219 protein-coding genes, 3 tRNA genes and 1 pseudogene (2 of these 223 only partly in view) are annotated in these 223,016 nt (G+C 70.7%); 95 read left to right on the forward strand and 128 right to left on the reverse strand.

What is annotated here, in order from left to right; genetic code table 11:
- On the forward strand, positions 1-262 hold the 3' portion of the coding sequence (locus tag AB0C28_RS21215; protein WP_346103160.1) for a Fur family transcriptional regulator. Its footprint begins 152 nt before the window's first position; the window shows 262 of its 414 coding nt (coding positions 153-414); its start codon lies off the left edge, out of view; the stop codon is at positions 260-262.
- A gap of 87 nt (positions 263-349) precedes the next feature.
- Positions 350-1,288: a folate-binding protein gene (locus AB0C28_RS21220; protein ID WP_358076565.1), complete on the forward strand. Its 939-nt coding sequence runs from the start codon at positions 350-352 to the stop codon at positions 1,286-1,288.
- A gap of 105 nt (positions 1,289-1,393) precedes the next feature.
- Here the strand turns inward: AB0C28_RS21220 and dtd are convergent, their stop codons facing one another.
- Positions 1,394-1,819 (reverse strand): D-aminoacyl-tRNA deacylase, encoded by a 426-nt coding sequence (gene dtd / locus AB0C28_RS21225; protein ID WP_346103156.1) that lies wholly within the window; start codon positions 1,817-1,819, stop codon positions 1,394-1,396.
- A gap of 72 nt (positions 1,820-1,891) precedes the next feature.
- On the opposite strand from dtd, the gene AB0C28_RS21230 reads away from it, so the two are divergent.
- Entirely contained in the window at positions 1,892-2,800 is a 909-nt protein-coding gene (locus AB0C28_RS21230; RefSeq protein ID WP_358076568.1) for an asparaginase, read from the forward strand.
- A gap of 5 nt (positions 2,801-2,805) precedes the next feature.
- On the opposite strand, the gene AB0C28_RS21235 is transcribed toward AB0C28_RS21230, so the two are convergent.
- Positions 2,806-4,416, reverse strand: coding sequence for a DUF2207 domain-containing protein (locus AB0C28_RS21235; RefSeq protein WP_357845615.1), 1,611 nt, complete (start codon positions 4,414-4,416; stop codon positions 2,806-2,808).
- A 28-nt stretch (positions 4,417-4,444) separates the two neighbouring features.
- Positions 4,445-5,521 (reverse strand): FAD-dependent monooxygenase, encoded by a 1,077-nt coding sequence (locus AB0C28_RS21240; RefSeq protein ID WP_358076570.1) that lies wholly within the window; start codon positions 5,519-5,521, stop codon positions 4,445-4,447.
- A 106-nt stretch (positions 5,522-5,627) separates the two neighbouring features.
- Here AB0C28_RS21240 and AB0C28_RS21245 point away from each other — a divergent pair, with 106 nt between their 5' ends.
- Entirely contained in the window at positions 5,628-6,554 is a 927-nt protein-coding gene (locus AB0C28_RS21245; RefSeq protein WP_358076573.1) for a TetR/AcrR family transcriptional regulator C-terminal domain-containing protein, read from the forward strand.
- 2 nt (positions 6,555-6,556) lie between these two features.
- On the opposite strand, the gene AB0C28_RS21250 is transcribed toward AB0C28_RS21245, so the two are convergent.
- The 4 genes from AB0C28_RS21250 to AB0C28_RS21265 all read right to left on the reverse strand — a co-directional run bounded on the left by AB0C28_RS21250 (position 6,557) and on the right by AB0C28_RS21265 (position 13,568).
- Positions 6,557-7,270: a glutamine amidotransferase gene (locus tag AB0C28_RS21250; RefSeq protein WP_346103147.1), complete on the reverse strand. Its 714-nt coding sequence runs from the start codon at positions 7,268-7,270 to the stop codon at positions 6,557-6,559.
- Positions 7,260-8,489 (reverse strand): MurT ligase domain-containing protein, encoded by a 1,230-nt coding sequence (locus AB0C28_RS21255; protein ID WP_358076576.1) that lies wholly within the window; start codon positions 8,487-8,489, stop codon positions 7,260-7,262. The genes AB0C28_RS21250 and AB0C28_RS21255 overlap by 11 nt, the downstream gene beginning before the upstream one ends.
- Positions 8,490-8,568: 79 nt before the next feature.
- Positions 8,569-11,451, reverse strand: coding sequence for an ATP-binding protein (locus AB0C28_RS21260; protein WP_358076579.1), 2,883 nt, complete (start codon positions 11,449-11,451; stop codon positions 8,569-8,571).
- 167 nt (positions 11,452-11,618) lie between these two features.
- The gene (locus tag AB0C28_RS21265; protein ID WP_358076582.1) at positions 11,619-13,568 is read right to left on the reverse strand and encodes a hypothetical protein; all 1,950 of its coding nucleotides are present in this window, start codon (positions 13,566-13,568) and stop codon (positions 11,619-11,621) included.
- A gap of 170 nt (positions 13,569-13,738) precedes the next feature.
- Between AB0C28_RS21265 and AB0C28_RS21270 the strand changes: the two genes are divergently transcribed.
- The 3 genes from AB0C28_RS21270 to AB0C28_RS21280 all read left to right on the forward strand — a co-directional run bounded on the left by AB0C28_RS21270 (position 13,739) and on the right by AB0C28_RS21280 (position 17,149).
- Positions 13,739-14,398 (forward strand): hypothetical protein, encoded by a 660-nt coding sequence (locus AB0C28_RS21270; RefSeq protein WP_358076585.1) that lies wholly within the window; start codon positions 13,739-13,741, stop codon positions 14,396-14,398.
- Entirely contained in the window at positions 14,395-15,045 is a 651-nt protein-coding gene (locus AB0C28_RS21275; protein ID WP_357845636.1) for a hypothetical protein, read from the forward strand. The genes AB0C28_RS21270 and AB0C28_RS21275 overlap by 4 nt, the downstream gene beginning before the upstream one ends.
- An 877-nt stretch (positions 15,046-15,922) precedes the next feature.
- Positions 15,923-17,149 (forward strand): hypothetical protein, encoded by a 1,227-nt coding sequence (locus AB0C28_RS21280; protein ID WP_358076588.1) that lies wholly within the window; start codon positions 15,923-15,925, stop codon positions 17,147-17,149.
- Between the two features lie 131 nt (positions 17,150-17,280).
- Here AB0C28_RS21280 and AB0C28_RS21285 read toward each other — a convergent pair whose 3' ends face one another.
- Positions 17,281-18,576: a hypothetical protein gene (locus AB0C28_RS21285; protein WP_357845642.1), complete on the reverse strand. Its 1,296-nt coding sequence runs from the start codon at positions 18,574-18,576 to the stop codon at positions 17,281-17,283.
- Between the two features lie 172 nt (positions 18,577-18,748).
- Here AB0C28_RS21285 and AB0C28_RS21290 point away from each other — a divergent pair, with 172 nt between their 5' ends.
- A complete protein-coding gene (locus AB0C28_RS21290; protein WP_357845645.1) occupies positions 18,749-19,300 on the forward strand; it encodes an XRE family transcriptional regulator in 552 nt (183 codons plus the stop codon).
- Between the two features lie 4 nt (positions 19,301-19,304).
- Here the strand turns inward: AB0C28_RS21290 and AB0C28_RS21295 are convergent, their stop codons facing one another.
- The 11 genes from AB0C28_RS21295 to AB0C28_RS21345 form a co-directional block, all read right to left on the reverse strand.
- Positions 19,305-20,051 carry a methylated-DNA--[protein]-cysteine S-methyltransferase gene (locus tag AB0C28_RS21295; protein WP_358076590.1) on the reverse strand — a complete coding sequence of 249 codons (747 nt, stop codon included), beginning with the start codon at positions 20,049-20,051 and terminating at the stop codon, positions 19,305-19,307.
- Positions 20,048-20,608, reverse strand: coding sequence for an RNA polymerase sigma factor (locus AB0C28_RS21300; protein WP_357845652.1), 561 nt, complete (start codon positions 20,606-20,608; stop codon positions 20,048-20,050). Before AB0C28_RS21300 ends, AB0C28_RS21295 begins: the two co-directional genes overlap by 4 nt.
- 145 nt (positions 20,609-20,753) lie before the next feature.
- The gene (locus AB0C28_RS21305) at positions 20,754-21,059 is read right to left on the reverse strand and encodes a DUF1416 domain-containing protein (RefSeq protein WP_106244064.1); all 306 of its coding nucleotides are present in this window, start codon (positions 21,057-21,059) and stop codon (positions 20,754-20,756) included.
- The gene (locus AB0C28_RS21310; protein WP_357845656.1) at positions 21,059-21,898 is read right to left on the reverse strand and encodes a sulfurtransferase; all 840 of its coding nucleotides are present in this window, start codon (positions 21,896-21,898) and stop codon (positions 21,059-21,061) included. The genes AB0C28_RS21305 and AB0C28_RS21310 overlap by 1 nt, the downstream gene beginning before the upstream one ends.
- On the reverse strand, positions 21,895-22,308 hold the full coding sequence (locus tag AB0C28_RS21315; RefSeq protein ID WP_346103127.1) for a DUF4395 domain-containing protein: 414 nt from the start codon (positions 22,306-22,308) through the stop codon (positions 21,895-21,897). The genes AB0C28_RS21310 and AB0C28_RS21315 overlap by 4 nt, the downstream gene beginning before the upstream one ends.
- Before the next feature lie 60 nt (positions 22,309-22,368).
- A complete protein-coding gene (locus AB0C28_RS21320) occupies positions 22,369-22,524 on the reverse strand; it encodes a putative leader peptide (RefSeq protein ID WP_357845660.1) in 156 nt (51 codons plus the stop codon).
- A gap of 62 nt (positions 22,525-22,586) precedes the next feature.
- Positions 22,587-23,060 (reverse strand): thioredoxin family protein, encoded by a 474-nt coding sequence (locus AB0C28_RS21325; RefSeq protein ID WP_357845663.1) that lies wholly within the window; start codon positions 23,058-23,060, stop codon positions 22,587-22,589.
- A gap of 49 nt (positions 23,061-23,109) precedes the next feature.
- The gene (locus AB0C28_RS21330; protein ID WP_358077375.1) at positions 23,110-24,045 is read right to left on the reverse strand and encodes a zf-HC2 domain-containing protein; all 936 of its coding nucleotides are present in this window, start codon (positions 24,043-24,045) and stop codon (positions 23,110-23,112) included.
- On the reverse strand, positions 24,045-24,557 hold the full coding sequence (locus tag AB0C28_RS21335; RefSeq protein WP_346103123.1) for a sigma-70 family RNA polymerase sigma factor: 513 nt from the start codon (positions 24,555-24,557) through the stop codon (positions 24,045-24,047). Before AB0C28_RS21335 ends, AB0C28_RS21330 begins: the two co-directional genes overlap by 1 nt.
- Positions 24,558-24,594: 37 nt before the next feature.
- Positions 24,595-25,266, reverse strand: a complete 672-nt coding sequence (locus tag AB0C28_RS21340; RefSeq protein ID WP_181307779.1) for a DUF2993 domain-containing protein — start codon at positions 25,264-25,266, stop codon at positions 24,595-24,597.
- A gap of 92 nt (positions 25,267-25,358) precedes the next feature.
- Entirely contained in the window at positions 25,359-25,610 is a 252-nt protein-coding gene (locus tag AB0C28_RS21345; RefSeq protein WP_357845666.1) for a MoaD/ThiS family protein, read from the reverse strand.
- Positions 25,611-25,786: 176 nt separating this feature from the next.
- Between AB0C28_RS21345 and AB0C28_RS21350 the strand changes: the two genes are divergently transcribed.
- The 3 genes from AB0C28_RS21350 to AB0C28_RS21360 all read left to right on the forward strand — a co-directional run bounded on the left by AB0C28_RS21350 (position 25,787) and on the right by AB0C28_RS21360 (position 30,523).
- Positions 25,787-26,479, forward strand: a complete 693-nt coding sequence (locus AB0C28_RS21350) for a response regulator transcription factor (protein WP_106244044.1) — start codon at positions 25,787-25,789, stop codon at positions 26,477-26,479.
- Positions 26,480-26,604: 125 nt separating this feature from the next.
- Positions 26,605-30,051 carry a tetratricopeptide repeat protein gene (locus AB0C28_RS21355; RefSeq protein ID WP_358076593.1) on the forward strand — a complete coding sequence of 1,149 codons (3,447 nt, stop codon included), beginning with the start codon at positions 26,605-26,607 and terminating at the stop codon, positions 30,049-30,051.
- A 103-nt stretch (positions 30,052-30,154) separates the two neighbouring features.
- The gene (locus AB0C28_RS21360; protein WP_358076596.1) at positions 30,155-30,523 is read left to right on the forward strand and encodes a hypothetical protein; all 369 of its coding nucleotides are present in this window, start codon (positions 30,155-30,157) and stop codon (positions 30,521-30,523) included.
- 9 nt (positions 30,524-30,532) lie between these two features.
- Here the strand turns inward: AB0C28_RS21360 and AB0C28_RS21365 are convergent, their stop codons facing one another.
- The 3 genes from AB0C28_RS21365 to AB0C28_RS21375 form a co-directional block, all read right to left on the reverse strand.
- Positions 30,533-31,201 carry a hypothetical protein gene (locus tag AB0C28_RS21365; RefSeq protein WP_358076599.1) on the reverse strand — a complete coding sequence of 223 codons (669 nt, stop codon included), beginning with the start codon at positions 31,199-31,201 and terminating at the stop codon, positions 30,533-30,535.
- A gap of 68 nt (positions 31,202-31,269) precedes the next feature.
- The gene (locus AB0C28_RS21370) at positions 31,270-31,779 is read right to left on the reverse strand and encodes an SET domain-containing protein-lysine N-methyltransferase (RefSeq protein ID WP_358076602.1); all 510 of its coding nucleotides are present in this window, start codon (positions 31,777-31,779) and stop codon (positions 31,270-31,272) included.
- Between the two features lie 3 nt (positions 31,780-31,782).
- Positions 31,783-32,976, reverse strand: a complete 1,194-nt coding sequence (locus tag AB0C28_RS21375) for an FUSC family protein (protein ID WP_358076605.1) — start codon at positions 32,974-32,976, stop codon at positions 31,783-31,785.
- A gap of 80 nt (positions 32,977-33,056) precedes the next feature.
- On the opposite strand from AB0C28_RS21375, the gene AB0C28_RS21380 reads away from it, so the two are divergent.
- The 5 genes from AB0C28_RS21380 (at position 33,057) to AB0C28_RS21400 (ending at position 39,827) form a co-directional block, all read left to right on the forward strand.
- Positions 33,057-33,665 (forward strand): hypothetical protein, encoded by a 609-nt coding sequence (locus tag AB0C28_RS21380; protein ID WP_357845683.1) that lies wholly within the window; start codon positions 33,057-33,059, stop codon positions 33,663-33,665.
- Between the two features lie 177 nt (positions 33,666-33,842).
- Positions 33,843-34,481 carry an ATP-binding cassette domain-containing protein gene (locus tag AB0C28_RS21385; protein ID WP_358076607.1) on the forward strand — a complete coding sequence of 213 codons (639 nt, stop codon included), beginning with the start codon at positions 33,843-33,845 and terminating at the stop codon, positions 34,479-34,481.
- A complete protein-coding gene (locus AB0C28_RS21390; protein WP_358076610.1) occupies positions 34,465-35,709 on the forward strand; it encodes a hypothetical protein in 1,245 nt (414 codons plus the stop codon). The genes AB0C28_RS21385 and AB0C28_RS21390 overlap by 17 nt, the downstream gene beginning before the upstream one ends.
- Before the next feature lie 103 nt (positions 35,710-35,812).
- On the forward strand, positions 35,813-37,510 hold the full coding sequence (locus AB0C28_RS21395; protein WP_358076611.1) for an ABC transporter permease subunit: 1,698 nt from the start codon (positions 35,813-35,815) through the stop codon (positions 37,508-37,510).
- Positions 37,511-37,553: 43 nt separating this feature from the next.
- Positions 37,554-39,827 (forward strand): tetratricopeptide repeat protein, encoded by a 2,274-nt coding sequence (locus AB0C28_RS21400; RefSeq protein ID WP_358076614.1) that lies wholly within the window; start codon positions 37,554-37,556, stop codon positions 39,825-39,827.
- 35 nt (positions 39,828-39,862) lie between these two features.
- Here AB0C28_RS21400 and AB0C28_RS21405 read toward each other — a convergent pair whose 3' ends face one another.
- Positions 39,863-40,558 carry a zf-HC2 domain-containing protein gene (locus tag AB0C28_RS21405; protein ID WP_358076617.1) on the reverse strand — a complete coding sequence of 232 codons (696 nt, stop codon included), beginning with the start codon at positions 40,556-40,558 and terminating at the stop codon, positions 39,863-39,865.
- 34 nt (positions 40,559-40,592) lie between these two features.
- Positions 40,593-41,090 (reverse strand): sigma-70 family RNA polymerase sigma factor, encoded by a 498-nt coding sequence (locus tag AB0C28_RS21410; RefSeq protein ID WP_346103364.1) that lies wholly within the window; start codon positions 41,088-41,090, stop codon positions 40,593-40,595.
- Between the two features lie 201 nt (positions 41,091-41,291).
- Here AB0C28_RS21410 and AB0C28_RS21415 point away from each other — a divergent pair, with 201 nt between their 5' ends.
- Complete coding sequence (locus AB0C28_RS21415; protein ID WP_358076620.1) at positions 41,292-45,479, forward strand: FtsK/SpoIIIE domain-containing protein; 4,188 nt, start codon at positions 41,292-41,294, stop codon at positions 45,477-45,479.
- A gap of 10 nt (positions 45,480-45,489) precedes the next feature.
- On the opposite strand, the gene AB0C28_RS21420 is transcribed toward AB0C28_RS21415, so the two are convergent.
- From AB0C28_RS21420 to AB0C28_RS21450, 7 genes are read right to left on the reverse strand one after another with little or no spacing between them, the layout of a single operon-like run.
- Complete coding sequence (locus AB0C28_RS21420) at positions 45,490-45,750, reverse strand: hypothetical protein (RefSeq protein ID WP_357845704.1); 261 nt, start codon at positions 45,748-45,750, stop codon at positions 45,490-45,492.
- Entirely contained in the window at positions 45,740-50,161 is a 4,422-nt protein-coding gene (locus AB0C28_RS21425; protein WP_358076623.1) for a DUF6531 domain-containing protein, read from the reverse strand. The genes AB0C28_RS21420 and AB0C28_RS21425 overlap by 11 nt, the downstream gene beginning before the upstream one ends.
- Positions 50,162-50,165: 4 nt before the next feature.
- Positions 50,166-50,468, reverse strand: a complete 303-nt coding sequence (locus AB0C28_RS21430) for a WXG100 family type VII secretion target (RefSeq protein WP_346115457.1) — start codon at positions 50,466-50,468, stop codon at positions 50,166-50,168.
- 6 nt (positions 50,469-50,474) lie between these two features.
- Positions 50,475-51,071 (reverse strand): hypothetical protein, encoded by a 597-nt coding sequence (locus AB0C28_RS21435; RefSeq protein ID WP_357845711.1) that lies wholly within the window; start codon positions 51,069-51,071, stop codon positions 50,475-50,477.
- The gene (locus tag AB0C28_RS21440; protein ID WP_358076626.1) at positions 51,071-51,214 is read right to left on the reverse strand and encodes a hypothetical protein; all 144 of its coding nucleotides are present in this window, start codon (positions 51,212-51,214) and stop codon (positions 51,071-51,073) included. The genes AB0C28_RS21435 and AB0C28_RS21440 overlap by 1 nt, the downstream gene beginning before the upstream one ends.
- Positions 51,214-51,507, reverse strand: a complete 294-nt coding sequence (locus tag AB0C28_RS21445) for a hypothetical protein (RefSeq protein ID WP_346115460.1) — start codon at positions 51,505-51,507, stop codon at positions 51,214-51,216. Before AB0C28_RS21445 ends, AB0C28_RS21440 begins: the two co-directional genes overlap by 1 nt.
- Positions 51,500-52,777: a hypothetical protein gene (locus tag AB0C28_RS21450; protein WP_358076629.1), complete on the reverse strand. Its 1,278-nt coding sequence runs from the start codon at positions 52,775-52,777 to the stop codon at positions 51,500-51,502. The genes AB0C28_RS21445 and AB0C28_RS21450 overlap by 8 nt, the downstream gene beginning before the upstream one ends.
- Positions 52,778-53,050: 273 nt before the next feature.
- Here AB0C28_RS21450 and AB0C28_RS21455 point away from each other — a divergent pair, with 273 nt between their 5' ends.
- The 3 genes from AB0C28_RS21455 (at position 53,051) to AB0C28_RS21465 (ending at position 56,883) form a co-directional block, all read left to right on the forward strand.
- On the forward strand, positions 53,051-53,659 hold the full coding sequence (locus AB0C28_RS21455) for a hypothetical protein (protein WP_358076632.1): 609 nt from the start codon (positions 53,051-53,053) through the stop codon (positions 53,657-53,659).
- A gap of 214 nt (positions 53,660-53,873) precedes the next feature.
- Positions 53,874-55,373 carry a M28 family peptidase gene (locus tag AB0C28_RS21460; RefSeq protein WP_358076634.1) on the forward strand — a complete coding sequence of 500 codons (1,500 nt, stop codon included), beginning with the start codon at positions 53,874-53,876 and terminating at the stop codon, positions 55,371-55,373.
- A gap of 109 nt (positions 55,374-55,482) precedes the next feature.
- On the forward strand, positions 55,483-56,883 hold the full coding sequence (locus tag AB0C28_RS21465; RefSeq protein WP_358076637.1) for a M28 family metallopeptidase: 1,401 nt from the start codon (positions 55,483-55,485) through the stop codon (positions 56,881-56,883).
- 84 nt (positions 56,884-56,967) lie between these two features.
- On the opposite strand, the gene AB0C28_RS21470 is transcribed toward AB0C28_RS21465, so the two are convergent.
- The 6 genes from AB0C28_RS21470 to AB0C28_RS21495 form a co-directional block, all read right to left on the reverse strand.
- Positions 56,968-58,482: a M28 family metallopeptidase gene (locus AB0C28_RS21470; RefSeq protein ID WP_357845727.1), complete on the reverse strand. Its 1,515-nt coding sequence runs from the start codon at positions 58,480-58,482 to the stop codon at positions 56,968-56,970.
- 121 nt (positions 58,483-58,603) lie between these two features.
- Entirely contained in the window at positions 58,604-59,587 is a 984-nt protein-coding gene (locus AB0C28_RS21475) for an ATP-dependent DNA ligase (RefSeq protein ID WP_358076640.1), read from the reverse strand.
- Between the two features lie 53 nt (positions 59,588-59,640).
- The gene (locus tag AB0C28_RS21480; RefSeq protein WP_357845733.1) at positions 59,641-61,764 is read right to left on the reverse strand and encodes a carbon starvation CstA family protein; all 2,124 of its coding nucleotides are present in this window, start codon (positions 61,762-61,764) and stop codon (positions 59,641-59,643) included.
- Between the two features lie 10 nt (positions 61,765-61,774).
- Entirely contained in the window at positions 61,775-62,107 is a 333-nt protein-coding gene (locus AB0C28_RS21485) for a hypothetical protein (protein ID WP_346105272.1), read from the reverse strand.
- A gap of 156 nt (positions 62,108-62,263) precedes the next feature.
- A complete protein-coding gene (locus AB0C28_RS21490) occupies positions 62,264-62,917 on the reverse strand; it encodes a response regulator transcription factor (RefSeq protein WP_357845737.1) in 654 nt (217 codons plus the stop codon).
- Positions 62,914-64,149, reverse strand: a complete 1,236-nt coding sequence (locus AB0C28_RS21495; protein ID WP_358076644.1) for a histidine kinase — start codon at positions 64,147-64,149, stop codon at positions 62,914-62,916. The genes AB0C28_RS21490 and AB0C28_RS21495 overlap by 4 nt, the downstream gene beginning before the upstream one ends.
- A gap of 194 nt (positions 64,150-64,343) precedes the next feature.
- On the opposite strand from AB0C28_RS21495, the gene AB0C28_RS21500 reads away from it, so the two are divergent.
- Positions 64,344-66,362, forward strand: coding sequence for a GxGYxYP domain-containing protein (locus AB0C28_RS21500; protein ID WP_357845743.1), 2,019 nt, complete (start codon positions 64,344-64,346; stop codon positions 66,360-66,362).
- Positions 66,363-66,472: 110 nt separating this feature from the next.
- Here the strand turns inward: AB0C28_RS21500 and AB0C28_RS21505 are convergent, their stop codons facing one another.
- The 3 genes from AB0C28_RS21505 to AB0C28_RS21515 all read right to left on the reverse strand — a co-directional run bounded on the left by AB0C28_RS21505 (position 66,473) and on the right by AB0C28_RS21515 (position 68,971).
- On the reverse strand, positions 66,473-67,231 hold the full coding sequence (locus AB0C28_RS21505) for an ABC transporter permease (protein WP_357845746.1): 759 nt from the start codon (positions 67,229-67,231) through the stop codon (positions 66,473-66,475).
- A gap of 50 nt (positions 67,232-67,281) precedes the next feature.
- Complete coding sequence (locus tag AB0C28_RS21510) at positions 67,282-68,190, reverse strand: ATP-binding cassette domain-containing protein (RefSeq protein WP_357845749.1); 909 nt, start codon at positions 68,188-68,190, stop codon at positions 67,282-67,284.
- Between the two features lie 103 nt (positions 68,191-68,293).
- Positions 68,294-68,971 (reverse strand): hypothetical protein, encoded by a 678-nt coding sequence (locus AB0C28_RS21515; RefSeq protein WP_358076647.1) that lies wholly within the window; start codon positions 68,969-68,971, stop codon positions 68,294-68,296.
- 116 nt (positions 68,972-69,087) lie between these two features.
- On the opposite strand from AB0C28_RS21515, the gene pyrH reads away from it, so the two are divergent.
- Both pyrH and AB0C28_RS21525 read left to right on the forward strand, forming a co-directional pair.
- Positions 69,088-69,807 (forward strand): UMP kinase, encoded by a 720-nt coding sequence (gene pyrH / locus AB0C28_RS21520; protein WP_346105286.1) that lies wholly within the window; start codon positions 69,088-69,090, stop codon positions 69,805-69,807.
- A 249-nt stretch (positions 69,808-70,056) separates the two neighbouring features.
- Entirely contained in the window at positions 70,057-70,890 is an 834-nt protein-coding gene (locus tag AB0C28_RS21525) for a class I SAM-dependent methyltransferase (protein WP_358076650.1), read from the forward strand.
- Here the strand turns inward: AB0C28_RS21525 and AB0C28_RS21530 are convergent.
- Complete coding sequence (locus AB0C28_RS21530) at positions 70,885-71,526, reverse strand: histidine phosphatase family protein (RefSeq protein WP_358076653.1); 642 nt, start codon at positions 71,524-71,526, stop codon at positions 70,885-70,887. The two genes, AB0C28_RS21525 and AB0C28_RS21530, sit on opposite strands and share 6 nt — an antisense overlap.
- A 70-nt stretch (positions 71,527-71,596) precedes the next feature.
- Here AB0C28_RS21530 and AB0C28_RS21535 point away from each other — a divergent pair, with 70 nt between their 5' ends.
- Positions 71,597-72,082, forward strand: coding sequence for a hypothetical protein (locus AB0C28_RS21535; protein WP_358076656.1), 486 nt, complete (start codon positions 71,597-71,599; stop codon positions 72,080-72,082).
- 44 nt (positions 72,083-72,126) lie between these two features.
- Here AB0C28_RS21535 and AB0C28_RS21540 read toward each other — a convergent pair whose 3' ends face one another.
- Positions 72,127-72,597: a MarR family winged helix-turn-helix transcriptional regulator gene (locus tag AB0C28_RS21540; protein ID WP_357845763.1), complete on the reverse strand. Its 471-nt coding sequence runs from the start codon at positions 72,595-72,597 to the stop codon at positions 72,127-72,129.
- Between the two features lie 66 nt (positions 72,598-72,663).
- Here AB0C28_RS21540 and AB0C28_RS21545 point away from each other — a divergent pair, with 66 nt between their 5' ends.
- The 3 genes from AB0C28_RS21545 (at position 72,664) to AB0C28_RS21555 (ending at position 77,025) form a co-directional block, all read left to right on the forward strand.
- Positions 72,664-74,757 (forward strand): MMPL family transporter, encoded by a 2,094-nt coding sequence (locus tag AB0C28_RS21545; protein ID WP_358076659.1) that lies wholly within the window; start codon positions 72,664-72,666, stop codon positions 74,755-74,757.
- 503 nt (positions 74,758-75,260) lie between these two features.
- Positions 75,261-75,893, forward strand: a complete 633-nt coding sequence (locus tag AB0C28_RS21550) for a hypothetical protein (protein WP_358076662.1) — start codon at positions 75,261-75,263, stop codon at positions 75,891-75,893.
- A gap of 121 nt (positions 75,894-76,014) precedes the next feature.
- Positions 76,015-77,025: a serine hydrolase domain-containing protein gene (locus AB0C28_RS21555; protein ID WP_357845772.1), complete on the forward strand. Its 1,011-nt coding sequence runs from the start codon at positions 76,015-76,017 to the stop codon at positions 77,023-77,025.
- A gap of 138 nt (positions 77,026-77,163) precedes the next feature.
- On the opposite strand, the gene AB0C28_RS21560 is transcribed toward AB0C28_RS21555, so the two are convergent.
- Together AB0C28_RS21560 and AB0C28_RS21565 are read right to left on the reverse strand one after the other, a co-directional pair.
- Positions 77,164-77,814: a response regulator transcription factor gene (locus AB0C28_RS21560; RefSeq protein ID WP_358076665.1), complete on the reverse strand. Its 651-nt coding sequence runs from the start codon at positions 77,812-77,814 to the stop codon at positions 77,164-77,166.
- A 240-nt stretch (positions 77,815-78,054) separates the two neighbouring features.
- The gene (locus tag AB0C28_RS21565; protein ID WP_358076668.1) at positions 78,055-79,236 is read right to left on the reverse strand and encodes a sensor histidine kinase; all 1,182 of its coding nucleotides are present in this window, start codon (positions 79,234-79,236) and stop codon (positions 78,055-78,057) included.
- Positions 79,237-79,347: 111 nt separating this feature from the next.
- Here AB0C28_RS21565 and AB0C28_RS21570 point away from each other — a divergent pair, with 111 nt between their 5' ends.
- A complete protein-coding gene (locus tag AB0C28_RS21570) occupies positions 79,348-80,277 on the forward strand; it encodes a serine protease (RefSeq protein ID WP_358076671.1) in 930 nt (309 codons plus the stop codon).
- 388 nt (positions 80,278-80,665) lie between these two features.
- Positions 80,666-80,887, forward strand: coding sequence for a hypothetical protein (locus AB0C28_RS21575; protein ID WP_357845783.1), 222 nt, complete (start codon positions 80,666-80,668; stop codon positions 80,885-80,887).
- 101 nt (positions 80,888-80,988) lie between these two features.
- Here AB0C28_RS21575 and AB0C28_RS21580 read toward each other — a convergent pair whose 3' ends face one another.
- Positions 80,989-81,780 carry a metalloregulator ArsR/SmtB family transcription factor gene (locus AB0C28_RS21580; protein ID WP_357845786.1) on the reverse strand — a complete coding sequence of 264 codons (792 nt, stop codon included), beginning with the start codon at positions 81,778-81,780 and terminating at the stop codon, positions 80,989-80,991.
- A gap of 261 nt (positions 81,781-82,041) precedes the next feature.
- Here AB0C28_RS21580 and AB0C28_RS21585 point away from each other — a divergent pair, with 261 nt between their 5' ends.
- Positions 82,042-82,605 carry a GNAT family N-acetyltransferase gene (locus AB0C28_RS21585; protein ID WP_358076673.1) on the forward strand — a complete coding sequence of 188 codons (564 nt, stop codon included), beginning with the start codon at positions 82,042-82,044 and terminating at the stop codon, positions 82,603-82,605.
- A 110-nt stretch (positions 82,606-82,715) separates the two neighbouring features.
- Here the strand turns inward: AB0C28_RS21585 and AB0C28_RS21590 are convergent, their stop codons facing one another.
- Entirely contained in the window at positions 82,716-83,180 is a 465-nt protein-coding gene (locus AB0C28_RS21590) for a GNAT family N-acetyltransferase (protein WP_357845791.1), read from the reverse strand.
- 71 nt (positions 83,181-83,251) lie between these two features.
- A complete protein-coding gene (locus AB0C28_RS21595) occupies positions 83,252-83,932 on the reverse strand; it encodes a methyltransferase domain-containing protein (protein ID WP_358076676.1) in 681 nt (226 codons plus the stop codon).
- Between the two features lie 161 nt (positions 83,933-84,093).
- Here AB0C28_RS21595 and AB0C28_RS21600 point away from each other — a divergent pair, with 161 nt between their 5' ends.
- Positions 84,094-84,879 (forward strand): hypothetical protein, encoded by a 786-nt coding sequence (locus AB0C28_RS21600; RefSeq protein WP_358076679.1) that lies wholly within the window; start codon positions 84,094-84,096, stop codon positions 84,877-84,879.
- A gap of 263 nt (positions 84,880-85,142) precedes the next feature.
- Here the strand turns inward: AB0C28_RS21600 and AB0C28_RS21605 are convergent, their stop codons facing one another.
- Positions 85,143-85,628, reverse strand: a complete 486-nt coding sequence (locus AB0C28_RS21605) for a hypothetical protein (protein ID WP_358076682.1) — start codon at positions 85,626-85,628, stop codon at positions 85,143-85,145.
- A 162-nt stretch (positions 85,629-85,790) separates the two neighbouring features.
- The gene (locus tag AB0C28_RS21610) at positions 85,791-86,180 is read right to left on the reverse strand and encodes a DUF5655 domain-containing protein (protein WP_358076685.1); all 390 of its coding nucleotides are present in this window, start codon (positions 86,178-86,180) and stop codon (positions 85,791-85,793) included.
- Between the two features lie 287 nt (positions 86,181-86,467).
- On the opposite strand from AB0C28_RS21610, the gene AB0C28_RS21615 reads away from it, so the two are divergent.
- The 4 genes from AB0C28_RS21615 (at position 86,468) to AB0C28_RS21630 (ending at position 89,182) form a co-directional block, all read left to right on the forward strand.
- Positions 86,468-86,905: a MarR family transcriptional regulator gene (locus AB0C28_RS21615; protein WP_357845806.1), complete on the forward strand. Its 438-nt coding sequence runs from the start codon at positions 86,468-86,470 to the stop codon at positions 86,903-86,905.
- Entirely contained in the window at positions 86,902-87,744 is an 843-nt protein-coding gene (locus AB0C28_RS21620; protein WP_358076689.1) for an alpha/beta hydrolase, read from the forward strand. The genes AB0C28_RS21615 and AB0C28_RS21620 overlap by 4 nt, the downstream gene beginning before the upstream one ends.
- A gap of 164 nt (positions 87,745-87,908) precedes the next feature.
- The gene (locus tag AB0C28_RS21625) at positions 87,909-88,742 is read left to right on the forward strand and encodes an IS5 family transposase (protein WP_358076692.1); all 834 of its coding nucleotides are present in this window, start codon (positions 87,909-87,911) and stop codon (positions 88,740-88,742) included.
- Positions 88,739-89,182 (forward strand): hypothetical protein, encoded by a 444-nt coding sequence (locus tag AB0C28_RS21630; RefSeq protein ID WP_358076695.1) that lies wholly within the window; start codon positions 88,739-88,741, stop codon positions 89,180-89,182. Before AB0C28_RS21625 ends, AB0C28_RS21630 begins: the two co-directional genes overlap by 4 nt.
- 136 nt (positions 89,183-89,318) lie before the next feature.
- On the opposite strand, the gene AB0C28_RS21635 is transcribed toward AB0C28_RS21630, so the two are convergent.
- Positions 89,319-89,621: a hypothetical protein gene (locus AB0C28_RS21635; protein ID WP_357845812.1), complete on the reverse strand. Its 303-nt coding sequence runs from the start codon at positions 89,619-89,621 to the stop codon at positions 89,319-89,321.
- A gap of 548 nt (positions 89,622-90,169) precedes the next feature.
- Between AB0C28_RS21635 and AB0C28_RS21640 the strand changes: the two genes are divergently transcribed.
- Positions 90,170-91,390, forward strand: a complete 1,221-nt coding sequence (locus AB0C28_RS21640) for an IS256 family transposase (RefSeq protein WP_358077378.1) — start codon at positions 90,170-90,172, stop codon at positions 91,388-91,390.
- 861 nt (positions 91,391-92,251) lie between these two features.
- Here the strand turns inward: AB0C28_RS21640 and AB0C28_RS21645 are convergent.
- Positions 92,252-92,848 (reverse strand): hypothetical protein, encoded by a 597-nt coding sequence (locus tag AB0C28_RS21645; RefSeq protein ID WP_358076698.1) that lies wholly within the window; start codon positions 92,846-92,848, stop codon positions 92,252-92,254.
- Positions 92,849-93,867: 1,019 nt separating this feature from the next.
- Between AB0C28_RS21645 and AB0C28_RS21650 the strand changes: the two genes are divergently transcribed.
- The gene (locus AB0C28_RS21650) at positions 93,868-94,530 is read left to right on the forward strand and encodes a DUF4365 domain-containing protein (RefSeq protein ID WP_358076701.1); all 663 of its coding nucleotides are present in this window, start codon (positions 93,868-93,870) and stop codon (positions 94,528-94,530) included.
- Between the two features lie 179 nt (positions 94,531-94,709).
- On the opposite strand, the gene AB0C28_RS21655 is transcribed toward AB0C28_RS21650, so the two are convergent.
- From AB0C28_RS21655 to AB0C28_RS21665, 3 genes are read right to left on the reverse strand one after another with little or no spacing between them, the layout of a single operon-like run.
- Positions 94,710-95,705 (reverse strand): hypothetical protein, encoded by a 996-nt coding sequence (locus tag AB0C28_RS21655; protein WP_358076704.1) that lies wholly within the window; start codon positions 95,703-95,705, stop codon positions 94,710-94,712.
- A complete protein-coding gene (locus tag AB0C28_RS21660) occupies positions 95,695-96,537 on the reverse strand; it encodes an inositol monophosphatase (RefSeq protein WP_358076707.1) in 843 nt (280 codons plus the stop codon). Before AB0C28_RS21660 ends, AB0C28_RS21655 begins: the two co-directional genes overlap by 11 nt.
- A complete protein-coding gene (locus tag AB0C28_RS21665; RefSeq protein ID WP_358076710.1) occupies positions 96,534-97,403 on the reverse strand; it encodes a DUF5919 domain-containing protein in 870 nt (289 codons plus the stop codon). The genes AB0C28_RS21660 and AB0C28_RS21665 overlap by 4 nt, the downstream gene beginning before the upstream one ends.
- A gap of 154 nt (positions 97,404-97,557) precedes the next feature.
- On the opposite strand from AB0C28_RS21665, the gene AB0C28_RS21670 reads away from it, so the two are divergent.
- The 11 genes from AB0C28_RS21670 (at position 97,558) to AB0C28_RS21720 (ending at position 104,938) form a co-directional block, all read left to right on the forward strand.
- Positions 97,558-97,722, forward strand: a complete 165-nt coding sequence (locus AB0C28_RS21670; RefSeq protein WP_358076714.1) for a hypothetical protein — start codon at positions 97,558-97,560, stop codon at positions 97,720-97,722.
- 101 nt (positions 97,723-97,823) lie between these two features.
- Positions 97,824-98,009 (forward strand): hypothetical protein, encoded by a 186-nt coding sequence (locus AB0C28_RS21675; RefSeq protein ID WP_358076717.1) that lies wholly within the window; start codon positions 97,824-97,826, stop codon positions 98,007-98,009.
- Between the two features lie 185 nt (positions 98,010-98,194).
- A complete protein-coding gene (locus AB0C28_RS21680) occupies positions 98,195-98,926 on the forward strand; it encodes a GntR family transcriptional regulator (RefSeq protein WP_358076720.1) in 732 nt (243 codons plus the stop codon).
- A 256-nt stretch (positions 98,927-99,182) separates the two neighbouring features.
- Positions 99,183-99,596 (forward strand): plasmid replication, integration and excision activator, encoded by a 414-nt coding sequence (locus tag AB0C28_RS21685; protein WP_358076723.1) that lies wholly within the window; start codon positions 99,183-99,185, stop codon positions 99,594-99,596.
- Complete coding sequence (locus AB0C28_RS21690) at positions 99,596-99,871, forward strand: hypothetical protein (RefSeq protein ID WP_358076725.1); 276 nt, start codon at positions 99,596-99,598, stop codon at positions 99,869-99,871. The genes AB0C28_RS21685 and AB0C28_RS21690 overlap by 1 nt, the downstream gene beginning before the upstream one ends.
- Positions 99,868-100,170 (forward strand): hypothetical protein, encoded by a 303-nt coding sequence (locus AB0C28_RS21695; RefSeq protein WP_358076728.1) that lies wholly within the window; start codon positions 99,868-99,870, stop codon positions 100,168-100,170. Before AB0C28_RS21690 ends, AB0C28_RS21695 begins: the two co-directional genes overlap by 4 nt.
- An 88-nt stretch (positions 100,171-100,258) precedes the next feature.
- The gene (locus AB0C28_RS21700; RefSeq protein WP_358076731.1) at positions 100,259-101,668 is read left to right on the forward strand and encodes an FtsK/SpoIIIE domain-containing protein; all 1,410 of its coding nucleotides are present in this window, start codon (positions 100,259-100,261) and stop codon (positions 101,666-101,668) included.
- Complete coding sequence (locus AB0C28_RS21705; RefSeq protein WP_358076734.1) at positions 101,665-101,817, forward strand: hypothetical protein; 153 nt, start codon at positions 101,665-101,667, stop codon at positions 101,815-101,817. The genes AB0C28_RS21700 and AB0C28_RS21705 overlap by 4 nt, the downstream gene beginning before the upstream one ends.
- A 29-nt stretch (positions 101,818-101,846) precedes the next feature.
- Positions 101,847-103,376 carry a replication initiator gene (locus tag AB0C28_RS21710; RefSeq protein ID WP_358077381.1) on the forward strand — a complete coding sequence of 510 codons (1,530 nt, stop codon included), beginning with the start codon at positions 101,847-101,849 and terminating at the stop codon, positions 103,374-103,376.
- A 12-nt stretch (positions 103,377-103,388) separates the two neighbouring features.
- On the forward strand, positions 103,389-103,595 hold the full coding sequence (locus tag AB0C28_RS21715) for a helix-turn-helix domain-containing protein (RefSeq protein ID WP_347649153.1): 207 nt from the start codon (positions 103,389-103,391) through the stop codon (positions 103,593-103,595).
- Positions 103,595-104,938 carry a site-specific integrase gene (locus AB0C28_RS21720; RefSeq protein WP_358076737.1) on the forward strand — a complete coding sequence of 448 codons (1,344 nt, stop codon included), beginning with the start codon at positions 103,595-103,597 and terminating at the stop codon, positions 104,936-104,938. The genes AB0C28_RS21715 and AB0C28_RS21720 overlap by 1 nt, the downstream gene beginning before the upstream one ends.
- A 106-nt stretch (positions 104,939-105,044) precedes the next feature.
- Here the strand turns inward: AB0C28_RS21720 and AB0C28_RS21725 are convergent.
- Positions 105,045-105,115, reverse strand: a tRNA-Gly gene (locus AB0C28_RS21725).
- 112 nt (positions 105,116-105,227) lie between these two features.
- Between AB0C28_RS21725 and dcd the strand changes: the two genes are divergently transcribed.
- The 3 genes from dcd to AB0C28_RS21740 all read left to right on the forward strand — a co-directional run bounded on the left by dcd (position 105,228) and on the right by AB0C28_RS21740 (position 107,703).
- Positions 105,228-105,803: a dCTP deaminase gene (dcd, locus tag AB0C28_RS21730; RefSeq protein ID WP_357845845.1), complete on the forward strand. Its 576-nt coding sequence runs from the start codon at positions 105,228-105,230 to the stop codon at positions 105,801-105,803.
- Positions 105,804-106,069: 266 nt separating this feature from the next.
- Entirely contained in the window at positions 106,070-106,687 is a 618-nt protein-coding gene (locus AB0C28_RS21735) for a DUF47 family protein (protein ID WP_106243913.1), read from the forward strand.
- Positions 106,688-106,695: 8 nt separating this feature from the next.
- The gene (locus tag AB0C28_RS21740) at positions 106,696-107,703 is read left to right on the forward strand and encodes an inorganic phosphate transporter (protein WP_357845847.1); all 1,008 of its coding nucleotides are present in this window, start codon (positions 106,696-106,698) and stop codon (positions 107,701-107,703) included.
- Positions 107,704-107,723: 20 nt separating this feature from the next.
- Here the strand turns inward: AB0C28_RS21740 and mshD are convergent, their stop codons facing one another.
- Positions 107,724-108,632: a mycothiol synthase gene (gene mshD, locus AB0C28_RS21745; RefSeq protein ID WP_357845849.1), complete on the reverse strand. Its 909-nt coding sequence runs from the start codon at positions 108,630-108,632 to the stop codon at positions 107,724-107,726.
- 108 nt (positions 108,633-108,740) lie between these two features.
- Here mshD and AB0C28_RS21750 point away from each other — a divergent pair, with 108 nt between their 5' ends.
- Positions 108,741-110,528 (forward strand): bifunctional metallophosphatase/5'-nucleotidase, encoded by a 1,788-nt coding sequence (locus AB0C28_RS21750; protein ID WP_358076740.1) that lies wholly within the window; start codon positions 108,741-108,743, stop codon positions 110,526-110,528.
- A gap of 45 nt (positions 110,529-110,573) precedes the next feature.
- Here the strand turns inward: AB0C28_RS21750 and AB0C28_RS21755 are convergent, their stop codons facing one another.
- Together AB0C28_RS21755 and AB0C28_RS21760 are read right to left on the reverse strand one after the other, a co-directional pair.
- Positions 110,574-110,879 (reverse strand): MazG nucleotide pyrophosphohydrolase domain-containing protein, encoded by a 306-nt coding sequence (locus tag AB0C28_RS21755; RefSeq protein ID WP_357845852.1) that lies wholly within the window; start codon positions 110,877-110,879, stop codon positions 110,574-110,576.
- Positions 110,880-110,941: 62 nt separating this feature from the next.
- On the reverse strand, positions 110,942-112,303 hold the full coding sequence (locus AB0C28_RS21760; RefSeq protein WP_357845853.1) for an ATP-binding protein: 1,362 nt from the start codon (positions 112,301-112,303) through the stop codon (positions 110,942-110,944).
- Between the two features lie 185 nt (positions 112,304-112,488).
- Between AB0C28_RS21760 and AB0C28_RS21765 the strand changes: the two genes are divergently transcribed.
- Complete coding sequence (locus AB0C28_RS21765) at positions 112,489-113,469, forward strand: NAD-dependent epimerase/dehydratase family protein (protein WP_357845855.1); 981 nt, start codon at positions 112,489-112,491, stop codon at positions 113,467-113,469.
- 97 nt (positions 113,470-113,566) lie between these two features.
- Here AB0C28_RS21765 and AB0C28_RS21770 read toward each other — a convergent pair whose 3' ends face one another.
- Positions 113,567-114,955 (reverse strand): MFS transporter, encoded by a 1,389-nt coding sequence (locus tag AB0C28_RS21770; protein ID WP_357845857.1) that lies wholly within the window; start codon positions 114,953-114,955, stop codon positions 113,567-113,569.
- Between the two features lie 256 nt (positions 114,956-115,211).
- Between AB0C28_RS21770 and AB0C28_RS21775 the strand changes: the two genes are divergently transcribed.
- Both AB0C28_RS21775 and AB0C28_RS21780 read left to right on the forward strand, forming a co-directional pair.
- Positions 115,212-116,630, forward strand: a complete 1,419-nt coding sequence (locus AB0C28_RS21775) for a cytosine permease (protein ID WP_358076743.1) — start codon at positions 115,212-115,214, stop codon at positions 116,628-116,630.
- Between the two features lie 20 nt (positions 116,631-116,650).
- Positions 116,651-117,139 (forward strand): hypothetical protein, encoded by a 489-nt coding sequence (locus AB0C28_RS21780; protein WP_358076746.1) that lies wholly within the window; start codon positions 116,651-116,653, stop codon positions 117,137-117,139.
- Positions 117,140-117,148: 9 nt separating this feature from the next.
- Here AB0C28_RS21780 and AB0C28_RS21785 read toward each other — a convergent pair whose 3' ends face one another.
- Positions 117,149-118,948 (reverse strand): alkyl sulfatase dimerization domain-containing protein, encoded by a 1,800-nt coding sequence (locus tag AB0C28_RS21785; protein WP_357845862.1) that lies wholly within the window; start codon positions 118,946-118,948, stop codon positions 117,149-117,151.
- A 131-nt stretch (positions 118,949-119,079) separates the two neighbouring features.
- On the opposite strand from AB0C28_RS21785, the gene AB0C28_RS21790 reads away from it, so the two are divergent.
- Both AB0C28_RS21790 and AB0C28_RS21795 read left to right on the forward strand, forming a co-directional pair.
- Complete coding sequence (locus AB0C28_RS21790; RefSeq protein WP_358076749.1) at positions 119,080-119,706, forward strand: HAD family phosphatase; 627 nt, start codon at positions 119,080-119,082, stop codon at positions 119,704-119,706.
- A 90-nt stretch (positions 119,707-119,796) separates the two neighbouring features.
- Positions 119,797-120,735: a ribose-phosphate pyrophosphokinase gene (locus AB0C28_RS21795; protein WP_357845866.1), complete on the forward strand. Its 939-nt coding sequence runs from the start codon at positions 119,797-119,799 to the stop codon at positions 120,733-120,735.
- Here AB0C28_RS21795 and AB0C28_RS21800 read toward each other — a convergent pair.
- Positions 120,722-121,537 carry an SDR family oxidoreductase gene (locus AB0C28_RS21800; protein ID WP_358076752.1) on the reverse strand — a complete coding sequence of 272 codons (816 nt, stop codon included), beginning with the start codon at positions 121,535-121,537 and terminating at the stop codon, positions 120,722-120,724. The genes AB0C28_RS21795 and AB0C28_RS21800 overlap by 14 nt on opposite strands.
- 10 nt (positions 121,538-121,547) lie before the next feature.
- On the opposite strand from AB0C28_RS21800, the gene AB0C28_RS21805 reads away from it, so the two are divergent.
- Positions 121,548-122,276: a nucleotidyltransferase domain-containing protein gene (locus AB0C28_RS21805; RefSeq protein ID WP_357845870.1), complete on the forward strand. Its 729-nt coding sequence runs from the start codon at positions 121,548-121,550 to the stop codon at positions 122,274-122,276.
- A 139-nt stretch (positions 122,277-122,415) separates the two neighbouring features.
- Positions 122,416-123,054 carry a maleylpyruvate isomerase N-terminal domain-containing protein gene (locus AB0C28_RS21810; RefSeq protein ID WP_346105359.1) on the forward strand — a complete coding sequence of 213 codons (639 nt, stop codon included), beginning with the start codon at positions 122,416-122,418 and terminating at the stop codon, positions 123,052-123,054.
- Positions 123,055-123,171: 117 nt separating this feature from the next.
- Here the strand turns inward: AB0C28_RS21810 and AB0C28_RS21815 are convergent, their stop codons facing one another.
- Positions 123,172-123,738, reverse strand: a complete 567-nt coding sequence (locus AB0C28_RS21815; protein WP_346105360.1) for a helix-turn-helix domain-containing protein — start codon at positions 123,736-123,738, stop codon at positions 123,172-123,174.
- 60 nt (positions 123,739-123,798) lie between these two features.
- Here AB0C28_RS21815 and AB0C28_RS21820 point away from each other — a divergent pair, with 60 nt between their 5' ends.
- Together AB0C28_RS21820 and AB0C28_RS21825 are read left to right on the forward strand one after the other, a co-directional pair.
- Complete coding sequence (locus AB0C28_RS21820) at positions 123,799-124,974, forward strand: FAD-dependent monooxygenase (RefSeq protein ID WP_358076756.1); 1,176 nt, start codon at positions 123,799-123,801, stop codon at positions 124,972-124,974.
- A 64-nt stretch (positions 124,975-125,038) separates the two neighbouring features.
- Positions 125,039-125,863, forward strand: coding sequence for an NAD(P)H-binding protein (locus tag AB0C28_RS21825; RefSeq protein ID WP_357845876.1), 825 nt, complete (start codon positions 125,039-125,041; stop codon positions 125,861-125,863).
- Positions 125,864-125,883: 20 nt separating this feature from the next.
- Here AB0C28_RS21825 and AB0C28_RS21830 read toward each other — a convergent pair whose 3' ends face one another.
- A complete protein-coding gene (locus AB0C28_RS21830; protein ID WP_358076758.1) occupies positions 125,884-127,032 on the reverse strand; it encodes an alpha/beta hydrolase in 1,149 nt (382 codons plus the stop codon).
- A 109-nt stretch (positions 127,033-127,141) separates the two neighbouring features.
- Between AB0C28_RS21830 and AB0C28_RS21835 the strand changes: the two genes are divergently transcribed.
- Positions 127,142-128,278 carry a histidine kinase gene (locus AB0C28_RS21835; RefSeq protein ID WP_358076761.1) on the forward strand — a complete coding sequence of 379 codons (1,137 nt, stop codon included), beginning with the start codon at positions 127,142-127,144 and terminating at the stop codon, positions 128,276-128,278.
- 10 nt (positions 128,279-128,288) lie between these two features.
- Positions 128,289-128,936 carry a response regulator transcription factor gene (locus AB0C28_RS21840; protein WP_358076764.1) on the forward strand — a complete coding sequence of 216 codons (648 nt, stop codon included), beginning with the start codon at positions 128,289-128,291 and terminating at the stop codon, positions 128,934-128,936.
- Between the two features lie 274 nt (positions 128,937-129,210).
- On the opposite strand, the gene AB0C28_RS21845 is transcribed toward AB0C28_RS21840, so the two are convergent.
- The 5 genes and pseudogenes from AB0C28_RS21845 to AB0C28_RS21865 all read right to left on the reverse strand — a co-directional run bounded on the left by AB0C28_RS21845 (position 129,211) and on the right by AB0C28_RS21865 (position 135,167).
- On the reverse strand, positions 129,211-130,212 hold the full coding sequence (locus tag AB0C28_RS21845) for an ABC transporter ATP-binding protein (RefSeq protein WP_357845884.1): 1,002 nt from the start codon (positions 130,210-130,212) through the stop codon (positions 129,211-129,213).
- A gap of 236 nt (positions 130,213-130,448) precedes the next feature.
- Positions 130,449-131,423, reverse strand: a pseudogene (locus AB0C28_RS21850) (ABC transporter ATP-binding protein); the annotation flags it as partial.
- A complete protein-coding gene (locus AB0C28_RS21855) occupies positions 131,420-132,301 on the reverse strand; it encodes an ABC transporter permease (RefSeq protein WP_357845886.1) in 882 nt (293 codons plus the stop codon). The pseudogene AB0C28_RS21850 and the gene AB0C28_RS21855, both read right to left, overlap by 4 nt.
- A complete protein-coding gene (locus AB0C28_RS21860) occupies positions 132,298-133,356 on the reverse strand; it encodes an ABC transporter permease (RefSeq protein WP_357845888.1) in 1,059 nt (352 codons plus the stop codon). The genes AB0C28_RS21855 and AB0C28_RS21860 overlap by 4 nt, the downstream gene beginning before the upstream one ends.
- Entirely contained in the window at positions 133,353-135,167 is a 1,815-nt protein-coding gene (locus tag AB0C28_RS21865) for an ABC transporter substrate-binding protein (RefSeq protein ID WP_357845890.1), read from the reverse strand. The genes AB0C28_RS21860 and AB0C28_RS21865 overlap by 4 nt, the downstream gene beginning before the upstream one ends.
- A gap of 147 nt (positions 135,168-135,314) precedes the next feature.
- Between AB0C28_RS21865 and AB0C28_RS21870 the strand changes: the two genes are divergently transcribed.
- Positions 135,315-135,680, forward strand: a complete 366-nt coding sequence (locus AB0C28_RS21870; protein ID WP_358076767.1) for a DUF2809 domain-containing protein — start codon at positions 135,315-135,317, stop codon at positions 135,678-135,680.
- Between the two features lie 35 nt (positions 135,681-135,715).
- Here AB0C28_RS21870 and AB0C28_RS21875 read toward each other — a convergent pair whose 3' ends face one another.
- Positions 135,716-136,555, reverse strand: a complete 840-nt coding sequence (locus AB0C28_RS21875) for a helix-turn-helix transcriptional regulator (protein WP_358076769.1) — start codon at positions 136,553-136,555, stop codon at positions 135,716-135,718.
- A gap of 102 nt (positions 136,556-136,657) precedes the next feature.
- On the opposite strand from AB0C28_RS21875, the gene AB0C28_RS21880 reads away from it, so the two are divergent.
- Positions 136,658-137,365, forward strand: coding sequence for an SDR family NAD(P)-dependent oxidoreductase (locus tag AB0C28_RS21880; protein ID WP_358076772.1), 708 nt, complete (start codon positions 136,658-136,660; stop codon positions 137,363-137,365).
- A gap of 69 nt (positions 137,366-137,434) precedes the next feature.
- On the opposite strand, the gene AB0C28_RS21885 is transcribed toward AB0C28_RS21880, so the two are convergent.
- On the reverse strand, positions 137,435-137,698 hold the full coding sequence (locus AB0C28_RS21885) for a copper ion binding protein (RefSeq protein WP_358076775.1): 264 nt from the start codon (positions 137,696-137,698) through the stop codon (positions 137,435-137,437).
- Positions 137,699-137,792: 94 nt separating this feature from the next.
- On the opposite strand from AB0C28_RS21885, the gene AB0C28_RS21890 reads away from it, so the two are divergent.
- Both AB0C28_RS21890 and AB0C28_RS21895 read left to right on the forward strand, forming a co-directional pair.
- A complete protein-coding gene (locus tag AB0C28_RS21890; protein ID WP_357845900.1) occupies positions 137,793-138,338 on the forward strand; it encodes a type 1 glutamine amidotransferase domain-containing protein in 546 nt (181 codons plus the stop codon).
- 142 nt (positions 138,339-138,480) lie between these two features.
- Positions 138,481-140,010 (forward strand): amino acid permease, encoded by a 1,530-nt coding sequence (locus AB0C28_RS21895; protein WP_357845902.1) that lies wholly within the window; start codon positions 138,481-138,483, stop codon positions 140,008-140,010.
- 50 nt (positions 140,011-140,060) lie between these two features.
- Here the strand turns inward: AB0C28_RS21895 and AB0C28_RS21900 are convergent, their stop codons facing one another.
- From AB0C28_RS21900 to AB0C28_RS21920, 5 genes are all read right to left on the reverse strand, one after another.
- Positions 140,061-141,620 (reverse strand): alpha/beta fold hydrolase, encoded by a 1,560-nt coding sequence (locus AB0C28_RS21900; protein ID WP_358076778.1) that lies wholly within the window; start codon positions 141,618-141,620, stop codon positions 140,061-140,063.
- A gap of 197 nt (positions 141,621-141,817) precedes the next feature.
- Positions 141,818-142,453 (reverse strand): lipoyl(octanoyl) transferase LipB, encoded by a 636-nt coding sequence (lipB, locus tag AB0C28_RS21905; RefSeq protein WP_357845906.1) that lies wholly within the window; start codon positions 142,451-142,453, stop codon positions 141,818-141,820.
- Between the two features lie 76 nt (positions 142,454-142,529).
- Positions 142,530-142,721: a PspC domain-containing protein gene (locus AB0C28_RS21910; protein WP_106243857.1), complete on the reverse strand. Its 192-nt coding sequence runs from the start codon at positions 142,719-142,721 to the stop codon at positions 142,530-142,532.
- A gap of 62 nt (positions 142,722-142,783) precedes the next feature.
- Positions 142,784-143,290: an HAD domain-containing protein gene (locus AB0C28_RS21915; RefSeq protein WP_357845908.1), complete on the reverse strand. Its 507-nt coding sequence runs from the start codon at positions 143,288-143,290 to the stop codon at positions 142,784-142,786.
- Positions 143,287-144,201: an AraC family transcriptional regulator gene (locus tag AB0C28_RS21920; protein WP_357845910.1), complete on the reverse strand. Its 915-nt coding sequence runs from the start codon at positions 144,199-144,201 to the stop codon at positions 143,287-143,289. Before AB0C28_RS21920 ends, AB0C28_RS21915 begins: the two co-directional genes overlap by 4 nt.
- Positions 144,202-144,276: 75 nt before the next feature.
- Here AB0C28_RS21920 and AB0C28_RS21925 point away from each other — a divergent pair, with 75 nt between their 5' ends.
- A complete protein-coding gene (locus AB0C28_RS21925; RefSeq protein WP_358076781.1) occupies positions 144,277-145,086 on the forward strand; it encodes an NAD(P)H-binding protein in 810 nt (269 codons plus the stop codon).
- Between the two features lie 58 nt (positions 145,087-145,144).
- Here AB0C28_RS21925 and AB0C28_RS21930 read toward each other — a convergent pair whose 3' ends face one another.
- The 6 genes from AB0C28_RS21930 to AB0C28_RS21955 are packed head-to-tail and all read right to left on the reverse strand — an operon-like array spanning position 145,145 to position 151,346.
- The gene (locus tag AB0C28_RS21930; protein ID WP_358076784.1) at positions 145,145-145,909 is read right to left on the reverse strand and encodes an ATP-binding cassette domain-containing protein; all 765 of its coding nucleotides are present in this window, start codon (positions 145,907-145,909) and stop codon (positions 145,145-145,147) included.
- Positions 145,910-146,851, reverse strand: coding sequence for an ABC transporter ATP-binding protein (locus AB0C28_RS21935; RefSeq protein ID WP_358076787.1), 942 nt, complete (start codon positions 146,849-146,851; stop codon positions 145,910-145,912).
- The gene (locus tag AB0C28_RS21940; RefSeq protein ID WP_357845918.1) at positions 146,851-147,693 is read right to left on the reverse strand and encodes an ABC transporter permease; all 843 of its coding nucleotides are present in this window, start codon (positions 147,691-147,693) and stop codon (positions 146,851-146,853) included. The genes AB0C28_RS21935 and AB0C28_RS21940 overlap by 1 nt, the downstream gene beginning before the upstream one ends.
- The gene (locus AB0C28_RS21945) at positions 147,690-148,604 is read right to left on the reverse strand and encodes an ABC transporter permease (RefSeq protein WP_357845920.1); all 915 of its coding nucleotides are present in this window, start codon (positions 148,602-148,604) and stop codon (positions 147,690-147,692) included. Before AB0C28_RS21945 ends, AB0C28_RS21940 begins: the two co-directional genes overlap by 4 nt.
- Before the next feature lie 4 nt (positions 148,605-148,608).
- Positions 148,609-150,216, reverse strand: a complete 1,608-nt coding sequence (locus AB0C28_RS21950) for an ABC transporter substrate-binding protein (protein ID WP_358076790.1) — start codon at positions 150,214-150,216, stop codon at positions 148,609-148,611.
- Complete coding sequence (locus AB0C28_RS21955) at positions 150,213-151,346, reverse strand: C45 family peptidase (RefSeq protein WP_357845924.1); 1,134 nt, start codon at positions 151,344-151,346, stop codon at positions 150,213-150,215. The genes AB0C28_RS21950 and AB0C28_RS21955 overlap by 4 nt, the downstream gene beginning before the upstream one ends.
- Positions 151,347-151,460: 114 nt before the next feature.
- Between AB0C28_RS21955 and AB0C28_RS21960 the strand changes: the two genes are divergently transcribed.
- Together AB0C28_RS21960 and AB0C28_RS21965 are read left to right on the forward strand one after the other, a co-directional pair.
- Positions 151,461-152,342, forward strand: coding sequence for a MurR/RpiR family transcriptional regulator (locus AB0C28_RS21960; protein ID WP_357845926.1), 882 nt, complete (start codon positions 151,461-151,463; stop codon positions 152,340-152,342).
- A 39-nt stretch (positions 152,343-152,381) separates the two neighbouring features.
- Positions 152,382-153,212: an undecaprenyl-diphosphate phosphatase gene (locus tag AB0C28_RS21965; protein ID WP_357845928.1), complete on the forward strand. Its 831-nt coding sequence runs from the start codon at positions 152,382-152,384 to the stop codon at positions 153,210-153,212.
- On the opposite strand, the gene AB0C28_RS21970 is transcribed toward AB0C28_RS21965, so the two are convergent.
- On the reverse strand, positions 153,181-153,873 hold the full coding sequence (locus AB0C28_RS21970) for a hypothetical protein (RefSeq protein ID WP_358076793.1): 693 nt from the start codon (positions 153,871-153,873) through the stop codon (positions 153,181-153,183). The two genes, AB0C28_RS21965 and AB0C28_RS21970, sit on opposite strands and share 32 nt — an antisense overlap.
- A 206-nt stretch (positions 153,874-154,079) precedes the next feature.
- On the opposite strand from AB0C28_RS21970, the gene AB0C28_RS21975 reads away from it, so the two are divergent.
- Both AB0C28_RS21975 and AB0C28_RS21980 read left to right on the forward strand, forming a co-directional pair.
- On the forward strand, positions 154,080-154,838 hold the full coding sequence (locus AB0C28_RS21975) for an oxidoreductase (RefSeq protein ID WP_357845932.1): 759 nt from the start codon (positions 154,080-154,082) through the stop codon (positions 154,836-154,838).
- 40 nt (positions 154,839-154,878) lie between these two features.
- The gene (locus AB0C28_RS21980; RefSeq protein WP_357845934.1) at positions 154,879-155,622 is read left to right on the forward strand and encodes an SDR family oxidoreductase; all 744 of its coding nucleotides are present in this window, start codon (positions 154,879-154,881) and stop codon (positions 155,620-155,622) included.
- A gap of 15 nt (positions 155,623-155,637) precedes the next feature.
- Here the strand turns inward: AB0C28_RS21980 and AB0C28_RS21985 are convergent, their stop codons facing one another.
- Complete coding sequence (locus tag AB0C28_RS21985) at positions 155,638-156,618, reverse strand: LysR family transcriptional regulator (protein WP_358076796.1); 981 nt, start codon at positions 156,616-156,618, stop codon at positions 155,638-155,640.
- Positions 156,619-156,720: 102 nt separating this feature from the next.
- Positions 156,721-157,869 (reverse strand): MFS transporter, encoded by a 1,149-nt coding sequence (locus AB0C28_RS21990; RefSeq protein WP_357845938.1) that lies wholly within the window; start codon positions 157,867-157,869, stop codon positions 156,721-156,723.
- Between the two features lie 90 nt (positions 157,870-157,959).
- Here AB0C28_RS21990 and AB0C28_RS21995 point away from each other — a divergent pair, with 90 nt between their 5' ends.
- The 3 genes from AB0C28_RS21995 to AB0C28_RS22005 are packed head-to-tail and all read left to right on the forward strand — an operon-like array spanning position 157,960 to position 161,607.
- Complete coding sequence (locus AB0C28_RS21995) at positions 157,960-158,370, forward strand: metalloregulator ArsR/SmtB family transcription factor (protein ID WP_358076799.1); 411 nt, start codon at positions 157,960-157,962, stop codon at positions 158,368-158,370.
- Positions 158,357-160,876, forward strand: coding sequence for an ATP-dependent helicase HrpB (hrpB, locus tag AB0C28_RS22000; RefSeq protein WP_358076802.1), 2,520 nt, complete (start codon positions 158,357-158,359; stop codon positions 160,874-160,876). Before AB0C28_RS21995 ends, hrpB begins: the two co-directional genes overlap by 14 nt.
- Entirely contained in the window at positions 160,873-161,607 is a 735-nt protein-coding gene (locus tag AB0C28_RS22005; RefSeq protein ID WP_357845944.1) for a hypothetical protein, read from the forward strand. Before hrpB ends, AB0C28_RS22005 begins: the two co-directional genes overlap by 4 nt.
- An 11-nt stretch (positions 161,608-161,618) precedes the next feature.
- On the opposite strand, the gene AB0C28_RS22010 is transcribed toward AB0C28_RS22005, so the two are convergent.
- Positions 161,619-162,800 carry a pyridoxal-phosphate dependent enzyme gene (locus tag AB0C28_RS22010; RefSeq protein WP_357845946.1) on the reverse strand — a complete coding sequence of 394 codons (1,182 nt, stop codon included), beginning with the start codon at positions 162,798-162,800 and terminating at the stop codon, positions 161,619-161,621.
- A 56-nt stretch (positions 162,801-162,856) separates the two neighbouring features.
- Here AB0C28_RS22010 and AB0C28_RS22015 point away from each other — a divergent pair, with 56 nt between their 5' ends.
- Together AB0C28_RS22015 and AB0C28_RS22020 are read left to right on the forward strand one after the other, a co-directional pair.
- The gene (locus tag AB0C28_RS22015; protein ID WP_357845948.1) at positions 162,857-164,299 is read left to right on the forward strand and encodes an amidase family protein; all 1,443 of its coding nucleotides are present in this window, start codon (positions 162,857-162,859) and stop codon (positions 164,297-164,299) included.
- Positions 164,300-164,378: 79 nt separating this feature from the next.
- Entirely contained in the window at positions 164,379-165,695 is a 1,317-nt protein-coding gene (locus tag AB0C28_RS22020) for an FAD-binding oxidoreductase (RefSeq protein WP_358076805.1), read from the forward strand.
- An 89-nt stretch (positions 165,696-165,784) separates the two neighbouring features.
- On the opposite strand, the gene AB0C28_RS22025 is transcribed toward AB0C28_RS22020, so the two are convergent.
- Genes AB0C28_RS22025 through deoC form a run of 4 tightly spaced genes read right to left on the reverse strand, consistent with a single transcriptional unit; the run spans position 165,785 to position 169,159 of the window.
- Positions 165,785-166,633, reverse strand: coding sequence for an aldehyde dehydrogenase family protein (locus AB0C28_RS22025; protein WP_358076807.1), 849 nt, complete (start codon positions 166,631-166,633; stop codon positions 165,785-165,787).
- Positions 166,626-166,814, reverse strand: coding sequence for a hypothetical protein (locus tag AB0C28_RS22030; protein ID WP_357845954.1), 189 nt, complete (start codon positions 166,812-166,814; stop codon positions 166,626-166,628). The genes AB0C28_RS22025 and AB0C28_RS22030 overlap by 8 nt, the downstream gene beginning before the upstream one ends.
- The gene (locus tag AB0C28_RS22035; protein WP_357845955.1) at positions 166,804-168,225 is read right to left on the reverse strand and encodes an aldehyde dehydrogenase family protein; all 1,422 of its coding nucleotides are present in this window, start codon (positions 168,223-168,225) and stop codon (positions 166,804-166,806) included. The genes AB0C28_RS22030 and AB0C28_RS22035 overlap by 11 nt, the downstream gene beginning before the upstream one ends.
- A 4-nt stretch (positions 168,226-168,229) precedes the next feature.
- Positions 168,230-169,159, reverse strand: coding sequence for a deoxyribose-phosphate aldolase (gene deoC, locus AB0C28_RS22040; protein WP_358076809.1), 930 nt, complete (start codon positions 169,157-169,159; stop codon positions 168,230-168,232).
- A 250-nt stretch (positions 169,160-169,409) separates the two neighbouring features.
- Here deoC and AB0C28_RS22045 point away from each other — a divergent pair, with 250 nt between their 5' ends.
- Both AB0C28_RS22045 and AB0C28_RS22050 read left to right on the forward strand, forming a co-directional pair.
- Positions 169,410-169,559 (forward strand): hypothetical protein, encoded by a 150-nt coding sequence (locus AB0C28_RS22045; RefSeq protein WP_357845958.1) that lies wholly within the window; start codon positions 169,410-169,412, stop codon positions 169,557-169,559.
- A 121-nt stretch (positions 169,560-169,680) separates the two neighbouring features.
- The gene (locus tag AB0C28_RS22050; protein WP_357845960.1) at positions 169,681-172,533 is read left to right on the forward strand and encodes an AAA family ATPase; all 2,853 of its coding nucleotides are present in this window, start codon (positions 169,681-169,683) and stop codon (positions 172,531-172,533) included.
- Between the two features lie 40 nt (positions 172,534-172,573).
- On the opposite strand, the gene AB0C28_RS22055 is transcribed toward AB0C28_RS22050, so the two are convergent.
- Together AB0C28_RS22055 and AB0C28_RS22060 are read right to left on the reverse strand one after the other, a co-directional pair.
- Positions 172,574-173,719, reverse strand: coding sequence for a hypothetical protein (locus AB0C28_RS22055; RefSeq protein ID WP_358076812.1), 1,146 nt, complete (start codon positions 173,717-173,719; stop codon positions 172,574-172,576).
- Entirely contained in the window at positions 173,716-174,105 is a 390-nt protein-coding gene (locus tag AB0C28_RS22060) for a GntR family transcriptional regulator (RefSeq protein ID WP_357845964.1), read from the reverse strand. Before AB0C28_RS22060 ends, AB0C28_RS22055 begins: the two co-directional genes overlap by 4 nt.
- A 55-nt stretch (positions 174,106-174,160) precedes the next feature.
- Between AB0C28_RS22060 and AB0C28_RS22065 the strand changes: the two genes are divergently transcribed.
- Both AB0C28_RS22065 and AB0C28_RS22070 read left to right on the forward strand, forming a co-directional pair.
- Positions 174,161-175,054 carry an ATP-binding cassette domain-containing protein gene (locus AB0C28_RS22065; protein ID WP_358076815.1) on the forward strand — a complete coding sequence of 298 codons (894 nt, stop codon included), beginning with the start codon at positions 174,161-174,163 and terminating at the stop codon, positions 175,052-175,054.
- A complete protein-coding gene (locus AB0C28_RS22070; protein ID WP_357845968.1) occupies positions 175,051-175,845 on the forward strand; it encodes an ABC transporter permease in 795 nt (264 codons plus the stop codon). Before AB0C28_RS22065 ends, AB0C28_RS22070 begins: the two co-directional genes overlap by 4 nt.
- Positions 175,846-175,854: 9 nt before the next feature.
- Here the strand turns inward: AB0C28_RS22070 and AB0C28_RS22075 are convergent, their stop codons facing one another.
- The 12 genes from AB0C28_RS22075 to AB0C28_RS22130 form a co-directional block, all read right to left on the reverse strand.
- Positions 175,855-176,421, reverse strand: coding sequence for a TMEM165/GDT1 family protein (locus AB0C28_RS22075; RefSeq protein ID WP_357845970.1), 567 nt, complete (start codon positions 176,419-176,421; stop codon positions 175,855-175,857).
- A gap of 241 nt (positions 176,422-176,662) precedes the next feature.
- The gene (locus AB0C28_RS22080; protein ID WP_357845972.1) at positions 176,663-177,700 is read right to left on the reverse strand and encodes a UDP-N-acetylmuramate dehydrogenase; all 1,038 of its coding nucleotides are present in this window, start codon (positions 177,698-177,700) and stop codon (positions 176,663-176,665) included.
- Between the two features lie 11 nt (positions 177,701-177,711).
- A complete protein-coding gene (locus AB0C28_RS22085) occupies positions 177,712-178,812 on the reverse strand; it encodes a hypothetical protein (protein WP_358076817.1) in 1,101 nt (366 codons plus the stop codon).
- Between the two features lie 157 nt (positions 178,813-178,969).
- Positions 178,970-179,398 (reverse strand): MaoC family dehydratase, encoded by a 429-nt coding sequence (locus AB0C28_RS22090; RefSeq protein WP_346105444.1) that lies wholly within the window; start codon positions 179,396-179,398, stop codon positions 178,970-178,972.
- Between the two features lies 1 nt (position 179,399).
- Positions 179,400-179,849, reverse strand: coding sequence for a MaoC family dehydratase N-terminal domain-containing protein (locus AB0C28_RS22095; RefSeq protein WP_346105445.1), 450 nt, complete (start codon positions 179,847-179,849; stop codon positions 179,400-179,402).
- A 199-nt stretch (positions 179,850-180,048) separates the two neighbouring features.
- Entirely contained in the window at positions 180,049-180,213 is a 165-nt protein-coding gene (gene rpmG / locus AB0C28_RS22100; RefSeq protein WP_019632658.1) for a 50S ribosomal protein L33, read from the reverse strand.
- A 70-nt stretch (positions 180,214-180,283) separates the two neighbouring features.
- Positions 180,284-180,357 (reverse strand) — tRNA-Met (locus AB0C28_RS22105).
- Positions 180,358-180,750: 393 nt separating this feature from the next.
- Positions 180,751-180,823 (reverse strand) — tRNA-Thr (locus tag AB0C28_RS22110).
- Between the two features lie 39 nt (positions 180,824-180,862).
- Positions 180,863-181,093 carry a transposase gene (locus AB0C28_RS22115; protein WP_106243794.1) on the reverse strand — a complete coding sequence of 77 codons (231 nt, stop codon included), beginning with the start codon at positions 181,091-181,093 and terminating at the stop codon, positions 180,863-180,865.
- A 76-nt stretch (positions 181,094-181,169) separates the two neighbouring features.
- Positions 181,170-181,697, reverse strand: coding sequence for an NlpC/P60 family protein (locus tag AB0C28_RS22120; RefSeq protein ID WP_358076820.1), 528 nt, complete (start codon positions 181,695-181,697; stop codon positions 181,170-181,172).
- A 43-nt stretch (positions 181,698-181,740) separates the two neighbouring features.
- The gene (locus tag AB0C28_RS22125) at positions 181,741-182,700 is read right to left on the reverse strand and encodes a lysozyme (protein ID WP_357845979.1); all 960 of its coding nucleotides are present in this window, start codon (positions 182,698-182,700) and stop codon (positions 181,741-181,743) included.
- A gap of 50 nt (positions 182,701-182,750) precedes the next feature.
- On the reverse strand, positions 182,751-183,293 hold the full coding sequence (locus AB0C28_RS22130; RefSeq protein ID WP_358076823.1) for an ATP-binding protein: 543 nt from the start codon (positions 183,291-183,293) through the stop codon (positions 182,751-182,753).
- Between the two features lie 242 nt (positions 183,294-183,535).
- On the opposite strand from AB0C28_RS22130, the gene AB0C28_RS22135 reads away from it, so the two are divergent.
- The 3 genes from AB0C28_RS22135 (at position 183,536) to AB0C28_RS22145 (ending at position 185,819) form a co-directional block, all read left to right on the forward strand.
- Complete coding sequence (locus AB0C28_RS22135) at positions 183,536-184,477, forward strand: ATP-binding cassette domain-containing protein (RefSeq protein ID WP_357845982.1); 942 nt, start codon at positions 183,536-183,538, stop codon at positions 184,475-184,477.
- A complete protein-coding gene (locus AB0C28_RS22140) occupies positions 184,458-185,201 on the forward strand; it encodes an ABC transporter permease (RefSeq protein ID WP_357845984.1) in 744 nt (247 codons plus the stop codon). Before AB0C28_RS22135 ends, AB0C28_RS22140 begins: the two co-directional genes overlap by 20 nt.
- A 114-nt stretch (positions 185,202-185,315) precedes the next feature.
- Positions 185,316-185,819: an NUDIX domain-containing protein gene (locus tag AB0C28_RS22145; protein WP_358076826.1), complete on the forward strand. Its 504-nt coding sequence runs from the start codon at positions 185,316-185,318 to the stop codon at positions 185,817-185,819.
- 9 nt (positions 185,820-185,828) lie between these two features.
- On the opposite strand, the gene AB0C28_RS22150 is transcribed toward AB0C28_RS22145, so the two are convergent.
- The 9 genes from AB0C28_RS22150 to AB0C28_RS22190 form a co-directional block, all read right to left on the reverse strand.
- Positions 185,829-186,500: a flavin reductase family protein gene (locus tag AB0C28_RS22150; RefSeq protein WP_358076829.1), complete on the reverse strand. Its 672-nt coding sequence runs from the start codon at positions 186,498-186,500 to the stop codon at positions 185,829-185,831.
- 164 nt (positions 186,501-186,664) lie between these two features.
- Positions 186,665-188,158 (reverse strand): SRPBCC family protein, encoded by a 1,494-nt coding sequence (locus tag AB0C28_RS22155; RefSeq protein ID WP_357845990.1) that lies wholly within the window; start codon positions 188,156-188,158, stop codon positions 186,665-186,667.
- Positions 188,151-188,651 (reverse strand): hypothetical protein, encoded by a 501-nt coding sequence (locus AB0C28_RS22160; protein ID WP_357845992.1) that lies wholly within the window; start codon positions 188,649-188,651, stop codon positions 188,151-188,153. The genes AB0C28_RS22155 and AB0C28_RS22160 overlap by 8 nt, the downstream gene beginning before the upstream one ends.
- Before the next feature lie 115 nt (positions 188,652-188,766).
- Positions 188,767-189,312, reverse strand: a complete 546-nt coding sequence (locus tag AB0C28_RS22165; protein WP_346105460.1) for a dihydrofolate reductase family protein — start codon at positions 189,310-189,312, stop codon at positions 188,767-188,769.
- Between the two features lie 97 nt (positions 189,313-189,409).
- The gene (locus AB0C28_RS22170; RefSeq protein WP_357845994.1) at positions 189,410-189,607 is read right to left on the reverse strand and encodes a hypothetical protein; all 198 of its coding nucleotides are present in this window, start codon (positions 189,605-189,607) and stop codon (positions 189,410-189,412) included.
- Between the two features lie 22 nt (positions 189,608-189,629).
- Entirely contained in the window at positions 189,630-190,271 is a 642-nt protein-coding gene (locus AB0C28_RS22175; protein ID WP_357845996.1) for a response regulator transcription factor, read from the reverse strand.
- A 60-nt stretch (positions 190,272-190,331) separates the two neighbouring features.
- Positions 190,332-191,540, reverse strand: a complete 1,209-nt coding sequence (locus AB0C28_RS22180; RefSeq protein ID WP_357845998.1) for a sensor histidine kinase — start codon at positions 191,538-191,540, stop codon at positions 190,332-190,334.
- Positions 191,541-191,542: 2 nt separating this feature from the next.
- On the reverse strand, positions 191,543-192,247 hold the full coding sequence (locus AB0C28_RS22185; RefSeq protein ID WP_358076832.1) for an ABC transporter permease: 705 nt from the start codon (positions 192,245-192,247) through the stop codon (positions 191,543-191,545).
- Position 192,248: 1 nt separating this feature from the next.
- Positions 192,249-193,154 (reverse strand): ABC transporter ATP-binding protein, encoded by a 906-nt coding sequence (locus AB0C28_RS22190; RefSeq protein WP_358076835.1) that lies wholly within the window; start codon positions 193,152-193,154, stop codon positions 192,249-192,251.
- A gap of 280 nt (positions 193,155-193,434) precedes the next feature.
- Here AB0C28_RS22190 and AB0C28_RS22195 point away from each other — a divergent pair, with 280 nt between their 5' ends.
- Entirely contained in the window at positions 193,435-194,421 is a 987-nt protein-coding gene (locus AB0C28_RS22195; RefSeq protein WP_357846004.1) for a glycoside hydrolase family 11 protein, read from the forward strand.
- 157 nt (positions 194,422-194,578) lie between these two features.
- On the opposite strand, the gene AB0C28_RS22200 is transcribed toward AB0C28_RS22195, so the two are convergent.
- Genes AB0C28_RS22200 through AB0C28_RS22210 form a run of 3 tightly spaced genes read right to left on the reverse strand, consistent with a single transcriptional unit; the run spans position 194,579 to position 197,197 of the window.
- On the reverse strand, positions 194,579-195,190 hold the full coding sequence (locus AB0C28_RS22200) for a methyltransferase domain-containing protein (protein ID WP_346105470.1): 612 nt from the start codon (positions 195,188-195,190) through the stop codon (positions 194,579-194,581).
- Entirely contained in the window at positions 195,187-195,813 is a 627-nt protein-coding gene (locus tag AB0C28_RS22205; protein ID WP_357846640.1) for a TIGR04282 family arsenosugar biosynthesis glycosyltransferase, read from the reverse strand. The genes AB0C28_RS22200 and AB0C28_RS22205 overlap by 4 nt, the downstream gene beginning before the upstream one ends.
- Entirely contained in the window at positions 195,698-197,197 is a 1,500-nt protein-coding gene (locus AB0C28_RS22210) for a glycosyltransferase 87 family protein (protein ID WP_358076838.1), read from the reverse strand. The genes AB0C28_RS22205 and AB0C28_RS22210 overlap by 116 nt, the downstream gene beginning before the upstream one ends.
- 129 nt (positions 197,198-197,326) lie before the next feature.
- Here AB0C28_RS22210 and AB0C28_RS22215 point away from each other — a divergent pair, with 129 nt between their 5' ends.
- Together AB0C28_RS22215 and AB0C28_RS22220 are read left to right on the forward strand one after the other, a co-directional pair.
- Positions 197,327-198,427 (forward strand): NAD-dependent epimerase/dehydratase family protein, encoded by a 1,101-nt coding sequence (locus tag AB0C28_RS22215; RefSeq protein ID WP_358076841.1) that lies wholly within the window; start codon positions 197,327-197,329, stop codon positions 198,425-198,427.
- A gap of 40 nt (positions 198,428-198,467) precedes the next feature.
- A complete protein-coding gene (locus AB0C28_RS22220) occupies positions 198,468-199,124 on the forward strand; it encodes a glycosyltransferase family 2 protein (protein ID WP_357846010.1) in 657 nt (218 codons plus the stop codon).
- A 48-nt stretch (positions 199,125-199,172) separates the two neighbouring features.
- Here the strand turns inward: AB0C28_RS22220 and AB0C28_RS22225 are convergent, their stop codons facing one another.
- The 6 genes from AB0C28_RS22225 to AB0C28_RS22250 form a co-directional block, all read right to left on the reverse strand.
- Positions 199,173-199,805, reverse strand: a complete 633-nt coding sequence (locus tag AB0C28_RS22225) for a response regulator transcription factor (protein WP_357846012.1) — start codon at positions 199,803-199,805, stop codon at positions 199,173-199,175.
- Positions 199,802-201,049, reverse strand: a complete 1,248-nt coding sequence (locus tag AB0C28_RS22230; RefSeq protein ID WP_358076843.1) for a sensor histidine kinase — start codon at positions 201,047-201,049, stop codon at positions 199,802-199,804. Before AB0C28_RS22230 ends, AB0C28_RS22225 begins: the two co-directional genes overlap by 4 nt.
- Positions 201,050-201,122: 73 nt before the next feature.
- Positions 201,123-202,790: an FAD-binding protein gene (locus AB0C28_RS22235; protein ID WP_357846016.1), complete on the reverse strand. Its 1,668-nt coding sequence runs from the start codon at positions 202,788-202,790 to the stop codon at positions 201,123-201,125.
- A gap of 212 nt (positions 202,791-203,002) precedes the next feature.
- Positions 203,003-205,168: an RNA polymerase recycling motor ATPase HelR gene (helR, locus tag AB0C28_RS22240; protein ID WP_358076846.1), complete on the reverse strand. Its 2,166-nt coding sequence runs from the start codon at positions 205,166-205,168 to the stop codon at positions 203,003-203,005.
- A gap of 171 nt (positions 205,169-205,339) precedes the next feature.
- Positions 205,340-206,326 carry a pyridoxal-phosphate dependent enzyme gene (locus AB0C28_RS22245; RefSeq protein WP_358076849.1) on the reverse strand — a complete coding sequence of 329 codons (987 nt, stop codon included), beginning with the start codon at positions 206,324-206,326 and terminating at the stop codon, positions 205,340-205,342.
- 107 nt (positions 206,327-206,433) lie between these two features.
- Positions 206,434-207,150, reverse strand: coding sequence for a helix-turn-helix domain-containing protein (locus tag AB0C28_RS22250; protein ID WP_357846023.1), 717 nt, complete (start codon positions 207,148-207,150; stop codon positions 206,434-206,436).
- A gap of 248 nt (positions 207,151-207,398) precedes the next feature.
- Between AB0C28_RS22250 and AB0C28_RS22255 the strand changes: the two genes are divergently transcribed.
- From AB0C28_RS22255 to AB0C28_RS22270, 4 genes are all read left to right on the forward strand, one after another.
- Entirely contained in the window at positions 207,399-208,628 is a 1,230-nt protein-coding gene (locus AB0C28_RS22255) for a serine hydrolase domain-containing protein (protein WP_357846025.1), read from the forward strand.
- Positions 208,629-208,693: 65 nt separating this feature from the next.
- On the forward strand, positions 208,694-209,104 hold the full coding sequence (locus AB0C28_RS22260) for a hypothetical protein (protein WP_357846027.1): 411 nt from the start codon (positions 208,694-208,696) through the stop codon (positions 209,102-209,104).
- Positions 209,105-209,345: 241 nt separating this feature from the next.
- Complete coding sequence (locus tag AB0C28_RS22265; protein ID WP_357846028.1) at positions 209,346-210,008, forward strand: TetR/AcrR family transcriptional regulator; 663 nt, start codon at positions 209,346-209,348, stop codon at positions 210,006-210,008.
- 260 nt (positions 210,009-210,268) lie between these two features.
- The gene (locus tag AB0C28_RS22270; protein WP_358076852.1) at positions 210,269-212,272 is read left to right on the forward strand and encodes a helix-turn-helix domain-containing protein; all 2,004 of its coding nucleotides are present in this window, start codon (positions 210,269-210,271) and stop codon (positions 212,270-212,272) included.
- On the opposite strand, the gene AB0C28_RS22275 is transcribed toward AB0C28_RS22270, so the two are convergent.
- From AB0C28_RS22275 to AB0C28_RS22295, 5 genes are read right to left on the reverse strand one after another with little or no spacing between them, the layout of a single operon-like run.
- Positions 212,184-213,245, reverse strand: coding sequence for a branched-chain amino acid ABC transporter permease (locus AB0C28_RS22275; RefSeq protein ID WP_357846032.1), 1,062 nt, complete (start codon positions 213,243-213,245; stop codon positions 212,184-212,186). The two genes, AB0C28_RS22270 and AB0C28_RS22275, sit on opposite strands and share 89 nt — an antisense overlap.
- Positions 213,242-214,105: a branched-chain amino acid ABC transporter permease gene (locus tag AB0C28_RS22280; protein WP_358076855.1), complete on the reverse strand. Its 864-nt coding sequence runs from the start codon at positions 214,103-214,105 to the stop codon at positions 213,242-213,244. The genes AB0C28_RS22275 and AB0C28_RS22280 overlap by 4 nt, the downstream gene beginning before the upstream one ends.
- A 10-nt stretch (positions 214,106-214,115) precedes the next feature.
- Entirely contained in the window at positions 214,116-215,357 is a 1,242-nt protein-coding gene (locus AB0C28_RS22285) for an ABC transporter substrate-binding protein (protein WP_346111109.1), read from the reverse strand.
- Between the two features lie 49 nt (positions 215,358-215,406).
- Positions 215,407-216,117, reverse strand: coding sequence for an ABC transporter ATP-binding protein (locus AB0C28_RS22290; RefSeq protein WP_357846037.1), 711 nt, complete (start codon positions 216,115-216,117; stop codon positions 215,407-215,409).
- Positions 216,104-216,901 carry an ABC transporter ATP-binding protein gene (locus AB0C28_RS22295; RefSeq protein WP_358076858.1) on the reverse strand — a complete coding sequence of 266 codons (798 nt, stop codon included), beginning with the start codon at positions 216,899-216,901 and terminating at the stop codon, positions 216,104-216,106. Before AB0C28_RS22295 ends, AB0C28_RS22290 begins: the two co-directional genes overlap by 14 nt.
- 301 nt (positions 216,902-217,202) lie before the next feature.
- On the opposite strand from AB0C28_RS22295, the gene AB0C28_RS22300 reads away from it, so the two are divergent.
- Positions 217,203-218,582 carry a tannase/feruloyl esterase family alpha/beta hydrolase gene (locus AB0C28_RS22300; protein WP_357846041.1) on the forward strand — a complete coding sequence of 460 codons (1,380 nt, stop codon included), beginning with the start codon at positions 217,203-217,205 and terminating at the stop codon, positions 218,580-218,582.
- Positions 218,583-218,586: 4 nt separating this feature from the next.
- On the opposite strand, the gene AB0C28_RS22305 is transcribed toward AB0C28_RS22300, so the two are convergent.
- Complete coding sequence (locus tag AB0C28_RS22305) at positions 218,587-219,471, reverse strand: LysR family transcriptional regulator (protein WP_357846043.1); 885 nt, start codon at positions 219,469-219,471, stop codon at positions 218,587-218,589.
- A gap of 111 nt (positions 219,472-219,582) precedes the next feature.
- Between AB0C28_RS22305 and AB0C28_RS22310 the strand changes: the two genes are divergently transcribed.
- Both AB0C28_RS22310 and AB0C28_RS22315 read left to right on the forward strand, forming a co-directional pair.
- Positions 219,583-220,770, forward strand: a complete 1,188-nt coding sequence (locus AB0C28_RS22310) for a CoA transferase (protein WP_357846045.1) — start codon at positions 219,583-219,585, stop codon at positions 220,768-220,770.
- A gap of 18 nt (positions 220,771-220,788) precedes the next feature.
- On the forward strand, positions 220,789-222,219 hold the full coding sequence (locus tag AB0C28_RS22315) for an SLC13 family permease (RefSeq protein WP_358076861.1): 1,431 nt from the start codon (positions 220,789-220,791) through the stop codon (positions 222,217-222,219).
- Between the two features lie 13 nt (positions 222,220-222,232).
- Here AB0C28_RS22315 and AB0C28_RS22320 read toward each other — a convergent pair whose 3' ends face one another.
- Positions 222,233-222,604, reverse strand: a complete 372-nt coding sequence (locus tag AB0C28_RS22320) for a DoxX family protein (RefSeq protein WP_358076864.1) — start codon at positions 222,602-222,604, stop codon at positions 222,233-222,235.
- Between the two features lie 161 nt (positions 222,605-222,765).
- On the opposite strand from AB0C28_RS22320, the gene AB0C28_RS22325 reads away from it, so the two are divergent.
- Positions 222,766-223,016: the 5' portion of a TetR family transcriptional regulator gene (locus tag AB0C28_RS22325; protein ID WP_358076867.1), read on the forward strand. Its footprint extends 448 nt past the window's final position; 251 of the gene's 699 nt are visible here — the first part of the coding sequence; the start codon lies at positions 222,766-222,768; its stop codon lies beyond the right edge, outside the window.

A 223,016-nucleotide genomic window follows, 5' to 3' on the forward strand; every position in this document is an offset into this window, starting at 1 on the left:
CATCTCGACCGTCTACCGCACGCTGGAGCTGCTCGAAGAGCTCGGCATGGTCACCCACACCCATCTCGGGCACGGCGCGCCGACCTATCACCTGGCGGCCGAGGCCGACCACGTCCACCTGGTCTGCCGGGGGTGCGGCGAGGTGTCCGAGGTGCGGCCGGAGCTGGCCGAGGGTCTGATCAACGGGCTGGACGCGGAGATGGGGTTCGCCGCCGACGTGCACCACCTGACCGTCTTCGGCCGCTGCCGCAACTGCCGCTGACCCGCCGCTCCGCGCACCGGCTCCTGTACGCGCCCAGCGGACGCCCCCTTTCCTGGCCGGCACGCGACTGCGGATAGCCTGGAGGGCATGCGTAGCCCTCTGCTCGACCTCCCCGGTGCCGTCCAGGCAGACGCTCCGGACTCCGATGTGGCGGCGCACTACGGCGACCTGTTCGCCGAGCAGCGCGCGCTGGTCAAGGGAGAGGCGGTCGTCGACCGCAGCAACCGCGAGGTGATCCGGATCTCCGGCGCCGACCGGCTGAAATGGCTCAACGACCTGACCTCGCAGAAGCTCGACTCGCTGCGTCCCGGCGAATGGACCCAGACGCTCGACCTCGACCTCCAGGGCCGCGTCCAGCACCACATGACGCTCGTCGACGACGGCGAGAGCGTCCTCGCCCACGTCGAGCCGGGCACGGGCGAGAGCCTGGCCGACTACCTCGACCGGATGCGGTTCATGCTGCGCGTCGAGGTCACCCTGGTCGACGACCTGGCGGTGCTGTCCACGGCCGGCGAGGACTTCCTGGTGCCGCGGGCCGAGCTGGCCGAGCACCTGGGCAAGCCGCTGGCCGGGCTGTGGGCGTACGAGGCGCTGCGGATCGAGGCGCACCGGCCGCGGCTCGGCTTCGAGACCGACCACAAGACGATCCCCCACGAGGTGGCCTGGATCGGTGCGGCGGTGCACCTCAGCAAGGGGTGCTACCGGGGCCAGGAGACGGTGGCGCGGGTGCACAATCTGGGGCATCCGCCGCGCCGCCTGGTCTTCCTGCACCTCGACGGCAGCGTGGACACCCTGCCGCCGCACGGCGCGCCGGTGATCTTCGAGAGCCAGGAGGTCGGCGTGGTCGGCTCGGCCGCCCGGCACCACGAGCTCGGGCCGATCGCGCTGGCCGTGATCAAGCGTACGGTGCCGGTGGACGCGCCGCTGCTGGCCGGTGGGGTGGCCGCGGCCCAGGAGGTCGTGGTGCCGCCGGACGCGGGCCGCAACGTCAGCATCGATCCGTCGCTGCGCCGCCGCATCCGCTGACCGGCCGCTCCAGCGCCCCCGTCCACCGCCCGCCCCAGCGCCGCCCGTCCCAGCGCCGCCCGTCCCAGCCGCCGATCAGCGGTGGCCGGGCGGTCGGCGGTGGTGTCACAGCTCCAGGATCAGGGTGATCGGGCCGTCGTTGACCAGTGAGACCTTCATGTCGGCCCCGAAGATCCCGGTCTCCACGTGCGCACCCAGTGTCCGCAGCTCCTCGACCACGGCCTCGACCAGCGGCTCGGCGACGGGCCCAGGGGCGGCCGCCTGCCAGGTGGGCCGGCGGCCCTTGCGCGCGTCGCCGTACAGGGTGAACTGGCTGATCACCAGGAGCGGCGCCGAGACGTCCGAGCAGGACTTCTCGCCGTGCAGGATGCGCAGGCCCCACAGTTTGGCGGCGAGCTTGGCCGCCTCGGCACGGGTGTCGCCGTGGGTGACGCCCACGAGGACGAGCAGGCCGGGCTCGGTGACCGCCCCGACCGTGCGCCCCTCGACCTCGACCGACGCGGAACTGACCCGTTGTACGACTGCTCGCATGGAATCCCATTCTGGACCCCGTTCTGAACCAGGAAGAACGGTCCCTACACTCATGCCGAAAGGGGATGTGACATGTCGATGATCGTAGAAGTCGTCCGATCCGGGTTCGTGGAGTCCACGCATCAGGTGCGCGTGCTGACGGCGGACGCCCAGGGGCGCCCGGTCGAGACGAGGGGCGCGGTGCACGTGCCGGTGTCCCCGCGGTCGTCGATGAAGCCGCTGCAGGCGCTCGGCATGCTCCGCGCCGGGCTCGACCTGGAGGGTGAGCTGCTGGCGCTGGCCTGCGCCTCCCACTCCGGCGAGCCCTTCCACGTGGACGGTGTCAGGAAGATCCTGGCGGGCGCGGGGCTGGAGGAGGAGGCGCTGCTCTGCCCTGAGGACTATCCGTTCGACCGGGCGTCCACCGAGCGCGGGCGCGTGCAGATGAACTGCTCGGGCAAGCACTCCGCCATGCTGGCCACCTGTGTGCTGAACGACTGGCCGCTGAGCACCTACCTGGAGCCGGCGCATCCGCTGCAGCGGGCGATCCGGGCGACCGTGGAGGAGCTCACCGGCGAGCGGGTCGCGGCCTCCGGGGTCGACGGGTGCGGCGCGCCGCTGTTCTTCGTCTCGATGCTCGGGGTGACCAGGGCGTTCAGGGCGTTCGCGCTGTCGTCGGAGGACTCCTACGAGCGCAAGATCCTCGACGCGATGCGCGCCCACCCCGAGTGGACCTCGGGCACCGACCGGACGGAGGCCAAGCTGATGCGGGCCCTGCCCGGCCTGATGCTGAAGACGGGCGCCGAGGGGTTCGAGGCGTTCGTGTTCGAGGACGGGCGCGCGGGCACGGTCAAGGTGGAGGACGGCTCGGGGCGCGCCCGCGTGCCCGCCACCGTGGCGGCGCTGCGCTCGCTCGGCCTGGACGCGCCCGAGCTGGCCGAGCTGGCCGCCCCGCCGGTTCTGGGCGGCGGGCGGCCCGTCGGGGAGCTGAGGATCCGCTAGGGCCCTCAGAGGGTGCGGAACTGGCGGGTGGCGGAGATCGCGCCGGAGGTCGTCGTGGTGAACGTGCGCATCGATCCGGCGAACTTGGACAGGTCCCACTCCGCCGGCCCGTGATACCAGTAGAGGTTGTCGGCCTGGTGGCCGTTGCCGGTGACGGAGGCCACCACCCGCGCCCAGTGCTCCACCCCGTCGAAGATCACGGCGTAGGGCAGGTAGCGGGAGAAGAGCTCGACCCGGTGCTGCTCGGGCACCTCGCCCAGCTCGCCGGAGAAGAGGTACTGGCGAAAGCCCATCGTGTGCGCCAGCGCCGCCGAGCCCTTGGCGGTCTTGGCCGGCATGTACTGGCCGCCGACGGCCAGCGCGCCGCCCGCGATGACCAGGGCCAGACCGAGCAGCCCGTACGTGGTGAGCCAGGCCAGCGCCGCCGTGGCGATCAGTCCGACGCCGATGAGGATCACCCCGATCGTGGTCCACCGGGTGCGCTCGGTGTCGGGGCGGCGGGCGAACCAGCCCTGCCTGACCACGTCGGCGTAGAGCGCGTCGCGCACCTTGCCCAGGTGGCTGACGAACGAGCCGGACAACTGCGACAGCAGCACCGCGTCGCGCCCGTCGAAGATGGCGTCGTAGAGGGCCTTCTCGTACGGCAGCAGGTCGTGCACGGGCGCGTTCGGGTTCCTGACCAGCATCCAGTCGGGGGCGTCGTACGCCTGCCGCGGCTGCTCGTCGATGCGCAGGAAGCCGCGGACCGCGAGGTCGATGATGGTGGCGGTCACGTCGACCACGTCGGCCTGCTCGTCCACCAGGGTGCCGATCTGACCGGGCCGGACCCCGTCGGGCGGGGAGAAGTGACCGTTCTGCACCGGATCGACCGCGCCGCCCTCGTGCCCGGCGACCCTGGCGTCCCTGCCGCGCGTCCAGTAGATCAGCGCGACGCCGCCGAGCAGCAGCACCAGCAGGCCGGCCAGCGCGCCGCCGGTGACGGTGTCGAGCGTGAAGGCGGCGGCCAGGGAGAAGCGCCGCTCCAGGATCGGCGCGCCGCCGCTTGAGCCCTTCGGGTAGCCGACGACGACGGTGAGGGCCTGGCCGGCCGGGATCGCCTCCTGCTCGAAGTCCGCCTGGGTGGCCGAGTGGTCCATGGAGGCCGAGGTGCAGCCGATGGCGGAGGTGAGCTCGCCGGCGAAGCAGGACAGGTTCTGGACCTGCCCGGGGCCGCTCACCTTGACCGTGGCCTTGGCGACCTGCTGGTTCCAGCCGTTCACGGCGAACCAGCGCAGCTCCTCGACACCGCCCGACGTGGTCACCGCTCCCTTGACGTCGTACTCGACGGTCTCGCCCGTCACGGTGAGCACGTCGCCGCTGAGGGTGCCGCCCTTGACGTTCGCGATCTGGTAGAGGCGGTCGTTGGCGTCGTCGTACCGCGTCCTGGTGATGAATGTCCGCTTGAGCCCGCCGGAAGCCCCGGTGATCTTCTCGACCACGTGCAGGGTGCCGTCCTTGCCGAGGGTCATCGTCACCTCGTCCGTGATCCCGGCCTCCGCTGCCAGGGCGGCGGGGGCGGCGGTCAACGTCAGAGCGGTGGCCGCCAGGGCGGCCAACGTGAGTCTGATACCCGTCATGGCGGGAAATCGTAGCGGTTAAGCCCTGTCAGTCCAGCGTGATGCCGGCCGCCGCCCGCTGGACGCTCTCCGGAGCGGCCCCCTGGCCGGGGTTCTCGTGGGCGAGTGCCTGGTTCGCCGCGACGAACGGGCGCATCCGCTCCTCATAGCGCGCGTACGCCGCATGCGGGTCGCGAGCGAGCTCCTCCGCCAGCACGTACGCCCCCACCATGGCCAGGCTCGTGCCCTGCCCCGACAGCGGCGAGGCGCAGTAGCCCGCGTCGCCCACCAGCGCGACCCGCCCCTTCGTCCAGTGCTCCATCCTGACCTGGGCCATGGCGTCGAAGTAGAAGTCGTCGGACTTCCACATCGCCTTCAGCAGCCGCTCCGCCTCGAAGACCCCGGTGCAGTGCTCCTGGACGAGCCGCTTCTGCCCCTCGACGTCGCGGTGGTCGTAGTCGATCACCTCGGACCTGAAGCCCAGGTTGACCCGCAGCTCGCCCGGGTCGCGGTCGCTGAACAGCGCGCCGCCCGCCTCGCCCTCGTTGAACCAGGTCTGCCAGCGGTCCAGGCCGAGGAAGTTGGGGGCGGTGTAGATGGAGACGTAGGTGCCGAGGTGGTGCACGAACTGCCGCTCCGGGCCGAAGGCGAGCCGGCGCACGTTGGAGTGCAGCCCGTCGGCGCCGATGACGCGGTCGTAGCGCTCCACGCGGCCGCTCTCGAACGTCACCTCGCCGTCCTCGCTCAGCATGGCGATCGAGTCGCCGTAGAGATAGCGGGCGTCGGAGGCGCCGAGGAGGATGGCGACGAGGTCGTCGCGCATGATCTCGACGTCGGGGCTGTCGAAACGTCCGCCGCTCAGCGTGCTCTCCTCGTCGCGCATGAGCTCGTTGCCGGCCGTGTCCACCATGGACATGCCGCGCATGGTCGTGCGCCGCGCCTTGATCCGCTCCAGCAGGCCCATGCGCGCGGCCACGGTGAGCGCGGCGCCTCTGATGTCGACGGCCTGGCCGCCCCTGCGCGGGGCGGGGGCGCGCTCGACGACCGTGACGTCATGGCCGTGCCCGCGTAGCCAGTACGCCAGCACGGGCCCGCCGACGCTCGCCCCTGACACGAGAACTCTCATGATCTGCTCCTTGCTGTTGACGTTGTACGCGCAACTGAATGTACGCAGTACATACAGCAGGCAGCAAGGCTATAGTGAGAGGATCTGTCCTAGTACAGGAGGACGCATGACCACCCCTCCCCACGCCCTGATCGCGGCCGACCTCAAGCGGCGCATCGCGGAGGGCAGGCTGCGCCCCGGCGAGCGGGTGCCCTCGACCAGGCAGCTGGCCCGCGACTGGAACGTCGCCCTGGCCACCGCCGCCAAGGCGCTCACGCTGCTGGCCAGGGAGGGCGTCGTGGTGGCCGAGCCGCGCGTCGGCACCGTGGTGGCGCGGGCCCGCGGCCGGAAGCCCAGGCCGACCGCCTCCGAGCACGACCTGACGCGGCAGCGCGTGGTGCGCGCGGCCGTCGAGCTCGCCGACGCGGACGGGCTGGCCGAGCTGACCATGCGCGCGCTCGCCGACCGGCTGGGGGTGGCCACCATGTCCCTCTACCGCCACGTGGGCGGCAAGGACGACCTGGTGGTGCTCATGGTGGACGCGGCCGTCGCGGAGTTCGCGCTGCCCGACGAGCAGCCGGACGACTGGCGGGCCGGGCTGGAGACGATCGCCCGCCTGCAGTGGGCCGCCTACCGCGCCCACCCGTGGATGGCCGGGCTGAGCTCGATCACCCGGCCGGTGCCCTCACCCGCGCTGCTCCGGCACACGGAGTGGGCCATGCGGGCGCTGGCGGGCAGCGGGCTCGACGCCGAGACCAGGATGTACGTGCAGATCACGCTCTACGGCTACGTGCAGGGCATCGCGGCCAACATCGAGAAGGAACGGCGGGCCCAGGCCGCCACCGGGGTCACCGCCGACGAGTGGATGGACGAGCAGGGCGACGAGCTGCGCTGGATCGGCGAGTCGAGGGACTATCCGGCCTTCGTCCAGCTCCTGGACGAGCTGGGCGAGTTCGACCTCGACCTCGACCGGCTCTTCGCGTTCGGCCTCGGCGCGCTGCTCGACGGGCTCACCCCGCTGATCGAACGCGACCGAGGCCGGAATGGGCGATGACGTCAGCTCTGCAGGACGGCCGTCAGCCGCTCCTGGCGCAGGGCCTCGTAGCGGGAGTCGTCGAGCGGGGCCAGCTCCCCGGCCCGCCATGACAGCAGCAGGTCGGCCAGCGCCGGGTTGCGGGCCAGCGCGGGGCCGTGCAGGTAGGTGCCCACGACGTGGCCCGCGTAGCAGCCCTCGAACCCGTCGCCGTTGCCCACGCCCTTGATCGTCTGCGACAGCGGCCTGACGCCGGGGCCGAGGCTGGTGACGCCCATGTGGTTCTCGAAGCCGGTCAGCGTGGGCAGGTTGAGCGCGGCGTCCACCTCTGCCACCAGCTCGCCCACGGCCCGCGCCGGACCCCGGGTGCTGGCGATGTCGAGCAGGCCGATGCCGTCGACCGGCTGGCCCTCCTCGCCGCCGAACGTGCTGCCCATGATCTGGTACCCGGCGCACACGGCCAGCATGGCCGCCCCGCGCGCGATGGCCCGGTGCAGGCCGCCGTCCCTGCGCAGGCGCTCGGCGGCCAGGATCTGCGGCCGGTCCTCGCCGCCGCCGATCAGGTAGATGTCGCCGGTCTCGGGAACGGGGTCGGCCGAGCGTACGTGGATCGTCTCGGTCTCGATGCCCCTGCGCTGTGCCCGCTGCTCAAGGACCAGGACGTTGCCCTGGTCACCGTAGGTGCTCAGCAGGTCGGGGTAGATCCAGACGATGCGAAGGGCACTGTCAGACGGCACGGCCGAACTCCGTTCGGATGTCCTGGAAGGCGGTGTAGTTGGCGATCACGTCGACCCGGCCGGGCGGCTGCATGGCCAGCGCCTCCGAGAACGTGCCGCACAGCGTGAACGGCACGTCGGCCACGTCGAGCCTGAGCGCCATGTCGAGCCGGCGCTGACCGGTGACGAAGACGGGCCGCCCGCGCAGGATGCGGTAGTCGACGTCCCACAACCACGAGGTGTCGCGGCCGTCGGGGCCCTGCGCGTTGACCGACAGGATGATCGGGAACTGCGGGTCTGCGACGTCGAACGCCTCCAGCCAGCCCGCCGGGTTCTTCGCCAGCAGCAGCCGCGCGTGCCTGCCGTCACGCTCGACGGTGGTGTAGCGGCCAGCCACCGAGGTGACCTCGCGCAACCTGGGCAGCGCCTGCTCCACCGGCAGCCCGAACGCGTCGGCCACCGCCAGCGCCATCACCGCGTTGGAGCGGTTGGCCTGGCCGGGCAGTTGGATGTCGAGCAGCCAGCGCTGACCCTGGGGGTCGATCGCCGCGTCGTCGTCGACCACCCACTGCGGCTCGGGCCGGTGGAACGTGCACTCCCTGCACGCCCAGTCGGCGTCCTTGCGGTCGAGCGGGCCGCCGCACTCGGGGCAGCACCAGGAGTCCTCCTTCCAGCGCTGCCCGCCGGCGACCCAGGTCACCTTGGCGGCCGTCGAGGCGCCCCAGGTGACGAGCGGGTCGTCGCAGTTGGCGATCACGTGGGTCGGCTTGCCGGACAGCGCCCTGCGCCACTTCTGGGCCAGCAGCCAGATCTCGGCGGCGCGGTCCATCTGGTCGCGGCTGAGGTTCATCAGGCAGACGACGCTGGCGCCGGTGGTGTCGAGCACCTCCGGGAGGTATTTCTCGTCCACCTCCAGCACGCCGTAGGGGGCCCGCTTGTGCTGGGAGAGCGCGGAGACGTGGCCGGCCGGCATGTTGGCACCGAAGACGTTGGTGGCCACCTCGCCGAGCTCCAGCAGCGCCGACGTGATCAACCTGGTCGTGGTGGTCTTGCCGTTGGTCGCACTGACGAGGGCCAGCTTGCGATCTCTGGCGAGCTGGCGCAGGAGGTCGGGCTCGAGCATCAGGCCGACCCGCCCGCCGATCACCGAGCCGTCACCACGCCCGGTCATCCTGGACAGCGTGGCGGCACTGCGGCCCAGGGCGCTGGCGAGCTGGGCCCGCAGAGGAAGCTGGGTCATGTGCATGGATCCTAGTCGTCGTTGACCCCAAGTCTGGAGAACCACAGCAAAACGCAGCCCGCCGGCTAGCCGGCGGCGGTCAGGCGGGGGAAGGGGCGGGCTCGGCGAAGGCGATCTCCGGAGCGCCGCCCTGCTCGAACGGCAGCACGAACCTGCGCGGCCACGACAGCACCCCCTCCAGCCAGCCGGCCCCCATCGTCTGCCCCACGTGCCTGATCCTGGCCGAGGCCTCGACGCCGATGGCGACCGTCACGATGTCGCGCTGCACGGCCTCGGCCTCGTCGTCGCCGAGGATGACCCGCCAGGCCAGCGCCCGGTTGTGCTCCACCTCCATCGACAGCGGATGGTGGCGCAGCGCCTTGGCCCGGTGGCCGAGCAGCTCGGCGTGGATCAGGTCGCCCGAGCCGTTGCCGTTCGGCGGGCGGAACAGGGCGTACTCCATGGGCGGCGCGGGGCTGCGCAGGTTCGGGGCCGGCTGCCCGTACGGGAAGAGCCGGTCGACCTCGTGCAGCCAGCGCACCTGCGGGATGACCCACGACGCGCCAGGGCGCTCGCCGCCGCCGTCGAGTCCTGACAGCAGGCGGGTGGCGGTCTCGGCGGCCTTCTCCGTCAGCAGCGCCGGATCGAACCAGCTCCGCAGCGACCAGGCGCGCCGCTGCACCGCACGTTCGACGAGGGTGGCGAGCAGGCATTCCCTGCGCCGCGCCGGCAGGTCGGCCCAGGCGGCCGACAGGGCGCGCGGCACGCCGGGCAGCGGCCGGTTGCTGACGAAGGCCAGCACGACCGTGTCGCACCAGATGCGCAGCCAGGCCCAGTCGGAGGCGTCGGCGAGCACGTCGGCCTCGCGCAGCTCCACCAGCGTGCACGCCTGCCCGGTACGGCACTGCGCCCCGCACGCGGCCGACCTGCGCCCCCGGATGGGCGGCGGCGGTCCTGGCAGCACCTTCTCCCTGGATTCCCCCAGCGGCACGCGCACCCGCAGCGGCCGGTCCATGCCGTCGGCGAACACCGCGGCCGAGCCCGGCTGGAGCGAGACCACGTGGCGGGACTGCTCCTCGCTCAGGTTCATGGCGGCCCCGACGAGCGACCTGTCGTCCTCGGCGGGCAGCCGGTGCACGACCTTCAGCGCGGTGTTCTTGACCACGTCGGAGATGAGCTTGGTGGGGATCTGCTCGGCCACCACGATGCCCTCGCCGTACGCCCTGATCTCCGCGAGCAGCCCGGCCAGCAGCTCCACGGCATGGGTGGAGGCCCGGCCCTGGCCGCGGTCGCGCAGCAGGCGATGCGCCTCCTCGATCACGATGACGTGACGCAGCTCGGGGCTGCGCTCCCGCCTGGCACGCATGCGCAGGTGCTCGACGATCCTGATGATCAGCGTGCCCATGAGGAACGCCTTGTCCTCGTCGTTGGCCACGTCCTCGATGGCCAGCACGACGTCGCGTTCCAGCAGGCCGCCGATGTCGGCGGGGTGGCCGCCCTCGAAGAAGCGCCCGGCCGAGCCCACCCGCAGCGAGCGCAGCCGCAGCGAGATGAAGCCTTCGACGTCGGCCTGCACCTCGCGGCCGTACCCGATCTCCTTGATGACGTCCATGGCGTGCTGCTGGAGCTGTTCGAGCGTGGGCACGCTGGGCGGGACGCTGGAGCCCGGCACGGCGCCGCCGGTGACCACGTCCCAGCCGGTGGCCTCGTAGACGCGCTGCAGGGCCAGCGACATGATCTGCGGGAACGGCTCCTCGGCGTCGAACGCGGCCATGAACAGCGCCCTGACCATGTCGATGTGCGCCTGGACCGGGTAGCCGGGCTCGGGTTCGAGCGGATTGACGCTGAACGGCACGCCGTCGGGGGCCGACGGGTTGATCACGGTGACGGGGTCGTCGACGCGGCCGGCCATGGCGGCGTACTCGGACTTGGCCGGCTCGATCGCCAGCCACGGGATGCGGGCCCTGCTGAGCTGCTCCAGCAGGTGCCGTACGGTCTGGGACTTGCCCGACCCGGTCGCCCCCGTGACGAACGCGTGCCGGTTGAGCGTGGACAGCGGCACCCGGAACGTGCCCACGCCCCGGTCCTGGCCGTCGAGGATCTCGCCCAGCTCCAGCTCTCCGCCGGTGGCGCCCTCGTTCGACTCGGCGGTGACGTCGAAGAAGCCGGACTCCAGCACGCGCACGCCGGGCACCTCCCGCCTGGGCAGCCCGGCCAGCGCGGCCAGCGCCCCCGCCGTGGCCGCGAACGGCGCCGCGGCGCCGTCGGACGGGTCCTGCATGGTGACGGCCAGCGCCTCCGACAGGGCGTAGGCGGCGCCGTGGGAACTGCGCAGCCGGTACGGGTGATGGCTCATCTCGACCGACCCCACGAGCACGGGTGCGATCTGCCGCAGCTCGTCGGCAGTGGCGCCGCCGGCCAGCACGCGCACGTTCCACAGGCCCGCCTCGCGGAAGGCGTCCAGCTCCTGCATGCGCCGCTCGGCCCGCTCGGCGTCGAAGCGGGAGCGCTCTGAGGCGTCGCCGTACTGGCGCAGCACGTTGAGCTGCGTGCGCAGGTGCGCCACCTCGGCGTCGAGCAGGTCGGTCGGCTCGGCGACGACGAGCCAGGCGAAGGGCCGCGACATGAGCGTGACCAGCGTCGACTCGAACAGCGTCGGCCGTTTGAGCTCGTCGGGGTCGAACTCGCGCCCCCTGCTCCCCAGCGGCGGCGCCTGCCGCCCCGGGCATGGCGCCCACACCAGGTCGGCCAGGTCGGCGAGATAGCCCTCGTCGAGCTCCGTGCCGCGCGCCCCGCCGGGGAACAGCAACGGCTGCGGCCCGCTCGGGTGACCGGGCGTGTCGGTGGCCCGGCGCGGCTGGCGCGGCGGCGACAGGGGCCCCGCGTTGGTGATGAGTTCGAGCGGCGCCCCCGATCCTCTCGACAGCCAGCCGATGACGAAAGGCCGGTCGCGCTGCGCCGCCGACAGCACCGCGGGAAGCACGGTGACGAAGTCCCACTCTGCCGACGAGCTTCGCGAGGGTGCTGCGATCGATTGGATTCGATACCAGGGCCCGCTCAGCGAGACACTCGGCTGCATTTCATTCCCCCACAGACGGTTCTTTGTTAAATTCCGCCAACCGTCAGCTCGTCACCTTGACATTGACCATGTCATTGCCTGCCCTTGCGCCAGTCCAGGCGTGGCGGTGGTGGCCCGAGGTTCGGCGGCGGCTCTCCGTCGCCGTCCCCAGCCCTGGGATCGAGCGCCAGTACGGCCTCGCGCACGTCGTCCAGCTCGCCGAGCGTGGTCTTGGGAAAGGTGAGGATGGCCGGGTTCGCGTCTGCCAGGCGTACGCGCCTCCCCTCTGCCGTGGCGTCCGTGACGATCACGGACGTCGTGGGTAGTTGCTGGAGCTGGTGCGGCTCCACAAGAAACTCACGCGAGCGCTGCAGCACCCGCTCCTTCTCCGCGATCTTGTCGGCGGTCCTGCCCCACTCCGTGGACTCGGTGATGTCGCCGGCCAGGTCGTCGTGGTTCTCGTCGCGCCCTTCGTGCTCCTCGTCGTCGATCTGCGCGACGGTCGAGGTGTAGCCGCCGTCGAGTCCCGGCAGCGAGTCGCTGATCGTCTCGGTGAGCTGGGCCAGCTCAAGCCGGTGCTCGGTGCCGACGTGCTCGCTGGCGACCCGGGCGTCCTCGGCGTTGCCGAGCCGCATGAACGCGACCGCGGCGTGCCCTCTGCCGAGCCGCTCGCGTACGGACGGGGTCAGCGACCGGTACGTCAGCACCAGGCCGGTACGGGAGGTCTCGCAGGCGTCCATCAGCCGGTCGAGCACGTCGCCCCTGAGCTTGTCCGCGCCCGCCACGATGATGGTGTGGTACCAGGGCCGGTCGGAGGCGGGCGACTGGCGCAGGATGTGGGTCAGGGCGGTGGCCACGTACGTGCCGAGCACCCGGTTGCCGAAGACGCCCGCCTGCCGGTCCATGCTCACCACGCGCAGCCTGGCGGGCGGCAGCCGTACGGCCTGCGTGCCCAGCGTCTCCAGCTTGCGCAGCTGCGACTCCAGCGCCCAGGCCCGCTCGATCACCACCCGGTCGCTGACGCCGCGCCCGAACAGCGTGCCGATGCGTTCGAGCTGGGTCGCGGTGATCAGCCCGAACCTGAGGTCGTCGCGCGGGTCGCCCACCTGCGCCAGCGCCCGCAGCGCGGCGGTGACCTGGCTGATCGTGGCGTTCTCGCCGAGCACCTCCAGGACCCGCTCCAGGATGGCGTTGTCGAAGCTCAGGTCGCGGGTGGTGCGGTGCTCCTCGCTCACGCTGACGACGTGAGCCAGCACGTCGGCGAACGCCTCGGGCTTCAGCGTGGCGCCCAGGTCGAGCTTGGGCAGGTCGACCGGCAGCACCCACACCAGCGGGTCGTCGCCGCCCTTGCGGGCCAGCTCGATGAGGTCCTTGGCGATCGCGCCCTCGGACAGGTCGAGCACCGTCAGGTGGCCGCCGCTGTAGAGCCGGGTCGCGCCGAGCAGCGTCACGAGCGCCGACCAGCCGGGTAAGGTCCCGCCGGCCACGTCGATGCGGTCGATCTCGTCGGGCACCGCCACGGCGTACCAGGTGAGCTGCTTGTCGTGCCGGTCCTTGGACTCCTGCCACTCGCGGTAGCGCCGGGCGTGCTCCTCCTGCGCCTTGAACAGCTCCTTGTCACGTTCCCGCTGCTGCCGCTCGTCGCGGGCCTGCTGCTCCAGCACCCGGTAGCGGACCGCGCGGTCGCCCTGCATGAGCGCGAAGCTGCACACGGCCGCCACGCCGCCCGCGGCCACGAGCCCGACCAGGGCGAACGACCAGGGCAGGTAGCCGGCCAGGGCGGCGGCGAGGATCAGCACGGTCAGGACCAGCATGAACAGGCGGAAGACCCGGACCGGCCGGTTGAGCATGTCCTCCTGGAGCCGCTCGCGGCGCAGCAGTTCGAGGCGGGCGGGATCGTCCTCGGCCTCGGCGGCCGGCTCCTCGGCGGGAGAGGGGCGCCTGGGCGGCGGGCCTGGGTCGGGGTGCAGCAGGATGTACTGCCAGCCCAGGTAGATGCGGTCCGCCTGGAGCTGGGCATGCTCGGGATGCACGTCCGCCACGTGACCCTCCGGCCGCCGGTATGTCATGAGGAGTAGGGATCAGCCCTTTCCGCTCCGTGACAGCGTATGAGCTACAAGGCCCGTAGCGGCAGGGTTTCTCGGCAATTCGACCAGTCCGATGGGAGCATTGCGGCAGATGGGACAAGCGATACCTATTACCATCCTTACCCATGACGGAACCCTCCGGCGGCAGCACTGACAAGCCCAGACGCCCGGTAGTGGTGCCCGCGATCGCCTTGACGGCGTTCACGGTCGTCGGCATCACCGCTCTGCTCGGCGGACTCAGCGAGGCTCCCGACGAACCGGAGACCCTGAGCCCGGGCGCCGTGCTCGACCAGGGCCGCTACTCCACCAAGTTCGTCGGGTCACGGGTCACGGTGGAGAAGGCCCAGTTCGACTGGGAAGAGGACAAACGCTTCGTCGAGCTGGTCTTCGACGTCGTCAACCTGGGCGACGACACCTCCGGGATCGGGATGCCGCCGGAGAAGCTCGAGAGCGCCGTCACGGCCGGTGACTTCGCCGGCTCCCTCCTCAAGATCACGCCGGCCTTCTCCAAGGACGCCGGTCCGTTCACGTTCGTCCGCGTCAAGGGCGGGGAGAGCAGGCAGCTGCACCCGGGGGTGCGGAGCGAGGTCGTCCTGCGGTACCGGCTCAAGGAGAACGAGCAGCCGCCGGAGAAGATCACGCTCGATGTGGGGGCCTTCGAGTATTCTGCCGACCCCGTCGCCGCGCTGCCGTACTGGTCGGTGGCCAGCAAGGAGGTCGGCGACAAGCAGATGCCCGAGATCAAGGCACGGGTCGTGCTGCCGGTCAAGGAGGGCACGACGTGACCACCACCCAGCAGCCTTCCTCCATGGCCCCGGCCCGCGGCGCCAGGCGGGCGCAGCGCCGGTCGGGCGGCGGCGCCGCGACCAAGGCGCTCGCCGCGCTCGCCGGGGTGGCGCTGATCGCCGTCGCCATGTGGGTGCAGAGCTTCCACCTGTCCGAGCTCGAAACCAGCGATCCGCTCGTCTACAGCGGCGCCAAGGGCGACATCGTGGACGCGCGGCGCTTCAGCCTGCAACTTGAGGACTTCTTCGCGGCCAAGTCGATCAAGAGCGGCGACAAGACCGTCCAGACCGACCAGATCTTCCTCGTCCTCAAGGTCAGGGCCAAGTCCACCCTCAAGCCGTACCACCTGGGGCAGCCGGTGCTGACGACCGCCGACGGGAAGAAGTTCGACGCCACGGACCGGGTGAGCAGCAGCCAGACGCTGGCCGACAAGTGGGTGCAGCCGGACATCTGGCGCACCGGCCAGTCCTACTTCGAGGTGCCGCCGGCGGCCCTGGCGGGGGCGACCGTCACGTACGCTCTCCCAGGCTCCTTCCTCGTCGAGTCGTACCAGCCGGAGGTCGAGATCGATCTCGGCCTGGACGAGGAGGGCGCGCGCAAGCTGGCCACGTCGGCGCAGGCCGTCTACTCGACTGACAAGAAGTGATCGCGGTATGAGTACGAACGAGGAGCGCGACTGGTTCTCGCCGAGGAGCGAGAGGCAGCCCGACGACCCACCGACGCCATCCGGCCCTCAGGCGCCGCCATCCGCCCGGCAGGGTCCGCCGTCGGGTCGGGAGGCCCCACCGGCCGGTCAGCACGCTCCTGACGGCCTCCAGCCCCCGCCCTCCGGACGCCAGACCCCCGACGGCCTCCAGCCGCCACCTTCCGGCCAGCAGCTCCCTGAGGGCCTCCAGCCGCCTCCGTCCGGCCACCGGCTCCCTGACGGCCTCCAGCCCCCGCCCTCTGGGCGGCAGGTCCCTGGCAGCTTCCAGCCTCCGCCGGCCGGCCGGCAGCAGCCTGCCGGGTTGCGGCCGCCGCCCGTGCAGCCGCCGGCCAGTCCGCAGCAGCCCGCCGGGCTCCAGCCGCCGCCTGATCGGCAGTCACCGCCGTCGGGGCGGGGCGCGCACCCGGCCGTGGAGTTCCCTCCGGCTCAGAGCACGCCGCAGGGCTCCCCGCTGGGTCCCACACAGGGCTCGCCGCTGGGCCCTCCGCAGAGCCCCACGCTGGGCGCCCCACAGGGCGCCATGCCAGGTGCGCCGCAGAGTTCTCCACAGGGTCCGCCGCAGGGCTTCTCGCAGGGGCCCGCTCAGGGTCCGGCGCCGGGCGCGCCGTATGAGGCCGGTGCGACCCAGCCCTACGGCCCGCTCCTCGGTCAGGACGCGCGCCCCGGCCAGGACGCCCTGCCTCCCAGACCGCAACCCCGCCACGGACAGGACCCGCTGCTCTCCGGACCTCAGGCTGGCTATGGACCCCAGGCGGGGTATGGCCGCAACCCGCAAGCCTCCAGGGCTCAAGCAGCCGATTACGGCCAGGACCCGCAGGTGGCGGGGCCCCAGGCCGGCTACGGGCAGGACCCGCAGGCCGCTGGGGCTCAGGCGGACTACGGGCAGGATCCGACCGCCGCGGCTCAGGCGGGTTTCGGGCAGGAGCCGCCGGCCGGCGGAGAGCCGGGGCGGCGGGAGACTCCCTTGCTGCGGCGCAGGCCGACCCGCAGGCGGGCGGCGGCGCAGGGGCAGCAGCCAGGGCAGAGGCCGGGCGTTCCCGGATACGGCATTCCCGCGCCTCAGGGGCGCGCCGGTCAGGGCGGCCGGCACGCGCATCCGGACCAGCAGGTCTGGCCGCCCGCCCAGACCCCCCAGGCCGCCGAGCCGCCCGGCATGGCCACCCAGCCCCTCCCCGCCGTCGGCGCGCCCGCTCTCCCCTACACCGGGCGCCGGCACGCCGACCAGGACACCCCGGTCGCGGGCCCAGAACTGCCGCCGGCGGTCGGGGCCGAGCAGGCGATGGGCCCTGGGCCGCAGTATCCGGCGGGCTCTCCGCAGCCGGGCATGCCGCTTCCGGCGGCGGGCCCGACGTATCCAGGACAGCCGGCGCATCCGGGACAGCAGGGACAGCCGGCGCATCCGGGGCAGCCGGGAGAAGCAACTACAGCGGCGCAGCAGGGCACGCCCGGGGCGGGGCGGGCGGCTTCTGGGATGTCGCGTCGGCGCAAGGTGCTGATCGGGGTCGGCGCGGTTCTCGTGTCGCTGCTGATCACCGGTGCCCAGACCTACGACGGCTACGGCTTCTACACCGTCCAGACGGACGAGAAGACCAAGGAGATCGTGGTCGCCGCCGGCCAGCCGGTCACGGTGAACAAGATCGAGTGGACGGGCTCCGTCAAGCCGATGAAGATGCCGCCCGGCAACGGCGGCTACGGCCCCGAGGTGACCTGGCTGCAGGTGGACGTCACCAAGAAGGCCCTCGACGACAGCAGCGCCACCATGACCGCCAACCCCAGGGACATGAAGCTGACGGACCGCGCGGGCCGCACCTGGGTCGTGGAGATCTCCTCGGACGAGAACCGGCCGACGGACCGGCTGGAGGTGGGCAAAGCGTACAAGATCCTCGCCGGGGCGATCGTGCCGACCAAGGTGGCGGACGAGGTGGAGCTGCTGCTCAGGCCGAGCAACTACCGTTCGGACACCCCGACCGAGGACCTGTTCAAGCGCGACGTCATCGAGAAGATGCCGCAGGACACCGAGGTGCTGCGGTTCCGACGCCGTTGAGCGTCGGTCCGGGCGGGGTGGGGCGTCCGGTCAGCGTGGGTTCAGGCGGGAATGAGGGGTCCGGCCCGGACGTGGTCGAGTGTCCGGCCGACGCCGTTGAGCGTGGGTTCGGACGTGGTCGGGCGTCCGGTTCAGACGTCGTCGAGTGATTCGCCGCTGAGCCGGGCCCTGGTGGCCGCGATGTCGTACGTGGCCGCCAGCAGCGCCATGGTCAGCACGGTGACGGCGCAGTCGCGGACGAACGCCAGCGGCGGCCCCTGGACGGCCCAGAGCCACTCCGACTGCGAGCCGATGAGCGTGCGCAGCCCGCGGTCGGCGTACTGGCCGCCCACGTCGAGCGCCACGTAGCACAGGCACATCATGCCGAACAGCGGCAGCCCGGCCCGGTAGATCATCCGCAGTGAGTTGGCCAGCGGCAGCCAGCGGTCCTTGAACCCGCCGGTGACCTGGTCGAACGACTTCTGCGTGAGGTCGTGGGCGCCTTCGAGCCGATCGACGCCCCGTTCCAGCCTGGTGCCCTTGACCAGGGTGCGGGTCTCGTCGGAGTACGCGCCGAACACCAGCATCGCCACCGTGAGCCAGGCGAGGGGGACGGCGACCGAGTCGAGGAAGATCGGCCAGAGGTCGTCGAACACCGCGGTGACGTCCTTCCACAGCGGCAGGTTCTCCTGGGCCTTGGTCCAGACGTCCTTCGTGTCGGCGATCACCGCGCGGTGCTCCATCCACTCGGAACGCGCGTCCGCGATGGCGACGGTGCCGTTGAGGCCGTAGAAGACGAAGGCGAACTCGGAGAAGGCGGCGCCGAAGCCGGCGAACTTCCCCTTGCCGTTCTCGACGAGCTTCGCGAAGAGCAGCTTCAGCCCGAACGTGACGACCATCGCGCCGATCGACACCCGCCAGTCGAGGTCGATGAGCCCCCGTCCGACGAAGTTCTCCTCGCCGAAGAGGGAGTTGTTCAGCCCTTCCTGGAAGTTGTGGAAGTAGTCCATCTGGATGGTGTCCCTGGCGTCCCGGTTCTGGAAGCCCCAGGCCAGGTAGAGCACCGCGAATGCCGGGGCGACGCGGTCGAGCGCACGGAAGAAGCGCTCGTCCGCCACCCCTTCCCTCGCGCGGATCTCCCACAGGGAGCTGCGCAGGGTGTAGAGCATGCCGGTCGTGACCGTCATCGCCGCCAGCACGATGAGCGTCAGCAGGGTCATCACGAGCACCAGGCGGACCTGGCGGAAGTCGCCGTACGCGACCTCCGTCGCCGCGTACATCAGCACGAAGCGCGTCAACTGGCCGGCGGCGAACCAGAAGATCAAGGGCAGGGCGCACTTCCCCGCGAGACGCAGTGCGTGCAGGGGCAGCGAGTACGGCGACGGCATCCGCTGAGCCGGCGTAGGCCCAGGTCGCGGAGGCACCATCACACCTGTCGATCCGGACATCTGTGGAATCGTATCGGTCTGTCCCTCATGTCGCAGCCGCAACACCCGAAGAGGGTCACTCTCCGCAGATCGATCATGGACACGCGGCTACGGGTGCCGTCCTGCGCATCGGCCGGCGCATCGGCCGGTCCCGGGGCTCATCAGTTCGCCGATTCTGCGGCACCATGGCGGTATGGATTCGCGGCCGGCCATAGACACCGATCCCCGCGTGGTGGGAGAGCGACTGCGACAGTTGCGGCAGGCCCGCGGCGTCTCGCTCTCCGAGCTCGCCAAGCGCGCCGGCATCGGGAAGGCCACGCTGTCGGGCGTCGAGACCGGCACCCGCAACCCGACGCTCGACACGCTGTGGGCGATCACCGCGCAACTCGGGGTGCCGATCGGGGCGATACTCGACGCGCCGCCCGAGCCGCAGATCATGCGCGGCACGGCGATCGAGGCGGAGCTCCTTGAGGTGTTCGAGGACGACCGCGTCACCTACGAGCTCTACCGCGTACGCGTTCCGCCCGGCCTCACCCAGACCTCACCCGCCCACCACGAGGGCGTCAGCGAGCACGTCACGGTCTTCACCGGCACCCTGAGCGCCGGCCCCATCAAGGAGCCGCTGACCGCCGGGCCCGGTGACCACATCTCGTGGGTCTCCGACGTGCCGCACGGCTACCGGGCGCACGGACCCGACGTCGTCCGCGCCACCCTTCTCATGCGTTACCCCACCAAACCGATCTGACAAATCACGAAGGATCGGGCTGAGCGGGGCGGCAGGTGCGGCAGGGGCGATAGCCGGCCGCCCTCGCCTGGGCGAGGCTGCGGAAGCCGTGCCGGTGTGCTGGGGTGATGCGCCTGGCGTTGTGGCAGGTCGGGAAGCACACCACGCCGGTCGTGTCGCTGGCCAGGTAGAAGACGCGCTCCCCTGCCAGCCGGCGGAGCCGGTCCAGATCGACCCCCTCGGCCAGCAGCAGCCGCTCCTTGGCCGCGGCGCCGAACACGTAGTCGCCGGGGACCCCGTCCGACCTGGTCACCCGGTGGCACGGGATGAGCAGCGGCACCGGGTTGTGGCCGAGCGCCGTCCCCACCGCGCGCACCGCTCTGGGCCGTCCTACGCGGGCCGCGACCCACGCGTAGGGGCGCACCTCGCCGCGCGGGATCGTACGGACGGCCTCCAGCACGTCACGCTGGAAGTCGCTCACGCCGCGCAGGTCCAGCCGCAGCCCGGCCGACCGGCCGGTGCGCAGCGCGGGCAGCAGCCCGGCGGGCGGGCGCGCGGCGGGCAGCAGCGGGCGGCCGAAGCGCTTCCTGTGCGCCTGCGCGAACCCGTCGCCCGCGTGCACGTACGCCACGCCCTCCTCGGTGAAGGCCACCGAGAGCTCCCCGATCGGCCCCGGCACGCTGACCCAGCGGGCCGCGATCCGGTCGAGCAGCCCGTCCGGCGGCTCGGCGGCCAGCGCCGCCAGTCCGGTGAGCAGTTCGTCCTCGGTCATCGGGCACCTCCCAGTGCGCGTAGCCGCTTCAGCCCCCGTGACACGTGCGACTTGACCGTACCCTGGGGGATCTTGAGCACGGTGGCGATCTCGCTGACCGGCAGGTCCACGACGTGCCGCAGCACGACCGCGGCCCGCTGCTCCTCGGGCAGCAGGGCCAGCAGCCCGGCCAGCTCGTCGCCGGTCTCGCGGCGGACGGCCGCCGCCTCGACGTCCTCGTGCGGATCGACGGCGTCGACCGGCTCGCCGGGCAGGTCGGGCGGCGGTTTGCGGGACCTGGTCCTGGCGCAGTTGCGCCAGACGTTCATCAGGATCGTCATCACCCAGGCCCGCGGCTGGAGCTGGGCGACGCGGTCGCGCTCGTATCCGGCCAGCGCCCGGTACGCGCGCAGGAACGTCTCCGCCGTGAGGTCCTCGGCGTCGGGCCAGCGCCCGCTCAGCCGCAGCGCGGTCGAGAAGACCAGGCCGCGATGGGCGGCGTACAGCTCGGCGAACCCCTCGTCGAGGTCGTCGAGCAGTGCCTTGCGCACCGGGTCAGCGCAGTCGGAATCACTCACGTCCTCTACAACACCACCCGGCGGGAGACGGTTGCACACCGAGGCCGCACGCTTGTGAGCAGGCCGAGAACCCGCGCCCGTGCACACGCGAGGGCCCGCGTCCGTGACGGACGCGGGCCCCTGCCGAATCAACGCGTGTGACGGGTCAGACGGCCACCGCGAGCTGGGCGACCTCGCCCAGCTTGGCCTCCACCTGGACGTCTCTGGTGACGCCGCCGCCCGCGATGATGCGGACGGTCCAGTCGCCGGGAGCGGCGAAGAAGCGGAAGATGCCGTCGTCGGACACCACGACCTCGCCGGTGAACTCACCGGAGTGGTCGAGCAGCCGCGCGTAGGCGGTGCCGGCGCCGGTCACGACGCCCTGGATCACGGCCTGGTTGGCCAGGTCGATCCCGGCCGGCAACGCGATGGTCTGTTCGGGTGCTCCGCACCCCTGTGCTGCGCTCGACATCAGCGGGCCTCCCCCAGCTCGATCGGCACGCCCACGAGCGAGCCGTACTCGGTCCACGAACCGTCGTAGTTCTTCACGTTGGCCTGCTCCAGCAGCTCGTGCAGCACGAACCACGTGTGCGCGGAGCGCTCGCCGATGCGGCAGTAGGCGATGGTGTCCTTGCCGAAGTTGACGCCGGCCTCCTGGTAGAGGGTGCGCAGGTCGTCGTCGGACTTGAACGTGCCGTCGTCGTTGGCCGCCTTCGACCACGGGATGTTGCGCGCGGTGGGCACGTGGCCGCCGCGCTGGGCCTGCTCCTGCGGGAGGTGGGCCGGGGCCAGCAGCTTGCCGGTGAACTCGTCGGGCGAGCGCACGTCGACCAGGTTGAGCTTGCCGATCGCGGTGACGACATCGTCGCGGAAGGCGCGGATCGCGGTGTCCTGCTCCTGGGCGACGTACTGCGTCTTGGCCCGCTCGGGCACGTCGCGGACCAGCTCGCGCGAGTCGAGCTCCCACTTCTTGCGCCCGCCGTCGAGCAGCTTCACGTTCTGGTGGCCGTAAAGCTTGAAGTACCAGTAGGCGTAGGCCGCGAACCAGTTGTTGTTACCGCCGTAGAGCACGACGGTGTCGTCGTTGGAGATGCCTCGGTCGGACAGCAGGGCCTCGAAGCCGGTCTTGTCCACGAAGTCGCGGCGCACCGGGTCCTGTAGGTCGGTGCGCCAGTCGACCTTCACGGCGCCACGGATGTGGCCCTTGTCGTAAGCGCTGACATCCTCATCGACCTCGACGAGGACGACTCCGGGCGTGTCGAGGTTGGCCTCGACCCAGTCGGCGTCCACCAGGGCGGCGGAGCGGCTCATTGGGATACCTCCATTTTGGCGGCGGGCAGTAGACGGCGAATGAGCAGGTACATCTCGCAGCCAAGGCAGAATCCGAAGGCTGCGTTGAGGAAGGCGGCGAGGAGAGCCGCGGCCGTGGCCACGAGGGCCAGCGGCGTGATCCCGGTGAGATATCCGGCCAGACCCACGACCGCGAAGACCAGTCCGACCCCTTGCGCGAAGCGGGGCGGGCGGGCGTCCTCGGTCTCCTTCGGGGCGCTGCGGACCAGCGCCTTGAAGAGCATCGCGTACGGTGAGCGCCACACCAGTCCGAGTGCGAAGACCACCGTCTGGGCGGCGAGCAGCCAGGAACTCCCCGTCACCAGGACGGAGGCGAGGACCAGGGTGGTGATGGCCGCGCCGAAGCGCAGCGCTCTAGGATCGGCACGCATCGCAGGATGCTCCTGAAGGGGTCGATTTGGGGCGGATCGAAAGTCCGCGCGAGATCGTCCTCAGGCAGCGCGACAGAGCGCGGTGGCGACGCGGCAGAAATCAACCGCGCGCCGCTTCGTCAGCAGCTCTGTCGTCGGGTTCATGAGCACGACACTACTCGGCGTCTCGACATCTGTCACATCTCGTCCGGTTGGTGAGACGAATGTGGCCTGCATCACAGTCGAGCGCGCAGTCGGACTCACAGCCGGGCTCGCAGTCGGGCTCACGGGGCTCACCGTCACGACTCCGGTACGGCGTCCGCCAGCGCGGCCAGGACGTCGGCCTTGCGCGGCTGACCGGACGCCCTCTTGACGATCAGGCCCGCCTGGTCGAGCACCAGCACGGTCGGGGTGCGCATGATGTCCAGCCGGCGGACGAGGTCGAGCCGGGACTCGGCGTCGATCTCGACGTGGCTGACCCCCGGCACGAGCTCGCTCACGTCGGCCAGGATCCGCCGGGTGGCCCGGCAGGGCTGGCAGAAGGCGGTCGAGAACTGCACGAGCGTGGCCCGCTCGCCCAGCCCCGAGCCGAGGTCGGCGGCGGACAGCCGCTCACCGCCCGTGTCGGCCCCAGTGGCGGCCCCAGTAGCGGCCCCAGTAGCGGCCGCTGTGTCGCTCACCGTGTCGCGTATGCGGCCGTCGCGGCGCAGGCGGATCACCCCGATCAGTGTCCCGAGCGCCAGCGTCGCCAGCACCACCCACAATCCCGTCATCCCTCGATGCAACCACGGACGCCCGCGATTGCTTCCAGGCAGATGGGGATTATCGGCGCGCCTTCGCCGGGACGGTCACCACGACCAGCCGCGCGCCCTTCCGATCCACGATCTCGAACCTGGCGATCTCGCGCACGCTCATCGTCGTCTCACTGCGGAAGACCGCCTTGTCCTGGTACGACTCCCGGCTGACCACCCATTCCGTCGCGGTCTCGCGCCGCCCGTCGACGCCGACGACGACCAGGGCGCAGTTCGTGTCCACCGGCACGCCGCTCACGCGTACGCCCAGCTCGGTGCCCGTGCCGGTCGGCCAGGCCAGCACGGTGGCCCGGTAGTCGGCGGCCCTGTTGGCGCCGCTGAACTCGCGGCCGTTCTCGACCGCCTTCCGGCTCCGCATGGGGCTCGCGGACGGCTTCGGCGTGGCCGCGCCGTACGGCGACACGTCGCTCTCGGCCTGCCCGGTGGCGCTCGCCGACGGCATCGCCTTACGCGGCTGCGCCGACTCGGCCGGGGCGCGCTCGGTGGGGGCGGGCTCGGTGGGGGCGGCCCGCTCGGCGGAGCCGTCGTCCTGCAGCACGCGGGGCGCGTCCGGATCCACCGCCCGGGTGCTCCGGGCGTCCGCGGGAGCCCCCGCCGCGGCGGATTCAGCGGCCGGCCTGACCTGGACGGCGGCCGTCCACACCGTGCCGCCGACTACCAGGACCGCCGCCGAGGCGGCCACGGACATCAGGATCCGGCCGCGCCTGTTGCGCCTGGCGCGGTCGTTCAGCAGCCGGTCGAGCACCTGGCGCGGGGGGCTGGCCACCAGCTCGACGTCGCGTTCCGACACCTTGCCCAGGAAGGCGCTCACGCCCTCCAGCTCCACCAGCTCGGCGCCGCACGCCTCGCAGGTGGCCAGATGGTGGTCGATCTCCAGTGCTTCTTCCGGGTCGAGCGCGCCGAGGGCGTGGGCGCCCAGCGCGATCCGCACCTCCTCGCACGTCATCACGGTGCCAGCCCCCGTTCCTCCAGCGCCAGTTTCAGGGCGCGCAACGCGTAGTAGGTACGGGACTTGACCGTGCCCGGCGGAATGCCCAGCGTCGCCGACGCCTCCTTCACCGATCGCCCCCGGTAGTAGACCTCCAGCAGCACCTCGCGGTGCTCCTGCCGCAGCGCCGCCAGCGCCCCGGCCACCGCCCACGACTCGACCGCGCGCTCCAGCTCGTCGTCCGCCGGCAGCACCGCCAGCGCCTCGTCACCGGTCTCCTGCGGTCTCGCCTTCTTCGCGCGGTGCTGATCGACGACGAGATTTCGGGCCACCGTGAACAGCCACGCGCGGATGGGCCGGTCGGACAGCGCGTCGGGATGTCGCCAGGCACGCAGCAGCGTCTCCTGGACGACGTCCTCCGCCCGCCCCGAGTCACCGGTCAGTCGCAGAACGTAGCCGTACAGGGGCCCAGCGTGCTCGTCGAAGAGGGTCCTCACGAGTTCCTCGTCGGCGGTGCCTGCTGTACTCACACCCTCATCACGAACGGCGGGGCGAAGTGGTTCAGGCTCATCCACGGATCGGCACGTCAGACGCTTCGGCGGAGAACTCGAGCCCTTCCGCCACGCTCTTGACGCCGGTGACCTTGACGTCGAAGGGCAGGTCTCCCTTGAACGGGATGGTGTAGGAGATCAGCTGCGCGAGCTGGCCGGGCACGGGCACGCCCTGGATCTTCTCGGCCTGGAGCTTGATGCCGCCGTCGGCGACCTCGATCCGCATCTCCGCGTTGAACTTCACCTTGTTCACCCCCATCGTCACCTCGCCCGACGCCGTGAGCCGCCGCCCGTTGCCGCCGATCTTGACGCCCTCGGGGGCGTACTTGTCGATCGTCGCCCTGGTGAGGGTGCCGCTGATGGTGACGCGACGGGCCTCGATGTTGGCTCTGTTCTGGAGGACGTCGGCGAGGGGCGCCGTCACGTCGTAGGCGGCGCCCCGCAGGTTCTTGACCGGCACGCCTCCGTAGTTGAAGGTGCCGAGATCGAACCGTACCTCCGGATAGTGCCCCGACGCGGCCTGAGTGAGAAACGGGATGCCCTCGATGGACACGGTCGGCGGGCCGGACAGGTCGGCCGCGGCGGCGATCCTGTTTCCCAGGTCGCGCTCGACCCCGGCCACGGCGACCCGGTCGACGGCGACAAGGAGGACGATGAGCACGATCAGGAAAACGATCAGCTTACGCATGGGGCTCCCTGTCATGAGCGGGGGGTCAGAAGCCTACCGACTGGCATGCTCCTTCCCCCGTAAAGCGCTGCATCACCCCGCAAAGCGCCGCGTCACCCCCCGGCGAAGGGGGGCAGCACCTCCACCGTCGCGCCGTCGCCGAGGATCACCTCGTCGTGGGGTCGCCGCCCGACCGGCGTACCGTCGATCAAGAACGAGCAGCGCCGGACAACTCGGGCCAGTTCTGTACGATTTTGTGTGATTTTCGTCATGAGTTCACCAAGCGTGAGCGCGTCGAACGGCTCCTCGGCGACACCGGCCGCTTCCTTGGCCGCCGCCCAATAACGTATTTTTCCCGTGGCCATGCCTTGCCTCACAATCGGTTTGCGTCCATTGTGCGCCGTCCTTAACAACCATGTTTCGGTTGACGCGCTGTTCACCAGTTGGACGCGCAATGGACGCGACTTACTCGTGGGATATCCTCACCTACAGGACCTGGGCGACGAAGCCCCCGGGTCCTTGCGCGTTTGAGGAGGCCGTAATGAGCAACCTGCTGCTGCTGACCAACGCCCTCGAGCCGTCCGCCGAGGTGCTCCCGGCGCTCGGGTTGCTGCTCCACTCGGTCCGCGTCGCTCCAGCGGAGGCGTCCGCCCTGATCGACACTCCACCCGCCGACGCCGTCCTGGTCGACGCGCGCAAGGAGTTGGTGCAGGCCAAGAGCCTGTGCCGGCTGATCCGCACCACCGGGATCGACTGCCCGCTGCTGGTGATCGTGACCGAGGGCGGGCTGGCCGCGATGACCGCCGAGTGGGGCGCCGACGACGTGCTGCTCGACAGCGCCGGGCCGGCCGAGGTGGAGGCGCGGCTGCGCATGGCCACCGGCCGCATCTCGCAGGCCACGGCTGAAGACGTGCCCGACGAGATCCGCAGCGGTGACCTGTCGATCGACGAGGCCACCTACACCGCCCGGCTGCGCGGGCGCGTGCTCGACCTCACCTTCAAGGAGTTCGAGCTGCTCAAATACCTCGCCCAGCACCCCGGCCGGGTCTTCACCCGGGCCCAGTTGCTGCAGGAGGTGTGGGGCTACGACTACTTCGGCGGCACCAGGACGGTCGACGTGCACGTCCGGCGACTGCGCGCCAAGCTCGGCACCGAGTACGAATCCCTGATCGGCACCGTCCGTAATGTCGGCTACCGATTCGTGCCCGACCGGGCCGACGCCGCCAACGTCTGATCTCCCCCCGGCAGCTGATTGACAGCCGGTTGCCGCTGCGCTCCACTGATGTGACAGGTCGCCGTACGGGCCGCGCGACCGCTGTCACGTGGGGGACACCGCCGTCCTGAAGGGGGTGGTGTCCGATGGGGCTCTTCAGGTCGCTGGTCGACGAGGGCACGCGTCCCCGCCTCTACCGCCGCAACGAGGTGATCTGCTCACCGTTACGGCCGGCGACCAGCGTCTACGTCATCGACTACGGCTACGCCCGCGAATACGGCCCGTCCGGCGAGCGCGAGGTCGTGCACGACCTGCGCGGCGACGGCGACCTCGTGGGCGAGCTGGCCTTCTGGAGCCCCGCCGACCGCGTCCGGGTGGACGCGCTGACCGAGGTGCGGGTCTGGCCCATCGACCTGCGGCGGCTGCGCGAGCGTGCCGGCGCCGGCACAGCCGTGGCGGGCGCGATGGTCCAGGAGCTGTTCGCCAGGAACGTGGCCGCTCGCAGGCACGAGGCCCTGGCCCGCGCCCCCGTCGCCGCCCGGCTGGCGGTGTGGCTGCTGCACCTCGACGAGCGTTACGGGCTGGCCTCGGAGTCGCCGCCCCCGCTGTCGACCGAGACCCTGGCCGACCTGGTCGGCACCTCGCCCGACGTGGTGCAGCGCCAGCTCGGCCAGTGGGCGCGGCGGGGCTGGCTGGTCCGGCCCGGCTACCGACGGCTGCGCATCGCCGACCCCTCCGCGCTGCGTGCCGCCGCCGGGAGCTGGGAGCACCTGTCGGCGCCGTGGCTGGGGAAGGTGACCCCGTTCCTGTCGCGCCCGGCGGGACCGGCCGAGCCGCTGCCGGTGGGCGAGGTGCCGAAACCGCGCCAGCTGCCCCCCACCGTCCCCGACCTGACCGGGCGGCACCAGAGCCTGAAGCAGCTCACCGCCTGGCTGGAGCGGCCCAGCAGGACGAACACCATGGTCGTGCAGGGCCTGCCCGGCGTGGGCAAGACCGCGCTGGTGACGCACTGGGCCCACATGCACGCCGACCGCTTCCCCGACGGGCAGATCGTGATCGACCTGCGCGGCCAGTCGCCCACCCAGCCGCCGATGAACCCGGCCGAGGCGCTCGGGCAGATCCTGCGCTCGCTCGGCGTCGCCGAGCACATGCCCGCCGCCGACGAGGCCGAGCTGATGCTGCTCTACCGCAGCAGGATCGCCGGGCGCAGGCTGCTGCTCATCCTCGACAACGCCGCCGACCCCGCGCAGGTGCGGGCGCTGCTGCCGGGCAGCGGGGACTGCGTGGTGCTGGTCACCAGCAGGACGCGGATGGCGCCGCTGCGCGCCACCGGGCACGCCGACCTCATGGACCTGCCGGTGCTCGACCCGGGCAGCGCGGTGGCGCTGCTGGTGGCGGTGCTCGGCGAGGGCTCGCCCAGGGCCGCCGACCGGGACGCGCTGGCTGAACTAGCGCGGGTGTGCTCGTACCATCCGTTCGCGCTGCGGATCTCGGCGGCCAAGCTGGCCGAGAACCCCGGGCTGAGCGTCGGCTCGCGGGTGCGGGAGCTGCGCAGGCCCGATCGGCTGCTGATGGGCGATCCGGAGGAGGCGTTCAGGTCGGCGCTCGATCTGGCGTACGAGTCGCTGAGCCGGGCGCAGCGGCGGGCGTTCCGGCACGTCGGGCTGCTGCCCGGGCGGGACTTCACGCCCCAGGTGCTGGCCGCGGCGCTCGGCGCGCCGGTGAGCGAGGCCGTGCTGGCGGTCGAGGGGCTGCACCGGGCGTACCTGGTCGAGCCGCTGCCGGGACCCCGCTACCGGGTGCACGACCTGGTCAAGCGGCTGGCCAGGGAGCTGGGCCGGCACGCGGAGGCGGGCGTGCGCGAGGCCAGGGCGCGGCTGCTCGATCACTACCTGGCGGTGGCAGCGGACCCGGAGACGCCGCGCGAGTGGTTCGAGGCGGAGCGGCGCTCGCTGGTCTCGGTCGTCCGGCTGGCCGAGGAGAGTGGCGCGCACGGGATGGCCTGGCGGCTGGCGGAGGCGGTGTTCGAGCCGTTCAGGCGGCTGCGGTACTACGAGAACAACCTGGAGATCCAGCAGGGCGGGCTGGCCTGCGCGATGCAGGTGAGCAACCGGCGGGCCATCGCGCTGATGCGCGGCCATCTGGGCTCGATCCACCGCGACATCGGGCCCTCGACGCTGGCGGCCAGGTTCATCGGCGAGGCGCTGGCCGACTTCGACTCGCTCGGCGACCGCGTCGGCCGGGCGCGGGCGCTCAACGACCTGGCCGAGGTGCACGGCATCGCGGGCAACAGCGAGGAGGCGCTCGCCTGCGCCGGGGAGGCCCTCGACCTCTACCGGGAGATCGGCGACCGGGCGGGCGTGGCCGGCAGCCTGCACGCGCTGTCGCGGCTGCACCTGTCGCAGGAGCGGTACGAACTGGCCCTGCAGCACGCCGGCCAGGCGCTCGACGTACGCGAGGAGCTCGGCGACCGGCGCGGCACCGCCCAAAGCCTGATCATCCTGGCCACGGTGCAGCGCGACCTGGGCGAACCGCACGCCGCGCTGTCCGAAGGGCTGGAGGCGCTGTCCATCTGCCACGAGCTGGGCGACGAGCACGCCGAGGCCGAGACGCTGCTCTGCCTGGCCGAGAGCTACGACCTGCTGCGGCTGCAGCACGACGCGCGGCGCGACGCCGAACGTGCCCTGGCCGGCTACACGGCCACCGGCGACCAGTACGGCTGCGGCCGGGCCCTGTGCGCGCTCGGCCGGATCGCCCGCAACAGCTCCCGCTACGACGAGGCGCTCGACCACTACGAGCAGGCGCTGGCCGTGCAGGTCGAGCTCCACCACGAGCAGGGCAAGGCCGAGACGCTGGGGGACATCGGGCTGGTGCACTGGCGGCTGTCGGACTACCAGCGGGCCGACGACTACCTCAACCAGGCGCTGGTCATCAGCCGGGTCATCCACGACGAGCCGGTGGAGGCCCGCATGCTGAACCGGCTGGCGCGGGTGCGCAGGCGGCAGGGCCTGCCCCAGGTGGCCTTCGTGTACGCGCTCGAAGCCCTGGACATCGTGCAGGGCCTGGGCAACCGGCGGGCCGAGGCCGACGTGCAGGAGACGCTGGCGTACACGTACCTGTCGCTGGGGCTGCACGATTCCGCGCTGCGGGCGGCCACGGCGTCGCTGGAGATCAGGGAGGAGTTGCGCGACAACCGGGCCAGCGCGCTGCTGTCGACGGCGACGGCGCTGCACACGGCGGGCGAGCCGGCCCGCGCGCTGGAGCCGGCCAAGGAGGCGGCCGAGCTGCAGAACGAGACCGGCACCCGCGACCGGTGGGCGGCGGCGCTGACCACGCTGGCCATGGTGCTACTCGATCTGGACCGCGCGGACGAGGCGCTGGTGTACGCCCGTCAGGCCAGGGACGTGCACCTGGAGTGCGGGACGCGGCGCGACCACGGGTGCGCGTTGCGGGCGCTCGGGCTGATCTCGGCCCGGCTGGGGCGGCGCGGGGCGGCGCTGTCCTATCTCCGGGACGCCAGGCGGACGCTGGAAGAGGTGGGCGACGTTTTCGAGGCGCAGCGCGTCGCCGCGGAAATCCGCAATTTGTCGTGAAAGGCCGACATAAGTCGGGAAACTTGAAATCAGAGGTCGCAGATCTTTTCCGGATCTTCTCGTTAGCTGGCAGGGCCAGCTACTCCACTCGGAGGTGATCCGGATGCTCAAGAATCATCTGCGTCGAGACCTGCAATGGCTCAAGCGACAGGCGCGTAAGGACAGGCGGATCACCGCCGTCGTGCTCGCCGGGGTCGCGGGGGTCTGGGGCCGCCAGTTCCTGCCGCCCGACCTTCCCGTGGGCTCGCCCGTGCTCGCGGCGCTCTCGCTCACCCTGGTCGTGGTATCGGGGGCGGCCTGGCTGATCTCGGCGTACTTCGTCGCGGGCAGCCTGCGGGCGCGGCGCGAGCCGGCCGAGGAGCTGCGCTGGATCGCCAGGATCGGGCGGGGCAAGGAGTGGGCGTTCTGCTCGCTCAGCGCCTACGTGGCCTGGCACCTGCTGCACTTCGTCACGGCGCTGCTGCTGGGCTGAACGCCGAGATCAGGCGGTTCCCAGCGTGACCTGTTCCAGGCTGTCGACGCGGACGGTCGTGCCCGTCAGCACGAACTGGACGATCTCCGCCGTCGGCAGCTCGGCCGTGCCGAAGTCGGCGCCGGCGTGGGCGTCGCACCACTCGACGATCCGCCTGGCGTCCGTCAGGGGGGCGGCGAAGTGCAGCAGGCTGACGTACCAGAGGTCGCGGACCCGGCCGTGATCCAGATCGCGCACGCCGCGCGAATCCAGCGCGCCGGCGAAACGCTTGCGCAGCGTGTCCAGGGTCTCGTCCAGCGGGTGCACGCCGACCAGCACGCCGCCGGGGTGCGGGCTCACTCCCGCGAAATACGCCCTGGCCGGCGGCAGGTCCTCGGCCGCCTCCGCCAGCGCCGCGCCGTAGGCCCGGCGCAGGGGGTCGTCTGCGGGGATGACGGTACGGTACGGCTCCAGCGACCTGATCGTGACGTGCAGGGTCCGGCCGCCGTGCACCCAGTGGCCGGGGGCGTCGAGGGCGGCGGCCAGGTCCGTCATGCGGGCCACGACCTCACCCTCGGGCCGCAGCACGGCCGCGGCTCCCCAGCGGGGGGAGCTGTCCGCCATGGGACTGTCATACGTGGCCCGGCCGGACAGCAGGGCCTCGCGCCCCTTGGCTCGGAACTCGGCGAAATCGGACATTAGAGCAGTATGCCAGGCACCGGCATTCTGGGCGTGGCAGATGAACAGCGGCGGGACCGGCACCACGCTCAGCTCTGGGCGATGAGGCGCAGCAGGGCCGGCACCCAGTGCTCGCCGTACCGCTCCTGGAGGTCGGGGCGGCGCCAGTCCTCCCCCGTGATCCGGCCCCGGCACAGCGCCGTGCCGCACCGGCAGTCGAGGGTGAAGCCGGGCTCGGCGGTGCTGGTGGCGTAGTCGTTGGTGACCTCGTCGCCGGGGGCCAGGTCGCGGCGGGCGGCCAGGGTGTAGGGGCCGGTCCACCACAGGTTCGGGTCGCAGCTGTGGTTGCTCTTGCCGATGGGGCGGCCTGGCGGCAGGACCAGATGGCGGCCGGCGTCCACCGTGATGGTGTCGACGTACCCGGGCGCGGCGATCAGCCGGCGCAGCTCGTCGTCGTTCACCAGGCGCCCGCCCATCCAGGAGACGACGGTGCCCGCGGGTACGGCGGCGGTCGCGAACAGGCCCGTGCCCTCGATGCCCGAGGGGCGTGTCTCCAGGTGGGGGTGGAGCCGGCAGTCGGGCTCAGGATGTTCCCGCATGGATCAATCATGCGTCGGGAAGGCGAGGGTGTGCGGGCCTGAGTCCGGGTCGAACTCGTGGCGGATGCGCGCGCAGGCGTCCAGGAGCGCCCCCTGCAGCGAGCCCAGCTCCGCGTGCCTGGTCTGCCGGAACGTGGTCGCCAGCCGCTGCTGGTGCCACTCCCCTTCCTCCAGGGCCGCGCGCAGGTCCGCCAGGTCCTCCCGCCGGCCCCGGCCGACCTGCAAGTGCCCGAAGCCGCGGAAGACGCGGGCCAGCGCCGCCAGCTCGTCCGCCAGCGCCTCGGGCAGGTCGGCCCCGCGCTCGCCGGGCAGGCCGCGGACTCCCGCGATGAGGTCGACCAGGCCCCTGGCGAGGCTCCTGAGCTGGTGACAGGCGTGGTCGAGGCAGGTGGCGGCCTCGGCCACCTGGTTCAGGCTGCGGTCGAAGCGGCTGCGGCGCAGCGACAGGCGTACCGACTCCGCCGCCTGCTCGGCGGCCTGCTCCGTGTCCTCCAGCCGCTGCGAGAGCGTCCTGGCTCGATCCAGCCACTCGCGGGCCATCCCCGCGTCCCACCCGTCCCGCAGCCCGTGCGAGATGTCGTCGGCCAGGTCGCCCAGCTCGGCGGACAGGCCGCACAGCTCCTTGCCTGCCTTGTCCACGTGGCGTGGGGGCGCGATCAGGAGGTTGGCCGCGATGCCGATGGCGGCGCCCAGGAGCACGTCCGCTAGGCGCTCGAAGCCGTACCTGCTGCCCAGGGCGAACACGAGCAGCGCCGAGATCGGGATCTGCACGTTCTGGGCGGGCAGGTTGAGCAGCCGCGACACCACGAGGCCGGCCACCACGAGCACGGCCAGCGTCACCGCGTTCGCGCCGATCAGCCAGACCAGCGCGGTGGCCACCGCCACGCCCACGACGACGGCCATGACCTGCTGCGCGCCTCGCACCAGCGTGCTGTACGCGGTCGCCGACACCGTCAGCAGCACGCCGATGGGCACGAGCACCGGCAGGTCCAGATGCAGTACGTACTCCGCCAGCCACCACCCGAGCACGCACGCGCCCGTCACCTTGACCGTCTGAGCCAGCACCTCCCGCTCCATGCGCAGCCAGTGCCCGATCCCCATGCTGCGCACGAGCGCCAGCGCCGACGCCCCGCCTGAGACGATGCGTTCGAGCGGGGAGCCGGCGGGTGCGGGTTTGCGCCCGGTTTCGGTCTCCATATCGAGTAAATGCCCAGCTAGGAAGCTGATAGAGCTGTCCGTAACCGGGTAGCGGCAGCGTGCGGCGAGAGGAGGGACGCATGTCCGGCGATCTGATCGTTCCTGACGGGGCGCAGGGCCTGGTGCTGTTCGCGCACGGCAGCGGCAGCGGCCGGCACAGCCCGCGCAACCGGTACGTGGCCGGCGCGCTCAACGAGGCCGGCCTGGGCACGCTGCTGTTCGACCTGCTCACCCCGGAGGAGGAGGCCGACAGGTCCAACGTCTTCGACATCGGGCTGCTGGCCGCGCGGCTGCTGGAACGCACCGCGTGGGCACGCGAGCAGCCCGATGCGGTCGGCCTGCCCATCGGCTACTTCGGCGCCAGCACGGGAGCGGCGGCGGCCCTGTGGGCGGCGGCCACGCCCGGCAACGACATCGCCGCGATCGTCTCGCGCGGCGGCCGGCCCGACCTGGCCGGGCCGAGGCTGGCGGCGGTACGCGCGCCGACCCTGCTCATCGTGGGCGGCAGGGACCCGGTGGTGCTGGAGCTGAACGAGGGGGCCCAGGAACGCCTGGCCGCCGAGAGCCGGATCGTGATCGTGCCCGGCGCCACCCACCTGTTCGAGGAGCCCGGCGCGCTGGACGCCGTGGCCGGCCACGCCACCGACTGGTTCCGCGCCCACTTCGCCGCGAGGCGGGCGAGCGCGTAGCGGAAGCCGTCCAGCAGGTAGCGGATCGGCCGGCGCGCACGCGGCGGGGCCGGGCGGCCGGCACGAGCGGATCAAGCGGCGAGCACGTAGCGGGATCGGGCAATCACGTTGCCGTGATCCACCGACTGTGAAAACGTCAAGTGCGGATGACATCGCGAGTTCACGGCGGTTGCACACGTGTCACTTCTGGAGATCACCGGCCTCACCTGGGACCCGCGCGGGACAAGGCGCCGGTTGGCCCCGGATCCGCTCACGCTCGACCCCGGCCAGACCGCCGTCGTGGTGGCCGCGGACGCCGCCGAGGCCGACGCGTTCACCGATCTGCTGCTCGGCCTGGAGATGCCCTTAGGCGGCCGGATCCGCGTCGGCGGCGAGGAGATCACCATGCGGCTGCCGGCGGAGCGCGAGATCGGGCTGGTCCCCGCGAACGCCGGGCTGCTGCCGCACCTGACCGTCGAACGGAACCTCGCGCTGGCCGCCGGCGACGATCTGGCGCCGTCGTTCGTGCACGGGCGGATCGCGTACATGGCCAGGCGGCTGGACATCCAGGGCTTTCTCCGCTCACGACCGCACGAACTCGCCCACGACGAGCGGCTGAGCGTCGCGCTGGCCCGCGCCCTGTGCCGGCTGCTGCCCGTCAAGGTGATGGTGATCGAGGACCGCACGGGCTGCGGGCCCTGCCACGCCGCCGTGAGTGGCGCCCTGGGCGCCGACCCCGGGCTCGCCGTGCTCGTCGTCACCGACGACAGGACCAGGGTGGCCAGCCTCGCCTCCCCTTCTCACTACTGGGAGATCGAAGATGCCGCTCAGCCGTAGGGCGCTGCTCGCCACCGTGCCGGGCGTCTTGTCGGGCGCCGCGCTGGCCGGCTGCGCGACGCAGCCGCCGCTGCGCGTCGCCGTGGTTTGGAGCGGGGCGGAGTTAGGCAGGTTCCGCCGGGTGGTGGACGCGTTCGTGGAGCGCTTCAGGAGGCCCGTCAGCGTCTACTCGGCCGGCGACAACATCAGCGCCCTGCTGCGCGGGCCCGCCCAGGACGTCATCCCCGACGTGGCGGTCATCCCCCGGCTGGGGCTGCTCTTCGACCCTCTCGTACGCCCCCGCGTCCGGCCCAGGGAGGGCGGCCACACGCAGCCCGGGTTCTGGCGGCGGCTCGTGACGCCGTACGGGAGCGGGGAGGAGCTCGGCACCTGGTTCAAGCTCGCGCACAAGTCGCTCGTGTGGCACCGCGCGGGAGAGCAGACGCAGCCCGCCGACCTGGCCACCTGGAGGCCGGCGCCGGGCACGCTGGCGATCGGGGCGGCCGACGGGTGGGTGCTCAGCGACTGGTTCGAGAACGTCCTGCTCGCCTACGCCCCCGAGGTCTACGACGGGCTCTTCCCGCCCGCGGGGAAGGGCAACGCGGACTGGTGGGGCGTGACCCAGGTGACCGAGGCGCTCACGCTGCTCGCCGACATCTGGCGTGAGGCGTTCACCCCCGAGCAGGGGCGGCGGGCGCTGACCATGCAGTTCCACGACTCCATCCTCGACGTCTTCACCTACCGCACCGCCGACCTGGTCGCCGCGCCCGACTTCGCGCTGCCGGTCATCGAGCTGCACGGCGGCGCGGACATCGCCGGGCACTTCCGCTTCCCCGCCCACCAGGGCAAGGAGCCGCCGCTGGTGGTCGGCGGCGACGTCGCGGTGGCCATGCGCGGCGGCGGTCCCGACGCCGTCACCTTCGTCGACTGGCTGACCAGGCCCCGGGTGCCGGGCGAACGTGACGCGCTGACCGCCTGGGTCGACGACGGCGGCTTCCTGACGCCGTTCAGCCAGCCGTCCCACCCGCTGCTGGCCGGGCCCGCGCAAGAACTGAGCCAGGGCGCGAACCGCCACTACGACCTGTCCGACCGGCTCATCGGGCCGCTGGAGGGCGGCGACGGCAGGGGGTTGTGGCGCGTGCTCACCGAGCTGTTCACCGAGGTCGCGGCGGAGGCGGCGGCCCCCGCGCGGGCGGCCGCCGCCGCCCGCGACAAGATCGTGGCCGCCGCCGGGGAGGGCGACGGGTGAGCGGCCGGTACGCGAGGGGGCGGTCGGCGAGAAGGCGGAACGCGAGCGGGCGGTTCGTGAGCGTGCGATTCATGAGCGTGCGGTTCATGAGCGGGGGTGCGCGATGAGTGAGCGGAACGCGTTCCTGTTCGAGGTGGCGCCGCATCACGACGCCGGGGTGCCGGCCGTCGGGCACCGGCTCAGCCGCCGGCACGCCTTCCTCTACCTGCTGCTGGCGGTGCTGCTGTCTGCGGGCGTCATCCTGGCCCCACTGCTGGTGACCGTGGGCATCAGCCTCTCGGGGCCGGGCGCGTGGTCCGGCGTGCTGAGCGACGTCCACGCCTGGCAGGCGCTCGGCAACACGCTGCTGTGGTGGGTGCTGGTCCTGGTCGTCTGCGCCGTGGGGCTGGGCCTGGCCTGGCTGGCCAGGAACGCGGGCCCGCTGCCCGGCCGGGTGCTGCGCGTCGTCCTGGTCCTGCCGGCCGTGGTCTCCCCGCTCACCACGGGGGCGATCTTCCGGCTGCTGTTCGACACCAATCACCACCGGGGGCTGTTCGCCGCCCTGCTGGGCTCCGACACGCCCTTCCTCGGCCCCGGCTGGATCTGGCTGGTGCTCGGGCTGGCGTTCGTCTGGCAATGGGCCGGGATCGCGTTCCTGGTCTTCCACGAGGCCCTGGCGCGGCTGCCGGCCGGGCTGCTGCGGATGGCCAGGGCGTTCGGCGTGCGCCGGCGGCGCAGGATCTGGTCCGTGGTGCTGCCCGCGCTCGCCGGGCCGGCCGCGCTGGCGTACGTGTTCGCGCTGGTGGCCGCGGCCCGCGTGTTCGACCTGGTGCTGATGGGCGCGCCCGGGTCGATGCAGGCGCTGGTCGAGGGCGGCGGGCTGTTCTGGTGGCGGCACAACGACGACCTGGGCGACGCGGGGGCGGCGGCGCTCGCGGTGCTGATGTCGCTGCTGGTGGCGGGCGCTGCCTCGCTGGCGCTGCTCGGGCTGCGGGGGCGGGTGAGCTGGTCCGAGCCTGCGCCGCCCGCGCCCCCTCCGGCGCGCGGGCGGCGCCTGTGGCCGCTGTGCGCGGTGGTGTCGGCGCTGTGGCTGCTGCCGTTCGTGGCGCTGCTGCTCACGTCCCTGCGCGAGCCTGAGGTCGCCGCCCGGTCGGGGTGGTGGAGCGGCGGTCCCTGGACGCTCGCCTCGTACGCCGACGCCTTCGCCGACGACGGGTTCACCGCCGCGCTGGGCACCACGTTCCTGCGCGCCTTCGCGGTCGTGTGCGTGGTGCTGCTGGCGGCGGTGCCGGCCGCGTACGTGCTGGCCCACGAGCATCTGCTGCCGCGCCGCGCCTGGCGGCCCGTCCTGCTGGTCTCGGTGGCCCTGGCCGCGCTGCCCCCGCAGGCGTTCGCCGTGCCGCTGCAGCGCTGGCTGAGCCCGATCGGCACCGCGCCCGCGCTGGCCATCGTGCACGCGGCGCTGGTGATCCCGCTGGCGGTGCTGGTCCTGCACAACGCGTTCGTCCAGGTGCCCGCCCCCATGCTGGCCCGCGACCGCTGGGAGCTGTTCCACGTCGTACGCGAGGCGCGGCCCGCCGTCGTGCTGGCCGGGGTGCTGGCGTTCGTCCTGGTCTGGAACGACGCGGTCGTCGGGCTGCTGCTGAACTGGCCGTCGGGCGATCACCTGCCGCTGATCCTGCTGGAGCAGGCCCGCCACTTCATGAGCGCCGCGAGCCCGCTGGCGGCGCAGGCGGTGATCGCGACCGCGGTGCCGGTGATCGTGGTGGCCGTCACCGCCCGCCGCCTGTACCGGGGGCTGACGCGAGGAGTGCGGCGATGACGGGTTCGTACGACCGCCGGCCGGGCTGCCGGGAGGTGCGGCGATGACGGACATCTCGCGGAAGGACCGGCTGGGCTTCCGGCTGTCGCGGCTGCACCGGCGGGCCACGGCCCACCTGCCCGAGCTCGGTCTGGGCGGCCTGGTGACGGCGGGCGGCACCTTCCTGCTGCTCCAGGAGGAGCTGATCAAGCAGCTCGCGGGCGACCTGCCGACCTGGCTGCTGGCGATCCTCGCCCTGCCCTTCCCGATCGCGGCCGGCTGGATCACCCACCTCGTACGCCGCCGCCGCGAACGCCCCGCCCGCCCCGCCCTGGCCCCCATGCCCTTCCCCGACCGGCCGGAGGGCCTGGTGGGCCGGGACGGCGAGCTCCAGCAGATCAAGGACCTGGCCCTGGAACGCGGCCTGGTCGTGGTGCAGGGCGCGATGGGCTCGGGCACCTCCTCGGTGGCGATCAGGGCCATGTGGGACCTGGCCGGCGAGGCCCGCAAGCAGCGCTACGCCGACCTGCGCGGCCCCGACAGGAACCATCCGGAGACGCCGCTGAGCGTCGCCCAGCGGGTGCTGCGCACGCTCAACCGGCCGCCAGGGGCCATCCAGGAGCCCCAGGACGCCACCGCGCAGGTGATCGAGGCGCTCACCGGCACCGGCTGCGTGCTACTGCTCGACAACGTCAGCACGTGGAGCCAGGTCGACTGGCTGCCGACCAGAGTGCCAGGCGCGCACATCGTGGTGGCGGGCACGCTCTCCGACGAGCTGCCGCAGCACGCGGAGCCGATCCAGCTCGGCCCCCTCGCCCCCGAGGCCGGGCGGGCGCTGCTGGCCCGCCACATCGGCGACGACCGCGTGACCCGGGATCCGAAGGCGCTCGCGCTGCTGGTGGACGCCTGCCTGGGCAGCCCGCTGGAGATCGTCAGGGTCGGCCGCTGGCTGGCGGGCAACCCCAACGTGCCGCTGCAGTCGCTGGTGGACGACCTGCGGAACCTGTCCATCGACAAGACGCTCGACTTCGTGCTCAACCTGAGCATCAAGCAGTTGCGGCCCACGGCCAAGCAGCTGTTCATCCTGCTGGCCGGGCTGCCGATCGCCGAGGTCGACCATCAGGCCGCCGCCGCGCTGCTCGGGGTGCCCTCCGCCGAAGACGCGATCACCGAGCTGGCGGACTTCGGGCTGGTGGAGAACGTACGGATGACCCGCGTCAGGGTGACCGGCGCGTTCAGGGACAGCGGCGCGTCCGGGACGCCACGGGAGAACGCCGCCTGGCGCCGCCTGGTCGAGCACTTCGCCGAGCAGGCCGCCGCCTACGCCGCCCGGCTGCCCGCCGACGACGCCAGGACCTGGTTCGCGATGGAGGACCGGGTGCTGCTCCAGGTCCTGGCCGGCGCCGTGCCAGGACGCCAGACCGGCCGCGCGCTCGGGCGCATCGCGGACGGCCTGGAAGCCTGGTTCCGGCTCGAACAGCGGCACGAGGACCGCCTGCGGGCGGCGGCCGCGCTGTCCGCCGCCGCGAAGGCGCTCGGGGACGAGCGCGTGCAGGCCACGGCCGAGCTGCGCCAGTGCGCGATCCAGCTCACCTGGGGAGATCCGCGCAAGGCCCGCCAGCACTTCAACCAGGCGGCCGAGCTGCGCGTGAGGGTGGAGTCGTGGCCGGCCGAGCTGCACCTGGAGCACGCCGCGCTGCTGCTGGCGGGGGGCGACGAGTTCACCGCCGTGGAGTCGGCACTCGTACGGTACGGTCAGGCGCTGTCCGGCGGCGACGTCACCGGGCACGCGATCAGGATGACCAACGTCGCGGCCCTCCTCATGCGCAAGGGCCAGACGTTCGACCACGACGGCAGGGGCGCGGAGGCACGCAGCCTGTACGCCGACGCCAGGGCCGTGCTGTTCCGCGCCCTCGACCTGGCCAGGCGGGCCGGCGACCCCGGCGCGCAGGCGCACGCCCACGAACTGCTCGCGCTCACCCACCACTACCTGGGCCAGTCCTTCGACGCCCGCTCCCACCTGGAGCAGGCCGAAGAGCTCTACAAGGAGACGGCGGACGAGACCGGCAGGGCCCGCTGCCTGGTGCAGCGGGCCGGGGTGCTGCTGGAGGACCCCGGGCACGCGGCCGAGTCCGTGGTGGCGCTGCTGGAGGAGGCCGAGCCGAGGCTGCCCCCGTTCGGGGTCAGCACCGCGCTGGCCCACCTGCACCTGGGCAGGCTGCGTGGCGACCGGGCGGCCGAGCACCAGGACGCCGGCCTGGCCGCCCTGTCACCGTGGGACGGGATCGCCGAGCCCAAGCAGATCAGCGAGCTACGCGCCCTGCTCCAGGCGTTGTGAGCTCGCGCCCTCCCCCAACACTCGTCCGGACCGGATCACACGGCGACGGAAGCCAGGATCCGGCCGTCGAAGGTCTGGACCGTGAAGTGGTTGAGCTCGGACTGGGGCAGGCTGGTGCCGCCGTGCAGCAGCAGCGGATCCTCGGCCCCCGGCACGCCGTACCCCTTCTCCGGCACGCCCCAGCTCGCCACCACCTCGGAGCGGCCGTCGTCGCCGACCGCCAGCAGCCGGCACTGCAGCGGCCCCTTGACGCCCTTGAGCTCCAGCGCGACATGGGTTCCCCACCCCTTGTCCTCCACGCCGACGAGCCCCGAGACCCCGGTGGAGGGATCGTTCAGTGTGTAGGTGCGGCCGGTCATGAGCAGGGCTCTGGCCGGGCTGTGGATGCTGTCGGGATTGGGCCCGCTGGTGAAGGAGCTGATGCCGAGGAAGACCCCGGCCGCGACGACGAGGCAGGCGGCGGCGCTCATGAACCCCCGGTGGAAGCGGCGGCGCCTGCGCTCGGTGGCCGCACGGCGTACCAGCAGCGACTCGACCTGCTGGTCCGGCGGATGCGGCAGCAGATCGTCGGGGTGCACCCCCTTGATCAGCTCTCCCATCGCCGCGAACGACCCCACTTCGGCGGCGCAGATCGGGCACATGCCGAGATGGCGCTCGAAATCGGCCCGCTCGTCGTCGGTGAGCAGGCCGAGCGCGTACGCGGCCACGTCCTCGTGGTGTACCTCCGTCATGGCGTCACCCCCCTGTTACTGTGACGCTGTCCGATCACGGCAACGTCACCCCCCTTTCCTCAAGCGCGACGCGCAACGCGCGCATCGCGTAGTACACGCGGGACTTCACCGTGCCCACGGGCACGCCGATCGTCTCCGCCGCCTCCTGGACGCTGCGGTCCAGCAGGAACGTCTCTGTGAGCACCTGACGGTGGGCCGGGGACAACGACATCATCGCGTCGGTCACGACGATCTCCCTGAGCAGCCGCTCGTCCTCTGCCGCCACGGGCTGGACGCGGTCCGAGATGTCCTCGACCGTGTCGAGGGGGCGCGAGCCGGAGCGGCGGCGGTTGTCGATGACGACGCGGCGGGCGACGGTGGCCAGCCAGGGCATCAACGAGCCGGAGTCCGTACGGAGATCGTGGATGTTGCGCCAGGCGCGGACGAGGGTCTCCTGGACGACGTCCTCGGCCCAGCGCCGATCGCCGCCCGTCAGCCTGATGGCGAAGGCCATCAAGGGGGCGCCGTATTCGCGATAGAGGGCTCGGACCATGGCCTCGTCGGTTACGCGGTGATTCACGTGGGGGCGTGCTCCCTCGCGCGGCGGATATCATGAAATATCGCGCTCGCTCCGCTGATATTGAGAATTGACACTCTAGCCTCGGCCGAGCCTCCGGGTCAGGTAGTTTGCCCGTCTCGCCACCTCACTGGAAATATCCGTTAAATCGTGCTTCAGTCCCCTGGAGAGGGGATCATGATCATTCGGTTGACGATCCGCGATCCAGCGGCCTCCACCTCCGCCGACGTCGAGGTGACGGCGGAGCCCGAGACCACGGTCGGCTCCCTGCTGCGGGCGCTGCCGTTCCCCGTCAAGGGCCGCCCGTGCTACGTCGGCAGCGGCAAGCTCGACCCCGACGCCACCGTCGCGGACAGCCCGCTGGTGCCGGGCGTCACGATCAGCGTCGGCGAGCCCGAGCGGGTGCCGCCCTGGCGTCCGCTCGCCGCGGCGGGAGCCGTCCGCGTGTTCGCCGGGCCCGACGCCGGCCAGGTGGTCTGGCTGAGCCCCGGCAGCCACGTGATCGGCCGCGAGTGGACCGACATCAGCCTGCCGCGCGACCACGAGGTCTCCCGGCGGCACGCCCGGCTGGACGTGTCGTGGACCGGCGAGGCCACGGTCGTCGATCTCGGCTCACGCAGCGGCACGCTGGTGGACGAGCTCCCCGTGCGCGGCCCGGTCGTGTTACGGCCCGACGGGGTGCTCCAGGTGGGCGACGACCGGCTGCGCTGGGCGCCGCTGCCGTCCGCCCGGCTGCGGACCACCTCCAGCAGGGACGGGCACATCGACTTCGACCGGGCCTTCTCCCCCGCCCCCGCCGTTCCCGGCGCCCGCCTCACCCTGCCCAGGAACGAGACGCCGCCGCGCAATATAGCCGTGGCGCTCCTTTCTTCACTTCTTCCGCTGCCCATTGCGGTCGCGATGGCCATCCTGTTGAAAAGTCCATATTTTCTGCTTTTCGGAATTCTGACGCCGATCACGTTCTTCGCCACCCAGTGGGTCGAAGGACGGCAGCGCAGGAAGAAAGAACGCGAGTTCGACCAGCGCAAACACGAGACCGTCGAGCGGATGCGGCAGCACGTGGTGCACGAGCAGTGGCTGCGGCACGTCGTGGCGCCCGACGAGGTCGACCTGACGTTCGCCGCCACCCACGAGGGTCCCGGGCTGTGGCCGCGCAACGCCGACTCCCCCGACGGCCTGACACTGCGCGTCGGGGTGGCCGACGAGCCGGCCACGATCGCGTTCGACGGCGAGCCGTGGCCCGGCTTCGCCGAGCCTGCGCTGCGCGGGGTGCCCGTCACCGTGGACCTGCGCGAGATCGGCGTGCTGGGCGTGATCGGCCCGCCGGAGCCGGTGGACGCGCTGCTGCGCTGGCTGCTGATCCAGCTCGGCACGCTGCGCGCGCCCGACGAACTGCGTCTCGTCCTCATCACCGCGTCGGGAGGCGAGCACCTGGCCTGGGCGCGCTGGCTGCCGCACCTGAACGTGGACGCCCCCGTCCCCTGCCTGATCGGCAACACGCCGGAGACCAGGACGGAGCGGATCGAGGAGCTGAAGGACCTGGTCACCGAGCGGCTCAAGGTCAGGGACCACCGCTTCTCCGAGGACGTGGTCGTGGTGCTCGACGGAGCCCGCGCGTTACGCGACATCCCCGGCATGAAGGAGGTGCTCAGGGAGGGCCCCTCGGTCGGCGTGTACGTGATCTGCGCCGACCAGCGCAGCCTGAACGAGTGCCGCGGCGTCTGCGAGCTGGACGGCGCCGGCATGCTGCTCACCAGGGGCCGCCAGGGCCTGCCGGTGTCCGTGCAGCCGGAGAGCCTCGGGGAGCAGGCCGCGGAACGCATCGCCCGCGCGGTCGCCCCCATGCGCGACCGGCTCACGCTGGCCAGGGCCGAGAGCGTCATCCCCGCCTCCGTACGCCTGCTGGACGCCCTGGGCCTGCCCGTTCCCGCTGCGGAGGCCGTACTGGCGCGCTGGGCCGCCGATCCGGGGCCCACCACAAGGGTGTGCATCGGGGCCGACGGCTCCGGGCCCGTGACCGTGGACCTGGCCGCCGACGGGCCGCACACGATGCTCGGCGGGGCGACGGGCGCGGGCAAGAGCATCCTGCTGCAGACGCTGGTCACCTCGCTGCTGCTGGCCAACCGGCCGGACGAGCTGAACCTGGTGCTGGTCGACTTCAAGGGCGGCAGCGCGTTCCTGCCGTTCGAGCACTGCCCGCACGTGGTCGGGCTGATCCGCTCGACCGGCGACACGGCGGCCGACGTCTTCGACGAGAGCGCCGCGCGGCGGGTGCTGGCCTCCGTACGCGCGGAGGTGCGCCGCCGCGAGGCGATCCTGGCCAGGTACGGCGGGGAGATCGACGCCTACTGGAACGCGGGCGGCCGGCTGCCCCGGCTGGTCATGGTGTTCGACGAGTTCGCCCGGGTGCTGGAGACCTCGCCCGACTTCCTGCGCGAGCTGGTGAACGTGGCCGCCAAGGGGCGCTCGCTCGGCATGCACCTGGTGCTGGCCACGCAGTCGTTGCAGGGCAAGCTCTCGCCCGAGCTGAAGAACAACATCTCGCTGCGCATCACGCTGCGGCAGAACGAGCCCTCCGACAGCACCGAGGTGCTCGGCGTGCCCGACGCGGCCACGATCCCGTCGCGGCTGCGCGGCCGGGGCATGATCATGCGGGTGGGCGGCGAGCAGCGCACGCCGCAGCTGTTCCAGACCGGCTACCTGGGCGACCCGCCGCCCACCGGCGCGGCCCCCGCCACCGCGCGGCTCGCCCCCTGGCCGGCGCTCGGGCTGCCGCGGCCCTCGTCGGCCGGTGCGCCTCGGGCCGGCCGCAGCGATCAGGACCTGGCCATCGCCGCGGTGCTCGCCGCCGCTCAGGAGTTGCACACCGAGCCGCCGTTCCGCCCGCTGCTGCCGCCGCTGCCCGCCTCGCTTCCGCTCAGCGAGGTCGAGGGGGCGGGCGGGGTGCCGTACGGGCTGGCGGACGACCCCGCGAACCAGGCGCAGCCCGCGATGGCGCTGGACCTGCGCGGGAACGAGCGGCTCATGGTGGCGGGCGGGCCGCAGTCGGGGCGCACCACGTTCTGCCGGACGCTGATCTCCAGCCTGGCCGCCCGCACCTCGCCCGCGCAGGTCTGGCTGTACGTGGTCGAGCACCGGCCGGGCGGGCTGGTCGCGTACGCGGACCTGCCGCACTGCGGGGCCGTCGCGGGGGCGGGCGAGCCCGACCGGATCAGGCGCATAGTGACGTGGCTGGCGGGCGAGGTGGAGCGGCGGCGGCTGGCACAGGCGTCGCCGGGGGAGCCGGCCGCGCCGGTCATCGTGTTCGTGATCGACGGGTGGGAGTGCTTCGAGGACCGTGGCAATCCCGACTTCTTCGAGACGCCGCTGCTGGCCACGCTGCGCTCGATCGTGGCCGGCGGGCCGCCGGTGGGCGTGCACACGGTGGCCGCAGGCGGGCACGACATGTTGCGGGGCAAGACGCCCGATTTGTTCTCGCGGCGGCTGTTCCTGCCGTTCGCGCGGGAGGAGACGCGGCGGTCGTACCTGTCGTCGGGGATGGTGTCACCGCCCGTCCTGCCGGGGCGGGCGATCGAGGCGGCCTCGGGGCTGCACGTCCAGGTGTGCCTGCCGCCGGAACGCGTCCCGTCGCCGCCCGGCCGGCCCCGGCACGGCCGCGAGTTTTTGTCTTCGGTCAAGACGTTCCCGCCGCTGCCGGCGCACGTCCCGCTGGACCGGCTGCCCGGCGCGGCCGTCGGGATCGGTGGGCCCGACGTCGTGCCCGTCGAGCTGGACCTGTTCGACCTCGGCCCGCACCTGGTGCTGGTCTCCGGGCCTCCCGGCTCGGGGCGCAGCAACGCGGCGCTGGTCCTGGCGACGAGGCTGCTGCGGGCCGGAGTGCACGTCCTGGCCGTCGCGCCGCCCAGGTCGCCGCTGGCCCACGCCCTCCCCGGCGCCAGAACTCTGGCCGGCACCTCCTTCACCGACGCCGACCTGCGCGAGGCGGCCGAGTCGTTCGCCGGCGAGCGGTACGCGGTCGTCGTGGACGACTTCGACCAGCTCACCGTCACGCCGCGCGAGCAGGGCTTCGACACCCTGCCCACCCTCCTCCAGGACATCCTCGCCCCGGCCGAACTGGGCCGGCGCGCGCTCGTCCTGGCCGGTGACGCGACCCCGCTCCTGGAGGGGCACCGGCGCTCGCTGTCCGGGGAGGTCACGGAGATGCTCAGATCAGGCACCCGCTGCCTGCTGACCCCGACGAACCGGGTGAACGCGCGGGAACACGGCGTGAACCTGGAACCCGACCAGTTCTTCGCGGGGCCTGTGGGGCGGGGGTACCTGGGGACCGCCAGGAAGGTGGAGCTGGTTCAGCTGGCGGTGCTCTGAGCCGCGGTCCTCAGAGCTGCTGGGCGTGGACGAGCTGGTCCTCCACGCGCCAGCCGGCGGGCCGCTCCGACTCCTGGAACCACGGGTAGCCCTTGGCCGCCCACGCCTGCCTGGCCCGCAGCACACCCGCCGGTGTCGCGTCCTGATAGCCGAACTCCGTGCCGCAGCAGGCGCAGATCTCCCACGTGGGCGACCTGCCGTCATCGCCCCATGGCGGGCTGGATTGCAGAAGGCCGCAGACCCGGCAGTAGGGGTCGCCGTCATTGGGCATTGAAGTAGTCCAGGTTCGTCGGATGGCCGTGTACCTGTGGGTCGGGGATGAAGTACGTCCGTGGAGCACCCTGCGCGTTCAGCACCCCGAACTGATCGGTCTGGGGATTGTAACGAACGACGTCGCCGTTCGGCCGCTGCCTCGTGAGAGTCCCAGGACCGCTGCCGGTCAAAAAGTCCGTCGCCTCCTCCACGTATTCCTTCGCGTTGTTCAGGTGCGGGAACTCGGCCCCGTGACTGCGCCAGTGGCCGTAGGCGTTCTCGACCGAGGTCCTGCTGCTGGTCGAGCTCCAGATCCCGTACGGGCTCAGGCCCAGGGGGTCGATCCAGGTGTGGGGGTTGGGGACGTAGGCGTGGGGGTCCCAGCCGCCCCTCAGGCCGATCGGGTCCGAGGTGGCGTAACGGGCCGAGTCCGGGTCGTAGTGGCGCAGATAGTTGTAGTACAGGCCCGACTCCGCGTCCTCGTACTGGCCGGGGAAGCGCAAAGGGCAGTCGGGGCCGGTGGTGAGCGCGCCCGGGGAGGCGCCCCAGAGGGTGCGGCGGGTGCGCCAGGCCACCTCGCCCCCGGCGTCCACCAGCTCGGACGGCGTCCCGGCCAGGTCGGTGGCGATGGCGTAGAAACGTTCGTCCACCTGGTCCTGGGAACGTTCGGTCTGGGTCAGGGGGCGAAAGGTGCCGGGGGCCCAGTCCCAGGCCGTCACCCGGTCGTCGGCCGACTGCTCGGCCAGGGTGAGGCCGTCCCAGACGAAGTCCGTGCGCTGGGAGCCGTCGGTGCGTTCCTTGGCGATGCGGCGGCCGAGCGGGTCGTAGAGGTAGCGCCATCGGGCCCCGTCCGGGGTGGTGACGTGGGTCAGCCGGTCGTCGGCGTCCCAGGTGTAGTGCCAGGTGCGGGGTTTGGCGGACAGGCCCTTGCGCCGGCGCACGACCGTGCGGCCCTGGCGGTCGTACTCGTAGTGGGTGCGGCCCGCCTGGCGGATCATGGTGCCGGTGTAGGCGCGCGGCCCCTGGCCGTCCCCCTGCGCGGGCCAGGCGGCGTCGGTGATCCGACCGGCGGAGTCGTAGGCGTAGCTCTCCGACCAGCCGGCGCCGTGGACGGCGGTGACGCGGCCCACCGGGTCGAGGTCGAAGCGGCGGCGGCCGGACAGCAGGTCGTCGATCTCCGTCAGCTGCCCGTCCCTGCGGTAGCCGTACGTGCGCCGCTGGACCACGCGCCGGCCCGGCCCCCTGGTGAGGGTCTGGGACTGCAGGTGGGAGTCGTCGTCCCACTCGTGCGTCAGGGAGACGCCGGCGCCGAAGGTGCGCGACAGCTCGCGTCCGGCCGGGTCGTGGTCGAAGTGGAGGGTCTGGCCGCTCGTCTCCAGGCTCTGGGGAAGGCCGCGGGCGTCGTAGGTCCAGATGGTCTCGGTGCCGGACGGCGTGCGGCGCAGCACCCTGCGGCCGAGGGCGTCGTAGGCGGAGGTCAGGGTGCGGCCGTTGCAGGTCTCGGCGATGACGCGGCCGTGGGCGTCGCGGGTGACGGTCAGGTCGGCGTCGGGGTTCGCGGCGTGGGTGAGACGGCCGAGCGCGTCGTAGTCGTACGTGGTGAGCCGGTCGCCCGCGCGCCGGCCGATGAGCCGGTCGAGGACGTCGTAGACGTAGCTGGTCGACTGGCCCTCGCCGTTGATCCGCTCGGTGAGGTTGCCGGCCGGGTTGCGCACGTAGGTGAGGACCCGCCCGTCGAAGTCGCGTTCCTCGACCAGGTTGCCCGCGAGGTCGTAGGTGTAGGTCCAGGTCAGGCCGTGCGGGCCGGTGACCTGGGTGAGGCGCAGCTCGGTGTCCCAGGTGAACTCGATCCGCGCCCCGTCGGGGGTGGTGCGGGCGGTGGGCACGTCGAAGGGGCCGATCTCGAAGCGGGTGATCTCGCCCATGGCGTCCACGTGCTCGACGAGGTTGTTCTCCGCGTCGTACGACCATCGCTCGACGGCGCCGCCCGGGGTGGTGCGGGTGGCCGGTTTGCCCTCGACCGTCCAGGTGTGGCGGGTGGTGTGGCCGAGCGGGTCGGTGACGGCGCTGACGCGGCCGAACGGGTCGCGTACGCAGGTCGTGGTGGCTCCCGCCGGGTCGGTGATCGCGACGGGCAGCCCGGCGGGGTCGTTGTCGACGGTGTGAGTGTGGCCGAGCGCGTCGGTGATCGCCGTCAGGTGGCCGTGCTCGTCGTAGGCGTAGCTGGCGGACGGGTCGGCGACGAGGTTGCCGCGCTCGTCGTGGCGCAGGGTGGTCGTGCTGCCGTCGTAGTCGGTGATGGTCGCCGGCAGGTGCAGGGCGTCGCGCTCGCAGGTGCGCCGCGCGCCGTCGGGCCTGGTGACCGAGATCAGCGCGCCCGCGTCGTCGTAGGCGTAGCGGGTGGTACGGCCCAGCGGATCGGTACGCGCGAGCAGCCGGTCCCGTTCGTCCCAGAGGTAGCGGGTGGTGTGGCCGAGCGGGTCGGTCTCGCTGGTGACCTGCAGCAGCTCGTTGTACCGGTAGACGGTGAGCCGGCCGAGGGAGTCGCAGGCCCTGGTGACGCCGTCGCCGTACGACAGCTCGGTGTTGAAGACGCCCGCCGAGCCGGTGCCGTAGACGCAGCGGCCCTCCAGGTCGTAGGTGTAGGCGTACCAGGCGCCGATGCGGTCGCGCCAGCGGGTCAGCCGGCCGTCGTCGTCGTAGGTGAAGCGCAGCGGCAGGCCGGAGGAGTTGGTCACCTCGGTCAGGTCGCCGGCCTCGTCGTACGCGTACGACAGCAGCGTCTGCCCCGCCCCGCGCAGGCGGATCTCGACGATGCGACCCTGATGGGTCTCGATGTCGAGGTGGTAGCCGCCGGAGTGGACGACCTCGGCGGGCAGTCCGTCGGTGTAGCGGACGTCGATCCTGGCGCCGTTGCGGTCGGTGATCGCCGCGATCGGCAGCACGCCGGGCTCGGTGGTCTCGGCGAAGTGGGTGGTGCGGCCGGTGAGCGGGTCGGTGACGGCGTACCCGGTGTCGGTCTCGCGCAGGACCAGGACGGGCCCGCTGCCGGGGCGGGACTCGCCGTCGAGCTCCGGATGGGGGAAGGTGAGCAGCGCGCCGGTCTCGGTGGCCAGGTAGAGGCCGTCGGCGTCCACCTCCAGGCGCTGGTCCAGGGTGGAGGCCCAGGACCGGCCGAACCAGCGGCCGGTGCGGCAGCCGGACAGATGGGTGCGTTCGAGGCGGAGCGGAAGCGTGCCGGGCAGCTCGACGTCGGTCTGCGGGAGCAGCACGACCCCGGTCGGGAAGTGCACGGGGTCCTGGCTGAAGAACTGGCGGCCGCGCTGCCACGAGGTGGTCGCGGCCGTCGTGGCGCGGGCGCCGCCCGCGTCCAGCGCCGATCGCAGCGACGCGCCCGGCTGGCCGGCCCGTGCGCCCAGTACCGCGCCGGGGACGCCTCGGCCCAGCGCGCCGGTGCCGATCACGACACCCCCTCCGGCGCGTACGGAGCCCGCCGCGCCGCGCAGGCCGGTCACCGCCTTGGCGCCCTTGGCCACCAGCGCCAGGCCCCGCCCCACCGGCAGGACGCCCAGCGCGGCCATGCCCACCTGACCCAGCGACCCCCTGCCCTGCCGGTACTTGTTGAGCGCGTCCCCCAGCACCACCGCGCTCGCGGCCAGCGCCACCCCGGCCAGGATCGCCCCTGCTAATCCACCGGTGCCGATGACCAGCACCACCAGCCCGGCCACCATCGCCACGGTGCCCGCGAACGCCACGAAGTCGTCCCAGGACCTGAACGGCGCGGAGATCGTGTCCCAGGCCTGCTGCAGCCAGGACCTGTCCTTGATGCCGCTGCCTTCGAGCGCCTGCTCGATCTCCCTCGTCGCCCGGTTCTCGGCGTCCCCGCGCAGGCGGGCGGCCTCGTCGGCGATGCGGCGGGCGCGCGAGCGGTCGGCGTCGGCAGCGCGGGCCCGCTGCACCGCCGGCCGCACCGCCGCCTGCACCGTGGCGTCCGCGGCGCCGACGGCCGACTCGACCTCGGGCAGACTACGTACGGCCGCTGCGGCGGGCAGATGGGCCTGCACCTCCCTGAGCGCCCCCTGGTAGGCGGCGTCGGCGGTCTGACCCTGGCGCAGCGCGGCCCCGGCCTGCGTCTTGGCCTGTTCCAGGCTGCCCGCGTACGTCATCAGCGCCTCGCCCGCGCCCCGATACGCCTTGCCCAGCTTGGCCAGCTCGCCCGGCAGCTCGGCCAGCGCCTCGGCGTACTTGGCCGCGTAGTCGCCGCGCATCTTCAGCGCGGAGCCGTCACCTGAGACGACGCCCAGTTTGCCCCCGTTGTCCTCGGCCAGCCGCGCTTCCTTGAGCAGCCGGTCGGCGAGACCTCGCACCTGCCCCGGGTCCCCCGGCGCGGGGTCGCCGGCCAGCCCGAGCACTTCCCATCCGCCCGGCACGTCGTCACGCTCCCGCGCCGCCGCTGAGCGAGGCGTCCAGCTCGCGGTGCTTGGCGATGGCGGTCTTGAGGAACTGGCTCATGCCCTCCAGGCCCTGCATGACCTGCCGGGCGCCGGTGTTCCACTGCTCGTAGTCCTGCTGGAACTTGCCCGAGGCCCGCTCCGTGACGAAGTCGCTGCCGACGAGCTGGTCGATCATCGCCTTGAGCTGGGTCAGGCGGGTCTCGATGTCCTCCTTCTCCTTGGCCAGCCGGGTCGCGCTGTTCTCCACCTGCGGGAAGCTCAGGTGATGGGTGCCTGCGGCCATGACGGTTCACTCTCCTTCTGGGTCCGACCAGGCCAGGGTGGCGCTGATCGCGTCGAACAGGTCGAGCATGGGCTCGGCCAGGCTCAGGTGCGGGCTGGCGATCACCAGGTCCAACACGCCATGGCCGCCGGGCACGGGGACGAGGGTCTGCATGACCGCCGACTCGATCTCGCCGGACTCGACGCCGGTCACGCGTACGGCGCGGCCCGCGGGGAGCTCGACGATCTCGACGTCGCGCCAGACGGGCGTGCCCGGCGTGGGCGGGATCGCGACGATGCCCGAGGCGATCTCCTCGACGGTGTTGCCCCTCGGGTCCGCCCGCCCCTGGGTGTGCAGGACCATGAGCGTGGCCAGCACCGTGCCCACGTCCTCCACGTGGTCGGTCATCGCCGCGCCGAACACCGCGCCGTGCCTGGCCGCCACGTCGGCGACCTCGCGCAACACCTTCAGCAGCACCGGCCGGTGCGGGGCCAGCACGGGCTCGGCCGCGACGCGGGCGTCCACCAGGCGGGCCAGGTCGCCGGTACGCCCGGCGCGCCAGACGTCGAACTCGTACCAGGATTCGGGCACCCGTACGGTGAACCCGAAGGGCAGGTCGGCCATCAGCCGTCTCCTAACTGGGCCTTGACGGGGACGGAGCGGGTCGTGGTCGCCGGTGAGGTGTGGTCGGTCAGCGCGAACAGCAGCGACGCGACGATCGTGGCGGCCAGCACGCCCGTGAGCACGCCGAGAGCGAAGGTCCTCATCACGCCCCTCCTGAGCCGGTGGTGAGCGAGTCGGCCAGCGAGCCGTCCAGGGTGCCCGTGCCTTCGACGAGGGCGTCGAGCAGGCCGGCCGCGCGTTCGAGGAGCGCGTTCATCCGCTCCCGGTTGTCGGACGACTCCGCGAAGAATCTCCGCACGGCCTCGTCCACCTTCTCCGAGCCGGTCCGCGCGTCGAGCGCGCCGGCGTTCCCGCCGTCCAGTGCCGCGCGAATGGCTTTGAGATCGCGGGCCACGTTCGCGGCCTCGCGGCGGTCGGCGCTGAATTCCTCAGCCATTCGGCGTCTCCCCCTCGATGGCCTCGAACAGGCGCCAATCCCGATAAACGGTTTCGACGTCCCTCGTGCCGTCGGCCCGGCTTTCCATGTGCAGTTTCAGGCTGACCGGCAGCCCTTTCGCGTCCACCCGCAGCGTGAATTCGACCGGTCCTTCCGCGCTCGTTCCCGCGTACGCGGCCAGGCTTTCCTCGCCCCTGATCCGGTGGGCCAGGGCCGAGCCGGTGATCGTGCGCCCGCCGGCCTCCGGCGTGCTGGTCACGTTCGACTCGGCCGCGTCGATCAGGGCCTGGATCGAGTGCGGCGAGCTGAGGTCGCGGACGGACGGGGCGCGGCTCTGGTCGCACGGCTCCAGCGGCGGCCGGACGGCGTCGAAGGGCACGCCGGCCGCGACCCCGCTCCTGCCCACCAGGGACACGCGGGTGGTGCGTGGAGCGTTCCCACAGGTCAGCTTCATGTCGTAGGCCGTGGCCGCGTTCGCGTCGAAGCTCAGCCGGCCGTCGGCGACGACCGTCTCGCCGTAACGCGGCACCTCGGTCCGCTGCTCGAACGTGGCCGTACGGCGGCCGACGGCGGCGGCGATGTCGTTCGCGGCCGGGCTCGCGAGCGGCGCGGCCGCCCGGCTGGAAACCAGGACGACCGTCCCGGCCGCCACGGCCACGGCCAGCACTCCCACGGCCAGCCCGGCGAGGTAGGCGGGCCGGCGCCAGAGCGGCGCGGGTGCGGGGTCGGCCGCCGGGGGCTCCGGCTCGTACGGCCTGGTCCGCCGCTCGGCCTCGAGCAGCAGCTCGTGCACGGTGACCCCGCGCGGATGGCTGGAGTGGCCGAGCAGGATGCGCACCAAGTCGACGGAGGTCGGGCGGGCGACCGCGTCGGGACGGCGGCACTCGTCGATCACCGCGCGCAAGGCCGGGAGCAGCCGGTCCAGATCGGGCTCCGCGCCGCGGCCGGCCACGTGCCCCGTCGCCGCGAACACGACCACGTCGGCCCAGTCCTTGACGTCCTGCGCGGGGAACTCGCTGTCACGCGGCCCCGCCGCGAACGACGCCTGCCCGCCCGCCCCGATCACCACGTTGCCCGGGTGCAGCCGCAGCCCGGCGATCCCGCCCAGGTGCAGCCTGGCCAAGGTGGTGGCGGTGCCGAGCGCGAGCAGGTAGAGCGATTCTCCCTGGTACGGCCCCGCCGCCCTGACGACGTCGGCGAGCGATTCGCCCCTTCCCAGGTAATCGCGTGGCCGAAGGGCCAGGCCGTCGCTCCATCCCTGAAATTCCATCGCCGTCCCCGTTGAGCATCCGGTCAGCGCAGCGGGCCCACCGGCATTTCGCTGTGACGCAGTTCAGATGCGTCAATTCCGGCCACCGGCGGTCCCGTTTTCCGAAAGGTTGTACGCCGTCGGCCGGAGCACGGTTCAAGCGAATTCCGGAAAATCTCTCCCAGGTGCCGCGATGGGTATCGATCCTTCCGCCGGCACTCGCCGGGACTTGACCTTGACGCGACGTCAACGTTTCTCATCGGAGGGGAGACCTTCGCCGAGAAGAGGAACGTCATGCTCAAAGCCGCGCTGCGGATCATCGGATTCGAGCTCAAGGGCCTGGCCGCCATCGGACGGTGGATCGTGCGCCGCCGGCACGGGGTGCCTGCGGGCGCGACCGTGGTGACGTACAGCAAGGAGCAGACGTTCATGATGACGCTGATGACGTTCGCGATGGCGGTCGAGACCGTGGTGCTCGATCTGCTGCTGGTCTCGCTCGGCGTGCCCGCCTGGCTACGGTACGCGGTGCTGGTCGCCGACGTGTACGGGCTGCTCTTCGTGGCCATGCTGGTGGCGGCCTGCGTCACCCGGCCCCACGTGCTGACCGCCGGGGAGCTGCGGATCCGGTACGGCGCCTACTTCGACGTACGCGTGCCGCGTGAGCTGATCGCCTCCGTACGGAGTGGGCGGGCGTACGGGGCGGGGCACATGGTGACCGTCGAAGGCGGGAGGGTCAGCGTGGCCGTCTCCTCGCAGACGAACGTGACGGTCGAGCTGACCGAGCCGATCACCGTGGTCCGCCCGCTCGGCCGCCGGGCCGAGGTCACCTCGATCCGCTTCTTCGCCGACTCCCCAGAGCCGCTCCTGGCCGCCCTGCGCGCCGAGCTGCCCGCGCGGTCGTAGCGCCCCGAGCCACCCGCCCCGAGCCACCCGCCCCGAGTCACCCGCGCCCCGGCCCCGGCGAACGCGAGGGGCCGCCCCGAGCTGCCCCCGGCCCTAGGCGAACCCCATTTGCGGCGTTACCTTCCATAGAGCACCATCTCGGGATCTTCCACCCTCGACCTCGGATGGAGGCGCCGCCATGCTCTTATCTAGGCACCTGACCTGGAAAAACGGCATGAGATCACCCCTCGTCGCGGCGATCGCAGCACTCACCCTCACCCTGGCCGCCCTCATGGCGCCCGCGCCCGCCTCGGCGGCCGCGGCGCCGGACCTCTCGCTGGCCAACGTCAAGGCTCACCTGTCCCAGCTCCAGTCCATCGCCGGCGCCAACGGCGGCAACCGGGCCCACGGCCGGCCCGGCTACCTGGCCTCGGCGAACTACGTGAAGTCCCAGCTCGACGCCGCCGGCTTCAGCACCGTCCTGCAGTCCTTCACCTACAACGGCGCCACCGGCTACAACGTCATCGCCGACTGGCCCGGCGGCGACCCGAACGACGTCCTCATGGTCGGCGCCCACCTCGACAGCGTCACCGCCGGCCCCGGCATCAACGACAACGGCTCAGGCAGCGCGGCCATCCTGGAGACCGCGCTCGAAGTGGCCCGCCAGTCGCTCCAGCCGGTCAAGCATCTGCGCTTCGCCTGGTGGGGCGCGGAGGAGCAGGGGCTGCGCGGCTCGCAGTTCTACGTGAACAACCTGCCGGCCGCCGAGCGGGCGCGGATCAAGGGCTATCTGAACTTCGACATGGTCGGCTCCCCCAACGCCGGATACTTCATCTACGACGGCGACAACTCCGACGGAACGGGCTCAGGCCCAGGACCGGCTGGATCGGCGGCCCTGGAGCGTACTCTCCAGGACTACTTCACCTCGATCGGCGTGCCGACCCGCGGCACCGACTTCGACGGGCGCTCCGACTACGGGCCCTTCATCGCGGTGGGCATCCCGGCGGGCGGCACGTTCACCGGCGCGGAGGGCATCAAGAGCTCCGCCCAGGCCGGCCTGTGGGGCGGCACGGCCGGGCAGGCGTTCGACGTCTGCTACCACCGCTCCTGCGACACGACCGCCAACATCAACGACACCGCGCTCGACCGGAACGCGGACGCGATCGCGTACGCGGTGTGGACGATCGGCACCGCCGTGCCGCCGGCCGTCATCTGGCAGGACACGTTCGAGACAGCCACGGGCTGGACGGTCAACCCGACCAGCACCGACACGGCCACCACGGGCGTGTGGGAGCGCGGCGATCCGGCGGCGACCACCTCCAGCGGCGCCAAGCAGCTCGGCACCACGGTCAGCGGCACGAACGACCTGGTCACCGGCGGCATGGCGGGCTCGTCGGCGGGCGACTTCGACATCGACGGCGGCGTCACCTCGATCCAGTCGCCACCGATCACGCTACCGGCAGGCACGCTCAATCTGTCGCTGTCCTGGTATCTGGCGCACGGCTCCAACTCCTCCAGCGCCGACTACTTCCGGGTCCGCGTCGTGGGCGCCACCACGGCCACCGTGCTCAACCAGACCGGCGCCGCCTCCAACCGCAACGGCGCCTGGACCACCGCCACGGCGAGCCTGAGCGCGTTCGCCGGCCAGACGGTCCGCATCGTCATCGACGCGGCCGACGCCTCGGGAGCCTCCTTGGTGGAGGCCGGCGTCGACGACGTCAAGATCACCAACTAGCTCCCCCTCGCGGGCCGGCCCTCGCGCGGGACGCCAGGGCCGGCCCGCCTCACCCTCGTGGAGCCGTGCCATGCCTTCATCCCCTTTGGCATCCCCTTTGGCATCCCCTTTGGCATCCCCCTTAGCCTCCCCCTTTGCCCGAAGAGCGACTGTCAGAAAGGCGGCGCTGCCCGCCCTGGCCGCCGTCCTGCTCGCCGCGGTCCTGACCCCGGCCGCCGAGGCGCGGCCGCTCAGGGATCCGGAGATCGACAAGATGGTCCAGCAGGTGGACGCGCGCAATCTCGGCCGGATCATCACCAAGCTCGCCTCGTTCGGCACCCGGCACACGCTGTCGAGCCAGGACGATCCGGTACGCGGCATCGGCGCCGCCCGGGACTGGATCTACGACGAGTACACCAGGATCGCCGCCACCTCCGGCGGGCGCATGACGGTGCGCAAGCAGTCGTTCGTCCAGCCGGTCTCCCCCCGCGTGCCCACCCCCACGGTGATCACGAACGTCGTCGCGACGCTGCGCGGCACCCAGGACGCGTCGGCGGGCCGCACGTACGTGGTCAGCGGCCACTACGACTCCCGCTGCAGCGACGTCATGAACGTCACCTGCGACGCCCCCGGCGCGAACGACGACGCCTCAGGGGTCGCGGTCGCCATCGAGGCGGCCAGGGTGATGGCCAGGCGCACGTTCGACGCGACCGTCGTCTTCATGGCGGTCGCGGGCGAGGAGCAGGGCCTGTACGGTTCCGCGCACTTCGCCCAGGACGCCAAGCAGAACAACGTCGACATCCAGGGCATGTTCACCAACGACATCGTGGGCAGCGCCGACGGGGAGAACGGGCGGGACGCCAAGGCCGTCCGGGTGTTCTCGGAGGGCGTGCCCACCTCGGAGACCCCGGCTCAGGCCGCCGTCCGCCAGTCGGTCGGGGGCGAGAACGACGGAGTGTCACGGCAGTTGGCCCGCTTCGTGAACGAGACGGCCGGCCAGTATGTGCCGCGCTTCGACGCCCGCCTGTACTACCGCCGCGACCGTTACCTGCGGGGCGGCGACCAGATCCCGTTCCTGCAGCAGGGTTACCCGGCGGTGCGGTTCACGGAGGTGCACGAGGACTACCGGCACCAGCACCAGGACATCCGGGTGGAGGACGGCGTCCAGTACGGTGACCTGCTGCCGTACGTGGAGCCGGACTACGTGGCGCGGGTGACGCAGGTGAACGTGGCCGCGCTGGCGGCGCTGGCGCGGGGTCCCCGCTCGCCGGGCCGGGCGGCGATCGTGACGAGCCGGCTCACGAACGACACGGACCTGCGCTGGGACGCCAACCCCGAGCCCGACATTTCCGGGTATGAGGTGCTCTGGCGGGACACGACCGAGCCGACGTGGACCCACTCCCGCTTCGTCGGGAACGTCACCTCGTACACCGTGGAGGGCCTGTCCAAGGACAACGCGCAGTTCGGCATCCGCGCGGTGGACGAGCAGGGCCACCGCAGCCCGGTCAGCTACCCGTCCCCGGCGAGCTGACCGCCTCTCATGAGCAAGGGCCGGCTCTCATGAGCGAGGGCCGGGCGGGTGCGTCCGCCCGGCCCCGCGTCACTACCTGTGTCTCTAGCGGGTGCCCTCAGCCGACAGGGCCGCCCCACTGTTGGCCACCGTCTTGGCCGCCGTGCGCTTCGGGATGCCCTTCAGGCTGAAGGCGAAGCGCGCCGCCGAGTCGGCGATCGCGTCCGCGTCCACATCCAGGGCCTTGGGATTGACGTTGGCGATCGTGTCGCACGCCTGGTGGTAGCAGGGGTCGTACGCGATCCCCGCCGTCCCGCCGAACAGCGCCGCCTCCTCCGGCGTCTTGATGCCCTCGGCGCCGGTGAAGATGCCGCCCGCCGGGATGCCGACCGCGATGAACGGCCCGTAGTCGGAGCGCCCGTCGAAGTCGGTGCCGATGGTGGGCAGGTGGCGGGAGTCGTAGAAGCGCTCAAGCCGCCGCTCGATCTCGTCGGATCCGGGCGGGCCGGCCGGCGAGCCCTCGGCGTCGGAGTCGTCACCGTCGTACAGCATGTACGCGTAATTGGGCGAACCGACCATGTCGAAGTTCAGGTAGACCTTGATCCGGTCGCGCTGCGCCTGCGACAGGGCCGCGACGTACTGGTCCGACCCCAGCAGGCCGATCTCCTCCGCGGCCCAGAAGCCGAAGCGGACCTTGTTCTTGACCGGGTACTTCGCCATCTCCTCGGCGACCTCCAGGATCGCCGCGCTGCCCGAGCCGTTGTCGTTGATGCCCGGCCCCTCGGGGACGCTGTCGAGGTGGGCGCCGATCATGACCACATCGCGCGGGTCGCCGCCGCGGGACTCGGCGATCACGTTGTCATTGGTGCCGAGCACGAGGTTGGCGTCCACCTTGAGGTGCACGGTCGCGCCCGCGGTGGCGGCCAGCTCCTGGCCGACGGCGAAGTCGGCGTAGACCATCGGGATCCCGCCGCGCCACTCGCCGATGTCCAGCGGGTTGGCCTCCGTACGTCCCGGCTGGCCCTCGTTGAAGACGATGAGCCCGCTCGCGCCCGCCGCGGCCGCGTTCTGCACCTTGTTGACGAACGGGCAGGTGCCGCGCTGGACGAGAGCGACGCGGCCGGCCACGAAGCCGGCGAAGTCGGCGGCCTCGCAGCCGCTGGTCGAGGTGGGCTCAGGCGTCGGCGGCAGGGTCAGGTCCACGCCCTGGACCTGGGCGGTCACGTCGCCCGACGGGGAGGGCTGGAAGGTGAAGAAGTCCTCGTTCGGCACGAACGACTTCGCGCTCGGCGCGGTGACGTCGAGGACCGGCGCGCTGTTCTCCGACCAGCTCTCGACGAAGTTGATCGGCTGCAGCGTCACCTTGTACCCGGCCCGGCGCAGCTTGCCCGCCACATAGTCGACGGAGGCGTCGTAACCGGGCGAGCCGGCGGCGCGGTTGCCGCCGTTGGCCGTGGCGATGGCCTGCAGCGCGTCGAGATGTTTCTTGACGTTGCTGCCCTTGACCTGCTTGACGAGCAGTTTGGCGAACACGTCGTCGAGGCCGCCCGCGTGGACCGGTGTCGCCAGCGCCAGCGGTAAGGAGAGAGCGGCGATCACTACGATGAGCGTTCTTCGCATGGAGGTTCCCCCAGGGTTGGACGGGAATCGCGGCGGCGATTCGCCCCGAGCCGCCGCGAACGGAAACGTAACCCGGCCGCGAACCGCTGAGAAGACCCACTCACGCGGCAAAATCCGGACACTATTCGGCGCGGCGGGCGCGGGCCCTCCGCTTGCCCTCGTGCATCGCCTGGACGCGGGCGATCGGGATCGTGTGCCCCTCCTCGACCAGGTCGGCCGGCAGCCGCTGCGGCGTCGGCATGTGCTCGGCCCACGGATCGGCCCGCCCCAGCAGCCCGGGGGCGGTGCGCAGGGTGAAGTCGCGCGGCGAGACCCGGTCGAGGTCGGCCCAGGCCACCGGGAACGACACCGGCACCCCCGGCCGGATGCGCGGGCTGTAGGCGGCGGCGACCGTGGCCCCGCCCGCCCTGGTGGAGTCGAGGAAGACCTTGCCCTCGCGGTCTTCCTTGATGAAGGCGGTGGTGGCCAGCGCGGGATCCAGCCGCTCGGCGCGGGCGGCCAGCGCCCTGGTGGCCGCCGCCAGGTCGTCGGGGGCGGTGCCCTCGGCCACCGGGACGTACACGTGCACGCCCTTGGCCCCGCTCGTCTTCACCGCGCCCGCCAGGCCGGCGTCCGCCAGCGCCTGGCGGACCAGGAAGGCGCCGCGCACGGCCAGCGAGAAGGAGTCGTGGTGCTCGGGCGGGTTCTCGGGCGAGTTCTCGGGCGGGTCCTCTGGCGGGTCCAGGTCGAGGATGAGGTGGGTGGGATGGTCGCCGACGAACAGCGCCGGATGGAACTCCACCGCCCGCTGGTTCGCGAACCACAGCAGCGTCCTGCGGTCGTCGCACAGCGCGTACGTCACCTGCCGCCGCGACGAATCCGCCCACATGGTCACCGACCTCACCCAGTCGGGCGCGTACTTGGGCAGGTTCTTCTGCATGAACGGCGGCTGGCCAGGGCGCACGCGGATCACCGAGAGCGCCCGGCCGCGCAGGACCGGCAGGATGCGGTCGCTGACGGCGTCGAGGTAGTCGACCAGGTCACGCTTGGTCGCCTCGGCGCCGTCGAACAGCGGCTGGTCGAGGTTGGTCAGGGCGACCCCGTCGCGCGTCTCATCAGCGGCCACCCGACCTACCTAACCCACATTCGAACGTGTGGTCAACGTCCCTGGCCGCCGGGTCAGCCTCCCTGTGCGGCCTTGGCCATCATCTCCTTCTCCTCGCGGGTGGCGATGAGCCCGGCGGGGGCCAGCAGCTTCGACTCCTCGAACGGCGCCTCCGCGTCCGGCAGCGGCTCCGGCGACCTGATCGCCTTGATCCAGACGCGGGCGGCGTCCACGATCACCACGATGATCAGGATCGCGAACAGCGCCGCCAGGATGCCGTCCACGGTCGAGTTGACCACGATCTGCCGCATCGCGTCCGTCGTCTTCGCCGGGGCGAGCAGCTGCCCCTGGTCGAGCGCGGCCTGGTAGCGGTCGCGCTGGGCGAAGAAGCCGAGCGTCGGGTCGGTGGAGAACACCTTCTGGTAGCTCGCGGTCAGCGTGACGGCCGCGTCCCAGGCCAGCGGCACACCCGTCACCCAGGCCCACTTGAGCCGGCCGCTCTTGATCAGCGCGGTCGTCGCCACGGTGAGCGCCACGGCGGCGAGCAACTGGTTGGCGATGCCGAAGAGCGGGAAGAGCTGGTTGATGCCGCCGAGCGGGTCGTTGACCCCCTGGTAGAGGAAGTAGCCCCAGGCCGCCACGACCACGGCGCTGGAGGCGATCAGCCCCGGCCACCAGCTCACCCGGGAGATCGGCTTCCACAGGTTGCCGAGCGTGTCCTGGAGCATGAACCGCCCCACCCGCGTGCCCGCGTCCACCGTGGTGAGGATGAACAGCGCCTCGAACATGATCGCGAAGTGGTACCAGAACGCCTGCAGCGCCGCGCCGCCGAGGAAGCCGGAGAAGATCTGCGAGATGCCCACGGCCAGCGTGGGCGCGCCCCCCGTCCTCGCGATCAGCGTCTCCTCCTGCACGGCCGCCGCCGCGGCCTGCAGCTCGCCGGGCGTGATGACGAAGCCCAGGTTGGTGACCGCCTCGGCGGCCGACTGCACGGTGGCGCCAACGACGCCGGCGGGGGCGTTCATGGCGAAGTAGAGGCCGGGGGACAGCACGCAGGCCGCCGTGATCGCCATGACCGCGACGAACGACTCCATGAGCATGGAGCCGTAGCCGATCATCCGGACCTGGCTCTCCTTCTGGATCATCTTCGGCGTCGTGCCCGACGAGATCAGCGCGTGGAACCCCGACAGGGCCCCGCAGGCGATGATGATGAACACGAACGGGAACAACGATCCGGCGAAGACCGGCCCCTTGCCGTTGAAGGCGAAGTCGGTGAAGGCCGTCGTCTGCAGCGGGGGCGCGGTGACGGCGATGCCGATGGCGATCAGCACGATGGTGCCGATCTTCATGAACGTCGACAGGTAGTCGCGCGGCGCCAGCAGCATCCACACGGGCAGCACGGCCGCGACGAACCCGTACGCGATCAGCCACAGCGCCAGCGCCGACGGGCTCAGCGTGAAGAACGACGCCCAGCTCGACTCCTGCACCCAGCCGCCCGCCATGATCGCCAGGATCAGCAGCACGACCCCGATCAGCGTGGTCTCGACGACCCTGCCGGGCCGGATCACCCGCAGGTAGAAGCCCATGAACAGGGCGATGGGGATGGTCATGGCGATGGAGAAGACACCCCACGGCGACTGCGCCAGGGCGTTGACCACCACCAGCGCCAGCACGGCGAGCAGGATGATCATGATGGCGAAGACCCCGATGAGCGCCGCCGCCCCGCCGACCGGCCCGATCTCCTCGCGGGCCATCTGCCCGAGGCTCCTGCCGTTGCGCCGCATGGAGAAGAAAAGGATCACCATGTCCTGCACGGCGCCGGCGAAGATCACGCCCGCGATGATCCAGATGGTGCCGGGCAGGTAGCCCATCTGGGCCGCCAGCACCGGCCCGACCAGCGGCCCCGCCCCCGCGATGGCGGCGAAGTGGTGGCCGAACAGGATCCGGCGGTCGGTCGGCTGGTAGTCGATGCCGTTGTCGAGCCGCTCTGCCGGGGTGGCCCGGCGGTCGTCGGCGCGCAGCACCTTACGCACGATGAAGCGGGCATAGAACCGGTAGGCGATGGCGTAGGAACCGAGCGCGGCGCAGAGGAGCCACACCGCGTTGACGTTCTCGCCTCTCGATAAGGCGAGCACCGCCCATCCGACGGCGCCGACGATCGCCACCGCCGTCCAGATGATGATGGAACGCAGCTTCACCGGTTACCTCCTATATAGGGCCATATATAGGGCGCCCCAGGCAGCAGCGCAGGCCGGCGTCCGGCGGCAGATCGGTGGTGAACCGCCGCCAGCGCCACAGCGGACGGCAGTCGATCGTCACAGGCAGCTCGGCGAGATGCACCCAGGCGGTCGGATGGGCGTACACCAGGCCGGTCTCCCCGAGGCGGCGGGCGCGGCGGGGTAACCGGGAACGGCGCAGCGGCCTTACCGAGAACTCCCCAGCGTCCGCACAGCACAGACCGGTCACATGCCAGTCGAAGAACACGATCTCGTCGCCGCTCAGTGCTTCACGTGCGCCGGGGGTGAGCGTGATAAGGGACATCTGGGGCTCCTGAAGTACAGGCAGCTCAGAATTACCGTCGGCCTTACCCATGGTGATCGCTTTTGAAACGCCGCCGGAGCCGATCCGATCGGCTTCCGAAACGCCGCCGGAGCCGATCGGGGCGACTGCGGCAACCGCCCGCTTGAGCCGGGCCTGTCAGCGCAGCAGGCCGCTCCCGTACGCCCAGGCGACGATCTCCACGCGGTTACGCAGGCCGAGCTTGGCCTGGACGGCGGCCACGTGCCCCTTGACCGTGCTCAGCGAGATGCACAACTCCGCGCCGATCTCCCGGTTCGTCCGGCCTCGGGCGACGGCGCGGGTGACCTCGACCTCGCGCCCGGACAGCGGCTGGGCAGGCCCGCCGGCTTCGGGGCCCGGCATGGTGGCGGTCAGGTGGCGCAGCAGGCGCGGGGCGACCGAGGGCGAGATGAACGCCTCGCCCGCGTGCGCGGCCCGTACCGCCTCGACCAGCAGCTCAGGGCCCGCGTCCTTCAGCACGAAGCCGGCGGCGCCGCCGCGGAGCGCGCCGTAGACATACTCGTCGAGGTCGAACGTGGTGAGCACGATCACCCTGAGGGGATCGCGGACGCCGGGCCCGGCCAGGGCGGCGGTCACCTCGACGCCGTCGGGGCCCGGCATCTGGACGTCCACCAGGCACACGTCGGGGCGCTGCCTGCGGGCCATGGCGATGGCCTCGGCGCCGTCGCCCGCCTCGGCGATCACGCGGATGTCCTGCTGGTCCTCCAGGATGAGGCGCAGGCAGGCGCGGATCATCGGCTGGTCGTCGGCCAGCAGGACCGTGATGCTCATCGGCGCTCCCGTACGGGGGCCGCCATGGGCAGGGGCAGGGTGAGCAGGACCGTCCAGCCACCGTCGGCACGCGGACCCGCCTCCAGCGCACCACCGAGCGCCTCGGCCCGCTCCCGCATCCCGACCAGCCCCCACCCACCGCTCCCCTGCTGGGGCGGCGAGGCGTCGTTGGTGATCTCGGTGACCAGCCTGTCCTCCTGTCGTGTGACGCTGACGGTGACCGAGGTCGCGTGTGGCGCGTGGCGGGACACGTTCGTCAGCGACTCCTGCACGACGCGGTACACCGTCCCGGCCACCTCGGACGGCCACGCCGGCTCCCCGTCCGGCAGGAGCAGCCGCACCGGCGGCCCGGTGAAGCGCCCGGCCAGCTCCGCGAGCCGCTCGACCGGCCCAAGACCTCCTGCACCTCCCGAGCCTCCTGCACCTCCTGAGTTTTCTGCGCCACCTGAGCCTCCTGCGCCACCTGAGCCTCCTGCGCCACCTGAGCCTCCTGCGCCACCGGAGCCACCTGCGCCTCCGGAGACCGCCCAGCCGGGCTCGCGCAGCAGGCCGACCACGCGCCTGGTCGCGGCCAGCGCCTCGGAGCCGGCGGCCTCGATGCCGGCCAGCGAGTCCTCCGTCAGTCCAGGATCGCGGCGGGTGACGAGCCGGGCGGCCTGGGCCTGGAGCACGACGCTGGTGACGTGGTGGGCGACGACGTCGTGCAGTTCCCTGGCCAGCAGCAGCCGTTCGTGCCGGCGTACGCGCTCGGCGGCCGCCTCCCTGCGCATCGCCAGCAGCCGCGGCCCGAGACCGGCGGCGACGGCGGCCAGCCAGGCCCCGCCGTTCAGCACCACGACCGCCAGATGCGTCGACCCGGACAACGACGAGGCCGCGACGACGGCCAGCCCGCCGCCCGCGATCCCGGCAGCCTGCCGCGCGGGCAGCGCCCTGACGGCGGAGCCGACCAGCACCGAAAGGCCGAACGCCAGGCCGGGCCCGGGTTCGGCGGGAAGTCCTGCCGACCGGGCGACGAGGATGGCGACGACGGCGACGGCCAGGCCCGCGACGGCCGTCCGCAGCCGGTCACGACGGCGTACCAGGGCGAGCGCGCACGCCACCGCGCCCGCCGCACTCCCGAACACCCAGTAGGAGCTGCCCCAACTGTCGGCGACCCGCTGGGCGAAGCAGCCGATCACCGCCAGGGATGCCACGACGAGACCGAGGTCGGACTGCCATTCCCGCACACGCACGCGGCCAAGGCTAGGGAGCCGGGCACCGCAGGTGTACCGGCCGAAAGTACGGTCTCAGCGCGCTTGCCGGGAATGAGCTAACCGCGCGCTTTACACCATAGACAACGTTCCGTGACATTGTTACGGTCCCTATGACAACGCTGTCTGACAACGATGTCATCAGACGGTCTCCTCGCAAGGAGCAGTGAACGCCGATGGTGTCCCGACGTGAATTCCTGTGGGCGAACGGCGTGGTCCTCGCGGCCGGCGGACTGGGTATCTCCCTGCCCGCCGGCCCCGCCGGTGCCACGACCAGCGCCCCCGCACCCCTTCTGCCAGGCTTCGGCCGCGCCACCCGCCTGGACTTCGCCGACATCAGCACCCTCCACGGAAACGACCAGCTACTCCTCGCCACCCTCCAAGGGGTGGTCAACCGCCGCCGTCCGCGCCTCTACTTCAACTACACCACCGAGGGTTACGACAACACCTGGTTAGCGAGCACCGGCGCCGCCGTCACCCGGCACGAGCGTCCCCTCGACCTGGTCGCCCGCTACCGGGGCGAGGTGCGCGGCGCCATCCTGCACGACCCCGACGTCCCCGACTCGGTGAACGTCGCCACCACCCTGGCCGGCCTGGAGAACGCCGTGGCCGCCACCGCCGAGCAGGCCAAGCAGTACGGCCTGCGGACCATCACCGACCTGCGCGGACGCTTCAAGGCGGACGACATCCTCGGCCTCTACCGCTGGCAGCTCGACAACCTGTGGCCCCGCTGCACCCACGCCCTGCTCAGCGGCCTGCCGCCGACCCGCACGGTCAAGGTGGACGACGTGCAGTGGCGCGAGATCGCCAGGGAGACCGAGCGCATCAGGGACTCCTCCAACCGCGAGGTCCGCACGTTCGACCTCAGCCAGGAGCTGTCCGGCCAGGACGGCGTCTACCTGCGCTTCCAGGACTCACTCGGCGACGACGGCTGGGGCGCCTCCGTGGGCTCGGTCGTGGTCAAGGCCGACGGCGCCCAGATCGCCTCGTTCAAGCCGGGGACGGACGCCGAGACCCCGTTCCTCTTCGACGGGCTCAACTCCTCGATCGGCGGCGACGAGAACCGGTTCTCCGACGGCGGCGGCTACTTCATCTACCGCTTCACCGCGCCCGCCGGCACCCAGCAGCTCACCGTCGAGGTGGACCTGTGGAACCAGTTCCTGGTCACCGCGACGACCACCGCACCCACCAGGGTCGAGCCGTTCCCCTACTTCCGCGACTACACGACGGCGATGCGGGCCATGGTGTTCTGGCTGCCGCCCACCGGCCAGACCGGCGAACTGCTCGACGAGATCCTGACCAAGGTCAAGCCCACGACGCCGTACGCGGGCTGGTTCTCCAACGACGTGGCCGGCGAGTGGGGCGGCGTGGACCGGGCCTCGCAGCACGCGGTCGAAGTGGTGCCCGCCGACTACTACATGAACGCCACCGTGCACGCGGGCGTCGCCGCCAAGGTCTCCAGCAAGGTACGCCCGAGGCCGCCGGCCACCCTGCGCAACAAGGTCTACCTCACGCTCACGGTCGGCGAGGGCGACAACATCCAGTACTGCCAGCGCAGGATGCGCCAGCTCTGGGACGACCCCGCCCGGGGCCGCGTGCCGACCAACTGGACCGTCAGCCCGCTGCTGGCCGAGATCGGCCCGGCGCTGCTTTCCCACTACCAGCGCACGGCCACCGCCAACGACCTGCTGATCGCCGGCCCCTCCGGAGCCGGCTACACCTACCCGGGCTCCTGGCCCGAGAAGGACGTGGACGCCTACACCGAGCTGACCGGGCGCTTCCTCCGCCGTACGGGCCTGGACCTGGTCTACGCCTACAACCACCGCAACGCCGAAGGCAACGGCTGGGTGCCCTTCGACGAGCGGATCGTGTCCTCGTACCGGAAGAACACCCCGCTGCGCGGCATCATCCAGTCGTGGGAGTCGGGTGACCTGCAGATCCATCCGGCGGGCCTGCCCGTCATCGGGAACTTCTCGCCGCAGGGCAAGGCGCAGGAGTACCGGGACACGCTGGTCAAGAAGATCGAGGGCTGGGACGGCAAGTCGCCGCTGTTCATCGCCGGGGCGATCAACGCCTGGAACTGGACGCCGAGCGACATCGCCGAGCTCGGGTCCCTGCTCAGCGATCCGTTCGAGATCGTCCGCGGCGACACCTTCTTTCACCTCCTCGACCAGCACCTCGACCGAACCGGCTGACCTCACGCGTCTCGGGCCCTGAAGACCGACGGTTGGCCTCTCGCGTCTCGGGACCCGAACGCCGACGGCTGACCCCTCGCGTCTCGGGACCCGAACGCCGACGCCTGGGCTCATGCGTCTCGGGTCCTGAACGCGGCGAACGCCGCGGCCAGGAGCAGGGCGGTGAAGGCGGCCAGCAGCCCCAGACCCGCCCACGGCCCGAGACGCGCCGGGTCGGCCACGGTCGTGGCGACCCGCAGCCCGGCCGCGATGGGCCAGTACGTCATCACCGTCTCCCCCACGGCCTCGGGCAGCAGCCTGGGGCCGATGATGGGGATGATGAAGTTGATCGCCACCAGCACCGTGGTGGCGATCATCGTCTCCCGCAGCAGAAACCCCAGCGCCACGCCGACCAGCCCGACCAGCGCCCACACCACGCCCATCCCGGCGACCGCGCGCAGCACGCCCGGCTGCCCGAGCGAGGCCGTGGGCGCACCGGCCGCGCCGATGACCACCTGCCCGAGCAGGAACGACGCGAAGCTCGCCACCTGCCCGGCGGCCAGCGCCACCGCACCGAACATCGTCACCTTGGCGGCCAGCAGCCGCGCCCTGCGCGGGACGGCGGTCAGGCTGGTACGGATCATGCCCGTGGCGTACTCCGAACTGGCCACCATCACGCCCAGCGACCCCACCACCATCTGCGCGAACAGGAACCCGCCGTACAGACTGGCGTTGGCCGCGTCGAACACCCCTTGATGCCCCTCCGCCGCGCGGTAGGCGGTGAGCGCGCCCGGCCCCACCATGAGCACCACCGCCGCCGTCAGCGTGACGAGGTTGGACGGAACCGTACGAAACTTGGTCCATTCACACCGCAACGCGCGCGCCATCATGCCGCCACCACCCTTAACCCGAGACTGATCGGACCGCAACACCTGCGCCGTCATGCCGCCACCGCCTTGAATTCGAGGCTGTCCCGCGTCAGCTCCATGTACGCCTCCTCCAGGGACGTGCGCCGCGGCGTCAGCTCCGACAGCGCCACCCCCGCCGCCAGCGCCGCCCGCCCGATCTCCCCCGGCTCCATGCCGCCGACGACGAGCCCGCCGTCCGCCTCCGTCCGCACGTCCGCGCCCGCCCCGGCGAGGCGCTTGACCAGCGGCTCCGGATCGTCGGCCCGCACCAGCACCCCCGAACTGCGCCGGACGAAGTCCGCCGTCGCCACGTCCGCGATCAGCCGCCCTCTGCCGATGATCAGCAGGTGATCGGCGGTCAGCGCCATCTCACTCATCAGATGGCTGGACACCAGCACGGCACGCCCCTCACCGGCCAGCCCGCGCATCAGCTCCCTGATCCACTTCACGCCCTCGGGGTCGAGCCCGTTGACCGGTTCGTCGAACAGCAGCACCGCCGGGTCACCGAGCAGCGCCGTCGCGATGCCGAGCCGCTGGCTCATGCCGAGCGAGAACGTCCGCACCCGCCTGCGGGCCACCGACTCCAGCCCCACCTGCCGCAGCACCTCGTCCACCCGGCTCTCGGGGAGGCCTGCCGCGTGCGCCAGCCAGAGCAGGTGGTCGCGTGCCGTACGGGTGCCGTGCACGGCACGGGCGTCCAGCAGGGCGCCGACCTCACGCATCGGAGCCGGCAGGTCGGTGTAGCGACGCCCGCCCACGTACGCGCTGCCCGCGTCGGGGCGGTCGAGGCCGAGGATCATCCGCATGGTCGTCGATTTGCCCGCGCCGTTGGGGCCGAGGAATCCGGTGACCCGGCCGGGCTCGATCGTGCAGGTCAGCCCGTCCACGGCGGTGCGGTCGCCGTACCGTTTGGTCAGGGCCTTGAGCTCGATGGCTGTCATGCCTTGAGGATCTCCGCCACCCGCCCGCCCCGACATCCACCGATCGGTTGATGCCCCTCGCCCAGCCGCAGCCGCTCACCCACCGCCGCTCAGAGAGCCCCGCTCATCCGCCTTCGCTCAGGCGGAACATCGCGGCCACCTCATCCGCCAGTTCCTCAACCCCCCGCGACCCGTCCACCCGCACCACGGCCAGCTCACGTTCACGGGCCTGCCCGCGTACCTCCTCGTCCCACAACTCATCCCGCCCCAGCCGCGCCGCCAGCGCGGCCGCATGATCACCATCCCCCCAGTTGGCCCGCGCACGATCCGGATCGGCGTACCGCTCGCCCAGGGCCCGGCGGCGGAACTCGGGCGTCGGCAGCAGGAACACGGCCTGCTCCCGCCACTCCAGCAGCGGCGCGACCTCCCTCGGCAGCGTACGGAAGTCGTCCACGAGCACCGGCCGGTCGGCGGGCAGGGCGAGCAGATCCTCGACCACGAACTCGAACGTCTCCCCGTGCAGGCTCGGCATCGACAGGAAGATCTCCTCCGGCGTGCGAGCGGCGAACCGCTCCTCCTTCGACATCCGCAACAAGGCGCACATGTACGGCTGGCGCAGCGGGGTGCACCGGCCGACGTACCCGGCCTCGGCCCGGTCGCCGTCGTAGCGGAGCACGTCGTACCGCTCGCCCAGCACCCTGGCCAGCGTGCTCTTCCCCGCCCCGGTGCCGCCCGCCAGCCAGCGGACATGCGCCAGCCGCGCGCCGAGCTCGACGGGATCGTACCGATCGAGAACCGTCATACCGCCGCCCCATCCCCCTGCTTCTCCGGCACCGTCCGATCCATGTTCCCAGCACCCCCGCCGCGCCTTCTATCCTTGACCGGGTCGCCGCGCGCGCGACCGCGAAGGGAAGCATCATGCGCCGTTACTCACGCGTGGTCGTCAAACTCAGCGGCGAGGCCCTGGCCGGCCCCGCGGGCACCGGCGTCGACCCGGCCAGCCTGGCCCAGCTGGCCGACGAGATCCTCGCGGTGCACCGGCTCGGCGTGCAGATCGCCGTGGTGATCGGCGGCGGCAACTACTTCCGCGGCCGGATGGCCGAAGGCTGGGGCATCGGCCGCGCGGAGGCCGACAACATCGGCATGCTCGGCACGGTCATGAACGCGCTCATGCTCCGCGGCGTCCTGACCGCCCGCTCGGAGACGGACGTACGGGTCATGACCGCCGTGCCCATGCAAACCGTCGCGGAACCGTTCATCAGACTCCGCGCCGACCGGCACCTGCGCCGCGACCTGATTGTGCTCCTGGCCGGCGGCATCGGCCAGCCGTACGTCACCACCGACTATCCCGCCGTCCAGCGGGCCCTGGAACTCGACGCCGACGCCCTGCTCGTGGCCAAGCGCGGGGTGGACGGCGTGTACGACACCGACCCCAACCTGAGCCCCGACGCCAAGCGCTACACCACCCTCACCTACCGGGAGGCGCTGGCGGCGGGCGTCAAGGTGATGGACGAGAGCGCGTTCGTCCTGGCCAACGAGCAGGGTCTCCTCATGCACGTCTTCAACGTGGCCGCGAAGGGCGCGATGACGGCGATCTGCGAGGGCGAGGACATCGGCACCCGCATCACCCGCGACTGACGGAACCCTGACGACGCCGACGCCGACGCCGACACCGACGCCCACGCCCACGCCCACGCCCACGCCAACAGCGACGCCGACGCTGACGCCAACGGCGAAGGCGACCAGCGACCAGCGACCGGTGACGCACCCGAGCGGTCCGCACCCTTCCGCGACCAGCGACCCCGCCGCACGCGAACGAGCCGCACCCCTCCGCGACCCGCGATAAATCCGGCTGAGGCGGATCCGCCCGGCTGCCAGGATGGGCGGATGCCCGTCGACCCCCTTCGCCGCACCTTCGACCACGCCGCCACCACCTACCAGCACGCCCGCCCCGACTACCCGTCCGACCTCTACTCCCACCTCCTCGCGGTCACAGGCATCAAACCAGGCGAACCGAGCGGACCTGACGAATGTGGCGAACCTGACAGATCGGGCACCCACCTGCTCGAAGTCGGCTGCGGTCCAGGCAAGGCGACGCTGCCGCTGGCCCGCGCGGGCTTCCGCATCACCGCGATCGAGCTCGGCGACGCCCTCGCCGCACAGGCACGGCACCACCTCGCCGACTTCCCCAGCGTCTCGGTCATCACCTCATCGTTCGAGGACTGGCAGCCCCCCGCGGATGCCCGGTTCGACCTCGTGTACGCGGCCACCGCCTGGAAGTGGGTGGACCCGAAGGTCAAGTACGCCAAGGCCGCCTCTCTCCTCGACCACGGCGGCCACCTGGCCGTGTGGAACGCCGACCACGCGTTCCCCCCGGACTTCGACCCGTTCTTCACCGAGATCCAGCAGGTCTACGACGCGCTGGGCGAGGGGCCCGGCGACCCGTGGCCACCGCCCGAGATCCAGCCCGACCACACGGCCGCCGAGCTCCACGACTCCGGCCTCTTCACGGTCGTCGAACGGCGGCCGTACGTCTGGGGTCTGCGGTACACGGCCGACGAGTACATCGCGCTGCTCGACACGTTCTCCGGCCACATCGCCATGGACCCGGACCGCCGCCGTCACCTCTACGAGGAGATCCGCCGTCTGCTCGCCGCCCGCCCCGACGGACGCCTCACCCGCCACTGGTCGGCCGTCCTCACCATCGGCCGCCGCCTATGACCGATCGGCCTCCCCGGGAACGACGTTGAATCGGCGCAACGTCCATCGCGGCGGCGGCCACCGCGCGGGATCCTCGCCGGTGCTCCATTCGGTGACGGAGCCTGGGGCCACCGTCAGATCGAACGAGCGGTAGATCGGCAACAGTCCAAGGGCATTGAAGGAGATCTCGACCGTCTCGGCGTGACCGACGAGAACGACGCTTCCCCTGTGGTGACGGTGGGCGAGCTCGGTGATGGTACGGCTGGTCCGGGTCACCATCTCGGCCCAGGTCTCGTTCCCCCGCTGAAAGGGCCGGTAGAGCCCCCCGCCCTCGACGCCGAACCGTTCGAGAAATTCCTCCTGCTTGAGACCGTCCGCCTCACTCGGCGTGTGCCACGTACAAAGACCGCAATCCGGTACGGCCGGCAGACCGACGGCGGCGGAGATCACGGCGGCGGTCTCCGCGGCACGCGGCAGCGGCGAGGTGTAAATCGCCACTTTCCCCGCACCAATGTCGGCGGTGAGCCGACGTGCGACCAGCGCAGCCTGCTCACGGCCTTCATCGGTAAGCCCGCGGCACCCTTCCGGACCACCCACCACGCCGTCCCGTTTGTGGTGCGAATCGCCATGGCGAACGAAGAACATCCGGGTTTCCATGGGGCGGATGATGCCACGACCCGCCGGTCCCGGGCCGTGCGACGAGCGCCGGCCTGCGACCATGACAGGCATGCGACGAGTCGTGATCCTGGGACGTGGCGGGTCGGGGAAGTCGACTTTGGCCGCCCGCCTCGGGGCCGTCACCGGGCTCCCCGTCATCGAGCTCGACCAGCACTTCTGGCGTGCGGGTCTCGAAGCGACGCCGCCCGAGCCGTGGGCCGCCGTCCAGGGCGAACTCGTCCGGGCCGAAGGGTGGATCATGGACGGCGACCTGGGGCCGTACGACGTCCTCGACGTCCGGCTCCGAGCGGCGGACACCGTCATCCTGCTGGACTTCTCGTTCTGGCGCTGCGCGTGGCGGGCGATCCGACGCTCCCGGGAACGCGCCGACTTCTGGATCTGGGTCTGGGACTACCGCCGCCGGAGCCGGCCGCTGCTCCTCTCGGCGATCGCGACGCACGCCCGCCAGGCGCGCCTGCACGTCTTCCGGAGCCCGTACGCGCTCAACCGCTTCATCAAGCACCTCGCCACCGACAGAACCCCGGACCAGCCGTAACAGGAACGCCCGAGCACCGAACCAACCCTGATGGGAGCGTCAGATCAGCCGGGGCCCGGTGCGGACCGCAACACCCCAAGCTCCTCATTCATCGCATCGAGAAAAGCGGCCACGGTACGCAGCTCGTCGGGGCTGAACCGCCGCAACACACTTTCAGTGCTGCCTGCCAGCGGCCGAAAGAAGGCGGCGGCCAGCTCTTTGGCCGCGTCGCGATAGTGCAGATGAACGACGCGCCGATCGTGCACGTCGCGAACCCGGCGGATGTGCCCGGCCCGCTCCAGCCGATCGAGGCACGCGGTCACCGCACCTGACGTGAGATTGAGCTCGTCGCGCAGCTTGCCCGGGGTGATCGGCGTCGGAGCGTCAAAGATCTTGATCAACGCCTGAACGTCCGTCGTGTGCAGGCTCTGCTCGTTGGCGAACTCGTGGGCGATGCGGTTGAACTCGGCGGTCATCCGGCGCAACCGGGTCGCGAACGACCTCAGGTCGATGTCCCCCTCCCCGCCGCCGTCCATGGAGCCATGCTACATTAACTCAATTATTGAGAATCTCAATGATTGAACTTTAGGGAAGGGCAACTCATGGCGCGGCGATCGATCCGCTGGCTCGTCCCGGCGCTGCTGGTCCTGGCCTGGCTGGCCGTGGGCGGCGGGACGGGACCGTTCGCCGGCAAGCTCACCGAGGTCTCCACGAACGACCAGGCGGCCTTCCTGCCCGAGAGCGCGGAGTCCACACGCGTACTGGAGACACAGGAGAAGTTCCGCCAGGGTGACACGCAACCGCTCATCGTCGTGTGGACGTCCAGCGGCGCGAACGTCACCCCCGAACAGCAGGCCGAGGCCACCCGCGCGCTGGCCGCCCTGCCCGGCACGCCCGGCGTCGTCGGCACGCCCACGCCCGCCTTCGGCTCCGACGACAAGCGGGCGCTGCGGGGCCTCGTCCAGCTCAGCCCCGACCTCAGCGGCGGCCAGCTCGGCGACACCCTGGAGCAGATCGGCGCGAAGTTGCCGGTCGAGGGCCTGAAGCCGCAGCTCGGCGGCCCCGCCGCGACCCGGGCCGACCTGTCCGACGCCTTCGCCGGCATCGACGGCGTGCTGCTCGGCGTCGCCCTGATCACCGTACTGATCATCCTGCTGGCCGTGTACCGCAGCGTGCTCCTCCCGCTGATCATCATCTCCGGCGCGGTCTTCGCGCTCGGGCTGGCGTGCGCCGTGGTGTACTTCCTGGCCGACCGCGACATCGTCCGGGTCGACGGCCAGGTGCAGGGCATCCTGTTCATCCTGGTCATCGGCGCGGCCACCGACTACGCGCTGCTGCTGACCGCCCGCTTCCGCGAAGAACTGGCCGCCGGCGCCGACCGCTACCAGGCCGGCCGCATCGCGCTGCGCCGCTCGGTCGAGCCGATCGTGGCCAGCGCCGCCACCGTGGCGCTGGGCCTGCTCGCCCTGCTGCTCAGCAACCTGACCAACAACCGCGCGCTCGGCCCCGTGGGCGCCATCGGCATCGCCTGCGCGGCGCTCAGCGCGCTCACGTTCCTGCCCGCGGCCCTGGTGCTGCTGGGCCGCGCCGCCCTGTGGCCGGCCCGCCCGCGCCCGTCCGAGGCGGGCGCGCACGGGCTGTGGAGCCGGGTCGGCGCGCTGGTCGACCGCCGCCCCCGCCTCGTCTGGGTGGCCTCGGTCCTCCCCCTCGTCGCCCTCGCCCTGCTCGCGCCCCAGCTCAACACCAGGGGCGTACCGCTGGACGAGACGTTCGTGAACGACGCGCCGTCGGTGTCCGCGCAGGCGGCGCTGAGCGAGCACTTCCCCGGCGGCTCAGGGCAGCCCGCTGTGATCGTCGCCCCCGCCGACCGGGCTCCGGCGATCATCGACAAAGCCCGCACCGTCAAGGGCGTCTCCGAGGCCACCACCGTGAGCGCCGGCGGCCGCCCGGGCGTCGATCCCAAGGTCGTCGACGGACGCGTGCTGGTGGAGGCCACCCTGCGCGACGCCCCGGACAGCGACGCCGCCCAGGAAACCGTCCAGCGACTACGCGCCACCCTGCACGGAGAGAACGGCGTACTGGTCGGCGGCTACAGCGCCCAGCGCTACGACACGACAGAAACCGCGAAACAGGACACCCTGCTCATCGTCCCCGTCGTCCTGGCGATCATCCTGCTCATCCTGATCGTCCTGCTGCGCTCCCTGGCGATGCCCGTGCTGCTGGTGGCCACCGTGGCGCTCAACTTCCTGGCCATCCTCGGCATCTCCACCCTGGTCTTCCCGCTGCTCGGCTTCACCGGCAGCGACGCCTCCGTGCCTCTGTACGGCTTCGTCTTCCTGGTCGCGCTGGGCGTGGACTACAACATCTTCCTGATGTCCCGCGTACGCGAGGAAACCGCCCGCCACGGGGCCCGCGAGGGCGTACTACGCGGCCTGGTCACCACAGGCGGGGTGATCACCTCCGCCGGAGTCGTGCTGGCGGCCACCTTCGCCGCGCTGGTGGTGATCCCACTGGCCTTCCTCGTCCAGATCGCCTTCATCGTCGCCGTCGGCGTCCTGCTCGACACCCTCGTGGTGCGCTCGCTGCTGGTCCCGGCACTGGTACGAGACCTCGGCGCCCGCGCCTGGTGGCCCAGCCGCCTCGGCCACAAACCTACGAAGCAGACCCCAGAACCCACCCCGGCCCACCACCACTGACCAAGATGAAGTGGCGAGCCTCTCCCCGCCCCACCACCTCAACCAAAGACCCCCATCTCCTCAGCCCAGAGAACCAACCACCCACCACCCCATACCGAAGACCCACCAGACCTAGGCAACGCAGGGGGCGAGGACCACCACCCTCCTCGCCCCCTGCCGAATGCCTCTTGCCGGAAGCCTCTTGCCGGAAGCACGCTCCCGAACGCGTCCACCGAAGCACCCTGCTGCAGGCATCCCGCCGCAAGCACCCTCCAAGAAGCCTCCCGCCGAAGCACCCTGCAGGCACCCCGCCGAAAGCGTCCTGCAGGAACGCACGCACTGCCGAAGTACCCCACTGAAGGCGTCCGCCGGAAGCGCCCTCCCGAAAGCCTCCCGCCAGAAGCACGCTGCCGAAATAGCCCCGCCAGAGGCGCTCACCCGACATTCCGTCCCACCGGCCTCAGCCCCGATCAAGCCTCCACAGCCCTGACCAAGCCCCCGCCCCGATCCGTACGCTGATCGTCATGGGACTCGATGCGACATCCTTGCGGCCGGCGGACGTGACCTCGGCCCTGTCAACGACCCTCACAGCCCTCACAGCCCTGACAGCCCTGACAGCCCTGACGGCTACGAGCGGCGCCCCTCCCTACCGCGTCGGCGGCACCAGCGCCGCCCTACTCCAAGGGGTCCACCTCCCCACCGGCGACGTCGACCTCCTGGTGTCACGGCGCGAAGACGTGAACACCTTCGCCACCGCCCTCTCCTCCCACCCCTGCCTGTACCCGCCGACCTGGATCCCAGAAAGCTCCCAGTACTTCACCAGATACGAGGTGCACGGTGTCCAGGTGGAGATCAGCACGGTAGAGCAGGAAACCGACTCCGACGCGATGGAGTGCATGGGAGTCGGCCCATGGCGACACCACGTCCTGATCCCATGCGGCCCACACCACGTTCCCGTCGTCCGCCTGGAACTACGCCTGGCCACAGAACTCCTACGCGACCGCCCCGACCGCTACGAACCCCTCCTCGACCACCTGTCCACCCACGGCTACGACGCGAACCTCCTGCACAGAGCCCTGACCGCCCGCCCCCTCCCACCCGACCGCCACCACTACGTCGAAACCCGCCTCACCCAACTCACACCACGCTCCCAATGACCGCCGATGTACATCCGGCCATACCCGCTTGAATAATGAACCGGTGATCGAAAGGTCCAACGGGCCCTCAGCCCATGAACCGGCCGGAACCTCCCCACTACCGCAAGACCGGTTCACCTCAATGCCACCGCACTCCGATCAATCCCCCGAATCCCGCCTCCATGACCGAATCACCGCGCTGACCAGAACAGCCGGTTACCGCGCCCACAACCCCCTCATCGTCGGCGTACAGCACGACAGCACCCCACCCGTCTTCCTGACCAGCGGACGAACCCTGGCCGGAAAACCTCTCACCCCCAGCACGATCGTCTACACCGCCTCCCTGTCCAAACAACTGACGGCAGCCTGCGCCGCTCTGCTCGTACGCCAAGACCGACTGGACACCGAATCGACCGTGGCGCACTGGATGCCCGAGTTCCCCTCCTGGGCCGCCACCGTACGAGTGCGCCATCTCCTCTCCCACACGAGCGGCCTGCCCACGGGCATCGAGTTCGACGACCTAGACCGCACGAACCTCGACCACACGACGTCCAGCGTCATCCACGCGCTCACCCGACTCGACCACCTCGCGAGCACGCCAGGAGCCGAGTTCCGCTACTGCAACGCCGGCTACGTCTGCCTGGCCGTCATCGTCGAACGCGCCGCGACCACCCTCTTGCCCGACTTCGCCCGAGACCACCTGTTCACCCCACTCGGAATGACCGCCACCCGCTTCTGGCCCGGCCCGGCCCCACATCCACCCGGAGCCGCACCCCTCGACCCGCACTACCCGGCACCACTCTCACTCGGCGACGGCGGCGTCTGGTCAACCGCCCCCGACCTCATCCGCTGGAACCAAGCACTGGAACACGACAAACTCGGCATCTCCGCCCTCCTACAGACACCCGCCCGCCTGGACGACGGCACGGAACTCGACTACGCCTGGGCCCTCGGCATCCGCGAACACGCAGGCCACCGCATCTACCAACACGGCGGCAGCTGGCCCGGCCTGACCACACAACTCGCCCGCTTGGCCGACCGACGCTCCAATTTCGTGATCATCGCCTTAGACGACAACCAGGACCGTACGAACACCCTGGCCAAAGCCCTGATCGAAGAACTGACCGGCCGACACAACGACTCGCTGCACTGATCACCATCAACGCGGGACGACCAATCCCCGCCATGAGCACGACCAGCGACACAACGACCCACCACCACCGACGCCACACCGCACTCAGCGCCCACCCCACCACCTGTGTCGACCACACTCCACATCGACACAGCACAGCTAACCGACGCTGACCAGCCCGCTCTCATAGGCGGCGATCACCAGCTGGGCCCGATCGCGCGCATGTAACTTGGCCAGCAACTGCCCCATATGCGTCTTCACGGTGGCCATACTGACAATGAGATGCTCAGCGATCTCAGTGTTCGACAACCCCTGCCCAACCAGCTTGAGCACCTCACACTCCCGCGCCGTAACACCATCCAGAGAACGGGACGACCGTTGCCGAGGTTGCGGCTGCTTGGCGAACTCCCCGATGAGACGCCGAGTCACGGAGGGCGCGAGCAGCGCCTCACCCCCGGCCACGACCCGGATCGCGGAGAGCAGATCACCAGGCGGGGTGTCCTTGAGCAGAAACCCACTGGCACCCGACCGCAGCGCCGAGAAGACATAGGCGTCCAGGTCGAAGGTGGTCAGAATCAGGACCTTCACCCCAGCGGTCGCCGGATCCCCGCAGATCCGCCGCGTCGCCTCGATCCCGTCGAGTTCGGGCATCCGGATGTCCATGAGCACGACATCCGGCCGCAACTCGGCGGCCCGCGCAACGGCCTGCAACCCGTTCTCCGCCTCCCCGACGACCTCCAGCCCAGGAGTGGCGCCGATCAGCACCCCGAAACTGGCCCTGAGCAACCGCTGATCATCAGCGATCAGCACCCGAACCCCACTCACCCGAACCCCCCTTCCACCGAAGGACACCCCTGCACCCACACCCCGCTCACGCGAGCCTCCCCACCAAGACCCCACTCACGCGACCACCCCCACCAGCGGAAGACCTCACCCGCACCCCGAACCCAACCACTCGGACAAACCTCCACCAGCAGGCCCACCTGCCCCGAACCCCGTTCCCGCGGACACCACCCGCCACCAAAAGGGCCACCTCCGCCCAGTCCCCACTCACGCAGGCACCCCTTCCAGCGGAAGCCTCGCATGCACCCGGAATCCCCGCCCCGCCATCGGCCCAGCGCTGAATTCGCCGCCATAAACAGCGACACGTTCGCGCATTCCGATCAGCCCATGACCGCCCACAGGATGGCCGATCAGCGCCCGGCGGCCGTCGTCGGTGACTTCGATCTCCATGGCGTTGTCCGTCCTGTCGACCCGAACCACGCAGCGCGCCGGCGCCGCATGCTTGATCACGTTGGTCAGGGACTCCTGCACGATGCGGTAGGCCGCGAGCCCGATGGTAGCCGGGACCGTGTCGATCCCGGCACCGATGCGCAGCGCGACCTGGGCCCCGGCGGAGGTGGCGTGGTCGGCCAGCTCGGCCAGCCGGTCGGCGGTCGGCGCCGGCTCCAACTGCGCCGCGTCCTGCGGATCCTCGTCGACGGCGCGCAGCAGGCCGAGCATGCGCCGCAACTCCCTGGCGGCCTCGCGGCTGGTGTCCTCGATGACGGTCAGGGCGGAGCGAGCCTCGTCGGGCCGCTCGTCGCCGACGTGGAGGGCCACGGACGCCTGCACCGTGATCAGGCTCAGACTGTGCGCGACGCCGTCGTGCAGGTCGCGCGCGATGCGCAGCCGCTCGTCGGTCAGCACCTGCCGGACGGCCCGCGTCTCGTGCTCCCGACGAGCGCGCACCGCCCGTCCGACCACCCACACCGCGACCGGAACGATGATCTGAGTGGCGAGTACGGGTAACGACCTGCCCCAATCCGGCCGCGGCTCCTGCGCCACCGCGAAGAGCACCGCCCCCGCGAACCCGCCCACGGACAGGACGAGCGCGGTCACGGCACGCCGCGACGACTCCGTCACGGCCACCGGATAGATCGCGAAGACGAGAAGCAGGTCGGGCACGACGGCCGCGTGGGGCGGCATCCACCGCAGCGCCACCGCCACTATGCTCGCCATGGCCACGACCGCCAGCACCGGCACGGGCCACCGGCGGCGCACCGCCAACGGCACCCCCATGAGCACGCCGGCAATGACGGGCAGCGGCTCGATGCTCCCGTCCGGCGGCAGCTGTTCGATGACGGCCAGCACGGCGAAGGACGTCAGGAACACGGCGAGCGCGAGGTCGCCGAGGAGCAGGAACGCGGGCCGCAGCCTCAGCAGCAGCGGCGGCCGGAGGTCATCGGTCATGGCCGAACGTTAGCCCGTACCGACCCGCCTCCGACTCAGACCACGGTATGAACTCCAGGACCAGACCGTGCTCCGATGTCCCCGGCCCTCGATTCCGCGACCGTTGACGCCATGACGAACCGACACGCACTCACCGGCATCTTCACCGAGCGCGGCGCCCAGACCGGACGCGCCCAGGCACACAACCTTACCCTCGCGGCCGACGACCAGCCCGGCCACGACCGGACGCGGAGCCTGCCGCTCGCGGCCGGTCACCGAGCCGGACGTGGCCGGGCGCGCAGCCTCACCCTCGCGGCGGCGATCGGAAGCGCGGCGATCTTCGCGGCGGCGACCGCGCCACCCGCGAACGCGATCATCGGCGGCCGCGACGCCACCGAAAACTACTCCTTCACCGTCACCCTGCGCGACGGCAAAGGCGTGCACTACTGCGGCGGCACTCTCGTCGCCCCGCAGTGGGTGGTGACGGCCGGCCACTGCTCACACGTCCCGATCCGCCAGGTCAGCGCCAAGGTCGGCGGTACGAACGTGGAGAAGGGCGGCAGCGTACGCCGCGTCACCAAGATCGTCAGACACCCCGACTACACCGCCGACCCCAACGACCTGCGACACGACATAGCCCTCTTCAAGCTCGACCGCCCGGTCCGCGAGACCCCGATCGGGATCGCCGCCGGGCCAGGCGCCCCGAAGACCCAGATCCGCCTCCTGGGCTGGGGCATGACCTGCGAAGACGGAAACGAGTGCCCGGAGCCGCCGATCACCCTCCAGGAGCTCGACAGCGACATCGTCCCCGACAGCCGGTGCGCGGGCATCGACGCCGCGAGCGACATCTGCTCCCAGCACCCCACCAAGAAGGCGCAGAGCTGCATGCTCGACTCCGGCGGCCCCATGGTGCGCAGGTTCGGCAGCCGCTGGGAGCTGGTCGGCATCACCAGCCGCGACGGCGACGAGAAGACCGACCCCAACTGCGTCGGCCCCGGCGTGTGGACCGACGCCGCGGCCTACAAAACCTGGATCCACAGAACGACCAGCACCACCAGCTGAGCCGTACGCCGAATTCCAAGCCGCAAAACCCCGAAATCACCAAAAATCCTCCATCATCCCCCTTGCCTTCCCGCATAGCACGCCACTCAACGAATCCCAGCCGACCGCAACCCCCAAAGCTCGGGATTCCCTCACCGGCACGATCAACACCAACGGCGGCAACGACCCCGGGCCGGGCAGCTCATCGATCCTGGTCGGCGCCGTAGGCCCGCGAACGCTCTTCGTCCGCACGGCCACCCCTTCCGCCCCGCACCCGAGGACCGTCGACGACGACCGCCCGTTCTCCCTCCACATCGCCTGCTGACCCACCCCCGATCACCCGATGGTGCAGCGCCCAACCCCTCCCCGCGCGCGCCCGGCGAACGACATCACACCGAAAGGTACGATCATGAGTTATCGAGCCCGTCTGCTCGCCGGCCTCGTCGCAGCCACCGGCCTGGCGCTGGGCGTCGCCGCCACTCCCGCGACGGCCCAGTCCGTCTACGACCCTTACGCCGGCTACGAGGTCTGCTGGGTGTCCGGCAACCAAGGACAGCAGGCCGGCCAGTGGGTGTCGTACTTCTGCGCACAGAACGGCACCCCACAATGGTGGCTGTTCACCACACCTTGACCGGCGGCTCCCCTCCACTCAGCGATTAGAAAGCCGCGACTCGGCGGGGCCAAAAGGCTCCGCCGAGTCGCGGCAACGTCCATCCACGGCGATCGTCGAGGTCACGAATCGTCCGGCAGCGGCTCCCCGGTCTCCAGCAGCGACTTCAGGCTCGCCACCACGTTCGGCCAGCCATGGCTTACCATCTCGGCCAGCATCGACCCGGGCTCGAAGCCGTCGTGCACGACGGTGAGCTTCACGACCTGCCCGGACTCCTCGATCGTGAAGGTGACCTTCGAGCGGGGCTCGCCGGACAACCGGGCGAGCATCTCGTCGTCCCACTCGAAGCGCTTGGCGAGCTCCGGGGTGATGGCGTGCCAGGTGTAGGAGAGCCGGCTGTACGGTTCTGCCTCCAGGACGACCTGCTCCGGGTCGCTGATCAGCACGCCGTGGTTGTCCCAGGTCATCGGCGAGCCGGGGGCCCAGTCCGTGGTGAACTCCGTGGCCCAGTAGCGACGGGTGAAGGCGGGCTCGGTCAGCGCCTGCCAGAGCTTCTGCGGGGTGGTGTGGATGTAGGTGGTGTAGACGAAGGTCGGCGCGTCCATCGGGGCGTCCTCCAGAGCGAGTTTCAGGTCGGCCAGGGCTTCGACCCTGGCCCGGTCGTAGCGGCTGATCCACCGGTGGGCGATCTCATGCACGGGCGCGGCGTTGAGGTAGTGCAGCTTCTCCCGGCCCCGCCGTACGGTGGTGACGAGCCCGGCCTCCTCCAGCACCGCGAGGTGCTTGCTGACGGACTGCCTGGCCATGTCGAGTCCGGCGCACAGCTCGCGCAGCGTCTGCCCGTTGCGGGCGTTGAGCGAGTCGAGCAGCGCGCGCCTGCTCGGATCAGCCAGCGCTTTGAACACCTCGTCCATGCCCGCCCTCGTACCCGTGTCGCCGCTTGTCGATATGCAGCCGTTTGGCTGCCTTTCCATTTAGGCAGCCAAACGGCTGCCTGTCAAGGCGCACTCACCGTATCGAGCCCGTCCCGACCCCTTCAACCAGCCACACCCGCCCTCCACAGCCCGCCGACAACGGCCGCGCGCCCAGAAGGCAGGTCGAACAGGCACCCAATTCGGACATCGCGCGATCGACTAGGCTGACGCGACCGCAGACGAAGGGAAGACACCCAGCCGATGACCGCACTCTCCCTGCCCATCACCACCGAACGGCTCACACTCCGTCGGTTCAGGCTGGACGACCTCGATGACCTGTACGCGTACCAGAGCCTGCCCGAGGTGGCCCGCTACCTCTACCGTCCGCCGCTCACCCGCGAGCAGTGCGCGGAGAGCCTGACCCGGCGCGCGGCCGACCAGGCGTGGACCGAGGACGGCGATGACCTGGTGATCGCGGTCTGCCGCACCGGCGAGGCGACGGTGATCGGCGAAGTGGTGCTGAAGCTGGCGAGCACGCGGGCGCGCCAGACCGAGATCGGCTGGATCTTCAACCCCGCGTACGGCGGCCGGGGCTACGCGACCGAGGCGGCGCTCGCGACCGCCTCGGTCGCCTTCGCCGAGCTGAGCACCCACCGGCTCTTCGCCCGCCTCGACGCGCTCAACACCGGGTCCGCGAACGTGTGCGAACGCCTCGGCATGCGCTGCGAGGCCCGCCTCGTCGAAAGCCATCTCGACGGCGACCGCTGGGGCACCGAATGCGTGTACGCGACCCTCGCCCACGAGTGGAAGTCCAACCAGCCCTAGCCAGCGGCAGTCGCAGGACCCTCAACAACCACCGGCCCCTCTACGCTTCGAGTTCGCACTCGTCCAGCCGAACGTACGGTCAGCCGGCAACCAGCCCCTCGACGGCCGCGTCATGGATGAGAGCTGCCGGACCCCATTTCCGCCGGCCGATCACCGGCCGAGGCGGGGTGCCGGTGACGCACCATGAACACGTCCACCTCATCCTCGGTCTCGACCGTGAACCCGTGCCGCGCGTACAGCCGGCGGGCCGGACTGCCCTGCAGCACGTTCAGCCGAACCACGGCGCCCTCGCGATCACACCGTTCCAGCAGCCCGCCCAGAACGGCAGTCCCGACGCCCCTGCCCTGCACCTCCGGCCCCAGATAGAAGTGCTCCAGCCAGTAGGCGTCCTCCGCCGACCGCAATGCCACGCACCCGGCCAGAGCGCCATCCACCTCGATCATCCAGGTGTGCGCCGGCGCGAACCCGTCCCGCAGCCGCTGCCGCACCCGCTGTTCGTCATATCGCCCGAGCCGCTCAAGATCCGGCCGCAACACCACGGCCCGCAACTCGGCCACCGCCTCGACATCTGCCACCGAAGCCGGTCGAAGCACCCAATCCGCCACGAACGTCATGTTATCGCCCCCGATCAGTGCCGACCCGACGATCAGGGACGCCGCAATCTCACGGCAAGAAAGGACGGGGTTCGGCGGAGCTTGTCATACCTGGCTTCGTCGACCTCCCGCAAGGCGGGCGCGGGCCGCGGCTCGACCAGTTGCTCCAGCACGAACCCGGCGCCCAGGAGCTCACTCATAAAGCTCTCCAACGGCGTGCGCTGGTAGTGAATCGAATGCTCGCCACCGGCGAGAACCAGGTCACTCCAGTCGCGACTGAAGTACGACTCTCCGAAATGACGCCAGTCGGCTGTGGGGTGGCTGGTTGATACCAGGAGCCATCCACCCGGTCGCAGAACACGGCGCAGTTCGCCCAGCAACTGCTCCCGATTCCTGATGTGGTGGAACACAGGGGCGCAGACCGCACCGTCGAACGACGCGTCATCGGCATAGCGGATCCAGAACGGCGCATTGGCAACGAGGACGATCACGACACCGATAGCGACGTACCACGGCACGAGCGCACTGCGGAGCGAACCGACCGGCGCCTTCGCTTTGTGGTCGGCCGACGTGATCCGAATGGTCCAATAGAGAAACAAGGCGAATCCGATGGGGATCCCGAACTTGAACGTCTCGGGCCCGTACCAGGAGGGATGGCTGGCCCATATCAACAGGAGGAAGACCGCGACCGAGAAGACGATCAGAAACGGTAATCCAGGCGACTTGTTGATCACGGCGCCACATTGGCGGTACCCGAAGGCACCCACTCGTCGCCGACGACGACACCACCACCACCGAGATCGAGCCTCCTAGGGTGCACCACCGACACCTGACCCACCCCACACCCTCAACCCGCAGGCGTCCGCCGCCCCCTCCACTCGGCACCCGATCTACCATGATCCACGTGGCCTCATGGACAAGCCGCTATCGGTCAGGCGAGCACGTCGCCGTGTGGAATGAAATAAGCGCCCATGGGGCCGCCGGCGTGCCCGAGAACCTTCGGGAGGATGCCGAAAAGGTGGCATTCGAGACCATGCACCGAGTTGCGACCAACCTCGATGTGCTGGTCGATCGCCTTTCGTCCGCGAACTACGCCTTCGCCTCTCCCGACACCGCCCGGCAGTCCCCCACGACAACCGATCTCGAAGCAATCGCCAAGGCCGAAACGATCATCGGCCCCCTCCCCCTGTCCGTGCGCGCCTGTCTGACGATCGTCGGCTCCGTCGACTTGTGCGGCGACGGCGGCTCACTGCTGCCGCACGTTCGTTACCACACGCCTCTCCACGAGTCCTGCGATGTCGGCCCCGACCCTTTGGTTCTCCACTCTGGCCAAATGCTCTGGGACCAGCTCAGCTCAGTGGTGGGAGACCTCGACCTGGGATGTGCGTGTACGGATCCAGGGGAAGAGGAACCGTGCGCCTTTCACGCCAGCGGCTTCAACTTCAGCATCGCACCGGACAGAGCAGCCAAAGAGAACTTCAGCGGGGGCGACCAGTACGTCAATCTCCCGGCCGCGCACCCCGACCCGCAACTCGAATGCGAATGGGCGCCCATTTCGCTGCTTGGCTACCTGCGCCTGTCGCTCGCATGGGGCGGATTCCCTGGCTACAGCATCCGCCCGGCAGACGTACCTCCACCGCCCTTCCTCACAAAGCCCAGCAGCCCACTACTGGAGTTCTAAGTGAGCCGCGTCCCTCGTGTTGTCGCACTGGTTGCGATCGCGGCCGCAGTCGTCGCCACCGCGTTGCACGAGACGGTGGCCTTCGTACTGCACCTGATGCGCCTGCCGCGAGGCCGTGGCCGCCACGCCGCAGAAGCGACTCCTGCACCTCAGCCCGCGCGACTCCTGCACGAAACCGACCCCCAGGCGACACCCTCGCATGGAAAGGACCGCACGGGCGCGACCGCGGAACCGTCGCTTTGATACCAACGATGGCACGGCGATCAGGCTCTCGACCTCAGCCTCAGCCGTTTCCCCAACGAAGGCTTGCTGACACGAGCGACTGTCCCGTGCGGCGCCTCGCCGGTCATGGCGTACTTGAAGAACGCCTCAAGGTTATGCTCGCTCCCGTTGTGGATCCGCTTGGCGACTTTATTGTGCGGATAGCCGCGAAGTTCGTCGGGGCTCTCCACCGCAGCGGCCTTCTCCTCCGTGCAGTAAACCCATTTCCAGTCGCCGTTCCGAACGATCATCTCGCCCAGATAAGCCCCCGCACCCATGATCACGCCGTGAATGACCTCGGGAGGTGGCTTCGACGCGACGAACTCGGCACAGTAATTGTCAAGATGGTGAATGAACGCGGGGTCCCAGTCGAAGGAGTATCCGTCTTCGCGTGTGTGCTCCACGAAGAGTTCAGCCAGGCTCCGCATATGTTCGGCAGTCTCAGCGTCACTGGGCGGCGGTTCCTGCTGCGACTTCCTGGCCACCATCAACTCCTACGTCTCGATCTTGCCCATCAGCGCAACTTCTCATGAGACAGCCTGGGAACGGAGACTCCGTCCGCGCACCCACCCGACTCAGGCGAGCCTCCTCCACCATCGCGGCATACTCAGGACCAGAGAACGACCAGGACCTCACACCTCGTGTCGGGCCTAACCTTCTCGCGGCGTTCCCAGGTGTCCGCCTTGACCCACTTCGTACGCCTCGCGAAGCCAGCCAGCGAATTCCTCATCAAGCTCGGCGAGATCAGCGATTCGGAAAGCATGAACGAACAGCCGCTTCGTGTACGGAGACACACTGGTGATGCGAGCATCGTCACTGATCGTGCGCTGGATGTCGAAGTACCCTCGAAGCCCTCGCGCGTCTGGCTTTACTCCGGCGAATCCGCGACGCGTCCCTTTGACGGTGATCATGCCCTTGGACACCGCGTACGTAAACGGTCCGCACGCCTCAACCAGCCTGATGAACTCGTGGTACAGGGCTACCGATGCGTCGGGCTTGTCTTGTAAGTGATCGTCGATCGTCCATGCCTTCTGATCCATGAACCGAGAAAGTAGCAGGCGGTAGCGACAGTCTTCGGGCTGCGAACTCGCACGTTCTCCCCCTTCCTGATCACCCCGTCATCGTCGACCCATCCGAATGGAGAAGCCGACCCTGATCTGCTCGGCCCGCCCCGGGTCGATAGTGGCGAGGCGATCAAGCTCCTGCACCACCCCCAAGTTGGCCGTGCGTGCCGATGTCGGCAGCCTGCGACTCACGGTCACCACCTGAGAGAGAACCGACCCAAGCACTAACTTGCCTTCCTAAGTTAGGATGCTAAATTGCAAGTGTGGAACGAAAGCTGAGCTTCAACCTGCACGTGCTCACTGCCCTCCTGGACCGGGCGGCTGATCGCATCCTGCGGGCGGAGCACAACATCTCGTACAGCCGCTTTCTGGCGCTGACCCTCGTGGGAGAACTGGGCGCCTCGACGCAACGAGCCCTTGCCGACTCCCTCGGTGTGACCGAACCGTCGGTGAGCCGCATGACCGCCATCCTCGCCACCGAGGGACTTCTCGAGGTCCAGCCCGACCCGGCCGGAGGGCACCGCCGGCAGTTGAGCCTCACGGACAAAGGAAAGCAACTGGTGGCGTCGGTCCAGCAGGGCTTCGAAGAGCGGATGGCCGCACTCGTCGCACACAGCGGTGTGCCGTACGCCGAGTACGCCGAGCACACCGCGCGACTGCTGGCCACCTTCGACCGCGCAGAACGGGAGAGAACCGAATGAATCAGAGCATTCAAACTCCGCCGGCCCACCAGAACACCGTCTCTTCAGCTGACGGCACACCGATCGGCTACCAGACGATGGGCACCGGACCGGACCTCATTGTGCTCGGCGGCGCCCTGCGCACCTCGGAGGACTACCTGCCGCTGGCCTCCGCACTGGCCCGGTCCTTTACGGTGCACCTCGTCGAGCGGCGCGGGCGTGGGGCCAGCGGCCCTCAAGGACCCCAGTACGACTTAGGGAAGGAAGTAGAAGATCTTCTTGCGGTCCAGGCGAAGACCGGAGCCCGGTTGGCGTTCGGTCACAGCTACGGCGGCCTCGTCATCCTCGAGACCGCACGGTCGTCCCAGGTGTTCGATCGCATCGTCGTCTACGAGCCCGGAGTGCCCGTCGTTCCCGTCCCCACCGGCTGGATGTCCCCTTACCGGGAACGGCTGGCCGCAGGCGACCCCTATGGCGCGTTCGTTCACTTCATCCGGGGGTCCGGTGGGACACCGGCCTTCATGACCAAGCTCCCGTACTGGTATCTGCGTTTTGCGTTGCGCATCGGCTTTCGCGGGCCAGGCTGGCAGCGGATGCGGCCCCTCTTGCAGGCCAATGTGGCCGAGCACGAGCAGATTGCGGCTCAGCAGGGCAGGCTCGCCGAATTCGCGGCCGTCAACGCTTCGGTGCTGCTCCTTTGCGGGAGCCGTACCGCGCGCGCCGGCAGAGCCGAGTTCGAGGCTCTTCGCGACACCCTCGCCAACGCCACGCTCGAAACCCTGAACGGCCTCAACCATTTCGGCCCGCATGGAAAAACGGCGCCGGTTGTGGCCGAGCGGGCCATGACCTTCCTTCTTTGAGCTGTTTCAACCAGGCGATCGTCCCAGCTCTGAGAGAACGCCTGCGCCTTTGCGTGAAGCTCAGAGTGCAGTTAGCAAGCGTATGCCTGTGATGTCGCAGTGTGATCGTAGGGATTTGTAGCGTCACCGCCGGTTGGCGGGCCCTGTCGTGCTGTGATGGGTGAGTGACTGAGCGCAAGCCATACCCGAGCGACTTATCCGACGCGCAGTGGGCATTGATCGAGCCGGTGCTCACGGCGTGGAAGGCCGCGCACCCGTCCGTCAGCGGTCACGAGGGCAACTACGAGTTACGCGAGATCGTCAACGCCATCCGCTACCAGGGGCGGACCGGCGTGCAATGGGACTACCTCCCGCATGACCTGCCGCCCAAGAGCGCGACGTACTACTACTTCTCCAAGTGGCGCGACGACGGCACCGACAAGACCATTCACGACCTGCTGCGCTGGCATCTGCGCGAGAAGAAGAGGCGATTAGCCGACCCGAGCCTGGTCGTGCTGGACACCCAGAGCGTCCGCGTCGCGGCCGGGGTCCCCGCCTCCACCACCGGAAAAGACGCCGCCAAGCGCGTGCCGGGCCGCAAACGCGGTCTGGCGGTGGACGTGCTGGGCCTGGTCATCGCCGTGGTCATGCTGGCCGCCTCAGCGCATGAGAACGCCGCCGGGATCGCGCTGCTGGACCGGGTCGCCGCCACCACCGAGGGCACGGTGACCAAGGCGCTGGTCGACCAGGGGTTCAAACAGGCCGTCGTCGCGCATGGCGCGGGCCTGGGCATCGATGTGGAGATCGTCGAGCGTAACCCTGCCGGCAAGGGGTTCGTTCCCCAGCCCAGGAGGTGGGTCGTCGAGCAGACGTACGGCATCTTGATGTTCCACCGCCGTCTGGTCCGCGACTACGAGCACCTGCCGGCCAGTTCCGAATCACGGGTGTATTGGGCGATGACCGATGTCATGTCCCGCCGCCTGACCCGCGGCCCGGCCCCACCTGAGCGGTGGACATGACCAGGCCCGACGGGCGCCCGCCCGACCCCGGCACCTGGCTCCTGGATCGGATCGACGCCCGCGAGCACATCCTGACCGGCCAGATCGAGCAGACCCAGGCGGAAATCGACACTCTGACCGCACGTCTGAGCGAACTCAGCGAGCAGGTCGAGCACCTGCGGATCAGCCGCAAGACCCTCATCTCGCTCGCCGAGGAGGACCCCACTCCCGCCGAGTCGTCCGCGCCGCCGATAGTCTCCAATCATCCCGCCTACCAGCAGATTCTCGCCATCTTCGGCGAGGTCGGCGGTTCCCTGCGCGCCCGCGAGCTGGCCATGGCCCTGGACCTGCCCCTGACGCGCAACGACATTCAGAACCTCCGCGCCAAGCTCAAACGCCTGACCGGTCGCGGCATCCTTGTCGAAACCGAGCCGGGATTGTTCACTCAGCCACGCCCATAGCTCGACCGGTAAGCCTCCGATCAGCCGGCCTATCGCAACGCCAACGACGAAAGGGACATCAGCTCGCGGAACGCACTCTCAGAGCCGAAGCGTTCCATCAAGGGCGGCGCGATGCGCAGGAACGGGTTCAACAAGATCAGGATTGCAGCCAGCGTCCATCGCGATATTCGATCGGAATCGCATCGTCCCCTGGGTCGATCCCAAGCGCCTCCAGCTCTTCGAACCACCGGTTCCGCTGGGATTCCGGCAGCCGTGTCCCGCACCAGGGACAAAAGGAGATGCCGATGAAGGAATTGCCACCGTCGTGGACGAGTAAGCCGTACTCAACGAACCGCTCATCGAACTTGACCAGCGCATCTGGGCAGTCGGACACATCCGGATGCCGATCGCACTCCCAAGTGACCTGACGAGCCATCAACTCACAGCAGTGCTCGTGCACCGGACACCTCTCTCCTCCTATTGGCACGCAGAGATCAACAACCCTAGGTAACTTCAGGTGGCGAATCCATCGGCCCGCCTGAGCGTTCAGGGTGAGAGCTGGTGACGGAAATCGAACCCGCGCTGTCGGCTTGGGAGCTCTTTCAAGATCGTAGCCACCGCCCAGGGGAAACGCCGACCTGGGCATACGCCGGTCGAGCGACTGTACGGTCACCACTTGCCTTGTCCTCGCCCGCGCTGACGACCTGGGTGTCATCACCTCTGCCGCCGCTCTCGTCGAGGTAGTCCACCCTCACGTCAACCGGCAGGCCTGAAGTGGACGCTATCCCGCCTCGTCAGCGTGCCGATCACTGAACCAATCGCTCGCCGGAGCAATGCTTGAGACCTGTGGATCACCGGGAAAGGGGTGTACCTTCCCGGTGATCATGTGATTCCACCAAGCATGACCGACGCGCCAACGTCGGCCGGAAAGGCACACCCGTGCTCACCGTAGTCCCTGATCCCTCCAGCGGCGACCACGCCGCCGCCACCCCGGCCCCGACGCCGGCGCTGATCGACGAGCTGGTGCGCGAGGGCGCCCGCCGCATGCTCGCCGAAGCGCTCAAGGCCGAGGTCGACGCCTACATCGCCGCCTTCGCCGACGAACGCGACGAGGCCGGCCACCGCCTGGTCGTCCGCAACGGCCACCACCAGCCCCGCACCGTGCTGACCAGCGGCGGCGCGATCGAGGTGCAGGCCCCGCGCGTCAACGACAAGCGCATCGACGAGGCCACGGGGCAACGCCGGCGCTTCTCCTCTGCCATCCTGCCACCGTGGTGCCGCAAGAGTCCGGCCATCACCGAGGTGCTGCCGCTGCTCTACCTGCACGGCCTGTCCACCGGCGACTTCGTGCCGGCCCTCGGTCAGTTCCTCGGCTCCGGCGCCGGGCTGTCGGCGCCGGTCATCACCAAACTCACCGAGCAGTGGAAGGCCGAGCAACGCGCCTTCGCCGGACGCGACCTGGCAGGTGTCGACTACGTCTATGTGTGGGCCGATGGCATCCACGTCAACATCCGACTGGAGGAGCACAAGCTCTGCCTGCTGGTGCTGATCGGGGTGCGCGCCGACGGCCGCAAGGAACTCATCGCGCTGACCGACGGCTACCGTGAGTCGGCCGAATCCTGGGCCGACCTGCTGCGCGGTTGCGCCCGGCGCGGCATGCGCGCCCCCGTGCTCGCGGCCGGCGACGGCGCGCTCGGCTTCTGGTCCGCGCTGGCCGAGGTCTTCCCGCAGACCAGAGCCCAGCGCTGCTGGTTCCACAAGATCGCCAACGTGCTGTCGGCGCTCCCGAAGTCCGCCCACCCAGGAGCGAAGAAGGCCCTCGCGCAGATCTGGAACGCCGAGAGCAAGGATCACGCGCTGGCCGCGGTCGCCGCCTTCGAGGCCGCCTACGGCGCCAAGTTTCCCAAGGCCGTCGCCAAGGTCACCGACGACGCCGAGGAACTGCTGGCCTTCTACGACTACCCGGCCGAGCACTGGCGCCATCTGCGCACCACCAACCCGATCGAATCGACGTTCGCCACCGTCCGGCACCGCACCAAGGTCACCAAGGGCCCCGGCTCCCGCGCTGCCGGCCTGGCCATGGCCTTCAAGCTCATCGAGTCCGCTCAGCGGCGCTGGCGCGCGGTCAACGGCGCCCACCTGGTCGCCCTGGTCCGCGCCGGCGCCACCTTCATCGGCGGCAAACTCGTCGAACGCCCGACAGAATCACCCGTCCCCACAGCCGCCTAGGAACTCACGATCCACAGGTCTTGACTATTGCTCGCCTCCCTCCGGCCGGAGGCGCAGGCGACGACCGCTGCCAAGGACACGACGCCTGTTTCCCGAGCTGAAACGCGTTCCACAGGGTCAGGCATGCGCTTGGGACTTGCTCCGATAGTCGTGCGAACGGCCATGCTGTGTGATCCGTCGTCGAGATCGACAGTCGGCCCAGGGTCGTTGGGGTGGCAATCTTGTGGCGACCCGGCGGGGAAGGCCCGAAAGGGGCAATCCGAGCGTCAGCGAGGCTTGTTCGGAACGGGCATCAGCCAGCTCATCGTGTAACCAGGCAACGGGCAGCGAAGCGAGCAGGCCGGGATTTGAAGGGGGCGGAGCTCCCTGGGAGGCACGGTCTGAAACACCAAGGCGCGAAGCGCCCCATGTGGAAGGTCATGCAGTGAGGCTCGGAAGCGATTGGAGCAGGTGACTGGATCGAACCCGTGCCGTCAGCTTGGGAACCCTTTCGAAATCATGGCCTCTGAACAGGGGAAACGCTGACGTGGACATATACCGGTCGAGTGACCGTGAGTCCCCGCGACTCCCCGCTGGTCGCTCCCCGAGCGGGCACGCAGCGGGCACGTACTTGCCAGTGCCCGCGTGAGCCACCGATACTCGTGGTGATCCGCTGGCAAGCCCGCCCTCGTACCTGCTTGGTGAGCCGTATGGCAGCGCGTCGGGGCACTGGCGCGACGAAGGTGTCTTGGAAGTCAGCGGATCTTCAACATGCGAATTAAAAGGGCCCAAGCACTCCGCACGGCGATCATCCCGGAGACGGAGTGCCCCGCCGGAAGCGTGGGCTTGGCGTTGACCAGCGCTGGAGTCGAGCACCGCGGTTCAGACCTCGTTCCAGTTGTCAAGGATGTAGACGGGTGCCTCTTCCACGTCCAGCCATTCGGCTTCGATACCCATGCCAGTGGACGACTCGATGAAGGCGAACGCTGCGCTGCGTTTGCCGCGGTAATCCTCCGTGTCTAGGCCCTTGAGCATGGAACGGAACTCGGCCAGGACACTCAAATCACCTTCTTGGCAGGTGTGCTCGGCGAAGATGAAGTTCCGCATCCGTGCCCGGATCTTGCCGTCGGCTGCGTGGAGCATCGTGTATCCCCCGTTGAAGTGCCAGGTCGTCATCCACACGCGTGACTCCTTGCTGAGTTCGGTGAGGATGTGATCGGGTGTCGCGAAGCCGTAGGAGAACTCGAGGAAACCCCAGGCTCCTTCACCTTCGTAGACGAAGAGCACAGGCAAGTCCTCTTCACCGGCCTCCTCTCCGGGATACGCCATGGTGCGTTTCTCGGGATCACGGCCTCCGTTCAGCCACCGCAGGAGATCGTCCACCGTGATCTCTTCATCGAGGGGTTGCACCACGGTCCAACAGAGGGCGTCCTCAAACCACTGCTGCCGGCTGAACAGACTGCGGTAGTGATCAATCACGTGGTGATTGTCGCGGAAGCTGCGGGGTGGGACACCCCTTCGACTTTCTCCATAGAGCTGCAGAGAGGAACGCTGCGTGGACCGGCGATCGTCCCAAGCGCGTGTGGTGCTTACGCCGTGACGAGATGCATCTGTGCGGCGGCGCGACAATCCCGGTCGGAGAGTTCGGTCCGTGCGGCGCGGCTGAACTGGCGGAGCGCACTGGGCTGAAGTAGCCGGCATTGGCACGCTTCGAGGCAGGCGGACCATGTCGACCATTCCCATGCTGGAACGCCTGGCGGAGGCGTGCTGTGTGATCCGTCGTCGAGATCGACAGCCGGCCCAGGGGAGGAGGGGCGGCAATCTTGCAACGACCCGGTGGCTAGACCCGGAAGGGACAATCCGTGCGTCAGCGAGGCTTGTTCGGGGCGAGCATCAGCCAGCCCACCGCGTAACCAGGCAATGGGCGGGCCCGAAGGCGAGCGAAGCGAGCGGGGTTTTCAGGGGGTCGAAGGGGGCGGAGCCCCCTGGGAGGCGCGGTCTGGAACACCAGGGCGCGGAGCGCTCCACGTGGAAGGCCATGCAGTGAGGCCCCGGAAGCGGTTGGAGCGGGTGACGGGAATCGAACCCGCGCTGTCAGCTTGGGAATTGCAGGGATCTTGCCTCGTAGGGACGCTGACCTGCGACTGAGGCCGGTCGTGAGTGACCGTGGTTGCCCCCTCGTCACCGCCCTTAATGGCACGCTAATGGCACGACGATCAGCCCGCGACCTGGTGTTTCCCGCGCGACGCGCACACGCCGCCCGCCTGATCATCCCGTCTGCCGTCGACCCGCCCGAAGGGGAAGCGGGCCAGGGCCACGGGTACCAGATGGAGCGCCCCACCGGACGAACGATCTGGTACCCGTGGCCCTGGTCTGCTCGGCTTGTCCCGGGTCGATGGCGGGCGGGATGATCAGGCTTCCACCTCAGCGATCTACGGTCTCCAGAGCCTTATGGCCATCATCCCGGAGCCGGAGCGTCCCCGCCGGAGGCAGCTTCAATGCATGATGGCAAGGTGTACCGACCTCCAGGACATCGGGTGTCACGCCAGGGCGTCACCTACTGTCAGCGCGTGTTCGACGACACCTTCGGCTGGCTGTTCCGAGAACTGCCCGAAGCTACCGATTACGGTGTAGACGCGCAGGTAGAGATCGTCATTGACGACACTGTTGGCAACTTGGTCACCGGCAAGTTACTCGGACTCCAAATTAAGTCAGGCAGGAAGACCTATTTCAGGGAGCCTTGCGACCGTGGCTGGTTGCTTCGACCTAAAGAGAAGCATGTGCGCTACTGGTCCTCCTACGCTATGCCGGTCCTACTGGTGATCTACGACGAGATCGACCAGCGGGGTTTCTGGCAGCTAGTCAACGGAATATGCCCCGCACTTGCAAACGCAGCGACAGGAGGGTGGAAGGTATGGGTGCCAGAGACTCACGATCTAGAGGCTCCTGGCAGCATGCTTGCTCTGCGGCAAATCGTGGGTGGCGGCGGCCACTACACATACGAGCTTCCGGACACCTCACCGTGGAACACGAGAAGAGTTTCAGGAGTTACGGTCTCGTTTGGTCCTACCGAGCCGCTGTGGCGCCAGCCGTCGTTTTGGGAATGGCAAGACTACGTTGAGTTGGCCAGGCCCGAGGTCGAGCCGCCTAACGCTGAGTAGCGGCCCGCGCGCGTCGCGCGCGAGAACGGCCCCCAGGCCGCACGCGCAGCGTGCGGGCGTGCGCGGGACGCGTGGCGGCGCGCAGCGCCGCCCTTGATACCTACAAGAGCAATTCGGCAGTGTCCGTCCTCCACGCGCACTGACCGCGTTAGGCGTCCCTGCGGGCAAAGCCTTGTTACTCATATAGAGAGCCGAAAATCTTCTATTTTCTGACGTAAAAGCGATGTCGGATCACCTCCTGACTGCTTACTCGCAATCATCTGCCGGAGATCCTCGTCTATAAGCACAAGGACCATTTTGTGATGATAGAGCCACTGCTCGCGCTGAGTTAAGCGGGCCGCACGGTCGGCACCACTCCTGGTAACTATCAATCCAAACAGGCCGGCGCCGTGCTGACTCAGATAGTTGGCGAGTTGCAGCACCTGCGTTTTCCCAACTAGCTTGGCGTAGTTCTTGGCATCCACGACAATATAATCTGCGCGATAATGACTGCGGAGAAAGTGAAAGAAATCATCGTTACAATAGTTCGGTAGGATCATGTCTCGACGGTTTATTTTAGAAGCCGTCGCATGTTCCGTAAGTGGTGCCTCAAGCGGTGGACAGAACAGGTAGGCGAGTATTTGAGCACACAAGGATTGGTACTCAACCCAGTGTGACTTCCCGGCGGGAGTCCTGTTAAGCTTGTTCAAGAGCTGCGTACCGAGCTCCTGCTCCCGCGGACGGTGGTAGCGGCCTTCTGGATCAAGAAACCGAGCAGCCTCGTCTTCTAGGCCATGATTACGTGCCTGTTCTTCGATCCATTCGCGCGAGAGCACGTCAATGCCCTCTTGCTGGAAACGGTCATGCCTTACAGGGGTGAGCGGATCAGGTATAGCTAGGGCCATCCGGGGAGATGGCCGGTCCGGATAAGCTTTCAGGTAAGCCGAACGATAGTGCTTGAGTTGCTCCACAGCCTCCCTGAGGCGTCGGTCCGTTTGTGGTGTCTCCCGCTTGGCTTCAATGAGGATAGCTCGTGAACCGCTTGGGGTGGACTCTTCGATCAGGAAATCAACCATGGCCCCACGGGTTAAGCGTGCCTCATGGATCACCTCACCCGTGAAAACCCTTCTGAAGAGGTCCAATAGAAAGAGTTGAAACTCTATCTCTCTGGGCCTACCGGGCTGTTCAGCGCTCATACGAGTCACCCTTTTCCACTGCATATTCATTTGCGGTTGGCAAGTGTGCTTCGTTGATCAACTCCACGATGTCACCTACGAGCTTAGGGGCGGCAACGATCGTTGCCGAAGAGGCCATCGTGTGCGGACTGCCGTCCCTATCTACAACCACAGCTCCAGCTTCGCGCGCGACGACAACGCCTGCCGCCGTATCCCATGGATTGTTACTGAGCATAATGACGGCGTCGATCCGGCCATCAGCCACCCAGGCGAGATCGATCGCGGCTGAGCCGAACATTCGGATGCGCTGGACGCGAGCGGCGAGTTCTTTGGTCAGGGCGAGCCGAGGCCGGTTGCGCTCGTCGGCGTTCTCACCCACGGCGTAGTCGCCAATAGCCACGATCGCGGTCTGCAACTCTCGGGCATCGCTCACACAGACTCCAGATCCGTTGACGACTGCGCCGGCCCCTTCCGCGGCCAAGTAGCGGAGGTTGAGGAACGGTAGGTCGATCACGCCGAGTGTGGGTGTGTCCTTGTCGATCAGGCCGAGTGAGACACCGCAGAGCGGGATGCCGTGCAGGAAGTTGGCTGTTCCGTCCACGGGATCCAGCGCCCACATCAGGCCGTCGCCCCGATGGCTGACGCCTTCCTCCTCACCCAGGAATCCGATCTCGGGCGACTCACGGGACAGAAACTCCCGTACGGCCTGTTCTACTGCGTAGTCCACCTCCGTCGCCATGTCCCTATCTCCCTTGGCCGTGATGACGCCGGGAGCTTTGGTGCGGATGATCTCGCTGGCGATCGACACGGCGCGCTCAGCGATGGGGAGGAGAGTCCGGGCGTCGATGGTCATACAGGTTTGCTCCGCTCCCACATATCTCTGAGCACCTGGTCGAAGATGGGGAACAGCCCCTCTGCTGCGGTGTTGTCCGTGATCACAAACGTAGGCGAATCGACTCCGCGTGCCGCCGGTAGGTACGGCTGGACCACGCACAACGCCCGGTCCACGATGATCAGGTTGAAGCGGATCGTGTCGTCGTAAACGTGGAGTTCGAGGCGCTGGGCCGACGTGGTGTCGAGCCGATCGCGCAGTCTCGTCAGCATGCTGATGTTGAGCGCTGTGAGGGTCGTCAGGGTGCTGTCGGTGTAGCCCTCTTCTGCTTCGCGGGCGCGGATCGCCTGGCCCTTCGGGTCGAGGAAGAGGCAGCAGATGCGCGTGCCGGAGTCGAGCAGGCGCTTGAGCTGATGGTCGGGGTAGCCCTGGCAGAGGATGTTGAGCGACAGGCCCGCTGCGTTGATCTCCTTCGCGTCATCGAACAGCGACGAGGCTGGATAAGCGGAAGAGAAGGCCGAACGGCTACTGAAGACGGCGGTCACGTCAGCCAACGCCGGGGCGGTGACTGCGACATCGGGGCCGGCGCTCCTGGCTGGGTCTGGCTCTGTTCTCTGAGCGGGGATCTCGACGGCAGCCGTGGCGAACAGCTCGTGCGCCGTCCTGCCAGGAAACATCGCCTCCAAGACACGGCAGTGGCCCGAGTACGGCAAGCCCTTGAGTTCGCCGTTCAGCCATCGGTGGAGCTGTGCCCGGCTCGGCCAGCCGCCCTGCAATGACGGGTCCACCTTCTTGGCCGCTTTGTCGTACTCCTTGCAGAACGTGCTGTACGTCTGCCAATGGCGTTGCGTCAGGAGGGTCTTCAACAGGATCGGCTGATCAGTCATGATCCGCGCCTCGGGCTGGGGTGCCATATGAGGCCAGATTAGCGACAGAGACGGGCTCGGACGAGACAAAGAGGAGACGAAAAGAAACGAGTCGATCACAGACGGTATCCAGGAGCGATCGAGACGTGACATGTCCTCGGGCAATCCTCGTTGCATGACTGCGCCATGTAGCTCCTGCTCAGGACGGGGCTGGAAGTACGTCAGCCTTCGCCAGAGCGTTGTGGCGGCTGAGTATCCGGCCGAGGCCGCCATCGACGAGCGCCACCAGGACGACTGCTGGCGGTGCAACGGGACCGGACAGGCGGGTGCGCTGCTGTGAACATCTACGTTGGCTGCCTCGCTCCTCATGTCGCCCCACCTCGGACGGACTGTATGCGCTTGGTATGGCGGGAGGCCGCACTGGAGCAGGACTCCCTACGCGTGATCGCGTACACCTGCGACTGCGAGGACGTGGTCTACGAGCTGTGTCGTGAGGCCGGTCTCTTCTACATCCTCCGGACCGAACGCCGTGACGGCGTCGTGCAGCAGGTTCACGAGACCTATCGCTGGCACTACAAGGAAGCGTGTGAAGTCTGGGTCGCCCTTCTCGACGGCGGGGCTCAATAGGCGGGCACGACGGAAGGCGAGTTCAGGGGTGCTGAACCGTCGTGTCTTGGAGCTGGTGGAGGGGCTTGCCGTAGCGCAGTCGGACAGTCCCTCCACCAGTCCGTACGCTTCCTACGGCAGAGGGGGCGACAGGCTGTCCAACTCCAACTAGGCTTAACGACAAGTCGAGTTGTTGGATGGTCGTCATGTCCTCTGAAGAGTTCGCGCCACCGAAGTACGCCCAGATCGTGCAGACGATCAGGCAGAAGATCGCGGACGGGACCTATCCTCCTGGCTCTCTGCTGCCCTCTGAGACGCAGCTTGTTCGAGACTTCAAGGTGAGCCGTCCAACGGTCGTCCGCGCCCTCCAGGTTCTCCAGCTCCGCGGCGTCATCGAGCGGGAGCATGGCAAGGGCTCCTTCGTGAAGGCGGCCCCACCGGGCGCGTCCAGCCAGAATCCCCGTCCGGGACGGGCCGTCCTGGATCGCGTGGAAGCCGACGAGAACAGCACGGTCATCGACGCCGGACCCGTGGCGGCCTCTGCGGCAGTCGCCAAACTGCTGGACGTGCCGGAGGGATCCACGGTCGTACGGCGCCGTGTTCTCTTCCGCGCTAACGAGCGTCCGACAGACCTGTTCACCGTGTGGTGTCCGGCGCATCAGGCTGAGGGAACGCAGCTCGGCGAGGCGGAGCCTCTCCACGCCGGCATCAGAGAACATCTTCGAGAGAGCAAGAGTCTCAAGCTGCAACACGTCGTCGAACGGCTGAGCGCTCGGCACCCCTCGGCGGACGAAGCCAAGCTCATGGAGATGCGCAAGAGCGCGCCGGTTCTCGGAGTGCTGGCCAGCGTGTTCAACGGCGGCGGACGGCCCGTGCTTGTTGTAGATCTAGTGCTGCCGGGCGATCTTCACGAGTTGGAAGACTCCTACTCGCTCTGATTCAGAGCCTGCCCCACAGCTCCCCCATTTCGCAACACTCGGCCTAAGCCGGGATATTCTCGCATTACTGCTTTCCTTGCTATGTCAGGAATTGATCCGGTTCGCCATGTGGCTTATGTGTGCATTTCTTCTAGCGTTATAAAGATCTTGAAGAAATCCCGCTAACTCGTGTTGTCAAGTCCCTGAGCTGCGGGTACCTTCATGACAACTCGACAAGACGAGTTAGCGACAAGACGACAAGCTAGGAGCAAGCCTCATGGCACTGCAAGGTCCCATCCCCGTCACGTTCGACATGGTCTTCCCGCACGGCTGCTACATCGTGGGCGAGGTCGAGCCCGTCAAGGACTTCGACGCCTCGACCAACGGGCGCTTCGTCCAGACCCGCGACAAGCAGAGTGGAGAGCTCGTCTGGCAGGTCAGCGTCATGGACGCCGACCCCACGCTCAAGGCGGCTCAGAAGACCGTGTCCGTCAAGATCCTCAGCCCGGTGCAGCCGGTACCTCCGGCTCCGATGGCCGGGCTGCCGTTCACGCCGGTCGAGTTCGACCACATGACCGCAACGCCCTACGTCAACCAGGCCGGACGGCTGGCGTACTCGATCAAGGTTCGCGAGATGCGCGCTCCTCGTCCGACCGGTAAGGCGCAGGCCGCTGCTAAGGACGCGGCGTGATGAGGCGGCAGAAGCCTCGTCCGGGCAGCACGATCGCGCTCAAGGTCGGCCAGGGCGCTGACGTGCGAAATCACCCGTATCCGCAGCGCTCACCGGTCCTGGGGCTCGTCTTCGGCGGTACGCAGGTGCTCGTCACCACGTCGGCCACCGATCACGTCACCTCCGACGACGTCGAGTTCGCTCGGACCCTGGCGCGAGAGGCCGCCATGTTCGCCGGAGCGGTGGAGCGCATGTTCCACGGCCTGCCGAACGGCCTTGGGGTGACGGGTCGATGACGCTCAGCCCGTACACCTACGTCACCGTCTCCATGGGTCCCGATCAGCGGTCGCGGTTCACTGTCGCCTTCTGCTCGGCGGAGCTGCGGGCGCGCGCCTGGCTCGGGGAGAACGACAAGCCCTGCTTCGACCTCGACACCTCGGACGCCTCGGTGACCGTCTCGACCTCGGGGCCGGTGACCGACGACGACCTGACCGTTGCTCGCGAGATCTTCAACGCCGCCGCTCGGTACCTCGCCGACTGCGAGCGACTGCACTCCGACCAGTCACACAAGGCCACCGACGGCGAGGCGGCCTGATGCTCAGCGGGGCCGCAGGAAGCGGCAACTTCCGGCGGCCCCTCGGTCTTCCGCACACACGCGACATGCATGGAAGGACTTCACCCTAATGTTCAAGAGGATGCCCGGCGACGAGCCGCACCGCATCGTCTCGACCACGCCCGACACGGCGGTGGTCTTCAAACCGGCCGTGGTGCAGACCCCGGCCATCATCACTCTGGTCATCTTCATCGCCCGGTTCGTGGCCGGCCTTTTCCGGCTGACCTGGCGGCACCCCATCGCTCTGGCGGCGATCGCGGTTCCCGCCGGTCTCTGCCTGGTGTACGGCTGGCGCGCTGCGCTGCTGCTCGTCGTTCCTGCTCTCGTCGCCCTGGGCACCTGGGCGGTCCTCGACCGGCCGACATTCATGCGATGGATCGGCTGGCGACTGCACGCTTTCGCGCGCTGGTTCTGGATCTACCGGCGGCACTGGCAACCGGTCATGACCGTCGCCGGGCTTGCTCGGCACATACGCGGACGGGAGTACGTTCCGCGGCTGGTCAAGGTGACCTCGAACTCCTGGGCCGACCGGCTCACCGTCCGCATGCTCGACGGCCAGGCGGTCAAGGACTGGTCCGACAGGATCGAGAACCTGTCCCACGGCTTCGGGTCGGAGAGTTGCCGGGTGGCGGTGGCCAAGGCCGGTCAGCTCGTGCTGACCTTTCCACGGCACGATCCGCTTGCCACGCCGATAGCCGCGCTTCCCATCCCGGACACACCGACGGTCGGACCGGTCGAGATCGGCAGGCGAGAGGACAGCTCGCCGTGGCTCCTCCGGCTGCATGGGACTCATGTCCTCGTCGCCGGGGCCACAGAGGCAGGCAAGGGCTCCATCATCTGGTCGGCGATTCGTGGGCTCATACCCGCGATGCACGCGGGCCTGGTCGAGATCTGGGCGCTCGACCCGAAGCTGATGGAGCTGTCGTACGGCAAGGCTCTCTTCGGCGGACGGTACGCGGCCGATCCCGCCGACTGCGCTGACCTGCTCGACGAGGCGGTGAGCGTCATGCAGAAGCGTGCGGCTCGCTTCGCCGGGGTTCAGCGGTCCCACACACCTACTCTCGACGACCCCTTCGTCCTGGTCGTGGTCGACGAGGTGGCGTTCCTTACCGCCTACCAGTCCGACAGGCAGCTCAGGCAGCGCATCTCCGCTGCTCTGGCCACGCTGACCACTCAGGGACGCGCGGTCGGCGTGGGCGTCCTGGCGGCCCTCCAGGACCCTCGCAAGGAGGTCATGAACATCCGCAACCTCTTCCCGGACAAGATCGCCCTGCGGCTCGACGAGTCGGAGCAGGTGGACATGGTGCTCGGTGACGGCGCAGGAGATCGCGGCGCGCTGGCCGACCGTATCTCTCCTCGTCCGGAACGTGGCGCTGGCGTCGGATACGTGCGGCTGGAGGCCAGTCCCGATCCGATTCGCGTCCGCGCCGCGTACGTCTCCGACGACGACATCCGCGCGATGGCCGGTGAGGTCCGATGACGCTGGCTCACTTCCTCGACGGCCTTCGCTGCGCTTCGTGCGCCGTGCTGAACGCCCTGTGGCTCGACCCGATGCGTGGCCTGGTCGAGTGCTCCGAGTGCGGACAGACCGCGCTCACGTTCCCCGAGATCGGAGAGGAGGTCCGTTGACCGACCGCAAGACTCCGCGCGCTGTCCGCATGGCTCAACCGCTCGCCCGCGACGTGGCCGAGGAGATCGCCAAGCTTCACGGCGTCTGCATCCGGCCCGTCGCGCTCAGGCGGCTCGACATGACGACCGGCAAGTCCGAGGTCGTCGATGTCCCGTGCGGCTCACCGCTGGAGAGCAAGTGTCATCCGTGCGCCAAGCGCAACCGGCAGCTCCGGATGGCGCAGTGCCGGGAGGGATGGCACCTCGATGAGGAGCCGATCATCACGCCCGACGAGGCGACCGATGGGCAACGCCGGCTCGTCGAGTTCCGGGCCGACATGCAGGCCAAGCGCGACGCGGAGGAGAAGGCTGGCGGCGACACCTCCGACTTGGACGCCGTGCTCACCGGGCTCGACATCGAGATCAACGAGGCCGGCATGCGCGGGTACGTGCTGGGCCGTACGGGATCCAAGCGGGTCCGCTCAACCAAGCGCCGCCAGGACGCGCCCGACCTGCCCAAGCGGAAGATGGCCAGCACAACCCTCGGCCGGACCTTCGAGGCGGCGGACGGCAGGACCTACCGGCCCTCCCTGTTCGTCACCCTCACCCTGCCGAGCTACGGCAAGGTCATGAACGGCGCTCCCGTCGATCCGGACACGTACGACTACGTCCGGGCGGCTCGTGACGCGCTGCACTTCTCCAAGCTCGTGGACCGGTTCGTACAGAACCTTCGCCGCGTCGCTGGTTACGACGTGCAGTACTTCGCCACGGTGGAGCCTCAGAAGCGGCTCGCTCCGCACCTGCACATGGCCGTCCGGGGCACCCTGCCGCGTGCCGAGATGAAGCAGATCGCGGCGGCCACCTATCACCAGGTCTGGTGGCCTCAGGCGGATGAAGCCCGCTTCGAGGGTGACCGACTGCCCATCTGGAACGACGGCTACGTGGACCCCGACACGGGCGAAGTCCTGCCCACCTGGGACGAAGCTCTCGACCAACTCGGCGACGAGCCCATGCACGTGATCCGCTTCGGCGATCAGGTGGACGTGAAAGGTGTGCTCGCCGGGTCGCCGGACGCCGACCAGTGCATCCGGTACCTGTCCAAGTACCTGACGAAGAGCCTCGGCGAGAACTTGGACGGTCAGGCCCAGCGTGATCACGCGGCCCGCTTCATGGATGCCCTGCGCTACGAGCCGTGCTCGCCGACCTGCCCGAACTGGCTGCGGTACGGCGTGCAGCCCAAGATTGCCAAGCCGGGGATGGTTCCCGGTTGCTGCCGGTCCAAGGCACACAAGCCTGAACACCTCGGCTACGCCGGTCGCCGGGTCCTCGTCTCCCGCAAGTGGAGCAACAAGACCCTCGCCGAACACAAGCAGGACCGCCGTACGTGGGTCCTGGAAGCACTCGGCCAGGCCGACGAGCCCACCGACCCGCACCGCTACGTCTGGCAGCCGGTCAGGCCGGGCGATCCCGATGTCTCGCCGATCGGCGTCCGGCTCCTTCGATCCATCGCCGAACGCCAGCGATGGCGCGCTCACCTGAGACGGCTTGAAGAACTTTCGGCAACTCCGCAGGCAGCCTGAGAGGAGGAGATCTTGGACCAACTGTTCACCGTCCCGGAAGCGGCCGACCTGCTCAGCACCTCGGTTCGCTTCGTCCGCCGACTGATCGCCGAACGCCGGATCGAGTTCGTCAAGGTCGGGCGGCACGTCCGCATCCGAGAGTCCGCACTGATCGCCTTCGTCGTCGCCGGGACCGTCGCGCCCATGACGACCTTCGACGCAACCGGGAGGGCCGCCTGATGGCGAACAAGGACAACCACCGTCGTTTCGGCAACATCCGCAAGCTGCCTTCGGGGCGGTTCCAGATCCGCTATCCCGGACCGGACGGGCGGATCAGGACGGGTGAGGACACCTACGAGCGCAAGGGCGACGCCGACCGGGCGCTGATCCTGATCGAGGGGAAGATTCTCGCCGGGACGTGGACCGACCCCGAGCGCGCCAAGGTCAAGCTCGTAGAGTATTCGGCAACCTGGATCGACCAGCGCCCCGGACTGCGGCCGAGGACGATCGACCTCTATCGCTGGCTGCTCAAGAAGCACATCACGCCGTATCTCGGCAACGTCTCACTCGGCAAGCTCTCCACGGCGATGATCCGGCAGTGGCGGGCGGACCTGCTCGGCAAGGGCGTCTCGGTGAGCATGGCGGCCAAGGCGTACCGGCTCCTTCGCGCCGTGCTCATGACGGCGGCCGAGGACGACCGGATCATCTCCCGCAACCCGTGCCGGATCCGCGGGGCCGGCGACGAGCACGCCGAAGAGCGACCGGTCCTGTCCGTGGGGCAGGTCTTCGAGCTGGCTGACAAGGTCGGGCGCCGCCCAGTGGGCAGCATCCGAGGGCTCAAGAGAGGTGCGGGGCACCGCATCCGGTTCCAGCGGCATGGGGAGATGCGGACCTACCCGGAGGTCTTCCCGACGCGAGCAGAAGCCGAGCGGGCGCTGTGGCGGATGATCGGCACCGGTCAGGCCGACTGCACGCACGATCGGCGGTACAGGGCTTTCGTGCTCTTGGCCACCTTCGCGAGCCTGCGATGGGGCGAGATCACCGCTCTGACCCGAGCGGACCTCGACCTCGACGCGGATACGGTCCGCGTTCGCCTGGCTTATGTGGAACGCTCCACTGGCGAGCTGATCCTTGGTCCGCCCAAGTCCAAGGCGGGCAAGCGCATCGTCGGCATTCCGCAGGCCATCATCCCGGCCCTGAAGGAACACCTGCGGCTCTACGTGAAGCCTGACGCGGGAGCGCTGATCTTCACCGGGGTCAAGGGCGGTCCGATGCGCCGGAGCGGGTTCAACAAGCTCTCGGGATGGATCGAGGCAGTGAAAGCGATCGGTGTTCCGGGTCTGCACTTCCATGATCTCCGTCACACGGGAAACATGATCGCGGCCGACTCGGGCGCGGGCCTCAAAGACCTCATGGCACGCATGGGACACGACAACGTCCGCGCCGCGATGATCTATCAGCACGCCGTCCGGGGAGCCGACAAACTGATCACCGAAGCCATCGACAAGCACCTGATCGGGCACGAACGGGCACGCGACGAGGACGACGACAACCCGCCCGGCCTGCTGGTTCCCGCCGGATGACCACGAGCCCTAATGGCACGCTAATGGCACGCGAAGATCAGCAGCTCTAGAAAACAACGAAGCCCAGGTACCGAATCCATCGGTCTACCTGGGCTTTCACACTGAGAGCGGGTGACGGGAATCGAACCCGCGCTGTCAGCTTGGGAAGCTGATGTTCTACCATTGAACTACACCCGCGTGCGGCCCGAAGGCGCGTCCCCCCACTCTAGCGGAAACTTGGCGCACTTCAGCAATCCCAGCCCCACCCAACTTCGCACCCCATCCCCACCCGACCGGTAAGTTGCTCCCCGTGTTGCTATCTGATCGTGACATCCTTGCCGAGATCGACTCCGGCCGGCTGGCTCTGGATCCGTTCGACCCGGAGATGATCCAGCCGTCCAGCATCGACGTACGGCTCGACCGTTTCTTCCGGGTCTTCGAAAATCATAAATATCCGCACATCGACCCCGCGGTCGAGCAGCCGGATCTTACGCGGATGGTGGAGCCGAGCGGGGACGAGCCCTTCATCCTGCATCCGGGGGAGTTCGTGCTGGCCTCCACCTACGAGGTCGTCAGCCTGCCCGACGATCTGGCCTCGCGGTTGGAGGGGAAGAGTTCGCTGGGGAGGCTGGGGTTGCTGACGCATTCGACGGCGGGGTTCATCGATCCGGGGTTCAACGGGCATGTGACGCTGGAGTTGTCGAACGTGGCGACGTTGCCGATCAAGTTGTGGCCGGGGATGAAGATCGGGCAGTTGTGCGTGTTCCGGCTCAGCTCCCCGTCGGAGCATCCGTACGGGTCCAGCAAGTACGGTTCGCGCTATCAGGGTCAGCGGGGGCCGACCCCGTCCCGGTCGTACCGGAACTTCCATCGGACAAAGATCTGAATCAGAAGATCCGCACTAGATGAACAGCAGGTGAACATCAGCGGAACAAGTAGGTGACCAAGAGCAGGGCATCGCCCGCGCGCGAGGTGTTCTGACCGGCTCTCGAAGTGGTTCGAGCTGCAGAGAAAGCCCGGAAACTACGCGGATTCGCGGTGTCGCACAACATACGCCGGGTAGCCATTAGGCGAAGGTGACATGAAGTTCGCATTTCGCCTGGTTAGCCATAACCTCTTCCACGGACCATCCCCGCACATCTGGAGAACGACGTGCGCCTGCGTCTCACGCCACGTGAGGACAGCTACTACGACCTGTTCGCCGACTCCGCGAACAACCTGGTCACGGCATCCCGTCTGTTGGTCGAGATCATCAGTGACGGCTCGGACCGGGAAGCCCTGGCCGAGAAGATGCGCGCCTGCGAGCACGCCGGTGACGAACGCACCCATGCGATCATGAACCGGCTCAACGAGAGCTTCATCACCCCGTTCGATCGCGAGGACATCTACCGGCTCGCCTCGAACCTCGACGACGTCATGGACGCGATGGAGGCCGCCTCCGACCTCATCGTGCTCTACCAGATCGACCACCTGCCCAAGGACGTCGTCCGGCAGGTCGAAGTGCTGGAGCGGGCGGCGGAGCTGACCGCCGAGGCCATGCCGCGCCTGCGTTCGATGAAGAACCTCAACGAGTACTGGATCGAGGTCAACCGGCTCGAGAACCAGGGCGACCAGGTCTACCGAAGGCTGCTGGCCAAGCTGTTCAGCGGTGAGTACGACGCCCTCACGGTGATGAAGATGAAGGAGGTCGTCGACGCGCTCGAAGAGGCCGCCGACGCCTTCGAGCACGTGGCCAACACCGTCGAGTCGATCGCGGTCAAGGAAAGCTAGGACCAGCGGTGGACCTCACGCTCGGCCTCGTCATTGGCGTGGTCGTCATAGCCCTGATCTTCGACTACACCAACGGTTTCCACGACGCGGCGAACGCCATCGCCACCTCCGTCTCGACCCGGGCCCTAACCCCCAGGGCCGCGTTGTTCATGGCCGCGGCCATGAACTTCATCGGCGCCCACCTGGGCACCCAGGTCGCGCAGACGGTCGGCAAGGGCATCATCGACGCTCCCGACGGCTCGCACGGCCTGGTCGTCGTGGCCGCGGGGCTGATCGGGGCGATCACGTGGAACCTGATCACCTGGTATTTCGGCCTGCCCTCCTCCTCCAGCCACGCGCTCATCGGCGGCCTGGTGGGCTCCGCGCTGGCCTCGGCCACCGTGGTGCACTGGGACGGTGTGGTCGAGAAGGTCGTCATCCCGATGGTGCTCTCGCCGCTGATCGGGTTCTCCCTCGCCGCGGCGATCATGATCGCAATTTACTGGATCTTCCGCAACAGCCAGCCGGGCAAGACGAACCGCGGCTTCCGCTACGCGCAGACCGTCTCGGCCGCCGCCATGGCGCTCGGGCACGGGCTGCAGGACGCGCAGAAGACGATGGGCGTCATCTTTCTGGCCCTCACCGTCGGCGGCTTCGCGCAGCCGACGGACAGCATCCCGCAGTGGGTCATCCTCGCCGCCGCGGGGGCGATCTCTCTGGGTACGTACGCGGGCGGCTGGCGCATCATGCGCACGCTGGGCCGGCGCATCATCGCGCTGGACCCGCCCCAGGGGTTCGCCGCGGAGGCGGCGGCGGCGACCGTCCTGTACGGGGCCGCCATCGGCTTCGGCGCACCCATCTCCACCACGCACACGATCACCTCGGCGATCATGGGCGTGGGGGCCACCAAGCGGCTCAGTGCCGTGCGGTGGGGGGTCGCGGGGAACATCGTGACCGCGTGGATCCTGACGATCCCCGCGGCCGCGCTGGTGGCTGCTCTGTCCTACTTCGTCCTGCACGCCATCGTGGAAGGGTGACAGGTCCACTCACGTTCAGTTCACTCCGCCGGCGCGTACATCACGTCCACGTCCCACCGGTTGAAGCCGAGGGACTCGTACAGCCGGATCGCCGCCGTGTTGGTCTCGTCCACGTACAGCATCGCCTGGGCGAGACCGCGCGAGCGCAAATGGCTCAGCCCGGCCAGGGTGAGGATCTTGCCCAGGCCGGTGCCCTGCTGGGAGGGGTCGACGCCGACCACGTACACCTCGCCCAGCGGTTCGTGGCCGTGGTCGGACGAGCCGTGGATCTTCGTCCAGTGGAAGCCGACGAGGCGTTCGTCCCTGAAGGCCAGGAAGAAGCCTTCGGGGTCGAACCAGGGCTCCTGCTCGCGCCGCAGCAGGTCGTCCATCGTCCAGGCGCCCTGCTCGGGGTGGTGGGCGAAGGCGGCCGCGTTGACCTTGAGCCAGGCCTCCTCGTCCTGCCCGGTCACGAAGGTGCGCAGGCTCACGCCCTTGGGCAGCGTGTACGCGGCCAGCGGCGCGAACAGGGAACGCCGCATCTGCCACAGGGACCGCACCCGGTCGAAGCCGAAGGCGGCGGCGAGGGCGCCGGCGCCGGCGTGGTCTCCGTGGGCCCACAGCCGGGGCCTGCCGCCGGTCAGCTCCATGACCGTGCGCAGCACGCGCGTGCCGTGGCCGTGGCGGCGATGGGCCGGATGGATGACCAGCTCCACGCTCGGCCCCTCGACCTCGTCGGTCGGGTCGACGTGGGCATAACCCACCAAAGTGTCATCCGCGTACGCCAGCAGCGAACGCGCCTGCGCGTCGCCGCCGTACCGTAGATGGAGCATCACGTGCTCGTTGAGCGGGCGGACGCCGTCGGTCTCCGTCGCCGCCGCCACCAGGGCGAGCACTCTGTCGATCTCCTGGTCATCCAGCCGTTCTCTGATCTCCACGCGCGCAGTCACAGAACGAACTCTAGGCGTCCGACTGGCAAATAACGCCATGCAGCAGCCCGGCAAATCGTTACCTTTGCGACATTGGCTGCATAGCTTCCCGCCGTAACGTCTTGGGCCATGACGTCTCGTTCCTTCCTCCGGCTGGCGCTGGCCGGAGCCGTCGCCACGGGTGGGGTCCTGTTCACCACCCTTCCGGCGGACGCGGGCAAAGCCCCCAAGACGGTTCCCGTCCGGCTGCTCGCGCTCAACGACTTCCACGGCAACCTCGAACCGCCGACCGGATCCTCCGGCCGCATGGTGGACGAGAACGGCAACACGGTCGACGCCGGTGGCGCGGCCTACGTCGCCACGCACATGAAGGGCCTGACCGACAGGAACACCATCGCCGTCGCCCAGGGCGACCTCATCGGGGCGACGCCGCTGGTCTCGGCGGCCTACCACGACGAGCCGTCGGTCGAGTTCATGGACAAGCTGGGGCTCAAGGTGGCCGCGGTCGGCAACCACGAGTTCGACGAGGGCTACGCCGAGCTGCGCCGCATCATGAACGGCGGCTGCCACCCGGTCGACGGCTGCTCGCCGGCTGGCAAGTGGAAGGGCGCCAAGTTCGACTACGTGGGCGCGAACGTCCTGTTCAAGAACCCCCGCGAGCGCACCGACGCGCTGGCCGCACTCGGCGGGTCGAACTCGGCCGAGGTCAAGCAGGCCCTGGCCGACTGGGGCGTGCCCGCGCTGCCGCCGGTCAGCATCAAGTGGATGAACGGCGTGCCGATCGGCTTCATCGGGCTGGTCACGCAGACGACGCCGAGCATCGTCACGAGCGAGGGGATCAAGGACCTCAAGTTCGTTGACGAGGTCAAGGCCGCGAACGTGGCCTCCAAGCTGCTCAGGCTGGTGGGCGTGAAGGCCCAGGTCGTCCTCGTGCACGAGGGTGACCAGGTCACCGCCGGCCAGTCGCCGGACGCCTGCAGCGCCGTCCCGGGAGCGGGCAACCGCATCGCCACGCAGGTGGACGCCGAGATCGACCTCATCCTGAGCGGCCACTCCCACCAGGCGTACCTGTGCAAGGTGAAGGACCCGGCCGGCAAGGACCGCCTGTACTCCCAGGGCGGCTCGTTCGGGCGCGTCATCACGCAGGTCGACCTGAAGGTGAACACCAAGACGCGGGACGTCGAACGCGCCTCGGTCGTCGCGGACAACCACGTCGTGACCCGTACGGTCACCGCCGACCCCGAGATCTCGGCGTTCGTGCAGACCTGGAAGGACCGCGTCGCGCCCGTCGCCAACCGGGCGGTCGGGACGATCAGCGCCGACATCACGAACACGGCCGCGCCGTCAGGCGAGTCGCCGCTCGGCAACCTCATCGCCGACGGCCAGCTCGCCGCCACGCGGACGGGCGGCAACGCGCAGATCGCGCTGATGAACCCGGGCGGCGTACGGGCGTCGCTGGCGTTCGCCGGCTCCCCCGCGAACGAGGGGGACGGCGTCGTCACCTACGGCGAGGCGTTCACCGTGCAGCCGTTCAACAACCTGATGCAGGTCGTCACGCTGACCGGCGCCCAGCTCAAGACGCTGCTTGAGCAGCAGTTCACCGGCGGGCCGAACAACCAGGCCTTCACCAAGATCCTGCAGCCGTCGGCGAACTTCACCTACACCTACAGCCGGGGCGCCGCCTGGGGCTCCAAGGTCTCCGACATGAAGATCGACGGGGTGCCGGTGACGGACACCCAGACGATCCGGGTCGCCGCCAACAACTTCCTGGTCGGCGGCGGTGACGCCTTCCTCGCCTTCACCGAGGGCACGGAGCTGTGGAGCGGGCCGCTGGACATCGACGCCTTCGTCGAGCAGCTCGGCCGCGACAACCCGATCGCCCCTCCGGCGACGAACCGCATCACCGTGGTGGACTGACCGGTCTCACCGAGCGAGGGCCCGCCTCCGTCAGGAGGCGGGCCCTCATCGTTTCCAGACCAGCCACTTGCGCTCGATCTCCGCCTCCAGGTCCACGCCGTGCTGACGAGCTAAGAGGACCACGTGACACAGTACGTCGGCCAGCTCGGCGCGGAAGTCGGCGTCGCGCTCCTCCTCGGTGCGGCCCTTGGTCCTGGCCCGGCCGGTGAGCATGAGGAACGCCTGCGTCAGCTCGCCCACCTCCTCCTGCAGCTTGAGCAGGAACCAGGCGTCGTCGCGTTCGACCCCGATGCTGCTCGCGTAGCGGGCCGAGATCGGCTCGATCTCGTCGGCGAGCTCACGCAGATCCATTCCGCCGAGTCTAGGCCCGATGCGGCGCCAGACCGCCGGGTGCGGGGCAGGACGAACGGCGCTCAGGCTTGATACAGGGGCAGGACGGCGACGAAGCGGGCGCCGGGCTCGTGGTCGGCGACGGTGAGGGTGCCCTTGTGCGCGGTGGCGATCTCCCTCGACAGGGGCAGGCCGAGGCCGCTGCCGCCCTTGTCCTTCGCCCTGGCCGCCTCCAGCCGGGTGAACCGTTCGAACACCCTCTCCCTGTCCTGCGGCGCGATGCCGTCGCCGTCGTCGGTCACCGTCAGCACCACCCGGTCCTCCCGTACCGTCACCTCGACGTCGATGCGGATCGCGGCGTGCCGGGCGGCGTTGTCGAGCAGGTTGGTCAGGAGCCGGTCGAGCTGCAGCGACGAGCCGAAGACCGGGGCCTCCCCGTACAACTGCGCATGAATGGGGATCTTTCCGCCTTCGCGGCGGCGTACCTGGTCGGTGACCAGCGCGCACATGTCCACCACCTCACGATGGACGATCGCGCCCGCGTCGAGCTTGGCCAGCATCAGCAGCTCGTCGATGATGCCGGTGAGGCGGTCGGCGGCGGCCAGGGCGCGCGCCCCGGCGACCGGCCAGTCGGTCTCGCCGGGGTAGGCGCCGGCCACCTCCAGCTGGGCGCGCAGGGCCGAGACCGGGCTGCGCAACTCGTGCGAGGCGTCGGCGACGAAGCGGCGCTGGGTCTCGGCGGAGCGTTCAAGACGGTCGAGCGTGTGGTTGGTGGTGACGGCCAGCCCCGCGATCTCGTCGCCGGTCGCGGGTACGGGGACGCGCCTGCTCAGGTCGCGCCCGGTGATCTCGGCCAGCTCGGCCCTGATGCGTTCGACCGGGCGCAGGGCGCCCCTGACCGCGGCCCAGGTGATGCCGCCGATCAGCGCCAGGATGAGCGGGATGCCGAGGAACACCATGAGGTGGATCACCATCAGGCCGCGCTCCACGTCAGCGAGGGAGGAGGCCCCGTACACGGTGACGGGGCCGTCGGGCGTGCGCACCCGCATGGCCTTGACCAGGTGGTTGGTCTCGGTGTCCTCCTGGTGCCTGGTCAGCTCGATCCTGGTGGTCTCGACCCGGTCGAACGTGCGCGGCCGCAGCGCCGCCGTGACCCGCGCCGCCTCGGGGAACGAAGGGCTGCTCGCGACCACCCGGCCGTCCTCCGCGACCGCCCGGAGCAGCGGTACGCGGGCCGGCGGCTCAAGCTGCGGGGGCAGGTTTCCGTCGCGGGCCTCGATGGCGACCCGGCGTACGGCCAGCTCGACCCCGCCGTGGACGACGCCGCGCAGGCTGTCGGGCACGATGCCGAGCGTGAGGAAGGCCGAGCCGATGAGGACGACGCCCGCCACCAGGACCGCCAACATGGTCAGGCGTGCCCGGATCGAGCGGGGAAACAGCCGCACATCCCATCCCACCCTCCACACAGCATCACTGTGTGTGACCTTTACCCGCCGCGAGGCTTCGCAACATGGGGTTTCGCCGGAGGCTGAGCGCGCGGCGGCTACTCTCCGCACATTCCGCTCCGGGCGATTCCGCTGACGGCGTGCACGGGTTCCGCCGTCGGGCTGCGGCGGGCAGGGTGAGGGTCATGAAGGTCCTGGTGCTGGGCGGTACGGAGTTCGTGGGACGGGCGGTCGTCGAGGAGGCCGTGGCCATGGGGTGGGAGGTGACGGTCTTCAACCGGGGCAGCCACGCTCCGCCCGCGGGGGTGACGGCGCTGCGCGGCGACCGGTCGGCTCCCGGCGGGCTGGCGGCGCTGGAGCGCGGCGAGTGGGACGTCGTGGTCGACACCTGGTCGTGGGCGCCCGTCGTGGTCAGAGACACGGCCGCGCTGCTGGCCGAGCGGGCCGGCCGCTACGTCTACGTCTCCAGCCGGTCGGTCTACGCCGATCCCGTGCCGTTCGGGGCCGGCGAGAGCGCGCCCGTGGTGGCCGCCTCGGCCGGCGACGGTGACGGCGACTACGCGCGCAACAAGGCGGGGGCCGAGCTGGGGGCCGTGGCCGCGTTCGGCGATCGGGCGCTGCTGGCCAGGGCGGGGCTGATCCTCGGGCCTTACGAGAACGTCGGGCGGCTGCCGTGGTGGCTGACCCGGATGGCGAGGGGCGGGCCTGTGCTCGCGCCCGGCCCGGCGGAGGCGGGGCTGCAGTACATCGACGCCCGTGACCTGGCTGCCTGGTGCCTGCGGGCGGCCGCGCGGGGCGTCGGCGGGGCGTTCAACGTGGTGAGCCCGCCGGGGTTCACCACGATGCGGGAGCTGCTGGAGACCTGTGCGCGGGTGACCGGGTCGGGGGCCGAGCTGCGCTGGGTCGAGGGCGAGCGGTTGCTGGCGGCCGAGGTGCGGCAGTGGACCGAGCTGCCGCTCTGGCTGACGGGCGAGGGCTACGACTTCATGTACGGGGGCGACGTCGGCAAGGCGGTGGCGGCCGGGCTGGAGGTCAGGCCGGTCGAGGAGACCGTCGCCGACACGTGGGCCTGGTTGCGGAGCATCGGCGGGAAGGCCCCCATGCGGCCCGACCGCCCGGCCGTGGGCCTCGACCCGGCGGTGGAGGCCAAGCTGCTCGGAGGGTGAGCCAGGGGGGGTGGTTTCAAGGGTGTCCGCGAGGGTCGCGGGAGGCTTTACGCGGGTGAACGGAGGATGGTTCTACGCGGGTGAGCGGAGGGTGGTTTCAGGTGGGTGAGCGGGAGGTGCGGAAGAGGTCGTAGAGGGCGGCGGACAGGGCGATGGCGACCGAGATCGTCACCACGACCAGCCCGTGCCTGAACGCCGTCGCCCACCCCTGACCAAGCGAGCCGAAGAACGTCGTGCCCGCCGCCGCGATCCCGAAGGCCGACCCCAGGCGCTGCCCGGTCTGCAGCACCCCCGCCGCGCTCCCGCCACCCTCGGGCGGCACCTCCGACAGCGAGATGGCCTGGTTGGGCGAGATGACCAGGCCGCTGCCCATGCCCGCGAACAGCAGGGGCAGCGCGGTCGCCAGCCCGGTCGCCTGTCCCGGCACCAGCGCGGTGGCCGCCATCGTGGCGAGCAGCCCGGCGATCACCATCGACAGCCCGATCACCACCAGCCGCCGCCCGAGCCGCCCCACCAGATGGCCTCCGACCACGGCCGCCGAGGCCGAGCCGAGCGCGAACGGGGTGATCGCCAGCCCCGCCAGCAGCGGGCTGTAGCCGTGCCCGCTCTGCAGGTACAGCGTGAAGATGAAGAAGATGCCGGTGAAGCCGGCGAAGTAGAACAGCGCGATCGTCGAGCCCAAGGTGTAGGAGCGCTTGCGGAAGAGCGCCAGCGTGACCAGCGGCTCACGGCGGTAGTGCCGTTCCCAGATCACGAAGCCGGCCAGCACCACCAGCGCGGCCGGCACGAGCAGCCACTTGGCGTCGCCCTCCCACTGGTGCCGCTGGATGAACGGCAGCAGCAGCCCCGCCACGCCGATCCCGAGCAGCAGCACGCCCACCGGGTCCATGCTCTCCGACCGCCAGTGCACCAGTTGCTGCCTCGGAAGCAGCCGCCAGGCCAGCGGCAGCAGCACGAGCCCGATCGGCAGGTTCACCAGGAACACCCACCGCCAGCCGTGATCGGCGCCGAAGGCGGTCACCAGCGCGCCCCCGATCAGCGGCCCGGCGGCGGTGGCCACGCCGATGGTGGCGCCGAGCGCGCCGAAGGCCCGGCCCCGCTCGTACCCCTGGAACATCTGCTGGATCATGCCGGAGACCTGCGGGTTCATCATCCCGGCCGCCATGCCCTGGATCAGCCGCGCCACGATCAGCACGTTCATGCTGCCGGCCAGGCCGCAGGCGGCACTGGAGAGGGTGAAGAGCGCCACGCCCCACATGAAGATCGTCCGGCGGCTCCTGGCGTCGCCCAGCCGTCCGGCCGGGACCAGCAGGAGGCCGAACGTGAGCGCGTACCCGGAGACCGTCCACTGCAGGCCGTCGTCCGTGGCGTGCAGCCCGTCGCGGATCGACGGCAGCGCGACGTTGACGATGCTCACGTCGAGCCCCGTCATGAACGCGGCCACGAGGCAGACGGCCAGTGCGCGCCGTCGCGTATCCGGCGCCACGATCACCCCCCTCAGGCAACCCCCTCAAGGCACCCCTCAGGCATCCCCTCAAGAGTGCCTCTCGGATGCCCGTCTCAGGCGACTCCCGCGGACACCCCGTCAGGTGTCTGTCCCAGGCGGCCACCCGACGGGCAAGCCCCTCGGGCGCCTTCCCGACGCCCGTACCCCTTGCGCTCATAATTCCCGACAAATCCGGAAATATCTTTGAGCGATGATTTCTTTGCCCGCAGCCCCCGCACGCGGGTAACGTCCGATCATGGGAACGATGGCGGTCGAGCAGAACGGCATCAACGCGGTCCCCGAGGGCGAGCGGCGCGGCCGGCCGAGAGACCTGTTCTGGCCCTGGGCGGGCTCCAACCTGTCACTCTTCGGGGTGGCCTTCGGCGTCTACATCGTCGGCCTGCAACTCGGCGTGGTGCCCGCGATCGTCACGGGCGCGATCGGGTACGCGCTGTCGTTCCTGCTGGTCGGCCTGGTGGCCATCGGCGGCGCCCGCTCGGGCGTGCCGACGATGACGCTGGGACGCGCGCCGTTCGGCTACCAGGGCAACAAGCTGCCCACGATGTTCTCGTACATCTCCAACGTCGGCTGGGAGATCGTGCTGGTCACGCTCGCGGCGCAGAGCGGCGCGGAGATCCTGCGGCGGCTCGCGCCCGGCATCCCGGCCACCACGACCACCGCCGTGTGCTTCGCGGTCGCGGCCCTGGTCGTGATCGCCGTCGGCGTGTACGGCCACGCGATGATCATGGTGGTCCAGCGCTATCTGACGTACGTGTTCGTCGTGCTCACGGTCGTCTACATGGCCCTGATGGCGCCCAGGCTGGGCGGCTCGCTGGAGACCACGGCCGGGCCCGGCGGCTGGGTGGGCGGGGTCATCTTCGCCATGACCCTGCTCGGCCTGGGCTGGGTCAACTGCGGCGCCGACTACTCGCGCTACCTGCCGTCGAACTCCAGGCCGCGCTCGGTGGCCCTGTGGACGATGCTCGGGGGCGCGCTGCCGCCGATGGTGCTGCTCGTGTTCGGCGTGCTGCTGGCCGGGGGCGATCCGAAGCTGGCCGAGGCGGCGGGCGCCAACCCGGTGGCGGCGCTGGCCGAGGCGTTGCCCACCTGGTTCCTGCTGCCGTACCTGCTGACCGCCATCGGCGGATTCCTGGCCGGCGCGATCATGGACATCTACTCGTCCGGGCTGTCGATGCTGGCGCTGGGCGTGCCCGTCAGGCGGCACTACGCGGTGCTGATCGACGGGGTGCTGATGCTGCTGGGCGGCTACTACCTGCTGTTCGTCTCCACCAGCTTCCTGGCCACGTTCCAGGCGTTCCTCGCCATCGCGGGCGTGGTGATGGCGGCCTGGGTGGCGATCTTCCTGGTGGACATGTGGCGGCTGCGGGCGGGCGGCGCGTCGTACGACGAGCGGCTGCTGCGGCAGGGCGCGCCGGCGCTCAACGGCGCGGGGCTCGTGTCGCTGGTCGTGGCCTCGATCGTGGGGCTGGGGCTCATCGTGTCGGCCGATCCGTACATCGCCAGGGTGGTCGGCTTCCTGATGAGCGACGAGCTGAAGGGCGGCACGTTCGGCAGCGCGAACATCGGCGTGGTGATCGCGCTGGTGCTGGCCGGGCTGCTCTACTTCGCGATCACCGCCGTCGGCGGCCGTCGCCGGGGGGACGCGCACGCCTGAACGTCCGTTACCCTTGGTAGTTGATGATGGACGTTCCGTTGCGACTGCTGAGGTGGGCGGTGCATGCCACCGCCGGTGGGCTGCTGGCGATGGCCGTGATCACCATGCTGCGCGAGGAGCGCGCGGCGGTGGCGGCCGGAGGCGCGCTGCTCGGCCTCGTGTACGCCGCCGCGCCCGTGTTCCGGCGCCGGGAGGGCCCCAGGTACGTACGGCTCGCACATGTGTGGCTGGGGCTGGTGACCGCCGGGTGGGCCGTGCTGGCCGTGGCGGCGGCGCCGTTCGTGTGGCTGGCGTTCCCGCTGCTCTTCGCCTACCTGCGGGTGCTGCCGCTGTGGGCGGCCATGTTCGGCGTGACGGTACTGACCTCGTCGGCGATCATCGCGGCGGCCTGGCACGCGGGCGAGCTGACCGTGCCGCTCCTGGTCGGTCCCGGCGTCGCGGCGGTCGTGGTGACGCTGCTCGCGCTCGCCTGCGAGGCCATGAGCACCGCCCACGAACGACCGTCATGAACGGGCTCCCTAGGCCGTCACGATGGCGAAGTCGGGCAGCGGCCGGTCCAGTACGGCCACCAGCCGCTGCAACACCGTCGTGTCACCCTCACGTTCGATGCCCTCCACCCCCTTGCCCGACAGCAGCCCGACGAGCTGGGCCTTGGTCAGCCGCAACGTCAGCTCCGCGCTCTCTCCCGGCGGGTCGAACTGCTGGATGAGCACGCCGTTGGACAGCGTCGTACGATGGCGCTCCCCCAGGTCGATCAGATGCCAGTCGATGTTCAGCCGCTCGTGCCAGGCTTTGGGGCCGTCCACCCGGATGGCGATCGAGTCGAAGATCTGCTCCACGCTCAGCGCGTTGAAGAAGTCGGCCGAGGCCGTCTCCATGAGGGTGGGCGCGATGCCGTCCGACAGCTCCAGGGCGCCCATGAGGTAGAAGTTGCGCCAGGTCGCGTTCTCGGCGCCGTGGCCGAGCCGGGTGTAGACCTCGGCCAGCAGGTCTCTGGCCTCCTTGTTGCCCTCGTCGGCGAAGACGGCGTGGTTGAGGAGCTGGGCGGCGAAGCGCAGGTCGTTCTCGTCGATGTAGCGCCTGGCGTAGGCGACCACGGCCGCGCCGCCGCCCATGCACTCGACGTACCGGATGGCACTCTCCCTCGGCGGGTGCTCCCACAGGTGCGCGGGGTTGCCGTCGAACCAGCCCAGGTAGCGCTGGTAGATGGCCTTGACGTTGTGGCTGACCGAGCCGGAGTAGCCGTGGGTGTGCCAGATCTGCTCCAGCTCGGGCGGCATCCGTACGGTCTCGGCGATCTCGGCCGCCGTCAGGCCCTTGTTGAGCAGGCGCAGGGTCTGGTCGTGCAGGTAGGCGTACATGTCGCGCTGCTGGGACAGGAAGCGTTCGATGCGCTCGGCGCCCCAGGTGGGCCAGTGGTGGGAGGCGAAGGCCACGTCGGCCAGGCCGGCGAACATGGACAGCGCCTCGCCCAGGTAACGCGCCCAGGCGCGGGCGTCGCGGGTGGCGGCGCCGCGCAGGGGCAGCACGTTGTGCTGGTTGTGGGTGGCGTTCTCGGCCAGGCAGAGGGCGCGGCGGGCGGGGAGGAGGAAGTTCATCTCGGCCGGGGCCTCGGCGCCCGGCGTGAGCTGAAAGATCATCCTGACGCCGTCGATCGTCTCCTCCTGGCCGGTACGCGCGATCTCGACCGTGGGCGGGATGAGCGACATGGTGCCGGTCGAGGCGGTCAGGCCCTGGCCCGCGCCGATCTGGCCCTCCGGGGAGCGGGGCAGGGCGGGGCCGTACATGTACGCGGCACGGCGGGTCATGGCGGGGCCGGCGTAGACGTTCTCGGTCACCGCGTGCCGCATGAAACCGGCCGGGGCCAGGATCGGCACGCCGCCCGAGGTGACGCCGCGGACGCCGCCGTAGTGGTCGGCGTGGGCGTGGGTGTAGACGACGCCGGTCACGGGGCGGTCGCCGCGATGGGCGCGGTAGAGCTTGAGCGCGGCGGCGGCGCACTCGGTGGAGATGAGCGGGTCGATGACGATGACGCCGTGTTCGCCCTCGGCCAGCGTCATGTTGGACAGGTCCAGGCCGCGTACCTGGTAGATGCCCTCGGTGACCTCGTACAGGCCCTGTTTCGCGCAGAGCTTGCCGTGCCGCCAGAGGCTGGGGTGGGCCGTGGCGGGGCAGTCCTCCTGGAGGAAGTCGTAGGAGTCGTTGTCCCACACGACCCGGCCGTCCACCGTTTTGATCACTGCGGGGCTGAGCTTGGCGAGGAAGCCGCGGTCGGCGTCCTCGAAGTCGCCTCTGTCGTGGAAGGGAAGGTCTGCCATGCCCTGCCGCATGCCCTGGATTCAGCCGACATAGCTCAACAAAACCCCTAATCATGGACAATAAGGACAGCGCCGGTCGAGGCGGAGCCGGCTCCGGCCGTGTGATTGGCTTGTCGTCCATGGAAGCGTGCGTGTTCGACCTCGATGGCGTGCTGGTCGATTCCGAGCCGGTGTGGGAGGAGGTACGGCGGGCCTTCGTCGCCGGCCACGGCGGCGCCTGGCAGCCTGACACGCAGTCCAGGCTGATGGGGATGAGCACCCCCGAGTGGGCCGCGTACCTGCACGAACTGGGTGTGGACCTGCCGCCCGGCGAGATCGCCCGCGGGGTGGTCGACCAGATGGCCGCGCGTTACCGGGACGAGGTGCCGCTGATGCCCGGCGCCGTCGAGGCGGTGCGGCGGCTGGCGGAGCGGACCACGCTGGGGCTGGCCAGCTCGTCACCGCGGCGGCTGATCGACGTGGTGCTCGACGCGGCCGGGCTGACGGAGTGTTTCGCCGCCACGGTCTCCACCGAGGAGGTGCCGCGCGGCAAGCCCGCGCCCGACGGCTACCTGGAGGCGGCCCGCCGGATCGGGGCCGATCCCGGCGGCTGCGTGGCGGTCGAGGACTCCAGCAACGGGCTGCGCTCGGCGCACGCCGCCGGCATGCGCGTGATCGCTGTACCGCACCCCCGCTACCCGCCCGCACCGGACGCGCTCGCCCTGGCCTGGCGCGTGCTGCCCGACCTCGATGCCCTCACCCCTGAGGCGCTGGCGTAGCCGCCCGTACGCGTGCCGCCGCTGTCGTGGCGCGTTTGTACGCGTGCCGCCTCGGAGAACGTCGGACCTTGTGGCTACGATTACGGAATCGTGCGAGACATCACGGTTTTCAGTGGCAGCGCCCATCCCGAACTGGCCGAGGAGATCTGCGCCCACCTGGGCACCCCTCTGCACCCCGTCCAGCTCAACCGATTCGCCAACGACGTCATCGAAGTGCAGCTCCAGGCCAACTGCCGCGAACGCGACGTGTTCCTCATCCAGCCGCTCGTGCCGCCCGTCCAGGAGCACCTGGTCGAGCTGCTACTCATGCTCGACGCCGCCCGTGGCGCCTCCGCGGCCAGGACCACCGTGGTGATGCCGCATTACGCCTATGCCAGGAGCGACAAGAAGGACGCTCCGCGCATCTCGATCGGGGCGCGGCTGGTGGCCGATCTGATGGTGGCCGCGGGCGCCAACCGGGTGCTGGCCATGACGTTGCACTCGCCGCAGGTGCACGGCTTCTTCAGCGTCCCCGTGGACCACCTGCACGCGCTGCGCGAGCTGGCCAGGCACTTCCGCCGCTACGACCTGTCCAACACGGTCGTGGTCTCCCCCGACCTCGGCAACGCCAAGGAGGCCGCCCACTTCGCCCGCCTGCTCGGCACCGGCGTCGCGATGGGCGCCAAGCAGCGCTTCAGCGACGACCGGGTGGTGATCAGCTCGGTGATCGGCGAGGTGACGGGCAAGGACGTGATCGTTCTCGACGACGAGATCGCCAAGGGCAGCACGGTCATCGAGCTGCTCGACCGCCTGCGCGAGCAGCGGGTCAGGTCCGTACGCATCGCGTGCACCCACGGCCTGTTCGCCGGCGGGGCGATCGAGCGGCTGAGCGAGTTGCCCGAGGTCGAGGAGATCGTCTGCACCAACACCGTGCCACCGCCCAAGCCCAGCGACAAACTGACCGTCCTGTCGATCGCGCCCGCCCTGGCCGAGGCCATGCGCCGGATCCACGACGGCGAGTCGGTGAGTGCCCTGTTCAGTACATCCTGAGCCGCTGCCCCGTCACCCTGCGCCCCTGGTGCGAGGCCAGGAACGTGATCACCTCGGCCACGTCCTCCGGCTGGGCGATGTCACGCAGCACGCTGGAGGCGGCGACCGCGCGCTCCACCTCCTCGTTGATCCAGCCGGTGTCGGTGACGGGCGGGTAGACCATGTTGGCCGTGATGCCGTACCGGCCGAGCTCGTGCGCGGCCGACATGGTGTAGTTCTCCTGGGCGGCCTTGGCCGCGCCGTAGGAGACCTCGGTCGGGAAGCCGTCGGGGCCGCCCGAGGTCAAGCCGATGACGCGGCCCCAGGTGGCGCCGCGCGCCAGGTGCCGGCGGGTGAACTCGGCGATCAGCAGCGCGGGGGCCCGCGCGTCCACCGCGAACTGCCGGTCGTACGTCTCCGCGTCCACCATGCGCAGGGGGCGGCCGAAGTCGTCGCGCCCGGCCGGCGTGAACGTGTCGCTGAGCCAGCCGCTGGCGTTGTTGACCAGGATCTCCACCGGGCCGAACGCCTTCTCGGCCAAGTCGAACAGCACCTGCGGGGTCTGCGGGTCGGCCAGGTCGGCCTCGGCCGCCTCGGCCGAGCCGCCCGCCGCCCTGATGCGCCGCACCACCTCGTCGGCGCCCCCGGCCCGCTGCTGGTCGTAGGCGGCGGGATAGGCCGGCACATTGGACGGGGCCAGCCGCTTGTAGGTGAGGAAGACCGCGACGCCCTGCGCGGCCAGCGCCACCGCGGTCGCGGCGCCGATGCCGTGATTGGCGCCGGTGATCAGCGCGACCTTTCCTCCGAGCCTGGAATCGATCATAGTTGCCATCATGCACGCAGCCACCGAACGACTGCTCAAAGATTTTCAGGAGGGTGTCGAATCGGCCGTCCCCCTGGTCGCGCTCTGGGCTCACGGCTCGCTCGCGGGCGGTGACTACCAGCCGGGGCGCAGCGACCTCGACCTGATCGCGATCACCGACACCCCCGCGACGATGGAGCACTGGCGCCGGATCAAGGCCGTGCACCGCCGGCTCCGCCTGCCGCTGGCCGAGCACCTGCACTGCTCGTACATGGCCAGGCAGGAGCTGGACGATCTCTCGGCCGAGCACATCACGTGGGCGTTCGGGGAGATCTTCCGCCGTCCGGTCACCGCGGTCACGCGGCGCGAGCTGCACGAGGGGGCCAGGGTGCTGTACGGGCCGCCGCCGGACGGGCTGCTGCCACCGGTGTCGGACGAGGAGCTGACCCGGTTCATCCGTACGGACCTGCGGGACTTCTGGCTGGTCAAGGCACAGCAGCGGCGGCGCTGGCTGAAGGACATCTGGGTGGACTTAGGCATGCTGACGGTCGCCAGGGCCACGGTCACGCTGCGGGAGGGGCGGCTGATCAGCAAGCGGGAGGCGTTCGACGTGCTGGCCGAGCTGGGGGCGCCCGAGACGGTGGTGGCCGACATCCGCGCCCGCCGGTACGGCACGCAGCGGCCGGTGCTCAGCCGGTTCAGGAGGGCGCGGCTGGCGCGGGCGTTCGTCAGGTCCGCGATCAGGCGGGCCCTCGCCTGAGGTCCGCCGGCTGAGGTCCCCCGCCTGAGATCCACAGGGTGAGAGCTGTCTCATCAGGCAGGATGGCAATGCGCGGCCGGTTTGTTAGGTGCATAGTGTCATCGCACATCACCACCTGAAACCCGGGAGAGGGCGGCAAATGGGGGAAAGCAGGCAGTCCTATCTGGTGGCCGCGGCGTCGGCGGTGTCGCTCCTGCGCGACCCGGCCGTGGCCGCGTCATGGGACAAGCCGAGCGCGCTCGTCGAGTTCAGCGTCGCCGGGCTGGCCGGGCATCTGGCTCACCAGCTGGTCAGGGTCGCGGACGTGCTGCAGCCGAACGACCAGGTCCAGGAGCCGATCGCGCTCATCGAGCACTTCACCCGCTCGCCGTGGGTGCAGGCGGGGCTCGACCACGAGAGCAACCTGAGCATCCGGCGCGGCGGCGAAGCGTCGGCGGCGGCCGGGCCCGCGGTGCTGGTCGAGCGGGCGCAGGCGCTGCTGGAGATGCTCAGCGCGGCCCTGGCCGCCGAACCCGCCGACCGCGTCGTGCACCTGCCCTGGGCGGGCTGGTCGCTGCGGCTGGACGACCTGCTGCTGACCCGGCTGGTCGAGCTGGTCGTGCACTCCGACGATCTGGCGGCCAGTGTCGGCCTGGAGACCCCCGAACTGCCGACGTCGGTGATCGATCCGGTGGTCGAGCTGCTGGCACGCCTGGCCGTACACCGTCATGGGGCGACGGCGGTCATCCGCACGCTGAGCCGCGCCGAACGCGCTCCGGCCACCATCAGCGCCTTCTGACCCTCTGACCCGGTTCGACGGTACGGCGGTCGTTCTCGGACGCCCGCCGTCTCGAACCAGCCGTCTTCGGGCGCCTGCCGACCCGATCCGACCGTACGCCTGCCGTTCAGGGAGGGCTTAGCCCGCGACCAGGCGCAGCGCGGCGGTGACCTCGCGCCCGGACAGTGCGCTGTCCGGGTCGAGCAGCCACTGCGACAGGAAACCCGTCAGCATGGCCTGGTAGAGCGTGCCGGTGAGGCGCTCGCGCTCGGGGTCGGTGCCCTGCGGCACCCCCTCGAACAGCTCCGCGAGCCCGAGCCGCGCCTCCTTGATGCCGCGCACGAGCTGCTCGCGCACCTCCGGCACGTGGTCGATCTGCCCGAGCAGCTCGAACTGCGTCACCCACAACGGCCGCAGCCGCGTGAACGACTCCACCACGCGATCCCACGCCGCCTCGAACCGCTCCAGCGGCGTGGCATCCGCCTTGACGTCGGCGGACAGGGTCGCCGCCAGCTCGTCGCCCCACTCCTGCATCGCCTGGAACAGCGCCTCGTTCATCAGCGCCTCCTTCGACCTGAAGTGGTAGCCGATGGCCGCCAGACTCACGCCAGAGGCGGCGGCGATGTCGCGCGCCGTCGTGCGTGAGTAGCCCTTCTCGATCAGGCACCGCTTCGCCCCGGCCAGCAGATCTTCCCTGTTTCCCATGTTCACAGTCTAACACATTTGTACTAGACATCCGTCTTAGACAGATGTACCGTCACAGCCATGACGAACATTCTCATCTCGGGCGCGGGCATCGCGGGCACCGCGTCGGCGTACTGGCTGCGGCGGCACGGACACACGGTCACAGTGGTCGAGCGCGCCTCCGCGATCCGCACAGGCGGCTACAAGGTGGACATCCGGGGCGCGGCGCTCACGGTCGTCGAGCGCATGGGCTTACTGGACGCGGTCCGCGACCGGAGCACCGACATGCGCGTCGCCACCACGTACGACACCAAGGGCCGGGTCGTGTGCACGCTGGACGCCGACCTGTTCGGCGGGCGTACGGGCGAGGACCTCGAAATCATGCGCGGCGACCTCAACGAGCTCCTGTACGACCTGACCCGCGACGACGTCGAGTACGTCTTCGGTGACTCGATCACCGGCATCGCCGAGGACGGCACGGTGACGTTCGAGCAGGCGAGCCCGCGCCGGTTCGACCTGGTCGTCGGGGCCGACGGCATGCACTCCGCCACCAGGCGGATCGCGTTCGGCGAGGAGCCGGGCTTCACCCGCGACCTCGGCCACTACATCTCGATCTGCACCGTGCCCAACTCCCTGGGCCTGGACCGCGAGGAGGCCGTGCACGCGACCGTCGGCAGGACCGCGAACGTCTACAGCACGCGGCGCGACCGCAGCGCCAAGGCGCTGTTCATGTGGTCGTCCGAGCCGCTGCGTTACGACCACAGGGACGTCGCCGGGCAGAAGGACCTGCTGGAGCGGGCCATGGACGGGGTCGGCTGGCGGGTGCCCGCGCTGCTGGAGGACGTGCGCGAGGCCGACGACTTCTACTTCGACTCGGTCAGCCAGATCCACATGGACCGCTGGTCGCGGGGACGGGTCGTGCTGGTCGGCGACGCGGGCTACTGCGCCTCGCCGGCCTCGGGGCAGGGGACGAGCCTGGCGCTTGTGGGGGCGTACGTGCTGGCGGGCGAGCTGAGCGGGGGCGGCGGGCTGGAGGGGTACGAGCGCGAGCTGCGGCCGTTCGTCGAGGCGAACCAGGCGCTGGGGCCCACGAACATCAAGGGCATGGTCAGCGGGTCGCGGGCGGCGCTGTGGTTCCAGCTGAGGATGATGCGGCTGCTGCCGCGCCTGCCCGGCAGGGACCGGATGATCGAACGGATCACCGGCCCGATCGCGCGGGCGGCGAACGCCATCTCGCTCAAGTCGTATATGGAATGAAGCGTTCCGTTCTGGTATTATTGGAATCAGAACGTTCCGTTCCTTTCTGTGAAAGAGGTTCGCCATGACCTTCCTCGTCACCGGCGCCACCGGTACCGTCGGCCGTCTCGTCGTCCAGGAGCTTCTCGACGCGGGGCAGCGGGTGCGGGCGCTGACCCGTGACCCCGGCAAGGCCGCCCTGCCCGCGGGCGTCGAGGTCGTCGCCGGCGACCTGGCCAGGCCCGAGTCCGTGGCCGCCGCCTTCGAGGGCGTCACGGGGGTGCACCTCATCAAGTTCGCCGGCGACGACTACGCGCCCCTGCCCGACCCGGGCCGGCTGGTGGAGCTGGCCGTCGCGGCCGGCGTACGGCGGGCCACGGTGCTCGGCGGGCGCGCGGACGGGGCCCTTGAGCAGGCGCTGGCCGCCACCGACCTGGAGTGGACGCTGCTCAACCCGGTCGAGTTCATGTCCAACACGCTGCGGTGGTGGGCGCACCCGATCAGGACGGAAGGCGTCATCAAGGAGCCGTTCGGCGACCGGCTGAGCGCCCTCGTGCACGAACGCGACATCGCCGCCGTGGCCGCGACCGTGCTGGTCGAGGGGGGACACGGCGGCAGGACGTACACGATCACCGGGCCCGAGGCGATCACACTGAGGCGGAAGGTGGAGATCCTGGGCGACGCCATCGGCAGGGACGTGCGCTTCGTGGAGCTGACCGTGGACGAGGCGCGTGCCAAGTGGGCCGCGGACGGTATGGCCGAGCAGACCATCGAGTTCCTCGTGAGCGCGCTCGGCAGCACCCCTGAGGACGGCTACACGGTGGTCCCGACCGTACGCGAGGTGACCGGCCGGGACGCGCGCGGCTTCGCTCAGTGGGCCGCGGAGAACGCCGAGGCGTTCCGCGCGTGACGGGACACCCGCGGCTTCACTCAGTGCGCTGACACGTTCTGCGTGTGATCGGTGACCTCTGGATACTTCTTGACCGGGGTCCGCTCGCCCCTCAGGTGCAGGTCGAGGAAGCTCGCCAGGTGCGCGCGGGTGATCTCCAGTGCCCGTGCGCCGTCGAGCTCCTGCGCCGGCAATCCCAGCGCCGGCCTCAGCACGGCGTAGTCGACGAACGCCGAGTGGTCGGTGCCGTCCACCGTGATCCACCGCTTCCAGCCGGTCAGGTGGGCCCACGCCTGCCGCCACTTCTCGTCCTCCGGCGTGTGCCCGGTGGCCGTCCCGACCAGCAGGAACGGGCGCTTGATCGGCTCGGCGAGCTCGAACGTGCCGTCCAGGTTGACGCCGGCCTTGATCCTGGGCTCGGCGAGCATGGTCTGGGCGGCGGCGTACCCGCCGATCGAATGACCCACCATGGCGATCCTCGACCGGTCGATCGTCCTGCTCCATCGGCCCTCGACCAGGCGATCCAGCACGAACCGCACGTCCTTCACCCGGCTCGCCGCCACCTTCGCGTTGTCCTGGCCCTTCACGCACGCCAGGCAGGAGGTCGTGCGGCCGTCGGGGAAGGTGGTGCCGACCGACTCGTACGTGTGCTCGATGGCCGCGACCAGGTAACCCCTGCTGGCGAAGTCTTCGGCCAGGGAGGTCAGGGTGGCGCGGGGGAAGCTGAACCCCGGCGACATCACGACCAACGGCCGCCGCCCGCCCAGCGGTGGAGCGCCGACCCTGGCGTGCGTCCTGACCTTCGCCAGGGCGTCCTTCTCCGCGACGGGATAGTCCTTCAGTACGGCCTGCGACTCGGCCGTGGTCATGTACGGGGCCCGCTTGCCGGTGGCCTTCTTGGCCGGGTACCAGAGCGAGACCAGCAGCTCCCGCTCCTTCGCCTCGGGGTTCCACGGGTCGGGGCGGCTCTTGTCGACCAGGTGGAGAGCGGTCGTACCGATGGGCCGCTTACCTGTAGGCGCGGGCAGAGCGAGGCGCGCTGCCTTGGCCGGGTCGGCGGTCCCGGCCAGCCCCGCGGTCCCGGCGAGGTTGGCGGCCCGAGTCTGGGTGGTGGCCTGTGTCTGGGTGGCGGTGCCGAGGACGCTCAGCCACAGCGTCGTCACGGTGGTCACGGTGAGAGTTCTACGCATGGGCTTCACACTGGCCGGGAGGGACGCCATCGCGGATGCCCCGAAGGTCGACCGCCTCTTACTACTTTCGTCGTAATGCCACCTCCGGCCCTGCCCATACCCTGTGACCATGCGGTTCGTTCTGCTCGGCGCCGGAGTCTTCGCGGCCTCGCTCCTCACCCTGCACGGGCAGGTCGGGGTGCCGTCGAGCCTGCCGCTCCCGGTGCTCGTCGCGGTCGCGGCCGTCGCGGGCGTGACCGCCTGGCACGCCCGGCGCTCCTGGTGGCCGCTGGCCGTCGTGGGCGCCGTGACGTACGGCTGGCTCGTGATGTGGCCGCCGCTGATGGTGGCCTCCTTCCACGCCGGCCGCACGCTGAGCAGACGCGGCCTGCTCGCCTACGGCGGCGGCTGCGTGGCGGTGTGCGGCGTCTCGGCGCTGGCCGGCGGGTGGCTCGGCGGCCTCCGGGAGATGATGACCGCGACCCTGGGCAATGCCCTGCTCACGGCGCTGGCCGTGATGGGCCTGCCGCTGGTCGCGGGCCTGTGGGCGCGGGCCAGGCACGAGGTGCTGGAGGCCGCCAAGGAGCGGGCGGAACGGCTCGAACGCGAGCAGGTCATGCGGGCCGAGCAGGCCAGGACACAGGAGCGGGCCAGGATCGCCAGGGAGATGCACGACGTGGTGGCCCACCGGGTGTCGCTGATCGTGCTGCACGCCGGGGCCCTGGAGGTGCGCACGTCCGACGAGGAGACCGCGCGGGCCGCCGCCCTGATCGGCGGGATCGGCAGGGAGGCCCTGACCAACCTGCGCGACGTGCTCGGCGTGCTGCGCTCACCCCGGCAGGAGGCGCTCGACGCCGACGTACGCCCGCCGCCCACGCTCGGCGACCTCGACCAGTTGCTCGACCAGTCCCGCGCCCTGGGCATCACAGTGACCAGGCACGACGAGGGCGAGCCGCGACCGGTGGAGGCGACCGTGGAGCGGACGGCGTACCGGGTGATCCAGGAAGCCCTCACCAACGTGCACAAACACGCCGGAAACGCCGGCACCGACGTCCTGATCCGCTACGGCACGAGGCAGTTGGAGGTCGAGGTACGCAACCAGGCGCCGCACGCGCCCCGCGATGACGTGCCCGGCGCGGGCTGGGGCCTGGTGGGGCTGCGCGAACGGGTCGAACTGCTCGGCGGCACCCTGCGCACCAGCGCGGACGACGGCGGCGGCTTCCTGGTGAGCGCCAGACTCCCGGCCGGGGGAACGAGCTCACGGTGAGAGGGTGCGGGTGATCAGGGTTCTGCTCGTGGATGACGAGGAGCTGGTGCGGTCCGGGTTGCGGCTGATTCTGGAGGCGTCGGGAGACATCGCGATCGCCGGTGAGGCGCGCGACGGGGCCGAGGCCGTCTCGGCGGTGCGGCGGCTGCGGCCCGAGGTGGTGCTGATGGACGTACGCATGCCGGTCATGGACGGCCTGACCGCCGCAAGGCATCTCCTCGCGGAGCCCCAGCCGCCCAAGCTGATCATGCTGACCACGTTCGACCTGGACGAATACGTGCATGAGGCGCTGCGGCTGCGTGCGGTCGGGTTCCTGCTCAAGGACACGCCGCCCAGAGAGCTGGCCTCCGCCGTCCGGACGGTGGCCGGGGGTCAGGCCATGCTCTCCCCGTCGGTCACCAAGCGGCTGATCTCCTCCTACGCCGACCGCGCCCCCTCCCGGGCGCAGGCTGCCCGCAAGCAGCTCGCCGGGCTCACCGGGCGCGAGGAGGACGTGATCAGGGCCCTGGCCCGTGGCCTGTCCAACGCCGAGATCGGCCGCGAGCTACGCCTGACGGAGGCCACGGTGAAGGCCCACGTCAGCCGGGTGCTGGCCAAGCTGGGCCTGGCCAACCGGGTCCAGGCCGCCATCCTGGTCCACGACGCCGACCTCGCCTGAAACCGCACCACCACACCATCCCGGGGGTGGACGAGCGGGTCGTCTCCCTGCGGGTGGGGAGGTGGGCAAGGGAGCCAACCGCCTGCCGCCCCGGGCCGGGCACAGGTGTCGTCTCCCTGCCGGAGCGGACAGGGGCGTCGCCTCGCGCGGTTACCGGGGACGGGCGGGAGCGTCGTTCGTTCGCCGGCCCGAGTCAGGCAAGGATGTCGTCCGACCGCCGGCCCGAGCCGGGCAGGGAAGGTCGTGTCCTCACCAGCCCGGGAGGCGGGGCGGATCAGGTGGCGTTGGCGTAGTAGCAGGCTGCTTGGGCGTCGGGGATGCTGGGGAGGATGGGCAGGGGTTCGGTGCGGCAGCGGGCGTCCACCCCGGCCTCGGCCGCCTTGCCGGAGGCGAGGACCTGGCAGCGGGCGTGGAAGCGGCAGCCGCCGGGGATCCTGGTCGGGTCCGGTGGCTCGCCGGTCAGCACGACCCGCTCGGGCGACTCGGGCAGCACCGACATCAGGGCCTGCGTGTACGGGTGCCGTGGCGCGGTCAGCACCTGCTCCACCGGCCCCGACTCGACGATCCTGCCCAGGTACATCACGGCCACGCGGTCGGCGATGTTCCAGGCCAGGCCCAGGTCATGGGTGACGACCAGTGCCGAGAGGCCCAGGTCGGCGCGGAGTTTGAGCAGCAGGGCCAGGATCTCGCCGCGTACGGAGGCGTCCAGCGAGGCCACGGGCTCGTCGGCGATGAGCACCTTCGGGTTCAGGGCCAGCGCTCCGGCGATCACCACGCGCTGGCGCTGCCCGCCGGACAGCTCGTGCGGGTAACGCAGGAAGAAGCGGTCGGGCGGTCGCAGCCCGGCCCTGGACAGGGCGGTGGTCACGACGTCCTGCTCGTCCGGCAGGCCGTGGATGCGCGCGCCCTCGGCGACGGCCTCGTACACCGTGTGCCGGGGGTTGAGCGAGCCGGTCGGGTCCTGGAGGACGAGCTGTACCTGCCTGCGGTACGCCTTGAGCGCCTTGGAGCTGTAGTCCAGGACGTCTCCGTCGTAGCGGACCTCGCCGGAGGTGGGGCGTTCGAGGCCGAGCAGCGTGCGGGCGAGCGTGGTCTTGCCGCAGCCGGACTCGCCGACGAGGGCGACGATCTCGCCCGCGCCGATGGCGAGGTTCACGCCGTCCACGGCACGGGCCCGCCGGCCTCGGGAGGAGAACTCGACATGCAGGTCGCGGGCCTCCAGCAGGGTCGGGCGCGTGGTCGCGACCGCCTCGTCGGCGGTCTGCGTCTCGGTCATGAGACCTCCTTCTTCGCCCTGATGTCTTCCTCGTCTTCCTTGTCCTGGTCGTCGTTTGCAGGAGTCTGGTCGTCGTTCGCAGGAGTCGGGTCGTCGTTCGAAGCAGCCTGGTCAACGTTCGAAGGAGCCGGCGTGTCCGAGGTGCTGCCCCCTCCTGTGTCAGGGGTATCGTCCGGTCCGATGTCCACGGTGCCGGTCTCGGCGGTCGTCCCAGCACCCGACGTACCCGCCGGTCGGACATGCACGCACGCCGCCGCACGCCCCGCCCCCGCCGGCCACAGCTGGACGTCCAGGGTCGAGCATTCGTCCAGGGCCACCGGGCAGCGCGGATGGAACGAGCACCCCCCAGGCAGCTGCATCGGGTCGGGCGGATCGCCCCCGAGCCCCTTGGGCGCCATGCGCGAGACTGGGTCGCCCACGGTCGGGAACGCCGCCGCCAGGGCCCGGCTGTAGGGGTGTGCTGCCTTGTGGAAGACCTCGGCCGACGGGCCGTGCTCGACGACCCGACCGGCGTACATGACCGCGAGCCGGTCGCAGACGTCGGCCAGCACCGACAGGTCGTGCGAGATCATGATCAGGGAGATGCCGTGCTCGGCGATGAGGTCCTTGATCAGGCTGAGCACCTGGGCCTGCACCATCACGTCGAGCGCGGTGGTCGGTTCGTCGGCGATGATCAGGCGCGGCGAGCAGGCCAGGGCCATCGCGATCATGACGCGCTGCCGCTGCCCGCCGGACAGCTCGTGCGGGTAGCTGCGCGCCCGCCAGGCGGGCAGGCCGACCTGGTCGAGCAGTTCGGCCACGCGCTTGCGGGCGGCGTCGGGCCTGGCCAGGCCGTGGACGAGCAGCGGTTCGGCGATCTGGTCGCCGATCCTGCGGACGGGGTTGAGTCCGTGCTGGGCGCCCTGGAAGACGATGGACGCCTCGGCCCACCGTACGGCGCGCATGCGGCCCCACTTCATGGCGAGCACGTCCTCGCCGTTGAGCAGGATCCGGCCGCCGACCCGCGCGTCCCGGGGCAGGAGCCGGAGCAGCGCCATGGCCAGCGTCGATTTGCCGGATCCCGACTCACCGGCGACTCCGAGTGCCGCTCCGGAGTCGAGGGTCAGCGACACTCCGCGTACGGCGGGCACTTCGCCCGAGGCGATGCGGTAGGTCACTGACAGGTCGTCGAGTTCGAGCAGGCTCGCGGTCGTTTCGCTTCGCTCGGTCACGCGGCCCTCCTGAGCCTGGGGTTCAGGACCGCCTCCAGCGCCCGCCCGACCAGGGTGAACGCCATGACGACGGCGAGGATGGCCAGGCCGGGGATGAGGATGTACCACCACGCGCCCTGCGTGGCCGCACCGAAGTCGTACGAGGCCCGCAGCATGGTGCCCCACGAGGTGCGGTTGGAGCTGGCGCCGAGGAAGGCGAGGGTGGACTCGGTCACGATGGCGCTGGCCACCTCCAGCGTGGTGCTGGCCAGCAGCAGCGGCGCCACGTTGGGCAGCACGTGGCGGGTGGTGATGTGCCAGTGGCCGCCGCCGAGCGCCTTGGAGCGCTCGATGTACGGCCTGGCCTCCACGGCGAGCGTCTGGGCCCTGATCAGGCGGGCGGTGGACGGCCAGGTGGTGATGCCGATGGCCATGATGATCGTCCAGGTGCTGCCGCCCAGGATGGCGGCCAGTACGAGGGCGGTGACCAGCGAAGGGAGCACGAGGAACCAGTCGGTGACCCGCATCAGGGCGGCGCCCGCCCAGCCGCGGAAGTGTCCGGCGGCCACGCCGAGCACCAGGCCGATCACGATGCTGAGCAGCGCGGCCAGGAAGCCGATGAGCAGGGAGGTGCGCGAGCCCCACCACACCATGAGCAGGATGGAGCGGCCCGACTCGTCGGTGCCGAACGGCTCACTGAGGCTCGGGGGCGCGAACTTCGGGCCGACGCTCTTGACCACGCTGGTCACCTCCTCGCCGATGAACAGCGGGGCGATCAGCGCGAGCAGCACGGCGGCGACGAGGATCACGAGGCCGGCCACTCCGGCGCGGTTGCGGCGGTATTCGGCCCAGAACCGGCTGAGCGCCAGTCTCCTGCGGGCCGCGGCGACACTGGTCACGCCGACCTCACCCTCGGGTCGAGAATGTGGTACGCCACGTCGGCCAGCGTGTTCATCACGATGACGGCCACCGTGATCAGCATGAACGTTCCTTGCATGAGCGTGAAGTCGGGCACACTGACCGCCTCGTAGAACAGCTGCCCGAGACCGGGCCAGGTGTAGATCGTCTCGACGGTGACCGCGCCGCCGACCACGAAGCCGATGCGCATGAACACGAGCGTCACCGTGGGCAGCAGGGCGTTCGGCACGGCGTGCCGGCGGCGAACGTCGTCGTCGCGCAGCCCCTTGGCGCGGGCCACGGTGACGTAGTCCTGGCTGATCTCCTCGACCAGCGAGGAGCGCATGACGAGCAGGTACTGGGCGTAGACCACGGCGACCAGCGTCAGGCACGGCAGCACCATGTGGGAGGCCACGTCGAGCACGTACGCGAACCCGTCGGGCGCGTCCACGCTCTCGATGCCGCGGAAGGGGAAGATGCCCGGGATGGGCCCGACGCCGACGCCGAAGACCATCATGAGCAGCAGGCCGAGCCAGAACGTGGGCACCGACCAGAGCAGCAGCGACGTGGCGCTGGAGAAGCGGTCGAAGCGGCTGCCGTGGCGCCAGCCGGCGCGGATGCCCTGCCAGATGCCGAGGCTGACGGCGATCACCAGGCCGGTGCCGGCCAGCAGCAGCGTCGGGCCGAGCCGCTCGCCGATCAGGTCGAGGACGGGCCGCTTGTACTCGTACGACGTGCCGAGGTCGAGCCTCAGCGTGTCGCCGACGAAGTCGAAGAACTGCTGGATCAGCGGCTGGTCGAGGCCGAGCCGGTGGCGTTCGAGGTCGAGCTGGGCCGGGGTCATGTTGCGGCCCTGGGCCAGGTTGCGCACGGGGTCGCCGGGCAGCAGCCGGAACACGAAGAACGTGCCGACGATCACCATGGCGATGCTGAACAGCGCCCCGCCGGCCTTAGCCAGCGCGTACCGCAGCGTGCCGCGCCAGGCGGGGCGCTCATCGCCGGCGCCCGCCGCCGCCTGGGCGGCGGCGGGCTCCGTCGTTTCGAGCGGTGTTGTCATTCGCGTTCGTCGGCGACGGCCTTGCGTCGCCTGGTCAGGAAGAACGCCGCCAGTCCGATGACCACCACGCCACCGACGACGCCGGCGATCAGCCCCGTGTTGGAGCCGCCCTCGGCGCCGGTGCTGCCGCCTCCCGTCGCCTTGGCGTCCACGGTGTAGAACGGCCAGTAGCCGCTGCCGCCGTAGAGCAGGCCCTTGTCCTCGGGGATCGGGGTGATGCTGGTGATCCTGTCCTTGCGGTAGCCCTCAAGGTCGTTCGGGTAGTAGATCGCGATGACCGGCGCCTGCGTGTAGAGGCGTTCCTGCATCTGCTTGAGCAGCTCGACCCGCTTGGGCCGGTCGAGCTCCTTGAGCTGGTCCTTGTAGAGCTGCTCGAAGGTGTCGTCGCAGAAGAACGACTCGGTGCCGCCGCCCTCACCGTTGGGGGCGGGCCTGCGGCTGCACAGGTGGGTGGCCATGACCTCCTCGGGGTCGGGGTTGACCGACCAGCCGCTGATCGCGATGTCGAAGTTGCCGGTGACGCCGGTCTCCTCGGTGAACTTGCTCGATTCGAGCTTCACCGTGGTGAGCGTGATGCCGATCTCCTTGAAGAAGGCCGTCAGGTACTCGGCCAGCTTGTCCTCGATCGGCGTCTCGGTGTGGATGGTGAAGCGGAACTCCAGCTTGCGGTCGCCGTCGGGCATCGTGCGGACGCCGTCGGCGCCCTTCTTGTAGCCGGCGTCGTCGAGGATCTTGTTGGCCTTGGCGGGGTCGTAGCTGACCTTCTCCTCGCCGCTGGCCTCCCAGAAGAACTCCTTGAACAGCGGCGGCACGATCGAGCCGTCGGCGGGCTTGGCCAGGCCGTTCTGCACCTCGTCGACCAGCTTCTGCTTGTCGATGGCGTAGTGCAGCGCCTGGCGGACCTTGACGTCCTTCAGCGCGGGGTGGCCGTCGCCGACGGGCTTGTCGTCGGTCGTGGTGGCGCCGTGGTTGACCTGAAGGTACGCCGCGCGGCGGCCCTGGGTGTTCCACGCCTCGATGTTGGCGTCGTTCTGGATGGCCTCGAACTCCTGCGGGGTCATCCGGCCGAGCAGGTCGATGTCACCCGTCTTGAGCCCGGCGACGGCGGCCTGCGGGTTGTCGTAGAAGATGACCTGCAGCTCGTCGATCTTGGGCTTGCCCCGCCAGTAGTTGGGGTTGGCCTGCAGCTTGACGTACTGGTCCTTCTTGTGCTCGACCGCGATGTACGGGCCGCTGCTGACCGACGGGTACTTCTCCGCGTCGTAGTTGGCCATGTCGGTGACCGACTCCCAGACATGCTTGGGCATGATCGGGACCGGGTTCTCCAGCATGCTGGCCTGCGGGGACTTGAGCTTGATCGTCAGGTCCTGGCCGCTGGCCGTGACGCTCTCGAAGTTCTCCACCGCCGGGCCGTTCGCGGTCTTCGCGGCCTCGTCGGTCATCATCTTGTTGAACGTCCAGGCGGCGTCGTCGGCCGTGACGGGCTTGCCGTCGGACCACTTGGCCGCGCGGATCTTGAACGTCCAGGTGAGCCCGTCCTCGGACGTGGTCCACGACTCGGCCAGGTCGGGGCTGGGCGCAAGCGTCTTGGAGTCGGGCACCGTGAGGTATCCGTACATCCAGCGGTGGATCGACGTGGAGACCAGGCGGACCGCGAGGAACGGGTTCATCGAGTCCATCGACTGTGTCGCGCCCACCCGCACGATCTTCTTCCCCGCCGCCGGGTCTTGGGCTAGGGCAGCCGTGGCGCCCTGACCGGCCACTAATAGCGCGACGCCCAGCGCAGCCAGGCGTGCGAACCATTTCCTCATAAGTGCCTCACCTTCAGGCGGGGGTTTCCTGTGTAGCAAAAGGCACACCATAGGGAGACCGCGTGTCAACGAGTGGCGGAAAATTGTTTCAGTCTCGTTTCTTTCGGCGGTGTAAATTTTCAGTGCGCTTGGCAGTACGTTGAGCTGGTGTCCCGCCCGCTACCCCGCCTGCTGACCGCCCTGATCATGGTGGCGATCGTGGCCTGCGGGCTCATCGTACGGGCAGTCTGGGACGGCCCGGCGCCCAAAATCGCGGGCGACGCGCTCTACACGGCGGCGATCTACGGGGTGGTGCTGCTCGCCCGGCCGGACGCGCGGCCCTGGGCCGCCGCGGCGGTGTCGGGCGGGCTGAGCTGGGCGATCGAGCTCGCCCAGCTCGGAGGGATCCCCGAGGTCCTGTGGCCGCTGCTGGGCAGCACGTTCTCCCCACCCGACCTGCTCTGGTACGCCGTGGGCGCGGCGACCTGCCTGATCGCCCACACGCTGTGGCTCAGGCGTGCTCCCGCCGGATAGCCGACCCCGGGCTCAGGTGCGCGCCATCCTGAGGCTCACCCGACGAGCGACTGCGTGCCGAGGACGGCGAGCAGCCGGAGGCGTTCGGCGTCGGCCGTGCCGGGCTCGGCCGTGTAGACCATGACGCGCAGGTCGTCGCCGAGCACGCTGAGCACGTCGCAGTCGAGCGTGATGGCCCCGACCTGCGGATGGTCGACGATCTTGCGGGAGGCGCGCAGCCACTCGACCACGCCCGCGTCCCAGAGCTCGGCGAAGCGCTCGCTGTCGGCGCGCAGCCGCGCGATCAGCCGGCGCAACTGCTGGTCACGCGGATAGCGGCTGGCGGTCGCGCGCAGGTCGGCGACCAGCGCGGCTTCGAACGCGCGCCGCTCCTCAGGCGTGTACCGGACCCGGCCGCCGGAGCCGACCAGGTTGCGCCACACCCCGTTGCGTTCGATGCCGCGCCATTCGGACGGATCGCCCATGAGCGCCGCGTAGAGCGGGTTGGCCATGAGCAGCGTCCAGGCCGCGTCGTAGACCCCGACGGCGGCGCCGTCCAGCCGGTCCACCAGCCGCTGGACGCTCGGGGTGATGTAGGCGGGCACCGTCTCGGGCCCGGGGACCGCGAGGCCGGCCACCCGGAACAGGTAGGCCCGCTCCTCCGCCGACAGCCGCAGCGCCCGGGCCAGCGCCTCCACGATCTGCGGGGACGGGTTGTCGGCGCGGCCCTGTTCGAGGCGGGTGACGTAGTCGACGGAGATGCCGGCCAGCAGGGCCAGCTCCTCGCGGCGCAGCCCGGACGCGCGCCGCCGGCCGCCGGCGGGCAGCCCCACCGTCGCGGGCGAGACGCGGTCGCGCCAGCGCCGCACCGCCTGTCCGAACTCGCTCGCCGCCATGTCCCCAGTCAACACCCTTCCGGCGGATTCATCCTGGCACTGCCAGTCCCCGGAAAGCGGGACGCCTGGTTACCCACCCCTGCCGTGAGCAGGGTTGATGACATGACGACGACACTCATCACCGGAGCGAACAAGGGTCTCGGCTTCGAGACCGCCCGCCGGCTCATCGCCGCGGGCCACACCGTCTACGTCGGCAGCCGCAACGCGGGCCGAGGGCGTGAGGCCGCCGAGCGGCTGGGCGCGCGCCCGCTCCTCATCGACGTGACCGACGACGCCTCCGTCACCGCCGCCGCGAAGGCCGTCGAGGCCGACGGCGGGCTCGACGTGCTGGTCAACAACGCCGGCGTCGAGGGGCGGCGGGCGGACAACAGCGTGATCGGCGCGGCCGACCTGACCGCCGCCGACATGCGCACGATCTTCGAGACGAACACCTTCGGCGTGGTACGCGTGACGCACGCCTTCCTGCCGCTGCTGCGGCGCTCCGCGGCCCCGGTCGTAGTGAACGTGAGCAGCGGCCTGGCCTCGCTGGCGGGCATCACGGCGGAGGGGACGCCGACGTACGCGTACCCGGGCGTGGCCTATCCGGCCTCCAAAGCGGCGGTCAACGTGCTGACCGTGCAATACGCGAAGGCGTTCCCCGAGATGCGGATCAACGCGGTCGAGCCCGGCTACACCGCCACGGACCTGAACGGCCGCACGGGTACGCAGACCGTGGAGGAGGGCGCGGAGATCATCGTCAGGATGGCCCAGATAGGCCCCGACGGACCCACCGGGGGCTTCTTCACGCTCGCCGGCCCGCTCCCGTGGTGACGCAAGCCCCTTGCGTGGTGACGCGGCCGGCCCGCATCCACACGGGCCGGCCGGTCAGGTGAGCGGCAGTTAGTGGCAGCCGCCTGAGCCGCAGCACGACCCGCCCGCCTGGGGCAGCAGCTCGACCGTGCCGCCCAGCTCGTAACCCGCCTCCTCCACGGCCGCGCCGATGAGCGCGGCGTCGACCGGCGCCGCGCTGGTCACCTTGACCGACCCGGACCCGAGATCCACCTCGACGCCGCTCACCCCGGCGACCTTGCCCACCTCCTGGGTCACAGCGTTCACACAGTGGCCACAGGTCATGCCCTCAACCTGGTATGTCATGACAGTCATGAGCCCGACTATATACCCCCCAGGGGTAGAGGCGCATACATCACCCCGCCTCGGTTAGGAGAACGGCAAAGACCCGGTTCAAGGGAGAACGGACATGCTGGACGGCAAGACCATCGCGTTCCTGGTCGCCCCCGAGGGAGTCGAGCAGGTCGAGCTCACCGAACCCTGGAAAGCGGTCAAGCAGGCGGGCGGCACGCCCCGGCTCGTCTCCACCGCCCCCGGCCAGATCCAGGCGTTCAACCACCTGGACAAGGCCGGCACCTTCGCCGTGGACGACACGGTGGACGACGTGGACGCGGCCTCCTTCGACGGCCTCGTCCTGCCGGGAGGCGTGGCGAACCCCGACTTCCTGCGCATGAACGACGACGCCGTGCGCTTCGCCCGCGCCTTCTTCGACGCGGGCAAGCCCGTGGCCGCCATCTGCCACGCGCCGTGGACGCTGGTCGAGGCGGACGTCGTACGCGGCCGGACGATCACGTCCTGGCCCAGCCTGCGCACCGACCTGCGCAACGCCGGGGCGACCTGGGTGGACAAGGAGGTCGTGGTCTGCACGGACGGGCCGAACACGCTGGTGAGCAGCCGCAAGCCGGACGACCTCAAGGCGTTCTGCCAGGCCGTCACCGACCTCTTCGGCCAGTGACGTGAACGCGCGGGCCGGGCCTCGGGCCCGGCCTACGCGCGGGCCTGACGCGATCGAAAACCGGCTGTAACGCCTTGTTCCCTGGGCGGAAATGGTCTAGAGGTAGACCAAAAGGAGCGTCCCGCCCCCCAGGGAGACCTCAATGACCACCGAAGAGGATTCCAGGCGACTCGCCGAGCTCGGTTACAAGCAGGAGCTCGCCCGCACCTGGAGCGGTTTCTCGAACTTCGCCATCTCCTTCTCGATCATCTCGATCCTCGCCGGCTGCTTCACGACCTTCGGCCAAGCCTGGAACTACGGCGGCCCCATCGCCATCTCATGGGGCTGGCCGATCATCTCGCTGTTCATCCTGATCATCGGTTTCTGCATGTCGGAGCTGGTGTCGGCGTACCCGACGGCGGGCGGCATCTACTGGTGGGCCGCCAAGCTGGGCAAGCCGATCCACGGCTGGTTCACCGGCTGGCTCAACCTGATCGGCCTCATCGCCGTCACCGCGTCGGTCGACTACGGCTGCGCGACCTTTCTCAACATCACCCTCAACCGGTTGACCGGCGGCGCCTGGGAGGGCACGCTGCCGCAGGCGTTCCTGCTGTTCGTGATCGTGCTGGCGCTGCACGCTCTGATCAACATCTTCAGCCACCGGCTGATCTCGCTGCTGCAGAACGTCTCGGTCTGGTGGCACGTCGCCGGCGCCGCGATCGTGGTGGCCATCCTGATCTTCGCCCCGTCCGACCACCAGTCGGCGTCCTTCGTCTTCTTCGGCACCAACAACAACTCGGGCTTCGGCGACGGCTCCGACGGGCTGCCCTTCTGGATGTACGTGCTGCCGCTCGGCTTCCTGCTCACCCAGTACACGATCACCGGCTTCGACGCCTGCGCCCACGTGTCGGAGGAGACCCAGGGCGCGGCGACCAGCGCGGCGCGCGGCCTGTGGCAGTCGATCTTCTACTCGGCGATCGGCGGCTGGATCCTGCTGCTGTCGTTCCTGTTCGCCGCCACGAACGTGGACCAGTTGAACAAGGACGGCGGTTTCGTCGGCTCCATCTTCGAGAGCGCGCTGTCGTCCCCGCTGGCCACGGCGATCTTCGCCATCTCCACGATCGGCCAGTTCTTCTGCGGGATGAGCTGCGTGACGTCGATGTCGCGGATGACGTACGCGTTCTCGCGCGACGGCGCGGTGCCCGGCTGGCGGCTGTGGTCGAAGGTGGACCGCAACCGCACCCCGGTCAACGCGATCATCGCCGGCTGCGCCGCCGCCGCCCTGCTCACGCTGCCCGCGCTCTACGCCCCTCCCGGGCTGACCACGCCGGTCGCGTTCTACGCCGTCGTCTCGATCGCGGTCATCGGCCTGTACCTGGCCTTCCTCATCCCGATCTGGCTGCGGCTGCGCATGGGAGACGAGTTCAAACCCGGGCCGTGGACGCTGGGCAGGAAGTACAAGGCGCTGTGCTGGATCGCCTGCGTCGAGATCGTCATCGTGTCGATCTACTTCGTGATGCCGTTCTCCCCCGCCGGCGTGCCCGGCAGCCCGGACTTCACCTGGACGTCGGTCAACTACGCGCCCATCGCGGTGGGAATGGTGCTGATCGGGATCGCGCTGTGGTGGGCGCTGTCGGCCCGCCACTGGTTCACGGGTCCGCGCCGCACGGTCGACGAGCTCCCCGTCCCGTAAGAAAGGGGTACGGCGCGACCCCCCTGGCCGCGCCGTACCCGTCGAATGTGCTACTTCGTGCCCGGAGCGGCCCAGGAGAGCCGGTCCGTCGGCCACGCAGGCCGCTGGGAGCGCTGCTTGAGCAGGCTCTCCTCAGGCGTGCCCACGGCGCAACGCGTGCCGTGCGGCGGCACCTTCAGCGAGATCAGGTACTCGTCGAAGATGTCCGTCTGGCACTTGTCCTTGCCGTAGATGCGGTGGCCCCAGCCCCCGTACGTGAGCAGCACCGCCTTGGACCCGAGCTGGCGGGCCGCGTTGGCCGACCAGATCCACGGCGTGGCCGGGTCGTGCAGCGAGTTCCCGAGCAGCAGCGGGGCCTCGCCGGTGTACTGGAGCTCGTGCGGCGGGTTGGTGGTCGGGTAGTTCATGCAGATCGGCAGGTCGTCGATCGGGTACGGGTGGTACCGCGTGTCCGGCGCGAGGGCGTTGGACACGCGCATGAGCGCGGCGTACTCGGTGTAGTTGCGCAGCCTGAGGTTGTAGTCCTGGCACAGGATCGTGGTCGGCAGCTCGGCCACGTCCCCCTCCACGGGCCCGCGGCCGGGCAGCGGGGGCACCCACTCCGGCTCGGCGCCGCCGTTCAGCCAGTTGATCACCTGGCTGAGCATCTGCCAGTCGGGCCCCTCGTTGCCCAGCGCGGCGTTGTAGATGACCTGCAGCTCAGTCATCTTCGTGCCGGTGCTCGGGTAGACGAGCTCGCCGCGCTGTGCCTTCTCCCGCAGCGACTTCCAGATCGCGCGGATGTCCTGGCCGTGCAGCACACAGGTGGTGTCCTGCTCGCACCAGCCGACGAACTGGTCGAACGCGTCCTCGACGGCGATGGCCTCGGTGGACAGGAAGCCCGCGACGCCGAGGCTGTGGTCCATGTTGCTGTCGAGGCCGAGCGCCCGGACGCGGCCGGGGAACAGCTCGGCGTACATCTGGCCGATCAGAGTGCCGTACGAGATGCCGTAGTAGGTGAGCTTCTCCTCACCGAGGGCGGCCCGCAGCGCGTCCAGGTCGCGGGCGACGTCGGTGGAGTCGACGTGGTCGTACAGCGGTCCGGTACGGGCGCGGCAGTCGGCGTGCAGCTTCTTCGTGAACGTGTTCCAGGCGTCGAAGTCGGCCTGGCTCTTCATCACGGTGTGCGGCATCTGGTTGTAGACGGACGCCGAGCAGATCACCGGATGGCTGCGCCCGACACCCCGCGGGTCGAAGCCGACGATGTCGAAGCGCCGCTGCAGCTCCTCGGTGTAGGAGCCGGGAGCACCGTAGACGGCCTCGACCCCCGAGCCGCCGGGCCCGCCCGGGTTGATCACCAGCGAGCCGATCCTGGCGGCCGGGTCGGTCGCCTTGCGCCGCGCGACCGCGATGTCGACCTTCGCCCCCGTGGGCTTCGCCCAGTCGATCGGCACGCTCAGCGTGCCGCACTCGGCCTCGGGCTCCTCCGCGCACGGCGCCCAGGCGATGGTGTCGGCCGCGCCAGTGGTCGTGCTCGTCGTCGTTTCGGTGTCCGCGTTCGCGGCCGAGCCGGGTAACACTGTGGCCAGCGCCAGAAAAGCGGCGGCGACCAGGGAAAATCTGCTTCGCACAAGGCTCCTGTCTTCGGTCGATCCCCCCGTCGGGGCGTGCGATCGAAGCGGATCATCGCGTATTCACGGCCTTGACCGTGCGGGAAATGACAGATTTCCTCCGAAAGGATGACGCCACCGGTCAGGCGGCGTCATCCGCGAGGCGACCCCGTCGTCGCCTGTGGGGTGGCCCCGCCGTCGTCCGCGAGGTGCCCCCGTCAGGACGTCTCGAAGGCCGCCGCCACGGTCGCCCGTACGTCGTCCATGGAAGTGGCGCCCAGCTCGCGTTTGAGCGAGGTCATGTCCACGTCCGGCATCCCGCACGCGACCGCCCAGTCCCACGGCGTCAGGTCGCCGTCGACGTTGAGCGCGAACCCGTGGCTGGTGACGCCCCGGCTCTGCCGCATCCCGATGGACACGATCTTGCGCCCGGTCTCGGCCGTCCAGACCCCGGTCAGCAGCTCGGAGCCCGGCGGCGTGTCCCGGCGCTCGGCGGGCAGCCCCAGCTTGCCCAGCGCCTCCACCAGCCGCAACTCCACCTCGCGCACGTAGTCGACGATGCCCTCGTCCTCGCCCAGCTTGACGATGAGGTAGCCGACGAGCTGGCCTGGCCCGTGATAGGTGAGCTGGCCGCCGCGCCCGGTCTCCATGACGGGGATGCCGCGGGAGGGATCGGGCAGGTGAGCCATCGGGGTGCGGCGCCCGATCGTGTAGATGGACGGATGGCTGAGCAGCCAGAGCGTGTCAGCGCGCTCGTCCCGTTGGCGCTGCCCGACGAGGTCGGTCATGCGCTCCATCGCTTTGTCGTAGTCGACCAGCTCATCCTGGATGAGCGTCAGCGGCCTTGCCCTCATGGTTCGAGGATATGCCTGGCCTTTAATGAAGACGCACGCGGGACGGGCGGGGACTCGCGTCCCCGCCCATTCACGTTCAGGCCGCCCGGTAGCCCTTCGGCTCTTCCGGGACGAGGATCCACATGGCGACGTAGACCACCCACAGCGGTCCCGGGATGAGCGACAGCAGCAGCCAGAGGATCCGGACGAGGGTAGGGGGCAGGCCCATCTTGTCGGCCAGACCGCCGCAGACGCCGGCCAGGATCCTGTGCTCTCGTGAGCGGTACATGCTGTTCCTCCATGTGGTGTTGACCTACTGGGAGAACGGACGAGCGGGCCGTCAGACTCCCGTCAGGAACCCTGAGAAAACCCTGTAAGGGTCAGCCACTCATGTGCCATGCCCAGATGTCGGCTGGTCAGTCCCTGTTCCGGGTCCACGTGGACGAGCAGGAAGTCGGTCAGACCCTGACGCCCCCTGAGGTACTCCTCGTCCTCCGCCCACACCTGGTCGTCGAACCAGACGAACGGCCGCCGCCCCGCGTACGCCGCCACGTGCGGCGTCTTGAAGTTCTCCCCCCGCTCGCAGGGCACGTCGGGGTTCATGGTGATGACCGGCAGGGAGGGCAGGCCGATCCGGGGGGCGATCCAGTCGTTGGCGTGGTGCTCCCAGGTGGTGGCCCAGACCAGCTCGGCGCCGGTGGTCAGGGCCAGGTCGAGCAGGCGGCGGCCGTGGCGGGGGTTGAGGTGCACGGTGTAGACCTCGCCGGCGACCGTGCACCGGTAGCGGCGGAAGTCGGGGTTCGGCCGTCCCATCGGGTTGAGCACGCCGTCCACGTCGAGCAGCAGCAGCGGCTTCACCGGACGGCCCGGTGTTCCTGCGGGGTGATGCCGCGGACGCGTTTGAAGGCCGCGCTGAGCGCGAACGGGCTGCCGTAGCCGACCTTCCTGGCCACGGAGCCGATCGTGGCGTCGGGCTCGCGCAGCAGGTCGGCGGCCAGCGCGAGGCGCCAGTCGGTGAGGAAGGCCATCGGCGGCTCGCCGACCAGCTCGGTGAAGCGCCGGGCCAGCGAGGCCCTGGACACGCCCACCTCGGTGGCCAGCGCGGCCACCGTCCACGGGTGGGCGGGGTTGTTGTGCAGCAGGCGCATGGCCTTGCCGACGACGGGGTCGCTCATCGCGCGATACCAGGCGGGGGCCTCGTTCGTGGCGAAGTGGGCTCGCAGCACCGCGATGAGCAGCAGGTCGAGCAGCCGGTCGAGGACCGCCTCCTGGCCCGGCTCGTCCTTGACGATCTCGGCGCCGAGCAGCGAGATCAGCGGGCCGCCCGGCTGCACGATCAGCTGGGGCAGCGCCTCCAGCAGCCGCCGGGTGACCTCGCCCTCCATGGTGTAGGTGCCGGTCAGCAGCACGGTGGGGCCCTCCGGGTCGTTGCCCCACGTCCGCACACCGAGGTCCATGCTTTCGTAGAGGGACTCGCCGTCGAGGGTGGTGCACCGCTGGCCCGGGTCGATGATGATCTGCGGCTTGGTGCCGGGGGCGTCGGCCATCGTGTACGGCTGCGGCCCCCGCGCGATGGCCACCTGTCCGGGCTCCAGGTGCACGGGGTCGCCCCCGTCGAACATGATCCACGAATGGCCGCGGACCTGCGCCACCAGCGACAGCGGCGCCTCGTCCTGGATGCGCAGCCCCCAGGGCGGGGAGAGGATCGTCCGGAGCAGGAAGGCGCCGCGCGCTCTCGGGCCGTCCAGGAGCGCCGCGAGCTGGTCCATGGGGTAGACGATCGCATATGGGATTGCGCTTCTCAACCATGGAGCGTCTTATCGGTATCGGGACTTACTAGAGGCATGACGATTCTCGTTCTCGGCGGCACCGGCAAGACCGGCCGCCGCATCGCCGACCGGCTCAGCGCGCGCGGCCTGCCCGTACGGCTGGGCTCGCGCTCCGCCTCCCCCGCCTTCGACTGGCAGGACCGCTCGACCTGGCGGGACGCCCTCGACGGCGTGACGGCCGTCTACCTGTCCTACTATCCCGACCTGGCCTTTCCCGGCGCGTACGACGACGTCAAGGCGTTCACGGAGCTGGCCGTGAGCTCGGGCGTGCGGCGGCTGGTCCTGCTCTCCGGGCGGGGCGAGCCGGAGGCGCAGGCCAGCGAGCGGACCGTGGCCGAGTCGGGCGCGGAATGGACGGTGCTGCGCTGCTCCTGGTTCATGCAGAACTTCAGCGAGGACTTCCTCCTCGGCTCGGTCCTCGACGGCGTGATCGCGCTGCCCGCCGCCGACGTGCCCGAGCCGTTCGTGGACGTGGAGGACATCGTGGACGTCGCGGTGGCGGCGTTCACCGAGGAGGGCCACGCGGGCAAACTGTACGAGCTGACCGGGCCGCGGCTGCTGACGTTCGCCGACGTGGCGGCCGAGCTCTCCCGGGCCACCGGCAGGACGATCGTGTTCCTCCGGGTCACGCCCGACGAGTACATGACCTCGGCCGTCCAGCACGGCGTGACCCTCGACGAGGCGCAGGGCCTGGCCCACCTGTTCACCGACATCCTGGACGGCCGCAACGCGACCGTCTCCGACGGCGTGCGCCAGGCCCTGGGTCGCCCGGCCAGGGACTTCGCCGACTTCGCGCGGGCCAACGCACAGGTCTGGAAGCGCTAAAGCCCCGGGACTCCCCGCTGGTGCGGAAGCCTCAGGACCGCTGAAGGTCAGGCGAAGGTCAGGAGCGCACCACCGCCGCCGGGTCCCAGCCGGGCCTGGGCACGGAGTCCAGCAGCAGCCGCGTGTACGGGTGCTCAGGCTCGGTCAGCACCCGCTCCACCGGCCCCCGCTCGACCACGACTCCCCGGTGCAGCACCAGCGTCTCCTCGCACAGGTGCCGCACCACGGCCAGGTCGTGGCTGACGAACAGCAGCGCGACCCCCGACTCCCGGCGCACGCGGGCCAGCAGTTCCAGGATCTGCGCCTGGATCGACACGTCGAGCGCGGCCACCGCCTCGTCCAGCACCAGCACCGACGGCTCCACCGCCAGCGCCCTGGCGATGGCCAGGCGCTGCCGCTGGCCGCCGCTGAGCCGGTGGGGGCGCGCCCCCGCCTCCCTGGCGCCGAGCCCCACCTGCTCAAGCAGCTCGGCGGCCCGCGCTTCGGGCCTGCCGTGCAGCCTGAGCGCCGTGTGCAGGCACTCCTCGGCCGTCAGCCGGGGGTCGAGCGAGAGGTACGGGTCCTGGAAGACCATCTGGATCTCCCTGGCCCTGCGCAGCCTGGCGGCCCGGCCGCGTTCTCTCGTGCCCCGCTCACGCCCGGCCACGGCGATCGTGCCCGAGTCGGGGGCGACCAGGCCCACGAGCATGCGGGCGATCGTGGTCTTACCCGACCCCGACTCGCCGACCAGCCCGAGCGAGCCGCCCGCGGCCAGGTCGAACGTGACGTCGTCGGCCGCCACCGTGGCGCCGAAGGACTTGCGCAGTTCGCGTACGGACAACATCTAGACCTCCACCAGGCGGCAGGCGGCGGAGCCGCCGGAGACGGCCACGGGCGCCGGCGGCCGTTCCTCGCAGGCACTCGTGACCTCGGGGCAGCGGGGCGCGAACGGGCAGCCCGTGAAGGCGTCGTCCAGCGAGGGCGGCCGTCCGGGGATGGGCCGGATCGGCCGCGGGTCGCCCAGCTCGGGCGTGCAGGCCAGCAGGCCGGCGGTGTAGGGGTGGCGGGGGTCGGCGAACAGCTCCTTGGCCGGCCGCGACTCCACCACCGTGCCCGCGTAGAGCACGTGGACGCGGTCGCAGAAGGCCGCGGCCAGGTGCAGGTCATGGGAGATGAACAGCATGCCGAGCTCCCGTTCGGCCTGCACCCTGCGCAGCAGCGCGAGCGTCTCGGCCTGCGTGGTGACGTCGAGCGCGCTCGTCGCCTCGTCGGCCAGCAGCAGCGCGGGGCCGGCGGCCAGCGCGGCGGCGATCACCACCCGCTGGAGCATGCCGCCGGACAGCTCGTGCGGATACTGCCGCAGCCGCGCCTCGGGATCGGGCATCCCCACCGCGTCCAGCAGCTCCAGCGCTCGCGCCCGTGCCTCGGCCTTGGGCCGGCCCAGCGTGTGGACCATGCGCTCGGTCATGAAGTCGCCGATCCTGCGGACGGGGTTGAGCGACGAGCGCGGGTCCTGGTAGACCATCGACACCTTTGAGGCGCGCAGGTCCCGCAAGGCGGCCTGGCCCATCGTCAGCACGTCCTCGCCCTCGACCGCGACCCGCCCGGAGACGCGGGCGCCTTCGGGCAGCAGGCGCAGCACCGAGCGGGCGATCGTGGACTTGCCCGAGCCTGACTCGCCGACCAGCCCCACGATCTCGCCCTTGCCGACGGACAGCGACACCTCGCGCAGGATCGGCCGCCGCCCGCCCGCCTCTATCGTCAGCCCTTCCACGGAGAGCAGCATCACGTCCCCCTCACGCCCATGCGGTCGGCCAGCCGCACGCCGATCACGTTGAACGACACGACCACCAGGGCGATGGCCGCGCCCGGCACCAGCACCGGCAGGAACGCCCCCTGCACGATGGCCGGCTGTCCCTCCTTGACCATGAGCCCCCAGTCGGAGGACGGCGGCTGCGCGCCGAACCCGAGGAAGCTCAGCGTGGCCAGGCTCATCAGCCCCTCGCCGAACAGCACGACGAGGTAGCCGACGAGCGAGCGCGCCATGTTGGGCACCAGGTGCCGCACGCAGATGGTGAACCCGCCCATGCCCTGCACCCGGTAGGCGTCGATGTACGGTTTGCCGCACTCGCCCAGGGCCACGCTGCGGGTGTACTTGGCGATCGTCGGCGTGTACGCCAGCCCGAGCGCCACCACGGCCGTGGTCATCCCGTTGCCGAACACGGCCACGATCAGCACCACGAACAGCAGCCCCGGGAAGGCGTACATGACGTCGGTCAGCCGGGACACGACGGCGTCCACCCAGCCCCGGTGCCAGGCGGCCAGCGTGCCGAGCGCGACGCCCAGCACCGAGGCGATGGCCAGCAGGATCAGCGGGCCGATCAGGGAGGTACGGGCGCCGTACAGGACCCTGGAGAGCAGGTCGCGGCCGGACTGGTCGGCGCCGAGCGGATGTCCCGGCGACATGGGCGCCAGCGTGGCGGCGAAGTCGACCGCCTCGGGCGCGTAGGGGGAGACCAGCGGCGCCAGCACCGCCGCCGCGACGACGAGGCCGAGGAACGCCGTGGCCAGCAGGTGGCCGAGCGGCCGCGCGGGCTTCGGGGAGAGCGTGGCGACCAGCGTGGTCATGCCCGGCTCCTCACTCTGGGATCGATCAGGGGGTGCAGCAGCTCGACCGCGGTGGTCACGGCGATGTACGCGGTCACCATGAGCAGCAGCACCGCCTGCGTGACGGGGAAGTCGTGGGTGTTGATCGCGTTCACCAGCAGCGAGCCGATCCCGTTGAGCCCGAAGGCGGTCTCCACCGTCACCGTCCCGGTCAGCATCCCGGCCGTGACCAGCCCGCACATCGTCACGATCGGCCCCAGCGCGCCGCGGAAGACGTGCCGCACGACGATCAGCCGCTCGGACAGCCCGCCGGCGCGGGCCACGCTCACGTGGTCGAGCTCGCGCTGCTCGATCATGGACTGCCTGGTGACGCGGCTGATGATGGCCAGCGCGCCGAGCGCCAGCGTGACGGCGGGCAGCGTCAGGTGCCACAGCGAGCCGCCGCCCATGACGGGGAACCAGCCGAGCTGCACCCCGAACAGCGAGATCAGCACCGTCGCGGTGACGAACGCCGGCACGGAGGTGGCGAACGTCGTGCCCGCCACCACCGCCGAGTCCGTACGCCCGCCGCGCACCGCGGCCAGCACCCCCAGCGCGATCCCGAACACCACGAACAGCACCGAGGCGTAGGCGACCAGCCCGAGCGTGCTCGGCAGCCGGGCCGCCATCAGGTCGGCGACCTGGTCGTGGTACTGCGTGGAGCGGCCGAGGTCGCCGGTCAGCGCGTCGCCGAGCCAGCGGCCGTACTGCACCAGGAACGGATCGTCCAGGTGGTACTGAGCCCGGATCGCGGCCAGGTATTCGGGGGTCAGGTTCTCCTTGCCGCCCGCCAGGAACGTGACCGGGTCGCCGGGGGCCGCGTACGACGCCGCGAAGATCACGAACGAGGTGGCGAGCAGCGTGGCGACCAGCCCGGCCAGCTTGCGGACCACCGGCTCAGCCCTTGGCCCCGAGATCGGCCGCCCACGGGTAGCCCATGTGCACCTGCGAGGCGGGCGGGCCGGTCACCTTGGCCCCGAGCACGACCGCGTTCGGCACCTCGACCAGCGAGATCCACACCATGTCTGCGGTGAACATGCGCTGCAGCTCGATGACGTGCCCCGCGCGGGCCGCGGGGTCGGTGGTCTCCAGCGCCTCGGCCACGAGCTTGTCGTAGGCGGGCGAGCTGTACTTCACCCAGTTGTTGGCCGAGCCGGTCAGGCCGTTGTCGTAGAAGCCGATGGGGTCGGACTTGGTGATGTACCAGTCGTCGGGGACGAGGTCGACCTGGGCGCGCAGCGACTTGTCGGTGTAGAAGCTGCCGAACTCGGACGAGGGCACGGTCTTGATCTGGGCGGTCAGGCCGATCTTCGTGGCCGCGTCCACGACGGCGTTGGCGATGACCGAGCGCGACTGCTCGCCGTCGGTCGCCACCACGATCGGCTCCTTCGGCGAGCCCGCCTCCGCCACCAGCTTCTTGGCCTCCTCGATCCGGGGCGTGTCCGGAGCGCCGGTCAGCTCGTCGTAGGCCGTCTGGAACGCCTCCTTCTCGTACGACCACGCCCCGGCCCCCACCGGCACCTTCCACGGCCTGGCCAGCCCCGCGAACCCCGACTTGGCGATGCCGGCCCGGTCCACGGCCAGCGACAGCGCGCGCCGGATCTTCGGGTCCTTCATCACGCCGCGATCGGTCGGCAGCAGCACGAACACGCGCGTGGTCGCGCCGTAGGCCACGCTGACCGCCTGGTTGCTCTGCAGCGCCACGGCCGGCCCGGTGTCGGACAGGTAGGCCCCCTGCGCCGCTCCCGTGACGAGGCTGTTGACCAGCGCCGTGTCCTGGGCCCACCGGAACTCGACGGTCTTGGTGAGCGGTTTGACATCCTTGTTCCAGTACGCGTCGTAGCGCTCGATCGTCATGTGCGAGCCGGACTTCCACTCCTTGAGCCGGTACGGGCCGGAGCAGGCGTCGTCGTGTCCCGGCGAGCCGAAGTCCTCGCCCTGCGCCTGCACCGCCTTCCGGTTGAGCACGATGCCCGCGCCGCCGGCGATGGCCTGCTCGAACAGCGCGTTGGGCCGCTTGAACGCGATCGTGACCTCGTGCTCGCCGCTCTTCTCGATGGAATCGACGTCCTCGAACTCATCGGATTCGTCCATGCCCTCGCCCGCGTGCCGCTTCAGGCTCCACACGACGTCGTCGGCCGTGACCGGCGAGCCGTCGTGGAAGGTGGTGTCCTGACGCAGCGTGAGGACCATCGTCTTGGGGTCGGGGAGCTCGGCCTTCTCGGCCAGCCAGGGTTTGACGGTCATGTCGGGCTGGGTCTGCATGAGGCGTTCGCAGACGTTCGCCATGACCGTGCGGTTGGGGGTGCCGCCGTCGGAGTCGAGGTCGAGCGTGCCCGGCTCCTCGTCGAGCAGCCAGACGGCGCGGTCGAGCGGCCCGGCCGCCTTGGCGGTGCGATCGACGAGGGTGAGCTTGGCGGGGTCGGGCGCCTTGGTGGTCGCGGCGGGCCCGCCGCACGCGGCGACCAGGCCGGCCAGCCCGGCGAGGGCGAGCAGCTTCTTCACGGGGTCACTTCTCCATGCGGTCCGTCGTAGAGGTTCCAGGGCACGCGCTCGTACTCGTGGTCGCAGGGCGTGCCGGCCGCGATCAAGTAGTCGCCCGTGGTCAGGTCGACGCAGCTCGACAGCAGGGTCGCCCACCGCTTCACGGCGGGCTGGGTGAGGTCGGGGTGGGTGCAGAGGGACTCGGGGTAGCCCAGGTGGTCGGACATGGCGAACCTGATCCGCTTGCGCACCTCGTCGGTGCCGGACGCCTCGCGCACCGTACGCAGCCCGCCCTCGGCCCGGGGCACCCGGAACAGCGAGTCGGCCGAGCCGGGCCGGTAGGTGGCGGCCAATTGCGGCGGCACGAACGCCTGGTAGTGGTTGCCGTGGACGAGCAGCCCGTCGGTGGGGTACATCCAGCCGATGGCGCCGGGCGTGGTCTCCAGGTCGATCGCGAACCCGTCGCGGTGGGTGATCAGCGCGTTGCTGGCGATGTGGGCCCGCGACTTGGTCAGCGCCTCCAGCGCGGTGTTGAGGTTGTCGCTGTCGAGCACCCTGCGCCTGATCAGGGTCTGCGGCACGCCCACGGTGTCGTCGAAGCGCCCGCCGAGCCCGTTGGCGTTGAGCGCGATGCCCGCCGAGTTGGCCCCCTGCCGCCCGACCTGCCCCGCCTCCACGTGCATGATGACCGTCGGCCGGCCCGGCTGGACGACTCTGAGCACCATGAGGGTGTCGGACACGCCGTCGCGCCAGTCCCAGTTCTGGCCGGCGTAGACGTGGCCGTCGCCGGACACCTCACCGAGCAGCGCGAACGACGTGCAGCCGTCGGGCTCCATGGAGCTGAAGGTGGTGTCGTAGATGATCTCGCCACGGGCGTTGAGCGCGAGCACGTCGAGGAAGCCGACCCCGGCCCCCTCGGCGATGCCCTCCATCTCCTCGACCAGCTCCGGCGCGAACGCCCTGCTGGGCTCGATCCAGTGCGCCGCCCGTTCGACGACCTGATCCCATGACAGGCCGCTGGAGTGCGCGAACGCCTCCGCGTAGTAGGTCAGCGCGCGTTCGATGCGCTCGCGCGCCTGCTCGCCGTACTGGCGGCCGCGGTCGCGAGGAGCGCCGGAGATCTCGACGAGAGGCAGGGATGTGAGGCTCAATGGTGCTCCTTGGACCGACCCGGAGCCTGTAATGTCCATTTCAGGAGGCGGCGAGTCTGTAGCGGTCGTTTCCAAGACAGGGTAATGAGCGCTACACAGGAGTCAAGAGCCGTAATGGAAAATACACACAGCCCGGTCGAACAGCTCAGGGCCCAGGTACGACAGCTCTGGGAGGAGCTGTCACCGGCCGAGCGGGCGGTGTGCCAATACCTGATCTCCGCCTCACCCGAGCAGATCCTCTTCGCCAGCGCGCAGGAGCTGGGCACCGCCACCGGCACCAGCAACGCCACGGTGGTGCGGACGATGCAGCGGCTCGGCTTCGGCGGCCTGCCGGGGCTCAAGCGGGCGCTGGCGGCCGAGTTCACCTCGGCGGTGGCCCCCGACGTCCGCCTGCGGCAGCGCGTCAGCCACGTCGGCCAGGACCTGACCGGCATCTGGGAGCGGGTCTTCGACGAGGCCCGCGAGCGGGTCGAGCACTGCAGGGGGCTGCTGGACGCGGAAGCGTTCAAGAAGGCGGTCGAGCTGCTGGTGGACGCGCCCGGCGTGTTCGTCTACGGCGCGGGCGCCTCCGAGCCGGCCGGTCATCACCTGGCGCTCAAGCTCAACCGGCGCGGCCACCGCGCCCGCGCCGTCGCCACCACCGGCTTCGCCCTGGCCGACGACCTGATCCAGCTCGCGCACGGCGACGTGCTGGTGATCTTCCAGCCGGCCCGCAAACTCAAGGAGCTCACCGTGCTGATCGACCGGGCGCACGCCGTGGGTGCGAACATCGTGCTAATTTCCGATGAACTCGGCGGATCGTTCGCCGACCGGGTGGACGCCGTGCTGGCCGCCCCCCACACGCCCACCGGCATCACGGCCGAGCCGCTGACCGGCATCATCGTGGCCGACGCGCTGCTGCTGGCGCTCGACTCGCTCGACGAGCCCCGTTCGGTCGAGAACTCCCACCAGCTCAACGCGCTGCGACGGCAATTGCTTGACCCTCGATTCCGCTAACCTCACCTCGTCACTTCCGCGTGCTGGAAAGGTGTCGTCGTGATCGGCTGGCTAGAAGCGGTGATCTTGGGGTTGGTCCAAGGGCTCACGGAGTTCCTGCCGATCTCCTCCAGCGCCCACATCCGGGTGGTCTCCGCGCTCGCCGGCTGGAAGGACCCAGGGGCGGCGTTCACGGCGGTGATCCAGCTCGGCACCGAGACGGCCGTGCTGATCTACTTCCGCAAGGAGATCTGGGAGATCATCTCCACCTGGACGCGCTCGCTGTTCGACAAGAGCCTGCGCGGCCACTGGGCGGCCCGCATGGGCTGGTACGTCATCGTCGGCACCCTGCCCATCGGCATCCTCGGCGTCACGCTGAAGGACCAGATCGAGACCAGCTTCCGCGACCTGCGCCTGGTGGGCACGACGCTGATCGTCTTCGCCTGCATCCTCTGGTACGCCGACCACACCGCCCGCAACAAGCTCACGCTGGAGAAGCACCTCAGCTTCCCCCACGCCATCATCTACGGCTTCGCCCAGTCACTGGCCCTGATCCCCGGCGTCTCCCGCTCGGGCGGCACGGTGACCGCCGGCCTGCTGCTCGACTACCGCCGCGAGGACGCGGCCAAATACTCGTTCCTGCTGGCCATCCCCGCCGTGCTGGCCTCGGGGCTGTTCGAGCTGAAGGACATCGGCGAGGGCCCGGCCCCCGCGTGGGGGCCGACGATCCTCGCCACCGTCATCTCGTTCGTCGTCGGTTATCTGGCGGTGGCCTGGTTCCTGCGTTACATCAGCACCCACCGCTTCACTCTCTTCGTGATCTACCGAATCCTCCTCGGCGTCTTCGTCATCTTCGCGGTCAGCCTCGGCTGGATTCCCGCTCAGGGCTGACCCGCGGCGCCGGATAGTAGGCCGCCCACTCCTCGTCGCCCATGCGCAGGATCTTCCAGCCGATCCAGCCGAGCGCGGCCACGGGGGCGGCCCAGAACGGCACGGTGGCGGGGCCGTACGAGACCGCGAACGACCCGAGATAGCCGGCCGTCACCACCGCCGGCGCCCACCACCCGACGAACCCGGCCCGCCACACGGCCGCGGTCAGCACCGGCAGGCCGAGGAAGCCGAAGAACATCCACGGGAGCTGGAACCCGAACATCACGCCGGGCAGCCCCAGCATCTCGTCCATGATCCGCTGCGCCTCCTCCGGCGGGTGGTGCCGCCCCAGCCACCACTCCACGGGATCGGTGAGCAGCAGCCCCGACAACTGCAGGTAGCCGAGCATCGTGAGCGCACCGGCGACGTGGCCGAGCCGGGTCGCCGCGCGCCTGGTCAGATGCACGAGGCCGAGCACGGCCACGGCCATGAGCATCCAGCTCCAGTGGTAGAGCACGGACTGGATCTGGGCGAGCACGGGGTTCGCGCCGAAGCTGACCGCCTCCCGCTCGTCGCCCCAGGTGCCGGGATCGACGACGACGGCGAGGGCCTGGAGCAGCGGGGCCACGATGAGCAGGACTCCTGCCGTGACGCGGCGAAAGGTCACCTGATCGCTGAACATGGCGCCGACGGTAGGCGCCTTGAGCACCGCCCGTCGTCCGCCTGCCGGGCTACCGCCCGTCCCCTTCGCGAATGACCCGCCATAGGAATCTCCTATGGCGGCCGCTCGGATTTCGTCTTTGCTTCGCATTCTTTTTCTTGCGTACGGTGAACCTGCTCGGCCCGCGAATATCCGCGCCGAGCGAATTCGGCGATTCAGGAGGGGCCATGACGCTCGGAAACGGATCAGGAGAGCTCAAGGGAAAACGAGCTCTCGTCACGGGAGGTTCCCGGGGAATCGGGGCGGCGGTCGTGCGGCGGCTGCTTGAGGAGGGCGCCGAGGTGCTGGCCACCGCCAGGACGACCGCGTACCCGGCGCCGGAGGGGGCCGCCTTCGTGACGGCCGACATCCGCACCGAGGCCGGAACGCGGGCGCTGGCCGCGACCGTCCAGGAGACGTTCGGCGGGGTGGACATCGTGGTGCACAACGCGGGTGGCGCCCGGGCCGGCGACAGCGCCGTGACGATCCCCGACGCGGACTGGCAGGACACGCTCAACCTCAACCTGCTCGCGGCCGTACGGCTGAACGCCCTGCTCACGCCGGGGATGCGGGACCAGGGGTCGGGGGCGATCGTGCACATCTCCACCGCCGCGCTGCTCCCGCCGGTGCCGGTCTTCGCGCACTACCAGGCGGCCAAGGCGGGGCTGGAGAGCTACAGCCGGGCGCTGGCCGCGGAGCTGGCCCCGTACGGAGTCCGGGTCAACGCCCTGGCCCCCGGCAGGACCGCCACCCCCGGCGGCGAGGAGACGCGCCGGCGGTGGGCGAGCACCGCCGCGGAGTCGGGCGCGACCGACACGCCGCCGCTCGGGCGCGAAGGCCTGCCGGGCGACATCGCGAACGCGGTGCTCTTCCTCGTGTCCGACCAGTCGAGCTGGATCACCGGGACCAATTTCTCCGTGGACGGCGGCGAATACCCCAGGAATTGACGACGAACTGTCGTTGTTCACCAACGAAGGAATTGTATTCATGGGTAAATACAGTGGCAAGAATGTCGTGGTCACCGGTGGCAGCAGCGGCATCGGGCTCGCCATCGCCGAATCGCTGGCGGACGGCGGGGCCCGGGTGGCGATCACCGGCCGTTCCCAGGCCGCGCTCGACGCCGCGCGGGAGCGGATCGGCGAGAACGCGGTGGCCGTCCGCGGCGACGTGTCCTCGCTCTCCGACCTGGACACGCTGGCGGACCGGGTGAAGACCGAGCTCGGCACGGTCGAGGCGTTGTTCGTCAACGCGGGCATCACCGCGCTCACGCCGCTCGACTCGACGACCGAGCAGGCGTACGACGAGCTGTTCGCGGTCAACGTCAAGGGCGCCTTCTTCACCGTGCAGAAGCTCGCCCCGCTGCTGAGCAGGGGCGCCGGCGTCGTCCTGACCACCTCGGTGGCCGGCGTCGTCGGCATCCAGGACACCAGCGTCTACGCGGCCGGCAAGGCGGCGCTGCGCTCCATGGCCCGCAGCTTCTCCCGCGAGCTGCTGCCGCGCGAGATCCGCGTCAACGCGATCAGCCCCGGGCCCGTCGACACGGGGGTGCTGGAGCGCACGATGTCCAAGGAGGCCGCCGCGGAGTTCATCGCGGAGCGGGTCGCGGACAATCCGATGAAGCGGCTTGGCGCCCTCGACGAGATCGTGGCCGCGGCGGCGTTCCTCGCCTTCGACGCGACGTACACCGCTGGGGTCGAACTCGCCGTGGACGGCGGCGTCACCCAGCTCTGAGCGGGCGCGCGGCGTTCACCCGGCTCTGAGCGGGCGCACGACGTTCGTCGCGGCTGTCTCGTCGTGCGGCTCGTCGTGCGGCTCGTCGTGCGGCTCATCGGCGTCCGACCGGCGGAGGGAGGCGGAGCTGTCCCAGGTCTCCTGGCGCAGGAGCTCAAGCAGCGCGGTCGCCGCCGGACCCGCGTCGGGGTGGACCACGGCGATGACGGGCTGCGAGACGACCGGGGACATCGGACGCGCGAGGTGCTCGTAGCCGCGGGGCACCGCGGAGGCCGGGACGAGCGTCACGCCCAGGCCGTGGGCGGCCCAGCGCACCGCCGTCGCCGTCTGGGACACGCGGGCGACCGTGGCCGGCGTCAGCCCGTTCTCCTCCGACACCTCCTGCAGCACCCCGTCGAGTGCGCTGTCGCGGTCGAACCTGACCCACGGTTCCCCCTCCAGCGCACGCAGGTCCACCCGGTCGGCGGCGAGCAGCCGGTGCCCGGCGCCCAGCACCGCGACGAACTCCTCCTCGCCGAGGCGATGGGCGTCCGCGGGGCCCCGACGGCAGGCCGCCATCAGGGCGAAGTCCGTGACCCGCCTGCGGCACAGCTGCTCCAGCTCGGCGGAGCTCGACTCTTCGAAGACGGTGACCTCCAGCCGCGGGAAACGGCGGCGCAGCACGCCCAGCGCGCCCGGCAACTGGCGGGTGCCGAATCCCAGCTGCGCCGCGACGGCGAGCTCGCCCACCATGTCGTCCGCGCCGGCCCGCGCCGTCTCCCGCGCTCGCCGCGCCGCGTTCACCGCGATCTCGGCCTCCTGGAGGAAGGCCCGGCCGACCGCGGTGGGCACGAGCCCGCCCGGCGTCCGGTCGAAGAGCGTCACGCCGAGGTCGCGCTCCAGGTTGCGGATCTGCTGGGACATCGACGGCTGGGCGACGCGCAGCGTTTCCGCCGCCGCCGTCACCGAGCCCTCCGTGGCGACCGCCAGGGCGTACTCGAACTGGCGCAGACTCATCGGCTCCCGTCTCCTCCCGGGGAGGCAACGCGGTCCGCCCCGTCGTCATCGTGGTCCCGGAGTGCTCCAACGTACTCTCCTCCAGAACCCTTCCCCGGACGTTCAGCCGACCGGTTCGGTCACCTGGGGGACGAGCTTCGGTGCGCGGTAGGTGGCCAGGGTGAACAGCAGGGCCAGCAGGCCCAGTCCTGCGGACAGGGCGATCACGCCGATCCGTCCGTACGCGTCCAGTGCCACCCCGCCGGCCAGGCCCGCCACGAACAGGCCGAAGTACTGGGCCGACGACAGCAGGCCGAGGCCGATCGAGACGTTGCCCGGCATCGTGGTGACGGTCCTGAACTGCTGCGCGGGGGCGATCATCCAGCCGACCGAGCCCCACAGGAAGCCCCACACCAGCGCGATGGGCAGGGCGAGGTTCGCGACGGGGATGAGCAGGACGAACACGAAGGCGGCGGTCATCCCGATCAGGATCATCCGGCGCGGCCCGTACGCGTCTGACAGCCGCCCGCCGAGCAGGTTGCCCACGATCCCGCCCAGTCCCCAGGCCCACAGCAGCGCGGGCAGCGGCAGGTCGAACAGCGAGCCGATGTAGGTGTAGGCGCTGAACCCCGACGCGAAGACCAGCAGTTGCGTGGCCATCACCGCCAGCACCCGCCGGTCGCGCAGCGGCTCGAACCGTTCCCGCAGCCGTCCGGACGTCGGGAGCCGCACGTCGGGCACCAGCGCGGCCACCCAGACGAGCCCGAGCAGGCCCAGCCCCGAGACCATCCACAACGTCGCGCGCCAGGTCACCGCCTCGCCCAGCCAGGTGCCGAGCGGCACGCCGATGGCCGACGACACGCTCAGTCCGCCCATCACCAGCGCCAGCGCGCGCCCGCGCCGGTCGGGCGGGGTCAGCGCGTTCGCCACGGCCGACGAGGTCGGCGTGAACATGGCCGCCCCCGCCGCGGCGATCACCCGGGTGAGGACCACCAGCGGGTACGTCGGCGCCAGCGCGCTCAGCACGTTCCCGGCCACGAACACCGCCATGGCCAGCAACAGCAGCGTCCTGCGCGGCAGGTGGATCGTCAGGGCCGCGAGCAGGGGCGACAGCACCGCGTACGCCAGCGCGAACACCGTCATGAGCTGGCCCGCGGCCGACCGGGAGACCCCCAGGTCGGTCGAGATCGGGCCTAGCAACCCGGCGGTGACGAACATGCCCGTACCGATCGCGAAATTTCCGGCGGCCATCGGATAGAGCCGTGAACTCACGGAAGCCTCCTCCAGCAAAAGTTTGACGCCCATCAAACTGACCTATAGTTGGATCGTTGTCAAACAATGAGACGAAGGTAGGCTTCCGCCATGCGCCTGCTACCGCACCCGGCTACGGAGGACATCGAGCTCACAGAGGTTCTGCGGGCGCTGTCCGACCCCGTACGCCTGCAGATCGCCATCCGTCTCGCCCTCGCCGGGGAGCTGAACTGCACCACGGCCGCCGACGACCTCGGGGTGCACAAATCCACCGCTTCGCACCACTATCGGGCGTTGCGGGAGGCCGGCGTGGTCGTGACCAAGCAGGAGGGGCGGCTGAAGTACATGAGCCTGCGCCGCGCCGACCTCGACGTCCGCTTCCCCGGGCTCCTCGACGCGATCCTGCGCTCGGCGAACCGACCCTCAGGACGCACGGCCTCCGCGCACCGGGCCGCTGCGGGAGGCCCCGAGGAGCAGGTCGCCAGGGAGCAGGTCACCGAGCGGGCCGATGCCCGTGCCTGACGGCGCCCCCTCCCCAGGCAGGGTCCCGCCCTCCCCTCAGGGTGCCCTGCCCATCCACCAGGTGGTGCCCGAGCTGCTGTCCGCGCTCGACGGGCACGGCAGCGCGGTGCTGACCGCGCCGCCCGGCACCGGCAAGACCACAGTGGTGCCCCTGGCGCTGGCCGAGGCGGGCATGCGGGTCGTGGTGGCCGAGCCGAGGCGGATGGCCGTACGCGCGGCGGCCCGGCGCATGGGCGTGAGCTACACGATCAGAGGCGAGCGGCACGTGGGCGCCGATCCCAGGGTCGAGGTCGTCACGACCGGCGTGCTGCTGCAACGGCTCCAGCGGGACCAGGAGCTGGCCGGGATCGACGCGGTCATGCTGGACGAATGCCACGAACGCCACCTCGACGCGGACACGGCGCTGGCGTTCCTGCTCGACGTACGCGAGACGCTCCGCCCCGACCTGCGCCTCCTGGCCACCTCCGCCACCGCCGACGCCGCGCCGTGGGCCGAGCTGCTCGGCGGCCCCGTCGTCGCCGCCACCGGCAACACCCATCCCGTGGAGACCGTCTGGGCCCCGCCGCCGCGCCCGGTCGCGCCGCCGCACGGCCTGCGCGTCGATCCCGCGCTGCTGTCGCACGTGGCCTCGGTGGTACGCAGGGCGCTGGCCGAACGGGACGGCGACGTGCTGTGCTTCCTGCCCGGCGTGGGCGAGATCGCCAGGGTGGCCGGGATGCTGGCCGGGGACGTCGAGCAGTTGCTCCAGGTGCACGGCCAGGCGCCGGCCCACGTCCAGGACGCCGTGCTGTCGCCGGGGGCGGGGCGCAGGGTGGTGCTGGCCACGTCCGTCGCCGAGTCGAGCCTGACCGTGCCCGGCGTGCGGGTGGTGGTGGACTGCGGGCTGGCCCGCGAGCCGCGTACCGACCACGCACGCGGCCTGGGCTCCCTCACCACGGTCAGGGTCTCGAAGTCCTCCGCCGCCCAGCGGGCCGGCCGGGCGGGCCGCGAGGCGCCCGGCACCGTCTACCGCTGCTGGACGGCGGCCGAGCACGAGCGCCTGGCCGGCCAGGCCCGGCCGGAGATCGCGCTCGCCGACCTGACCGGCTTCGCGCTCCAGGCGGCCTGCTGGGGCAGCCCCGACGCCCACGGCCTCGCCCTGCTCGACCCGCCGCCCGCCGCCGCCATGTCCGCCGCCACCGGCACGCTGCGGCTGCTCGGCGCCCTGAACGACGCCTCCCGCGTCACCGCCCGTGGCCGGCGGATGGCGCTGGCCGGGGTGCACCCCCGGCTGGCCAGGGCCCTCCTCGACCTCGGCCCCCGGGCCGCCGAGGTGGTGGCGCTCCTGTCGGAACAACTGCCCAGGGACGCCTCCGACGACCTGGTGGAGGTCTGGCGCACGGCCCGCCGCGGCGGCACCGGCTTCGCGGCCCGCTGGCGCCAGGAATCCACCCGCCTCCGCCGCACCGCCACCACCGCAGACGCCGACGCCGGCGCCGCTCGGCGCACCTCCCCGGAAGCCGCCGGCCACGCCTCCCCCGGCGCCCACCCCACCGGCGTGGCTGCTCGCGGGCGGGAGTTGTCGGATGACGCGCTGGCCGGGATGGCGGTGGCGCTGGCGTTTCCCGAGCGGGTGGCGCGCAGGCGTGGCGGCGGGTTCCTCATGGCCTCGGGCACCCAGGCCCAGCCGGCCGAGGGTTCCAGGCTCGGGACCGCTGAGTGGCTGGCCGTCGCGGTCGCCGACCGCCCGACCGGCTCGACCTCGGCCCGTGTCAGGCAGGCGGTGGTGATCGACGAGGCGACGGCCAGGCTGGCGGCCGGCACCACGGTGGAGGACGAGGTCGAGTGGAAGGTGCCGCCGGGCGAGCGCCGCGGCGACGTGTCCGCGCGCAGGGTCGAGCGCCTGGGCGCGATCGAGCTGTCCGCCAGGCCGCTCAAGGACGCCGACGTCAGTGCGGCCATCCGGTACGGCCTGCGTACGGAAGAGCTGCTGACCTGGACGAAACAGGCCAAGGACCTGCGCGACCGCCTGGCGTTCTGTCACCGGGCGATCGGCCCGCCCTGGCCGTCCATGGACGCGCTCATCGAGCTGGCGGACCAGTGGCTGGAGCCCGAGCTGTCCAGAGCCCGCCGCCGCGCCGACGTGGAGCGCATCGACGTCGCCTCGGCGCTGCGCCGCCTGATCCCGTGGAGCGAACGGCTGGACGCGGTCGCCCCCGAACGCCTGGAGGTCCCCACCGGCTCGCACATCCGCCTCGACTACTCCGGCGAGCAGCCGGTGCTGGCGGTGAAGCTGCAGGAACTGTTCGGCTGGCAGGAGACGCCGCGGATCGCGGGCGTGCCGGTCGTCGTCCACCTACTGTCGCCCGCGGGCCGTCCGCTGGCGGTGACGGCGGACCTGGCCTCGTTCTGGCGCGACGCCTATCGTCACGTACGCGCGGAGATGCGCGGCCGCTACCCCAAGCACCCCTGGCCGGAAGACCCGCTCACCGCGCCGCCCACCCGCCGCACGAAGGGACGCTCATGACCGACCGGCAGGCCGTCCCGCCGGACGAGGAGACGCCCATGACCGACGCGCAGGCCGTCCCGCCGCCCATGACCGGCTGGCACGGCTGGCAGGCCGTGGCGGCCCGCGACAACGCCGCGTGGTGCGACCTGATGTGCCGCGCCCACGGCAGGCCGGGCACGTTCACCGAGCGCTCCTGGACCAACCCGGCCAGGACCCCGCCCTTCTACCCCGACGCCGTCACGCTCTCCCCTGACGCCACGGCGGCCGACGTGCTCGGCCGCATCGACGCGGGTCCCGGCGCGTCGGTCAAGGACAGCTTCGCCACGCTCGACCTGCCGGGCTTCGAGGTGCTGTTCGAGGCGCGCTGGATCCACCGCGCCGCCCCCGATCGCAGGCCCACCGACTGGGCGAGGGTCGAGGACGCGGCCACGCTGCGCGATTGGGAGCGGGCGTTCGGCGAGCCCGGCCTGTTCCCGCCCGCGCTGCTCGCGGAGGCGACGATCGTGTACGGCCGGACGAACGGCGAGATCACCACCGGCGCGGTCCTCACCACCAGCGCCACCGGCCCCGCCGTCGGCGTCTCCAACGTCTTCGGCCCCGACGAGGACGCCGCCTGGCAAGGCACCCTGGCCATGGCCGCCGAGCTCTTCCCCGGCCGCCCCCTGGTCGGCTACGAGATCGACCCCACCACCGCCATGAGCCACGGCTTCACCACGACCGGCCCACTCCGTGTCTGGATCAAGCCCTGAGGCCCCGTACCTCAGCTCACGAGATCGTCCAGCGTCGGGTTCTCGATCACCGGATAACGCTCCCCACCCACCCCCATGTCCTTGAACCCGCTGGACGTCGCCACACACACCACAGGCCCGTCAAAAGCGCGCCGCGACCTCCGATACCCCGCCACCCCCGCCACGCCTGACAGCTCCTGCCACAGCCCCTGCCCGGCCAGATCCCGCTGGGCCCGCCGCAGCTCCTCATCGGTCACCAGCACGGCCTCTCCGCCGCTGTCGCGCACGGCCAGCACGCCCCGGTGCCCGCCGACGGTGCCGGCGACCCCGTACGCCTCCGTGGGACCCAGCTCGACGATCGCGGCGGGCGCGCCGGTGGCCAGGGCCCTGGCGTGGGGCCCGCCGGCGGCCGTCTCGCAGGAGAACATCCGCGGCGTCCGCTCGGCCAGCCCGAGCAGCCGCAGCTCGGTGAAGCCCTTCCACACCCCGTAGAGCAGCTCGGCGTAACCGGTGGGCACGAAGACGGCCGCGGGCACCGCCCTGCCGAGCTGCAGGAACAGCTCGTACGCGATCGTCTTGTAGCCCTCGGCCCCGAACGGGTGCCCGGTGTGGGTCACGGTCTGGTTGCTGACCGGATGGTAACCGAGCCGGTCCACGACCTCCCGCAGCAGCGGCCAGCGCGCCGCGACCGGCACGGACACGACCTTGGCCCCGTACGCGCGCGCGAACGTCTGCACGGCCGGCGGCGAGTCCGCCGAGGAGAGCACGATCGCGGGCAGCCCGGCCCTGGCCGCGTAGGCGGCGGCCGAGGCGCCGTGGTTGCCGGATGAGGCCACGACCACGCCGGGCGCGCCGGCGACCACGGCGGCGCTGACCGCGACCCGGTTGAGCCGGTCCTTGTGCGACCACGTCGGATTGCGTGACTCGTCCTTGACGTGCACGTCCCCGAACTCCACCAGCGGTGTCCCGCCCTCGCCCAGCGTGGGCACCGCCAGCGGCGGCAGCAGCGGGGACCAGCGCGCGATATCGGGGCCAGGCGCCTGGTCGAACAGGGCGCGCTCCACCTTCGCGTAGTCGTAGACGACGTCGAGCGGATAGGCGATCTCGTCGGTGCTGGTCCTTGGGCAGCCCCGCGTCAGCGGCGGGAACAGGGGATATTCGGCCGTGGGGTCGCCCAGCGAGCGCTGTCGCAGGGCGAGCGAAGGTCCGTTCACGTGGATCGACCCTATCGAGCCTCGCCACGATGAGTGAAAATGTGCACACTCGAATCATGTTGTGGGCAGGCAGGTCCGCCATCGAGATCGCGACGGCCGTACGGCACGGTGACATCAAGGCCACGACCGTCGTCGAGGAGCATCTTCATGCCATCTCGGAGCGGGACACCAGGGTCGGGGCGTTCCGTGCGGTCAGGGAGCAGGCCGTGGAGGAGGCGCGGGAGCTGCAGAAACGGCGTGATCTGCCGGATCTGCCGCTCGCGGGCGTGCCGGTCGCGGTCAAGGACAACCTGGAGGTGGCGGGCGAGGCCACCCGCGGCGGGTCGGCCGCCACTTCCGACGTGCCGGCGGCCGAGGATCACGTGACGGTGGCGCGGCTGCGCGCGGCGGGCGCGGTGGTGATCGGCGTGACCAACCTGCCGGAGCTGGGGCTGGTGGCGTTCGGCGACAGCGCGTACGGCATCGTACGCAATCCATGGAACCCCTCGCGCACGGCGGGCGGATCGTCGGCCGGCAGCGCCGCGGCGGTGGCGGCGGGCATGGTGCCGATCGCGCTCGGCAACGACGGCATGGGCTCGTTGCGCATCCCCGCGGCCTGCTGCGGCGTTCTGGCGATCAAGCCGGGCGCGGGCCTGGTGCCGCCGCCGACGGACGACTGGGACCGGCTGACGGAGAACGGCCCGATCGCCACCACCGCCGCGGACCTGTCGCTCGCGCTGTCGGTGCTGGCCGCGGACCCGTCGCTGGCGGAGGCGTGGCGCGGCGGCTGCCGGGTGGAGCCCGCGCCGCGCATGCTGCGCTCGGTCTGGGCCGACGACGACGAGGTGTGGGAGCCGCAGCCGCCGCCCGCCGGCCCGGAGCCGTTCGACCTGCGGGTGGCGTACGCGCCGCAGCCGCTGCCGCCGGGGTTGTCGGTCGACAAGGAGTTCAGGGCCGCGGTGCGCGGGGCGGCGGAGACGCTGCGCCTGGCCGGGCACACGGTGGTCGAGCACGACGGCACGCTGCCCGCCTGGCTCGGCCCGGCCACGGTCGCGACGTGGCTGGTCAGGGCGGCCGAGTCGGTCGAAGGGCTGGACCGGTGGCGGCTCGAACGCCGTACCCGCGCGCTGGCCAGGGCCGGCCGGGTGCTCGCCGCGCTCAAGCTGGACGGCGCGCGGGGCCGCGAGCGCTGGCACGGTTACGGCGCCGACCAGTGGCTCGGCGACGCGGACGTGCTGGTCATGCCGGCCCTGGCCGCCGTCGCGCCGAGGGCCGAGCGCTGGGGCCGGCGTGGCCTGCTGCACAACGCCTCGGCCAACATCAGGTACGCCCCCGCCACGGGCCCCTGGAACATGTGCGGCTGGCCCGCCATGGCCGTGCCCCTGGCCACCCATTCCAGCGGGCTGCCGATCGCCGTGCAGCTCGTCGCGCCGCCCGGCGGCGAGCCCCACCTGCTGGGCCTGGCCGCCCAGCTCCAGGCCGCGCATCCACCGCTCAGGCCGCCGGGCTTCGCCTACTGAGGCTTCCATAACGATTGCTTCTGGCGATCAGCAGATCTATCTCTTGGACTTATGGAAGCGCCGCCGACAGGCTGGAACCATGAGTTCCACCCTTTATCGGCATGATTCCGGATATGACGCCGAGCGAGCCGGCTTCCAGACGCTCGCCTCCCACCGTCCCGAGGTGATCGTCCCGGCCGCGAGCCCCGATGACGTGCGGCGGGCGGTGTCCCACGCCGCCGCGCGCGGCCTGCCCGTCGCGGTGCAGGCCACCGGGCACGGCCTGCCCGTCCCCGCCGAGGGCGGCCTGCTCGTCACCACCGGCAGGATGAACGCCGTCACGATCGACCCGGCCGCCGGCACCGCGCGCATCGAGGCGGGCGTGCGCTGGGAACAGGTCATCGCCGCGGCGGCCGGGCACGGGCTGGCCCCGCTGTCCGGCTCGTCGCCGGTCGTGGGGGCGGTGTCGTACACGCTGGGCGGGGGGCTCGGGCTCATGGCCAGGCGCTACGGGTACGCCGCCGACCAGGTGCGCGCCGTGGAGGTCGTCACGGCCGACGCCGAGCTCCGCCGCGTCGCCCCTGAGGGCGACCCCGATCTGTTCTGGGCGCTGGTGGGCGGCCGAAGCAACTTCGGCGTGGCCACCGCGCTGGAGATCGGCCTCGTCCCCGTCGAGCGGCTCTACGGTGGCGCGCTCTACTTCGGCACCGACCTGGCCGGGCCCGCGCTGCGTGCCTGGCGGGACTGGACCCGGTCCCTGCCCGAGGAGCTGACCTCCTCGATCGCCGTCATCCCGTTCCCCGACTCCCCGCACGCCCCCGCGCCCTTCCGCGGCCAGACCGTGGCCCACGTACGCGTCGCGTTCACCGGGAACGCGGCGGAAGGCGAGGAACTGCTGGCTCCGCTGCGCGCGGTCGGCCCCCGGCTGATGGACACCGTGGGCGAACTGCCCTACACCGGCTCGGCCGCCATCCACAACGACCCCACGACGCCGTCCGGCTACCACTCCACCCATTCCCTGCTGCGCGAGCTGCCGGAGGAGGCGCTGGAGGCGCTGCTCGGCGCGCGGGCCGTGATCGAGGTGCGCCACCTCGGCGGCGCGCTGGCCAAGCCTCAGTCGGTGGCCAACTCGGTGGGCAACAGGGACGCGCTCTACTACGCCGGCATGCTGACCCCCGGCCTGGCCCCCGGCGCGGACCTGACGGCCGTGCGCGCGGCCCACGAGGCGGTCAGGCGGGCGCTGGCGCCGTGGGCGACGGGCGGACAGGTGCTGAACTTCCTGTACGGCGACCAGGCCACGCCGGAGAACGTGCGCAGGGCGTACGAGCCGGGCGACTACGAACGCCTGACCAGGCTCAAGGCCGCATGGGACCCGGAGAACCTGTTCCGCCTGAACCACAACATCCCCCCGGCCTGAGACGAGGCCGAGGGGACGCGGTGATCAAACGCGGTGATCAAACACGGTGATCAAATGTGCTGATCAGATGCCGGGATCCGACACGACGATCAGATGCCGACGGGGTGCCAGACCGTCTTGGTCTCCAGGAAGGCCGTCATGCGCCCGATCCCGGGATCGGCCCCCCAGTCCTGCGCCGCCGCCGGCCGCAGCACCCGCTTGAGGTTCTCCGCCGCGGCCTGCTCGCAGCTCAGCGCCAGGTCGGCGTCAGCGACCCCGGTCAGGTCGATCGCGTTGACGTCCATGTGCGCCGCCAGCCACGGAGCCAGCTCGCCCTGCCGCCCGGTCAGCACGTTGACGACGCCGCCCGGCAGGTCGGAGGTGGCCAGCACCTCCGACAGCGTGATCGCGCCCAGCGGCGACGGCTCCGAGGCGACCACGACACACGTGTTACCGGTCACGATCACCGGCGCCACCACCGACACCAGGCCGAGCAGCGGATCGGCCGGCGCGACGACGGCCACCACGCCGGTCGGCTCGGGCGTGGACAGGTTGAAGTAGGGCCCGGCCACGGGGTTGGCCGCGCCGTGCACCGAGGCGATCTTGTCGGACCATCCGGCGTACCAGACCAGCCGGTCGACGGTGGCGTCCACCTGCTCCAGGGCCGCCCGCTTGCCGCCGCCGAGCTCGTCGGCGAACTGCGCGCGCCGGCCCTCCAGCATCTCGGCGACGCGGTAGAGGATCTGCCCCCGGTTGTACGCGGTCGCGCCCGACCAGCCGGGGAACGCCTTGCGCGCGGCCACCACCGCGTCGCGGGCGTCTTTGCGCGAGGCCCGCGAGGCGTTGGCGAGGAAGTCTCCCTTGGCCGAGGTCACGGGATAGGACCTCCCACTCTCCGAGCGCGGGAACGCCCCGCCGATGTAGAGCTTGTAGGTCTTTTTGACGGACAACCTACTCATCGCCGCGCCCCTTCCACGTGGACTCCTGCTCCACCTGCACCGGTACGAAGATCTGGCCGCACCGGCTGACGCCGCAGCGGTGGGCGAACCAGCCCTCGCGCACCGGGCGGCCGGCCCTGGCGAAGGCGTGGCCCCGGGTCGCCTGATCGCGCCGGCGCGGCCGGCGACTGTCACACCTCAAGGTAGGCCTCCAGACCGTGGCGTCCGCCCTCACGCCCGAACCCGGACTCCTTGAACCCGCCGAAGGGCGAGGCCGGGTCGAACTTGTTGAAGGTGTTGGCCCAGACCACGCCGGCCCTGAGCCGGTCGGCCATCCACAGGATGCGCGAGCCCTTCTCGGTCCACACGCCCGCTGACAGTCCGTACGGCGTGTTGTTGGCCTTCTCCACCGCCTCGGCCGGGGTGCGGAAGGTCAGCACCGACAGCACAGGACCGAAGATCTCCTCCCTGGCGATGCTGTGGGACTGCGCCACCCCGGTGAACAGCGTCGGCGGGAACCAGAACCCCTTGCCGGGCAGCTCGCACGCGGGCGACCAGCGCTCGGCCCCCTCGGACTCGCCGAGGTCGCTGAGCCGCCGGATCTTGGCGAGCTGCTCGGCGGAGTTGATGGCGCCGATGTCGGTGTTCTTGTCCAGCGGGTCGCCCAGGCGCAGCGTGCCGAGCCGGCGCTTGAGCGCGGCCAACAACTCTTCCTGGATCGACTCCTGCACCAGCAGCCGCGAGCCCGCGCAGCACACGTGGCCCTGGTTGAAGAAGATCCCGTTGACGATCCCCTCCACCGCCTGGTCGATGGCGGCGTCGTCGAACACGATGTTCGCGGCCTTGCCGCCGAGCTCCAGGGTGAGCTTCTTGCCGGTGCCGGCCACCGTCCGCGCGATGATCCGGCCGACCTCGGTGGAGCCGGTGAAGGCCACCTTGTTCACGTCGGGGTGGGCCACCACGGCGGCGCCGGTCTCGCCCGCGCCGGTGACGATGTTGACCACGCCGGGCGGCAGATCGGCCTGACGGCAGATGTCGGCGAACAGCAGCGCGGTCAGCGGCGTCGTCTCGGCCGGCTTGAGCACCACCGTGTTGCCGCAGGCCAGCGCCGGGGCGATCTTCCAGGCCAGCATGAGCAGCGGGAAGTTCCACGGGATGACCTGGCCGGCCACGCCGAGCGGCCTGGCGCTGCCGAAGCCGGCGTATTCCAGCTTGTCGGCCCAGCCCGCGTAGTAGAAGAAGTGGGCGGCCACGAGCGGCACGTCCACGTCGCGCGACTCGCGGATCGGCTTGCCGTTGTCGAGCGACTCCAGCACGGCCAGCTCCCTGGCCCGCTCCTGGATGATCCGCGCGATGCGGAACAGGTATTTGGCGCGCTCCGCGCCGGGCAGCGCGCTCCAGACGCCGAACGCCTTGCGCGCCGCCTGCACGGCGCGGTCGACGTCGTCGGAGGAGGCCGTGGCGACCTCCGCCAGCGTCTCCTCGGTGGCCGGATTGACGGTCTTGAACGGAGTGCCGGAGCCGTCGACGAACTCACCGTTGATGAACAGCCCGTAGGAGGACTTCAGGTCAACGACGTCGCGCGACTCGGGGGCCGGTGCATATTCGAACATCGTCTCAGTCCAGGGTGAAGTAGTCGGGGCCCGCGTAGCGGCCGGTGGCCAGCTTCTGGCGCTGCATCAGCAGGTCGTTGAGCAGCGACGAGGCGCCAAGACGGAACCATTCGGGGGTGAGCCAGTCGTCGCCCGCCGTCTCGTTGACCAGCACCAGGTTCTTGATCGCGTCCTTCGTCGTGCGTATCCCGCCGGCCGGCTTCACGCCGATCTGGCGGCCCGTCGCGTCGCGGAAGTCGCGTACGGCCTCCAGCATGATCAGCGTCACCGGCGGCGTCGCCGCCGGGGCGACCTTGCCGGTGGAGGTCTTGATGAAGTCGGCGCCGGCCAGCATGGCCAGCCAGGAGGCGCGCCGCACGTTGTCGTAGGTGGCCAGCTCGCCGGTCTCCAGGATCACCTTCAGGTGAGCCGCGCCGCAGGCTTCCTTCACCGCGACGATCTGTTCGTAGACCTTCATGTAGTGGCCGGACAGGAAGGCGCCTCTGTCGATCACCATGTCGATCTCGTCGGCGCCCGCGGCCAGCGCGAGCGCGGTGTCGCTCACCTTGACCTCCAGCGAGGTGCGCCCGCTGGGGAACGCGGTGGCGACGGAGGCGACCTTGACGCCCGTGCCCTTCAGCGCCTCGACGGCCACCGCCACCAGGTCGGGATAGACGCAGACGGCGGCCACCGAGGGGGCGTCGCCGCCGGGCCGCACGGCCTTGGCGCACATCGCGCGCACCTTGCCGTCCGTGTCGGCTCCTTCGAGGGTCGTCAGGTCCACCATGGAGATGGCCAGGTCGATGGCCTGGGCCTTGGCCGTGGTCTTGATCGAACGGGTGCCGAGCATCGCCGCCCGCTGGTCCGCGCCGACCCGGTCAACCCCGGGCAGGCCGTGCAGGAAGGCTCGCAACGCCGAGTCGGACGAAGCGACGTCCGCGAGCGAGGTAGTCACAGTTGACACCTAGACAGCATCGCCGACCAGGGCCTCTACCTCCAAACCGGATCACCTTAGGGCAGCGCGGGCGCAGGTCCTAGGCATGCCGTACGCCTGCGGCCCCGGCTTCTAGGCATCCCGGCGTGAATCCATAGGGATGCCGGCAGGAGGCCCGTACAGGAGATAGGACATCCACCCGATGTGGCGGACCGGGCCTTAGCCCGAGTCTTAAAGGTGTCAGGAAAAAGCACCACATCGAAGGAAGACGATGATGAACCCCGAGATCGAGTTCGAGCTCATGAAGAACCAGGCGAACGAGCTGCGCCGGGCCGCCGCCCACCAGCGCCGCGTACGCGAGGCCGAGCAGGGCAACAAGAGCGAGCGCCGTTCGCTCTTCGGCAAGCGCCGTTCCTCATGACCACCCCACGAGCACCCGGCCGCCCGCACCCGCGCGGCCGGGTCGCACGGGCCCCATAAAGCCCTGCAAGTGCTCCAAAAACCGTCGAAAGCAGCGGATGTGGGATGGCATGCTGGATGACATGCGGGGACGTTCGGTGAGTCCCGTCTTCGTCGGACGGGCAGAGGAGCTGGCGGCTCTGTCTGAAAGCTTCGACGAGGCCATCAAGGGCACGGTCACGGCGGTCCTGTTGGGGGGCGAGGCCGGGGTCGGCAAGACGCGGCTCGTGCAGCGCTTCGCCGAGAGCCGCGCGGCCGACGGCGCCCACGTGCTCTTCGGGGGCTGCGTCGAGCTGTCCACCGAAGGCCTGGCCTACGCGCCGTTCACCGCCGCCCTGCGCCAGCTCGTCAGAGAGCAGGGCCCGGCCGCCGTCGCCGGACTGCTGCCGGAGGGAGCCGAACGCGACCTCGCCCGGCTGCTGCCCGAGTTCGGCGAGCCCAGCCGCGACGGCGAGACCGAGACCGGCCGCGCCCGGCTCTTCGAGCAGTTCCTCAGCCTGCTCGAACGCCTCGCCGAGCACCGCCCCACCATCCTGGTCATCGAGGACATCCACTGGGCCGACCGGTCCAGCCGCGACCTCATCGCCTTCCTCAGCCGCAACCTGCACACGCCGCAGGTCCTCATCGTCATGACCTACCGCTCCGACGACCTGCACCGCCAGCATCCGCTCAGGCCGGTGCTGGCCGAGCTGGGCCGGGTCCACGGCGTGCACCGCCTCGATCTGCCCCGCCTGTCGCGGGACGAGGTCGCCCAGCAGATGACCGCGATCCTCGGCCGCACTCCCGCCTACGGCAAGGTGGACACGGTCTACGAACGCAGCGAGGGCATCCCGCTGTTCGTCGAGGCCATGCTGGAGAGCGGCGACGAGTGCACGTTCCCCGACTCCATGCAGGACCTCATCCTCGGCTGCGTCGAGCGGCTGCCCGAGGAGACCCAGCGCGTGCTGCGCGTCGCCGCCGCCGGCGGCAACCGGGTCGGCCACGCGCTGCTGGCCGCCGTCAGCGGCCTGTCCGACGTCGAGCTGGAGACCGCGCTCCGTCCCGCGATCATGGGCAACGTCCTGCAGATCGCCGACAGCCGCGCGTACGTCTTCCGCCACTCGCTCATCCGCGAGGCCGTGCACGACGAGCTGCTGCCGGGCGAGCACCAGCGCCTGCACAGCAGGTTCGCCGAAGCGATCTCCAAGGACCGCACGCTCGTCCCGCCCGACCGGGCCGCCGTCGAGCTGGCCCACCACTGGTACGGCGCCCGCAACGACCGCTGGGCGCTGATCTCCGCCTGGGAGGCGGCCCGCAAGTCGTCCAAGGCGTTCGCCTACACCGAGGCGGTCCCGCTGCTCGAACGCGTGCTCACGCTCTGGGACCGGGTGCCAGACGCGGCCGAGCTGATCGGATGCGACCACACCGCCGTGCTGGAGCGGGCCTCCGAGGCCGCGAACGCCGGCGGCGACGTCGACAAGGCCAGCAAGTTCGTCAAGGCCGCGCTGTCGCAGCTGGACGAGACCCGCGAGCCCGGCCGCGTGGCCCAGCTCATCGTGCGCAGGGCCGGGCTGAAGAACTCCAAAGGGCAGGCGGGCGTCATCGACGACCTGCGGCACGCGCTGCGGCTCGTCCCCGAGAACAGCCTCGACCGGGCCGAGGTCGTCACGCCGCTCAGCCGCCACCTGATGCTGAGAGGCGAGATCGAGGAGGCCAACGAGCTCATCATCGAGGGCCTGCGCTGGGTCAGGGAGCACGGCGACCGCTGCCTCGAAGGCGACCTGCTGATGAACCTGGCGCTCGGCCACTCGCTCAACGGCGAGATCGAGACCACCATCGCCATCAACGAGCAGGCGCTGGCCATCGGCCACGAGGAGGGCGCGGGCAAACTGATCACCCGGGCGATGGGCAACAACATCGACGGGCTGCTCGACATGGGGCGCCAGGACGACGCCCTGCGCATGGCCGAGCACGGCTGGACGGTCGCCAAGAAGTACGGACGCCTGCGCGGCAGCGGCCTGTTCATCGCCAACAACTGGGCCGAGGTGCTGGAGACGCTCGGCCGCTGGGACGAGGCCATCGAGATCGTCGAGACCGCGCTCAGCCACGGCCCCGTGCTGCGCACCCGCTACAGCCTGCTGCGCGTGCGCGCCGACATCGCCCTGGCCAGGGGCGAGCTGCAGCTCGTCGAGGGCATCCTGGCCGAGGTCGGCGTGTCCAAGAACCGTCCTGAGGAGTTCGTCCAGGACATCATCAGCAACGCCCGCCTGCTCATCGGCTGGCACCTGACCAGGGGCGAGCCCGCCGCCGCGCTCGGCGTGGCCGAGCAGGTGCTCTCGCAGCCGAAGCAGTCGAGCAAGGCCATGCTGGGCTGGCGGCTGCTCGCGCTGCTGCGCACGGTCTGCGACGCCGCCCAGGACACCGAGCCGGAACGGACCGCCGCGCTGCGCGCCCAGGCCGCCGAGGTGGCCGGCATGCTGTCGGTCATCGGGCCGGTCGTGGAGGCGTACCGGCTGTCCTATACAGGCGACTTCGACGCCGCGGCGGCGGCCTGGGATCGGCTCCAGCGCCCGCACAACCAGTCCAAGACCCTGCTGCGGGCCGCCTCCGTCGCCGCCGCGTCCGGCGACAGGGAGGGCGCGGCGGTACGGCTCAAGGCGGCGCTGCCGCTGGCCAAGGCGCTGCGGGCGACCCCGCTGGTGGAGGAGATCGAGGTGCTGGCCCGCCGGGTCGGCGGCCTCCAGGAGGCGCAGGAGCCGTCGGAGCTGCTGACGCCGCGCGAGCTGGAGGTGCTGCGCCTGGTCACCCAGGGCCGCACCAACCGCGACATCGCGAGCGAGCTGTTCATCTCGGCGAAGACGGTGAGCGTGCACGTGTCCAACATCCTGAGCAAGCTCGGCGTCACCACGCGCGGCGAGGCCGCCGCGGCGGCCCACCGCCTGTCGCTGCTGTCCTGAGGGGACATCGGCGCTGCCCTGAGGGCGCACCGGCCGACCGTCAGAGGAGGCTGTGCCTCTGGGGAAGATCGACGACGCCGGCCAGCGCCAGCCCCGCGAGCACGATGAGGGCGACGGCGAGAACGCCGAGCAGGAGCCAGGCGATCGGATGGCCGAGGTTGAGGGTCCATGAGGAGGGACCGAGGCGGGCGTGCACGAGCAGGGCCGGGTCGCGGCGGTTGGCGTAGAGGGCGCCGGCCAGGAACCAGTGGCGGTCGTCCTCGCGCTGGCCGACCCCGGTGTCCTCCAGTTCCTCGCCCGGCAGGGCTGGCAGCCGGTGCCCGGCCTGGCCCACTTTGATCGCCCACGTCGGCCAGCCGCCCAGCAGCACGATGAGCGGAACGAAGACGGCCACCTCCCAGACGATCGAAGGAGTGACGACCTCCCACAGCCGCAGACCCGCGAAGAACAGGCTGAGGTTCACGCAGGCCGCCGACAGCAGCAGCATCACCGCGACGCCGCGCAGGTAGACGCGGTAACGGCGGGCCGAGCCCTGCGGTCTGGCGGCATCGAGGTCGGGGCGGGCACGCAGCACGGCCAAGGTCGCGACGAGAACGACCAGGGTGACGGCGATCTGGTAGATCACCGGCTGGAAGGCGCTCAGCACCGTCGTCGGCGTACGCGGTGCGGCGGCGGTGCCGTACCCGAAGGACAGCGGCAGCGTGGCGGGCAGCCCGCCGTAACGCGCCCAGCCGACGCCCGCGGTGAGCAGGAGTAGGGCCAGGGCGGGCAGGCCGTACGACCACGGCACGCGAACCGGGTCGGTGCGGAAGGACGTGTCCACGGTGACGCCCTGACGACGCTCGGCCGCCCACCCGCCGGCGAGCTTGGCGGCGCTGACCATGCGATGAGCGCGGTAGAACACGAGCAGGTCCACGACCGTCACCGCCGTCACGGCGAGGCCGATCGCGACGGCGGATCCGGTGGCCGCCAGCACCAGGATCAGGGCCACCGCGGCGATCACCGCCACCAGGACGGTCAGACGGGTGTAGAGCCGGCGCGCCGCGACGATGGCGGGATCGCCTGCCCGCTGGAGCCCCACGCGCACGCCGAACGGCAGGGTGGGCCTGGCCAGCGCCGGCAGGCTCAGCATCAGGGACGTGACCAGCGCGATGGCGATCGCGCCGGCGCAGAGGAGCAGGATCACGCGCCCTCCTCGAAGCCGTTCAGCAGCGCCTCGCACCGGCGCAGCACGTCCTGCCGGTCCATGCCGTGAACGGTGGCTTCCGCCAGCAGCACAAGCATGCGTTCCTCCCAGTCGTCGGTGAAGGGCTCCTCGGGCGGGCCGGTTGTGGCGTCACGCCGTACGACCGCGCCGCTCTTGCGGTTGATCCGGATCACGCCCTGCTGTCTCAGCAGGTCGTAGGCCTTGTTCACGGTGTGGAAGTTGATGCCGAAATCCGCGGCGAGTTGCCGCGTGGACGGTAGCGGGTCACCTTCCCGCGCCTGCCGTCTGGCGATCGCCTCCACGATCCGGTCCCGGATCTGCTGGTAGATCGGGACCTCGCTGTCGAGGTCAAGTGTCAGCTGCACACTCCCACTCTATCTGATATACAACTAATAGAACAGCTAGTTGTTCGGAGGACACATGGGTAGTGAGATGAACATCGAGGTGCGCGGCCTGACCAAGGCGTTCGGGCCGGTCAACGCCGTCACCGACCTCAGCTTCGAGGCGGAGGCGGGCATCGTGACGGGATTCCTGGGGCCGAACGGCGCCGGCAAGACCACCACCATGCAGATGATGCTGGGCCTGGTCACGCCGAGCGCCGGCACCGCCACCTTCGGCGGTCGCCGCTACGCCGACCTGCCCCGCCCGTCGGCCGCCGTCGGAGCCGTGCTGGACAGCGCGGGCTTCCACCCCGCCCACACCGCCCGCGACCACCTGCGGGTCTACGCCCGCATGGGCCGGCACGGCACGGCCCGAGCCGGTCAGGTCGCCGACCTGACCGGGGTGTCGGCCTTCGCCGGCCGCCTCACGTCCACCCTGTCCACCGGCATGCGGCAACGCCTCAGCCTGGCCACCGCGCTGCTCGGCGACCCCCAGGTGCTGCTGCTGGACGAACCGAGCAACGGCCTGGACCCCGAGGGCATCGCCTGGCTGCGGCGATTCGTCCGCGAGCTGGCCGCCGAAGGCCGCACCATCCTCGTCTCCAGCCACGTGCTCGGCGAGATCGAGCACATGGCCGACAACGTGGTGGTGGTCCGCGACGGCCGGTTGGTCACCGCCGGACCCATCACCGGCCTGTACGGCACAGCCGCCGTGCTGGTCCGCTCCCCGCGAGCCGACCTGTTCGCGGCCGAGCTGGCGGCGAGCGGGGTCCGGGTGGAACGTCCGGGACCGGACCTCCTCCGCATCCACGACCTGAGCACCGAGGAGGTCGCCGCCGCGGCCGCCTCCCACGGGGTCCCGCTGCACGAGATCACCCCAGAACATCCCACCCTTGAACACGTGTTCCTGCACCTCACCGGAGGTTCCCGATGACCGCGCTCCTCGCCGCCGAATGGACTCGCCTGGCCAGCACCAGGCTCTGGCTGTGGGGCCTGCTGGCCGCGCTGGGCAGCGGAGCGCTCATCGGCCTGCTCGCCCTGGTCGGGCCGGAGAACTTCACCCCTCCGATGCCCGGGCTGGACACCGTCCAGGGTGCCCACATGCTGCTGGGCCTGCTCGGCTTCACCGTCTTCGCCCCCGCGCTGCTCGGCACCATCGCCGTGTCCTCGGAGTACCGGCACAGGACCGTCACCACCACGACGTTGTTCGCGCCCAGACGCTGGACCTGGCTGGCGGCCAAGCTGGCGATCTACACCGGGGCCGGGCTCGCCTACGGCGCGATCGCCGCGGCGGTGGCCGGCGGTGCCCTGTGGGGCGTGGCCCTGCTCAAGGGCATCACGCTCGGCCTGCCGGCCGCCACGGTCGCGGCCCTGCTGGCCCGCATCGGCCTGACCATGGCGGTCTACATCCTGCTGGGCCTCGCCGTGGGGGCTCTCCTCCGCAACCAGGTGACCGCCCTCATCGCCGTCGGCGCCTACTTCTACGTGATCGAGACCGTGCTGATGATCATCCCGGGGATCAAAGTGCTCTATCCCTATCTCCCGGGTGGCGCCACCACCGCGCTGACCGGCTCCACCTTTCTGGCGGACGCCATCGCCGGCCAGACCGGCACCGCCGCGCCCCAGCTGCTGTCCGCGCCGGCCGGTGCCGCCGTACTGGTGTGTTACGCCCTGATCGCGGTCGCCATCGCCGTCGCGGCCCCGCTGCGGCGAGACATCACATGAGCGTGGGTCTCAGAGGATCGCCTCCGCCAGCAGCACGACGCCGAAGACGGCGAACGCGGCGGCGGCGCCGTAGCGGATGACCTTCTCGGGCAGGTGCTTGCCCAGCAGCCGCCCCACCACGATGGCCAGCGCGTCCGCGGCCACCATGCCGACGGTCGAGCCGATCCAGGTGCCCACCCAGTCGTGCTGGGTGGCCAGCGTGATGGTGGCCAGCATGGTCTTGTCGCCCAGCTCGCTCAGGAAGAACGCCACGGTCACCGCGATCAGGGCGTTCCTGGTGGTGCGCTGAGCCTTCTTCGACTCCTCCTCGGTCAGCTCGTCGCCCCGCCACGTCCACACGGCGAACGCGAGGAAGGCCACGCCGGCCACCACGGTGATGGCCGTCGTCGGCAGCGCGCCGCCGATCAGGCCGCCCACGGCCACACTGAGCAGGTGGACGACGGTCGTCGCGATCGTGATGCCGGCCAGCACGGGCCAGGCCTTGAAACGGGTCGCGAAGGTCATCGCCATCAACTGGCTCTTGTCGCCCAGTTCGGCCACGAAGATGACGGCGAGACTGATCCAGAACGCTTCCAACGGTCCTCTTCCGCGCGACCGGGCCGGAAGCAGGAGCCCGGGGAGTTTTTCGGGCACGACTTCGGCCCGGCAGCGTCTTTGTCCACATGACTGCCAGGCCGAAGGTCTCGTCCGCCCGTCTGAGGCCCGCGTGACCGGGCGCGGTGAAGCGCCAGTGTGTCGACCACGCGATTGGGACTACTCCCCTTCGGTAATTCCGCACCACCCTAACAGGCGTCGCGCCGTGCCTGTTCCCGGGTCCTTAGTCGTCCAGCGCGCAGCCCACCAGGACCGGCTCGTTGACCAGCGTGACCCCGAACTTCTCGCGTACGCCGTCGCGCACCTCCCTGGCCAGGGCCAGCAGGTCGGCGGTGGTGGCGCGGCCCGTGGGGTTGGTGAGGGCGAGCGTGTGCTTGGTCGAGATGCGGGCCGGGCCGCGCTCGTAGCCCTTCGGGTAGCCTGCCTGCTCGATCAGCCAGGCGGCGGGCACCTTGATCAGGCCGCCCGGCACGTCCCAGCGCGGATGCCCTGGAGCCCGCACCGCCAGCTCCTCCGCCTCCTCCGCCGTGAGGATCGGGTTGGTGAAGAACGAGCCCGCGCTCCTCGTGTCGGGGTCGTCGGGGTCGAGCACCATGCCCTTGCCCCGCCGCAGCGCCAGCACGGTCTCACGGGCCCGCGCGAGCGGCACCCGGCCCCCCGCCACGGTGTCCAGCCGTGCGGCCAGCTCCGCGTACGCCACAGGCCCGGACAGCTCGGACAGGTCGAGCGCGTAGGTCACCGCCAGCACGACGTAGCGGCTCAGGTCGCGCTTGAAGACGCTGTCGCGGTAGGAGAAGCCGCACTGCCGCGCCTCCAGGTCGATCACCTGGCGGGTGAGCCGGTCGTAGGCGCGTACGCATCTGACGGTCTGGGAGACCTCCTGGCCGTACGCACCGACGTTCTGGATGGGCGTCGAGCCGACCTGGCCCGGCACGCCGGACATGCACTCGATGCCCGACCAGCCCTCGGCCACCGCGCGGGCCACGAGCCGGTCCCAGTCCTCGCCCGCCTCGACCGTCACGACGGCCTGCTCGCCGTCGCGCGAGACGGTCACGCCCTCGGTGGCGACCTTGATGACCAGCCCGTCGAACCCCTCGTCGGCCACCACGACGTTGCTGCCTCCGCCCAGCACCAGCGTGGGCACCGCGTTCCTGTCGGCATCGGCGATCAGGGACACGAGCTGCTCGGCCGAGGTGGCCTCGGCGAACTCGCGGGCGGGCCCGCCCAGGCTCAGCGTGGTGTACGACGCGAGGTTCTCCATGACCAGACAGCTTATGAGGCGCGCAGCCTGCGCAGCACCCCGTCGTAGTTGCGCCGGGACTCCCGCTCCGCGTAGTCGCCGGCCACGTCGTGCCGGCCCAGCAGTGTCACCGGCAGCCGTTGATGCGGGACGACCAGGCGGCCTGGCAGGGCCAGCGAGAGCTCCAGATCGGCGTACCTGCCGTAGCGGGCGTCCTCGGGCAGCGCGCCGAACGCCTGGGCCCTGCGTACGGCGATGAGCTCGCCGCTCAGCGCCCGCACCGTGCCGGGAGCGGCCTCCCGCCACACCGTCCTGGGGCCGACCTCTCCCGTGCTCTCCCGGCCCGGCTCGGGCTCCTCCGCCGCCACCGGGTTCAGCCCTCTCCATCCGGCGGCCACCGCGCCCTCGACGACCGCGGCGATCAGCGGGGTCAGCGCGTCGCCGCGGAGCACGACGTTCGTCTCCATCAGCACGTGCACCTCGGACTCGTCCAGCCGCAGCAGCTTGGCCCTGCTCTCGCCCCAGGTCGCGGTGCCGCCCCGCCAATGGGGTGTCTCGCTCACGTGCCAATCGGTGATCCGCTCAGGGTGGCGCTCGGCCAGCTCGGCCAGCACGTCGCCGGCGCCGTCCACGTTGCCGAGGTCGAGGGCGAGCACGTGGGCGCCGGTGTGCTCGATCACCGACTCCACGCAGCGCCTGACGTCCTCGGGCCAGCCGTCTACCAGCAGCCCGACGCCGGCGGTGACGCCCCTGGTCTCCACGCGCTGCCGTTCCAGGGTCACGCCCTGGTCGTCCAGGCGGTTGGTGGCCAGCGAGGCGTCCCAAGTGCGCTGGGCGTGCAACATCCCGTCGTCCAGGTCACCGTGCCGACCGGGGTCGCCCGAGAAGCCCAGATCGGCCGCGGGGTCGGGGCTCGCGCCCGTCCTCGCGGCGCCGGCCCCCGCGCTCCTCGTGCTCCTTCTGGTCCGCTTGGTTCCGGCCGTGCCGACCCCCGTCGCCCCCACCGGCACGGGAGTGTCCTCCGTGCCGGGCTCACCGGCGCCGCCCGCCGTGTCGCGGCCGGTGCCGGCCGCGCCGGCCACCTGGTCGATCCGCGCGGGTTTGAGGTGCCCCGGCGGCTTGGTGTCGGTCACGGCGGAGACGGGGATCGATCGAACGGTGGGCCAGACCTTTCGCACAACATCACTCATACGGACACGCGCTACCCGAGAGCCGTCCGCGATATCACCGGCGCATCACTGGCGCATCACTGGGACATCACCGGGGCATCGGGTGAGCGGGAGCCGGGTGTCAGGTGAGCTGGACCACCGCGCGGGCCTTGGACAGCACCCGTGCGTCGCCCGACCTGGCGGTCAGCCCGATGACCACCTTCTTGTCCTCCAGCTTCTCCTCCACGACCCCGCTGACCGTGACCGTGGCCCCCTGGTCGTCGTCGGGCACGACCACCATCGAGGAGAACCGCACCCCGAAGTCCACCACCGCGCCGGGATCTCCCACCCAGTCGGTGACGAACCGCCCGGCCTGCGCCATCGTGAACATGCCGTGCGCGATCACGTCGGGCAGGCCCACCATCTTGGCGAAGCGCTCGTTCCAGTGGATCTGGTTGAAGTCGCCGGAGGCGCCCGCGTACATCACCAGGTTGAGCCGGCGCACGTTGTAGTCCACGGCCGGGATCTCCTGCCCCGCCTCGACCTCGTCGTACCTCACCGCGGCACTCATCTCAGCCCGCCCCTCCGCGCTCGACGATCGTGTTGTACGTCACGCAGACCGGCTCACCCTCGACCGTCCGCACGTCGCTCTTGACCGTGAGCAGCTCGTTGTGCCCGGCGGTGCGGATGTCGGTGATCGTGGAGGTCATGACGAGCCGGTCGCCGGCGTGGACCGGCCGGGTGTACTCGAAGCGCTGCTCGCCGTGGACGACCATGGCCAGGTTGAGCCCGAGGTCGGGGTCCACCAGCGCCCCGCCGCCGCTCGTCAGGCTGAACACGATGGGGAAGGTGGGTGGCGCGATCACGTCGGGGTATCCGGCGGCCTGGGCGGCCTCCTGGTCGCGGTAGAGCGGGTTGTGGTCGCCGATCGCGGCGGCGAACTCCCTGATCTTCACGCGGCTGACCTCGTACGGGGCACTGGGCGGATAGGTTCTGCCCACGAAGTCACGATTCAGGGCCATCGCTGCTCCCTCGCTTGTCCGTCCCGGCGGCTGATGAGGCCGACGCTAACAGAACAAGGTTCGGCTGTCCCTGGTGATGGTCTGCTTTTTGCCCAGGACGCGGGCGGAGGGACACGCAGACACGACAAACCGGCGCCCTGCTAGGGGACGCCGGTTGTGCGTTATGAAAACAGTGGGGCCAGCAGCCCTGCCCTGGACCCTAGCGGGTCTCGCGGTGCGCGCGGTGGCAGCGGCAGTTGGGGCAGTACTTCTTCAGCTCAAGCCGATCCGGGTCGTTGCGCCGGTTCTTCCGCGTGATGTAGTTGCGGTGCTTGCACTCCTGGCAGGCCAGCGTGATCTTCGGCCTAACGTCGGTGGCAGCCACTTGGGAGTGCCTTTCTACGTTCGGGACATGGACACGCCCGTACCCAGGCCGGTGACCTGGGATGGGGCAGTAGCGGAGGCCGGACTTGAACCGGCGACACAACGATTATGAGCCGTTTGCTCTGCCTGACTGAGCTACTCCGCCTTTGGGCCGTAATCGACCCGGCCCGTAGAGGATACCCGACACGGTGAGCACCTTCGTAACTCACCCGGTCGGGCGGGGTGCTTCCCAGTATGCCTCAGGAAGGCCCCGCAACCGAAATCAATAAGCGGCAGCCCCGCCTGCCGCCCCCCATACGAGCACGGTCAGCGTAGCAGCTCTCGCCGGACTACCGGCAGCCGGCCTGGTGGCGCCGCGGCGCCTCTCGCAGCTTCCAAGGGATGAGGTCCCCCGGCGAAGCGCCGTGACCCTCCGTCAGCCGCACTCGCGCGCAACGTCCCGGAGAGCCGGAAAGGAGAACCGGAAACACGTCCCGGAGAACCAGAAACGCCCGGCTCCGAGTTAATCGGACCGGGCGTTTTGCCTGTTCAGCGTGCGAGCCCCCAAACGGAATCGAACCGTTGACCTTCTCCTTACCATGGAGACGCTCTGCCGACTGAGCTATAGGGGCCTGTCCGGCGCTGCGGACAGGCATAACCATACACGGCGCTCAGCCATGATGCGAACTCGTTCCGGCGGTCGCCCGCGGCGTCGCGCCGCGCCGGGGCGCGAGCTCGATCACCTCGCACAGGTCGGCCAGATCGACGTGCCTGGCCACCTCCGCCACAGAGGTGCAGTCGGCGACCACCCACCCGTTTCTGCGCACCCGCAGCACCTGCCGCCCGGCTCGCAGGGCGCCCACGACTTCAATGCCGTCCAGGCCGACCCATCGCCTCTCCATAGCCGCACACATTAGCCGCAGGGTCCGTCAATTTCGCCGCGTCACTCGCGTTACCGGCATACCGAACCGGTACGCATCACCGTCGGTATCGGTAGAAGCCGGCGAAGTCCTTCTTCTTCTTGATCGTGTCGATCCTGACCACGGCCCCGGTCTCCGGCGCGTTCATCATCTTCCCGCCGCCCAGGTAGACGCCCACGTGGTGGGTCCTGACCGAGCGCTTCGTGACCTTGCCGAAGAAGACCAGGTCGCCGGGCCTGGGATCGCGGACGCGACGCATCTTCCGTAAGTGGTCGTCGGTGTTGCCCGGCCCGAGCACGTCCTCTCCGTGCGCCAGGGCGTAGACCCACCGGGTGAAGCCCGAGCAGTCGAGCCCGCGCGTCCTGGCGGCCGGGCAGGGCCTGATGCCGCCCCGGTAGCCCCTGCACGTCCCCTTGGAGGGGCCGGGGTCCACGCCGTGGCCGCCGCCCCACGAGTACACGATGCCGTACCGCTCGATCTCGTACGCGATCCTGACGACCAGCGGCGGCACGGACAGCCCCAGCGGCACCGAGGCCGTGGCGGTCAGCAGGAGCAGCGCCGCCGCCACCGCTAACCGCCGTTTCATTCCGACACCCCCCGAAGTCCCAGCCTTCGGTATTTATCCTGCCTTATCGGGCTTTGAGGACGAGCTTCACCGAACCCACCGTCACGTTCAGGCCGACGGTGCCCTTGGACCTGCTGGGCCTGGTCGTGATCGTGAACGTCTTCTTCTGCCCGCGCGGCAGCTCCCCGATCCGGCAGTTCACGGCGGTGCCGCTGAACGTGCACCCCGGTGCCTTCACCACGCGCTGCCCGCCGAACGTCCGCCCCGTCAGCTTGACGTCCTTGACCGGGTGCGGGCCCGTGTTGGAGATCGTCACCGTGTACGACTTCCTGCTCACGGCCCGGCCCCCGACCTTGACCTCGGCCGGCGGGTTGGCCAGCGACTTCAGCTGCGACTCCGAGCCGTTGAAGACGTTCTGGCCGCCGGCCGGCGTGCCCTTCTCCGCCGACTGCCAGAACGTGTGCTTCTTCCAGCCCTTCGGCAGCTCGCCCACCTCGGAGCCCCAGCGGGCCAGCCACAGGGGGTTCGACCTGAACTTCGTGGTGTTGCCGGTGCAGGTCTGCCACCAGCTCGTGGTGGTGTAGATGATCGCGTGCCGGCCGGTGGCCGCCCGGTACTTCTTGGTGAAGTCCTTGATCCAGGTGACCATGTCCGCGGCGGACAGGTCGTAACAGTTGTTCTTGCCGTTGGTGTCCTTGTACGGGTTGTCCTCCAAATCGAGAACACCGGGAAGCGTTTGGCCGTCGCTGATCCAGTTACCGCCGTTCTGCAGAAAATGCTCAGCTTGGGCGGTCCCATCGGATTCATGCGGTTGCGCAAAGTGATAGGCGCCGCGGACGAGACCCGCCGACGCCGCGCCACTGAACTGGGCCTCGAAACTGGGGCTGCGGTAATCCGTCCCCTCGGTGGCGTGCACGAACGCGAACTTCCCGCCGCCGGAGGCCACCGCGGCCCAGTCGATCTCGCCGGTCCAGTTACTGACGTCCACCCCGGGCACCTCGGCCGCGTGGGCGACGCCGGTCATGCCAATCGTGGCAATTACCGTGTATAACCACAGACGTTTCACGCCGGAGATCATTGCGGAGCCCTGCACAATTCCGCAAGCCCGGAAATTTCCACCTCTTTTGCGGTATCGAGCCAATACACGGGCCCGAGAGCCAGCGGTCGCGCACCCGCCGCCCATTCCCGCCATCGTTCGTCCCCGACGAAGGGGTCCCGGTGCACGGGGTGCCGTACCCGCCGCTCGTACCGGCTCCGCGCGACCTCGGGCGGCACGTCGCACCAGACCTCGCGCACGCGCGGGCCCGCCTCGACGCCCGCCCGCGCGAGCCCGGCGAGCACCACCGGCCGCAGCGGCGCCAGCCAGGGGCTCTCCAGCACCGCGCCGCGCCCGGCGGTGGCCAGCAGCGTCCACAGGCTCTCCCCCGCGGCCCGGCCCAGCGAGACGCTCCACTCGGCCTCGCCGACCCCGTCGGGGCGGTCGAGGGTGTCGGCCAGGGTCTCCTTGATCGCGTCCTTGCTCAGGACGGGCCAGCCGAGCTCGCGTCCCAGCGCGCGGGCCAGCGTGGACTTGCCCGACCCCGGCAGGCCGTTCACGAGGACGACGCGTTCGCACATGATCAGCATGGTGACAGAGGCGTGTGCAGAATTCGTGCGGACGTGGTGCGGAAACCGCAGATCAGCGGGTGGAAATTCGTTTCCGGCCAAGATCGTTCGCGACAACGTTTTCGCAGGTCAGAGCCGTATGTGTAAGTCACGTTCACGTTTGCCAAAGCAGGTCGAAGCTGCACAAACTTGGTCCGATCCTTCGAAACGCCCCCGACCAGGGGTTTCTTCGCCATGCCTGGAGGAGGCCAACCATGATCCATGCCCGGGCCCTGACCCGAGTGTTCACGATGAAGAAGCAGACCGTGGAAGCCGTGCGCGGCATCGACCTCGACGTGGAGGCCGGCCAGCTCGTGGCCTTCCTGGGGCCGAACGGCGCGGGAAAGTCCACCACCCTGCGCATGCTCACCACCCTGCTGCCGCCCACCTCCGGCACCGCCACGGTGGCCGGTCACGACGTGGCCGCCGACCCCGCCGCCGTACGGTCCCGCATCGGCTACGTCGGCCAGCGCAACAGCGCGGGCGAGGAGTTCCACGTCCGCGACGAGCTGGTCACCCAGGGCCGCTGCTACGGGCTGCGCGGCAAGGAGGCGGCCGCCCGCGCCGACGAACTGCTCGACCTGCTCGACCTGACGCCGCTGGCCAAGCGGGTGCCCGGCACGCTGTCCGGCGGCCAGCGCCGCCGCCTGGACATCGCCCTGGGCCTCATCCACCGGCCCGACCTGCTCTTCCTCGACGAACCTTCGACCGGCCTCGATCCGAAGAGCCGCGCGGAGATCTGGGAGCACATCCTGCGCCTGCGCGACACGTACGGGACGACGTTGTTCCTGACCACCCACTACCTGGAGGAGGCCGACAGCATGGCCGAACGGGTGGTGATCATCGACGGCGGCCGGATCATCGCCGACGGCACCGCGGAGCAGCTCAAGAACGACCTGGCCGGCGACCACATCGTCATCACCACGGCGACCGAGCGGGAGGCCGCGCGGGCCGCCGAGCTCGGCGGCGGCAGCGCGGACGGCGTCACCGTGCGCCTCCGGGTCGCCGGCGCGACCGCCGCACTGCCCGACTACCTGCGCGGCCTCGACGCCGCCGGCGTGAAGGTCAAGACCGCCGAGACCATCCGCCCCACCCTCGACGACGTGTTCCTCACTCTGACCGGGAGAAGCCTCACCGATGACGACATTCCTGCGTGACACCGCCACCGTCTTCACCCGCGAGTTCCGGCCGAGCCTGCGCAACCCCGCCGGGCTGCTGTTCGAGATGGGGCAGCCGCTGCTGTTCCTGTTCCTGTTCGGGTCGCTGCTGGACGGGGCCGTGGGCTCGTCCTGGCAGTGGTTCGTGCCGGGGATCCTGGTCATGATGTGCCTGACCGGGCCCATGAGCGCCGGCTACACGCTGCTGGTCGAGCTGATCGGCGGCGCGATGGAGCGGCTGCTGGTCACGCCGCTCAACCGCACCGCGATGCTGGTCGGCAAGAGCGCCAAGGCCATGCTGACCCTGCTCGTGCAGGCGGTGCTGATCATCGCCCTGGCGATCCCGCTGGGCTTCGAGCTGCACGCGGCCGGGGTTCTGGCCGGGCTGGCGCAGCTGGTGCTCTTCGGGGTGGGGCTGGGCGCGTTCTCGCTCGTGCTGGCCATCAAGTCGGCGCCCGGCGGCACCCTGTTCTACATCGTCAGCCAGTCGATCGTCTTTCCGCTGCTGCTGCTCTCGGGCGTCCTGCTCCCGCTGGAGACCGCGCCCGGCTGGTTGCAGACCGCCGGCCGGTTCAACCCGATCACGTACATCGTCGACGCGCAGCGGGCCCTGTTCGCCGGCGACCTGGCCTCACCCTCGGTCCTGTACGGCACCGCCGCCGCCTGCGCCGTCGCCGCAGTTGGCCTCTACCTGGGCAACCGCGCCCTGCGCCAGGCCGTCTGACACGCCCGCGCCCGACGTTCGAGGCGCGCCCGCGCCCGGCATCCGGCCCCGCTCGGTGTCCGGCATCCGGGGCCCCGCTTTGACAGCGGTTTCCCGCGCGAATGACAGTGGGTCATGACCTTCGTGCTGGCGACCGAGACGGTGCCCTGGATCCCGGTGGCGCACCGCCTCGACGTGATCCTCTCCGAGTCCCTCCCTCCCGGCGACCGGACGACGTCGGCGTTCGCGTTCGTGTCGGACGAGGCCGGGCGGACGCTCATGACGTGTGTCGGCCGGGAGGGACGCGGCTGGGACATCCCTGGCGGCCACCTGGAGCCGGGCGAGAGCGCGGTGGACGCGGCCTCCCGGGAGCTGTACGAGGAGACCGGCCTGCGCCTGCCGCCCTCGGCCCTGTCGATCTTCGCCTGGCAGCGCATCGAGCTCCTGGAGCCGCCGCCCGCCTCCTACCGGTATCCGGCGCTGGCGTACATGGCGATGTTCCGGGCCACGCTGCCAGGGCCGGGCGGCCCGACGCGGCCGCCCGCCGGGTCGGAGAGCACCCATGCGGAGTGGCTGACCCGCTCCGAGATCGAACGCGTCTGCGTCGGGCGGACCTGGCTGGCCCTGCTGGCTGGTTAGCCCTCTTTGTCAGGCGGTGCGGGCGCGTTCGAGGTCCTCGTCGGGGCGGTAGAGGCGCTCGGGGATCTGCGCGAGCGTCGAGGGGTGCACCTGGGGGCCCAGTCCGTACAACTTCTGGAAGCTCATGATCAGCGGCCGCCACGCGTCGGGGTCGATGTGGTCGTCGGTCCCCGCCATGCGGATCTCCTCGTGCACCCAGACGCGCTGCACCCGCACCTCGAACGCCAGCACCCCGCCCTCGTCGCCCACCGGATGGCAGCGTTCGACCACGGCCTCCATGGCGACCGGGCACTCGGCCACCCGCGGCGCCTTCACCGTCTCCGACGGCACCTCGGTGAGCCCGGCTCGCCGGAACTTGTCCCCCACGTGCCGATAGCCGCGCCGCGCCTTGCCCTCGGGGACGGGATCCGACCCGGTCGTCAGCGCCAGCCGGTCCACGGCGGGGGCGAGGGCGTCGGACGGGAGGTTCAGCACGCACTCGCCGGTCCTGCGCAGGTTCTGCGCCGTCTTCGACCGCGCGCCCCAGCCCAGCATCGCCCGCCAGCCGAGCCAGAACGCGGACGACATGGGGGCCAGGTTGGGCGTGCCGTCCTCGTTCATGGAGGAGACCAGGACGACGGGGGTGCCGAAGTAGAGGATGTTCGGCTCAAGGGAAACGTGCGAGTGGGTGACAGTGCTCATGAATCCACTGTCGAGCCAGGCCGCCAGGCTGCGCTGGCGGCCTTCGGACCTCTGTTTCCGCTCTCGGGCCTCTGCGTCGGCTCTCGGGCCTCGGACGTCGGGCCTCGGACGTCGGGCCTCGAACGTCGGACCTCGGGCACCGAACGCCGGACTCGGACCTCGTTCTACTCGGATCGGCGGCGGCGGATGGGCATGCGGCGGGGAATTCTCGGGCTGCGGCCTGAGCGGGATGTGGGCTTGTCCCAGGTCCGCTGCTTTCCGGTCGGCGGCTTTTCAGCGGCCTCGCTCTCTTCGCCCCCTTCGCCCCCTTCGCCCTCGCTGCTCTCTTGGTCTTCGCTGACTTCTTGGCCGCCGCCCTCCGGCTCTTCGCCCTCGCCGCCCTCCGGCTCTTCGTCCTCGGCGCTCTCCTCGCCTTCGGCTGTCGTCTGGCGGGCCTCCTCGCCTTCGCCTTCTTCCTCTTCGCCTTCTTCCTCTTCGCCTTCTTCGGCTTCCGCGCGTTCGCCGGTCGCCTCGGCGCCCTCGTCCTCGCCCTCTTCTGCGTCCTCTTCCTCCTCCTGGGCGGCGCGTTCCTCCTCCATGGCCGTCTCGTGGTCCTTGACGACCTCGCTGTCGCGGATCTCGCCGCGCCAGCCCTCAAGGTCGTCGGGATTCAGCAGGAGGTGCGCCATCACGTGCCGTCTGAAGTGCTTGAGCTCCAGCCGGACCCGCCGTCCCTGGGCGCGCCACAGGTTGCCGGTACGCTCGAACAGCCCCTGCGGGTGGTACTCCAGCACCACCAGGATCCGGGTGAGATCCTCGCTCAGCTCGTGGAACGTCACCACCCCGTCGACGTACCCCTTCTGGCCCTCGGACCGCCAGATGATCCGCTGGTCCGGAAGCTGCTCGATGATGTGCGCCTTCCAGTTGCGGTGCGACCAGAAGACCTGCGCCTTCCACATCAGGTCCTCGTCGGACTCCTGCTTGACGGTCTCCACCTTCTTCATGAAGGTCGGGAAGTCCTGGAACTGGGTCCACTGGTCGTACACGAGGCGGCGGGGCGCTCCGACGTCGATCGTCTCGACGATGTTGGTGACCTTCTCGAAGCCACCCTTCGAGCCCTTGCCGGTGATCTTCTGCATGATGCCTTTGAGGCCGCCCTTCAGGCCGCCCTTGACGACTTCACCCATGACCCCGCCGCCGCCTGACTTGCCCGACCCGGTAAGCGCGCCGATCAGGCCCTTCCCGCCTTCGCCGCCGCTCTCCGCGTACTCCGACAGCCGGCCGGTGAGACCTTCGATCTTGTCGCCCGCCTTGGCGAGCAGCCGGGCGCCGGCGGCGTGCAGCAGGTTCTGCGCCTCCTGGGTGAGCCGTTCGGTGGGCAGTGCGGCGAGAAGCCCCTTTCCGGCTGCCTTGGCCGTTCCCGCCACGCCCTGGCCGATGCCCTTCGCCGCTCCCGCTGCCTTCTGCGCCGCTCCGGCCGTCTTCTGGGCAGTGCCCTGCGCTGCTCCGGCCGCCTTCCCACCGGTGTCCTTCGCCGCGCCGGCCGCCTGCTGGCCGGTGTCCTTGGCCGCGCCGGTCACGCCTCTGGTCGCGCCGGTGGCCTTCTTGGCCGCGCCGCCCAGGCCTCGGCCGGCCGTGCCGACCGTGTCGCCGACCCGGCTCGTCTTGTTCTCAGCCACGGCCGTTCACCCCCGTGGGCTTCGCCTCGCCGCCCGGCTTCGCGTTACCGCTCCGCTTCCCGGCGGCACCCGGCTTGGCCTGCCCGTTCTGCTCGGCCTCGCCGTTCTGCTCAGCCTCCCCGCTCTGGTCCGGCGCGCCGCTCTGGTCCGCCGCGCCGTTCTGCTTCGCCGCGTCTTCGTCAGGGGTGCGCAGGGCTTCGGCGCGTTCGTGCAGCTTGTCGCTCAGGGAGTCCATCTTCCTGCTGGTGGCGGCCACGGCCGCGGCCTTGCCCACCTCCATGAGGTCGCCGCGCAGCCGGTCGGTGAGCTGTCCGACCTCCGGGGACGAACCCAGCACCTTGATCCCCTGCGCCAGCAGGCCCCCGCCCTTACCGCCCTTGGCCTTCCCGGCCAGCCCGGCGACGGCCAGGGCCGCGGCCATGCGCAACTTCCTGCGCCGTCCGAGGTAGTACCCGGCGAGCACGGCACAAGCGATCCGCAGCGTGTTCGACATGATCGGCGTTCCTTCCCCATGGCCACGACCGGGTCACTCGACCGTGGCCTGCCCGGGAAAGGGACGAAGAATCACTATCAGGTGGAAACTTGGACATATTTTGCGCGGTGAGACCTCAGCCCTCGGCCGGCGCGTAGATCGCGTGGATCACCCCGGTCTTGAAGGTCGCGGAGTGGGTCAGCTTCAGCGGGTGGGTCGGGGTGCCCTCGAACAGGCGCTGCCCGTGGCCGACCACGATCGGGTGGACGAGCAGGTTCAGCTCGTCGAGCAGCCCGTTGGCCAGCAGCCAGCGCACGGTCGTCGCGGAGCCGGACATCTGGATGTCGCCGTCGATCTCGCCCTTGAGCTCGCGTAGCCGGGCGGCGACGTCGCCGGAGACGACGGTGGTGTTGCTCCAATCGGCGCTGGTCAGGGTGCTCGACACGACGAACTTGCGTGCCTGGTTCAACATCGCGGCGACCTCCTGGTCCTGCTCCGTCGACGTCCAGTACGCGGACCACTCGTCGTACAGCTTGCGGCCCATCAGCATCGCGCCCGCGCTCGCCATGCCGGCCTCCACCACGGCGCCCATCTCGTCGTCCCAGTAGGGGAAGTGCCACTGGTCCGGGGACTCGACCACGCCGTCCACGGAGATGAAGAAACTCGAAATGATCTTAGCCATCGCTCCTGCTCCTCTGTCGTCGCAGGGAGGCTAGACCGTGAGGGCGGCCGGGGTCTTGTACAGAAACGACACCCGCCGGATCGCCTCAGAGATCGCCTCAGAGATGGAACCAGTGGATGCGGCGGCAGACCGTGCACACGAAACAGGAGGCGTCGCGATTGGCCCAGTCGAGGTTCATGAACGTCATGCCGGTGGTCTGGAGCTTCCACCGGTGCGCTTCGAACAGCTCGTTCTGGCACGTGTCGCAGCGCAGGTTGGCGCCGTGGGGCAGGGTGACGGGCTGCGGCTCGCTCATACGGCGATGCTAGCCACCTGTATCAGTCTTTGTCGGTACTGAGCAGGCCGCGACGGAAGGCGACCGCGACGGCCGCCGCGCGGTCGTTGACGCCGAGCTTGGCGTAGATGTGCAGAACGTGGCTCTTGACCGTGGCCTCGCTGATGAACAGGCGGGCGGCGGCCTCGCGGTTGGTCGCGCCGTCGGCGATCAGGCGCAGCACCTCCAGTTCCCGCCCGCTCAGCGGGTCGGCGGGGGCGCGGACCTGGCCGAGCAGCCGGGTGGCCACCGAAGGCGACAGCACGGCCTCGCCCCTGGCCGCCGCGCGCACGGCGCGGACCAGCTCGTCGCGGCCCGTGTCCTTGAGCAGGTAGCCGGTCGCGCCGGCCTCGACGGCCGGCAGCACGTCCTTGTCGGTGTCGTACGTCGTCAGCACGAGCACGCGAGCCCGCACCCCCAGCCGGGCCAGCTCCTTGATGGCCGTGACGCCGTCCATCCGCGGCATCCGCAGGTCCATCAGGATGACGTCGGGGTCGAGCACGCGGGCCAGGTCCACGGCCTGGGCCCCGTCACCCGCCTCGCCGAGCACCTCGAAGCCCGGGTCACCGGTGAACATGCCACGGATGCCGTCGCGCACGACGGGATGGTCGTCGACGATCAGCAGCCGGACGGGGGTCTCGGTCACGCACGGCCTCCAGGAGCACGGGGGTTCTCGATCACGCATCGCCTCTCAGACCACGGGGTCTCAGTCACGCGGCGCGTCCCTGGGTACGGCGGGCACGCTGGCGGAGATCGCGGTGCCCGCGCCGAGCTCCGACTCGATCTCCAGCTCGCCCGCCAGCCGCGTCACCCGCCGGCGCATCGAGGTCAGGCCGTAGCCGCCGCCCTCGCGTACCCGTTCGAGGTCGAAGCCGGCGCCGTCGTCGCGCACGTCGAGCGCGACCACGTCCTCCATGTACGACAGCGTCAGCCCGACCCGCCCAGCCCCCGCGTGCTTGGCCACGTTGGCCAGCGCCTCCTGGGCCGTGCGCAGCAGGGTCTCCTCGACCTCGGGATGCATGGGACGGACCGTACCAGTCGTGTGCACTTCTGCCGGAACAGCGTTCAGGGCCGACCACTCGGCGGCGACCTCGGCGAGGGCGTCGGGCAGCGGCGCCGACTCCAACTGGCCGGGACCGACGGCGTGGATCGACCTGCGGGCCTCGGACAGCCCCTCCTTGGCCAGCCGCGTGGCGTTGCCGATGTGCCGCTCACGCGCGGCCGAGTCGTCCTTGGCCTGCGTCGCGGCCTGGAGCTGGGTGATGATGCCGGTCAGCCCCTGCGCGAGCGTGTCGTGGATCTCGCCGGCCATCCGCTGCCGCTCGTCCATGACCCCCGCCTCCCTGGCCTGGACCAGGAGCTGGGCGTGCAGGCCCGCGTTCTCCCGCATCGCCTCCTCCAGCCGGGTCACCATCCTCTTCCGCTCGGCGCTGCGCTCGGCGGTGATCTCCCCGACGAAGCTGAACAGGCCGACCAGGGCCACGATGGCGGCGGTGAAGAACAGGTAGCTGAGGATGCTCGCGGCGGTGGGCTCGGGCAGGCCGCCGCGGTAGGCGGCGACGGTGGCGGCGGCCGTGGCGCTCACCCCCGCGAAGCGCCACCCGCCCCGGAGGTACTGCCAGGAGTGGAGGTGACCGACGAAGCCGAAGAAGCTGGCGAACCAGACGCCCCGCATGCTCAGCACCGCGATCACCACGATCAGGCCGGTGACGTACAGGGCCTTCATCGGGCCGCGTGACATGAGGCCCATCCACGCGGCGGCGAGCGCCGCCAGGCCGAGCGTGACCAGCCGCTCGGCCCAGGTTTCGCGCTGCTCGGTGAGCAGGTAGAGCACGGTGGCGACGACGAGCAGGAGGTAGGGGACGAGGCTCACGTACCGCTGCAGTTGCCGCTCCCACCGGTCCAGCCTCGTCACGCTCACTCCCAACGGAAGAATCTGGCCGCGGCCACGCTCAGGACCACCGCGTAGCAGGTCATCGCGGCCAGCAGCGGCAGGCTCGGCGCGCCTCCCGCCCAGACGTCCTGCAACGACTGCCGGAAGGCGCCCAATGGAGTGTATGCACCGATTCGTGCCAGCACTTCCGGCATCTGGTTCACCGGCTGCATCAGCCCGGCCAGGTAGGCCATGGGGAAGTACAGCAGCACGCCGACCCCGTTCGCGCTGCGCCCGTTCGCGGCGAGGGCGGCGATGAGCAGCCCGATCGAGAACATCGCCGCCGTGCCCAGCACGAACGTCAGCACGAACGCCCACACCGCGCCGGGCGGGCGCGCGCCCAGCGCGCTCACGCCGACGGCCAGCAGCAGCCCGCAGGTGACGGCGGTGAGGACCACTTGCAGCAGCAACTGCACCGCCAGCATGTTCCCCGGCCGCAGCGGCGTCGTCGAGAGCCGTCGCAGGATCCCTCTCTCCCGGTACGTCGCCAGCGTCGTCGGCAGCATGTAGAGCGCGACCAGCCCGACCGCGATGGCCAGCGCCATGGGGAGCAGCACGGTGTCGCCCGGCTCGATCGAGCTGCCGAAGATGACCAGGATGAACAGCGGGATGAGCACCGTGAACAGCGAGCCCGGCTCCCTGACCAGGAGCTTCAGCTCGACGGTGGTGAGTTTGGCGATCGCGGTCATGTCAGTTCTCCCAGGTACGGCCGGTGAGGGCGAGAAAGGCGTCGTCGAGCGTGCGCTTGTCGATGCGCAGGTCGCTGACCAGGACGTGGTGGCGGGCGAGGCGGGCCGTGACGGCGGTGGCGAAGTCGCCCCTGCCGGTGACGACCACCCGGTCGCCGTCCCTGGTCACGCCCGACACCCCCGGCACGTCGCCGAGCAGTTCCTGCGGGTCGGCCTGCGTCATCAGGGTGAACCTCATGTGGTGCTCGGCGCCGGTGCCCTCGATGAGCCCGCCCGGGGTGTCGACGGCCACGATGCGGCCCTGGTCGAACACCGCCACCCGGTCGCAGAGCTCCTCGACCTCGTCCATGAAGTGGCTGACCAGCACCACGGTCACGCCGCTCGCGCGGACCCGCTTGATCAGCTCCCAGGTGGCCCGGCGCGCCTGCGGGTCGAGGCCCGTGGTCAGCTCGTCGAGGAAGGCCACCCGCGGGTTGCCGATCAGCGCGAGGGCGATGAACAGCCGCTGCTTCTGACCGCCCGACAGCTTGCCGAAGCGGGCGTCGCGCTTGTCGGCCAGGCCCCACTGCTCGATCAGCTCGCGCCAGTCGCGCGGGGCGGCGTAGAAGGAGGCGTACAGGTCGAGCGCCTCCCAGACCTTGATGTTCTCCGGCAACTGGGTGTGCTGCAGCTGCACGCCGATCTGCTCGCGCAGCGCCCTGTCCGCGGGATCGAGCCCGAGCACGCGGACGGTTCCGCTGTCGGGCCGCCTGAGCCCTTCGACGCATTCGACGGTGGTGGTCTTGCCCGCGCCGTTGGGGCCGAGGATGCCGAAGATCTCGCCCTCGTCCACGGAGAACGACACCCCGTCCAGGATCGTCTGAGCCGCGTACCTCTTGGTGAGGCCCTTGACCTCGATGACTGCCATGACTCAAGGATCTTCCGGCGGCGTTCCGCGCGAATCGTCCCGGCGGCCACCGTCAGGGGTGGTCGCGGCGGATTCCGGAACCCACCGTTCGGTTGATTGACACGTGCGTACGGCGCGGCAAGTTTCGGGGTATTCCTGAAAGTTTCACGAGGTGGACCCGGCTCTGACCAGAGCAGGATCGCACGCCCTGACAGAGTCCGTTGACAGCCTCCAGAAACCAGGCCGATACTTTCGCCGGAACGCCGATAGTTTCGACATCGACGGGAGGTAGCACCGTCACATGAACGACTCCCCCGCTCACCCGAAGAGCCGCCTCAGACGGTTCGTCAGCCGGGCCTGCGTCGTCGCTCTGGTCGCGGCCACGGCGATGACGCCCGGCATCGCCCACGCGGCCCCCATCACCTCCAACCAGACCGGCACCAACAACGGCTACTTCTACTCGTTCTGGACCGACAGCGCCGGAACGGTCTCCATGGAGCTGGGATCCGGCGGCAACTACAGCACGTCCTGGCGCAACACCGGCAACTTCGTCGCCGGCAAGGGCTGGAACCCCGGCGGGCGGAGGACCGTCAGCTATTCGGGCAGCTTCAACCCGTCGGGGAACGCCTACCTGACCCTCTACGGGTGGACCAGGAATCCGCTGGTGGAGTACTACATCGTCGACAACTGGGGCACCTACCGGCCCACGGGGACCTACAAGGGCACGGTCACCAGCGACGGCGGCACGTACGACATCTACCAGACCACCCGCTACAACGCCCCCTCCATCGAGGGCACCAGGACCTTCAACCAGTACTGGAGCGTACGGCAGTCGAAGCGGACCGGCGGCACCATCACCGCGGGCAACCACTTCGACGCCTGGGCCCGTAACGGGATGAGCCTGGGCAACCACGACTACATGATCATGGCGACCGAGGGCTACCAGAGCAGCGGCAGCTCCAACATCACGATCGGCGGCTCCGGTGGCGGAGGCGGCGGCGGTGGTGGAGGGGGCGGCGGCGGTGGCTGCACCGCGACGCTCTCCGCCGGTCAGCAGTGGAGCGACCGGTACAACCTCAACGTCGCCGTCAGCGGTTCGAGCAACTGGACCGTGACGATGAACGTGCCGTCCCCGGCGAAGGTGCTGACCACCTGGAACATCAGTGCCAGTTATCCGAGTGCCCAGGTGCTGAGCGCCCGGCCCAACGGCAGCGGGAACAACTGGGGGGTGACGATCCAGCACAACGGCAACTACACCTGGCCCACGGTCTCCTGTAGCGCGAGCTGACCCTCTGGGCGGACGTCCGGCGGCGCGGCGGCCCACCACCGCCGCGCCACCCGCATGCCCCGCTCCCCATCAGCCCCGATCCCTATGAGCTCCAGTCCCCATCAGCGCCGGTGCCCATCAAGCGCCGTCCCCATCGACCGGGTCCCCTTGAGCTGGGTCAGTAGAGCCGGGCCAGCCAGCGGCCGTTCGCGTTCCAGTGGTCGGCGCCGTCGAAGCCACCCGCCCGCGCGACCCGCCCGAGGTCGCTCGCCGAGACCGTCGCCCAGCCGAACCACTCGCCGGCCAGCTGACCCCTGCGCAGCCGGACCCGGTCCACCCGGCTGCGCGTCCCCGGCGGCGCCACCTCGGCCAGAACTGTGCCGCCCGGCCGGATGAGCTGCCTGACCCGGCGCAGCAGCGTCTCGGGGTTGCCGCCGATGCCGATGTTGCCGTCGGCGAGCAGGGCGGTGGCCCAGCGGCCGCTGCCAGGAATGTCGTCGAAGACGTCACGGAGCAGGGCGAACCCGCCGGCGCGGCGGGTCAGGGCGACGGCGCGGGGCGTGATGTCGATGCCGAGCGAGGTGACGCCGCGCCGGGTCAGCGCCGCCGTCAGCCGTCCGGGTCCTGAGCCGATGTCGAGCGTCGGGCTGGCGCACCGGCTCAGCAGCTCCTCGTCCCCGTCGATCGGCTCGAACCAGCGCGCGGCCTCCAGCGTGACGCGGGTGCCGTCCACGTACTCGATCTCGGCGCTCTCTCCTGCGAGCGCGTCGGCGTACAGCTCGCCGATCATCGGCCCAGCCTCCTCAGCTCGGCGGCGAAGCAGGACGCGGGCGCCTGCGCGGCCACGGCGGCGGCGTCCGCCGCCGTGTCGACGTCGATCAACTCGGGCAATTGGTGCACGGTCAGCTCCGCGCGGTCCAGCCGGTCGAGCTGGAACTTGCCGGTCTCCGGATGCGACATGGGCACCCCCAGCAGCAGCTCCGGGTCGGGCCTGCGCAGGCCGAGCAGCCACCACCCGCCGTCGGCGGCCGGGCCGTAGACCGCGTCGTGCTCCGTCAGCGCCTCCCCCGCCTCGCTCAGCAGCTCCGGCGTGACCTGCGGGGTGTCCATGCCGATCAGGACGACCGGCCCCGGCCGCAGCCGGTGCGTGTCGGAGAAGGCCGCGGCCAGGCGCTCGTCCAGGCCGTCGCCGCGCTGCGGGATCACCACGAACTCCTCCGGCAGCCAGCCGCCCGGCAGGCCGTCCAGGGCCAGCACCCGCTGCGGGGCCGGCGTCGCCGCCACGGCCCGCAGGCTGTCACGGAGCGAGGCCAGCGCCAGAGCCGCGGCCTCCTCCTGGCTGAACGGCGGAGTCAGCCGGGTCTTGACCCGGCCGGGGACCGGTTCCTTGGCGATGATCAGGATCTGGGGCAGATGATCGGGTTTGCTCAGCGTGCTCAGTCCTTTCACTGGGGCGGCGTACGGCCCAGCCGATCAGCACGGCCACCACGGCCGCGGCGTAGAAAACGGTTGCGAGGATGCCGGCGCCCATCGGGCCGTCGACGTAGGCGATGGCGCCCGCCAGGGCCGCGCCCAGCCACTCCCACCGGCCGGTCTTGGCGGCCAGCGCGACGACCAGCAGCGCGTACCAGGAGTAGCCGGGGGTGAACAGCAGCAGCAGCGCGCCGCTGACCACCAGCGCGCCCTGCCAGGGCCGCTCCTGGCGGCCGTACCGCAGGACGGCCAGGATGACCAGCGCCAGCAGCCCGATCGCCGCGTACGGGGCCCACGCGTCCGGCAGGACCAGCCGCAGGACCAGGTAGCGGTTGCCGCCGCCCTCGTAGCGCTCCTCCTGGAGGTAGCCCGGCAGGTAACCCGCCACCGCGGGGCCCGAGGCCAGCACGTACGGCACGTACGACAGCACGACCACGGCCGTCGCGGGCACCACGACACCGAGCAGCCGCCGCCACGCCACCCCGCCGATCACGCCGCCCGCCCCGCCCGGCGCCCCGCTTGCCAGCACGCCGGACAGCGAGCCCACGAGCGCCGTCGCGGGCAGCAGCTTGGCCGCCACGGCGCCGCCCAGCAGCGCCCCGCGCGCCCAGAGCCCCCGCACTTGCAGACGCTCGCCGCGCCCCCGTACCGTCCAGAAGGCCAGCGCCACCAGCAGCACGGCTGCCATGTCGACGTGCGCGTTGTTCACCGCCTCGACCGGTACGGCGGGACACCACGCCCAGATCGCCGCCCGCCGCGCGCCCGCCAGCCGGCACAGCGTCAGCAGCGTGAGCACGGCCATCAGCCAGCCGCCGAGCTGGAGGACCTTGTGCCGCGACCCCTCCGGCGACAGCCAGTGCACCAGCAGGAAGTAGCCCTGGGCGAACGGCGGATAGATCGTCGGCACGGTGGGGCGGTTGATCCGGGTGCAGCCGCCGTCCGGCAGCGGGTAGAGACCGGGCCCGGCGCAGTCGGCGGGGAACAGCCATCCGTCGCGCAGCCCGGCGAGCGCCGGGTCGGACGGCGGGTGGTCGTAGGGCGAGACGCCCGCGGCCTGCACCTTGCCGTCCCACGCGTAACGGAAGGAGTCGGTGCTGCTGCTCGGCGGCGCCACCAGCCCGGTCGCGGCCAGCAGGATCCCGCCGCCGACGACGAGCGCGGTCAGCCGCCGCTCCGGCACCCGCCCTGCCAGCCACAGAGCCACGCAGAACAGGGCCCAGGCCAGCAGGTACCAGCCCAGGCGGGGCGGCCCCGTCACCATCCCGGCCACGGTGGCCGCCAGGAGGACGAGCACCGCCCCCGTCGCTAACGTGTTCCGGCTCACAGGCGGCAGCCTCGCATCCACGCGCCGGTTCGCGGTCGCTCCGTCGCTCTCCGTTCGATCTCCGTAAGAAGCCTTACGAACTGCGAACGTCCCTTATCGCGAGCGGGCCGGCGGCCTAGCGTCGGCGGCATGAGAGTGTTGGTCACCGGCTCGGCCGGTTTCATCGGCGGGCACGTGGCCGAAGCGCTGGAGGCGGCGGGTCACGACGTCGTCGGCCTCGACCTGCGGACCGGCCAGGACGTCCAGGACCCGGCCGTCCTCGACGGGCTGCTGCCCGGCGCGGACGTCGTGGTGCACCAGGCCGCCAAGGTCGGGCTCGGCGTGGACGTCTCCGACCTGCCCGACTACGCCGGCGTCAACGTGTACGGCACGGCGGTCCTGCTCGCCGCCATGGCCAGGCACGGGATCGGCCGGCTCGTGCTGGCGTCCTCGATGGTGATCTACGGCGAGGGCCGCTACGAGTGCGCGGAACACGGTGACGTACGGCCGGGGCCGCGGACCGTGGACGACCTGGAGCACGGCCGGTTCGAGCCGCCGTGCCCGCGCTGCGGCGCGCCGCTGGCCTGCGCGGAGATCGACGAGGACGCCCGGCCCGATCCGCGCAACGCCTACGCCACCAGCAAGCTCGCGCAGGAGCACCTGGCCGCCAACTGGGCCAGGCAGACCGGCGGGAGCGCTGCGGCGCTGCGGTACCACAACGTCTACGGGCCGCGCATGCCGCGCGACACGCCCTACGCCGGGGTGGCCGCGATCTTCCGCTCCGAGCTGGAGGCGGGCCGGGCGCCGAAGGTGTTCGAGGACGGCCGCCAGCGGCGTGACTTCGTGCACGTCAGGGACGTGGCCAGAGCCAACCTCGCGGCCATGTCGGCGACAGCGTCGGCCACAGCGCCTGCCACAGCGTCGGCCAGAGTGCCGACCACGGTGCCGACCACGGTGCCGACCACGGTGCCGACCACGGTGCCGACCACGGTGCCGACCACGGTGCCGACCACGGTGCCGGCCGGTGAGCTGCGCGCCTGGAACGTCGCCTCGGGCACCCCGCACACCGTGGGCGACATGGCCGCCGCGCTGGCGGCCGAACGCGGCGGGCCCGAGCCGGTGGTGACCGGCGCCTACCGGCTCGGCGACGTCCGCCACATCGTCGCCTCGGCCGCACGGGCCAGGACCGAGCTCGGCTTCCACGCCGAGATCGGCTTCGAGGCGGGCGTGAAGGAGTTCGCCTGGTCATGAACGTAACCCCCCGCTGCCGCTACGAGGAGGCCCGCCGATCATGACGGTGGACGTGATTCTGCCCTGCCTGAACGAGGAGGACGCGCTCGGCTGGGTGCTCGGGCGCATGCCCGCCGGCTACCGCCCGATCGTGGTCGACAACGGCTGCACGGACCGGTCGGCGGAGGTCGCCGCCGGCCTCGGCGCGCGGGTGGTGCACGAGCCCGCGCGCGGTTTCGGCGCCGCCTGCCATGCCGGGCTGCTCGCCGCCACCGCCGACCTGGTCTGCTTCATGGACGCCGACGCCTCGCTCGACCCCGGTCAGCTGCCCCGGGTGGCCGATCCGGTGCTCGACGGGCGGGCCGACCTGGTCATGGGCCGGCGTACGCCCCGGGGCGCGGGCGCCTGGCCCCGGCACGCGCGGCTGGGCAACGCCGTGCTGGCCGCGAACCTGCGCCGCCGTACAGGTGCGCCGCTGCACGACCTCGGCCCCATGCGGGCGGCCAGACGCCTGGCGCTGCTGGACCTCGCGCTGACCGACCGCCGCTTCGGCTACCCGCTGGAGATGGTGCTGCGCGCCGCCTCGGCCGGCTGGCGGATCGACGAGGTACGGGTGGACTACCTGCCCAGGACCGGGCGTTCGAAGGTGACCGGCACCATCGGCGGCACCCTGCGCGCCGTCTCCGACATGCGGCGCGTCATGGCCGAAATCCGCTGAACGCGGACGTCGCCGTTCAGGAGAGCGTGGGACCTCTCAAAGCAGCGCTCAGGGTGATCGTGGGACGAGCAGGCCCCGGTTGAACGCCTCGGTGACCGCGGCGGCCCGATCGCCCACGCCGAGCTTGCCGTAGATGTTCAGCAGGTGCGACTTCACCGTGGCCTCGGTGACGAACAGCTTCGCCGCCGCCTCCCGGTTCGTCGCCCCGGCGGCCACCAGGTGCAGCACTTCGAGCTCCCGCGGGCTGAGCGGACCGGTGGCGGACGAGCGTACCCGGCTCATCAGCAGCGCCGCCGCCGACGGCGCGAGCACCGCCTCGCCCCGCGCGGTGGCTCGGACCGCGCGCAGCAGCTCGTCGCGCGGCGCGTCCTTCAGTAGGTAGCCGGTGGCGCCGGCCTCGATCGCGGGCAGCACGTGGCCGTCGGTGTCGTACGTGGTCAGCACCAGCACCCGCGCCCCGCCCCCGTCCCGAGCCAGCTCCCGCATGGCGCTGACGCCGTCCGTGCCCGGCATGCGCAGGTCCATGAGGATCACGTCGGGCCGCAGCGCCCTGGCCAGCCGGACCGCCTCGGCCCCGTCACCGGCCTCCCCGACCACCTCGAAGTCGGGTTCGCGGGCGAACATGCCGCTCAGCCCGTCCCTGACCACCGGATGGTCGTCCACGACCAGCAGCCTGATCACGCCCCTGCCCCCTCTCGCGCAGCGGGCACGCGGGCCGAGATGCCCGTGCCCGCGCCCGGCTCCGACTCGACCGCCAGGCTGCCGGACAGCCCCTCGATCCGCTGCCGCATCGCCTCCAGCCCGAACCCGGCGCGGGCGGCGCCGCCGCCGAGCCCGGCCGGGTCGAAGCCGCCGCCGTCGTCACGCACGTCCAGCGCCACCTCGTCCTCCAGATAGGACAGGGTCACCCCCACCCGGGTCGCCCCCGCGTGCTTGGCCACGTTGGTCAGCGCCTCCTGCGCGGCCCGCAGCAGCGCGACCTCGGCCTCCGGCGGCATCGGCCGCGCCGTGCCGGTCGTCGTGACCCGTACCGGGATGCCGTGCAGGTCCGCCCAGCGGCCGGCCACGCCGGCCAGCGCCTCCTCCAGCCGGGCCGCCCGCAGCGGCTCGGGGCGCAGCGCGTCCACCGACCGCCGCGCCTCCGACAGGCTCTCCCTGGCCAGCCCGGCCGCCGCGGCGAGGTGGCGGCGCCAGCCCGCCGGGTCGTCGCCCGCCTGCTCGGCCGCGCGGAGCTGGCTGATGATGCCCGTGAAGCCCTGCGCGAGCGTGTCGTGGATCTCCCTGGCCATCCGCCGCCGCTCGTCGTGCACGCCCGCCTCTCTGGCCCGCGCCACCAGCCGCTCGTGCAGGGCGGCGTTCTCCGCCAGCGTCTCCTCCAGCCTGCGGTTCGCCTCGCGCGCCTCCTCCAGCGCGCGCAGGCGCTCCTCGTTGCGCTGGTCATCGCGCCGGGAGTGCCAGGCGAACGCGCACATGGGGATCGCGTTCGCGGCCACCACGGCGGCGTACAGGGTCAGGCCCATGGTGGTGCTCGTGTCCACCGCGTACGACTGCGCCGTGCCCGCCACCACCGCCACCGACGCGACGCCGGCCTGCCGCCACGGCCAGGGCAGCACCTCGAACGCGAAGATGTAGCCCGCGGGCGTGAAGAACCCGAACCACGGCGCCCTGACCACCAGCACCAGCATGATCACGACCAGTCCGGCGAAGAACACCGCCATCACCGGCGGACGCTCCCGCCAGCCGGGCCGCAGCGTGAAGCCCCCCAGCATCCACACCGCCGTCAGCGCGCACAGGGCCAGGTCGCCGGCCGGGGACGTGCCGTGCGCCCACCTGATCGGCACCGTGACGACGGCCAGGACCGCCAGCAGGGTGTACGGCACGACGCCCGTCACCACCGGCCGCCTGCGAGGGGCCGCACCGTCCATGCGCGCTCCTTCATCACTCGTGTCCCTGCCCACAACCTAACCGCGACCCGGGCCTGCTCTGGGGGCCGCTCGCTCAGGGCAGTTCGATGCTCAGAGCGTGCCGGAAGACGCCGCGCGGATCCCATCGGGCCTTGATCCGCTGGAGTCGTGGGTAGTTGTCCTTGTAGTAGAGGATGCGCCCGGGAACGCCGGAGGTGTTCCACTCCGGGTCGATCAGGTCGACGTCGGGATAGTTGATGTACGAGCCGTCGTCCACCTCGCCGGGCACCGGCACGCCGCCGGTGCGGGCGTACACGTCACGGTAGAAGCCGCGCACCCAGGCCAGGCTGCTCGCGTCGTCGGCCGCGTCGGCCCAGGTCGTGTAGTAGACCGCCTTCATGACCACGTCGCGCTGGGCGACCGCGGTGGCCTCCGGCGCGACCGCGCGCACCTGGCCGCCGTACCCGATGAGCAACATTCCTGAGCGCTCGTTCCCGGTGGAGCCGGTCAGGTTGCGGTGGATCGCGGCGAGTTGCTGGTCGGTGAACGACTTGCGGAGGTAGGCAGCCTTGTTCTTGTACCGGCGGGCGGTCGCGTCGCCGGCCTCGCCCGTGCCCGGCCAGGTCATCCGGTGCAACCACGGCATCGTCCCCCGGGTGTCGACGATGGGCTCGACTCCCGTGCCAGCGCTCACCGCGGAGACGAACTCGTTCACCAGGCCGTCCGCGCCGGGCAGGCCCGCGTCGATCTGCACGGCCATCGAGACGTATCCGGCGGCGCGGTGCGACAGCAACAGGATCGCGTAGACGCCGGCCGACGGTGCGCCCGGCGCGCTGTTGTGCTCGTGCCAGGTGCCGAAGTTGCGCACCAGCCGGGTGAACGCCGCCTCGGTCATGCCCTCCCACGGCCAGGCGATCACGCGTTCCAGCATCTCCGCCGGGGAGGCGGGGAGCAGCCCGGCCGGGTCGGAGCCGGTGGCGCCGGGCGAGCGCAGCCAGTACTTGGTGACCACGCCGAAGTTGCCGCCGCCACCGCCGGTGTGCGCCCACCACAGGTCGCGGTTCGGGTCGCCGGGCTCGCGGGTGGCGACCACCGCGCGGGCTGCGCCGTCCGCGCCGGCCACCACGACCTCCACGCCGTACAGGTGGTCGACCACCGAGCCGTACCGGCGCGACAGTGCCCCGTACCCACCGCCGGCGAAGTGACCGCCCGCGCCCACCGCCGGGCAGCTGCCGCCGGGGATCGTCACGCCCCAGCCCTTGAACAGCGTCCGGTAGACCTGCCCGAGCGTGGCCCCCGGCTCCACCACGAACGCCTTCCTGCGCGGGTCGTAGCCGACCGCGTCCATCGGGGAGAGGTCGATCAGCGTGCGCACCGCCGAGTCGGCGGTGAAGTTCTCGAAGCAGTGGCCGCCGCTGCGCACCGCGATCCGCCGTCCGGCGCGGACCGCCTCCGTCACCGCGCGCACCACCTGCTCGGTCGAGCCGGCCACGCGGATCTCGTCCGGACGGCCCGCGAAGCGGAAGTTGTTACCGCGCAGCAGGCCGTCGTACCGGGGGTCGTCAGGCCGGATCCGCACCGGCCCGAACTCCTCCGCACCGGCCGGGCCTCCATCGCCCGCACCCGCATCCCCCGCCACGCCCGCCGCCACATCCGCCATCGCCGGACCCGTCATCCCCGCGCCCAGCGCGCCGCCCGCCACGGCCCCCGCGCCGGCGAGCAGCCTCCGCCGGCTCACCTGCTCTCGTTCCGACTGACTCATGTCTATCCTTCCGGCGCCGGTCCCCTGAAGACCGGGGTCTCCTCACCGTCCCAGCGCCGCGACCGCCCCCGCATCGGCCGATCTCCCGGTACGGCGGCTGAACCGCCGCTCCACCGGACGGCTGACCCGGCTCCGCCGATCGGCCGGTCGCCAGGCGCCCTGAGGTGCGGTCGCGCGGCCGGCCGGCCCCTCGCACCACCCGTGACCAGGCGTCACGAGCCGGTGAGGACGACGAGTTGCCGGGTCGCCCTGGTCATCGCGACATACCGGTCCACAGCGCCCTCGACGCCCCGGACGCCCCCGACGCCCTCGCCGAACCGCTCGGGATCGACGAGGACGACCAGGTCGAACTCCAGTCCCTTCGACAGCTCAGGGGTCAGTGACCGGACGCGGGGCGTCTCCTGGAACGTGGGATCGCCGATGACGCAGGCGGTCCCGTCGGCGTGCTCGGCGAGCCAGGCGTCGAGGATCGGGCCCAGCTCCGCGACGGATCCGTACCCGACGGGGACGCCGGCGGCGCGGATGGAGGTGGGCACGTTGGCGTCGGGCAGCACGGCCCTGATGACCGGCTCGGCCTCGGTCATGATCTCCTCGGGCGTGCGGTAGTTGATGCTGAGGCCGGCCAGGTCGATCCGGTCGAGCCCGATCCGCTCCAGCCGTTCCCGCCACGACTCCGTGAAGCCGTGCCTGGCCTGGGCCCGGTCCCCGACGATGGTGAAGCTCCTGGACGGGCAGCGCAGCAGCAACATCTGCCACTCCGCGTCGGTCAGCTCCTGGGCCTCGTCCACGACGACGTGCGCGAACGGCCCGGCGAGCAGGTCGGGCTCGGTGCCGGGCGGTGTGCCCTCCTCGATCAGGCTGTTCTGCAGATCCTCCCCGCGCAGCATGGTCACCAGGCCCTCGCCGTCGGGGTCGGCCTCGATCAGGGCGTCGACGACCTTGTTCATGCGCTCGCGTTCGGCGGCGACGGAAGCCTGGTGCCGGCGCCTGCGCCGGGACGCCTCCGGGTCGCCGAGCCGTTGCCGGGCCGCGTCCAGGAGTGGCAGGTCGGACACCGTCCAGGCCTGGGCGTCCTGGCGGCGCAGCCGCCTGACCTCGTCGGGGCTGAGCCAGGGGGCGCACATCCGCAGGTAGGCGGGCACCGACCACAGATCTCCGACGAGGTCCGCGGCTTCGATCAGCGGCCAGGCGCGGTTGAAGGCCGTGCGCAGTTCCCTGTTGCGCAGCAGCGACGTGCGCAGCAGGCCGTCCGGGGCCTCCTCCTCGTGCTTGTCGATCAGGATCGTGAGCAGTTCGGCCCAGATCTGCTCGCGCGCCTCGTTGTGCGGCGTTCCCGGCTCCGCCGCCTCGAACGCCTCGGCCCAGTCCTCGGGGCTCAGCCAGAGGTCGGACCAGGGGGTGGTGACCGTCATCCCCTCGGCCGGGGGGTTCTCGTAAAACCTGACGGCCGGTTCGATCGCCTTCACCATGCCGGCGGACGACTTCAGTCGCGCCACCTCCGGGTCGGTCTCGACCGTCGCCGTGGCACCCTCGGCGACGAGGTCGCGCAGGGTGCAGGTCTGTACGCCCTCCTCCCCGAGGCTGGGCAGGACGTCGGCCACGTAGGCCAGGTACGGCTGGTGCGGGCCGACGAACAGCACGCCGCCCCTGCGGTGGCCGAGGCGCGGATCGGAGTAGAGGAGGTAGGCGGAGCGGTGCAGGGCGACGACGGTCTTCCCGGTGCCGGGGCCGCCGTCCACGACGAGGGCGCCGCGCGATCCGGCGCGGATGATGGCGTCCTGGTCCGCCTGGATGGTGCCGAGCACGTCCCGCATCCGGGCCGAACGGCTGCCGCCCAGGCTGGCGATGAAGGCCGACTGGTCGTCGAGCGCGGCGTGCCCTTCGATCCCGTCGGGGGTGAACACCTCGTCCCAGTAGTCGCTGATCCGGCCGCGGGTCCAGCGGTACCTGCGGCGGCTGGTCAGGCCCATCGGGTTGGCGTGGGTGGCGCCGAAGAACGGTTCGGCGGCGGGTGAGCGCCAGTCGAGCAGCAGCCGGCGGCCCGCGCCGTCGGTCAGGCCGAGCCGGCCGATGTAGACGGGCTCGGAGTCGTCCGCACCGACCATGTGCCCGAGGCACAGGTCCAGGCCGAAGCGGCGCAGGGCGCGCAGGCGGGCGGTCAGCCGGTGCACCTCCAGGTCCCGGTCCATCGCCTGCCTGCCGAGCCCGCCGGGCGACTTCCGCTCGGCGTCGAGGCGGGCGGACAACTCGGCGATCGACGCTTCCAGACTCTCCGCGATGGCCGCGAACCGCTCCTCGTCCCGGGCGATCAGCGCCGGGTCCGCCTTGGGGGCGAGGCGGGCGGGAAGGTCGAACGCGCTGATGGTCAGATGGTTCACAGTCATTGACTCCCGTTTGCGCAGCTGTCAGCCTCGGCCGCCGATTCTGCGGCATGACCGGGGCCTTGTGGCAAGCCCCCCTGTGCGCTATACGTTGAAAGTGGAAGGGAGTGGTTTCTCCTCTTTTCCCGTTCCCGGTCCCTCAGCGCCGCCGCGCGTCAGGCGTGTGCGTCAGGCGTGTGCGGCCGGTTCCAAGACCCAGCGTGCGAAGTCGGCGGGCAGCACGTTGCTGCCGCACAGGATCGTGGTGACGCGCCGGCCGGCGAAGCGCTCCGGCTGCTCCAGCACAGCGGCGATCCCGAGCGCCGCCGACGGCTCGACGACGAGGCCCGCGTGCTCGTAGAGGGCGCGCAGGCCGGCCTTGATCGAGTCCTCCGCCACGAGCACCACGTCGTCCAGTACCACGAGCAGGTCGTCGAGCACCTCGGGGATCGGGCAGCGCCCGGCGACGCCGTCGGCGATCGTGTCGATGTGATCGGTCTCGACGACCGTGCCCCGCCGCCACGACAGCGCCATGGCGGGCGCGCCGGACGGCTGGATGCCGATCACCTCGGCCTGCGGGGCGAGCGAGCGGACGGCGTAGCCCACGCCGCCGGCCAGCGCCCCGCCGCCGAGGGCGACGAGCACGACGTCGAGCTCTGGATCGTCGCGGACGAGTTCGAGGCCGATCGTGGCGGCGCCTTCGCAGGTCGCCAGGTCCAGGCTGTCCTCGACCAGGTAGGCGCCGTCGGCCCGGGCCAGCTCGCGGGCCAGCAGCCGGGCGTCCTCGATGTCGGCGCCTTCGAGCCGGATCTCCGCGCCGAGTTCGGCGATCCGGCGAAGTTTGAGCGGGTTGGCGGTGGTCGCGGCCACGACGGTGACGTCGAGCTCCCGGCGCGCGCCGCTGTGGGCCAGCGCCTGGCCGAGGTTGCCCGCGCTCGCGCACACCATGCGGGACGCGCCCTCCCGCCGGGCCTGGGCCGCCACGGTCTCCGTACCGCGTCCCTTGAAGCTCCGTACCGGATTGAGCGTCTCGACCTTCAGCGTCAGTGCGCACCCGAGGGCCCGGCCGAGCGGCGGGCACGGCAGCGACGGCGTGTCGAGGAACACCGGATCGATTTCCTCCGCCGCCGCGCGGACCCGATCGAGCCGCATGCGAACGCGATCAAGGTCCCTCATGGTGACGGAGTATGCCACGCCCTCCGCGCCGCCCGCCACGCCCCCATCGCCGCTCGCCAGGCCCTCATCGCCGCCCGCCACACCCCTCGGCAACGGGTGCCACGCGCTCAGCGCCGCCGCTCCTCCAGGTTGCGCTGCCACTGCTCCATGGCCTGCCGGAGCGCCTCGCTGACGAGGAACAGCAGCTCGGCGGCGGTCTCGAAGCGGGCGCCCGCCGGGGTGGCGGGCCCGAGGATCTCGCCGCCCCGCCGCGACGCGGCCGTCAGCGCCTCGTTCATGTCCACGGACGCCTGGATGGAGCGCAGCCAGATGTCGTCGTCGGTGACATAGCGTTCGCGGCGCCCGCCGGGGGTCCGTTCGCGCCTGAGCATGCCCTGCTGTTCGAGGAAGGTGACGGCGTGGGAGACCGAGGCCGGGCTGATGCGCAGCCGCTGGACCAGGTCGGCGGCGGTGAGGCTGCCGGCGTCGGTGACGTAGAGGCAGGCGAGGACCCTGGCCGCCATCTTGGGCAGCCCCTGCCCGACGAGGAGGTCGGTGAAGGACTCGGTGAACTCCTGGACCGCCTGGGGGTCGCGGCCGTGGCCGCCGTCGGGGATCGCCGGCTGCTGCGGCTGGGCCTGCTTGCGCCTACGGGCGCGGTGCCGGGTGGCCTCCTGCGCGCGGTCCGCGCCGTAGTCGCCGGGGCCGCCGTTCCTGGTGACCTCGCGCATGATCGTCGAGGCGGGCCGGCCGAGGCGGCGGCCGATCTCCGCGTAGCCGAGCCCCTCCGCCAGCCATGTCGCGATGTGCCGGCGGTCCTGGCCGGTCAGTCTGCCTCCGGGCATCGGTGCTCGGCTCCTGTCTGCTCTGGTCGGCGTGCGCCGTTCCGTCGCACAGTATGCATTCAAGCGCACCTCATTGCAATCCTCGCTCGGATCCGTCATTGCGTTCACTTTCATCGTCATTGCAAAAGCAAGCCATTTCATGCTTTTCAACCGGTTATACAGCCCACTTTGCTTGTTGACGATTTATTGAACGCAATGTACCGTCAGGGTTGTTCAGAGATTCCCGAACGTCCGTGGGGAGATTCACGATGCGACACGACAACGGCGGCTTCTCCGTCAGCGGGCTGCGCAGGCTGCACGACGTGCTGGCCCGGCGGGTCGAGTCCGGCCGCATCCCCGGCCTGGTCGCCCTGGTCAGCCGCGGCGGCGAGACGCACGTCGAGGCACTGGGCACCATGCGCCACGACGGCGGCCCGCCGATGCGCCGCGACACGATCTTCCGGATGGCGTCCACGTCCAAGCCGGTCGCGATGGCCGCGGCGATGATCCTGCTCGACGAGTGCCGGGTGCGGCTGGACGACCCCGTGCAGCAGTGGCTGCCCGAGCTGGCCGACCGGAAGGTACTGAAGCGGGTCGACGGCCCGCTCGACGACACCGTCCCGGCCCGGCGGCCGATCACCGTACGCGACCTGCTGACCTCCACATTCGGGCTCGGCATGGACATGACGTCGCTGGGCACCCCGATCATGAACGCGGTCTTCGAGCAGGGGCTGACGCCCAACCTGCCGGAGCCGATGCCCGAGCCCGACGAGTGGATGCGCCGCCTCGGCTCGCTGCCGCTGATGTACCAGCCGGGCGAGCAGTGGCAGTACCACATCAGCAACGACCTGCTCGGCGTGCTGGTGGCCAGGGTCACCGGGCAGACGTTCGAGACGTTCCTGCGTGAGCGGGTCTTCGAGCCGCTGGGGATGAAGGACACCGGGTTCCACCTGGACGGCGACAAGATCGACCGGCTGCCGGTCCTCTACGCCCCCGACCCGCAGACGGGTGAGTTCCACGTGTGGGACGAGGCCGAGGGCGGGCGCCACAGCAAGCCGCCGGCGTTCCAGGGCGGCGGCGGGGGCCTGGTCTCCACCGTCGACGACTACCACGCCTACTTCCGCATGCTGCTGAACGGCGGCACGCACGAGGGCGAGCGGATCCTGTCGCGGCCGGCCGTCGAGCTGATGACCACCAACCGCCTCACCCCCGCCCAGCAGGCGGTCAGGAACGCCATGGCGACCGACAACGTGCACGTGTCCTTCGGCCAGGGGCAGCACGGCGGCTGGGGCTTCGGCATGGCGGTCCGCACCTACCGCGGCGACTACGCCTCGGTCGGCCAGTTCGGCTGGGACGGCGGCACCGGCACCACGGCCTACTCCGACCCGGCCAAGGGGCTCACCGGCATCCTGCTCACCCAGGTCGGCATGACCATCCCGGACCCGGCCCAGTTGGTCCACGACTTCTGGACCACCCTCTACCAGGCCATCGACGACTGACCAGCGCGCACCTCCGCCCGACCACCTCGAAGAACTCGAAGAACTCGAAGAAGGAGCACACCCTCATGACCATCACCCTCACCGACCAGGACAAGCTGACCCTGCGCACCGCCGCGTACGGTGCCGTCACGCTGCTGGCCGCCGCCGACACCGGGGGCAGCCCGCACAAGGTCGCCACCAAGGGCTCCATCGCCCTGTACTCCGCCACCGGCCCGATCGGCCACGTGCTGGCCGACAAGTCGACGGGCGTGGACCTGAACGGCAAGTCCGTGGCCGCCATCGCCGACCACGTGCTGCCCGCCCTGACCGCGGCGATGACCCTGCTCAAGCGGCAGGACCCGGCGGAGGCGGGCAACTTCCGCCAGACCGTCCTCGTCGCCGTCGAGGCGGCCACCCGCACCGACCAGGGCCGCCGGCCGAGCCCGACGGTCACCGACATGACCCGCAAGATCACCGAAGCCCTCGACGCCGCCTGACCGGCGCACCACCCGTCACATCCCCCTCTCTTTCCCCACGGCGGAGCACTCGGCAGTGCTCCGCCGTATCGTGTGCCAGGCATGTCACATATCGCCGGTGACTAAGCGCATAGTCAGCCCTAGAATGCGAGTTACCAAGACTCGCGGCGGGCCACACCCTCATCGTGGCCGGCATGTCCGATGGGCGGCGCGGGCGGCATCGAGACCACGCACTCGGGGTCGAAGGGGGCGAGGATCGAAGATGGCCCGACGGCAGGCCCGGTTCACCGCGCAGGATCTGGCGGACGACTCACGGCTGCGGGACCACTCTCCCGAGCTGTGGAGAGACGACCTGGGGGAGGTCCAGCGCCGGCTGCTGTCGTCGGCCGTGCGCTGCTTCGCCGCGAACGGCTTCCACGCCACGACCACGCGCGACATCGCCGAGTGCGTCGGGCTCAGCCCGGCCGCCCTCTACGTGCACTTCCCGTCCAAGGAACTGGTCCTGTACGAGATCGTCAAGGCCGGCCACGAACGCGTCCTGGCGCACGTCAGGGATCCGGCCATCACGAGCCTCGACGGTTCGGCCGAGAGGCTGCGCGCCATCGTCTCGGCGTACACCGTGTGGCACGCCCGCCACCACGTGACCGCCCGCGTCTGCCAGATCGAGCTGCACGGCCTGACGCCCGAGCACTACGGCGAGATCGTGGAGCTGCGCCACCAGACCAACGGCTACTTCAGGGGCGCGGTCGCGCGCGGGGTGGCCGACGGGGCGTTCGCGAAGGTCGACGTCACGCGGGTCACGCGGGCGATGTTGTCGCTGGCCATAGACCTCGTCCGGTGGTACCGGCTCGACGGCCCCGACTCGCCCGAGCAGCTCGGCGAGTTCTACGCCGACCTCTCGCTGAAGCTGCTCGCCCCGGGCTGACGCGCGGGCGGCGTTCGGCCGGGCTTGGCCTTCACCGGTTGACAAGCGACCGTTCACAGCCTGACTATGCGCTTAGTAACCTCGGCGGACTCCCGATCAGACCCCGGCCCGTGGTGCTCTGGAGGCCCCCTTGCATGCCTTGACGCAGGACCTGACCACCTTCTCACGCGGACGGCCCGCCGTTCCCCGCCCGCATGCGTGACCATGCCGTACCCGCGCCCCGACCAGCGCCGACCCACCGCACATGGACGGATGCACCGATGACCGTGCCATTGACCGTGCAGTCCCCCTTCGCTCCCCCCGCGCCCCTCGCCTCGTGCACCGTCTTCCTCGACCTGCTGGCCCGCGAGGCGGCGCCGGTCGAGTTCGAGGAGCCGGTGGTCGCGGCCCGGGCGGCGGGCGCGCCGCCCGAGACGCTGGCGCAACTGGAGGCCGCCAAGCTGGCGGCGCTGCGGGTGAGCACGGACATGCGGCGCCAGGCCGGCCGCGAGGCCGAGCTGACCGCGCTGTTCGACCTGGCGGGCGACCTGGCCGCGCTGCGCGACCTGGACGCGATCCTGGAGACGGTCGTACGCCGGTCCAGGCGGCTGCTCAACGCGGACGTCGCGTACGTGACGCTGAACGACGACGAGTCCGGCGAGACCCGCATGCGGATGACCGACGGGTCGATCTCGGCGGCCTTCCGGCGGCTGCGGGTCCCGTTCGGCGACGGGCTGGGCGGGCTGGTGGCGCAGACGGCGATGCCGTACAGCACCGATCACTACGCGGCGGACCCGCAGTTCCGGCACCGCGCCTTCATCGACGCGGCGGTGGCCGAGGAGGCGCTGGTGGCGATCCTGGGCGTGCCGATGCGGCTGGGCAGCCGGGTGGTCGGCGTGCTGTACGCGGCCAACCGCAGCCAGCGGCCGTTCGCCCCGGAGAAGGCGGTGCTGCTGGGCTCGCTGGCGGCGCACGCGGCGCTGGCGGTGGACAACGCGCGGCTGCTGGAGCACACCCGTACGGCACTGGAGGAATCGGACGCGGTCAACGCGAGGATCCGGGCGCGCTGCGCGGCGATCGAGCGGGCCGCGCAGGCGCACGACCGGATGACCGCCCTGGTCGTCAGGGGCGGCGACGCCGGCGACGTGGCCGCGGTGGTCACCGAGGTGCTGGGCGGGGCACTGCACGTCCTGGACGCCGACGGCCGCTGCCTGGCCGCGTCGGGTGAGCAGGTGCCGCTCGCCGAGGACGAGATCTCCGCCGCGATGGCCGTGGCCGGCTCCGTCCACACACGGGGTGGCACGACCAGGCACGGCGACCTGTGGGTCACCCCGATCGCGACCCCCGGCGAGGTGCTGGGCACGCTGGTGTTACGCACCGCGGCGGAGCTCGGCGACGCCGACCGGCGCATCCTGGAACGGGCCGCGCTGGTCACCGCGCTGCTGTTGCTGCTGCGGTGCAGCGCGGCCGAGGCGGAAGCACGGGTGCAGGGCGAGCTCCTGGACGACCTGCTGGACGGCCGCGTGGACGGCCAGACGGACAACAGGTCTACCGGTCGGCCGGACGGCAGCCTGGACGGCCGCGCGGACAGCCGGGTGGACGGATCCGCGGCGCTGGAGGCGCGGATGCGCCGGGCCGGTCTGGACGCGGACGCCTCGTACGTGATGCTCTCGGCCCGCTACGCCTCACCCAGGCATCGCGGCCGGGCCGCGTTCTGGGCGGCCGCGCACGCGGCGGCGGCGCACGGCCTGGCGGCGGCCCGCGGCGAGGAGGTCGTCCTGCTGCTGCCGGGCGACGCGCCGGGTGAGACCGCGCGCCGTGTCGCCAAGGAGCTGGGCGCGGCGCTGGCCGCGCCCGTGACGGTCGGCGCGGCCGGGCCGATCCGCGACCTCACCGGGGTCCCCGCCGCGCACCGGGAGGCACGGCGCTGCGCCGACACGCTGCTCGCCCTCGACCGGCTGGACGACGGCGCCGACGCCCGCGAGCTCGGCTTCGTCGGCCTGCTGATCGGCACCCAGCGCGACGCGCGCGGCTTCCTGGACTCGACGCTGGGCCCGGTGCTCGACTACGACGCCCGCCGCGGCACGTCCCTGGTGCGGACGCTGGAGACGTACTTCAGCAGCAGATGCGGCCTGTCCAGGACCGCCGAGCGGCTGCACGTGCACATCAACACCGTGCACCAGCGCCTGCACCGGGTCAGTCGCCTGCTGGGCGAGGACTGGCAGGAGCCGGAGCGTGCTCTGGAGATTCAGCTGGCTCTCCGGCTGCATCGGCTGCGGGGCTGACCGGCGGACCGGCCTCCCGTCGATCAGCTCGCCGGGAAACCAGTAGGTGCCGGGCCGTTCCCCAGATGCCCCGGCGGAACAGCAGCACGATCACGATGAAGATCGAGCCCGTGACGATGCCGATGCCCTCGAACCCGGCGGTGGCCAGGAAGTCCTGGAGCTGGACGACGATGGCGGCGCCGATGGCCCCGCCCCACAGCGTGCCGATGCCGCCGAGGATGACCATCATCACCACCTGTCCCGAGGTGGTCCAGTAGAGCCCGTCGAGCGAGGCGAAGCCGTGGCCGATGGCGAAGACGCCGCCGGCCGTCCCCGACAGCGCGGCGGACAGGACGAACGCCAGCAGCCGGTAGCGCTCGACGGGATAGCCGAGGGCACGTGCGCGGGCCGGGTTGTCACGGATCGACACCAGCACCCGCCCGAACGGCGAGCGCACGATCCGCCAGGCGGCGAACAGCCCGGCCAGCACGAACGGCAGCCCCGCGTAGTAGAAGAAGAACGGGTCGGACAGGTCGAGCCCGAGGAACTCGCGGGGGATGCCCTGCAGCCCGTTCTCGCCGCCGGTGACGTCACGCCACTGGTTGGCCACGAAGTAGATCATCTGGGCGAAGGCCAGGGTGACCATGGCGAAGTAGATGCCCGTCAGCCGTACCGACAGCAGGCCGATCGGCAGCGCCAGCAGCGCCGCGAACAGCGCGCCGCCGAGGATCGCCACCGGGAACGGCATCCCGCCGTGCAGCACGATCAGCCCCGTGCAGTACGCCGACCCGCCCCAGAACGCGGCGTGCCCGAACGACAGCAGTCCGGTGAAGCCCAGCAGCAGGTCCACGGCGGCGGCGAACAGCGCCCAGCAGGCGATGTCCAGCGCGACCGGCGGATAGATCAACCACGGCAGGACGAGGGCGGCCAGCAGCCCGAGCACCAGGAGCACGATCCCGCCCCGGCCCGAGCGGGCCAGCCTGGACAAGATCACCGGTACGCCTCCTCACGTCCGAACAGCCCGGCAGGTCGCCACAGCAGCACGGCGGCCATCAGGATGAACACCGTGATCTGCGACAGAGCGGGCACGTACAGGTTGCCCAGCGCCGACACCAGCCCCACGGCGAACCCGGCGGCGACCGAGCCGAACACCGAGCCCAGCCCGCCGATCACGACCACGGCGAAGACGGTGATGATCAGGTCGGCGCCCATCAGCGGGTTGACCGCGCGCATCGGCGCGGCCAGCACCCCGGCGAACGCGGCCAGCGCGACCCCGAAGCCGAACACCGGCGTCACCCAGCGGCCGACGTCGATGCCGAGCGCCCTGGTCAGCTCCGGCCGCTCGGTCGCGGCCCGCACGATCATCCCCACCCGGGTCCTGGTGAGCACCACCCACACGGCGACGCACATCAGGATCGACACTCCCAGCACGAACACCTGGTAGGCCGGGTAGGTGAACAGCCCCAGGTCGACCGTGCCGGCCAGCTCGGCCGGCCGGGGATAGGGTTGGGAGTTCACCCCGTACTCGCGCCGGACGAGGTCCTGGAGGATGAGCGCGAGCCCGAAGGTGAACAGGAAGTTGTAGAGCGGGTCGAGCGGCGTCAGCCGCCGGACGAACAGCCGCTCCAGCACGGCGCCGCCCACGCCCAGCAGCAGCGGCACCAGCACCAGTGACACCCAGAAGTTCAGGTCGAACGCGTCCAGCGCGATGAACGCCCCGAACGCGCCGAGCATGTAGAACGCGCCGTGCGCGAGGTTGACCACGCCGAGCATGCCGAAGATGACGGCCAGGCCGAGGGCGAGCAGGGCGTAGAACGACCCGCCCACCAGCCCGTTGAACGCTTGCTGGAGCACTCCTGCCGCCCTACAGCTTGCACGCCGGGTCGGGCTGCGGCTGGAACGCCTCAGCGGCCGGGATGGTGTTGAGCACCTTCTCGTAGTCGTACGGCTCCTTGACGTCGGCGGACCCCTTGACCTCCGCCAGGTAGGCGTCGTGCAGCAGCAGGTGGTCCTGGGCGCGGATGGTGCCGTTGCGGACGAACATGTCCTCGACCTTCTGGCCTTCCAGCGCCGCCACCACCTTGTCGGCGTTGTCGGTGCCGGCGCGCTGCACGGCCTCCAGGTACTGCAGGGCGGCCGAGTAGTTGGCGGCCATGTTGGCGGTCGGCCGCTTGCCCAGCTTGGTGTTGAACCTGTCGGCCCAGGCCCGGGTCTTGTCGTCGAAGTTCCAGGTCCACATGGTGGTGTAGCGGGTGCCGGCCAGGGAGTCGGGCCCGAGCGAGTGGATGTCGCTGAGCAGCAGCAGCCCGATCGCCAGTGTGACGCCCTTGTCGCGCAGCTTGTACTCGTTGTACTGCTTGACCAGGTTGACCAGGTCACCGCCGGCGTGCATGGTGCCGAGCACCTGCGGCTTGGGGTCGAGCCCCGGCGCCTTGAGCAGGAACGTGGAGAAGTTGTCGTTGGGGAACGGGGTCGGGTCCGACTCGACCACCGAGCCGCCGGCCCCCTGGATCGCCGTGCTGAACGTCTTGGTCATGTCCTGGCCGAACGCGTAGTCCGGATAGACGATGTACCAGCTCTTGGCGCCGGCCTTGGTCACCTCGGTGCCGGTGCCGTGGGCCAGCATGTAGCTGTTGTAGCCGTAGTGGAAGGTGTACTTGTTGCACGCCTTGCCCTCCAGCTCGGTGCTGGCGGCGCCGACGTCGATGAACACCTTCTTCTTGTTCTTGGCCACGGTGGCGACGGCGAGCGCGGCGGAGGAGGTGGGCACGTCGAGAATCACGTCCGCCTTCTGGCGGTCGTACAGCTCCTGTGCCTTGGAGTTGGCGATCTCGGGCTTGTTCTGGTGGTCCGCGCCGGTCACCTCGACCTTCTTGGCCACCGCCTTGTCGCCGTATTTGGCCTTGTAGTCCTCCACCGCCATCTTGACCGCCTCGATCGAGCTGCGGCCCGAGGTGTCGGCGTAGATGCCCGACTGGTCGTTGAGCACGGCCAGCGTCACCCCGCCGTCGCTGATCGCTCCCCCGCCGCCGCCCGGCCCGCCTCCGCATCCGGCCAGCAGCAGCGCGGCGGCGGCCAGTCCGCCGCTCCAGCCCGTGATTCTCATAACGGCATCTCCTCTGTTCCCGGGCGCTCGGCCGTTCTGTCGGCGGTCGTCAGATTCCGAGGTATTCGAGTAACTGGTGCTCGCGTTCGCGGACCTGGTCGCGATCCAGCGACTCGACGATCCGTCCTTCCGCGAGCAGGTAGTGCCGGTCGGCGACGGCGGCGGCGAAGTGCACGTTCTGCTCGACCAGCAGCACCGTCGTGCCCGCCGCCCTGACCTCGCGCAGGATCTCGCCGATGCGCTGGACGAACAGCGGCGACAGGCCCTCGGTCGGCTCGTCGCACAGCAGCAGCCGGGCGCCCGTGCGCAGCACCCGGGCGAGCACGAGCATCTGCTGCTCGCCGCCCGACAGCGTCGTCCCGGGCGAGCGGCGCCGCTCCCTCAGGTGCGGGAACGTCTCGTACACGCGCTCCAGCGACCACGGCTCGGGGCCGCCGCCCTTCACCACCGGCGCGAGCGTGAGGTTCTCCTCCACCGACAAAGTGGCGTAGATGCCGCGGTCGTCGGGGACGTAGCCGAGGCCGCGGCGGGCCCTGGCGTGCGGGGGCAGCCCGGTGACGTCGTCGCCGGACACGGAGATCGTGCCCGTGGTCCTGCCGTAGGCGCCGTGCAGGCCCATCAGGCAGCGCAGCAGGGTGGTCTTGCCGGCGCCGTTGCGGCCGACGAGGGTGACGATCTCGCCCTCGTCGACCCGCATCGACACCTCGCGCAGCGCCTGCGCCTCGCCGTACCAGGCGGACAGCCCGTCAACGCGCAACATCGGAGTCCCCCAGGTAGGCGGTGATGACGCGAGGGTCGTGGCGGATCTCGGCGTACGGGCCCTCGACCAGCACCTTGCCGTGCTGCAGCACGGTCACCCGGTCGGCGAGGCTGGCGACCACGTTCATGTTGTGCTCGACCATGACCACGGTGCGGCCCGTGCGGATCTCCTGGACGAGCTCGATGGTGCGGTCCACGTCCTCCGCGCCCATCCCGGCCGTCGGCTCGTCGAGCAGCAGCACCTTCGGGTCGAGCGCCAGGGCCAGGGCCAGTTCCAGGGCTCTTTTGCGGCCGTACGACAGCGAGCCCGCGGGGACGTCGCCGTGTCCGGCCAGCCCGACCCGGGCGAGCAACTCGGCGGCCGGGGCGGTGAAGCGGCCCAGCACGCGGTCGGAGCGCCAGAACCGCCAGCCGAGCCCGGTCGGCCCGGCCAGTGCCAGCTCCAGGTGCTGGAGCGGGGTCAGCTCGGCGAACAGGCTGGTGATCTGGAACGAGCGCGCCAGGCCCAGCCGGCTGATCGCCTCGGGGCTGCGCCCGACCAGCTCCCTGTGTCCGTCGATCACCACGCTGCCCGCGGTCGGCTTGAGGAAGCCGGTGAGCAGGTTGAACAGGGTGGTCTTGCCGGCGCCGTTGGGTCCCACCAGGGCGTGCACGCTGCCCTCGGCCACGTCCAGGTCGACGCCGTCCACGGCGCGGAAGCCGCGGAACTCCCTGACCAGTCCTCGCGCCCGCAGGACGGGGACGGATCCGGCATCGTGCGGGCCTGCCGCGGGACCTTCGCCCATGCACCCCTCCTCACGACTCACAAGGTGAGCTGGAACACCGTGAACGCTAGGTGGCGGCCCGGACGGCGGACCAGGTGAGGTGCCTCCACATTCGTACGGCCCGATGTGCGGTGGTACACACCCGTTTGACGCTCAGGCTTCCCCGTGCCGCCCGCCGCCGATCCGGCCGGCCCGCCGGCGGCGCGGCGGTGGAGGTCGTGTCCACAGGTAGCCGGGGAACAGTGGCGACCGCATACGTCGCCGCGCCCGTCGCCGTCGATCACCATGGCGTCCACCACGGCCTGACCGATGGGAGTCGCACATGTCCTTTCCGCTCCGCAGATCCACTCTCCTCCCGGCTCTGGTGGCCACGTTCCTGGCTCTCCCCCTGGCGCCGGTGGCCGCCGCCGCGCCGACCGACGCCCGCTGCGCCCGTATGGGCAAGCTCCACGTGCCGGGCGCGCGGCACCAGGTCGCCGCCTGCCTGGACGACCTGACCACCGCCGGCACGACCGCCTCGGGACACACCGATCCGGCCGACTGGACAGGGCTGCATTCGACGGGCACCCGCAACCCGAGCGGCGTGCCGGGGATCCAGATCGACGGCTACTTCGACGACACCTCCACCGGCAACCCCACCCACGGCTGGAACCACGACGCGCAGTTCGTCATCCGGCTGCCCGAGCGGTGGAACGGCGGGCTGGTCGTCGCCGGGGCGCCGGGCAACCGCCGCCAGTACGCCAACGACTTCACCATCTCCGACTGGGTGCTGGCCAAGGGCTACGCCTACGCCTCGACCGACAAGGGCAACGTCGACCTGGGCTTCTACCACGACGGGAAACGACCTGGCGACGCCATCGCCGAGTGGTACCGCCGGATGACCGAGGTGACCGTCGCGGCCCGGACGACCGTGGCCCGGCATTACGGGAAGAAGATTCGCAAAACGTACGCGATGGGCATCTCCAACGGCGGCCAGCTGGTGCGCTGGGCCCTGGAGAACCACCCCGAGCTGTACGACGGCGGCGTCGACTCGGAAGGCACCTTCTGGACGGCGGACGGCCGGCCGAACGCGCTCACCTACCTGCCGGTGGCGCTGCGCGAATACCCCAAGTACGCGGCGACCGGAGACCCTGAGGCGCACGCCGCGATGCTGCGGGCCGGCTTCGAGCCCGGCTCGGAGTTCCTGTGGGACTTCAACTACCGCATCCTGTGGGACGGCACCCAGCGCAAAGTCCGCGAGGAGCTCGACCCGGACTTCGACGGCGACCTCGACGCGGGCATCCCGTTCTGCCAGAGCGGCACGCCGAACTGCGACGCCGACTACGACTTCTACGCCCGTCCGCGGAGCGTGCACCAGGCGGTGCGGAAGGTTTCGCACACCGGCCGCATCGGCAAGCCGCTGATCACCGTGCAGGGGACGCTGGACACGCTGCTGCCGATCAAGGTGCACGGCGACGCGTACGCCAAGTCGGTGCGCGCGCAGGGCATGGCCGCCCGGCACCGCTACTACCGGATCGAGGGTGCCTCCCACCTCGACATCGAGTACGACATGTTCCCCGACCGGATGCGGCCGCTGCTCCCGTGCATGCGGACCGCGTTCGAGGCGCTGGAACGCTGGACGGCCGGACAGCAGCCGCCGCCCAGCGCCACCATCCCGCGCCAGACCTCGGGCGACGTGGCCAACACCTGCTCGATCAGCTGACCGATCAGCTGACCGTCAGCTCGCCGGCCCTGGCCCTGATGAGCCGCCTGACGATGAGGGCGGAGGGCGAGGGCCGGCTGTCCTGACGCTGCGTCAGGCACAGGTGGACGGGGTCGGCGTCCGACAACGGCAGCCAGACCACGTCGGCGATGTCGGCCGAGGTGTCGAACCTGGCCAGGATGCCGACCCCGGCGCCCTGGCCGACCATCACCTTCACGGTCCGCGCCGACATCGCCTGCACGACGACGTCGGGTGCGGCCACGTGGCGGTGCAGCGTCTCCCACATCACGGTGCCCGCCCGCATGGTGACGATCGGCCAGGTCTCCAGGTCGCGCCACTGGATCTGGTCGCGGCCCGCCAGCGGATGGTCCGTGCGCGCGTACGCGCCGACGGGCGCCGAGATGAGCGGGATGCGGCGCAGCCCGGGCGCGGGCGGGCTCGCCGGCATGGTGACCACCCCGAAGTCGAGCGCGCCGTCCAGCACCGCGGCCTCGATGGCGGCCGACGCCCCCTCGCGGACCGCGAACCGCAAACCGGGATGGAACTGCCGCAACCGGCCCACGACCGGCGCGATGATGGTCTCCACGGTCACGGTGACGCCGCCGATCTGCACCCGGCCCCGGTAGGTGCCGCTCGTCTCCATCGCCGACTCGCGCACCGCCTCCTCGGCTGCCACCAGCCGGCGCAGCGGCTCGATCAGCGCCTGCCCGGCCGGCGTCGGGCGCACGCCGTGGCGGCTGCGAGTGAGCAGCACGACGTCCAGCTCCTCCTCCAGCAGCGCGATCTGCTGGCCGAGCGCGGGCTGGCTCACGCCGCACCGGGCCGCCGCCGCGCGCAGCGACCCCGTCTCGACCGCGGCCAGGAAGTACCGGGCCCGTTCCACCCGCACGCGGCCCACCATAAAGGCAGAACCTTTCACCTGTGAACTGCTTCCACGTCTTCCCGTCGCCGCGACGGGGCGCGATCGTGGCTGCGAAAGCCGAGGTGAAAGGAATACCAAGTGGCTGACCGCCCCCTCAGCGGAGTGCGTGTCCTGGACGTGTCGACGATCCTGGCCGGGCCGCTCGCGTCCGCGCTGCTCGGCGAGTTCGGCGCCGAAGTGATCAAGGTCGAGCATCCCGGCACGGGCGATCCGGCCCGCCACTACCCGCCGCTGGAGGACGGCGAGTCGGCCGCCTGGTCGATGATCGGCCGGGGCAAGCGCAGCGTCACGATCGACCTGCACCACGCCGAGGCGGCCGCGCTGGTCGGCCGGCTGGCCGCGGCCGTGGACATCGTGGTGACCAACTTCCGCCCGGCGACGCTGCGCCGGTTCCGGATCGACTTCGACGACCTGCGCGCGTACCGGCCCGACCTGGTGATGATCCAGGTCAGCGCGTTCGGCAGGACCGGCCCGTACGCCGACCGGCCCGGCTTCGCCCGCGTCGCGGAGGCGTTCGCCGGCCTGACCCACCGCACAGGAACCCCCGACGGGCCGCCCGTCTTCGCCGGCTATCCCGTGGCCGACGGCGTCACCGGCATCTACGCCGCGTTCGCCGCCATGCTCGCGCTGCGCCAGCGCGACCTCACCGGGCAGGCCCAGCTCGCCGACATCCCCCTGTACGAGCCGCTGCTACGGATGATGGAGGACTTCGTCGTCGAGTACGGCGCCACCGGCGAGCCCCGCGAACGCCAGGGCAACCGCAACCCACACATCAGCCCCAACGACCTCTACCGCACCCTCGACGGCCGCTGGCTGGCCCTGCCCGCCTCGACCGAGCAGATGTGGCGCCGGCTGGTCACCGTCATGGACGCCGACGACCTCGCCGTGCACGACTCCATGACCGCCCGGCTGGAACACCGCGAGGAGATCGAGGCCAGGGTCGCCGCCTTCGTCGCCGCCCACGACCTCGAACCCCTGATGTCCCTGCTCACCGAGGCCGGAGTGGCCGCCGGGCCGGTCAACTCCGCCGCCGACATCTGCGCCGACCCGCACATCCGCGCCCGCGGCTCGATCGTCGAGGTGCCGGACGCCAGAACGGGCCGCCCACGGCTCATGCAGGCCCCGGCCGGGCGTTTCTCCGGGTTCGACACCACGATCGGCGGCCCCGCGCCCGCCCTGGGCGAGCACACCGACGACGTTCTCCGCGACCTCGCCGGGCTGGCCGAGCCGGAGATCCATGACCTGCGCCACCGAGGAGTGGTCTGACCCGAAAGAGGCGTGCCCATGACCATGGCCACCCTGTCCATCATCGTGCTGGCCGCCCTGCTCGCGGCGACCCTGATCCCCGGCTTCGATCTCGGCCTCGGTGCCCTGGCGGCGGCATTCCTGCTCGGGCTGGCCGCCGGCGTCCCGACGAACGACGTGACCGGCTTCTTCCCTGCCGACTTCTTCGTGCTCATCGTCGGGGTGACCGCCCTGTTCGCCGTCGCGCAGCTCAACGGGACCCTCGACTGGTTACTGGACGTCCTGCTGCGGGCGGCCGGCGGCCGGCTCGTGCTGATCGCGCTGGCCCCGTTCGCCATCGGCGCCGTGCTCACCGCGGCCGGCACCCTGCCCGCCGCCGCGACCGCCATCGTCTCCCCCATCGCCCTCGGCTTCGCCGCCCGCTACCGGATCTCGCCGATGCTCGCCGCCGTCCTGGGCGTCACCGGCATCATCAGCGGGCTGCTGTCGCCGCTGGCCGTGTACGGGGTCACCGCGCGCTCGCTGAGCGGCAAGCTGGGCATCGACCTGCCCGGGTCGGCGCCGGTGACGTTCCTGGCCGGGGGGCTGGTGGCGGGGCTGGTCGTGTGTGCGGGCTGCCTGGTGGTCGGCCGGTTCACCGGCGGCATCCCCCGGGGCCGCGCCTCCGTCCCGGCCACGCCGCTCGGGTCCAGCACCACCGACCCGGCCGGCCCCGCGTCCGGCACCGCCGACCTTGACCCCGCGCCCAGCGCCACTTCCGGCGACGCGGCTTCCAGTGGCGGGGCTTCCAGTGGCGGGGCCTCCAGTGGCGGGGCTTCCGGCGGCGGGGCTTCCGGCACCGCGACCGTGACAGTCGCACCCACGGCGGCGGCGACGCACAGTTCGGGTTCCGGGACGCGGGCCTTCACGCTGGCGTGCATGGCCGCCGTCGTCGCCCTGTCCGTCGGCTTCGACATGAACGTCGGCTATCTCGGCCTCACCGCCGCCCTGGTGCTGCAGCTCGCCTTCCGGCTGCCGCTCGGCGCGATCGTCTCCAGGATCCCGTGGAACGTGGTCCTGCTGATCGGCGGCCTGCTCACGTACGTGGGCCTGATGCAGCACCTGGGCGCGTTCAAGCAGATCAGCGAGCTGCTCGGGGTGGCCGGCTCGCCGCTGCTCAGCCTGCTGGTGCTGTGCTACGTCGCCGGGATCACATCCTTCGCCGCCAGCTCCATCGCGGTGTTCGCGACCGTCATGCCCCTGCTGCCGCCGCTGGTGGCCGCCGGAGTCTCCCCGGTCGGCGGGGTGCTCGCGGTGGCCCTGGCCTCGGTGCTGGTCGACCTCAACCCGCTCGGCATCACCGGCGGCCTCATCCTGGGCGCCGCCGAGCCCTCGGCCCGAGCCCGCCTGTTCCGCCAGCTCCTGGTGTACGGGCTGATCTCGATCGTCGTCGCCCCCGTCCTGGCCTGGGCCGCCTTCGGCTGGTGGTGATTCGCCGGGGACGTCAGAAGGCGTAAGGGCCGAACCGCCCCCAGGCGACGAACGCCGTGAGCAGGAACAGGACCGCGTTGACGGCGATCCCGGACGGCTCCTTGCGGCGGACGTGGACCACCGCGGCCAGCACCATCGTCAGCGCCAGGCCGGCCGCGGCCAGCGGGGTCAACACGGGGGCGATGCCGGTGACGGCGGGCAGGATCAGCCCGAGCCCGCCCGCCACCTCGGCGACGCCGATGAAGCGGATGGTGCCGGCGGAGAAGTCGTCCACCCACGGCAGCCTCGGGGCCAGCTTCTCCTTGGGCTGCGTGGCCTTCATCACGCCTGCCATGAAGAACATGGCGCCGAGAGCGACCTGCACGATCCACAGGGCGATGTTCATGGGGGATCTCCTTGACGGTCGGGGGTGCGGTGGGCAGCTCGGCCAGGCGAAAGACGGCGCTCGGCGTCGTCCCGGGGAAAAGTGGAACGGCCTACCCGTTTTCATCATGCCACGTTCGGCGAGGAAATGGGTAGACCGTTCCACTTGGCTAGACTGGAATCATGAGCCGCAGCGCGGACCCCGACCCGCCCGACGACCAGCAGTCCGAAGCAGGGCTGCGCGCCGACGCAGAACGCAACCGTGTACGCATCCTGGCCGCGGCCCGCCGCCTGTTCGCCGGCCAAGGACTCGGCGTCTCGATGGCCTGCGTGGCCCGCGAGGCGGGCGTCGGCAAGGCCACCCTGTCGCGCCGCTTCGCCAGCCGCGAAGAGCTCATCAACGCCGTCTTCGCCGACCGCATGGACGCCTACGC

Origin of the sequence: Nonomuraea sp. NPDC048892, assembly GCF_040649735.1 — a bacterium.
GTDB classification, from domain to species: Bacteria; Actinomycetota; Actinomycetes; order Streptosporangiales; family Streptosporangiaceae; genus Nonomuraea; species Nonomuraea maheshkhaliensis.

Bases quoted from the DNA above. Each gene is read 5' to 3' on its own strand.
- AB0C28_RS21220 (WP_358076565.1), top strand. From the start codon at position 350: ATGCGTAGCCCTCTGCTCGACCTCCCCGGTGCCGTCCAGGCAGACGCT.
- dtd (WP_346103156.1), bottom strand. From the start codon at position 1,819: ATGCGAGCAGTCGTACAACGGGTCAGTTCCGCGTCGGTCGAGGTCGAG.
- AB0C28_RS21230 (WP_358076568.1), top strand. From the start codon at position 1,892: ATGTCGATGATCGTAGAAGTCGTCCGATCCGGGTTCGTGGAGTCCACG.
- AB0C28_RS21235 (WP_357845615.1), bottom strand. From the start codon at position 4,416: ATGACGGGTATCAGACTCACGTTGGCCGCCCTGGCGGCCACCGCTCTG.
- AB0C28_RS21240 (WP_358076570.1), bottom strand. From the start codon at position 5,521: ATGAGAGTTCTCGTGTCAGGGGCGAGCGTCGGCGGGCCCGTGCTGGCG.
- AB0C28_RS21245 (WP_358076573.1), top strand. From the start codon at position 5,628: ATGACCACCCCTCCCCACGCCCTGATCGCGGCCGACCTCAAGCGGCGC.
- AB0C28_RS21255 (WP_358076576.1), bottom strand. From the start codon at position 8,489: ATGACCCAGCTTCCTCTGCGGGCCCAGCTCGCCAGCGCCCTGGGCCGC.
- AB0C28_RS21270 (WP_358076585.1), top strand. From the start codon at position 13,739: ATGACGGAACCCTCCGGCGGCAGCACTGACAAGCCCAGACGCCCGGTA.
- AB0C28_RS21285 (WP_357845642.1), bottom strand. From the start codon at position 18,576: ATGTCCGGATCGACAGGTGTGATGGTGCCTCCGCGACCTGGGCCTACG.
- AB0C28_RS21290 (WP_357845645.1), top strand. From the start codon at position 18,749: ATGGATTCGCGGCCGGCCATAGACACCGATCCCCGCGTGGTGGGAGAG.
- AB0C28_RS21295 (WP_358076590.1), bottom strand. From the start codon at position 20,051: ATGACCGAGGACGAACTGCTCACCGGACTGGCGGCGCTGGCCGCCGAG.
- AB0C28_RS21305 (WP_106244064.1), bottom strand. From the start codon at position 21,059: ATGTCGAGCGCAGCACAGGGGTGCGGAGCACCCGAACAGACCATCGCG.
- AB0C28_RS21310 (WP_357845656.1), bottom strand. From the start codon at position 21,898: ATGAGCCGCTCCGCCGCCCTGGTGGACGCCGACTGGGTCGAGGCCAAC.
- AB0C28_RS21315 (WP_346103127.1), bottom strand. From the start codon at position 22,308: ATGCGTGCCGATCCTAGAGCGCTGCGCTTCGGCGCGGCCATCACCACC.
- AB0C28_RS21320 (WP_357845660.1), bottom strand. From the start codon at position 22,524: ATGCAGGCCACATTCGTCTCACCAACCGGACGAGATGTGACAGATGTC.
- AB0C28_RS21325 (WP_357845663.1), bottom strand. From the start codon at position 23,060: ATGACGGGATTGTGGGTGGTGCTGGCGACGCTGGCGCTCGGGACACTG.
- AB0C28_RS21330 (WP_358077375.1), bottom strand. From the start codon at position 24,045: ATGACGTGCGAGGAGGTGCGGATCGCGCTGGGCGCCCACGCCCTCGGC.
- AB0C28_RS21340 (WP_181307779.1), bottom strand. From the start codon at position 25,266: ATGCGTAAGCTGATCGTTTTCCTGATCGTGCTCATCGTCCTCCTTGTC.
- AB0C28_RS21345 (WP_357845666.1), bottom strand. From the start codon at position 25,610: ATGGCCACGGGAAAAATACGTTATTGGGCGGCGGCCAAGGAAGCGGCC.
- AB0C28_RS21350 (WP_106244044.1), top strand. From the start codon at position 25,787: ATGAGCAACCTGCTGCTGCTGACCAACGCCCTCGAGCCGTCCGCCGAG.
- AB0C28_RS21355 (WP_358076593.1), top strand. From the start codon at position 26,605: ATGGGGCTCTTCAGGTCGCTGGTCGACGAGGGCACGCGTCCCCGCCTC.
- AB0C28_RS21360 (WP_358076596.1), top strand. From the start codon at position 30,155: ATGCTCAAGAATCATCTGCGTCGAGACCTGCAATGGCTCAAGCGACAG.
- AB0C28_RS21365 (WP_358076599.1), bottom strand. From the start codon at position 31,201: ATGTCCGATTTCGCCGAGTTCCGAGCCAAGGGGCGCGAGGCCCTGCTG.
- AB0C28_RS21370 (WP_358076602.1), bottom strand. From the start codon at position 31,779: ATGCGGGAACATCCTGAGCCCGACTGCCGGCTCCACCCCCACCTGGAG.
- AB0C28_RS21375 (WP_358076605.1), bottom strand. From the start codon at position 32,976: ATGGAGACCGAAACCGGGCGCAAACCCGCACCCGCCGGCTCCCCGCTC.
- AB0C28_RS21380 (WP_357845683.1), top strand. From the start codon at position 33,057: ATGTCCGGCGATCTGATCGTTCCTGACGGGGCGCAGGGCCTGGTGCTG.
- AB0C28_RS21390 (WP_358076610.1), top strand. From the start codon at position 34,465: ATGCCGCTCAGCCGTAGGGCGCTGCTCGCCACCGTGCCGGGCGTCTTG.
- AB0C28_RS21395 (WP_358076611.1), top strand. From the start codon at position 35,813: ATGAGTGAGCGGAACGCGTTCCTGTTCGAGGTGGCGCCGCATCACGAC.
- AB0C28_RS21400 (WP_358076614.1), top strand. From the start codon at position 37,554: ATGACGGACATCTCGCGGAAGGACCGGCTGGGCTTCCGGCTGTCGCGG.
- AB0C28_RS21405 (WP_358076617.1), bottom strand. From the start codon at position 40,558: ATGACGGAGGTACACCACGAGGACGTGGCCGCGTACGCGCTCGGCCTG.
- AB0C28_RS21410 (WP_346103364.1), bottom strand. From the start codon at position 41,090: ATGGTCCGAGCCCTCTATCGCGAATACGGCGCCCCCTTGATGGCCTTC.
- AB0C28_RS21415 (WP_358076620.1), top strand. From the start codon at position 41,292: ATGATCATTCGGTTGACGATCCGCGATCCAGCGGCCTCCACCTCCGCC.
- AB0C28_RS21420 (WP_357845704.1), bottom strand. From the start codon at position 45,750: ATGCCCAATGACGGCGACCCCTACTGCCGGGTCTGCGGCCTTCTGCAA.
- AB0C28_RS21430 (WP_346115457.1), bottom strand. From the start codon at position 50,468: ATGGCCGCAGGCACCCATCACCTGAGCTTCCCGCAGGTGGAGAACAGC.
- AB0C28_RS21435 (WP_357845711.1), bottom strand. From the start codon at position 51,071: ATGGCCGACCTGCCCTTCGGGTTCACCGTACGGGTGCCCGAATCCTGG.
- AB0C28_RS21440 (WP_358076626.1), bottom strand. From the start codon at position 51,214: ATGAGGACCTTCGCTCTCGGCGTGCTCACGGGCGTGCTGGCCGCCACG.
- AB0C28_RS21445 (WP_346115460.1), bottom strand. From the start codon at position 51,507: ATGGCTGAGGAATTCAGCGCCGACCGCCGCGAGGCCGCGAACGTGGCC.
- AB0C28_RS21450 (WP_358076629.1), bottom strand. From the start codon at position 52,777: ATGGAATTTCAGGGATGGAGCGACGGCCTGGCCCTTCGGCCACGCGAT.
- AB0C28_RS21455 (WP_358076632.1), top strand. From the start codon at position 53,051: ATGCTCAAAGCCGCGCTGCGGATCATCGGATTCGAGCTCAAGGGCCTG.
- AB0C28_RS21460 (WP_358076634.1), top strand. From the start codon at position 53,874: ATGAGATCACCCCTCGTCGCGGCGATCGCAGCACTCACCCTCACCCTG.
- AB0C28_RS21470 (WP_357845727.1), bottom strand. From the start codon at position 58,482: ATGCGAAGAACGCTCATCGTAGTGATCGCCGCTCTCTCCTTACCGCTG.
- AB0C28_RS21485 (WP_346105272.1), bottom strand. From the start codon at position 62,107: ATGTCCCTTATCACGCTCACCCCCGGCGCACGTGAAGCACTGAGCGGC.
- AB0C28_RS21490 (WP_357845737.1), bottom strand. From the start codon at position 62,917: ATGAGCATCACGGTCCTGCTGGCCGACGACCAGCCGATGATCCGCGCC.
- AB0C28_RS21500 (WP_357845743.1), top strand. From the start codon at position 64,344: ATGGTGTCCCGACGTGAATTCCTGTGGGCGAACGGCGTGGTCCTCGCG.
- AB0C28_RS21505 (WP_357845746.1), bottom strand. From the start codon at position 67,231: ATGATGGCGCGCGCGTTGCGGTGTGAATGGACCAAGTTTCGTACGGTT.
- AB0C28_RS21510 (WP_357845749.1), bottom strand. From the start codon at position 68,190: ATGACAGCCATCGAGCTCAAGGCCCTGACCAAACGGTACGGCGACCGC.
- AB0C28_RS21515 (WP_358076647.1), bottom strand. From the start codon at position 68,971: ATGACGGTTCTCGATCGGTACGATCCCGTCGAGCTCGGCGCGCGGCTG.
- pyrH (WP_346105286.1), top strand. From the start codon at position 69,088: ATGCGCCGTTACTCACGCGTGGTCGTCAAACTCAGCGGCGAGGCCCTG.
- AB0C28_RS21525 (WP_358076650.1), top strand. From the start codon at position 70,057: ATGCCCGTCGACCCCCTTCGCCGCACCTTCGACCACGCCGCCACCACC.
- AB0C28_RS21530 (WP_358076653.1), bottom strand. From the start codon at position 71,526: ATGGAAACCCGGATGTTCTTCGTTCGCCATGGCGATTCGCACCACAAA.
- AB0C28_RS21535 (WP_358076656.1), top strand. From the start codon at position 71,597: ATGCGACGAGTCGTGATCCTGGGACGTGGCGGGTCGGGGAAGTCGACT.
- AB0C28_RS21540 (WP_357845763.1), bottom strand. From the start codon at position 72,597: ATGGACGGCGGCGGGGAGGGGGACATCGACCTGAGGTCGTTCGCGACC.
- AB0C28_RS21545 (WP_358076659.1), top strand. From the start codon at position 72,664: ATGGCGCGGCGATCGATCCGCTGGCTCGTCCCGGCGCTGCTGGTCCTG.
- AB0C28_RS21550 (WP_358076662.1), top strand. From the start codon at position 75,261: ATGGGACTCGATGCGACATCCTTGCGGCCGGCGGACGTGACCTCGGCC.
- AB0C28_RS21555 (WP_357845772.1), top strand. From the start codon at position 76,015: ATGCCACCGCACTCCGATCAATCCCCCGAATCCCGCCTCCATGACCGA.
- AB0C28_RS21565 (WP_358076668.1), bottom strand. From the start codon at position 79,236: ATGACCGATGACCTCCGGCCGCCGCTGCTGCTGAGGCTGCGGCCCGCG.
- AB0C28_RS21570 (WP_358076671.1), top strand. From the start codon at position 79,348: ATGACGAACCGACACGCACTCACCGGCATCTTCACCGAGCGCGGCGCC.
- AB0C28_RS21575 (WP_357845783.1), top strand. From the start codon at position 80,666: ATGAGTTATCGAGCCCGTCTGCTCGCCGGCCTCGTCGCAGCCACCGGC.
- AB0C28_RS21580 (WP_357845786.1), bottom strand. From the start codon at position 81,780: ATGGACGAGGTGTTCAAAGCGCTGGCTGATCCGAGCAGGCGCGCGCTG.
- AB0C28_RS21585 (WP_358076673.1), top strand. From the start codon at position 82,042: ATGACCGCACTCTCCCTGCCCATCACCACCGAACGGCTCACACTCCGT.
- AB0C28_RS21600 (WP_358076679.1), top strand. From the start codon at position 84,094: ATGATCCACGTGGCCTCATGGACAAGCCGCTATCGGTCAGGCGAGCAC.
- AB0C28_RS21605 (WP_358076682.1), bottom strand. From the start codon at position 85,628: ATGGTGGCCAGGAAGTCGCAGCAGGAACCGCCGCCCAGTGACGCTGAG.
- AB0C28_RS21610 (WP_358076685.1), bottom strand. From the start codon at position 86,180: ATGGATCAGAAGGCATGGACGATCGACGATCACTTACAAGACAAGCCC.
- AB0C28_RS21620 (WP_358076689.1), top strand. From the start codon at position 86,902: ATGAATCAGAGCATTCAAACTCCGCCGGCCCACCAGAACACCGTCTCT.
- AB0C28_RS21630 (WP_358076695.1), top strand. From the start codon at position 88,739: ATGACCAGGCCCGACGGGCGCCCGCCCGACCCCGGCACCTGGCTCCTG.
- AB0C28_RS21650 (WP_358076701.1), top strand. From the start codon at position 93,868: ATGCATGATGGCAAGGTGTACCGACCTCCAGGACATCGGGTGTCACGC.
- AB0C28_RS21655 (WP_358076704.1), bottom strand. From the start codon at position 95,705: ATGAGCGCTGAACAGCCCGGTAGGCCCAGAGAGATAGAGTTTCAACTC.
- AB0C28_RS21660 (WP_358076707.1), bottom strand. From the start codon at position 96,537: ATGACCATCGACGCCCGGACTCTCCTCCCCATCGCTGAGCGCGCCGTG.
- AB0C28_RS21665 (WP_358076710.1), bottom strand. From the start codon at position 97,403: ATGACTGATCAGCCGATCCTGTTGAAGACCCTCCTGACGCAACGCCAT.
- AB0C28_RS21670 (WP_358076714.1), top strand. From the start codon at position 97,558: ATGACTGCGCCATGTAGCTCCTGCTCAGGACGGGGCTGGAAGTACGTC.
- AB0C28_RS21680 (WP_358076720.1), top strand. From the start codon at position 98,195: ATGTCCTCTGAAGAGTTCGCGCCACCGAAGTACGCCCAGATCGTGCAG.
- AB0C28_RS21685 (WP_358076723.1), top strand. From the start codon at position 99,183: ATGGCACTGCAAGGTCCCATCCCCGTCACGTTCGACATGGTCTTCCCG.
- AB0C28_RS21690 (WP_358076725.1), top strand. From the start codon at position 99,596: ATGAGGCGGCAGAAGCCTCGTCCGGGCAGCACGATCGCGCTCAAGGTC.
- AB0C28_RS21695 (WP_358076728.1), top strand. From the start codon at position 99,868: ATGACGCTCAGCCCGTACACCTACGTCACCGTCTCCATGGGTCCCGAT.
- AB0C28_RS21700 (WP_358076731.1), top strand. From the start codon at position 100,259: ATGTTCAAGAGGATGCCCGGCGACGAGCCGCACCGCATCGTCTCGACC.
- AB0C28_RS21705 (WP_358076734.1), top strand. From the start codon at position 101,665: ATGACGCTGGCTCACTTCCTCGACGGCCTTCGCTGCGCTTCGTGCGCC.
- AB0C28_RS21710 (WP_358077381.1), top strand. From the start codon at position 101,847: ATGGCTCAACCGCTCGCCCGCGACGTGGCCGAGGAGATCGCCAAGCTT.
- AB0C28_RS21720 (WP_358076737.1), top strand. From the start codon at position 103,595: ATGGCGAACAAGGACAACCACCGTCGTTTCGGCAACATCCGCAAGCTG.
- AB0C28_RS21750 (WP_358076740.1), top strand. From the start codon at position 108,741: ATGACGTCTCGTTCCTTCCTCCGGCTGGCGCTGGCCGGAGCCGTCGCC.
- AB0C28_RS21755 (WP_357845852.1), bottom strand. From the start codon at position 110,879: ATGGATCTGCGTGAGCTCGCCGACGAGATCGAGCCGATCTCGGCCCGC.
- AB0C28_RS21765 (WP_357845855.1), top strand. From the start codon at position 112,489: ATGAAGGTCCTGGTGCTGGGCGGTACGGAGTTCGTGGGACGGGCGGTC.
- AB0C28_RS21775 (WP_358076743.1), top strand. From the start codon at position 115,212: ATGGGAACGATGGCGGTCGAGCAGAACGGCATCAACGCGGTCCCCGAG.
- AB0C28_RS21785 (WP_357845862.1), bottom strand. From the start codon at position 118,948: ATGGCAGACCTTCCCTTCCACGACAGAGGCGACTTCGAGGACGCCGAC.
- AB0C28_RS21800 (WP_358076752.1), bottom strand. From the start codon at position 121,537: ATGATCGATTCCAGGCTCGGAGGAAAGGTCGCGCTGATCACCGGCGCC.
- AB0C28_RS21805 (WP_357845870.1), top strand. From the start codon at position 121,548: ATGCACGCAGCCACCGAACGACTGCTCAAAGATTTTCAGGAGGGTGTC.
- AB0C28_RS21810 (WP_346105359.1), top strand. From the start codon at position 122,416: ATGGGGGAAAGCAGGCAGTCCTATCTGGTGGCCGCGGCGTCGGCGGTG.
- AB0C28_RS21815 (WP_346105360.1), bottom strand. From the start codon at position 123,738: ATGGGAAACAGGGAAGATCTGCTGGCCGGGGCGAAGCGGTGCCTGATC.
- AB0C28_RS21820 (WP_358076756.1), top strand. From the start codon at position 123,799: ATGACGAACATTCTCATCTCGGGCGCGGGCATCGCGGGCACCGCGTCG.
- AB0C28_RS21825 (WP_357845876.1), top strand. From the start codon at position 125,039: ATGACCTTCCTCGTCACCGGCGCCACCGGTACCGTCGGCCGTCTCGTC.
- AB0C28_RS21830 (WP_358076758.1), bottom strand. From the start codon at position 127,032: ATGCGTAGAACTCTCACCGTGACCACCGTGACGACGCTGTGGCTGAGC.
- AB0C28_RS21835 (WP_358076761.1), top strand. From the start codon at position 127,142: ATGCGGTTCGTTCTGCTCGGCGCCGGAGTCTTCGCGGCCTCGCTCCTC.
- AB0C28_RS21845 (WP_357845884.1), bottom strand. From the start codon at position 130,212: ATGACCGAGACGCAGACCGCCGACGAGGCGGTCGCGACCACGCGCCCG.
- AB0C28_RS21860 (WP_357845888.1), bottom strand. From the start codon at position 133,356: ATGACAACACCGCTCGAAACGACGGAGCCCGCCGCCGCCCAGGCGGCG.
- AB0C28_RS21865 (WP_357845890.1), bottom strand. From the start codon at position 135,167: ATGAGGAAATGGTTCGCACGCCTGGCTGCGCTGGGCGTCGCGCTATTA.
- AB0C28_RS21875 (WP_358076769.1), bottom strand. From the start codon at position 136,555: ATGGCGGCGAGCGAGTTCGGACAGGCGGTGCGGCGCTGGCGCGACCGC.
- AB0C28_RS21880 (WP_358076772.1), top strand. From the start codon at position 136,658: ATGACGACGACACTCATCACCGGAGCGAACAAGGGTCTCGGCTTCGAG.
- AB0C28_RS21885 (WP_358076775.1), bottom strand. From the start codon at position 137,698: ATGACTGTCATGACATACCAGGTTGAGGGCATGACCTGTGGCCACTGT.
- AB0C28_RS21890 (WP_357845900.1), top strand. From the start codon at position 137,793: ATGCTGGACGGCAAGACCATCGCGTTCCTGGTCGCCCCCGAGGGAGTC.
- AB0C28_RS21895 (WP_357845902.1), top strand. From the start codon at position 138,481: ATGACCACCGAAGAGGATTCCAGGCGACTCGCCGAGCTCGGTTACAAG.
- lipB (WP_357845906.1), bottom strand. From the start codon at position 142,453: ATGAGGGCAAGGCCGCTGACGCTCATCCAGGATGAGCTGGTCGACTAC.
- AB0C28_RS21910 (WP_106243857.1), bottom strand. From the start codon at position 142,721: ATGTACCGCTCACGAGAGCACAGGATCCTGGCCGGCGTCTGCGGCGGT.
- AB0C28_RS21920 (WP_357845910.1), bottom strand. From the start codon at position 144,201: ATGGACCAGCTCGCGGCGCTCCTGGACGGCCCGAGAGCGCGCGGCGCC.
- AB0C28_RS21925 (WP_358076781.1), top strand. From the start codon at position 144,277: ATGACGATTCTCGTTCTCGGCGGCACCGGCAAGACCGGCCGCCGCATC.
- AB0C28_RS21930 (WP_358076784.1), bottom strand. From the start codon at position 145,909: ATGTTGTCCGTACGCGAACTGCGCAAGTCCTTCGGCGCCACGGTGGCG.
- AB0C28_RS21935 (WP_358076787.1), bottom strand. From the start codon at position 146,851: ATGCTGCTCTCCGTGGAAGGGCTGACGATAGAGGCGGGCGGGCGGCGG.
- AB0C28_RS21940 (WP_357845918.1), bottom strand. From the start codon at position 147,693: ATGACCACGCTGGTCGCCACGCTCTCCCCGAAGCCCGCGCGGCCGCTC.
- AB0C28_RS21960 (WP_357845926.1), top strand. From the start codon at position 151,461: ATGGAAAATACACACAGCCCGGTCGAACAGCTCAGGGCCCAGGTACGA.
- AB0C28_RS21970 (WP_358076793.1), bottom strand. From the start codon at position 153,873: ATGTTCAGCGATCAGGTGACCTTTCGCCGCGTCACGGCAGGAGTCCTG.
- AB0C28_RS21975 (WP_357845932.1), top strand. From the start codon at position 154,080: ATGACGCTCGGAAACGGATCAGGAGAGCTCAAGGGAAAACGAGCTCTC.
- AB0C28_RS21980 (WP_357845934.1), top strand. From the start codon at position 154,879: ATGGGTAAATACAGTGGCAAGAATGTCGTGGTCACCGGTGGCAGCAGC.
- AB0C28_RS21985 (WP_358076796.1), bottom strand. From the start codon at position 156,618: ATGAGTCTGCGCCAGTTCGAGTACGCCCTGGCGGTCGCCACGGAGGGC.
- AB0C28_RS21995 (WP_358076799.1), top strand. From the start codon at position 157,960: ATGCGCCTGCTACCGCACCCGGCTACGGAGGACATCGAGCTCACAGAG.
- hrpB (WP_358076802.1), top strand. From the start codon at position 158,357: ATGCCCGTGCCTGACGGCGCCCCCTCCCCAGGCAGGGTCCCGCCCTCC.
- AB0C28_RS22005 (WP_357845944.1), top strand. From the start codon at position 160,873: ATGACCGACCGGCAGGCCGTCCCGCCGGACGAGGAGACGCCCATGACC.
- AB0C28_RS22015 (WP_357845948.1), top strand. From the start codon at position 162,857: ATGTTGTGGGCAGGCAGGTCCGCCATCGAGATCGCGACGGCCGTACGG.
- AB0C28_RS22020 (WP_358076805.1), top strand. From the start codon at position 164,379: ATGAGTTCCACCCTTTATCGGCATGATTCCGGATATGACGCCGAGCGA.
- AB0C28_RS22025 (WP_358076807.1), bottom strand. From the start codon at position 166,633: ATGAGTAGGTTGTCCGTCAAAAAGACCTACAAGCTCTACATCGGCGGG.
- AB0C28_RS22035 (WP_357845955.1), bottom strand. From the start codon at position 168,225: ATGTTCGAATATGCACCGGCCCCCGAGTCGCGCGACGTCGTTGACCTG.
- AB0C28_RS22045 (WP_357845958.1), top strand. From the start codon at position 169,410: ATGATGAACCCCGAGATCGAGTTCGAGCTCATGAAGAACCAGGCGAAC.
- AB0C28_RS22050 (WP_357845960.1), top strand. From the start codon at position 169,681: ATGCGGGGACGTTCGGTGAGTCCCGTCTTCGTCGGACGGGCAGAGGAG.
- AB0C28_RS22065 (WP_358076815.1), top strand. From the start codon at position 174,161: ATGGGTAGTGAGATGAACATCGAGGTGCGCGGCCTGACCAAGGCGTTC.
- AB0C28_RS22070 (WP_357845968.1), top strand. From the start codon at position 175,051: ATGACCGCGCTCCTCGCCGCCGAATGGACTCGCCTGGCCAGCACCAGG.
- AB0C28_RS22080 (WP_357845972.1), bottom strand. From the start codon at position 177,700: ATGGAGAACCTCGCGTCGTACACCACGCTGAGCCTGGGCGGGCCCGCC.
- AB0C28_RS22090 (WP_346105444.1), bottom strand. From the start codon at position 179,398: ATGAGTGCCGCGGTGAGGTACGACGAGGTCGAGGCGGGGCAGGAGATC.
- AB0C28_RS22095 (WP_346105445.1), bottom strand. From the start codon at position 179,849: ATGGCCCTGAATCGTGACTTCGTGGGCAGAACCTATCCGCCCAGTGCC.
- AB0C28_RS22115 (WP_106243794.1), bottom strand. From the start codon at position 181,093: ATGGAGAGGCGATGGGTCGGCCTGGACGGCATTGAAGTCGTGGGCGCC.
- AB0C28_RS22120 (WP_358076820.1), bottom strand. From the start codon at position 181,697: ATGAAACGGCGGTTAGCGGTGGCGGCGGCGCTGCTCCTGCTGACCGCC.
- AB0C28_RS22125 (WP_357845979.1), bottom strand. From the start codon at position 182,700: ATGACCGGCGTCGCCCACGCGGCCGAGGTGCCCGGGGTGGACGTCAGT.
- AB0C28_RS22130 (WP_358076823.1), bottom strand. From the start codon at position 183,293: ATGTGCGAACGCGTCGTCCTCGTGAACGGCCTGCCGGGGTCGGGCAAG.
- AB0C28_RS22135 (WP_357845982.1), top strand. From the start codon at position 183,536: ATGATCCATGCCCGGGCCCTGACCCGAGTGTTCACGATGAAGAAGCAG.
- AB0C28_RS22140 (WP_357845984.1), top strand. From the start codon at position 184,458: ATGACGACATTCCTGCGTGACACCGCCACCGTCTTCACCCGCGAGTTC.
- AB0C28_RS22145 (WP_358076826.1), top strand. From the start codon at position 185,316: ATGACCTTCGTGCTGGCGACCGAGACGGTGCCCTGGATCCCGGTGGCG.
- AB0C28_RS22150 (WP_358076829.1), bottom strand. From the start codon at position 186,500: ATGAGCACTGTCACCCACTCGCACGTTTCCCTTGAGCCGAACATCCTC.
- AB0C28_RS22160 (WP_357845992.1), bottom strand. From the start codon at position 188,651: ATGTCGAACACGCTGCGGATCGCTTGTGCCGTGCTCGCCGGGTACTAC.
- AB0C28_RS22165 (WP_346105460.1), bottom strand. From the start codon at position 189,312: ATGGCTAAGATCATTTCGAGTTTCTTCATCTCCGTGGACGGCGTGGTC.
- AB0C28_RS22170 (WP_357845994.1), bottom strand. From the start codon at position 189,607: ATGAGCGAGCCGCAGCCCGTCACCCTGCCCCACGGCGCCAACCTGCGC.
- AB0C28_RS22185 (WP_358076832.1), bottom strand. From the start codon at position 192,247: ATGACCGCGATCGCCAAACTCACCACCGTCGAGCTGAAGCTCCTGGTC.
- AB0C28_RS22190 (WP_358076835.1), bottom strand. From the start codon at position 193,154: ATGGCAGTCATCGAGGTCAAGGGCCTCACCAAGAGGTACGCGGCTCAG.
- AB0C28_RS22195 (WP_357846004.1), top strand. From the start codon at position 193,435: ATGAACGACTCCCCCGCTCACCCGAAGAGCCGCCTCAGACGGTTCGTC.
- AB0C28_RS22200 (WP_346105470.1), bottom strand. From the start codon at position 195,190: ATGATCGGCGAGCTGTACGCCGACGCGCTCGCAGGAGAGAGCGCCGAG.
- AB0C28_RS22215 (WP_358076841.1), top strand. From the start codon at position 197,327: ATGAGAGTGTTGGTCACCGGCTCGGCCGGTTTCATCGGCGGGCACGTG.
- AB0C28_RS22220 (WP_357846010.1), top strand. From the start codon at position 198,468: ATGACGGTGGACGTGATTCTGCCCTGCCTGAACGAGGAGGACGCGCTC.
- AB0C28_RS22230 (WP_358076843.1), bottom strand. From the start codon at position 201,049: ATGGACGGTGCGGCCCCTCGCAGGCGGCCGGTGGTGACGGGCGTCGTG.
- AB0C28_RS22235 (WP_357846016.1), bottom strand. From the start codon at position 202,790: ATGAGTCAGTCGGAACGAGAGCAGGTGAGCCGGCGGAGGCTGCTCGCC.
- AB0C28_RS22245 (WP_358076849.1), bottom strand. From the start codon at position 206,326: ATGAGGGACCTTGATCGCGTTCGCATGCGGCTCGATCGGGTCCGCGCG.
- AB0C28_RS22250 (WP_357846023.1), bottom strand. From the start codon at position 207,150: ATGCCCGGAGGCAGACTGACCGGCCAGGACCGCCGGCACATCGCGACA.
- AB0C28_RS22255 (WP_357846025.1), top strand. From the start codon at position 207,399: ATGCGACACGACAACGGCGGCTTCTCCGTCAGCGGGCTGCGCAGGCTG.
- AB0C28_RS22260 (WP_357846027.1), top strand. From the start codon at position 208,694: ATGACCATCACCCTCACCGACCAGGACAAGCTGACCCTGCGCACCGCC.
- AB0C28_RS22265 (WP_357846028.1), top strand. From the start codon at position 209,346: ATGGCCCGACGGCAGGCCCGGTTCACCGCGCAGGATCTGGCGGACGAC.
- AB0C28_RS22270 (WP_358076852.1), top strand. From the start codon at position 210,269: ATGACCGTGCCATTGACCGTGCAGTCCCCCTTCGCTCCCCCCGCGCCC.
- AB0C28_RS22285 (WP_346111109.1), bottom strand. From the start codon at position 215,357: ATGAGAATCACGGGCTGGAGCGGCGGACTGGCCGCCGCCGCGCTGCTG.
- AB0C28_RS22290 (WP_357846037.1), bottom strand. From the start codon at position 216,117: ATGTTGCGCGTTGACGGGCTGTCCGCCTGGTACGGCGAGGCGCAGGCG.
- AB0C28_RS22295 (WP_358076858.1), bottom strand. From the start codon at position 216,901: ATGGGCGAAGGTCCCGCGGCAGGCCCGCACGATGCCGGATCCGTCCCC.
- AB0C28_RS22300 (WP_357846041.1), top strand. From the start codon at position 217,203: ATGTCCTTTCCGCTCCGCAGATCCACTCTCCTCCCGGCTCTGGTGGCC.
- AB0C28_RS22315 (WP_358076861.1), top strand. From the start codon at position 220,789: ATGACCATGGCCACCCTGTCCATCATCGTGCTGGCCGCCCTGCTCGCG.
- AB0C28_RS22320 (WP_358076864.1), bottom strand. From the start codon at position 222,604: ATGAACATCGCCCTGTGGATCGTGCAGGTCGCTCTCGGCGCCATGTTC.